Consider the following 227,021-nt stretch of genomic DNA (forward strand, 5'->3'; position numbering starts at 1 on the left):
CCACGGCGATCCGGCCACGGGTGCGCGGACGGCGGGCGGCGGGGTGGTGAGCCGCGGCGTCGACGGCACGCTCGTTGATGGCGGTCGCCGCGTGCTCCTCGGCGACGGTCATCCGGGCGCCGGCCCACTCGTCGCCGATCTTCCGCTGGATATGGCCGATGACGTCGAGCAGCAGGCTCTCCGGGTCGGTGCCGGTGTCCAGCGCGCCGGACACGGTGTCGACCGCCGCTTCCTCGTCGCCGCCACGGACCGCCTCCCACAGGCGCTCCCGCAGGCGGTCGAGCGGCGGGGTCGGGTCGAGCCGCGGGATCGAAGAGGGCGTCATGGGGTGGACCTGCCCGAGCCGTGGCCGCCGTGGGCGCCGAGGTGGTGGGTGCGCGGGGCGGTGACGGCGACGATCGCCATGTCGTCGTGCGGGCCGCCGGACACCCACTGGGACGCGAGCATCTGCACCCGTTCCACCAGGGCGCCCCCGGGCAGTCCCGCGCATTCGGCCAGGACGCCGCGCAGCCTGTCGTCGCCGAACAGCTCGCCGCCCAGCGGGCCTCCCCTGGCCTCGGTGATGCCGTCGGTGAACAGCACGCAGGTGTCGCCGGGTGCGAGGCTCGTCTCCACGGTGTGCGCCTCGATCTCGGTCAGCGCGCCGACGAGGGTGCCGCGGGTCGCCGTCTCCTCCACCCGGCCGTCGGAGCGCACGATCAGCGGCGCGGGGTGGCCGGCGCTGGTGAGCCGCAGCCGTACGTGACTGCCCTCGCGCCTCGTCGACGCCATCACCAGGGTGGCGAAGCGGGCGCTCCGGGAGCTGAGCAGCGCCCCGTTGAGCAGCCGGAGCATCCGCGGGTGGTCGTCGGCCATCGGGACCAGCGCGTGCAGGGTGTTGCGGATCTTGCCGGTCAGTACGGCCGCCTCAAGTCCCTTGCCGCACACGTCGCCGAGGACCACCAGGTACTCACCGCTCGGGGCCGCGCCCGCGTCCGGAGCGGCCGGACCTGTGGGGTGTACGTCGTAGAAGTCGCCGCCGACGCGCTCGGCGTCGCCCGCCGCCCGGTACCCGGCGGCGAGTTCGACGCCGGCGACCTGGTCGAGCGAGGGCGGCAGCAGTTCCGCCGTGAGCGTCTCGGTGATGGCGGCCTGGTCCAGGTACATCCGCGCCGCGTAGAGCGCCGCGCCGGCCCGCGCGGCGAACAGCCGGACGATGATCTCCTCGTCCTCGGTGAACGACTCCGTCGTCGAGTACCGGAGCAGGATCAAGGCGCCGGCCGGGCCGCCCTGTCCCGGCAGCGGGGTGACCACGATCGAGCCGACCGGGCCGAATCCTTCCGGCACCACCCAGCCGGGGACATGGGCGGGGTCGATCCAGCGGGACGGGACGGGCGGGAATCCGCCCAGCGCCTCGGCGAGGCCGGGTACCTCGGCCGGCTCGGCGGTCCGCCGCTCGCGCACCGGGGCCTCGCCCCGGCCGCAGCGGGTCACCGGCAGTACGCGCCCGGCGGGCGGTGCGATCACGAGCGCGGCGTCGGCCAGATGCCCGGCGGCGAGCCGGGCCGTGGTGTCCGCGCACCGTTCGGCGTTGAGGGAGGACAGCAGGGCGTTCGACGCCTCGGTCAGGAAGGCGGTGCGCCTGCGCTCGGTCCGCAGCGCCTCCCGCGCCTCGCGCAGGGCGGTGCCGCCGGGTCCCTCGGCCAGCCACCAGACGACTTCACCGTCGGGTCTGCGGGTGGGACGCGCCTCGAAGGCGCGGGCGCCGACCCGTCCTCGTACCGTGTCCGGCACCGGGTCCTGATGGGCGAGCGTGAGCCAGCGGGGTACGACGTCGGCGAGCCGGGCGCCGGGTCCCGCGCCGGGGAAGAGGGCCAGCGCGAGGTCGTTCGCCAGTCGTACCGTGCCCGCCGCGTCCACCACCAGCGCCGCGTAGGGAACGCTGTTCCACACGGCGTAGGTGTCGGCACCACCGGGACTCGCGATCCGTCCTCCTCCTGCTGCGGGCGCGGCACCGCGTCAAGCGGTGAGCCGCACCTCGTCGTCGGCGACGCCCGTACCCGCGCGGCCTGGTGCCACGGGGACGGTCTCGGCGAGCGCGTTCGTGAGCTGCTGCTCGGCGACGGCCAGGGCCGCCTCGACGGTCTGGGTGCCGGTCGAGACGCACAGCGTGTACGTCACGTCCTCCAGCCGCCGGAGCGTCTCGATGGAGCCTTCGTCCGCGTGCCGGATCTGCAGCGCCTCGTACTGCTCGACAAGGTTGCGAAGTATCGCGGGGTGAGCCATCAGCACCGTGGGTTCTCCATCCCGAATCAGCCGCGAGAGCGGCTGTGAGGTCAGCGGTGAAGGCGCCCGCACCGGGCATCTCCGGGAGGGCGCCTGCCCAGCCCCTGATCGCCCATGTGCCGCGGACCGCCGTGCCGCCTGTGAGACGAGTCACCTCTCGATCTTGTCCTCCGATGGTAGCCGCCACCGGCTGTGATCGCTCCCACATCATCCGCATCACTAAGATATTCTTAGCTACTAAGAAATACTGATACGTTGAGACGACTTCAGACGCACGCACCGAGGAGACATCCGCATGACCAAGCTCATGATCATCATCGGCAGCAACCGCCCCGGCCGGGTCGGGCTGCCGGTCGGCCGGTGGATCGAGAGCGCCGCCACGGCGCACGGCGGCTTCTCCGAGGTCGACCTGGTCGACCTCGCCAAGCTGAATCTGCCGTTCATGGACGAGCCGGGACACCCCCGGCTGGGCGCGTACACGCAGCAGCACACCCGCGACTGGAGCGCCCGGGTGGCGGCCGCCGACGCGTTCGCTTTCGTGACGCCGGAGTACAACCACGGCTACAGCGCGGCGCTGAAGAACGCGCTCGACTTCCTGCACAACGAGTGGCAGTACAAGCCCGTGGCGTTCGTCAGCTACGGCGGCATCGCCGCCGGCACGCGCGCCGTGCAGCAGCTCAAGTCGGTGGTGACGGCGCTCAAGATGACCCCGGTCGTGGAGGCCGTCAACGTCCCGTTCGTCAACCAGTTCATCGACGACGGTACTGTCGTGCCGAACGAGATCATGACCACATCGACCAAGGCCATGTTCGACGAGGTGGTGCGGGTGTCGGCGACGCTGCGCCCGCTGCGCCCGGCGCCGGTCTCCTGACGAGGTGAGCGGCGACCCATGAGCGAACTGCACGAACCGCACCCGGTCTGCACGCGCTACCACGCGGCGATCGAGCTGATCGGCGCCCGCTGGAGCGGCGCGATCCTGCGGGCCCTCGCCACGGACCAGCACCGCTACGCACAGATCAAGGCCGCGGTCCCGGGACTGAGCGACACGATGCTCGCGCAAAGACTGCACACCCTGGAGGACGAGGGTCTGATCGAGCGTCGGGTGCTGCCGTCGTCGCCCGTCCAGGTCGAGTACCACCTCACCGAGAAGGGGCTCGACCTGGAACCGGTCATGGAGGCCGTCAGGGCCTGGTCGCACAAATGGATCCCGCTCAAAACCTTTTGACGGATCATGAGAAAGTTTTAGAGATTCGTTCCAAACCTCTGGACAGCCCTCCTGCCGCGCCCTAGTGTCTCGGCCCAACCAGGCAAGTGTTTCGCCCCCGTTACAAGCGGAGGCGGAACCATCACTCCCCCCACTGGTCGGGCCGTAGTCCGATCCGAGGCGTCACGGCCGCCGCGTCGGCGGCCGCTTGCTCAGGCAGCCCCGCAGCACCCCCGTATCCACGGGGCACTCAGCCGCGCGATCGTCGCGGCTGTGATCGCAGCAGGAGGGAAGCGATATGAAGATCCGTACGCTCGTTGTCACGGCCTCGTTGGTGGCGTCCGGCGGGCTGGTGGCCTTCGCCGGATCCGCCCAGGCGGCGCTCTACACCACCTGTGTGGGAGACGGCGGCGCCGTGACCGTGGGCGGTGACCTGGTCGTGCCGGCCGGGCAGTCGTGCACACTGACCGGCACCAAGGTCAAGGGCACGGTGCGGGTGGAGGCCGGCGCCGACCTCGTCGGCTCAGGCGTCACCTTCAACGGCGCTGTCACGGTGGCCGACAACGGCTATCTGGACCTCGACAACAGCACCGTCAAGGGCGCTCTGACCACCACGTCGGCCTTCGGCGCCCATCTGCAGGACACCACGGCCAAGGCCGTCACCGCGACCGAGGGCTTCGTCTACGCGGTGGACTCCAAGCTCGCCGCCGTCAGCGCTTCCGACGGTGAGCTGTACGTCTCCGGCAGCACCCTCAGCGGGGCGCTCACCGGTGAGGGAAACCTCTACACCGACGTCTACGACTCCACCGTCAAGGGCCTGACGGTCAGTGGCAACTCGCTGGGCGGCGTGCTGTGCGCCAGCGAGGTCGAAGGCGCCACGGTCTACAAGAACAACGCGGACAACCTCCAGCTCGGCGGCAACGGCCCGCTCAGCACCTGCGAGGGTGCCACCTACCTCGGTGGCAATCTGACGGTCAGTGACAACACGGCAACCGCCGTACTGGACAACGCGATCGTCCGCGGCGCCCTCAGCGCCACCGGGAACAGCCCGGTGCTCCAGGTCGGTTCGCTGGCCCGGATCCGCGGCGCCGTCACCGGCGAGACCGCCCCCGTGACGGCATCGGCCGCCCGCTCCGCCCGCCTGGCACCCCAGGACCGCGGCGGCGACCTCGCCGAGAAGGCAGCGGCCCGCGCCGCCACCGCACGGGCCGACGCCCGCGCGGCCGGTGACTCCGGCCTCTAGGGCCGGCCTCTCATGGCCCAGGTGTCCCGTTCACCTGACGTACCGGTAGCGCGCACAGCGCCCCTTCCGTCTCTCGTCACCCCACCAGCCAGGAGTTACCGTGGGTAATCTGAACAAGTCCTTCGATCGCAGGGACTTCCTGCGGGCCACAGCGGGCACCACGGTGGCACTCGCCGCCGCCTCGGTCGTCGGCGGTGTGGCCACGGCATCCTCGGCGTCGGCAGCGCCGAGCATCCTGTCCATCCCCAAGGACCGCATCGGGCTCCAGCTCTACAGCGTCCGCGACAAGGTCACCTCACTCGGCTTCGCCGTCGTCCTGACCGAACTGGCCAGAATCGGCTACACGGAGATCGAGTTCGCCGGGTACACCCAGAACACCTCCATCCTGGGCCGCCAGATCACCCTCCAGGAGATAAGACAGATCCTCGACGACAACGGGCTGCGCGCGGTGGGCAGTCACGTCGGCATCGGGAACCTCCGCAGCAACATCCAGGCCGAACTCGACGCGGCCGAGATCCTCGGCATGCCGCACGTCGGCACCGCCAACGCCCCGTCGAACAGCAACACGGTCGCCGGCTACCTCGCCGCCGCCGAGGAGTTCAACAAGTGGGGCGCGGCGGCCACCGCCCGCGGCCTCAAGCTCTACCAGCACAACCACGCGGGCGAGTTCGCCTTCGCCACCGACCAGCCGTCGGTACGGCTGTACGACGTGTTCCTCAGGAACACCGACCCGCGGCACGTCTATCTGGAGATGGACGTGTACTGGGCCTTCGTCGGCCAGTACCGGTTCCCCGGCTTCGACCCGGCCGCCTACGTGCGCAACCAGCCTTACCGCTACCCGCTGTTCCACATGAAGGACGGCACGTCGAACCCGTCGGCCGGCGACGGCTACAGCATGGTCGAGTTCGGCGCGGGCGACATGCCGTACGAGCGCTTCGTCCGGGAGATCGGCGCGCGCGGCAGCCACTTCGGCGTGTGGGAGCAGGACAACGCGGTCAACACCCAGCCCAACCCGCCGGGTTCGCTCGGTGCGGCCGAGCGCAGCTACGCGGGTCTGAAGGAACTGCTCGGCTAGTCCGGGCGATCCGCCCCGGCAGCACATGCACCACCCCGCACAGCACAGCACAAGCACGTCAGCCGGGCTCGGCCCGCCGTGATTCCGCACCGCAGCCACGGTGCGGGCGGTGGGCCGGGCCCGGCCGCACACCCTCCTGAACCGCCAGCGACCAAGGAGAGCATCATCGTGCACCGTACCCTGAGACGCCTCGTCTCCGGCGTCCTGCTAGCGGCGTTGCCCGCGTTGGGCGGTGTGGCGCTCGCGCCGACCGCCACCGCGCACAACGGCGTCGAGCACGCGGCAGCCGACCCGGCCCTGGACTGGGCGAACTACGAGAAGGTCACCCTGACCAAGGAGACGGGCGAGCCGATCGACCTCGCCGTACTCCCGGACAGCCGGGTGCTGCACACCGCCCGCAACGGCGATCTGCGGCTCACCGACCCCGGCACCGGCGTCACCAAGATCGCCAACCATGTCGAGGTCTACCAGAACTCCGAGATGGGGCTCCAGACCGTCACCCTGGACCCCGACTTCGCGACCAACAAGTGGGTGTACCTCTACTACTCGCCGCCGCTGAACACACCGACGGGCTCAGCGCCCGAGCGGCTGCCGGCCGGGCAGGACGACTCGTACTGGAAGCAGTGGGAGGGCTACGACACCCTCACCCGCTTCAAGTGGACGGGTGACAAGCTCGACCTGACCACCGCCCAGGAGATCATCCGGGTCAACACCAACCGCGGCCAGTGCTGCCACGTCGCGGGCGACGTGGACTTCGACGCCGACGGCAACCTGTACATCTCCACCGGTGGCAACACCCCGGCCTCGGGGCCCAACGTCAACGGGTACACCCCGATCAACGACGCCGCCACCTACAACCCGGGCCTCGACGAGCGCCGCGGGTCGGGCAACACCAACGACCTCAAGGGCAAGATCCTGCGCATCCACGTGCAGGACGACGGCAGTTACACGATCCCGGACGGGAACCTGTTCCCGGTCGGCACCGCCAAGACCCGTCCCGAGATCTTCGTGATGGGGCTGCGCAACCCGTACCGGATGACGGTCGACAAGGCCACCGGCGCCGTGATGTGGGGCGACTACGGTCCGGACGCCGGCAACGCCGACCCGAACCGCGGCCCCATGGGGTACGTCGAGTGGAACACCACGACCAAGCCGCTGAACAGCGGCTGGCCGTACTGCACGGGTGACAACACCCACCCGTACCGGGACTACGACTTCGCCACCCTCACCCCGGGTCCCGCCTTCGACTGCGCGGCGCCGGTCAACGACTCGCGCTGGAACACCGGTCTGACCACGCTGCCGGCCGCGAGCCCCGCCACGCTCTGGTACGGGGACAAGGACACCGACCAGCCCTGGCCCGAACTGACCGCGTTCCGCGGCCCAGGCGGCCCCGGCGGGCAGGCCCCGATGGGCGGCCCGGTCTACCACTACGACGCCGACAACCCGGCCCCGGGCAAGTTCCCGGAGTACTGGGACGGCAAGGCGTTCCTCGGTGAGTTCTCGCAGGACTACGTCGCGGCCCTCACCCTCGAAGGCCCCGACGGACCGGTCAGCAAGCTGGAGAACGTGCTGCCCAACAGCGAGCGGTCCGAGAACGGCATCCCGCCGTGGGACAACCCGATGGACCTGGAGTTCGGTCCCGACGGCGCGCTGTACGTCCTGGACTACGGCGACGGCTTCTTCCGGCAGAACCCCGACGCGGGTCTCTACCGGATCGACTACGCCGAGGGCAACAAGGCGCCCACCGCGGTGATCAAGGCGCAGCCGTCCTCCGGGCAGGCGCCGCTGGCCGTCTCCTTCGACGCCTCGGGGTCGAGCGACCCGGAGAACGGCGCCCTCACCTACCAGTGGGACCTGGACGGCGACGGCACGTTCGACGCGACAGGACCGACCGCCAGCCGCACCTACGCGGAGAACGGCCAGTACCAGGCCCGGCTGAAGGTCACCGACCCGCAGGGCAAGTTCGGTCTGACGAGTCGTCAGATCACGGTGGGCAACACCGCTCCGACCGTCGAGATCACCCAGCCGCCCAACGGCGGCTTCTTCAACTGGGGTGACGCGGTGCCGTACGGGGTCAAGATCGACGACCCGGAGGACGGCACCAACATCGACTGCGCCAAGGTCGCCTGGACCTTCGGTCTCGGCCACAACCAGCACGGCCACCCGGTCAACAGCGGCACCGGCTGCTCCGGCGCCGTCGTGTCCCCGGCGGACGCGGGGCACGGTGACACCGAGAACGTCTTCGCCGTGCTCGGCATCACGTACACCGACAGGGGCGCGGGCGGCGTGCCGCCGGCCACGGGCGACGCGCAGGTCATCCTCAACCCGGCGCTGATGCAGGCCGAGCACTACGACCTGTCGGAGGGTGTCACGATCACCGACGACGCCACGGCCTCCGGGCAGCGCAAGGTGACCGCCTTCGACGCCAACGACTGGATCGCCTACGACCCGGTCTCGTTCGCCGGTATCACCGGCGTGCAGACCCGGACGTCCGGCGCGGGCACCCTGTCGCTGCACTGGAACTCCTCCAGGGCCGAGCCCTTCGCCACCATCCCGGTCCCGGCCGGTGAGGGCTGGCAGACCGTCACCACCGCGCTGGCGAACGCCCCTGCGGGCAGCGGTCAGCTCTACGTCACCTCCAGCGGCGGCGTCGAACTCGACGCGCTGACCTTCCAGGGCGCGGGTGTCGCCGACAAGACCCCGCCGAAGGTGACCGCCACGCTCAACCCGGCGGCGCCCACGGGCGGCAACGGCTGGTACACCGGCAATGTGACGCTGAACGTGGCGGCCACCGACAACGGCACGGTCGCCAGCCGCCAGTACTCCGTCAACGGCGGTACGACCTGGCTGTCGGCGAACTCGGCGGTCACGCTCTCCACCGAGGGCAACACCACCGTCCGCTACCGGGCGACCGACAGCGGCGGGAACGTCTCCGAGGTCGGGACGCTCGCTGTCCGGATCGACAAGACGGGTCCCGCGGTGACGGTCGCGGGTGTCGACGCCGATGCCGCGTACGGAGACTCCAAGCGCGTCACACCGGTGGTCACGACCACCGACGCGGTCTCCGGCGGGGCGACGGCGACCAGCACCCTGGACGGCGCCGCGCTCACCTCGGGACGCCAGGTGCAGTTGTGGCGGCTCCCGCTGGGCGGCCATGACCTGAAGGTCACGGCGCGCGACGCGGCGGGCAACACCACGACGAAGACCGTGCACTTCACCACGACCACGTCGTTCGCCGAACTGGGCGCGCTCATCGCCCAGTTCCGTACCGACGGACTGGTCTCCGCACAGGGTCAGCAGCGGCTGACCGTACGGCTCGACCAGGCGCGGGCACACGCCGAGGCCGGCCGGCTGAGCCAGGCCGGGGCCGTGCTCGACTCGATCGCCGCTTCGGCGGGCGACACCGCCCTGGTGCCGGACGCGGCGGCGGGCGCCGCGCTGGCGCGCGACGCGAAGGCCGTGAAGGGGGGCCTGGCCGACTGACCTGGTGGCGCGCCGCCCCGCCGTACCGGTGGGGCGGCGCGCCCTTTGGTCATCACCGTCACTACTTTTGGCAAAATCGAGGAAAGTTCGCAACAGCCGTACAAACAGTGTCGTGGTGCCCGAAACTGAGAGCGTGCGGAGGAAGTGAGACTGTGAGCATCGAGTACCGCGTATTGAGCCGGCTGCGGGACAACGGCCCGCTTTCCCGCGCCCAGTTGGCGAACGAACTCGACGTGCCGCGACCACGGCTGCTCGCCGAACTCGACCGGATGGTCGCGGCGGGCAAGGTGCTGGAGGCGGGACCCGCCGCCTCGCGCGGCGGCCGGCGCTCCACCCTGGTCCAGCTCGACCCCGGGGTGCGGTTCGCCGCCGTCGACATGGGCGCGAGTTCCATCGACATCGAGATCACCGACGGCAGGCTCGAACCCGTCGCGGCGGTCACCGAGGCGGCCGACATCATCCACCTGGGTCCGGTCGCCGCGCTGGCCCGGGTCAGCGAACTGCTGCACAAGATGCGCGCCCAGGGCCACTACGCCGAAATCGCCGCCATCGGCATCGGGCTGCCGGGGCCGGTCAGCTTCCGGGAGGGCATCCCGGTCTCCCCGCCGATCATGGTCGGCTGGAACCGCTATCCGGTACGGGACACCCTGGCGCGCGAACACAACTGCCCGGTGGTCGTCGACAACGACGTCAATGTGATGGCGCTGGGCGAACAGCACAGCGGCGTCGCCCGCACCGTCGACCATCTGCTGTTCGTGAAGATCGGCAGCGGCATCGGGTCCGGCATGCAGCACCACGGCCGTATCTACCGGGGCGCCGAGGGGTGCGCGGGGGACATCGGCCATATCCAGGTCGAGGCGGAGTCGGCGGGCCCAGTGTGCTCCTGCGGCAACACCGGTTGCCTGGAGGCGTACTTCGGCGGTGTCGCGCTCGCCAGGGACGCCACGGCCGCCGCTCTGGAGGGTCGTTCGCAGCAGCTCGCCGACCGGCTGGCCGCCCAGGGTTCACTGACGGCCGTCGATGTCGCCGAGTGCGCCGCGGGCGGTGACACCGCCTGCGTCAATCTGATCCGCACCGGCGGCCACCGGGTGGGCCAGGTGCTGGCCACGCTGGTCAGCTTCATGAACCCGTCGATGATCGTGATCGGCGGCGGGCTCTCCGGCCTCGGCCATCTGCTGCTGGCCGAGATCCGCAGCGTCGTCTACAAGCGCTCGCTCCCGCTCGCCACCCGGAACCTGCCGATCGTCATGTCCGAACTCGGCCCCAGGGCAGGGGTGGTGGGCGCGGCGCTGCTGGCGAGCGAGCTGGCGTACCGGGGCCACTCCTGATCAGGGCGTCGGCGCGTACAGCTCGTCCGGCATGTCGGGTGTGACGCCGCGTGCGGCCAGCGCCTCGCGGTAGTCGCGCCGGATCTGCGGGTCCTCGTCGCCGTACGGCAGCAGGCTGCCGCCCTCGCGCACACTGACGAGCACCCCGGGGCGGCCGCCCACGATCGGGTTGCCGGCCCTGCGGATCCCGGTGGGGTGCTTGACCCCGCCGCGGAAGGCCAGTTGCCGCGCGGTGCCTGGCCCGGTGTTGAAGTGCTGGTGGAACCACTTGCTGGGCGGGCTGTAGACGGACGCCTCACCCCATTCCACCCGCACCACCCGGTCGCCGTTGCCCGACTCGTACGGTCTGCTGCCCGCCTCCTGCGGCCAGATGAGGACGTAGCCCTCCGACCGGAGTCCGAACAGCACGGCCCCGCCGAGGTGGTGGTGGGCCTTGTGGTAGCGGCCCACCGGCCAGGAGGTGATGTGCGCGGCGACGGTGTTGCCCGCCATCTCGAAGACGGTCGCGTCGACGCCGCTGCCCTTGGCGCCGAGGGAGTCGAGGGCGATCTCGTTGATGTCGGCGATGAAGTTGGTCTCGGCGATCCCGCCGAAGTAGTTCTCGTACCGCTTGCTGTCGGAGTAGTACCCGTCCCCGGGCGTGAACCGGTCGGTGAACCGGTAGTCGTTGGCGAAGACGAAGTCCTCGTCGTGGAACAGGTCCAGCACCATCGGGGCGTCGTTGACGGCCATGTAGAGCACCGGTTCGGAGCCGGTGTTGTGCAGCACGTACGAGCAGTTGAGCGGGATCGCGAAGAAGCTGCCGCGCTGCCACTCGAAGCTGGTGCGCCGGGTGTCGCCGGGCAGCCAGACGTCCGCCGTGCCCCGCCCGGAGAGCACGGTGACGAACTGCTGGTGCAGATGGCGCTGGCGCTCCAGCGAGGCGCGCGGGGCGATCTCGCCGATCTGCATCCCGGTGAAGCCCTCCATGCCGTGCAGGTGGACGAAGGCCGCCCTGCCGCCGGTGCGCGCCCAGTCGGCGCGCTCCAGGGTGCGCACGTCGGGCATGCCGTAGCCGCGGTGGACGGGCAGGCCCTCCTTGCGCATCCAGCCGTCGTAGAACGTCTCCCTGGCCTGGCCGGTCGTTGTCATCTGTCAGTCCTCCCGTGAACCGTGGAACTCGGCCATCCGCGACTCGATGCCGTTCGCCGCGCACGCGTCGCGGTACATCCGGCGCACCTGCGGGTCCTCGTCCTCATAGTCGATCTGGTCGCCGCCGAGCCGGGTGCTGATCGAGGACATCGGCAGTCCTGTCGCCGGGTCCCTGCGCGCGTTGAGATGGCGCAGGGCGAGGTAACGGGCCGGGGTGGCGCCGGTGTTGAAGTGCTGGTGGAACGTCTCGCCGGGTGGGATGACGAGCGAGCCCTCCGCCCAGTCGTAGCGCCTGATCGGCTCGCCCTCCCGCCACATCAGGCTGTATCCGGTGCCGCCGAGGATGACGACATGGGCGCCGGGCGCGTGGCGGTGCGCCTTCTTGTACGTGCCGACGGGGAACTCCGAGACATGCGCCATCATGGTGTTCCTGGCCAGTTTGAACTGGACGTTGGTGCCGCCCGCGCCGCGCGCCCGGTAGTCGACGAGCGGGAAGTCCCGTACGTCGGGGACGAAGTTGGTCTCCCACATCCGGCCGGTCAGGGTGCCTTCGCCGCTGAAGTAGCCGGCGGCTCCGGAGAAGCGGGCGGGGAAGTCGTAGGGGCAGTCGAAGACGAACTCGTCCTCGTCGAACAGGTTGATGACGACGGGGGCGTTGGTCACCGAGAGCAGCAGCACGGGCTGGTCGCCGCTGCTGTTGAAGTGCTGGTACGGGACGTTCAGCGGGACGGCGAAGAGCGCGCCCCGCTGCCATTCGAAGCTCTGCTCCGTACCGTCGGGTCCCCACACCGTGGTGCTGCCCCGGCCGGCCAGCACGTAGGTCATGACCTCGTGGAGATGGCGCACCCGGCGCAGGTGCCCGCCGGGCGCGATCCGCGACACGTAGCAGTCGTTGCTGCGGTCGCTGTCGTCGTGGTTGATGAAGCAGCCCTCGCCGCCCGTCATCGGCCAGGGCTTGAGCGGTACCGCGCGCAGATCGGGGATGTGGAAGCCGGGGACGATGTCGATGCCCTGGCCCCCGGCCCAGCGCGCGTACGCGGTGGGTGGCCGGACGGGCCGCCGCTCTGCCATGAGAACCTCCGGTGCTGTGCGGGACCAACTGCCGTACGGGACCTGCTCGGTACCTGGCGCGCGGGCTACTGCGGGCCGAGCAGGCCGACCATGGTCTTCTGCAGCTCCTTGACGTCCTTGGTCAGGACGCTCCAGCCGTAGCTGTCGTAGTACTCGCCGCCCTTCTCCGGGATGGAGGCGCCGAGATCGCCGGCGGCGGGCACGTCGGCGCGCATGCTGGGCACCTGGAGCGCGTCCGTCCAGACCTTGTTGCCGTCCTTGCAGACCAGCCAGTTGACGAGCAGTTTGGCCGCGTTCGGGTGCGGTGCCTTGTTGTCGAGCGCGAGCAGGCTGGATCCGCCGGTCGTCACGGGCGGCGCGCCGGTGAGCTTGATCTGCTTGAGCGGCAGCCCTTCGGCGAGGGCGCTCTCGGTCTCCGCGTTCTGCAGCGACATCCCGAAGGCGTACTTGCCGCGGGCGATGTCGTCCAGCTCCTGGCGCTGGTCGGTGAGGAGCGTCGGCTTCTGGTCGACGTAGAGGGACTTGAGGAAGGAGTCGCCGTACGCCTGCTTGAAGGCGCCCACGTCGTAGATGGCGCCGCCGTTGGAGCGCGGGTCGTCGACGACGATCTTCCCCTTCCACTTGGGGTCGAGCATGTCCTGATAGGTCGTCAGGTCGCCGTCCTTGACCAGGCTGGTGTTGACGACGACGCCGGAGTCCACGTAGTTGGAGAGCTGGAGGATCTTGCTCTGCTCGGGGTCGACCCATTTGGCGGCGCCGTCGCGCCAGTTGGCGGCGGTGAGCAGGCCGGGGTCGAGCGCCGTCTTCAGATCGCCGAGCCAGTCCTGGGCGTAGTAGGTGGTCGACATGGTGTTGCCGCCGCCGCCGAAGACGTCGTGGGAGTAGATGCCCGCCTTGCGCTCGGCCTGGAGTTTGGCCGCGATGTCGCTGTTGCGGCCGCCGACGTAGTTGACCTTGACACCGTAGGTCTGGGCGAACGCCTTGGGCACGTCCGTACGCACACTGCCGTCAGGTGTGCCGGTCATGACCACCTGGCCTTCCTTCTTGGCGGCCTTCGCCAGGGTGCCGGCCGGGTCGGGGCACCCGGCCGCCACGGACTTGCCGGCGGCGGGCACAGCACCTGCCGCGCCGTCGGCCGAGCCGCTGTCCGAGCCGCTCGAACAGGCACTCACGGCCAGCAGCACCATGGCGGCGGGCAGGGTGGTTCTGACCTTCATCGACATCGACATTGCCTTCACCTGTTCTCGGTGTGGAGATACCTCATTGGGGTGCGGTGCCGGTCTCCGCGCGGACAGCGAGTGTCATCGCGCCGAGCCGGCTGATCGAGGCTTTCAGTACGTCACCGGGCACGATGGGCCCGACTCCGGGAGGCGCGCCGGTGAAGATGACGTCCCCGGGGTTCAGTGTCATCATCCGGGACGCGTACGAGACGATGCGCGGCACCGATGTGATGAGTGCGGAGGTGTTGACGCTCTGCCGCTGGTGGCCGTTGCAGGTGAGCAGGATGTCGAAGTCGGCGGGGTCGCCGGCCTCGTCGCTCGTGGTCAGCCAGGGGCCGAGCGGGCTGAAGGTGTCGTAGCTCTTGCGCCGCGAGCGGTCGGCGGCGCTGCGTACGGTGATGTCGAGCCCGATCGTGTAGCCCAGCACATGGCTGAGCGCGTCCCGTTCGGCGATGTCCTTGCCGCCCGTGCCGATCACCACGACCAGCTCCGACTCGTGGTGGATCTCGCTGCCTTCGCCGAGCACGGCGCGCGGCAGTACGACGGTGCCGGCGGGACCGGTGATCGAGGAGGGCGCCTTGAGGAAGACGTCGAAGTTCATCATCCAGGACTCGACGCCGCCCAGGGTGCGCTGCTGTACGGCGTGCATCTCCTCGACATGGCCGCGATAGTTGCTGGCCGAGGCGATGATCTTCGTGGGGCCGAGCACCGGCGCCGCCAAGGTCACCGATTCCAGCGGGAGTTGGGGGCCCTTCTCGGCCACGGCCGCGAGATCCGGGGCGAGGGACGCGTAGTCCCGGCACAGCGCGCGCCACCAGCCGGCCAGCAGCGGGTCGGGTTCGTGCGGCCAGGGCAGTGCGCCGGTGATGTCCACCAGGTGGTCGCCGGTGACGGCGCCGAGGCGGTTGTCGTCGAATATCGCCAGTTTCATGAGGTCACCGAGTCGTCGAGGGTGACCGGGGTGAAGACACCGGTCACCTGCTGGGGGGTTTCGAGGGCCAGTTCGCGGTAGATGCCGAGCGCCCGCAGCACGGGGCTGTCGCCGATGCTGAACAGATCTGCGCCCGGACCGCTGGTGTGTTCGGCGGCGGCCCATGAGGGCACGACGAACATGTCGCCCTCCGACCAGTCGAAGCGGCGGCCCTCGATCACCGAGGAGCCCGCGCCGCGATGGACGACGTAGACGGCGTTGCCGGTACGGCGCACCGGCAGCGTGCGGGCACCGGGGACCAGCCGGTGCATGGCGCAGTTCATCGTCGGCAGCACGCTGGCGCCGGTGGCGGGGCTGACGAACTCCAGGCTCACCAGCGGCTCTCCGCTCCCGGCGACCAGCCGGGTCAGCTCCCGGTCGGTGTCCTGCCACCGGTAGACCAGCAGGGGCGAGTGCTCGACGGCGACGACGTCGCGCACCGCGCCGCTGACGAAGCGGGGTCCGGGACCCGCCAGGGTCTCCGAGCGGTTGTGCGGTGTCACGTCGGGCTGGCGGAAGTCGGGGTACGGCTCGAAGAACACCGCGTCGAGCGCCTCGATCATCGGCAGGTCGAGCCCGTCGAACCAGAGCATCGGCCCGTCGCTGGTGCTGCTGTGGTCGTGCCAGTTCCACGACGGGGTGAGCACCAGGTCGCCGGGGTGCATGTCGCACACGTCGCCGTCCACGGTGGTGGCGACGCCGTCCCCGGAGAGGATGAAGCGGATGGCGCCGGGCGTGTGCCGGTGGGCCGGGGCCGTCTCGCCCTGGCCGAGGCACTGGATGGCGCCCCACAGCGTGCCGGCCGCGTAGGGCAGTCCGCCGAGGCCCGGATTGCCGAGACTCAGCACCCGGCGCTCGCCGCCCCGCTCGACCGGTACCAACGCGAGGGCGCGCGCGGCGAGTTCGGCCAGGACCTGGGCGTTCCAGAGCCAGGGCACCGCACGCGGCCGGGGGCTGGGCGGCAGCAGGTCGCGGGTGATCGTCCAGAGCGGATGCAGATCGACGGCGGCCAGATCGGAGTAGAAGGCGGCGAGCCGGGACTCCTCGTCGGTGGGCACTGCTGATGTCGTGTCGGAAGTCATGGGTTCTCCTGCCCCTCACGCGGTGGCGGCCGGTGCGGCCTCGATACGGCTGCGGACGTCCTGCGGCGGCAGGCCGATGCCGAACCGGGCGACCGATTCGAGCAGTGAGGCGCGCCTGCACCAGGCGCGCGCCCGGTCGGTGTCGGCTGCGACGGCGCGCAGTTCGGCGTGGTTGGCCTGCCGCTTGGCCTCGTCGCGCTCGCTGATCCGCTCGGTGTTGCGGCGGGTGTCGGCCTGTACGTACTCGACGGCGACCCGGCGGCGCACCTCGTCGAAGGTGGCCAGCTCGGCGTCCTCGTCGGCGCCTTCGAGCAGGATCCGGGCGAGCCTGCGGGCGAGGTCGACGGCGTCGTGGATGCCGCTGTTGAGCCCCACCCCGCCGAGGGGGCTGTTGATGTGCGCCGCGTCGCCGATCAGCGCGCACGGGCCCGAAACGAACGCGCCCGCGACCCGCTGGTGCACGTGGTAGATCTGGTAGTCGCCGATCTCGTAGCCGGCGGGCAGCGGCGCGATGCCCTGGAGCCTGCTCTGCATCTCGGCGGCGTCGGTCGCCTGCTCGTAGCTCTGCTCCTGCGGGACGGGGTAGACCGCGCGCCAGGACTCGACCGTGCGGAGCAGGAAGAGCCATTCCTCGGGGTCGGCCACGTAGTTGACGTCGGCGATGTCGGGGATCAGCGCGCGGAAGTCGGCGCTGGTGCTGGCGATCAGGAACCGCTCGGGGTAGGTGAACCCCTCGAACGGCACGCCCAGCAGGCCGCGCGCGGTGGAGCTGGCGCCGTCGGCGGCGATCAGGAAGCTGCCGTACAGGGTCTCGGGCCCGGCCGCGCCGTTGCCGTCGACGGCCACACCGTCCTCGGTGACCCGGATCGCGGTGGCCTCGATGCCGTAGTGCAGTGTGACGTTGGGTTCGTCGACCAGCCGCTCGACCAGCATCCGCACCAGGTGCTGCTGGTTGAGCTGGAGGCGGTGCGGGTACTTCGTCTCGTCCTTGAGCAGTGTGAAGTCGAACTCGGCGACGAGACCCTCTTTGCGGTCGCGGTACTGGTAGCGCGGCACCGTAAGGCCCTCGGCGTGCATCTGCGCCGACAGGCCCAGCCCGTCGAGCAGTTCGAGGGTCGGCGGATGGAACGTGGAGGCCCGCCAGTCGGTGCGCGGCACCGGATCACGCTCGATCACATGCACTCGCACGCCGGCCCTGGCCAGTGCCCAGGCCGCTGTGACACCGACGGGGCCACCACCCAGGACGAGCACAGGAAGCTCACGATGATTCGACACGAATGTCATAGCCCAACCTTAGTGATTATTCCGCGCCTTGAAAGAGATGGCGCTACTATTCCGGTATGAAGAACACAACGCACGATGAGCCCCACCAGCCCGCCTCGTTCACACCGCAGTCGGGGCTGTCATCGGTCGACAACGCCTTGCGGTTGCTGCATCTGATCGGCGAGCGCCGGGCACTGCGCGTGGCCGAGGCCGCCGACGACCTCGGCGTCGCCCGCTCCACCGCACACCGCCTGCTGACCGCGTTGCGCCGGCAAGGCTTCGTGACCCAGGACAAGCCCAACGGTGTCTACCGTCCGGGCCGCGCCCTGCTGGAGATAGGTCTCGCCGCCATCGGCCGGGTGGACATCCGGCACGCGGCGCGACCGGTGCTGGAACAACTCAGCGAGGACACCCAGGAGACGGTCAGTCTGCTGCTGCTGGAAGGCGACTGCGTCCGCTTCATCGACTGCGTCGAGGGTTCACGTGCCGTCCGTGTCGCTTCCCGTACCGGAATCGTCCTGCCGGCGCACTGCACGGCCGGCGGCAAGGCGATTCTGGCGGCGCTGCCGGGCAGCGACCTGGGGCGGCGCTACCCGACCCGGCAGTTGGACACCCGTACCCCGAACTCCATCTCCACGTGGGGCGAGTTGCAGTCCGAGCTGGACCAGATCCGCGACACGGGTTACGCGGTGAACTTCGGCGAGGGCGAGAGCAGTATCTGCGCCGTGGGAATGGCGATCTACGATCTCATCGGCTATCCGCTGGCGGCGATCGCCGTCGCGGTACCGAACACCCGGCTGGAGAACATCGAGCAGGCGAGGGAGATCGCCCCCATGATGGTGCAGGCCCAGGCTTCCGTGCGGGACGCGCTCAACGAGACGGCCTGAGCCGGGGCGGTGAGCGGGTAACGCCGGGCCGGTCGGCGGCCGCCGGCCCGGCGGTGGTCTGGCGGGGGCCAGGGTGCCGGTCACAGCGAGAACACCAGTGACTTGAGCGAGACGGGCACCGTCCCGGACTTGGTCAGTACGGCCCCGATGTCCACGAAGTCGAACTCGGTGACGGCGATGCCGTCGACGGAGATCACCGGTGCGGTGACTCCCTGGTCGACGAGGATCCCCCCGACGGTCCGCGCGATGTCCCCCTCGAAGAGCAGGCACAACGGCAGTCCGCGGCTGATCCGGTCGGCCAGGCCGCGCCGGATGCCTTCGACGAAGGCGTCGAGCCGGGGGAAGCTCGGCAGTCCGCTCCAGGTGAACCCGAAGACCAGCGCGTCGTCCGCCGCGAACTCCGCGCCGCTCAGGTGCCGTTCGATCGCGGCGGCCACCTGCCCGGCGTCCACCGTGTCCGGCAGCTCGACGGCGGGGCGTACCACCCGCAGATTGTGCAGCGGAAGCAGGCCGGGGTCGCTGATGTGCAGGGTGTTGCCACTGACCTGCACGGTGTACTGGGAGGCGCCGAGCACGGTCGCCCTGATCGCCCGGCGGCTGTCCTCGACGGGCCCCGGCAGCAGCGCGAACCGCTCGACCAGTGCCCGCCCGAGCAGCGGCCCGAGGTCGCCGAACTCCCGTGGTTCGCGGCCGTACACGTACTCGGCGACGCCGCCGGAGAACAGGACGGCGCCGTAAGGGCCGGATTCCGTCAGCGGTTCGGTGAGCCCGAGCCAGTCGAGCCCTTCGACCGGGTCCGGCCCGCCGCTGACGGTGGCGACGACGGTGTCCGCCATCAGCCCGGCGAGCCTGGCCAGTTCGGCCGGCTCCGCCCGGTCCCCCAGCCGCCAGTCAAGACCGAGCAGGGCCGCCAGCCGGGCGCCCGCGGGCTCAAGCCGGACGATCCGCCCCTCCGCGTCGACCACGACGAGCCGCGCGCCCAGGTGCAGCGCCGCGGTGGACCGTACGGTGCCGGACGCGCACACCGACAGTTTGGTGGTGCCACCGCCGATGTCGATGTTGAGCACCCGGGCGGCGTCGCCCTCCCGGCTCCTGGCCACGGCTCCCGAGCCGTGCGCGGCGAGCACCGCCTCCATGCCGTGTCCGGCCGTCGCGCAGATGAAGCGTCCACTGGCGGCGGCGAACAGGTCGGCGATGGCGCGGGCGTTGTGTCTGCGGGTCGCCTCGCCGGTCAGGATCACGGCGCCGGTGTCGACCTCGTCGGGCGCGATCCCGGCCTGCGCGAACGCCTCGTCCACGACGGCCCGCAGCGCGGTCTCGTCGATGCGCAGCCCCTCCGCGTACGGGGTGAGTGTGACGGCCGACTCGTGGACCGTCTCCCGGTCGACGACGGCGAAGGCACTGGACAGTTCGCGGCCGAGTCGGCGCAGGGTGATGCGGGAGAAGAGCAGTTGGCTGGTGGCCGAGCCGATGTCGATGCCGACGCTGGTCAGCACGATCTGATCGCGCGCCCACAGCGGATGGTCCGGGTCGTCGGCCCGTATCTCCACACCGTGGTCATGGCCGTGATCGTGGTCATGGCCGTGGCTGTGCTCGTGCTCGTGGTCGTGCTCATGCTCGTGGCCATGGCTGTGGTCGTCGTGGTGATGACCTGGCTCGTGGCCGGCCCTGTCCCCGGTCAGTACGGTGTCGGGCATCTCAACTCCCCTCCGGCTGCTCGGACACGAGCCGGCGGTAGAAGCGCCACGCCGAGGCGATCAGCTCGGGGCGGGTGTGTCCGGTGCCGACGATCGCGGCGCGTTCGGCCTCGTCGATCGGCCTCGGCTCCCCCAGTTGCCTGGCCTGGAAGTTCAGTTCGGCCAGCTCGCTGAGTTTGATGACGCCCAGCGCCGCCTCCTCGGGGCTCGTGCCCACGGCCGTCACACCGTGGCCGCGCATCAGACACACCGCGCCGGCCCCCAGCACGCCCGCCAGCTCGTCGCCCAGCTCCGGGGTCGTCACCAGCACACTGCGGTCGAAGGTCGGCACCCCGCCGGCCAGCAGCCGCAGGGCATACGGGTCGTAGGCGCCGATCACCGGCAGCAGCGGCACGTCGCAGACGCTGAACAGCACGGGCAGCGCGGGATGCGCGTGCGCCACACTGGTGACGTCGGGGCGCGCCCGGTACACGGCCAGATGGATGGCCAGCTCCTGCGGCGCGGTGAGACCGGGGCCGCCGGAGAGCAGGGTGCCGTCCCTGTCGACCACCACCACGTCGTCGGCGCCGGCGAACCGCAGCCCCGACTCCGAGGGGCCGCGCGCCTTCAGCGCCACGGTCCCGTCGGCGAGCAGCATGCTGATGTGCCCGGCCGGTTCGCGCGTGAGCCCCAGCCGGCCGAGGACCCGGCAGGCGGCGGCGATCCGCTCGGCCGCCGCGCGTGCCTCGGGCGGCGAGACCCGCTCGACCGGCGAGACCGGACCGCCCGCCGTGACCCGCTCGGCCGGCGCCGTCATCAGACCCGGCCTTCGGTGACCGCGACCCGGGCCTGGCCGCGGGAGACGTCGAAGGTGACGACGGCCTGCGCGGGGTCCCGGATCAGCGCCATCGGGTCGTCGCCCGCCTGGATCAGCTCGACCTGCTGCCGCAGCAGCCTGCGGTACATGGCGATGCCCTTGTCCTCGGCGCCCAGCATCTCCTTCGTACGGTCGTAGACGGCGCCCTGGGTCTCCCAGGCCATCCGGTCCTGGCTGGTGAAGGTGTTCATCGCGTGGTCGCCTTCGGGGGTCGTCTCCGGCGGGATGCGCACCACCTCGGGTTCCTCGTCGTGGACCCGCTCCTCACCGGGCTTGTCCGGCAGCAGCCCGGCCCTGATGATCATGGTGTGTTCGTCGTCGACGGGCACCCGCCAGTGCAGCGCCTGCAACGGGCCCTCGGGCAGCCGCAGGATGTTGGGGAAGACCAGCGGATGGCCGGTCTCCTCCTCCACGGCTCCGGTGGTGTCGCGGTAGACGCGGCGCTTGATGATGCCCCACTCGAACTGCTCGAACGAGTACTTCTCGATGGGGCGGTAGTAGTAGCTGCCCCGGTCGATGCCCTTCACCTTCATGGTGTGGCCGTGCAGCCAGAAGGTGTGCACGGTGTCGACGGCGTTCTCCATCGGCTGGAGCCAGTTGCACTGCAACTCCTGCTCGATGAAGAGCGTGAGCTTGCCGTCGCGCCGGTCCAGCACGTCCCACCGCGGCAGCACGGGCGGCTCGCCTGGGCCCAGGTAGGCGAAGAGCAGCCCCCGGTAGGCGCGTACGGGATAGGCGGCGATCCTGGCGCGCTCGCGCGCCCGCCGGTTGTCCTGCTCGAAGGGCTGCTCCAGGCACTGCCCCGAGCTGTCGTACTTCCAGCCGTGGTACGGGCAGCGGATCTCGCAGCCCTCGACAAAGCCGTAGTAGAGGGAGACCCGCCGGTGCGCGCACGACTCGGCGACCAGGGCGTAGGTGTTCTCCTCCGTCAGATAGAGCACCAGGTCCTCGCCCATGACCCGGATCCGCTTGGTGCGCTTGTCCGGGGAGAGGTCGGCGGTGACGGCGACGGGCTGCCAGTACCGGCGCAGCAGGTCGCCCATCGGGGTGCCGGGGCCGACGCGGGTGAGAAACTCGTTCTCCGCTTCACTGATCATGATCATGCTCCTCTTGGTTCCGCAGGGCCTGTCGCAGCATGGCGGCGACATCGCGCCGCAGGGCGCCGCGCTCCCCTGCGCCGCCCGCCGTCCAACTCTCGGCGATCCGCCGCAGGTACGGCGCCGCCTCCGCGTCGGGGAGGCGCTCGATGAGCGGCTCGATGTCGCGCTCCAACTCCTCCAGATAGCCCCAGGCCCTGTCGTCGGCCGGGCCCCAGCCGAGCCGTGCCTGGAGCGCGTTGAGATAGCTCCAGAAGTCGACCGTCAGCGTCTGCCCGTCGGCGGCAGGCCGGAAGTCGTCCTCGAAGCTGCGCTCCAGGGTGATCATCGCCGGGCCCTGGCGTAGACCTCGTCCATCCGGCTCTTCGCGCCGTTCTTGGCCAGCTCGGCCTCGAAGGTGGCGCGTACCGAGGGATCCTCGTCCTGGTACTCGATCTGGTCGCCGCCCTCGGTGGTGGGGCGGTCGATGAGGAACTGCTTGAACAGCGGGTACTTCTTGCTGCCCCACCGCAGGGCGAGGTAACGGGCGGGCGTGGTACCGGTGTTGAAGTGCTGGTGGAACCACCGGTCGGGCGGTACGACGATCGAGCCGCGCTGCCAGTCCACCTTGCGGACCGGCTCGCCCTCGCGCCACAGCAGCGAGAAGCCGGTGCCGCCGAGGATGATGACGTGCGCGCCTGCGTTGTGCCGGTGGGCCTTCTTGTACGTACCGATCGGGAACTGCGACACATGGCCGCAGAGGCTGTTGTCGGCGATCTCCAGCATGACGTTGGAGCCGCCGGCGCCGCGCGCCGCCCAGGACTTGAGTTCGATGTCGGCGGCGTCCGGGATGAATCTGCTCTCCCAGACCCGGGACCGGTACGCGGTGCCCGCGCCGCTGAAGTCGTCCTTGTCGGAGCCGAACCGGTCGGTGAAGTCGAAGTCGCAGTCGTAGATGAACGAGCGGTTGTGGAACATCCGCATCACCAGCGGCGCGCTGGTGACGGTGTAGAAGCGGGCCGGCTCCGACCCGCTGCCGTTGAAGTGCTGGGCGTGGGCGTTGAGCGGTACGGAGAACACACTGCCGGTGTTCCACTCGAAGCTGGTCTCCGTACCCGCCGCGTTCCACACCTTCGTCGCGCCCCGGCCCGCGACCACATAGGTGATCTCCTCGTAGAGGTGCCGTTCGGGTGCCACCTGCCCGCCGGGGGCTATCTCGATGATGTGGGCGTCGTTGACGTCCTCGGTGCCCTCCAGCCGGGCGACGGCCGCCCGGCAGCCGCGCCGTGCCCAGTCGCCGAGTTCGACGGTGCGCAGGTCCTGGATGAACAGCCCCTCCACGACCTTCAGTCCCTCGTCCGCCAGCCACTGCTCGTAGGCGGTCGGGCGTTTGATGTCGGGCAGCTCGGTCTCGGCGGTGGTCATGCGTACTCTCCTTGTCGCGGTCCGGTGCGTGGGTTAGTTGGCACCGATGAGGCTCTTGATCAGCGTCGTCGCCTTCGCGACGCCCTGGGTGAGGAACTCCCACGAGTTGGTGTCGAAGTAGTTCACACCGTCCTTCGGCACCTCCCACTCGGGCAGGCTGGCCGGCGGCTTCACGTCGGTGCGGGTGCTGGAGCTGCCGTACGCGGTGTTCCACGCCTTGTTGCCGTCGGGGCAGGCCAGCCACTGGGCCAGCAGCTTGGCGCCGTTGGGGTGCGGGGGCTTGTCGGAGACGGCCAGGAAGCCGAAGCCGCTGGTGGTCTGCTGCAGATCGGGCGCGACCACCTGGATGGGCAGTCCGTCGTCCATGGCCTTGGCGACGTCGAGCTGGCCGAGGGCCAGCGCGATCGGGTACTTGCCGCGCGCCAGGTCGTCGGTGCCCTGCCGGGAGTCGGTGATGAGGACCGGCTGCTGGTCCTTGTAGAGCTGCTTGACGAACGCGTCGCCGTAGCCGGGGGCCGCCTGGAACATGCCGACGTTGTAGATCGCGCCGCCGGGGTTGCGCGGGTCGATCGTGGCGATCTTGCCCTTCCACTTCGGGTCGAGCAGGTCCTTCCAGGTCTTGATCTCGTCGGGCTTCACCTTGTCGGTGTTGATGACGACGGGGACGCTGACGTAGCGGCTGATGCTGAGGATTTCCTTGTCCGGGTCGACGAACGGGACCGTACCGCCGCGCCAGGCCTTGGGGTCGAGTTCCGCCGGGGTGAGCACCTTGGTGAGCGGGGTGATCCACTTCTGCGCGTGGTACGTGTTGGCCATGGTGTCGGCGCCGCCGACGAACACGTCCTGGGAGTAGATCCCGGCCTTGCGCTCGGACTGCAGCCGGGCCGCGTTGTCCTTGCCGCTGGTGCCGATGTAGTCGAGCTTCAGCCCGTAGGTCTGCTGGAAGGCCTGCGGCAGTTGCTGGCGGATGGTGTCGGTGGGCGAGCCCGACATGACGACCTTGCCCTCCTTCTTGGCCGCGGCCGCCAGCGTCCCGGAAGGCGCCGGGCAGGCGCTGTCGACCTTGCCGGACGAGCCGAGCGTGGTGGAGCCGGAGTCGTCGGACGAACCGCCGCCGCACGCGGTGGCCGCGAGGGCCACCACCGTGCCGGCGCAGATCAGCTTCCAGTTACGGTGAGCGAGGAATCTGTTGATGACGCACCTGCTTTCGTTGTGGGACGGGGGCTCTGCGGCGCGCTGCCCGGCGCACGGCTGTCGCGGCGGCGCGGACGCGCCTTGCGCAGCCGGGTGCCGCTCAGCGCGCGGGCCAGCAGGGCCACCCCGACCGTGAGCATGCTGATGAGGACGCCCAGGACCGATGCCTGTTCGAGCACACCACTGGTGCTGTACTCCAGGAGCAGGATCGACAGGGGCCTGGAGTCGTTGCTGCTGAGCAGCACGACCGTACTGACGTCGCTCACCGCCGCGTGGAAGGTGAGCACCCCTGCCGCGGCCACGGAGGGGCCGAGCAGCGGGAAGAGGATATGGGCGTAGCTGCGGAGCTGGCTGGCGCCGCAGATGCGGGCCGCCCGGTCCAGGTCGGGGCTGATCTGGGCGATGGCCGCCTTCAACTGCTGGGTGCCGGTGGCCATATGGCTGATGACGAGCGCGATGATCAGGCCGAAGAGATTGCCGTAGAGGACGGTGCGCAGCGGGGTGCCGAGATAGACCCACAGCAGCCCGAGACCGAGCAGCATGCCGGGGACGGCGGCCGGCAGCCAGGCCATCACGTCGATGCCGCCCCGGGTCGGCAGTGTGCTGCGGACCACGGCGAAGGCGATGACGAAGTAGACCAGCACACCGATGAGGGTGGCGAGCACACCGATGATCAGTGTGTTGCGTACGGACGAGGCGAAGAGGTTGTCGTTGAACAGCGCGGACCAGTGCGCCGTGGTGAAGGGGTTCTTGAGCTGGAAGAAGCCGAACCTGCGCATGAACGAGCCGAGCAGGATGGCGCCCATCGGCAGGACGACGGTGATGACGGCGTACAGCGAGAGCGATCCAGCGACGACCCAGCGGCGTACCCGGCCGAGCCGGATCGGCTCGTCGTTGAAGGTGTGCGCGCCGACGGTGATGTAGCTGCGGCTGCGGGTGGCGAGCCGCTGCATGATCGCCAGCATGATGAGGATCGGGATGAAGACCGAGCCGAGGGCGGTGGCCGTGCCGAACTCGGGTGGCGAGTTCTGCAGCCAGTTGTAGATCTGCGTGGAGTAGACGTTGAGCCCGATCGGGGTGCCCAGCAGCAGCTCGATCTCGAACGTCTTCAGCGAGTAGACGAAGCTGAGCAGGGTGGCCGCGACGATGGCGGGCCGCATCACGGGCACGGTGATGAGGACGAGCGTACGGAGCCGGCTGGCGCCGCAGATCTGCGCCGCCTCCTCCATGGACCGGCTCATCCTGCGGAAGGCAGGCACCAGCAGGATCACCATGATGGGCACGGTCGTCGTGGTGAGGTGGGCCCAGATGATGCCCCAGTAACTGTAGATGTTGAAGGGCCCGTTGGTGATGCCACCGAGCCCCGGGATCATTCTGACCACCTGGTTGGCGACGCCGTTGGCCGGGTCGAGGAGCAGGATCCAGCCGAGGGTCATCGACAGGGAGGGGATGAAGAAGGAGAACCAGAGGAAGACTTCGATGATTTTGGCGCCCGGCATGTCGGTGCGGGCGATGAGCCAGGAGATGACGGTGGCGATGACCATGCCGATGAGCACGCGCGGTACGGCGAGCCGCAGTGTGTTCCAGCCCGAGTGCCAGAGCGTGCCGTTGGCGAAGGCATGGCGCCAGTTGTCGAGGCCGTACGACGCGGGGTCGCCGGGCCCGGCCACGTTGAGGCTGTTGACCAGCAGCAGCACGACGGGTACGACGGTCACGGCGGCGACCAGCAGCAGGAAGACGATGCCGGCGAGGCGTGAGCCGCTGGAGCGGCGGGCGCGTATCAGGGTGCGTACCGGCGCGGGCAGCGACTCGGTCTCCTCCGGGGTCACCGGCGGCAGCAGGCCGGTCACAGCGGCCACACCATCGCGCGCTGCGGGTCGACCTCGACGACGACCTCGTCACCCGGCTGGTGGACGACCCTGCGGGGTGCGCTGAGCAGGACGTTGGAGCCCGCGATGTCCAGTACGTACTCGAAGCTGTCGCCGAGGTAGACGGAGGACAGCACCCGCCCCGCCACCTGGTTCGGTGCCGGTCCGTCCGCACCGGCCGCCTTGATGTCGACGTCCTCGGGGCGCAGATGCACCCCCACCCGGTCGCCTTCGCCGAGTCCGGCCGGCACATCGGCGCCGACGATCTCGCCCACCCGCAGCGCGCCGGTGTCGAGCAGGATGCGGCCCTTGCCCGCGTCTCCGGTGACCACGCCCTCGACCACGACGAGGCGGCCGAGGAAGTCCCGTACGAACGGGGTCTTCGGGTGCTCGTACAGCTCCGTCGGGCGGCCGACCTGCTCGATCTTGCCCTTGTTCATCACCGCGAGCCGGTCGGCCAGGGACAGTGCCTCGTCCTGGTCGTGGGTGACGAAGAGCATCGTGATGCCCAGCTCCTGGTTGAGCCGGCGGATCTCGCGGCGCATCTGGGTGCGCAGTTTGGCGTCCAGGTTCGACAACGGCTCGTCGAGCAGCAGCAGATCGGGGGTGTAGACGAGCGCCCTGGCGAGCGCGACCCGCTGCTGCTGGCCGCCGGAGAGCAGGGTGGCGGGGCGGTCCGCCAGCGCGCCGAGGCCGGTGATCTCCAGGATCTCCTCGACCCTGCGGCGCCGCTCGGCGCGCTTGACCCGGCGCATCCGCAGCGGGAAGCCGACGTTCTGGGCGACCGTCATGTGCGGCCAGATCGCGTAGGACTGGAACACCATCGCGATGTTGCGTTTCTCCGACGGCAGGAACGTGCCCTGCCCGGCGTCGGCGAGTGTGCTGCCCCGCATGGCGATCGAGCCCTCGTCGATCTTCTCAAGACCCGCCACCATCCGCAGCGATGTGCTCTTGCCGCAGCCGCTCGGGCCGAGGAGCGCGAATATCTCGCCCGGCCTGACGTCGAGGTCGATCCGGTCGACCGCGATGACGTCGTCGAACTTCCGTGTCACACCGGACAGTCGGAGCTGAGCGGCGGGCTCGGCCGCGTTCTGGTCCGCCGGGTCCGCGGTGGGGCCTTTGAGGCGGTCCGGCGTGGTCGCCCTCATAGACATCTGCACTCCTCGGCTCGGTCCTGATTGGCATGACACTAACCAGGAATCCCTCATACAGAAATAGTTGTCACAACAGTTCTTCAGTGTGGAACTGTGACCTGAAGTCCCAGGTCAGAGCTGAGAAGTCAGAGGTCAAGGGTCAGCAGCCCGGAGGCGGACCGGCCGACGCAGATCATCATCGTGTCGCCCCGCTCGCGTTCCTCCGCCGACAGCACGGTGTCGTGGTGTTCCGGCACACCGCCGAGCACCTTCGTCTCGCACGAGCCGCAGTAGCCCTCCTCGCAGGAGAACCCCACGTCGGGCACGACCTCGCGGGCGACGTCCAGCAGGGTGCGGTCCGGTGGGACGTCGAGCGTCACACCGCTGCGGCGCAGTTCGACCGTGAACCCACCGGCGCCCGCGGGCGGTCCCGGCGCCGCCGACGACACACCGGGCGGTGCGCCGAACCGCTCGATGTGCAGGGCCCCGGGTGCGGCGAGCGCGCACGCCTCGGTGACGGCGCGCACCATGCCCTCGGGGCCGCAGCAGTACACGGCGGCGCCCGGCGGCGCCGCCTCCACCAGGGAGGGCACCGGCAGGATGCCGTGCTCGTCCTGCGGTACGACATGGACGCGTCCGGCGCCGAGCGCGGCCAGCGTCCCGGTGAACGCCATGCCGGCCCGGGTGCGGCCGCCGTAGTGCAGTTCCCACGAGGCACCGTCGGCGACGAGCCTGCGGACCATGGCCAGGATCGGGGTGATCCCGATACCGCCGGCCAGCAGCAGATAGTGCGGGGCCTCGACCAGCGCGAAGTGGTTGCGCGGTCCGCGGATCCGCAGTGTTCTGCCCACCAGGGCCGTCTCGTGCACCTCGGCCGAGCCGCCCCTGCCGTTCTCCTCGCGCAGCACGGCGACGGTGTAGGAGTACGGGTCGTCCAGCGGCCCGCACAGCGAGTACTGCCGGACCGTACCGCTGGGGAGGGTGAGATCGATGTGCGCGCCGGGTGTCCAGGGCGGCAGCCGGCCGCCGGCCGGATCGGTCAGGGTCAGTGATACGACACCGGTGGCCTCCAGGCGTACCTGTCGGACCAGCAGCGCAAGCGAGGCGAGGGGATCAGGATCGTTCATGGCCGGCTCAGTCCGTCGGGTCCGGCCGGAAGCCGTAGATGTCCAGGGTCAGTTCACCCTCGGCGATCCGGCTCATGTAGCGCGCCTCCGCGGCCTCGCGCGCGAGGCCGGCCGCGAGCACGTCGGCGGCATCGGCCCAGGGGATCACCACCACCCCGTCGGCGTCCGCCACGACGAGATCGCCCCGGTCGACGGTGGCGAGGCCCAGGGTGACGGTGGCGCCGACGGTGCCGGAGTCGTTCTTGACGGTGGTGCGCACGGCGACCGAGGAGCTGAAGACGGGGAACCCGCGCTGGCGCAACTGGTCGGTGTCCCGCACCCCGCCGTCGATCACGAGCCCCAGCACACCGCGCGCCTGGGCCGCTGCCGTGAGCACCTCGCCCCAGTAACCGCAGGCCTCCTGCCGCCCGTCGACCACCAGCACATCGCCGGGCAGCGCCTGTTCGAGCGCGAGGTGCAGCGGCAGGTTGTCGGCGGGCGCCGTGGAGACGGGCAGCGCGCGGCCGACGACGGCGGCGCCCGGCCACACCGGGCGGACGCGCGGCGGGAGATAGCAGTCGAGCCCGGACGCCTCGTAGAGGGTGGCCGTGCCGAGCCGCGAGAAGGCGGCGGCGTCGGTGGGTGGGATGTCGGTGTGCGGTGTGGCGTCGGTGTGCGGTGTGGCGGTGTTCGGTGTGTCGGTGTGTTCCGAAGCGGCGGTCGTCATGCCTGGTTCCTCTGCAGCAGATGGTATCCGTGGGCGGCCCGCGCGGCGGCCAGCGAACTCCCGGCCAGCACGTCCTCGACGATGCGCTCCTCGCGCTCGTGGATGGTGCGGCAGATGCCGGCGAGTTCGTCCTCGACGTCGAGCGGTACGGTCACCGCTCCGTCGTCGTCGGCGATGACGAGCTGGCCGGGCGCGATCTGCACCCCGGCGACGCTCACCGGGCACTGCACGTCCCGTACCTCGACCCGGTCCTTGCCGGTGCGCATGTAGCGGCCCCGGGTGAAGAGGGGATAGCCGACGCCGAGGGCCCGGTGCACATCGCGGCAGACGCCGTCGATCAGCGTCCCGGCCACACCGCGGTGGTCGGCCATCGCGGTGAGGATGTCGCCCCACACCGTGCAGTCGGTGCGCCCGCCGTTGTCCAGGACCGCCACCTCACCGGGGCGTACGTCGTCCAGGTAGTCGCCCACCGTGCCCGCCGGATGTCCCGCGGCCATGTACGAGACGGTGTACGCGCGGCCGAAGACGCGCGTGCCGGGGGTGAGCTGGCCGATGCCGTGCAGACATCCGGCCCTGCCGATCCGGTCGAGCGCGTCGGAGACGGTCGCCGTCGAGTAGCCGCGCAGCGGATGGCCGGGTCCGGTCGCGCCGGCGGGTGCGGTCGCGCCGGCCGGCCTGCGGGGGTTGAGTTCGTCGGTCACGAGCCGGACTCCTCGGTCGCGGGAAACTGACTGTCGTGCATCACGTCGGCCACCGGTCGCCCGCGGTCCACCGCTTCGGCCATGGCGGCCTCCCTGGCGACGATCCGCTCGGCGAACGCGACGATCCGCTCGGCGTCCCGGCCGGGTACGAAGGCGACCCCGTTGCCGTCCGCGACGACGAAGTCCCCCGGACCGACGTCGATCTCGCCGAACCGGATCGTCTCGTCCATCGCGAGCTGCACCACCCGGCCGCGCGCGCTGACCGGCACGACGGCCCGCGCGAAGACCGGCATCCCGAGGTCGCGGCTCTCGCTCGCGTCGCGGCAGGCACCGTCGACCACAACACCGGCGACGCCCCTGGCGACGGCGGCCCTGCTGAGGATCCCGCCCCAGCAGGACACGTCCAGCCGGCCGTCGTTGGCGATGACGATCACATCGTCCGGGCCCGAGATGTCCACGGCGGCTGCCGCGATGTGCCCGGCGGGCCGGTCCGAGCGGCGCGGCCCCGCCGTCACCGTACGCACGCGTCCCGCGATGACCCGGTCCACCTGCCACACCGGCACCGGGCCGAGCACCACGTTCGCCAGGCCGTACGCGTCGAGCGCGTCGGAGACCGCGCAGGAGTCGAGCGCCCGCAGCCGGTCGAGCACACCGCCGACGGGGGCCGGCTCCGGTGGGGCGGGCTGCGTCGGTGTGACGTCCTGTCCCGGTGTGACCGCCTGTTCCGTTGTCATGCGCCGTCCTTGTCGCCGGGGGCCTGCCAGGTCATGAAGGCCATCGCACAGCCGGTCCCGGCCTCGGCGCGGTAACACGGCTGGTAGTCCACGAGTTCGGCGTCGAGTGCGCTGTCCCGCAGCGCGCCCGCCACCACGATCCAGTTGCGCAGCTCGGAGGTGCCGGACCGCAGCACCTCGTCGGGCAGCGCCCGCAGATAATCCGCGTCGCGGTTCGCCAGGGCGGCGAGGAAGGCGCGGTCCAGTTCCTCGTCGACGACGAAGTGGCTCAGCCCGCCGGAGGCGACAAGCCCCACCCGCAGCCCCTCGGGGAACGCCCGTATCGCCTCGCCGAGCGCCACACCGAAGTCGTAGCAGCGCGCCGCGGACGGCGGGTTGGGCTGCCAGAAGGTGTTCACGAAGACCGGCACCGTCGGCGGTATGTCACGGCCGCCGAGCACCTGCTGGAAGATGAAGCCCCAGCCGTGCGGAATACCGGAGTTGCCCCACTCCCCCGGCGGCAGATGCTTGGAGGCCGCCGGGTCGAAGCCCGCGGCCGACGTCTGCCCGATCAGATGCCCTGCGAGGGCGGGATGACCTGCCCGTACGGTACTGCGCTCGGGCTGGTTGGCGACCTCGGCCACGGCGAGGCCCGGCTTCATCCCGGCCAACTGCTCCTGGGTGAAGGGCTCGTGGCGCATGGTGTCGCCCCAGTAGACGGCGAACTGCGGCAGCAGCTCGTCGCCGAACACTTCTTTGTGGTCGCTGCTCACGACCACCAGGACGTCGAGGGCCGCGTCCTTGATGCGCCGGCCGAGTTCCGTGACGGCGGCGCGGCTGGCGGTGTGCCGACGGCGGCGCTCGTCGGGCGCGCACTCAGCGGCGAAGCCCGGTGCGCGCAGCGCGAGCAGTTCGTCGTAGGGGTACTCGACACCCCGGTAGACCAGGGCCTTGTTGGCGCGGTCGGCGCCGGCCCGCAGATCCCAGTCGTCCGGCGGTGTGTTCAGCAGCGGCCCGTGCGAGGTGCCGACGCCCAGTACGAGTTCGGCCACGGCGCCTCACACCTCCAGCCGGAACAGCGTGGCCGCGTTGGTCTCGAACAGCGCGGCCCTGTCGTCGTCGGTCAGCCAGTCGATGTCCTTGATCAGCAGGTGGATGTCGTCCACCCAGCGTCCGGTCGCCGGGTCCTTCACCGATCCGGTGCCGGGCTTCTCCGTGCCGAACAGGCAGCGGTCCACACCGACGGTGCGGATCAGGAACTCGATCGAGTCACGGGTGTAGAGGCAGGTGTCGTAGTACAGGCGGCGCAGCCGCTCCTCGAAGGTGGTGCCGGCCCGGAACGCCGCCGGGTAGAAGCGGCCCTTCTGGTACGGCACGGCGCCGCCGCCGTGCGACACGACGATCTTCAGCTCGGGGAAGTCGTCGAGGACGGTCGACTGGAGCAGTCCGGCGACGGCCAGGGTCTCCTCCTGCACGAAGTGCAGCGAGTAGCTCTCGCGGGCCGGGGGCCGGCAGGCGGCGGAGTGGATGATCGCCGGCACGTCCAGCTCGCACAGCGCCTCCCACACCGGGTACCAGAAGCGGTCGCCGATGGCCGGCGGCTGCTGCAGTCCTTCGTACGGGTCGGTGTTCAACGTGGCGCCGACGAAGCCGAGTTCGGTCACGCAGCGGCGCAGTTCCTTCGTCCAGGCGGCCGGGTCGAGCGCCATCGACTGCGGCATCCCGGCGACGCCGCGGAACCGGCTGTCGGCCTCGCAGCACAGCGCGATGACGTCGTTGGTCTCCTCGGTGAACCACTCGACCAGCTTGGCCGGGCTCTCGCTGTGCATCATCTGGAACGGCCGGGGCGAGATGAACTGGATGTCCACCCCGGCCTCGTCGAGGTGGCGCAGGTGCGAGACGTTGCCGAAGCTCGGGTGCGGTGCGTTCAGCGCCTCCACCACGTGTTCCTTGGTCACTCCCGAGCGCCCACGCCCATGAGCGCCGCGGTGGGACAGAAGTCCGGCTTTGTACGCGTAGAGCTTGTCGGGGGCCGTGACATGCCCGTGGACGTCGATATACATCGCGCTGTCCTCCTCGTGGACGTAACGGGCAGCGGCCCGCCGTGACCCGGGGAGGAGATCTCAGAGTCCTACCCGGGTGTCCTGAACCATAAGGAGGGTGCGCCCTCTGCGGAATAGTTCGTACATGAATTCCTCATAGCGGTACGGAGGGCGACTTCCGGCCATCCGAGGCAAGTGTTCGGACATCGTGGCCGATAAGGCGACATACTAAGCCCGCAGGACCGGGCCGGACCGGCCACAGACGAAGCATCTTCAGATGATCCGTTCGCAGCAGAAACCGCAGCCCTGGGGATACGGGAGAGACTGGTGGCCGGCCCCGGTGAGCCGGGAGGGCAACCGGTGGCACGATGAGCGCATGGCCGTTCATCCGCTGTTGGCAGTCCAAGAGACCTCCGACCTTGAGCCGTTCCTCGGCCGGGTGGGCGAGGTGTTCACCGTCTTCCGCGGCCAGGACTCGGGGTGCGTGTCCTACGGCGTGCGGCTCACCGACGGCAAGCGCTGGTTCGTGAAGGAGGCGCGGACGGAGGCGGGCCAGCGGTCGCTCGACCGGGGCTGGGCCCTTCACCGGGCCGTCCGCCATCCGGCGATCGTGCCGCAGGTCCACCGGATCGCGGTGGCGGGCCGCTGGGCCGTGGTGATGCCCTGGCGGGACGGCGAGGTGCTGTACCGGCCCACCGCCGAAGGGCCCGGGGACCGGACGAGCCCCGGCAGTGCGATGGCCAGGTTCCGGGCGCTGCCGGTGGCCGAGGTGGTCCGGGCCCTGGACCGGATCCTGGACGCGCATCTCGCCGTCGAGGACGCGGGCCGGGTCGCCGTCGACTTCTACGACGGCTCGCTGCTCTACGACTTCACGGAGCGCAAACTCCACCTCATCGACCTCGACGAGTACCGTCCCGGGCCGTTCGAGCTGGTGGAGGACCGGCTGCCGGGCTCCCGGCGGTACATGGCGCCCGAGCAGTCCGAGCGGGGCGCCGTCATCGACGCGCGCACGACGGTCTTCGCCCTCGGCCGCGCCGCGCGGCTGCTGCTGGACGCGGGCGACGAGGAGGCGGACTGGCGCGGCAACGCCGCCCAACTCGCGGTGATCGCACGGGCGGTCCGCTTCGACCCGGCGGAGAGGTACGGCACGCTCAGGGAGTTCGCCGCCGCCTGGCGGGCGGCGGGCGACAACCATGGCGTGGAGGACGTGACCTCGTCGTGACGCACGCACTCGGACAGGGAAGGGGCGCCGTGACCGAACTGGCGGCACTTGAGGTACGGGTCGCTCTGCTCGATCTGTGCGTCGAGCCCATCGCGACGAGGCCGGTGGATCTCGCGGACCCTGACTGGATGCGGGTGCTGGCAGAGGGTACGCCTCCGCTGGACGAGGCGGGGATCCGCCCGGAGGCCGAGGCGGCGCTGCGGGACGTGCTCTCCCGTTACGAGGAGGGCGACGAAGACGTCCGGGCCGCCCTGCGCGCACTCCTGGAGCGGTGTCACTCGTTCTGCTGGGCCACGACGCTGCCTTTCGCACGCACGGCGCAGGGCTTCCGGCAGCGGCTGCTGGAGATGTCCGTCGAAGATCAGGGCCGGGACGCCCGGGACATGATGGTCGCCCTGAACGATCTGTGCGGGCAGGCACGGGACGCCGGTGTCGACCTCGGGCCGCTCCTGCTGGACGTGGCGGAACTCTCCAGTGACGTCGACAGGTACGCGATGGGCTCCACGCGGGACATTCTGCTGAGAGCGGCCGTCGGGGGCGCCAGTCGCACACGGAGAACTCCCGGCCCGGACGAATCCGGGCCGGGAGTTCTGTGAAGCCGAGCAGGGTATTTGTGTGACCTACCCATGGTGTCCGAGGGGGGACTTGAACCCCCACGCCCGATAAAGGGCACTAGCACCTCAAGCTAGCGCGTCTGCCATTCCGCCACCCGGACGAGTGGTCGAACCGGAGCGTTTCCGCTGCGGCGACGTCATCAACGATACCAGGGGTTCGTGGCCGGTCTCACCCGTATATCCGGTGGTCAGGGGTGGCACCGGGCGCTCCGCCGGGTGGGCCGGAGCGTCCGGTGCCGGTTCCCTGCCGTGGTCAGGGCATCTGGTGGTAGTCCGGGAAGTTGCCCGGCGGCCGGCCGTTGTCCGGGCCGTCCGTCACGGCGCGTACGAGCAGCTCGCCGCCGACGAAGGCGCCGTGCCAGGAGTGGCCGAAGCCGCCGAAGAGTTCTTCGCGGTCGCCGCGTGAGCGGGGTTTGCCGTGGCCGGTCTTGAACGCCCGGATCTGGGGTGCCAGCCGGGCGTAGACCGCCGGGTCGTCGGTGGACAGGGTGGCCACGAGCGCGCCGTTCGACGCGTTCATCGCGGCCAGCAGCTCCGCCTCGGTGTCGACCAGGACGATGGTGTCGACCGGGCCGAAGGGCTCCGCGTGGTGCAGGGGCGACGAGGGGGGCGGTGCGAGCAGGGTGACCGGTGCCAGATAGGCGCTGGTGTCCTGGCCCGGCACGAAGCGGTTCGCCGGCAGCGTCCCCCGGTGCAGGGGTACGGCGCCGCGGTCGACGGCGTCGGCCACCTGGTCGCCTAGTTCCTTGGCCTTGGCCGCGTTGATGAGCGGGCCGAAGTCCAGTTCCGGCAGCGGGTCGTCGGGGTGCTCGACCGCGAGCGGGTGGCCGACGCGTACGTCCCGTACGGCCGGGAGGTAGGCGGCGAGGAAGTCGGGGAACAGCGAGCGCTGCACGACGAAGCGCGGGTAGGCGGTGCAGCGCTGCTTGCCGTAGTCGAAGAGCTTGGGGACGACGGCGGTCAGCGCCGGCCAGTCGGTGAAGTCCCAGATGCCCCAGGTGTTGAGTCCTTCCTGTTCGAGGACATGGCGCTTGCCGAGGTCGGCGACGGCGGTGGCGATGCCGGCGCCGGTGTCCCGGCCGCCGACGAAGGAGACGCAGCCGATCTCCGGTGCGGCCACGAGCGGTTCGGACAGTTCCCTGCCGCTGCCGCTGACCAGGGTGACCGGGAGCCCTTCCCGGACGGCGAGCGCACAGGCCAGGGTCAGACAGGCCACTCCGCCGTCGGTCGGGGCTTTGGCGATGACCGCGTTGCCGGCCAGCGCCTGGACGAGCATGGCGTGGACGAGCACGGACATCGGGTAGTTCCAGCTCGCGATGTTGGAGACGGGCCCGGCCAGCGGCACGCGGCCCGCCAGCATCGGGTCGATCCCCTCGACGTACCAGCGGACGCCGTCGATGGCGCGGTCGACGTCGGCCTGGGCGAGCCGCCACGGCTTGCCGATCTCCCAGACGAGGAGCAGGGCGAGCAGTTCGCGGTGTTCGGTGAGCGCGTCGAGCGTGGCGGCGACGCGCGCTGTGCGCTCCGGCAGCGGCACGTGCCGCCAGGCGCGGTGCTGGTCGAGGCTCGCGCGCACCGCCCGCTGCGCGGTGGGTGCGTCGATCCGGGGCGGTCCTGCGATCGGACTGCCGTCGACGGGGCTGGTCGCGGGCAGGGCGCGGCCTTCGCTCTGCCAGGTCGCCGCCCACAGGTTGCGTACGCGCTCGTCGTCGAAGGCTTCGGGGGCGGCGGCGAGGCAGCGCCGCCACGCGTCGGACCAGGACGTGCCTGGTTTGACCGCGAGGGCCGAGGCCGGGGTAGGGGTCGGGTTCGAGGTCGACAGGAGGGTGGGTGCCATTGAGGGTCTCCGCTCGGACTGGGCGGGATGTGCGTGGCCCGGCAGGTGTCGGCCGGTGTGGCGTGTGCGTTGTCAGGCCCTAGGTGCGTGCCGCGAGCTGGTCCAGGACCAGTCGGGCGGTCTCGGACGGTGTGGAGCCGACCCGTACGCCGACTGCTTCCAGCGCCCGCTTCTTCGCGTGGGCCGTGCCTGAGGATCCGGAGACGATGGCGCCCGCATGCCCCATCGTCCGGCCCTCGGGCGCGGTGAATCCCGCGATGTACCCGACGACCGGTTTGCTGACGCGTGTCGCGATGTAGGCGGCGGCGCGCTCTTCAGCGTCCCCGCCTATCTCGCCTATCAGCACGATGAGTTCGGTGTCGGGGTCGCTCTCGAAGGCTGCGAGGCAGTCGATGTGGGTGGTGCCCACGACGGGGTCGCCGCCGATGCCGACCGCCGAGGAGAAGCCGATCTCCCGCAGCTCGTACATGAGTTGGTAGGTGAGGGTGCCGGACTTGGAAACGAGGCCGATCCTACCGGGCTTGGCCGCGATGTCCGCTGGAATGATGCCGGCGTTCGACTGACCCGGGCTGATGAGCCCCGGGCAGTTGGGGCCGATGATCCGGGTGTGGTGGTTCCTGGCGTAGGCGTGGAAGGCGACCGCGTCATGGACGGGGATGCCTTCGGTGATGACGACGGCGAGGCCGATGCCAGCGTCGACGGCCTCGACGACGGCGGCCTTGGCGAAGGGCGGCGGTACGAACAGGACACTGACGTCGGCGCCCGTCGCCTCGATGCCCTCGGAGACCGAGCCGAAGACGGGCACGGCCCGGCCGTCGAAGTCGACGCTGCGACCGGCCTTGCGCGGGTTGACGCCGCCGACCACGTCGGTGCCGGACGCGAGCATGCGGCGGGTGTGCTTCATGCCCTCGGCGCCGGTCATGCCCTGCACGAGGACCTTGCTCTCCTTGGTCAGGAAGATGGCCATGGTGTCTCTCCTTATCGGGCGTTCGCCAGGTCGGCGGCCAGCTCGGCGGCGCCGTCCATCGTGGTGGCCTGCTGGACGAGGGGGTGCGCGCGCTCCTGGAGGATCGCGCGGCCGCGGGCGGCGCTGTTGCCGTCGAGCCGTACGACGAGGGGCTTGGTCAGCCGCACCGACTCCAGGGCCTGGACGATGCCGTCGGCTACTGCGTCGCAGGCGGTGATCCCGCCGAAGACGTTGACGAAGACGGACCTGACCGCCGGGTCGGAGAGGATGACGGAGAGCCCGTCGGCCATCACCTGGGCCGAGGCGCCGCCGCCGATGTCGAGGAAGTTGGCCGGCCGCGCGCCGCACCCGGCGACCACGTCGAGGGTGGACATGACGAGGCCCGCGCCGTTGCCGATGATGCCGACCTCGCCGTCGAGCTTGACGTAGTTGAGGCCCTTCGCCGCCGCCTCGGCCTCCAGCGGATCGGCGCCGGGTTCGGTGTCGGCGTCGCCCCAACGCACCTGCCGGAAGCGGGCGTTGTCGTCCAGGGTGACCTTGCCGTCGATGGCCAGGATCCGGCCTTCGGTGGTGCGCACCAGCGGGTTGACCTCGACCAGCAGCGCGTCCTCGCGGATCAGCACCTGCCAGAGCGCCTGGATTACGGGGGCGGTGGTGGCCGGCAGTCCGGCCGCCGCCGCGATCTCGGCGGCCTTGGTCGCCGTGACACCGACGGCCGGGTCGACATGGATTCGGGCGACCGCCTCGGGCCGGCCGGCGGCGATCTCCTCGATCTCCATGCCGCCCTCGGCCGACGCGATGGCGAGGAACGTCCCCGCCGCCCGGTCGAGGACGTAGCTGACGTAGAACTCGGCCTCGATGTCGACGGGTTGGGCGAGCATCACCTTGCCGACGGTGTGGCCCTTGATGTCCATCCCGAGGATCTGGCGTGCGGTGAGTTCGGCCGCCGCCGGGTCGGCGGCGAGCTTCACCCCGCCCGCCTTGCCCCGGCCGCCGGTCTTCACCTGGGCCTTGACGACGACCCGGCCGCCGAGCCGTGCCGCGGCGTCACGGGCGTCCCTGGCGACCGTCACCACCTCGGCTTCCGGCACCGGGATGCCGTGCTCCGCGAAGAGTTCCCTTGCTTCGTGTTCGTACAGATCCATGCCGCTCCCTTTTGAGATAAGTGCCGCACGCCCCCTGGACACCGTCCGCCAGATGCGGGATAACAAGCTTCATACAGTATTCGTAGACTGTAGACAATATACCGGGAGCGCATTGGCGCTCACCTACGAAGGGACAGGTCTCGCTCATGCCCGACGACAGCCAGGAACTCATCTCCGGTGGTCATCTGGTCGCCAAGGCGCTCAAGGCGGAGGGCGTCGAGGTCATCTACACGCTCTGCGGCGGACACATCATCGACATCTACGACGGCTGCGTCGACGAGGGCATCGACGTCGTCGACGTACGGCACGAACAGGTGGCCGCCCACGCGGCCGACGGCTACGCGCGGATCACCGGCAAGCCCGGCTGCGCCGTCGTCACCGCGGGTCCGGGGACGACGGACGCCGTCACCGGCGTCGCCAACGCGTTCCGCGCCGAGTCACCGATGCTGCTCATCGGCGGCCAAGGGGCCCTGAGCCAGCACAAGATGGGCTCGCTCCAGGACCTGCCGCACGTCGACATGATGACCCCGATCACCAAGTTCGCCGCGACCGTGCCGGGCACGGCGCGGGCGGCCGACATGGTGTCGATGGCCTTCCGCGAGTGCTACAACGGCGCGCCCGGACCGTCGTTCCTGGAGATACCGCGCGACGTGCTGGACGCCAAGGTGCCGCTGTCCAGCGCCCGGATCCCGCGGGCCGGCGGCTACCGCGCCTCGACCCGCTCCCCCGGCGACCCGGCGGCGATCGAGAAGCTCGCCGATCTGCTCGTGCACGCCGAGAAGCCGGCGATCCTGCTCGGCAGCCAGGTCTGGACGACCCGGGCCACGGACTCCGCGATCGAACTGGTGCGGACGCTCAACGTGCCCGCGTACATGAACGGCGCGGGGCGCGGCACCCTGCCCCCCGGCGACCCGCACCACTTCCAGCTCTCGCGCCGCTACGCCTTCTCCAACGCCGACCTCATCATCATCGTCGGCACGCCCTTCGACTTCCGGATGGGGTACGGCAAGCGGCTCTCGCCGGACGCGACCGTCGTCCAGATCGACCTCGACTACCGCACGGTCGGCAAGAACCGCGACGTCGACCTCGGCATCGTCGGCGACGCGGGGCTCGTCCTCGCAGCGGCGACCCAGGCGGCGAGCGGGCGCGTCAACGGCGGTCCCACCAAGCGCAAGGCGTGGCTGGACGAGCTGCGGGCCGCCGAACAGAGCGCGATCGAGAAGCGGTTGCCCTCGCTGAAGTCGGACGCGTCCCCCATCCACCCGTACCGGCTGGTCAGTGAGATCAACGACTTCCTGACCGAGGACTCGATCTACATCGGCGACGGCGGCGACATCGTCACCTTCTCCGGGCAGGTCGTGCAGCCCAAGTCGCCGGGCCACTGGATGGACCCGGGTCCGCTCGGCACGCTCGGCGTCGGCGTCCCGTTCGTCCTCGCCGCGAAGCAGGCACGGCCCGACAAGGAGGTCGTCGCGCTGTTCGGCGACGGCGCCTTCTCGCTGACCGGCTGGGACTTCGAGACGCTGGTCCGCTACAACCTGCCGTTCGTCGGCATCGTCGGCAACAACTCGTCGATGAACCAGATCCGTTACGGCCAGAAGGCCAAGTACGGCGACGAGCGCGAGCGGGTCGGCAACACCCTCGGCGACGTCCACTACGACAAGTTCGCCCAGATGCTGGGGGGTTACGGCGAGGAGGTACGCGACCCCGCCGACATCGCCCCCGCACTGCGGCGCGCCCGCGAGTCCGGGCTGCCGTCGCTGATCAACGTCTGGGTCGACCCCGACGCGTACGCCCCCGGAACGATGAACCAGACCATGTACAAGTAGAGGAGCCCTCACATGACCCAGGCTCTAGAGGCCACGGAAACGACCAAGGCGCTGGCAGGCGTCCGCGTTCTCGACATGACCCATGTGCAGTCGGGTCCCTCCGCCACCCAGTTGCTCGCCTGGCTCGGTGCGGACGTGGTGAAGCTGGAGGCGCCGACCGGCGACATCACCCGCAAGCAGCTCCGCGACATCCCCGACGTCGACTCGCTCTACTTCACGATGCTCAACTGCAACAAGCGCTCCATCACGCTCAACACCAAGACACCGCGCGGCAAGGAGATCCTGACCGAGCTGATCCGCCGCTCCGACGTGCTGGTGGAGAACTTCGGCCCCGGCGCCGTCGACCGGATGGGCTTCACCTGGGAGCGGATCCAGGAGATCAACCCGCGTATCGTCTACGCCTCCATCAAGGGCTTCGGCGAGGGCCCGTACACCAACTTCAAGGCGTACGAGGTCGTCGCGCAGGCCATGGGCGGTTCGATGACGTCGACCGGCTTCGAGGACGGTCCGCCGCTCGCGACCGGCGCGCAGATCGGCGACTCGGGCACGGGCGTGCACGCCGTCGCCGGCATCCTCGCCGCGCTCTTCCAGCGCGAGAGCACCGGGCGCGGCCAGCGGGTCAATGTCGCGATGCAGCACGCGGTGCTCAATCTGTGCCGGGTCAAACTGCGGGACCAGCAAAGGCTCGCGCACGGTCCGCTCGCCGAGTACCCCAACGAGGACTTCGGCGACGAGGTGCCCCGCAGCGGCAACGCGAGCGGCGGCGGCCAGCCGGGCTGGGCGGTCAAGTGCGCGCCCGGCGGGCCCAACGACTATGTGTATGTCATCGTGCAGCCGGTCGGCTGGAAGCCGCTCACGGAGCTGATCGGCCGGCCCGAGCTGACCGAGGACGCCGACTGGGCGACCCCGGAGGCCCGGCTGCCGAAGCTCGGCAAGATGTTCCAGCTCATCGAGGAGTGGACGACCACCCTGCCCAAGTGGGCGGTGCTGGAGAAGCTCAACGCGCACAACATCCCGTGCGGGCCGATCCTCTCCACCAAGGAGATCATCGAGGATCCGTCGCTGGCGGCCAACGAGATGGTCGTCGAGGTCGCACACCCCCAGCGGGGCTCGTTCACCACGGTCGGCAGCCCGCTGAAACTCTCCGACTCGCCGGTGGACGTGGTGAGTTCACCGCTGCTCGGCGAACACAACGAAGAGGTGTATGTCGGCGAGCTGGGTCTCGACGACGCCGAACTGCGCCTGCTCAAGACGAACGGAGTCATCTAGTGGCGGACCGTACGAAGACCGATCAGCAGGCGGTGCGCGAGGTGCTGCGGGCGGCGCTCGCGGACGGACGTACCGCACTGACCGCCCCCGAGGGCAAGGCGGTCACCGACGCCTACGGCATCCCGACCCCGGCCGAGGCGCTGGCCGAGAGCGCGGACGAGGCGGTCGCGCTCGCCGACCGGATGGGGTTCCCGGTCGCGATGAAGATCGTCTCCCCGCAGATCCTGCACAAGACCGACGCGGGCGGGGTGCGGATCGGGGTGAAGTCGGCCGCCGAGGTGCGGACCGCGTTCACCGAGATCGTCACCAACGCCACGGCGTACGACGCGGACGCGCGCATCCTGGGCGTGCAGATCCAGCAGATGGTGCCGGCCGGCACCGAGGTGCTGATCGGCACGGTCACCGACCCGACCTTCGGCAAGATCGTGGCCTTCGGGCTCGGCGGTGTGCTGGTCGAGGTGCTCAAGGACGTCACGTTCCGGCTCGCGCCCGCCTCCAAGGACGACGCGCTGTCGATGCTCGACGGGATCCGCGCGGCCGAGATCCTGCGCGGGGTGCGCGGCGCGCCGCCCGTCGACCGGGAAGCGCTCGCCGACCTCGTGGTCAAGGTGTCCCGACTGGCGGCGGACTTCCCCGAGATCGCCGAGGTCGACCTCAACCCGGTGTTCGCCTCGCAGGACGGGGTGATGGCGGCGGACGTACGGATCCTGCTGACCACCGAAGCCCCCGTGGAGCGGCGGAAGTTCGGCCGCGAGGAGATCCTCGTGTCGATGCGCAGGCTGATGAAGCCCGCCTCGGTGACGGTGATCGGCGCCTCCAACGAGCAGGGCAAGATAGGCAATTCGGTGATGCGCAATCTCATCGACGGCGGTTTCCCCGGCGAGATCCACCCGGTGAACCCCAAAGCCGATGACATTCTCGGCCGCAAGGCGTACAAGAGCGTGATGGACGTGCCGGGGGAACCCGATGTGGCGATCTTCGCGATCCCCGCGAAGTTCGTCGCCGCGGCGCTGGAAGAGGTCGGCCGCAAGGGCATTCCCAACGCCGTGCTGATCCCGTCCGGTTTCGCCGAGACCGGGGAGCACGAACTCCAGGCGAAGATCGTGGCCATCGCCGAGGAGTACGGCGTACGGCTGCTCGGGCCGAACATCTACGGCTACTACTCCACCTGGCAGGATCTCTGCGCGACCTTCTGCACGCCTTACGACGTCAAGGGCGGCGTCGCGCTGACCTCCCAGTCGGGCGGCATCGGGATGGCGATCCTCGGCTTCGCCAGGACCACCAAGACGGGTGTGTCGGCGATCGTCGGGCTCGGCAACAAGTCGGACCTGGACGAGGACGATCTGCTGACCTGGTTCGGCGAGGACCCGCACACCACGTGCATCGCGATGCACCTGGAGGACCTGAAGGACGGCCGGGCGTTCGTCGAGGCGGCGCGGGCGACCGTGCCGAAGAAGCCGGTCGTGGTCCTGAAGGCGGGCCGCACGGCGGCCGGCGCCAAGGCGGCGGGCTCGCACACCGGCGCACTGGCCGGTGACGACGCGGTGTACGACGACATCCTGCGCCAGGCCGGTGTGATCAGGGCGCCGGGGCTGAACGAGATGCTGGAGTACGCCAGATCGCTGCCGGTGCTCCCCACGCCGAAGGGCGACAACGTCGTCATCATCACCGGGGCCGGCGGTTCCGGGGTGCTGCTGTCCGACGCCATCGTCGACAACGGCCTGTCCCTGATGGAGATTCCGCCGGACCTGGACGCGGCGTTCCGCGAGTTCATCCCGCCGTTCGGCGCGGCGGGCAACCCCGTGGACATCACCGGCGGCGAGCCGCCGGCCACGTACGAGAAGACCATCCGGCTGGGTCTTGAGGACCCCCGGATCCACGCGCTCGTGCTGGGCTACTGGCACACCATCGTCACTCCCCCCATGGTCTTCGCCGAACTGACGGCGCGGGTGGTGGCGGAGTTCCGGGAGCGCGGCATCGAAAAGCCCGTGGTGGCTTCCCTTGCGGGCGACACCGAGGTCGAAGAGGCGTGCGCGTACCTCTTCGAGCGCGGCGTTGTCGCCTATCCGTACACCACCGAGCGGCCTGTCGAGGCGCTCGGTGCGAAATACCGCTGGGCTCGGGCGGCGGGGCTGCTCACCTGACCCGCCTCCTCAGGAACGAAAGGTTTGGACAGGGGGCGCTGGCCAGTTCTTTCGAGACCAAGGGGAGACATGAGTACAGAGAACGAAGGGGCAGCGACCGCCGAGGCGGTCGCCTACCGGGAAGTGACGGACAGCAAGGGCCGGGTGTACCGGATCGGCGAGACCGACCGGCAGATCCTCGGCCACTCACGCAAGCTGATGGTGTATCTGCCGTGGCTCGCGATGATGGGGATCAGTGTCTTCGAGTACGCGTACGGTTCGGCCGAGGACGTCCTGTCGGACGCCCACGGCTGGACGCAGAGCAACACGTTCTGGATCCTGTCCGTGTGGACCTTCTTCCAGGCCGGGGTCTCGTTCCCGACCGGCTGGATGCGGGAGAAGGGCATCCTGTCGGCCCGCTCGGCGATGATGATCGGCTCGGTGCTGGCGCTGCTGGGCTTCCTGTCGATCTCCCACTTCGACAGTGTGTGGATGGCCATCATCGGCTTCGGTGTGCTGGGCGGTGTGGGGTCCGGGTTCGTCTACTCCACCTGCATCAACATGGTGGGCAAGTGGTTCCCCGAGAAGCGCGGCGGCAAGACGGGGTTCGTCAACGGCGGCTTCGCCTACGGCGCAGTTCCGTTCATCTTCATCTTCAACTTCGCCTTCGACACCAGCAACTTCCACACGGTGCTCGACCTGATCGGGGTGTGGGTGCTGGTCGCGGTGGCGATCAGCGGCTGGTTCTTCAAGGACCCGCCGAAGAACTGGTGGCCGGACACCATCGACCCGCTGAAGGCGCGGGTCGGCAAGTCGGCGCGCAGCCTGATCAAGAACCCGCCGGCCATCAAGCAGTACCGGCCGATGGAAGCCATCAGGACCGGTCAACTGCCGCTGATATGGCTGCTGTTGGTGATCACGGCCGGTGTCTCCATCTTCGGCATCTCCTTCCAGGTGCCGTTCGCCAAGGAGGTCGGCTTCGGACCGCTGGTGGCCGCCAACTCGGCCGGCATCCTGTCGGTGGTCAACGGGGTGGGACGCGGGGTCGTCGGCTGGCTCTCCGACCTGTGGGGCCGCAAGAACGCGCTGATCTTCGTGATCCTGGTGCTGGGGTTCTCCCAGTTCGGTGTGTTGTGGGCGGGCAACGCGAACAACGAGGTGATGTTCCTGGTGTTCGCGTTCTTCTCCGGGTTCGGCGGTGGCGCGTTCTATCCGATGTTCGCCTCCATCACACCGGACTACTTCGGTGAGAACTACAACGCGACGAACTACGGCATCGCCTACAGCGGCAAGGTGATCAGCGGGCTGTTCGGCGGCGGGCTCGGTTCCGAGGCGGTGGACGCCTGGGGCTACGACGGCGCCTACGTGATCGCCGGTGTGCTCTCGCTGGTCGCCGCCGGGCTCGCGCTGTTCCTGCGACATCCGGGGCTGCCGCGAGGCCGCAAGGGCGGGATCGAACCCAATCCCCAACCGGTCAGCAGGGAGGCCGTCTGACCCGCGGCATCCGAACCCGTGGCACGGGAAGGCGGCCCCCGGTACGGCTCATGACGAGCCGTACCGGGGGCCGCCGGCGGTTCCTGGTGGCTCAGCCCTTCTTCTTCTCGGTCAGCGCGTGCAGATGGTCGGCCGACTTGCGGGCGAACGCGATGGAGTCGACCGGCTGGTCGTGCTCCACCTGCCAGTGGTGGTACGTGCGGCCCTTGTTGGTCTTGTTGACCTTCTGGATGAAGGTCTTGTAGTCGATGTCGCCGTCCCCGACGTCCGTCATGTCGTACCCGTCACGGGAGTCCGGGTCGTGCACACCGTCCTTGACGTGGAACAGCGGGTAGCGGTGCGGCTGCTGCACCACGTAGTCGATCGGCTCGAAGGGCCTGGGCTTGCCCTCCGGGGTGACGCTGTAGCGGAACTGGCCGGTGAACGCCCAGTAGATGTCCATCTCCAGGAAGACGAACTTCGGGTCGGTCTCCGCCAGCAGCACGTCGTAGAGGCGCACGTTCGGGTCGTCGGTCGCGAAGCCGAACTCGTCCCCGTGGTTGTGCTGGTAGAACTTCATCCCGCGCGCCCTGGCCGCTTCGCCGTAGGTGTTGAACTCCTCGGCGGCGCGCTTGTACGCGTCGACGGTGTTGCCGTACCGCGCGGGGCTCGAAGCGGTGCCGATGTGTTCGAGGCCCAGGGCCTGCGCGTCGTCGAGGACCTGCTCCAGCTTGGTCGCGAAGCTGTACCCGTCGGGGTTGCTGTCGGCGTAGTTGACATGGCTGCCGATGCCGTTGAGCCCGTAGCTCTTGGCGAGCCTGGCGAGCTGCTTCACGGTGATGCTGCCGATGCCCTGGGTGTAGCCCGCGTACTCGATCTCGTCGTACCCGAAGCTCTCCAGCTCCTTGAAGACGGCGGCGAAACCGATCTCGGCGATCTTGTCGCGCAGCGAGTAGAGCTGGATGCCGAGGCGGTTCGGGGGCAGTACCGGCTGGGTCGCGCCGGCGCCCTTCCCCTTCGCGGCGCTCTCGACCGCTCCCGCGGTACCGGCCGAGAGGCCGAGCAGGGCCGCGGCGCCGGCTCCGGCGGTGACGCCGAGCATGTTGCGTCTGCTGAGGCGGTGGGACAGCTCGGGGTCGACGGACTTCTTGCGGCTCATATGCGGAACTCCTTCGGTGTCAGTGCAGTCCTGCGAGGGTCAGCAGCAGGGACTTCACATCGGTGGCCGCGACACGGTCACCGACGGCGTGGGGGGCCGAGCACAGGATGAGCGGACCTTCTTCGTCGCTCGCCGGAAGGCGGCCGTGGCTGCCCCGGATGGGGGCGGGGTCGAGCGGTACGACGGCGAGGCGGTAGCGCATGCCCAGCTTCTTGCGGGCGATGGCCGTGGCCGCCTTCACCTTGACGTACGGGTCGAGGGGGTCCATGAACAGCTCGACGGGGTCGTAGCCGGGCTTGCGGTGGATCTCGACCAACTGGGCGAAGTCGGGGGCCCGTTCGTCGTCGAGCCAGTAGTAGTACGTGAACCAGGCGTCCGGCTCGGCGACGGCCACCAGCTCGCCCGAGCGCGGGTGGTCGAGGCCGTAGCGCTTCTTGCCCTCGTCGTCGAGGAGTTCCTCGATGCCCGCGAGGTCCTTCAGGGCCTCGCGGGTCGCCTCCAGGTCCTCCGGGCGGCGCACGTAGACGTGCGAGATCTGGTGGTCGGAGACGGCGAAGGCGCGGGAGGCCATCGGGTCCAGGTACTCCATGCCGTCCTGGGTGTGCACCTCCAGCAGACCTGCCCTGCGCAGCGCCCTGTTGATGTCCACCGGACGGGAGACCCGGGTGATGCCGTACTCGGACAGCGCGACGACGACCCGGCCCTCGGCCTTCGCGTCGTCCAGCAACGGGGCCAGCGCGGCGTCGAGTTCGGCCGCCGCCCGCAGCGAGCGCGGGTCGTCGGGTCCGAAGCGCTGGAGGTCGTAGTCGAGGTGCGGCACGTAGCACAGCGCCAGGTCGGGGGTGCGGGTGCGGATGATGTGCCGGGTCGCGTCGATGATCCACTGCGACGAGACGAGGTCGGCGCCGGGGCCCCAGAAGTGGAACAGCGGGAACGTGCCCAGCTCGGCTTCGAGTTCGTCGTGCAGCTCCGGCGGTCGGGTGTAGCAGTCGGGCTCCTTGCGGCCGTCGGCGTAGTACACCGGCCGGGGCGTGACGGTGTAGTCGGTGTCGGCGCCCATCGCGTACCACCAGCACACGTTGGCGACGGTGTAGCCGGGGTGGGCGCGGCGCGCCGCGTCCCACAGCTTGTCGCCCGAGACCAGCCCGTTGTGCTGGCGCCAGAGCAGGACGTCGCCGAGTTCGCGGAAGTACCAGCCGTTGCCGACGATGCCGTGCTCGGCGGGCAGGGTGCCGGTGAGGAAGGTCGACTGGGCGCTGCAGGTGACGGCGGGCAGCACCGTGGTCAGCGGGGCCTGCGAGCCGGCTCCCGCGAGTTTTTTCAAGTTCGGCATGTGGTGCAGCAGTTGGGGGGTGAGTCCGACGACGTCCAGCACCAGCAGCGGGGTGGGTCCGGTGTCCGTCATGGCAGCTCCTTCAGGCCGAGGTCGACCAGCAGGTCGCGGGCCAGGGTGAGTTCGGCGGCGATGCCGTCGGCGAGCTGCCCGCGGCTGCGGGGGCGCAGTTCGGCCGGCAGCGCCTGCCAGGTGTAGGTCTCGACCTCGAGGTGGCGGGTGCGCGGTTCGGCGACGCCGACGAGGCGGGCGAGGGTGTCCTGGAGCACCGGCAGGGTGGAGGTGAGCGGTGGCGCGGGCGGTGCGTGCAGCGGGACGTGGAAGTGCGAGCGCCAGGGCGCACCGTCCGGGAGTGTGCCGCCGCCGAGCGCCTCGTCCAGGTCGTCGGTGCCGCGCAGTCCCGCCGCCGTGCGGGTGCGGGTCTGGTGCAGGAAGCGGGGTTCGGCGAAGGCGCCGAGGGCTTCGCGCACCTCGGGCAGATGCGGGTCTTCGGCGTGCAGCGCGGCGGAGAGCTGCGCCTTGGGGATGACGATGTGCGCGGCTTCGAGTGCGGCGAGCGCGGTCGCCGGGTCCTCGAAGGAGGTGGCGAGATGGCAGGTGTCGACGCAGATGCCGATCCGGTCGCTGGCGATGTCGGTGAGCGGGCCGATCGCGTCGCCCGTGGTCTCGACGGTGCAGCCGGGTTCGGGCTCCAGGGCGATCCTGATGGATTTGCCGGTCAGTTCCTCCAGCGCGTCGAGCCGTGCGGCGAGGGTGCGCAGCGCGGTCCGCGCGGTGTCGGCCGCTGCCTCGTCGAAGGTGGTGCGCCAGGCGAGCGGCAGGGTGGAGACGGACCCCTCGGTGACGTCGTCGGGCAGCAGGGCCGCCAGCAGCCGGGCCAGGTCGCTGGTGTGCGAGAGCCGTTCGGGGTCGGCCCAGTCGGGCTTGTAGACCCGGTACTTGACCTCCTCGGCGCCGAATCCCTCGTAGGGGAAGCCGTTGAGGGTGACGACCTCAAGGCCGCGCCGGTCCAGTTCGGCCCGCAGGCCGCGCAGTTGGGCCGGGTCGTTGATCAGGGCCTGGGCCGCGCCCTTGGCGAGCCAGAGCCCGATGCCGAGGCGGTCGCGGCCGAGCCGCTTGCGTACCGGCTCGCAGTGGTCGCGCAGTTGGCCGAGCACCCCTTCGAGGTTCTCCGCGGGGTGCACGTTGGTGCAGTAGGAGAGATGGACGGTGGAGCCGTCGGGATGGCGGAAGCGCATGGGCTCACTCCCCGCCGCGGAGGATGGAGTTGCCCTCGTGCAGGGCCTCGGGGGCCGGTACGTCGAGCTGGAGTCTGCCGCTGAGTCCGTAGAAGGCGACGGGGTTGCGCCAGAGCACCTGGTCGACGTCGTCCTCGGTGAAGCCGGCGGCGAGCATCGCGTCGGCGACCTTGCGGGTCTTCAGCGGGTCGCTCTTGCCCCAGTCCGCCGCCGAGTTGACGAGGACCTTCTCCGTGCCGTGCGCCTTGAGCACGGCGACCATCCGGTCCTCGTCCATCTTGGTGTCGGGGTAGATGGAGAAGCCGAGCCAACTGCCGCTCTCGGCGGCGTCCTTGACGGTGGTCTCGTTGAGGTGGTCGAGCAGCACCCGGTCGGGGGCGAGGACCGACTCCCGGATCACGTCGACGGTGCGGCGCAGCCCGGCCAGCTTGTCCCGGTGCGGGGTGTGCACGAGCGCGGGCAGCCCGTGGTCGGCGGCGAGCTGCAACTGAGCGGCGAGCGCCAGGTCTTCGGCCGGGGTCATCGAGTCGTAGCCCAGCTCGCCGACGGCGACGACGCCGTCCTTGACGAGATAGCGGGGCAGCTCCTCCAGGACGGGCAGGCAGCGCGGGTCGTTGGCCTCTTTGGGGTTGAGGCCGAGGGTGCAGTGGTGGGCGATGCCGTACTGGGCTGCGCGGAACGGCTCCCAGCCGAGCAGCGCGTCGAAGTAGTCGTAGAAGCTGGCGGGTGAGGTACGCGGCTGGCCGAGCCAGAAGGACGGCTCGACCAGGGCGCGGACACCCGCGGCGTACATCGCCTGGTAGTCGTCCGTGGTGCGGGAGGTCATGTGGATGTGGGGGTCGAAGATGCGCATCAGGACTCCAGTCCCGTCAGGGTCAGTACGCGGTGCAGGTCTGCCGGTACCTCCCGGCCGGCCGCTGTGCGCTCGGCGGCGAAGTCGCCCAGCATCCTGGCCAGTTCGGCGTCGCCGGCGGCCCGTTCGGCGAGTCGGTCGACGGCGTCGACGGGCACTCCGGTGAACAGGCACTTGAGGATGGCGTGCCGCCAGGCGTGGGCGTCGAGGTGCGCCGCCGCGTACGGTCCGACGGCGGCGGCGACGAGCCGGGTGTCGTTGGTACGCAGCGCGTCCTCGGTGAGCGGCAGGGCGTCGGGCCCCGGGACGCGGTCGGGCAGGGCGAGCAGGACGGCGCGCCGTTCGGCCGCGTTGCCCTGGTGGTAGAGCCGGCCCAGGGTGTCGACGCCCGCGCCGGCCTGCTGGAGCAGCAGGGTGCGTACGTCGTCGGCGTTGTCCTGGCCGCAGTGCCGGCCCGCGGCGGCGAAGCGCAGCTCCCAGGGGGCGAAGGCAACGTTGTCGGGGGCGGCCCCGGCTTCGGTGAGCGCGCTGTCGAGCCAGGCGCGCGCGTCCGGGTCGAGCCGGGCGGCCAGCGTGTCGCGGGTGAGGGGTGGGGTCATGCCGGTGCTCCCTTCGTGACGATGCCGCGCAGGAATTCCAGGGAGGTGCGGGCTATTTCGGGTCCCGCGTGGGAGTGGCGCGGCAGCTCCACGACGGTCAGCCCCTGGTAGTCGGCCTCGGCGAGCGCTTCGAGCAGCGGCGGGAAGTCCATCTCGCCCTCGCCGAACGGCAGATGTTCGTGCACACCGCGCCGCATGTCCTCGATCTGGACGTGCCGCAGCCAGGGCGCCGCCGCGCGAACGCAGTCGGCGGGCGGCAGCGGTTCCAGGCACTGGCAGTGACCGAGGTCGAGGGTGAGGCCGAGCGGCGCCGGGTCCCCCAGTCGCCGCCGCAGTTCGTGGAATCCCGCGAGGTCGCCGACGAGATGTCCCGGTTCGGGCTCGACGGCGAGCGGGACCCCTTCGGCCGCCGCGGCGGCCAGCACGGGCGCCATGGTTTCTTCGAGGCGTCTGAACGCCGTCTCCGTGTCGGTGCCCGGCGGGGTGATCCCGCTGAAGCAGTGCACGGCGTGCGCGCCGAGATCGGCCGCCACCCGCACGGCCGTGACCAGCAGCGCGACCCGGGCGGCGCGTCCCTCGGGGTCCGGGTCGAGCAGCGAGGGTCCGTGTTTGCGGCGCGGGTCGAGCACATAGCGGGCGCCGGTCTCGACGGTGACGCCGAGGCCCAGCTCCGTCAGTGTGCGTCCCACCTGCCGGGTGCGGGCCGCGAGGTCGTCGGCGAGCGGGTCGAGGTGCATGTGGTCGAGGGTCAGCCCGACCCCCTCGTACCCGAGGTCGGCGAGGAGCCCGAGGGCTTCGTCGAGCCGCAGGTCGGTGAGTCCGTTGGTGCCGTAGCCGAGGCGCAGGCTCATGTGACGCTCACCTTCCGTCCGAAAGCGCGGGCGAGCGGTACGAGCCCCATCACCGCGAGGGCGCTGCCGAGGGCGCCGCCGCGCGCGGCGAGGGCGGCCTGGAGCGGGATCATGGCCCGGATCCCGCCGCCGACCGCGCGCTGGGTGAGCGGCGGCGACGGGTTGAGGACGGCGTGCGCGAGGGGCCGGGCGGCGGTCGCGACATAGGCGGCGCCCAGCGCGGGCACCGTCCTGCCCGCCGGGGTCGGTGCCGGGCGGCGGGCCACCGTGGCGCCGAGGGCCGCGGTCGCGGCGAGCGCGGCGAGCGGCGCCGCCGCCGAACCGCCCTGCGCCTCGTGCCGGGAGACGGTCGTGACGGCGACGGTGTGCGCGCCGAGCAGCGCCGCTGACGGCAGGCTCTTGGCGGCGGCGGATCCGCCGCCGCCCCGGACCGCCGCCGTGGCGACGGCGCCGAGCACCAGGTCGAGGGAGCGCGCCGCGCCCATGGCGACGGGACCCGCCACCGTGTGCTTCAGCCGCAGGTCGTACGCCCAGACGGTGGCGGCGAGCGCGGCGGACACCGCCAGCGGGGCGCGCCCCGCACGGGCGGACAGCGCGAGGCCCGCAGCCGTCAGGGCCCCGGCCGCCGTCAGGGCGGCGGCCGGGGAGATACGGCCCGACGGGATGGGCCGGTGCGGACGCTCGATCGCGTCCTCCTCGCGGTCCGCCCAGTCGTTGAGCGCCATGCCCGCCTCGTACAGGCACAGCGCGGCGCCGACCGAGAGCGCCGTGCCGCGGTTGGGCCGCAGGCCGGTCGCCGCAGCGCCGGCCAGGGCGTCGCCGGGGACGGTGAACAGGGCGGAGACCCGCAGCAGTTCGGCCCAGGCGCGCAGGCTCACCTGGTCTCCTTCAGCCGGTCGGCGAAGGCCAGCAGTATCTCGAACTGCTCGGAGAGGCCGGCGGGTCCCGAGTCCGGGTCCTTGAAGTAGAAGCCCAGTTCGGGCAGCGGGCCGCTGATGCCCAGTTCGTGGGCGCGGGCGACCAGCCGGGCCAGGTCGAGGACGAGCGGAGCGGCGAGCGCCGAGTCGCAGCCCTGCCAGATGGTCTGGAGGATCATCCGCGAGCCGAGGAAGCCGTCGAAGGCGATGTGGTCCCAGGCGGTCTTCCAGTCGCCGAGGGCGGGCACGTCGTCGATGTGCACCTCGCCCTCGGGGGCCGCGCCCAGGGTGTCGGCCAGGACCCGCTCCTTGCCCGCGTTCTTGGCGGCTGCCGCCGCCGGGTCGGCCAGCGCCGCCCCGTCCCCGCCGCCCAGCAGATTGGTGCCCGACCAGGCCCGTACGGTCAGGGCGCGCTGGACGAACATCGGGGCGAGTACGGCGCGGAGCAGCGTCTGGCCCGTCTTGCCGTCGCGGCCCGCGTGCGGAAGCCCGCCCGCCGCGGCGGCGTCGGTGAGGGCGGCGGTGCGCAGCCCGGTGGACGGGGTGAAGTTGACGTAGCCGCAGCCGGCTCGGACGGCCGCCGCCGCGTACAGCGAACTGGCGGGCAGCCGCGGGTCGTCGGGGCCCGGCTGGGGTTCGGTGGACGACACGTTGACGACGACGACGCGGGCGACGCCGGTGCGGCGCCGGAAGTCGGCGATGTCCTCGGCGAAGGCGGCGATGAGCTGGTCGTCGTCGCGGGTGTCGCCGGCCTGCGGTCCGCCGGGGCGTATCTCCTCGTCGGCGGCGGCGAGTTCGGCGCCGATCGCGGCGGGCAGGCCGTGCGGCAGTACGCCGGCGGCGGTCAGCTCCTCGGCGCGCTTGGGCAGCGGGCAACTGGCCGTGTCGTGGCCGCCGAAGACGAGGGTGGACAGGGCGGGGAGGCCGGCTGCCGCGAACGGCGGGGTCTCGGTGACCATGCCGGTCGGCGGGTGGAGCCCGGCGGTGACCGCCGCGCATCCCGCGACGGCGGTCGTGGCGACGGAGCCGCGCGCTCCGACGAACCAGACTCCGGTACGTCCTGCAGTCGATTCGGTGATGGTCACGGGCTGCCTCCCTGCCGTTGATGTGCCGGTCGTGCTGTGGTGGTTGATGGGCGGCGACGGGCGGGGGGTACGGCGCCTCCCCGCCCGCCGCCGGCTGGCGGCTGCCCGGCTCTACTGGGCAGGCAGTTCCCTGAGTTGGATGTTCCGGAAGGCGACCTGGTCGTCGGCACCGTGGTTCTGGATGCCGAGGTAGCCGTCCTTCAGGCTCCGCACAGGGTCGGTGTTGGTGAAGTCGTTGATCTTCACTCCGTTGAGGAAGACCTGCAGACGCTCACCCTGGACCTTGATCTCGTAGCTGTTCCACTGGCCGGGCGGCCGTAGCACCCGGTCTCTGGCCTTGATGTCGGCCGCCTTGAAGGTGTAGACCGAGCCGGTGGTGCGGTCCGGCGCGTCGGTCGCGTCGATCTGCACCTCGTACCCGTTGTCCACCGCCGACCAGGGGTCGTCGGACTCGGGGAAGCCCACGAACACACCGGAGTTGTCGTCTCCGTCGAGCTTCCAGTCGAGCTTCAGCGAGTAGGAGCCGAGCTGCTTGGGCTGGTACCAGAGCATGCCCAGGCCGCCCTCGCTGCGCAGTTCACCGTCGGCGACGGTGAACTTGCCGGGGCCCGCCTGCTTCCAGCCTTCCAGTGTCTGCCCGTTGAAGATGGTCCGGTAACCCGTCTTCGGCGCGCAGTCGGCCTTGACCTGTCCTGCCGCGTACCGCAGTCCGCCCAGCAGGTGCTGGCGGAAGTCGGGGTCGGCGTAGGACTCCTTGGTGTGGCCGAGTCCGGTGTAGAAGGACCGGCCGCCCTCGTAGGACTGGCACCAGGCGATCGGGTGGTCGCCGCGCATCGTGCCGCCCTGGTACGTGGTCTCGTCGAGGGTCGCCAGCACCCGCACCTTGGAGCGCGGGTTGGTGCGGTAGTTGTACAGCTCGTCGGTGTGCGCCCAGGTGTCACCGAAGTGCGCGGTGGCCGGGTTGGTGTGGTCCTCGACGCGTACGGTGGCCGGCTGGATCTGCGGGTGGCCCTGGAAGTAGGCGCCGACCAGGCCGCCGTAGAACGGCCAGTCGTACTCGGTGTCGGCCGCCGCGTGGACGCCCAGATAGCCGCCGCCGGTGGAGATGAAGTTCTCGAACGCGGCCTGCTGGGACGCGTCGAGCACATCGCCGGTGGTGGACATGAAGACCACCGCGTCGTAGCGGGCGAGGTTGTTGGTGGTGAACTGGGCGGCGGTCTCGGTGGTGTCGACCGTGATGTTGTTGTCCTTGCCCAGTTCCTTCAGGGCCGCGATGCCCTCGGGGATCGCGTCGTGCCGGAAGCCCGCGGTCCTGGAGAAGACCAGCACCCGCTTCTGGATCTTGCCGGGCGCCTGGTCGCTGATCTGGAAGTCGTCCAGGTCGTAGAGCGCGCCCGCACCGCCCTTGAAGACGAGGAACAGTTCTGTGGACTTCTTCGGTACGGCCCGCAGGGGGACGTCGACGTCCTGGAACGTGTCCCAGCTCCCGGTGACCGGGATGGGCGCGGAGCCGAGCAGATTGCCGTCGGGCGATCCGGTGCGCACTTCGAGGAAGCCGCCCGCGCCGGCCGAGGAGATCCGCGCGGTCAGTGTCTTCGAACCGGTCAGGTTGTACGGCGCGAACGAGATCCAGTCGCCGTTGTCGATGTCGCCGACCGTCTTGCCGCCGTTGGCGCTCGTCTTGGCCGGGGTGCTGATCCCGGACGAGTCGGTGAAGTGCTCGGCCTGCCGGTGGCGGGGCTGGAGCTGCGCCTCGTCGTGGCTGGTGAGCGCCGCCTGGCCGCCGCCTCCGCCGTCGGTGTACTCGGCGTCGATCACACCGAAGATGTTGGCGTTGGGATCGTGGTCGGCGTCGGCCGGCGCCGTGATGGTGCCTTCGCAGCCGTTGGCCGAGGTGATCGGATGGCCGTGGTTGTCATGGCCGAGGATGTAGCGGACGGTGACCTTGGCGCAGTCGATCGCCGTGCCGTCCTCGGGGTCGGTGACCGTGACCTTGAACGGGATGGCGTCGCCGAAGCTGAACAGCGCTCCGTCGGCCGGGAGTTGCAGGGTCACCTTGGGCGCGGTGTTGCCGACGACCACCCGTACGGACGCGGTGCCGGTGTGGCCTGCCGGGTCGGTCGCGGTGAGGGTCGCGGTGTAGGTGCCGTTCTTCTTGTACGGGTGGACCGGATTGGTTTCCGTCGAGCTGGTCCCGTCGCCGAAGTCCCATGCGTAGGACAGCTCGTCGCCGTCCGGGTCCTGGGTGCCGGCGGAGGAGAAGCTGACCCGCAGGGGCGCGGTGCCCGAGGTCTTGTTGGCCGAGGCGACCGCGACGGGCGAGCGTCCGCCGGTGATGTTCTCGATGCGGTAGACGGCGGAGTTGTCGTCGCCGCCGAACCAGGAGAGCCCGTAGTCGAGTACGTAGAGCGCGCCGTCGGGGCCGAACTCCATGTCCATGACCTGGGTGCCGGTCCACGGGAAGTCGTTGATCTTGGAGACCGTGCCGTCGGCGCCCTGCTCGATCCGCTTGATCCACTGCCGGCCGAACTCACCGGCGAAGAAGTCGCCGTCGTACTCCTCGGGGAACTTCACCGCGGAGTCGGAGTCGGCGTCGTAGCGGTAGACGGGTCCGCCCATCGGGGACTCGGAGCCGTTGCCGAACTCCGGTACGCTGCCGCCGTCGTAGGGGATCCAGGCCGGCTGGGCCGGCGGCAGGTCGGTGAGACCCGTGTTGTGCGGCGAGGTGTTCTTCGGCGCCGCGCAGTCGAAGGCGGCGCCCGACGTCCCGGTCGCGAAGTCGTAGTCCACGAACGGGTCGTTGTTCCCCGTGCAGTACGGCCAGCCGAAGTTGCCGGCCTCGGTGATCCGCGCGAACTCGACCTGGCCGCCCGGCCCGCGGGTCGGCGAGGCCGCCCCCGCGTCGGGGCCGTAGTCGCCCACGTACACAACGCCGGTCTGCTTGTCGACCGACAGCCGGAACGGGTTGCGGAAGCCCATCGCGTAGATCTCGGGGCGGGTCTTGTCCGTACCGGGAGCGAAGAGGTTGCCCTCGGGGACGGTGTACGAGCCGTCGTCGGCGACCTTGACGCGCAGCACCTTGCCGCGCAGGTCGTTGGAGTTCCCGGCGCTGCGCCGCGCGTCGAACGCCGGGTTGCGGTCCGGGCGTTCGTCGATGGGCGTGTAGCCGTCGGAGGCGAAGGGGTTGGTGTCGTCGCCGGTCGACAGGTACAGGTTTCCGTCGCCGTCGAACGCGATGTCGCCGCCGACGTGGCAGCAGGTGCCGCGGGACGTCGCGACGTCGAGGACCTTCTTCTCGCTCGCCTTGTCGAGGGTGCCGTCCGCGTTCAGTGTGAAGCGCGAGAGCCGGTTGTACCCGTCGAAGGGTGCGAAATCGGCGGCGGTGCCGTTCTCGGGGGCGTCGCCGTCGGGGGTGTTGAGCTTGGGCGCGTAGTACAGGTAGATCGCGCGGTTCTCGGCGAAGCCGGGGTCGACGCCGACGCCCTGGAGGCCTTCCTCGTCGTGGCTGTAGACCTCCAGTGTGCCGGCGACCTTGGTGGTGCCGGCGGCGTCGGTGATCCGCAGTGTGCCGTCACGCGAGGTGTGCAGCACCTGCCGGTCCGGCAGGACGGCGAGCGACATCGGCTCGCCCACCTCGTCGGCGCCCTTCGCGAGGGTCACCTGCTGGAAGCTGGGGTCGGCGGCCGGCTCCTCCTCGTGCCGGGTGGTCGGGTCCGCCGCGACGGCGGGTACGGCGCTGAGGCTGCCGACGGCGAGCAGCGCACCGGTGAGCAGTGCGAGGAGTGGTCTGGCTCTGAGACGTTTTCTGTGCACGAAAGTCCTCCAGAAGTGGGCTGTTCGTACCTGCGGGTCACCGAGGAGCGCGAGGCGCTCTCTTGGCACCGGCGTGCGCCGTCACACCGGGGACCATCCGTGTACCGGGGACCATCTGTGTCCTGTACACCTCAGTGGACGGTAGCCGGGTTCGTCCGGGACGGAAAGACCTTGCGCAGAGGTGAAGTTGCACTTTTTCCCGGATCAGGACAAAGGCGGATCCGGGCATGCCGGACCGCCCGGTGGTGGTGGTCACCACCGGGCTGTCCGTGCGGGGCCGGGCGGGGAGGCCCGGCCCTACTCGCCGCCGCCGAAGGCCGCGTCGAACGACGCGGTGGGCGGGTCGAAGTCGAAGCGCTTCAGGTCCCTGAGCGCCTCGGGCGCCCCGGCGAGCCGGTCCATGCCCGCGTCCTCCCACTCGACGGAGACGGGACCCTCGTAGCCGATCGACCGCAGCATCCGGAAGACGTCCTCCCACGGCACGTCGCCGTGGCCCGCGGAGACGAAGTCCCAGCCGCGCCTCGGGTCGCCCCAGGGCAGGTGCGAGCCCAGCCGGCCGTTGCGGCCGTCGAGCCGCTTGCGGGCCTCCTTGCAGTCCACGTGGTAGATCCGGTCCCGGAAGTCGTAGAGGAAGTTGACCGGGTCCAGGTCCTGCCACACGAAGTGGCTGGGGTCGAAGTTCAGCCCGAACGCGGGCCGGTGGTCGACCGCTTCGAGCGCCTGCTTGGTGGTCCAGTAGTCGTACGCGATCTCGCTCGGGTGCACCTCGTGGGCGAAGCGCACCCCCTCGGCGTCGAAGACGTCCAGGATCGGGTTCCAGCGCTCGGCGAAGTCCTGGTAGCCCCGCTCGATCATCCCGGGCGGCACCGGCGGGAACATCGCCACCAGATGCCAGATGGAGGATCCGGTGAAGCCGATGACCGTGTTGACGCCGAAGGCGGCCGCGGCCCGCGCGGTGTCCTTGATCTCGGCGGCGGCGCGCTGCCTGACGCCCTCGGGCTCCCCGTCGCCCCAGATGCGGCCGGGCAGGATGCCCTGGTGGCGCTCGTCGATGATGCTGTCGCAGACCGCCTGGCCCACCAGGTGGTTGGAGATCGCCCAGCACTTGAGCCCGTACTTGTCGAGCAGTTGGTGGCGGCTGTCCAGGTACCCCGGGTCGGCCAGGGCCTTGTCGACCTCGAAGTGGTCGCCCCAGGTGGCGAGTTCCAGGCCGTCGTAACCGAAGTCACGGGCGAGCCTGCAGACCTCTTCCAGGGGCAGATCGGCCCACTGGCCGGTGAACAGGGTGAACGGACGTGGCATTCGGACCTCCTAGGCGGGTGTCCCCGGCGGGGGCGGCACGGGTGTGTAGACGGCGTTCTTCGCCGCGCTCTCCTCGACGGCTGCGAGCACCCGCTGCACCTGCAGTCCGTCGGCGAACGACGGCGCCGGGTCGGTGCCGGCGGCGATCGCCTCGACCAGGTCGCGGGCCTGGTGGATGAAGGTGTGCTCGTAGCCGAGCGCGTGGCCCGGCGGCCACCACGCCTCCAGGTACGGGTGTTCCGGCTCGGTGACCAGGATCCGGCGGAAGCCGGACGACGGCGCCGGTTCGGTGTGGTCGTGGAACTGCAGCTCGTTGAGGCGCTCCAGGTCGAAGGCGAGCGAACCGCGCTCGCCGTTGATCTCCAGCTTGAGCGCGTTCTTGCGGCCCGAGGCGAACCGGGTCGCCTCGAACGAGGCCAGCGCGCCGGAGGCGAGCCGGCCGGTGAACACGGCGGCGTCGTCCACGGTCACCGGACCGTGCTCGGCGCCGCCGGACGCCGAAAGACCCGCCGAGGCCCCCGCCAGCACGGGGCGCTCCTTGACGAAGGTCTCCGACAGCGCGGAGACCCCCGCCAGCGGCTCGCCCGTCAGGAACTGGGCGAGGTCGATGATGTGCGCCCCCAGGTCGCCGAGCGCCCCGGAGCCCGCGTGCTCCTGCTGGAGCCGCCAGGTGAGCGGGAACTCCGGGTCGACCAGCCAGTCCTGGAGATAGGTGACCCGCAGATGGCGCAGTGTGCCCAGCCTGCCCTCGGCGATGAGCTTGCGGGCGTACGCGACAGCCGGCACCCGGCGGTAGTTGAACCCCACCATCGCCAACTGCCCGCGCGACCTGGCCGCTTCGGCGGCCCTGACCATCTCCTCCGCCTCGGCGACCGAGTTGGCGAGCGGCTTCTCGCACAACACGTGCTTGCCCGCCTCCAGCGCGGCGATGGCGATCTCCGCGTGGCTGTCCCCCGGTGTGCAGATGTCGACCAACTGCACATCGTCCCGGGCGATGAGGTCCCGCCAGTTCGTCTCGGCGGCGGCCCAGCCGTGTTTGGCCGCCGCCGCGCGCACGGAGTCGGCGTCTCGTCCGCAGATCGCGGCGAGCGCCGGGCGCATCGGCAGGTCGAAGACATGTCCTGCGGTGCGCCACCCCTGTGAGTGGGCGGCGCCCATGAACGCGTATCCGACCATGCCGACACCGAGTGTCGGCGGCGCACCGGCCTCTTTCTCCGACGCTTCCCTGGGGGTCATACGGGACACTCCTCGTCTCTCATTCAGTGGGGGACGGACGCACCAGGGCCGGTCAGCTAAAGCCGGACGGCAGGTACTGATCGATGTTCGTCTTGTCTACCACGGCGGAGAAGACGGTGATCTGGGTGGGTATCTCCGTTTCCGAGATCCCGCTGATGCCCTTGGACTGGGCGAGCGCGCGCGCCAGGTCGATGGCGGACGCGGCCATGGTGGGCGGGTAGAGGACGGTCGCCTTCAGCACACTGTTGTCGGCCTTGATGGCGTCCATCGCCGACTTGGCGCCCGCGCCGCCGACCATCAGGAAGCCGTCGCGGCCCGCCTGGTCGATGGCGCGCAGGGCGCCCACGCCCTGGTCGTCGTCGTGGTTCCAGATGGCGTCGAAGTTGGGCTGGGCCTGGAGCAGTTGGGCCATCTTGGCCTGGCCGGACTCGACGGTGAACTCGGCCGCCTGCCGGGCGACCTTCTTGATGTTGGGGTAGTTCTTCAGGGCGTCGTCGAAGCCCTTGGTGCGCTGGGTAGTCAGTTCGAGACCGTCGATGCCGGCCAGCTCGATGACCTTGGCGTTGGCCTTGCCCTTGAGCTTCTCGCCGATGTAGTTGCCGGCGTTGAGGCCCATGCCGTAGTTGTCGCCGCCGATCCAGCAGCGGTACGCCTGCGGGGTGGCGAAGATCCGGTCCAGGTTGATGACCGGGATACCGGCCCGCATGGCCTTGAGCCCCGCCTGGGTGAGCGCCTTGCCATCGCCCGGCAGGACCACCAGGACGTCGACCTTCTTGTTGATCAGTGTGTCGACCTGGCCGATCTGGGCGGCCGTGTCGTTGGAGCCCTCGGTGGCCTCCAGTGTCACGTCGGAGTACGTGGCGGCGCGTGCCTTGGCCTGCTCGTTGATGGCGTTGAGCCAGCCGTGGTCGGCCTGCGGTCCCGCGAAGCCGATGGTGACGTGCTTGCCCGGCTTGTCGGTCGCGGCCGGCTTGGTGTCGGCCGCCGCTTCCTTCTTGTCGGGCTCGTTGCTGGTGCAGGCGGTGAGGAAGGCACCCGCCGAGACGGCGGCGGTGCCGAAGAGCAGTCCTCTGCGGCTGGTTTCTGGCATGGCGGTTGAACCCTTCGGATAGGGCGTTCTTCGGATCGGGCTTGAGGGGGTGACGAGTTCGGGCGGGTGCCGGGTTACGACATGGGCGAGGTCAGCCCTCGCCACCCCGCGCTGTGCGCCGCTGGACCAGGACCGCGGCGACGATGATGACGCCCTTGGCGATCTGCTGGACGTCGCTCTGCAGGTTGTTGAGGGCGAAGATGTTGGTGATCGTGGTGAACACCAGCACACCGAGTACGGAGCCGACGATGGTGCCGCGGCCGCCGCTGAGCAGGGTGCCACCGATGATCGCGGCGGCGATGGCGTCGAGTTCGTAGAGGTTTCCGTTGGTGTTCTGGCCCGAACCGGCCAGCACCACCAGCAGGAACGCGGCGATACCGCAGCAGAGGCCGGAGAGCAGGTACAGGTACAGCCGCTGCCTGCGGACGTCGATACCGGCGAGCCGCGCGGCCTCCGGGTTGCCGCCGACCGCGACCGTGCGGCGGCCGAAGGTGGTGCGGTTGAGCACCAGCCAGCCGACGACCGTCACGGCGGCGAAGACGATGACGAGCGGCGGTATGCCGAGGACGTAGGAGTCGCGGCCACCGAGGTCGAGCACCGACTGGACGGTGACGATCTGGGTCTTGCCGTCGGTGAGTTGGAGCGCGAGACCGCGGGCCGAGGCCAGCATCGCGAGGGTCGCGATGAAGGGCACCATCCCGCCGTACGCGATCAGCACACCGTTGACCAGGCCGCAGGCGAGGCCCACCACCACCGCGGTGAACAGGATGCCCCAGAAGCCGAACTCCTGGGTGGCGACCGTCGTCGCCCACACCGACGCCAGCGCCACGATCGCCCCGACGGACAGGTCGATCCCGCCGCTGGTGATGACGAAGGTCGCGCCGACCGTGACCACACCGATGACCGAGGCCTGGGTGAGCACGAGTTGGAGGTTGTTGACGTCGAGGAACTGCTCGGGCTTGGTGATGCCCCCGACGATGATCAGTGCGACGAGCACACCGAGCAGCGAGAGGTTGCGGACATCGAGCCGCAGCCCGAGTCCTGGCCTGCCGCCCTTCTGCGGACCTGACTTGGCGGTGCTGACGGCGGACGTCGGCTGCTCGGGTGCGGCCGCGGCGTCCGGCCCGCCCTGCTGCGCCTCAGAGGCAGGCTGTTTCATGGCGTCGGGCTCCCTTCCATCACAAGGTCGAGTACACGGTGTTCGTCGAGCTCCTCGGCCGGCGCCCGGTGGACGACCTGGCCTTCCCGGAGCACCAGCACCCGGTCGGCGAGGCCCAGGACTTCGGGGACCTCGCTGGAGACGAGCAGTACGGCCAGGCCGTCGTCGGCCAGCCGGCGGATCACGGAGTAGAGCTCGGCGCGCGCGCCGACGTCCACACCGCGGGTGGGTTCGTCGAGGAGCAGGACCCGGCAGCCGCGCAGCAGCCAGCGGGCGAGTACCGCCTTCTGCTGGTTGCCGCCGGAGAGGGTGCGGATCCGGGCGTCCGGGTTGTCGGGGCGCAGGGACAGCTCCCTGGTGGCCGCCTGGGCGGCGGAGCGCTCGGCCGACCGGTCGAGCCAGCCGGCCCGCGAGAAGCGGGAGAGGGTCGAGACCGACACGTTGCGGGTGACGGATTCGAGCATCAGCAGGCCCTGGGCCTTGCGCTCCTCGGGCGCGAGCCCGATACCGGCCCGTACGGCTGCGCGCACACTGCCGGGGCGCAGTGGTTTGCCGGCGACGAAGACCTGGCCGGTGCTCGGCTTGCGGGCACCGTAGATGGTCTCCAGGATCTCGGAGCGCCCGGAGCCGACGAGGCCGGCGAGGCCGACGATCTCGCCGGGCCGCAGTTCGAGGTCGACGGGGGCGAACTCGCCTTCCCTGGAGAGTCCTTCGACCCGCAGGACGGGTTCGGTCGTCGCGGCCGGCGGCGCCGCCTGGTGCTCGGGGAAGACGTACTCGACGTTCCGTCCGGTCATCAGGGCGACGATCTCGCGGGTCGGGGTCTCCTTGGCCGGCAGGCCGACGGCGACGGTCTTGCCGTCCTTGAGCACGGTGACCCGGTCGCCGATGCGGCGGATCTCTTCGAGCCGGTGGGAGATGTAGACGACGGCGACCCCGTCGGCGATCAGGGTGGCGACGATCCGGAAGAGGTTGTCGACCTCGTCCGGGTCGAGGGCCGCTGACGGTTCGTCCATGACGATCAGGCGTACGTCGTGGGAGAGCGCGCGCGCCATGGAGACGATCTGCTGCTGGGCCGCGGAGAGCGAGCCGACGGTGCGGTGGGCCTGGATCTCCGGGTGGCCGAGCCGCTTCAGCAGCGCCTCGGCGTTCCTCCTGGCCTCCCGGCCCCTGACGACGAACCCGGCGCTGGTGGGTTCATGGCCGAGGAAGATGTTCTCGGCGACCGAAAGCCCTTCCACCAGGTCGAGTTCCTGGTAGATGGTGGCGATGCCGAGCCGCATGGCGGCGATGGGTGACTTGAGCGCGACCGCTTCGCCGCGCCAGGTGATCACACCGTCGTTGGGCTGGTGGGCACCGGCCAGCACCTTGATGAGTGTGGACTTGCCTGCGCCGTTCTGGCCCAGCAGGCAGTGCACCTCGCCGGCCCTCACCTCCAGGTCCACCCCGTCGAGGGCGCGGACTCCGGGGAAGGACTTGGTGATGCCGGACATGGTGAGCAGGACGGATTCGGGTGGTGCTGGTGCCATGGCGTATCCCCTCGGCGGAACCGGCCGCCCCGCGGGCAGGGCAGGTCAAGGGCAGGGTGGAGCACGGTGCGGCTCTTGCGTGTGTGCGGCTCGTGCGTGTGCGGTGCTGGTGCTGTGCCGTGGTGCCGTTGCGCTGTGCCGTGGTGCCGGGTGGTGCGGTGTGGTGCGGTGTTGTTCTTTGTTGTGCGGTGTTGCTTTGCTGTGCGGTGCGGTGTGTTTACGGTGCTGCGCGCCGCCGGCGTCAGGCCGGCGAGAACAGGTGGTCGCTGATGAGCCGGGCCGCGCCGGTGACTCCGGCGACGGGGCCCAACTCCCCCAGGACGATGGGGAGGTTGCCGGTGGCCAGCGGCAGGGACTGCCGGTAGACCTGGGTGCGGACCGAGGCCAGCAGGGTGTGGCCGAGGCCGGTCACACCGCCGCCGATCACGACGAGTCCGGGGTTGAAGAAGCTGACGAGCCCGGCGATGACCTGGCCGACGCGGTTGCCGCCGTCGCGGATGAGGTCGAGTGCGGCGGTGTCACCGGCCGCCGCCGCCGCCGCGACGTCGACCGCCGTCAGTGTGCCGCCGGCGGCGAGCCGGGCGGCGAGTTCGGGTGAGCGGCCGTCACGGGCCGCGTCGTCGGCGTCGCGGGCGAGCGCAGCGCCGCTGAAGTGGGCTTCCAGGCAGCCCCTGTTGCCGCACGCGCAGGCGCGGCCGTCGGGCTCCACCTGGATATGGCCGATGTCGCCCGCGCTGCCCGTCGTACCGCGGTAGACCTCGCCGCCGACGACGATGCCGCAGCCGATACCGGTACCGATCTTGACGCAGAGGAAGTCGCCGACGGAGCGTGCGACGCCCGCGTGCTGCTCCCCCATCGCCATCAGGTTCACGTCGTTGTCGACCATGACGGGGCAGCCCAGTTCCTGGCTGAGCGCCTCGCGGACCGGGAAACCGTCCCAGCCGGGCATGATCGGCGGTGCTACGGGCACACCCTCGGGGAAGCGGACAGGACCGGGGACCCCGATGCCGGCGCCGTCGAACTCGTCGGCGAGACCGGACACCTTGAGCTTGCCCGCCATCGTGAGCACCTGCTCGAAGACGGCGACCGGGCCCTCGCGTACGTCCATCGGGTGGTTGAGGTGCCCGAGCACCTCCAGCTCCGCGTTGGTGACGGCCACGTCGATCGAGGTGGCACCGATGTCCACGCCGAGGAAGCGCAGGGCGGGCGCCAGCCGGATGTTGTGGGAGCGGCGTCCGCCGCGCGATGCGGCGAGTCCGTCGGCGACGACGAGTCCGGTCTCCAGCAGCCGGTCGACCTCGACGGCCAGCTTGGACCGCGAGAGGTCGACCTGATCACCGAGCTGGGCGCGGGAGTTGGGGCCACCGTCACGCAGCAGCCTGAGCAGTCGCGCCTGGTGCGCGTTCGCGGGTCGTGCGGTCATGCGTCTCACGCGCCCCTCCCCGCCTTGTCGGCTACGTGCCTTGTCGGCTGTGTTTCTTGTGCTTTCGAGGGGAACGTAGCAGCGCTTGCCCGCAGGGGGAAGAAGTTGCGCGTGAATCCGTCATAACTTTCTCCACACCGAAGACAAAGCGATGGCGAGATCGGACCGGAGACTGGCGCGAAGACGGGTGGCGGGGCACACTTGGGGCGCGATTGCGCCTCAAGTGGCGGCTGGATCAGACCTGTTCGCGATCGTGGTAGGTGGTACGGGTGTGCTCCGTGTGCGCCCGCATGACTTCCGTCGCGCGCCGCTCGTCCCGGTCGGCTATGGCGGCGATCAGCGCGCGGTGCTCGATCCAGGACTGCTTGCCGCGCTGCCGGGCGACCGGCGTGTAGTACCAGCGGACCCGCCGGTCCACCTGCGCCGCCAGCTCGGCCAGGACGACGTTGCCGGCCAGTTCCATCACCTTGGCGTGGAAGGCCGCGTTGGTGGCGACCGTCAGGTCCACGTCGTCGTCGGCGACCGACTGCTCGCCCCTGGCGCACAGCTCCTCCAGGGCCGCGATGCCCGCCGTGCCGGAGTTGGCGGCGGCGAGCCGGGCCGCCTCCGCTTCGAGGAGGGTGCGCACGGACAGGAGCTGGTCCGCCTCGTCCTCGGTCGGCTCGTGCACGAACGCGCCCTGGGCCGGGCGCAGATCGATCCAGCCCTCGGTGTTCAGCCGCTGCAGCGCCTCGCGCACCGGCTGCCTGGACACCCCCAGATGGCCGGCGAGTTCGCTCTCGACCAGATGCTGCCCCGGGCGCAGCGCGCGCGTCGTGATCAGCTCCAGCAGCGCCTCGTACACCCGCTCACGCAGCGGTCCCTGTCGTTCGAGCCTGGGCACGGCCCCCTGCGGCAGTCCTGGCGACAACATTGCGCTCCCCCTTCTGGCGGGCGGTGACCACGACCGTGCCGACCGGCCCCGCGCCTCGGCACATTGGTTATCGTCTACAGTCTACCGAAGGGTGGCGGATTCATGGACACCGGATTACCTGCCCGGCGTAAGAGAGATTTCCGCCAAAGCCGAAGAGCAGCGCGGGCGCTCCGGAGGCGACTTCGCCGCGGTCCACCAGTTTGGACAGCGCCATCGGGATCGAGGCCGCCGAGGTGTTGCCCGAATCGACCACGTCCCGGGCGATCACCGCGTTGACGGCGCCGATCTTGCGCGCGAGCGGCTCGATGATCCGCAGGTTGGCCTGGTGCAGGACGACCGCGCCGAGGTCCTCCAGCGCGACACCCGCCCGCAGGCACGTCTCGCGCGCGAGCGGCGGGAGCTGGGTGATCGCCCAGCGGTAGACGGCCTGGCCCTCCTGGGCGAAGACCGGCGGGGTGCCCTCGATACGTACCGCGTGGCCCATCTCGGGCACCGAGCCCCACAGCACCGGACCGATCCCGGGCTGCTCGCCGTCCCCCGTCGCCTCGACGACGGCGGCGCCGGCCCCGTCCCCCACCAGGACGCAGGTGGAGCGGTCGGTCCAGTCGGCGACGCCGGCCATCTTGTCGGCGCCGATGACCAGGACCCGGGAGGCGGCGCCGGCCCGCACGGTGTGGTCGGCGGTGGCGAGGGCGTGGGTGAAGCCCGCGCACACCACGTTGAGGTCCATGACGGCCGGTGAGCCCATGGAGAGCCGGGCGGCGACCCGGGCCGCCGTGTTCGGCGAGCGGTCGATCGCCGTGGACGTCGCGACCAGGACCAGGTCGATGTCGGCGGGGACGAGGCCGGCCGCGGCCAGCGCCTTCGCCCCGGCGTGCGCGGCCAGCTCGTCCACCGGTTCGTCGGGGCCCGCCACATGCCGGGTCTTGATCCCGACCCGGCTGCTGATCCACTCGTCGCTGGTGTCCACCAACGCCGTGAGGTCGTCGTTGGTGAGCACCTTGGCGGGCTGGTAATGGCCGAGCGCGGTGATACGAGTGCCGGTCATACCGGGGACCCCCTCTGCTTCGACGTCAGGAGTCCTCCAGTCTCGTCAGCGACCGGCCGGTACGAAGACAGGTGAACCAACAGGATTCGCCCGCGCCGCTTGGAGAGTCCGCATCATCCGGTGAACAACTGTCTGGCCTTCAGGACAAGCTCGTACACACCGTACGCCAACGGAATCCCCACCCAGAGCCAGGCGAAGACGATCAGCCCGGTGCGCCGGGACTCAGATGCCGTGCTGCTCGGTGACGGCGTGGTCATCGGCTGCCTCCCTCGGGGCCGGGATGTGGTGGTGGCGCGGATCGACGGGCCTGATCAGCTCGTTCGCGACGAAGCCGACGGCCAGCAGGCAGATCATGACGACGAACGAGACCCCGTACAGCGAGGGGCCGCTCTTGCCCGCGTCCGCCTGGCTGTCGGCGACCCGGTTGACGATGAGCGGGCCGAGGACCCCGGCGACCGACCACGCGGTCAGCAGCCGGCCGTGGATCGCGCCGACCTGGTACGTGCCGAACAGGTCCTTGAGATAGGCGGGCAGCGTGGCGAAGCCGCCGCCGTAGAACGACAGGATGACCATCGCGCAGATGACGAAGAGCGGCTTGGCGGAGTCACCGGTCAGGAAGATCAGTACGTACATGACGATGCCGACGAGCAGGTAGAACCGGTAGATGTTCTTGCGGCCGATCACGTCCGAGAGGGACGACCAGCCGATCCTGCCCGCCATGTTGGCCGCGGAGAGCAGCGCGACGAAGCCGGCCGCCGCCGAGACCGAGACCGGGGCCGAGGTGTCGGAGAAGAAGTCGGTGATCATCGGGGCCGCGCGCTCCAGCACCCCGATGCCCGCGGTGACGTTCATGCACAGCACGACCCACAGACACCAGAACTGCGGGGTGCGCAGGGCGGATCCGGCCGACACCTGGACGCCGGAGGCCGGCTCGGCGGCCACCACGGGCGCCCCCGCCCTGCCGGGCCGCTCGCCGGGCCGCGGCACCCGGATCAGCAGCACGCCGAGCGACATGAACACGGCGTAGACCAGGCCGTGCACGAGGAAGGCCAGCGCGATGCCGCCGCTGTCGCTGCCGAAGGACTTCAGCATCTGCGCGGACCAGGGCGAGGCGATCAGCGCGCCGCCGCCGAAGCCCATGATGGCGATGCCGGTCGCCATCCCCGGCCGGTCGGGGAACCACTTGATCAGCGTGGAGACGGGCGAGATGTAGCCGATGCCCAGACCGATGCCGCCGACGAACCCGTAGCCGAAGACGATCAGCCAGTACTGCTCGGTCGCCGCGCCGAGCGCGGCGAGCAGGAAGCCGGCGGAGAAGCAGGACAGCGCGACGGTCATCGCCCAGCGCGGACCGTTGCGCTCGACGAGGGTCCCGCCGAAGGCGGCCGACAGGCCGAGCATGACGATGCCGAGCTGGAAGGGGAGGGCGCTGGCCGTCCCCGACAGGTCGAGCGCGGATTCGAGTGGGGGCTTGAAGACGCTCCAGGCGTACGCCTGGCCGATCGACAGATGGACCGCGAGCGCGGCGGGCGGCACGAGCCAGCGGCTCCAGCCTGCCGGTGCGACGGGTGGGGTCATGCTCGCGAACTCTAGGAACCCGTCGGCCGGTTGGGAAGATCCTTCACCGAATCTGTCGACAGTATGCGGCGTCAGGTACCTTGTCGACGGGAACTCCATACTGTAGACAATATATCGTCGACAATGACAGGGGGCCTCACGGTGAAGGTCGCAGTTGTCGGCGCCGGAGCGATCGGCGCCTATGTCGGAGCCGCGCTCGACCGAGCCGGCGCCGACGTCCATCTCATCGCCCGTGGACCGCATCTCGCGGCCATGCGGCAGCACGGAGTCCGGGTGTACAGCCCGCGCGGCGATTTCACCGCGCGGGTGCACGCCACCGACCGACCGGACGAGATCGGCCCGGTCGACTATGTGTTCCTGGGGCTCAAGGCCAACTCCTACGCGGCGTGCGGGCCGCTGGTGACGCCGCTGCTCAAGGACACCACGGCGGTCGTCGCCGCCCAGAACGGCATCCCCTGGTGGTACTTCCACGGCCTGGGCGGCCCGTACGACGGCAGGAAGATCGAGAGCGTCGACCCCGGCGGCTCGGTCAGCGCGGTGCTGCCGCCGGAACGGGCCGTCGGCTGCGTCGTCTACGCGGCGACGGAGCTGGCGGGACCCGGCATCGTCCGGCATCTGGAAGGGACCCGCTTCTCGATCGGCGAACCCGACCGCTCGCTGTCGCGGCGGTGCCTCGACCTCAGCGCGGCCATGCAGAGCGGCGGGCTCAAATGCCCCGTCGAGGCCGAGCTGCGCGACGACATCTGGATCAAACTGCTCGGCAACATCTCGTTCAACCCGATCAGCGCCCTCACCCGCGCCACCATGCGGGAGATGTGCCTGCACCGCGGCACACGCGAGGTCATCGAGCTGATGATGGCGGAGACCCTGCGCGTCGCCGAGGCGCTGGGCTGCCACCCCGACATCACCGTCGAACGGCGCATCGCGGGCGCCGAACGCGTCGGGGACCACCGGACGTCCACCCTCCAGGACCTGGAGAAGGGCAAACCGCTGGAACTCGACGTCCTGCTCGCCGCCGTCGTCGAACTCGCCGGCGTCACCGGCGTACCGGTACCGACGCTCCGTACGGTCGGCGCCATCTCCGATCTGCTGGCCCGCGGCGCCGCCGCCTGATCTCCCCGCCCGATCTCCCCGCCCGGTCCCGCCGGCGGTCACGACAAAGAACGGTCCACGGGGTTCCCCTGGGCCATCGCAGACAGAATACTGTATGCGATGAGTCGTGGCCGCCGGCCAATGGCATCGTGGATCGCGAGGGCCGGCACCGGCTCTCCACCGGGACAGCGGTACGGGACGGGTAGGGCGGATCACATGGGACGGGTCACCGAGCGCCGGCGCACCATCCGGATCAGGGACGGGCAGATCACCACCCGCCCCGACACACTGGTGGCCGAGGAGCCGCTGGAGATCCGGCTGAACGGCAAACCGCTCGCCATCACGATGCGCACCCCCGGCGACGACTTCGCGCTCGCCGCCGGGTTCCTGGTCAGCGAAGGGGTGCTGGCCGCCGCCTCCGACGTGCGGTCGATCGTGTACTGCGCCGGAGCCAAGGACGACGGCACCAACACGTACAACATCGTCGACGTACGCCTCGCGCCCGGCGTCCCGATGCCCGACATCAGCCTGGAGCGCAACGTCTACACGACCTCGTCGTGCGGACTGTGCGGCAAGGCGAGCCTGGACGCCGTACGCACCACCGCGCGCTTCCCGATCTCCGACACTCCCCCGGTCCTGGTGGAACCCGCGCTGCTGTCCGGCCTCCCCGACCGGTTGCGGGCGGCGCAGCAGGTCTTCGACAGGACCGGGGGCCTGCACGCCGCCGCGCTGTTCTCCGAGACGGGCGAGATGTACGAGATCCGCGAGGACGTCGGCCGGCACAACGCGGTCGACAAGCTCGTCGGCCACGCCTTGCAGCAGGATCTGCTGCCGCTGTCCCGGTCGATCCTGCTGGTGTCGGGCCGCGCGTCGTTCGAGCTGGCCCAGAAGGCCGTGATGGCGGGCATCCCGATGCTGGCCGCGGTCTCGGCGCCGTCGTCGCTGGCGGTCGACCTGGCGGCGGAGGCCGGGCTCACCCTGGTCGGTTTCCTGCGCGGCACCTCCATGAACGTGTACGCGGGCGATGAGCGGATCGCCCTGCACACCGGGGTATGACCCGCCCCGCTGCACGGGACGAGACCCGGCCGGCGGGGAGCGCCCCCTGCGCCGGCCGGGTTCGCCGTCCGCAGCCCGCGGCCGCCCCGGCTACGAACGCACCGGGTCCCCCTGCGCGGCGGCGGGTACGGGTGCGACCTCGGCCGCTCCGGGCGGCGGGTCGGCGGCCCGGCGCTTCGCGATGACCGCGCACACCATCAACTGCGTCTGGTGGAAGAGCATCAGCGGCAGCACGGCGAGGCTCGCGTGCGCGCCGAACAGCACGCTCGCCATCGGCAGCCCGGCCGCCAGGCTCTTCTTCGACCCGGCGAACTGGATCGCGATCCGGTCGCCCCGTACGAAGCCGAGCCGCTTCGCCCCGTACCAACTGACCGCCAGCATCGCGGCCAGCAGCACCGCCTCCACCGCCAGCAGCCCGGCGAGCCGCCCCACCGTCACCTGGTGCCAGATCCCGGCGACCATGCCCTCGCTGAACGCCGTGTAGACCACCAGCAGGATCGAGCCGCGGTCGACGAAGCCCAGCAGCTTCTTGTGCCGGGTCAGGAAGCCGCCGACCCAGCGGCGCAGCGACTGGCCCGCGACGAAGGGCACCAGGAGCTGCGCGACGATCGTGAGCAGCGAGTCGGCGGAGAAGCCCACGGCGCCGCCGCCGATCAGTGCGGCGGCCAGCAGCGGGGTGACCACGATCCCGACGACGCTGGAGAACGACCCGGCGCAGATCGCGGCCGGCACATTGCCGCGCGCGACGGACGTGAAGGCGATGGACGACTGGATGGTGGAGGGCACCAGGCACAGGAACAGCAGCCCGTCGTAGAGCTGGGGCGTCAGCACGGACGGTACGAGCCCCCCGGCGGCGAGCCCCAGCAGCGGGAAGAGCACGAACGTACAAGCGAGGACGGTGGCATGCAGTCGCCAGTGCCGCACCCCGTCGAGCGCTTCCCGCGTCGACAGTCGCGCTCCGTAGAGGAAGAACAGCAGCGCCACAGCCCCGGTCGAGGCGCCGCCCGCGACATCGGCGGCCCCTCCGGAGGCGGGCAGCAGCGCCGCGAGGGCCACGGTCCCGACGAGCGCGAGGATGAACGGGTCGATCGGAAGCCAGGACGGGAGGGTGACGCGGCGGTTCATGTGCTCCACTCGGGCTCGGTACGGGGCGTGCCGCCCCATCGTCCCGCTGATCAGGGAAATCGGGAATCCCGTACGCCGCTCTGACTGTGATCGCGTTCCGCGATAGGCGGGTAATCTTGGGCTCTGTGTACGACCCAGGGCAGTTGCGTACGTTTCTCACCGTGGCCCAGACGCTCAGTTTCACCCGGGCCGCCGGGCGGCTCGGCCTTCGCCAGTCGACCGTGAGCCAGCATGTGCGCAGGCTCGAACAGGCCGCCGGGCACCCGCTGTTCAGCCGGGACACGCACAGTGTGGAGCTGACGGAGAGTGGCGAGGCGATGCTGGGCTTCGCCCGGACGATCCTGGCGGCCCACGAGCGCGCCGCCGCGTTCTTCGGCGGCACCCGGCTGCGCGGCAGGCTGCGGTTCGGCGTCTCCGAGGACTTCGTCCTGACCCGGCTGCCCGAGATCCTGCATTCGTTCCGGCAGGAGCATCCCGAGGTGGATCTGGAGCTGACGGTCGAGCTGTCCGGCACGCTGCACGAGCAGTTGGGCGCCGGGCTGCTCGATCTCGTCCTGGCCAAGCGGCGCACCGGCGACCGGCACGGCGAGCTGGTGTGGCGCTCGGCGCTGACCTGGATCGGCGCGCCGCGCCTGCGGGTCGATCCGGACCGGCCCGTGCCGCTGATCCTCTACCCGCCCCCGGCGATCACCAGGTCCCGGGCGCTGGACGCGCTCGGGGCGCGGGGCAGGGCCTGGCGCGTGGCGTGTACGAGTTCCAGCCTGAGCGGGTTGACCGCGGCGGCCCACGCGGGGCTCGGCGTGATGGCCCATACCCGCGGCCTGGTCCCGCAGGGCCTGGTACCGGTCCCGGCGCGGGCCGGGCTGCCGGAGCTGGGCGAGGTGGACTTCGTACTGGTGCACGGGCGGCGGCAGCCGGGCGCCCAGGAGGCGGCCGACGCGCTGGCCGAAGCGATCCTGACGGGCGGCGACCGCTTGCAGCGCCCGGCCTAGGGACCCGGCTCAGGGACCCGGCTCGCAGACGCAGCTCGCAGACCCGGCTCAGGGACCCGGCTCAGGGGCGGCGGCGCTCCTCGTAGGTGAGCTGTTTGACCGTACGCAGCACCGGCGCGCATTCGACGTGCTGCACGCCGTCGAGGCGGCCCACGCCCTCGCTGAGATAGCGGTAGACGGAAGCGGTGTCGCTGCACACGATCACCGCGACCAGATTGCAGTGGCCGGCCGTCGCCGAGGCGAACGCCACCTCGGGGTGGGTGGCCAGCGCGCGGCCGACGGAGTCGAGTGCGGCCGGTGCGGCGGTGATCCAGAGGATGGCCCGCAACTCGTAGCCGAACACGCCCTGGTCGAAGGCGACGTCGATGAAGAGCGCCCCCGACGCCAGCAGGTGGTCGAGCCTGCGGCGCACCGACGACTCGGAACGCCCGGTGGCCCGCTGGAGTTCGGCGAAGGTGGCCCGGCCGTCGCGTTCGAGCGCGGCGACCAGCGGCTCGTCCTCGGCGGTGAGGACGGCGGAGGACCGCGGTTCGTGCGGTTCGTCGGGGACGGGACCGCGCAGCGCCGCCACCTGCTCGTCGGTCAGCGACCTGCTCTTCGCGAGCCAGCCCGACGGGCCGCCGTAGAACCGGTGCAGCATCTGGTGGGCCCTGATCTCGGCGACGGCCGGGGTGCGCGGGAGCCGGCCGAGCAGCAGCTCCTCCTGCTCGCCCTTGCTGCGGGACCGGGTCGTGCAGACCACTTCGGTGCCGCCCGAAGTGAGCCCGATCCAGGCGGTGTCGGGCCTGCGGGCCAGCGCGCGGGCCAGCGGATCGGCCGCGTCGGGGGTGCAGCGCAGCCGCAGCATCCAACTGTCGTGGCCGAGCCGTGCGCCGTCGCGCACCCCGACGACGCGCACCCCCATGTCGCTGACCAGCCGCCGGTAGCGGCGGGCGACGGTCTGGTCGGAGACGCCGAGCACCTCGGCGATCCGGCTGAAGGGCGCGCGTGCGTCGACCTCCAGCGCGTGCAGGAGCTGCCAGTCGAGCGGATCGTGCGGGTCGCGCGGGTCGGTTTCCATCGGCTGATTCCCGGATCGTGTCGGATTCCGGCACTTTCCTCGTTCTGGCTGCCGGATATCGGGGTCGTTGCCTGATCGTACGGGAGGAGAGAAATCCGTTCGATGGGGAGAACATCATGCGTAAGTGGGGACCGCTCGTCGCGGTCTGTCTGGGCACGTTCATGCTGCTGCTGGACGTGACCATCGTGATCGTGGCGCTGCCCGCCATGGCGGGCGGGCTCGACGCCTCGCTCAGCGAACTCCAGTGGGTCATCGACATCTACGCGCTGGTGCTGGCGGCGCTGCTGCTGGGGGCCGGCGCGGCGGCCGACGTGCTGGGCAGGCGGCGGGTGTACGCGGTGGGCACCGGGTTGTTCGCACTGGCCTCGCTGGGCAGCGGCCTCGCGCAGAACGCCGGGGAACTGATCGCGCTGCGCGGGCTCCAGGGCGTGGGGGCCGCAGCGATGTTCGCGACCACGCTGTCCATACTCGGCGCGGCCTACCAGGGCCGTGACAGGTCGTTCGCGCTGGGCATCTGGGGTGCGGTGAGCGGGGCTGCGGCCGCGCTCGGCCCGGTGCTCGGCGGGGTGCTGACCGAGGGGCTCGACTGGCGCTGGATCTTCTTCATCAACCTGCCGGTGAGCGTGCTGGCGATCTGGCTGACGCTGCGCGCGGTGCACGAGGGGCGCGGCGAGCAGGGCCGCCGGGTCGACTGGGCGGGGACGGCCTGCTTCGCGCTGTTCGCGGGCGCTCTGACGTTCGCGGTGGTGCGGGCGGGCACCGAGGGCTGGACGTCGGCGCAGACGGGCGTCGCCCTCGCGGTGGCGGCCGTGGCGCTGATCGCCTTCGTGGTGGTGGAGCGCCGGGTCGCGCAGCCGTTGCTGGATCTGTCGCTGTTCCGCGGCGCGTCGTTCGTCGCGGTGATGGTGGCGGCGCTGGCGTTCAACGCCGCGGCGTTCGGTGTGCTGCCGTACACGGAGATCTGGCTCCAGACGCTGCTCGGCATGAGCCCGGTCGAGGCGGGACTCGCGCTGCTGCCGCTGGCGGCGCTGTCGTTCGTCGTCGCCGCGCTGACCGGCCGGCTGCTGCACGGGGTGCAGCCGCGGCTGCTGCTCGGCGGCGGGCTGCTGCTGGTCGGCATCGGGGCGCTGGCGCAGTCCGTACTGGACGCGGGATCCGGCTGGGCGGCGCTCAGCCCGGGGCTGGCCGTCGCGGGCGCTGGCGTGGGGCTGGTCTCGCCGAGCCTGGCGGGCGCAGCGCTCTCCTCCGTACCGCAGCGTGACGCGGGCATGGCGGGCGGCGCGGTCAACACGTTCCGGCAGCTCGGGTTCGCGCTCGGGGTGGCCGTCTTCGGCACGCTCGTGACGACCCGGATGACGGACTCGCTGCGCGGCGAAACGCCCGACCCGGTGGGCGCCTCGCATCTGCTGGCCGGCGGCGGTGCGCAGGCGCTGCACGGCCGGGTGAGCGGTCATGTGCTGCACAGCGCGTTCGCCTCGGGGCTCAACACGGCGACTCTGGTGGCGGGGGCGGTGGGGATCGTCGCGGGTGCGGCCGTGCTGATCTGGGTGCGGACGCCGAAGGCACCGGCCGCGGAGCCGCCGGCGAAGGTGCTGTCCGAGGCGTAGGGGCGCGGGGCGGCGGCGGGGGGCGTGAGAGCGGGCGGGGGGCGTCACAACGGGCGGGGCGTGACAGCGTCGTACGGATTCGGTGGAGATTCCCCCGCGCCGTACTTACTCTTCAGTCAGAAGTGTGTCCGTGCCCTGCCGGTCTGGCCGTATTTCAGCCGCTGACCTGTGGTGATATGGCTTGGTTCCGGCTTGCGCACGGACTCCCGCACCCGCTTCTTGTGGGGTAGCGTCGCGGCGCTGTGCGGAGCGCCACAAGGAGCCAAGCCATTGCGCGAGTTCACTTCCCCCCCTCTCGCGGCAGCGCCGCCCCACACCGGTGGGCTCGCGGACGCCGTGTACGACCACGCCGAGGCCGACCCCGACCGGGTGGCACTCGGCCGCAAGGACGCGGAAGGACGCTGGCAGGACGTCACATCGGCGGAGTTCCGCGACCAGGTGCTGGCCCTGGCCAAGGGGCTGCTCGCCGAGGGGCTGCGGTTCGGCGACCGGGTCGCGATCATGTCCCGTACGCGCTACGAGTGGACGCTGTTCGACTTCGCCCTCTGGTCGATCGGCGTCCAGTCGGTGCCCGTCTACGCCACGTCGTCGGCCGAGCAGATCTGGTGGATGCTGTACGACGCCGAGGTCGTCGCCTGCGTCGTGGAGCACGAGGACCACGCCATGAGCGTCGGCTCGGTGATCGACCGGCTGCCGCTGCTCAAGCGGCTGTGGCAGCTCGACGCCGGCGCCGTGGACGAACTGGTCGCGGCGGGCGCCGGGATCGAGGACGCGGCCGTGCACCGCAACCGCGCGGCCGTACGGCCCGACGGGGTCGCCACGGTCATCTACACGTCGGGCACCACGGGCCGCCCCAAAGGGTGCGTGATCACCCACGGCAACTTCATGTACGAGGCCGACACGGTCATCCGCCGCTGGGAGCCGGTCTTCCACTCCCGCCCCGGCGACCAGGCGTCCACGCTGCTGTTCCTGCCGCTCGCGCATGTCTTCGGCCGGATGGTGGAGATCGCGGCGATCCGGGGCCGGGTGAAGCTGGGCCACCAGCCGGAGCTGCGGGCGAGCGCCCTGCTGCCCGATCTCGTGGCGTTCCGGCCGTCGTTCATCCTCGCGGTGCCCTACATCTTCGAGAAGGTCTACAGCGCGGCGCGCCGCAAGGCGGAGCGCGACGGCAAGCTCGGCCCCTTCGAGAAGGCCATCGACGTGGCGGTGCGCTACGCGGAGGCCATGGAGCACCGGGCGTTCGGCGTCGGCCCGGGGCCTTCGGCGGCCCTGCGGGTGCAGCACCAGTTCTTCGAGAAGGCCGTCTACAGCAAGGTGCGCGCGGCGATGGGCGGCCGGGTGCGGCACGCCTTCTCGGGCGGCTCCGCGATGGACCGGCGGCTCGGTCTGTTCTTCGAGGGCGCGGGTGTCACCGTCTTCGAGGGGTACGGGCTGACCGAGTCGTGCGCGGCTGCCACGGTCAACCCGCCCGAGCGCGCCCGGTATGGCACGGTCGGCCAGCCGATCCCCGGCAGTTCGGTGTACATCGCCCCGGACGGCGAGATATGGCTGCACGGCGGCATGGTGTTCTCCGGCTACCTGGGCGACCCGAAGGCGTCGGACGCCGTGCTGAACGACGGGTGGCTGGCGACCGGCGATCTGGGCGCGCTCGACGAGGACGGCTATCTGACCATCACCGGACGCAAGAAGGAGATCCTGGTCACCTCGGGCGGCAAGAGCGTCTCGCCGACGGCGCTGGAGGAGCGGGTCAGGGCGCACCCGCTGGTGGCGCAGTGCATCGTGGTCGGCAACGACCGGCCGTACATCGCCGCGCTGGTCACCGTGGACCAGGAGTCCGTCGACCACTGGCTGAGCGTGCAGGGCAAACCCCCGCTCAACTCCACCGACCTGGTGCGCGACCGGGATCTGGAGATGGAGGTCAGGCGCGCGGTGGTGGCGGCCAACACGGCGGTCTCGCAGGCCGAGTCGATCCGTACGTTCCGGATCCTGGCGCACCCGTTCAGCGAGGAGCACGGGCTGCTGACCCCGTCGCTGAAGCTCAAGCGCAAGGCGATCGAGGCGGCGTACACCCGCGAGGTCGAGGCGCTGTACCGCTGAGAGCCCGGTTGCGGGAATTCGGTGCCCGCGGGAATTCGGGCAGGTCCGGGGACGTTGGTCTGCCGGGAGCGCACTCCCGGAAGACAACCGACGACGTAAGGATCGACCGCTCGTGAGCAAGGTCCCCTCCCTCACCCTCAACAACGGCATCACGATGCCCCAGCTCGGCTTCGGTGTCTGGCAGGTGCCCTCAGGCGAGGCGGCGCAGACCGTCGGCACGGCGCTGGAAGCCGGCTACCGCAGCATCGACACGGCCGCCGCCTACGGCAACGAAGAGGGCACGGGCAAGGCCATCGCCGCCTCCGGGATCGCCAGGGACGAGCTGTTCGTCACCACGAAGCTGGCCAACGGCGACCAGGGGTACGACGCGGCGCTGCGCGCCTTCGACACCTCGCTGGCCAAGCTGGGCCTCGACCATGTCGACCTGTATCTGATCCACTGGCCGATGCCGGCCAAGGACACCTACATCGACTCCTACCGGGCGTTCGAGAAGATCCTCGCCGACGGCAGGGCCAGGGCCATCGGCGTCTCCAACTTCCTGCCCGACCACCTGGAGCGGCTGACCGGCGAGACCTCCGTGGTGCCGGCCGTCAACCAGATCGAGCTGCATCCGCAGCTCCAGCAGGCCGAGTCGCGCGCGTTCCACGCGAGCCGCGGCATCGTCACCGAGGCGTGGTCGCCGCTGGGCTCGGGCCGGGGGCTCCTGGAGGTCCCGACGGTGGCCGCCGTCGCACACAAGCACGGCAGGACCCCTGCCCAGGTGGTGCTGCGCTGGCACCTCCAGCTCGGGCACGTGGTGATTCCCAAGTCCGTGACGCCGTCCCGGATCACGGAGAACATCGCGGTCTTCGACTTCGAGCTGGACGACGACGACCTGGCCGCTTTCGCCGCCCTCGACGAGGGCAAGCGCCTCGGCAGCCACCCGGCGGAGGTCAACTGACGGGATCGGACGGCCGGTTCGCGGGGGCGCCGCCCGTGCGGTACTCCTGCGGGCTGACGCCCCGTACGCGTTTGAAGGCGGCGCTGAGCGCGAACGAACCGCCGTAGCCGACCTTCCTGGCCACCGCCTCGACCGTCGCCCCGCTCCCCCGCAGCAGGTCGGCGGCGAGCGCGAGCCGCCAGCCGGTGAGGTACGCCATCGGCGGCTCGCCCACCAGTTCGGTGAAGCGGCGGGCGAGCCCGGCGCGTGACACCCCGCAGGCGGTCGCCAGCGAGGCGACGGTCCACGGCGCGGCAGGATCGTTCTGCAGCAGCCGCAGCGCCTGGCCGACGACCGGATCGGCCATCGCCACGTACCAGCCGGGCGCCGCCGCCTCGGGGCGGGAGAACCACGCGCGGACCACCGCGATCAGCAGCAGGTCGAGCACCCGGTCCAGGACCACGCTCTGGCCGGGATCGTCGCGGGAGATCTCCTCGTCCAGGACCGGCAGCAGCGGGCCGCGCCACGCGCCCGCCTCCAGCATCAGCAGCTCGGGCAGCGCGTCGAGCAGCCGTCTGCTGACCTCGCCCGCCATCTGGTAGGTGCCGATGAGCACGGTCGTACCGCCGTCGGGCGCGTTGCCCCAGGTCCGTACGCCCAGCCGCATGGACCGGGCGAGCGGTTCGCCCTGGAGGGTGTGGCAGGTGCCGCCGGGGCCGATCAGGGCGTGCGGCTCGGTGCCGAGGCTGTCGGCGGCGCGGTACGGCTCGGGGCCGCGGGCGACGGCGACATCACCGGGGCGCAGCAGCACCGGGTCGCCCTTGGCGGGGACGATCCACGCCTCGCCGCTGGTGACGCACATCAGGCACAGCGGGGCGCCGTCCTCGATCCGGACCGACCAGGGCGGTTCCATCACCATGCGCAGCAGGAAGGCGCCCCTGGCGCGGGGCCCGTCGAGGAGTCCGGCGAGCGCGTCCACGGGCTGCGGCTCAGCTCGCCAGATGGGTCGGGGCGACGGCCTCGATCCGGCGGGCCAGCTCGAAGTCCCGCTCGGTGACGGCGCCGCCCGCGTCGTGCGTGTGCAGGGCCAGCAAGACGGTGTCGTACCCGAGGGTCAGGTCGGAGTGGTGGTCCAGCTCCTCCTGGAGCTGCGCGATGTGCACGACCAGCGCCGTCGCGGCGAAATGGCTGGTCAACCGGTAGGAGCGGACGATCCGGTCGCCCGCGAGCGACCAGCCGGGCAGCTCCCCCAGCCGCTCCTCGATCGCCTCGGGCGGCAGCGGCTTCCTGGACATCGCACGGGCTCCTTCGGGGCGGGGCGGTGGGACGGGGCGGTGGGTCCGGCCGGTGGGCCCGGCCTGCCCGGACGACGATACGCGGCCGGGTCTGCGGCTGCCTTGTATTACGGTCCTGGTATGACTGCGCTCGCCTCTGACGTCGGAGTAGGCCCGCTGCTGCGTGACTGGCGCCGCAGGCGCCGGGTCAGCCAGTTGGAGCTGGCCCTCCAGGCCGATTCGTCCGCCCGGCACATCAGCTTCATCGAGACGGGCAGGTCCCGGCCCAGTGAGGTGATGGTCCTCAAGCTCGCCGAGCATCTGGACGTCCCCGTACGGGAGCGCAACGCCCTGCTGCTGGCGGCCGGTTACGCGCCGCGGTTCACCGAGACGGCGCTGGACGACCCGGCGATGGGCGCGCTGCGCGAGGGACTTGACCGGCTGCTGCTGGGCTACGAGCCGTACCCGGCCGTGGTGGTCGACGGTACGTACACGGTGCTGGCCGCCAACCGGGGCATCGCCATGCTTCTGGAGGGGTTGCCGGCGAAGCTCCTCACCCCGCCGACCAACGCCATGCGGATCACCCTGCACCCGCAGGGCCTCGCGCCGCGCATCCGCAATCTGCGGGAGTGGCGCGGTCATCTGCTCGCCCAGATGGAGCGCCAACTGGCGCTCAGCCGCTCGCCGGCGCTGCGCGAACTGTACGAGGAGGTCGCCGGCTATCCCGTACCCGATGCGCACCCCGACGACTCCGCGCCGGACGAACCGGCGTCCGCGGGGCCCAGTTTCGCGCTGCCGATGCGCATCGAGCACGACGGGCGGGTGCTGTCCTTCCTGTCGTCGATCTCGACGTTCAACACACCGATGGATGTGACCGTCGCCGAACTGGCCATCGAGACGTTCCTCCCGGCCGATCCGGCGACGGTCAGCTATCTCACCTCGCGCTGACCGCAGTTGACCGCCGCTGACAGTGCGTCGGCTACGCGGCGCGCAGCCGCAGGGTGCGGATCTGGAAGGGCCGCAGCCGCAGCTCGGCCGACGCGTCGTCGGCGCCGAGGGTCAGCTCGCGCTCCGGGCTCTCCAGCAGGTCGCAGTCGAAGACCCCGGCCAGCGGGAACGTGGCCGTCAGCGTGGCGCGCGCCGCGCCGCCGCACGCCTCGTAGAGCCGCACAATGACATCGCCGCTGCGGTCGTCGGCGAGCTTCACCGACTCGACGGCGATGTCCTGGTTGTCGACGGTGACCAGCGGCGCACCGCCCGAAGTCGCCGCGCGCAGCGGCAGGTTGAGCGCGTACCCGGCGGCGATAGCCTCCTCGATCCCGGCGCCGGCGACCAGCGCGTAGCTGAAGGTGTGCCGGCCCCGGTCCGCCTGCGGGTCGGGGCTGTGCGGTGCGCGCAGCAGCGAGAGCCGTACGGTCGTGGTCGTCCCGCCGTCGGGGCGGGTGCCGCGGCCGATGTCGTGGCCGTACGTGGAGTCGTTGAGCACGGCAGCGCCCCAGTGCCGCTCGCCGACATGCACCCAGCGGTGCGCCCACAGCTCGAACCGGGCCGCGTCCCAACTGGTGTTCTCGTGGGTGGGCCGCTGGACATGGCCGAACTGGATCTCGGAGCGCTCGTGTTCCGCGTGCACGTCCAGCGGCCAGGCCGCCTTCAGTACCGTGTCCCGCTCCTGCCAGTCGATGTCCGTGCGGACCGTGAGCTGCCTGCTCTCGGCGCCGAGTTCGAGATGCTGGACGACGCGCGAGGCGCCGAAGGCGCGCTCCACGCGTACGGAGGCGAACAGCGGTCCGCTCTCGGCGAGTTCCACCGACTCCGCCGTGTCGAGGTCGGTGACGACATCGCGGTAGAACCGGTCGATGTTCCAGGCGCTCCACAGGTTCGGGTCGTCCGGGTGCAGTTGGAGCAGATTGCCGGCCGCGCCCGGTGCGATCGACTCGCGCCCGGCGGTGTGGTCGTACACCGACCTGACCAGGCCGGCGCGGTCGATCCGTACGGTCAGCAGGCCGTTCTCCAGAACGATCCCGTCGGCCTCGGTCCGGGTGGTGACCGGGGTGGCCGACTCGGCGACCGTGCCGCCTGCGCCCAGCGCCGGGGTGTCGGCGAGGACGGCGAGGCGTCCGTCGGACAGCCGCTGGGCGCCCGGCACTTCGGGGCCGCCCGCGGGCAGCAGCGCCACCTCGCGGCGGGCGTACGGGCCGGCGTTGAGCAGCCGGGGCCCCTCGGCGTCGGCCAGCGCGCCGGCCGCCTCGGCGATGATCTCCTCCAGCTCCTCGCGCACCTCGCCGTAGACCTGCTCGGCCTGCTGGTGCACCCAGGCGATGGACGAGCCGGGCAGGATGTCGTGGAACTGGTTGAGCAGCACCCGCTTCCAGAGGGACTCGACGCGCTCGTACGGGTAGTCGGCGCCCGCCTGCACGGCCGCGGTCGCGGCCCACAACTCGGCCTCGCGCAGCAGGGCTTCGCTGCGGCGGTTGCCGCGCTTGGTGCGGGCCTGGCTGGTGTAGGTGCCCCGGTGGTTCTCCAGATACATCTCGCCGCGCCACACGGGCAGGTCGGTGTACTCGGCGCGGGCGGCGGCGAAGAACTCGGTGGGCCCGCCGACCTCCACCTTGGGTGAGCCCTCCAGGTCGCGCAGCCGGCGGGCCTTCTCCAGCATGGAGCGGCTGGGACCGCCGCCGCCGTCCCCGTAGCCGAACGGGGCGAGGGAGCGGGTGGCGGACCCCTTGTCCTTGAAGTTGCGCTCCGCGTAGGCCACTTCCCTGCCGGTGAGTTCCGCGTTGTAGCTGTCGACGGGCGGCAGGTGGGTGAAGATGCGGGTGCCGTCGATGCCTTCCCAGTCGAAGGTGTGGTGCGGCAGCTTGTTGGTGTCGTTCCAGGAGAGCTTCTGGGTGAGGAACCACTTCGCCCCGGCGAGCCGGGCCAGTTGGGGGTAGGCGGCGGTGTAGCCGAACGAGTCGGGCAGCCACACCCCGTCCTGTTCGATGCCGAACTCCTCGGCGAAGAAGCGCCGCCCGTAGACGAGTTGGCGGGCCATCGCCTCGCCGCCGGGCAGATTGCCGTCGGCCTCGACCCACATGCCGCCGACCGGGACCCAGTTGCCCGCTGCCGCCGCCTTCTGCATCCGGCTGAAGATCTCCGGGCGCTGCTCCTTGATCCAGGCGTACTGCTGCGCCGACGAGCAGGCGAAGACCAGCTCCGGGTACTCCTGGGCGAGGGTGGTCATGTTGGTGAAGGTCCGCGCGCACTTGCGCATGGTCTCCCGTACGGGCCACAGCCACGCGGAGTCGATGTGCGCGTGCCCGACGGCCGTGATGGTGTGCGCCGAGGCGTGCGCGGGCCGGGACAGCACCTCGGTCAGCTCGTCGCGGCCCGCCTGCGCGGTGCCCGCCACATCGGCGGGGTCGACGGCCTCAAGCGCCCGGTGCAGGGCGCGCAGGATCTGGTGGCGGCGGGTGGCGCCCTCGGGCAGCTCCCGCATCAGCTCGTCCAGCACCTCCATGTCGTGGATGAGCTGCCAGACCGCCTCTTCGCGTACGGCGATCTCGGCGCTCTCCAGCACGTAGAGATGCGCGTCGCCCGCCGTCTCCCGTGAGCCGAAGTGGGCTCCCCTGGCCTGGCTGCCGGAGATGTTGGGGTTGGCGGCCAGTTCGACCAGCAGGTTGACGGCGTCGCCGCCGGTGGCGGTGTTCGACAGGAGCACACTGCGGTTGTAGGGGTGCAGGCCCTGGAGCGGTGAGCCGTGCGCGTCGTGGACGAGTCCTTCGGCCTGGCCGCCGGGACCGCGGGTCAGGTCGAAGCCGAGGTCGAAGACGGCCTCCACGCGGCGGCCCGTCCACTCGGCGGGGATCTCGGCGGTGGCCCGCAGCCAGGTGGTCGACCAGGGGCCGCCCCAGCTCTCGCCCGTCTTCATCGGGGTGTAGTCGGCGGCCAGCGCTTCGGCGACGGGTACGGGTTCGCCGTCCACGTGCCAGGCGCCGAGGGTGAGGGAGCGGGCGTCGCTGTAGAGGGCCGGGCGGAGCCGGCGCTCCAGGAACTTGGCGATCCGACCCTCGATCAGTTCGCGGTCGTCATGCACGGTGCGGGTCCTTCCACAGGGCGTCGGCGCCGGTGGGCGCGGGCAGTCGGACGGCGTCCAGGGTGCCGTCGGGCCAGGTCACTTCGGCCACCGTGTCGGGGCCGTCGAAGCGGGTGGTCAGCCGGGGCAGGTCCGCCTGGCGCAGCGCGGCGCCGCCGAGGTGCACGGCCGCCGCGTACGGCGTGGCGTAGGCGACGGGGCCTTCCGTCCACAGCACGGGGGTGGCGGAGCGCGCGCCGAGCGGGTTGCTGTCGGTGGCGTGGTGGATCTCGGCGGCGGCGAAGCCGTCGAGGGCGACGACGGTGGACCGTACGCCGTTGGCACCGCTGACTGCGGCGCTCGGCCGGTCGCCGAGCGTGCCGGTACCCGTCCCGGGCTCGGGCTCGGCGGATACCTGCTCGTCGGGTACGGGCTCGGCGGGTACCTGCTCGTCGGGTACGGGCAGCGCCCAGCCGCCGGCCCGCAGCCGCCAGGGTCCTGCGCCGTCCTCGTCGGCCGCCGGGTCGACCCGGACGATCCGGATCTCGACGGCGCCGCGCAGTACGGAGGCGACGGTGACCCACGGCCCGGTGCGGTACGGGGAGTCGGGGCCGCCGAACGGGTCCCAGGTCTCCCGCTCCGGCCAGTGGGCGCGGCTGCGCGAGACGCCGGTGGCGCCCTGGACGGAGATCCGCCGCAGCGGGCGGCGGTGGGCCGCGCGGCCCTCGGCGTCCACGAGCGTGACCGTACCGTCGACCGGGCCGCCGGACGGGTCGGCGGGCATGTCGGGAGCGGCGTGCGTGGAGTAGCCGAGCCGGGCGTAGCAGGGGTCGTCGGAGTGGGGTCGCGCGGGGTCGGCGTGGTCGCTGCCGTGGTTGACGACGCGTACGACACCGTCCGACGCGGTGCCGGACAGCAGCCAGCCCGGCGCGGTCAGGGTGCGGGCGAAGTCGCCCTGCTCGACGGCGAGCGGGCGCTCCTCCTCGGTCCATACGGGGTGGTCGGGAGGGAGCAGCAGTCCCGCGAAGCCCTTGCTGGCCCAGTAGGGCGAGGCGGGTCCGGAGTAGGCCTGGAGCAGCCCCCGGAAGGGCCGGTGCCAGCCGAGGGTGAGTACGCCCTGGTCGTCGGTCGCGCCGTGCGCGGTGAAGTGGTCGAGCATGTGCGACGCGAGCCTGCGGGTCTCACCGGGGGCGATGGGGGTGGCGTCGAAGAGCGCGCCGGTCCACACCGGTGCCAGCGCGGCGATGCGGTAGGTCATGGAGCGGCCCTGGATGAGCGGTGAGCCGTTGCCGCCTGCCAGCAGCCGCTGGTCGGCGAGGAAGCGGCGCAGCCGGTCGCGGTAGCGGTCGAGCAGTCCTGCGGGGGCGGCATCGCCGGAGATCCGGCAGAACCACAGCGGGTACAGGTGCATGGCCCAGCCGTTGTAGTGGTCGAAGTTGCGGTGCTCGCCGCCGGTGAGCCCGTCGGAGTACCACCCCTCGTCCGCGTACCACCGGTCGGTGGCCTCGATGGTGCGGTCGAGGTCCTCCTGGCGCCAACTGCCGCCCGCGCTGCGGGCGAACGCCTCGGTGACGGCCTGGAACCAGACCCAGTTGTTGCCCGGCATGTCGGTGCCGACCATCAGCCCGAGCCAGTCGAGTACCTGCTCCTGGACGCGTTGTTCGAGCCGGTCCCAGATCCACGGCCGGGTCTCGTGCAGGGCGAGGGCGACCGAAGCGGCCTCCACCTTGGCCTGGTTGGACTCGGCGAAGGTGGGCCAGCGCTCCGGGCTCGTCGGGTCGGTACCTGCGGCGAGCCCCGCCGCGTACCGCTCGGCGAGTCCGTGCGGGTCGGCGCCGCCCGCCCCCGCCAGCCGGAAGGCGGCGAGCAGGAAGGTGCGGGCGAACCCTTCGAGGCCGTCGCTCCAGACGCCGTTGGCGCTCGCGACGCCCGGCAGGTTCAGCAGCGCGTGCTGCTCGGTCGCGTACGGCCTTACGGACAGCAGCAGTCGGTCGGCGGTCCGCTCCCAGTGGGCGCGGTCGGCGGCGGGGGTACGGGTCATCGGTGGAGGTTCTCCCAAGCCTGCTCGTATTCGGCGCGGATCTTGTCCCCGGCGTCCTTGCGCCATTTCTTCATGATGCCGTCCCACTGGCTGAGCGGCAGCCGGCCCTGCATGATGCCCTTGCGCTGGTCGTCGAGGACGGTCTTGAGGGCGACGCCGATGGTGCCGTTGGTCGCGGAGTACAGCGGTTCGGCCGGGTTGGGCACAAGGACCGGGATCGCGGCCTGCTGGAACGCGTACTGCACGGGCACGATCTCCGGCTTGGCCGGGTAGTACAGCACCTGCGGCGCGTCGGTGGTGAAGATGGTGGGCAGGTTGACCTCGGACTGGCCCTTGGGGGTGAGGATCGGGTCCGGGCCTTGCAGCGTGTGGTCGTCGCCCTGGACGCCGTACTTGCGCAGCAGGTATCCGTCGGTGCCGAACGGCGCGGCGAGTGCGTTCATGGCGCGCAGGATCTGCTTGATCCGCTGCTTCGGCGCCTTCTTGAGGATGAGCACGGCGTAGTTGGCCGAGCCCTGCCACTGCACACCGGGGCCGCCGTCGAAGCCGGGCGCCATCATGTAGCCGAGTTCGAAGTCCTTGGTGCCTGCCGCGTAGGTGGTGTAGAAGTCGTTCCAGGCGGCGGGCGCGTCGGGGTTCAGCGCGATCCGGCCGTTGCCGAACCAGTCCTTGACCTTGCCCAGGACGCTGTACGCGTCGGGGTACATGACGCCGGCCTTGGTGAGCTGACGCACCGCGTCGAGCGCCTGCTTGGCCTCTTCGGTCTCGAAGTAGTAGGTGAACTTGCCGTCCTTCTCGCCCCATTGGTTGGGTCCGTGCAGCATCTGCATCACGAAGTCGAAGGCCGTGATGGGGTCACCGAGCGCGTAGCGGCTCTTCTTCGGTTCCGTGAGGTCCTTGCAGAGCCGCATGAACTCCTTGAAGTCCTTCGGGTTCGGGTCGAGGTCCTTCTCCTTGAGCAGATCCGTCCGGGTGTACATGGGCCCGCCGGAGAGCATGCGCGGCATCGGCAGCCCGTAGATACCGCCGTTGTTGACGGTGGGCGCCCAGGAAGCGGTGGGGATGTTCGCCAGGTAGGGGTAGTCCCGGATGTTGTCGCCCGACAGGTGCTCGGTCAGGTCCTGGAACAGCGCCGCCAGCATCTGCGGGCGCTGCGAGGCGCTCTGCAGCAGCATCAGCATGGCGTCCGGCAGGTCGCCGCCCGCGATGGTGACGGCGAACTTGCTGGGGTAGTCGCCGACCGGGGTGATCTGGTAGTTCAGCTCGGTGCCGACGGTCTTGTTGAGCTTGTCCCACATGACGTTGCGGTCCGCGGGCGGCGGCACCGGGTTGAAGATCAGCGTCATGATGTCGATGCCGGGGCCCTTGGCGGGCGGCCCTTCGGGCAGCGACGTCACCGGGTTCGCCGGGTAGTGCAGATAGCCGGGCGTGATACCGGCGTTGGAGCCGGGCATCGAGGTCGGCACACCCTTGTACGGGATGTACGTGGGCAGTTCCACCTTCGCATGGGACGCCGCGGGGATGTTGAGGCCGTCCCCGCAGCCGGCCAGGGCCAGGCCCGCCGCCGTACCGCCGGCTCCGGCGAGGAAGCCCCGGCGGCTGAGTGCCGAGTTCACGGCAGTCTCCTCTCGTGTGGTGCTGGACGGGTTCGGGTGCGACCGGTGCGGCCGGCCGGGGTGCGACCGGTCATCCCTTGACCGCCCCGACCATCACGCCCTTGTTCATGTGCCGCTGGAGGAAGGGGTAGACGATCACGATCGGCACGATGGAGAGCACGAGGATCGCCGCCTGGAGCGACTGGGTGGGGGGCAGCGGCGCACCGGCGGCAGCGGCCACCTCACCAGCGCCGAGCTGCGAGTTGTTGACGACATAGGTCCTGAGCACCATCTGCATGGGCCACTTCGACGCGTCGTTGATGTAGAGCAGCGCGTTGAAGAACGCGTTCCAGTACGTCACCGCGTAGAACAGGCCGATCACGGCGACGGACGCCTTGGACAGCGGCAGCACGATCCGGCGCAGGATGGTCAGTTCGGAGGCGCCGTCGATACGGGCGGCGTCGATGAGTTCCTTCGGCAGGTTCATGAAGAAGGACCGCAGCACGATCACGTTGAAGCCGTTGATCATGGTGGGCAGGATCAACGACCAGTAGCTGTTGATCAGATGGAGCTGCTTGATCATCAGATAGCTGGGGATGATGCCGGGGGCGAAGAGCATCGACATCAGCAGCAGCATCAGCACGGGCTTGTGGCCGAAGCTGCCGGGCCGGCTCAGCCCGTACGCCAGCGTGACGGAGCAGAGCAGGGCCAGTGCCGTACCGACGACGGTGACGCCCACACTGACCAGCATCGCCTTGGAGACAAGACCGCCCTGGAGCAGCGCCTGGTACGAGACGAACGAGGCGTGGTCGGGCCACAGGACGTAACCGCCCGCCGCGTTGACCTGCTCGGCGTCGGCGAGCGACGTGGAGATGATCGCGAGGAAGGGCAGCAGCACGAGCACGCAGCAGATCAGCAGGATCAGCGATTTGAACGCGCGCCACGGCGGACTGCCCGGGGTCTCGCCCGGGATCGCGCTGTACGCGCGCTTCGGCCTGCGGCTCACCGGCCGGGTGGGTGACAGCGTTGTCATGAGCGGTACACACCTTCTTCGCCGAAGAAATGGGCGAGCTTGTTGGCACCCAGGACGAGCACCACCCCGACGATTCCCTTGACCAGGCCGACGGCCGCGCTGATGCCCCACTGACCCGCGATCAGGCCGTTGTTGTAGACGTACGTGTCGAGCACTTCGCTGTTCTCCAGGCCCACACCGCTCTGCTGGAGCAGGATCTGCTCGAACCCGACGCTCAGCGCGTCGCCGAGCCGCAGGATGAGCAGCAGGATCACCAGGCCCTTGAGGGCCGGCAGGGTGACGTGCCAGGTCTGCCGCCGGCGGCTCGCGCCGTCCACCGCCGCCGCCTCGTACAGGTTCTGGTCGACCCGGGAGAGCGCGGCGAGGAAGAGGATCGTGCCCCAGCCGGTGTCCTTCCAGATGACCTCGGAGGTCAGCAGTGTCTTGAACAGCTCGGGGTTGCCGACGATGTTCCAGGTGCCCATCTCGTGGGCGCGCAGGAACAGGTTGAGCAGACCCTCGTTGCCCAGCATCTGCTGGAAGAGCGAGACCACCACGACCCAGGACAGGAAGTGCGGCAGGTACAGGACGTTCTGCACCCATTTCTTGATCCGCTCACTGACCAGGCTGTTCAGTGCGAGCGCCAGCAGGATCGGTGCGGGGAAGACGAACACGACCTGGATCACGGTCAGTTCGAGGGTGTTGACCAACGCGTGGACAAAGGCGGCGTCGCCGTTGAACAGCACCTTGAAGTTGTCGAGGCCCGACCAGGTGCTGTGCATGATGCCGATGAACGGCTGGTAGTCCTGGAACGCGATGACGTTGCCGAGCAGCGGTATGTAGTGGAAGACCAGCAGCACCACCGCGCCCGGTACGAGGAACCAGAACATCGCCATGTCGCGCTTGCGCCGGGGGTCGCGCCGCCGTTCGCGGCCCGCCCCCGGGGGCGGCGGCTCCGCCGCTTCCGGCCGTGCGGCCGGTTGATCGAGCGTGGTCATAGCATGAAAGCCCTTTCATCGAGGTACGGGCGTCTCCGGGCAGCACCAAGCCGGCGTTGATTATGTAAATCCAATGGATTGCCTTACGTCAATGCTTCGAACAGGTAAATCCCGCCGGGCAGCACATCGGCGCAGCGCGCCGGGACCCTGCCGTGCCAGCATAGAAAGCGCATTCCGGCGGTGCGGTGTACGGTGTCGCCGAAGGAGGCGCAGGTCCGCGCGCGGTCGCCTCCCGGCCGCACTGACGGCCAGTAAGTACTTTTACAAATGGGAGCGCGCCTGTTGGATGGGGCCATGCATCGAGCAACTGACTTCTCCCTGACCGCCGATGAGCTGGACGAGCTGCGGTCGTGGGCGGAAGCGCGCGAGGACAGATCCGTGCGGGTGCGCATAGTGCGGGACGCCGCCGCCGGTGTGTCGGTGTCGGACAGCGCCCGCGCGCTCGGCGTGTCACGGCCCACCGTGACCGCCTGGCGGCGCCGTTACGCGGCGCGCGGCATCGCGGGGCTCGAACACCAGCCGCGCAGTGGGCGCCCGCCGAGGATCGACGAGGCGGACGTCGTCGCGACCACACTGGCGGGACCGCCCCCGCCGCAGCACACCTGGTCCGCCCGGTCGCTCGCCGACCACCTGGGTCTCTCGCACACCGCGCTCAGCAGGGTGTGGCACCGCTGGGCCACGTCGCAGGGCGTGCTCGACGGACCCGTACAGCTTCCGACCGTACCGGCGCTCGGCGCACACCGCCCCGAACTGCTCGCCGTGTGGACGCAGCCGGGCGGCGCCGCCGTCGTCGTCCTCGCGGAGAGCGACCGGGCGGGCCGGCGGCACACGCCGCCGGCGAGACCGGAGGAGCGCCAGTCGCGGTACGCGGCGCTGGCGGTCGGACTGCGCCAGCTACGCGGGCGGATCGACGGCGAGGGGGCCGACGGGGGCGACGCGGGCGACGCGGGCGACGGTGTGGTTCCCGTCGCGTCGACTGGGCATCCCCCGCTCGCCGAACGGCTGCGGGTCCTGGCGGAGGCGTACCCCGGCCGCGCCCTGTCCGTGATCACCTGGGGCGTGGACGGCGAGCAGCTCGGCACCGACCGGATCGCCCGGCTGCGGCCGAGCGCGTCGATGGGCTGGGCGGGGACGGTCGGTGTCATCGCCCAGTTGGAGCTGCTGCACCATCCGCACAAGGCGCGCCGGGTGCTCGACTCGCTGACCGAGTCAGCCCGGGTGTACTGCGCCGCGGCCACCACCGAGCCGTTCTTCTGGCAGCGCCCCGGCGACGGCAATCCGCAGCCGCCCTCGTCGCGCGTCGCGCACCGCGCCTTCGACCAGCTCGCGCTCGGGTCCTTCAACGAGAAGCTGGTGATCGAGTCCATCCGGGTCGCGGGCGCGCTCAGCCGGGTGGAGATAGCCGAACAGACCGGGCTCACCCCGCAGGCGGTCTCCCGTATCACCCGCAATCTGCTGACCGCCGGTTTCCTCACCGAGGACGCGCGCCGCTCGGCCGGCAAGGGCAAGCCACGCGTGCCGCTGCGGCTGCGCCCTGACGCGGCCTGCGCGATCGGGATCCATGTCGACCCGGAGATGATCACGCAGGTGGTGGTCGACCTGTGCGGCGGCGTACGGGACCGCAGACAGCTCGCGCTGACGGGCCGCCGCGACCCCGAGTGGTGCATCGCGCAGATGGTCCGGATGGCCGCGGAAGCGGTCGAGGCCGTCCGGCCCGTCACCGCGAGTCTGCTCGGGGTGGGGGTCGCGGCGCCGGGCCCGCTCGACGTCAACGCCGGGCTGATCCTCGATCCGCCGCTCTTCGACGGCTGGGGCGAGGTGCCGCTGCGCGCGGAGCTGAGCCGCGAACTGGGGCTGCCCGTGCTGCTGGAGAAGGACGCGACGGCCGCGGCCGTCGGTGAGCGCTGGCTCGGCGCGGCCGAGCGCGCAGGCGACTTCGTCTATCTGTATCTGGGCGCCGGCGCGGGCAGTGGCGCCTTCCTCAACGGCGACATCTTCCGCGGCTCGTCCGGCAACGCGGGCGAGTTCGGCGAGCTGTGCGCGCTCACCCTCGGCAAGCTCACCCCGGAGGGCGGCCCGCAGATGATCCCGGAGTGCGCCCCCATCTCGGCCGTGATCGAGAAGGCCGCGGCGGCCGGTCTCGTCGTCGAGGGGGACACGGCGTACGAGACGGTCTGCGCCGCCGCCGCGAGCGGCGACGCACGGGCGGTCGACGCGGTACGGGACGTGGCGCGGGTGGTGGCGCGCGGAGCTGTCGGGATGACCGACCTGTACGACACCGATCTGCTGATCGTCGGCGGTCCCGCGGTGACCCCGGAGGTGGCGGACCTGTATCTGTCGGAGATCTCGGCGGCCGTGAACCGCTTCCCCGTCGCGCGGCGGGTGCGCGAGGTGCGGGTCGCCTTCTCTACGCTCAACGACGCGGCGGCGGCTGTCGGTGCGGCGTCCAGTGTCTTCCACACCACCTTCGCGCCTCGGCTGCGCACCCACGCGCGGTTCGGCGGCTGACAGGCCGGCTCGCTGACGGGCCGGCGCGCTGACGGGCCGGCGCGCTGACGGCCTATCGCCGCCGTCGGCCGTCCGCGCGTCCTGGGGTCAGGCCAGCCGGGGCAGATCGGCCTTGCCCAGGCCGCCCTGGAGCGGCTGTCCCGCGAGGTACCGCTCCACCTCGCCGACCGCGTACGCGCCGAGCCTGCGCACCTCGCTGCCCTGCGCTCCGGCGATGTGCGGGGTCACCAGCACATTGGGGAGGGTCAGGAGCGGGTGTCCGGCCGGGAGCGGTTCCGGGTGGGTGACGTCGAGGTAGGCGTCGAGCCGTCCGGTCGCGCATTCGCGGGCCAGCGCCTCGTTGTCGACGAGCGCGCCGCGCGCGGTGTTCACGACGCTGCCGCCGTCCGGTATCAGCGCCAGCATCTCGGCGCTCACCATCCCCTCGGTCTCGGGGAGTTGCGGCGCGTGCACGCTGACGACGCCGGACCTGCGGCACAGCTCGGCCAGGTCGACCCGCTCCACGCCGAGTGCGGCGGCTTCCTCGTCGGTGACGTACGGGTCGGTGAGCAGCAGCCGGTACCCGGCGTCCGAGGCACGCAGCGCGGCGATGACGCGGCGGCCGATCCGGGAGGCGCCGACGATGCCCACGGTCCTGCCGTCGGCGCCTGCCCGCTCCTGGGTCCCCGGCCAGCCGCTCCCGTACCGCGCCGCCGCGTTGAGGGTCCGCTTCGCGCCGAAGGTGATCGCGGCGAGGGTGAAGGCCACGACGGGGCCCGCGTTGGCGTCCGCCGCCGACGAGACGACGATGCCGCGCTCCCAGAGGGCGTCGCTGACCACCGGCTTGACGCTGCCCGCCGCGTGCACGACGGCCCGCAGCCGGGGGGCGAGCGCGAGGAGTTCGGCGGTGAGCCGGGGGCAGCCCCAGCCGCTGAGCAGGATCTCGGTCTCGGCGAGCGTGCCGCGTACCGCGGGGTCCGCGGGCGGTCCTGTCAGCGACGTGGGGGCCAACCGCACACGGCGCGCGAGCCGTTCACGCAGGTCCGCCGGGAACACCAGGTCGGCCACTGCCGGGTCGACGGCGAGGGCCGCGATCGGTCGATCGGTCACGTACCGGTCCTTCTTTCGGGGATCTCGGGCAGTCGGGGACGGGTTTTCGGGATCTCAGGAAAATTCGTCCGGCCCCAATAAATCCAATGGATTGCCTCACGTCAACGTAACGACGGCCACATCCCTTCGCCTGCACGGCCGTTGTACGGGGGCTGCCTGCGGAAACCCGCCCCGGCGATCAGTTGACGTCAGCCCCAGATGGCAGGTAAGTACTTTTCCCCACAAGGGATAACAGGAATGCGAGCTGCCGAATCGCGCATCCGCGGTGAATGAGGGGGTGCGCAGCGGGCAGAAGGGCTCTGGACGATCCGCTTGCTCGGGAGGGTGATGTCATGACGACCAGCACTGTGCACGCTGCCAGAACGGAGCAGGCGGAAGGTGCCGTGGCGTCGGAGTCGGGGCCGGTGGAAGCGGCGGACGCACTGCCGCAGATCGACGACCCGGGCAAGATCGCCCCGAGGGACGCGCGTGCGCTGTCGAAGCTGTTCTTCGACCAGCTCCAGGTGCTGGAGGAGGGTACGCCCGAGTACCAGTACGCCAGGAACACGCTGATCGAGATGAACCAGTCCCTGGTCCGCTTCGCCGCGAGCCGGTTCCGCAACCGGGGCGGCGGCGAGATGGAGGACATCCTCCAGGTCGGCACCATTGGCCTGATCAAGGCCATCGACCGGTTCGACCTGGCGCGCGAGGTCGAGTTCACCTCCTTCGCCGTCCCGTACATCGTCGGTGAGATCAAGCGCTTCTTCCGGGACACCAGTTGGGCCGTGCATGTGCCGCGCCGGCTCCAGGAGCTTCGGGTCGAGCTGGCCAAGGCCAAGGAACTCCTCGCCACCCAGTTGGACCGGGACCCCACCGTCGCCGAACTCGCCGCGATGCTCGACATCGACGAGAGCGATGTCGTGGAGGGCCTGGTCGCGACCAACGGCTACACGGCGGGTTCGCTCGACATGCCGACCGGTGACGAGGGCAAGACCGGCGCCAACAACCGGACGTTCGCCGACATCCTGGGCGAGCCCGACCCCGCCATGGAGAAGGTCGAGAACCTGCACGCCCTGGCCCCGCTCCTGGAGCAGCTCGACCCGCGCGAGCACCAGATCCTGGAGATGCGGTTCGGCCGGGAGATGACCCAGTCCCAGATCGGCGCCGAGCTGGGCGTCTCGCAGATGCATGTGTCCCGGCTGCTGAACCGCATCATCGCGCGGCTGCGCGAGGGGATGCTCGTCGAGGAGTAAGCGCCTCCGCCCGGCTCTCCCCCGGCCTACGACCCGGATTGTCAGACCCTTCGTCCAGACTTGAGGGTCCGACAGATTCATGGGGAGGAAGCCGGAATGACCCGTACGTCCAGCACGACCCACGCGTCCGACGAGCGCACAGCGGCCAGGGCCTACCTCAGGCTCCTGGCCGCTGTGCGTGCGGTCCTCGACGACCCCGCCCGTACGTCCCTGGCGGCCCCGCTGCTCGCTGCCCCGATCGCCGAGGCCGACGAGGCGCTGGGCGCGGCGGGGCTGGCGGGGAACGAGCGGGAGTTCCTTCATCTCGTCGCCCATCAGGCCCTGGGCGAGAGCCCGGGGCCGGTTACCGAGGACGACGCAGGACCCGACAGCCCCGGCGGGCCGGGCGGCCAGGTCCGCTGACCCCGGCCGCCGGCCCTCCCGGCACCGTCAGACCGCGTCAGACCCGCGTCAGGCGCGGATCAGACGCGGGCCAGATGCGGATCAGACCCGGGTCAGCCGCAGCGTGATCAGCTCGAACGGCCGCAGGGACAGGGCCACTGCCCCGTTGTCCAGCTCCGGCCGCGGTACGTCGGCCAGCGGCCGCTCCAGCAGGTCGGTCACGGCGATCCCGCCGACCGCCAGGTCCACGCCGACCCTGGCCTTGGCCCGGCCGCCGTGCGACTCGTAGAGCCGTACGACCAGGTCGCCGCTCTCGTCGTCGGCCAGCTTCACCGCGCTGACCACGACGGCGTCGTTGTCGACGGTCACCAGCGGGGCCACCTCACCGGTGCCGGTGACCCGGCGCTCCGGCAGGTTGATCAGATAGCCCTCCCTGACGGCGTCGCCGACGGCCGCGCCGGGCACGAGCGCGTGCCGGAAGGTGTGCACCCCCTGGTCGGTCTGCGGGTCGGGGTAGCGGGGCGCGCGCAGCAGTGAGACCCGGACGGTGGTGGTCGTGCCCGCGTCGGCGGCGCGGACCGTACGGGTCACGTCGTGGCCGTACGTCGAGTCGTTGACGAGCGCGACGCCCCAGCCGGGCTCCTCCAGGTGGACGAAGCGGTGGTTGCAGGCCTCGAACTTGGCCGCCTCCCAACTGGTGTTGGTGTGGGTGGCGCGGTACACATGGCCGAACTGGGTCTCCGACGCGTACCGCTCGGCGTGCACGTCCAGCGGGAAGGCAGCCTTGAGGAACTTCTCCGTCTCGTGCCAGTCCACCTCCGTGTCGATGTCGAGCCGCTTGGCCCCCGGTGCGAGGGTGAGGCGCTGCGTCACGGTGGAGGCGCCGAAGGTGCGTACGATCCGGACGGCCGAGTCCCCTTCGAGCGGGGTGAGTTCGTCCAGCTCCGTCAGATCGGTGACGGTGTTGCGGTAGAACGAGTCGACGTCCCAGGCGTCCCACTGGTTGGGGAAGTCGGGGTGGATCTGCAGCAGGTTGGCCGCCTCGCCCGGCGCGACGCTCTCCCGCTCGGCGGCGATGTCGTAGACCGACACCACAAGACCCCGGCCGTCGATCTCGACCCGCAGCAGCCCGTTGTCCAGCACCTGGCCGCCGCCCTCGCGGGCGCGCAGCTCGGTGGCGCCGGTCACCGTGGCCGGCCCCGCGCCGCCTGCCGCGACGCCGGCCCTGGCGTGCGGGGCGGCGTTGAACAGCAGGGTCGATCCGCCGGACTCCTCGCCCGCGAGCGCGCGCTGCGCCGATTCGACGATGCCGGTCAGCTCGGCGGCGACGGCGTCGTACGTCTTACGGGCCTCGCGGTGCACCCAGGCGATGGACGAGCCGGGCAGGATGTCGTGGAACTGGTGCAGCAGGACCGTCTTCCAGATCCGGTCCAACCGCTCGTACGGATAGCTCGCGCCGGTCCGTACGGCGGCGGTCGCCGCCCACAGCTCGGCCTCGCGCAGCAGGTGCTCGCTGCGCCGGTTGCCCTGCTTGGTCTTGGCCTGGCTGGTGAGCGTGGCCCGGTGCAGTTCGAGGTACAGCTCACCGACCCACACCGGCGGGTTCGCGTACTCCGCCTCGGCCTTGGCGAAGAAGTCGGCCGGGGTCTCCCACTCGACCGTGGCGGAGCCTTCGAGACTGCGCAGCCTGGCGGCCTTGGCGACCATCTCGCGGGTTGTGCCGCCGCCGCCGTCGCCGAAGCCGGTGGGCGCGAGGGAGCGCCTGGCGACGCCCTTCTCCTTGAAGTTGCGGGCGGCGTGGGCGATCTGCGCGCCGTCCATGACAACGTTGTACGAATCGATCGGCGGGAAGTGGGTGAAGATCCGGGTGCCGTCGATGCCCTCCCAGTTGAAGGTGTGGTGCGGGAATTCGTTGATCTTGCTCCAGGAGATCTTCTGGGTGAGCAGCCACTTGGACCCGGCGGCCTTGATGATCTGCGGCAGCCCGGCGGCGAAGCCGAAGGTGTCGGGCAGCCACGCCTCGTCGTTCTCGATGCCGAACTCGTCGAGGAAGAAGCGCTTGCCGTGCACGAACTGCCTGGCCATCGCCTCGGAGCCGGGCATGTTGGTGTCCGACTCGACCCACATGCCGCCGGACGGCACGAACCGGCCCTCGGCGACGGCCTTCTTGACCTTCGCGTAGACCTCGGGGCGGTGCTCCTTGATCCAGGCGAACTGCTGCGCCTGGGACATCGCGAAGACGAAGTCGGGCTCGTCCTCCAGCAGGGCTGTCATGTTGGCGGTGGTGCGGGCGACCTTGCGGACCGTCTCGCGCAGCGGCCACAGCCAGGCGGAGTCGATGTGCGCGTGGCCGACGGCGCTGATGCGGTGCGCCGTCTCCTGCGCGGGGGTGGCGAGTACACCGGCGAGCCGGCCGCGGGCGGCCTCGGCCGTGCCGTTCACGTCCTGGAGGTCGAGCGCGTCGAGCGCGTCGCTGACGGCGCGCAGGATCTCCCACCTGCGGCCGGTGTCGAGGGGGAGCTGCGCCATCAGCTCGCCGAGCACTTCAAGGTCCTGGATCAGGTGCCAGACGGACTCGTCGAGGACGGAGAGTTCCATCCGGCCCAGCGTGTACTGCGGTTCGCTGCCGGCCGTCTCGATGTCGCCGAGCGGTGTCGGTTCGAAGGGGTTGCCACCGGAGTGCACGTTGGGGTTCGAAGCGGCTTCGACGTGCAGCAGCACCTCTTCGCCGCCGGCCGCCGGAGCGCCGATACGCACCCACTGGTTGCGGGGGTTGAGGCCCTTCACGGGGCTGCCGTCGGGGCGGTAGACGAGCCCTTCGCACTGGAATCCCGGGCTGGTCTCGTTGAAGCCGATGTCCAGGACGGCTTCGACGGTGCGGCCCGCCCACTCCTGGGGGACGGTGCCCGACACCCGGAACCAACTGGTGCCCCACGGGGCGCCCCAGCGGTCGCCGGTGGCGATGGGTTCGGTCGGCCCCGCCAGCCCTTCGTCCACCGGTACGGGCTCACCGGGCGCGGTCCAGACTTCGACGTCCAGCGGTATCGACTCGGGGTAGACGGCTGGCCTGATGCGCTCCTGGAGGACGCGCTTGAGGCGAGCTTCGACCAGGCTGCGGTCGTCGTGCATGAGGGAGAGCTCCTGAATGACGGAAGTATGCGGGTTTCCGGCCGGTGCTGGTGGCGTCGGAGACGATGTACATCCTTCTCCGACCCTACGCACTCCGAAACACGCCGTGCCACACCTCGCGCCGTTTTGGCACCTCAGCTAACAAAACAAGCGCGGCTCGTCCCGCGCGGCACCCGCGGGTGCCGTCAGGCCGACTCCGCCGCCTCCTGCGGCACCTCGCGCACCAGCGGCCTGATCGCGGGTCCCAACGGCACCTGCGGGCCGCCGCCTTCGCGCAGCCAGCGTCTGAGCACCAGATGGACCCGCTCCGCGCCGACGAGTTCCGTGCCGTCCGGCACGGGCGCCGAGAGCACCAGCGGTGACAGCAGGAACGCCGTCGACTGCTGTCCGCCGAGCCCGCCGTGCGAACCGATCTGCTCCTCGAAGGCGTGCACCCGTCCGGTCGCCGGGTCGTACATCGAGTTGACCATGATGTCGGCGACATGCGGGAAGCCGTCCGTGCGCCGCACGGCGTCGGCGGCGCCGCGCCCCATCGCGGCGAGCGGCCCCTCGTGGTCGCGCAGTTCGGCGACGGGTATCTCGACGCCCTGCGGGCCGAGCACGAGCGAACCGTGCTCCTCGCTGCGCACCAGCAGGAAGCCGATCCCCGGATGGCTGGCGAGGGTGCGCAGCAGCGCGGGGTGGCGCCGGTCCAGCTCCTCGCGGCTGATCCGGCCGGGCACGTCGGGAAACGAGATCAGGGCCAGATTCCCGGAGGCCAGCACGATCGGCTCCGAGTCGGGCTCCGGGCGCTGCTCGCCCACCTCGTCCAGCTCGCCCTCGCGCAGCGGCCGGTGGAGCGCGGTGCGCACCGCGCGCCGGGCCGCGTACCTGGCTTCGGCGCCGCTCCTGGTGCGCTCGGCCTTGCGGGAGACGGGCAGCCCGCAGCCCGCCCTGACCAGGTCCTTGAGGGTGAGGCCGTAGACCCCCTCGAAGGTCTCCCCCGGGCTCTGGCCGTGGTCGGACAGCAGCACGATCCGGTATGTACGCGGGGTGTACTCGGCGACCTTGGCCATCAGGCCGACCGAGCGGTCCAGCCGGGCCAGCACCCGCATCGCGTCCCGGCTGTGCGGTCCCGAGTGGTGGGCCACCTCGTCGTACGCGACGAGGTCCGCGTAGACGGCGGCGCGGCCGGCCAGCATGTCGCCCACGACGGCGGCGACCACCACGTCCCGTTCGAGGACGGTGGCGAAGGCCCTGATGAACGGGTACAGCCCGCCCCTGCCGACCCGGGGCCGGTCGCCGCGGAGCCGCGCCCGGGTGGACTGGCCTATCTCGCGGCCGACTTCGGCGACGAAGGAGACCGCCGTGCGGACCGCGTTGGCCGGGTCGGAGAAGTACGCGAAGTAACCGTCGCGCGAGCGGTTGGACTTGCCGCGCCGGGCCGCCATGGACAGCACCAGCGCGAGCTGGTCGGCGCCGCCGCTGAAGAGATTGCCCCGGCTGGCGCCGTCGAGGGTGAGCAGCCCGCCGTCGCCGGTCCGCTCGATGGCGCGGCGCTGCAACTCGGCCGCGCTGGCGGGGCGGTTGCTGACCATGATCTGGCCGGTGTCCTTCTCGTACCAGCGGAAGGCCGGGGCGTCGTGGTTGGAGCCGTGCAGGATGCCGAGCTGGCTGGCGCCCGTCTGGCTCGACCAGTCGGTGCGCCAGGGCGTCAGCCGGTGGGTGGGCCGCTCGCCGAGCCAGCGCGCCACCTGCGGCATGCTCCCGTTCGCCACCGCGTCCAGCAGCACCTGGTGCCCCACGCCGTCGAGTTGGAGGAAGACCGTGCCGGGAGGACCGCCGTGGCCGCCGTCCTCACCGCTGCGGCGGCGCCGCCGGTCGGCGAGCCGGGAGAGCCTGCGCCGGTACGCCCCGTCGTCGCCGACGGCGAGCGCGGTGGAGGTCGCCGAGGCGACGGCGGACATCACGGCGGCGACCACGATCGCGTTCTCCGGGTTGGCGGCTCCCCTGCCGTCGGGGATGAGCCGCAGCGCTATCAGCAGCAGTGAGCCGTTGAGGAAGAAGACCAGCAGCCCCAGCACGAGCGCGGGCACCAGCAGCAGCGCCCTGACCAGCAGCGGCCAGACCAGCGCGCTGAGCAGGCCGAACGCGCCGGCGCCCCAGCCGGCTGTGACGGCGGTCCTGGTGGCGCTGTCGCCGTCGTCGGACTGGAGCTGGAAGTCGGGCAGGATCCCGGCCAGCGCCAGCATCGTCAGTGTGGACACCGCCCACACCACGACCACGCGCAGCAGGGCCTTGCCCGCTGTCCGCCACCGCCCTCGGAGCACCGCTCTGCCACCTCACGTCCGGGCCCGCACGGGGTGTCCGGGCACGGCACAAGACTGACACAACGGACTGACACCCAGGACTGCGCGCCGGTCCGCCCGCCCGCGCCCCGGGTTCAGCGGCCGGTGAAGCTCCCCGCGGGCAGCGTGAGTCTGCGGTGCACCTCGGCCTTCATCCCCGCGTCGTAAGACGGCTCGTCCAGGCTGACGGTCTCCAGCGTCACGCCTCTGCGCTCGCACTCGGCGGCGAAGGCGGCGGGCGAGGTGAAGGCCCGGTCGAGCACCCGGTGGTTGGGGGCGACGAAGACGTCGACGAACCCCTCGTCGACGTCGACCCACAGTCCCCGGTGGTCGGGCCGGAGCCGGTAGGCGGTCAACTGCCGGGTGATGACATAGCCCTTGTCCTCGGCCCACCGGGCGCACATCGCGTGCTGGCCGTGGGTGTCCACGAGGAAGGGATCGGTGTCCAGCTCCTCCAGCGGGGTCAGGCTGGCGATCGCCGCCACTCGCACGTCGCCCATGTCCGTTCCGTCCCCCCGGCAGTCACCTACGACCTGGTGCGCCGACCCTACTCCGCCGATACCTCTGTGAGGGAGGCGTGAACCAGGCACCGCGGGCGCATTTCCGGTACGCACGCGGCTGCGCGGGGAGCGCCGGCCGCGGCGGTCCCCGTACCCTGACGGCCTGGCCGCGCGAAGGCGGCCCCTGGGAACGGAGCTGAGGTCGAGGGTGGGAACTGTCATCACCTGGTGGGGTCATGCCACCTGCACGGTCGAGGACTCCGGGGTCCGGGTGCTGACCGATCCGCTGTTCGTCCAGCGGCTGGCGCATCTGCGCAGGCGCCGGGGCCCGCTGCCCTCGCCCGACGCGCTGGTCGCCGACGCCGTGCTCGTCTCCCATCTGCACTCCGACCATCTGCATGTGCGCTCGCTCTCGCGCCTGACGCCCGGCACCCGGCTGATCGTCCCGAAGGACGCCGCGCGCTCGGTGCCCGCGCTGCGCAGGCTCGACGCGCGCCGCAACCCGGCGGGACTGCGGATCACCGAGGTCGAGGCGGGGGACGAGGTCGAACTCGGCGCGCTGCGGGTACGGGTGGTGCCCGCGCGCCACGACGGCAGGCGGCTGCCGGTGGGACCGCAGCGCTCCCCCGCGCTCGGCTATGTGATCAGCGGGGAGACCCGCACGTACTTCGCCGGTGACACGGGGCTCTTCGACGGGATGGCCGACGCCGTGGGACCGGTCGACGTGGCCCTGCTGCCGGTCGGCGGCTGGGGGCCGCACCTCGGTCCCGAGCATCTGGACGCGGCGCGCGCCGCGCAGGCGCTGGCCCAGCTCGCACCGGCCGCCGCGGTGCCGGTGCACTACGGCACGTACTGGCCGATCGGGATGGACGGGATCAGGCCGCACGAGTTCTACACGCCGGGCGACGAGTTCGTACGGCGTGCGGCGCGGGTGGCGCCGGACGTGACCGTGCATCTGCTGCGGCACGGCGAGAGCATGCGGCCGGAGGTCGCGCGGTGATCGACCAGCTCATGTCGCAGCTTCCGGCGGAGTCCACCCAGCAGGCGGTCGGCTATCCGTCGGTGTTCCTGCTCGTGACGCTCGGGGCGCTGGTGCCCGTGGTGCCGACCGGGGCCGTGGTGAGTTCGGCGGCCGTGGTGGCGTTCCATCAGACGGCGCCGCTGTCGATGCTGTACATATTCCTGGTCTCCGCCTTCGCCGCCTTCCTCGGCGACATGGCGCTGTACTGGCTCGGGCGGCGCGGGGTGGGTTCGAAGAACGGCTCCCGGTGGCTGGCGAAGATCAGGGAGCACGCCCCGCCCGACCGGTTGGAGCAGGCGCAGGCCAAGCTCCAGGAGCACGGTGTGGCGGTGCTGGTGCTGTCCCGTCTGGTGCCGGCCGGACGGATTCCGGTGATGCTGGCCTGCCTGCTGGCGAAGTGGCCGATGCGCAGGTTCGCGCGGGGCGACGTGCCGGCCTGTCTGGCCTGGGCGGCGACGTACCAGCTCATCGGGATCCTGGGCGGTTCGCTCTTCCCCGAGCCCTGGCAGGGCGTGGTGACGGCCGTGGTGCTGACGGTCGTGGTCAGTACCGCGCCCGCGCTGTGGCGCAAGCTGCGCGGTCCCTCCGGGGAGGCGGGGGGCGCGGAAGGGCCCGAAGGTCCCGCCGGATCAGGGAGCCAGCAGGCGTGAGGCGCCGACGGGGAGGTCCCAGAGCTGCTCGCGCGGCCGGCCCGTGCGCTCCCAGGCGGCTCTGACCCGGGTGAGCGGTTCGAGCACCGGCTCGGCGGAGAGGACGAACGTCGCCCAGTGCATGGGCGCCATGTTCCGGGCGCCGAGGTCGTCGCACGCCTGGACGGCTTCCTCCGGGTCGGTGTGCACGTCGCTGAGCCACCAGCGCGGCGCGTAGGCGCCGATCGGCAGCAGCGCCAGGTCGAGGTCGGGGTGGCGGGCGCCGATCTCCTTGAACCAGTGGCCGTAGCCGGTGTCCCCGGCGAAGTAGACCCGCCTGCCGTGCGGGTCGCCGATCACCCAGCCGCCCCACAGGGTGCGGCAGGTGTCGGTGAGGGACCGCTTGGACCAGTGGTGGGCCGGTACGAAGTCGAAGCGGACGCTGCCGCCGTCGGCAGCGGGCAGCTCGGCCGACTCCCACCAGTCGAGTTCGGTGACCCGGGTGAACCGGCGGCGCCTGCACCAGCGGGCGAGCCCCGCGGGCACGAACAGCGGGGTGTCGCGCGGCAGCCGTTTGAGGGTCGGCGCGTCGAGGTGGTCGTAGTGGTTGTGGCTGATGACGACGGCGTCGACGGCGGGCAGATCGTCCCAGGGGATCCCGACGGGCGTGATCCTGGCGGGTGTTCCGAAGATACGGCGGGACCATACGGGGTCGGTGAGGACGGTGAGTCCGCCGACCCTGATCACCCAACTGGCGTGCCCCGCCCAGGTGACGGCGACCGCCGTGGTGTCCACGACGGGCAACGGGCCCGGCGCGTACGGCAGTCGCGGGATGTCGCGTAGCCCGTCGGCGCCCGGTCTGACCGCGCCCTCCCTGGCGAGTCTCGCCATGCCGAGGACACCGGGGAGCGGTGCGGTCAGCCGGTCGGCGAACGACCGCGGCCACAGCCGGTGTTCACCGACCGGGCGCGGCGGGGCGCCGGTGAGGCCGGTGCGGTCCGGCAGACCGGTCTGTTCGCCCTGTTCCGTCATCGCAGGCTCCGTTCAACGGTTCGTCGGGTCAGCGCAGTTCGTCGAAGGCGGCGCCGAGTTCGGCCAGCGCGTGTGCGGTGTACGGCAGTTCGAGTGGAGCCGCCGCGGTGAGGGACTCCAGCCGCTGCTCCGGGGTTGCCCCGAGCAGCGGCCCCGTGGACAGCCGTACCCGCAGCGCGCCGAGTTCGTCGCCGAAGCGGTGGCCGCCGGGTACGGGGGTCCCGAGCCGGCGGCTCAGGTGGTTCTCCAGTTCCATGGAGTCGGCCACACCGAGCGCCGCCAGGCGGTCGCGCAGCGGTCCGAGGTCGGCGTAGAGGTGCCGGCCGGCGCGCGGCGGCCGGGCGAGCGCGCCGGAGACGAGCACCGCGTGGTGCGCGGCGACCGCGGCCTGCCCGTACAGCGCGGCCGCCGCCCGCGCCCTGGCCCGTACCGGCTCGGGCTCGTCGAGCGCGTACGCCGCCGCTGCCGCGACGGGCCCGGCGACCGGCGCACCGAGGGCGGTGAGGATGTCGACGGTCACGGCGCGCAGCGCGGCGCCCGCGGCCGTCGCCGGGAAGCGGGCGACGGCGGCGGGCCAGGCGGCGGGGGTGAGCGCGCCCGCCGTGTCGCAGATGACGGTGACGTCGTCGGGGAACATCTCGGCCGGACTGGGCAGGACCGTACCGGCGGACGCGCCCGGCGTCCCCGGTTCGTGCAGGGTGTCGCGCCAGGTCTCGTCGCTGACGATCCGCAGTCCCTCCCCGATCGCCGCCTCGCACGCCTCGCGGACGAGTTCCGGCGGCGCGACCGTGCCGGTCGGGTCGTCGGCGGGACACAGCAGCAGCACCCCGGGGCTGCCGCCCTCGGCGCGCACCCGGCGGACCGTCTCCAGCAGCGCGTACGGGTCGGGCACTCCCCCGCACTCGGCCGGGATCGGCACGTGATAGGCGGCCCGGCCGACGATCCGCGCCTGCGGGGTCCACCAGGCGGGGCAGGGGCGCGGCAGCAGGATGTCGCCGCCGTGCGCGGCGAGCAGCGCGAGCAGCAGCGGCCGGCCGCCGGACGCCGCGGCGACCTCGTCGGGATCGCACGGCAGCCCGCGCCGCGACCAGTAACCGCTCGCCGCCGCGCGCAGCGGCCGGCCGCCGCCGGGCGGCTCGGGCTCGGGGCGCCCGGCCGCCGCCTGGCAGACGGCGACCAGCTCGGCGGGGGCGGGCAGCCCGGCGTCGGGGGCGGCGGGCCCGAACCGTACGGGCCCGCGGCCCAGCACCGTCCGCCGCATGCCGCCACCTCCCAGGTGAAGTCTCGTGCCCTTTATATTCAGTTTTGCGGGGTTTGGCACTCCGTGCTTCCAGGTCCCGGCGCCGCCCGGGTGCCCGGTCGGTGTACGGCCGCTGCGTGCGGCGCCCACCTGCGGGGTACGCGCGATGCATGTCTGACACCTCTGCCGCGTACCACCAGGCGAGTCCGGAAACCCGGTCCCGGGTCGCCGCCATCCTCGACAACTGGGACACGCGGCTCTTCCGCTCCGTCGCCGACCGGCACTGGCCGGGGGCGGAACCCGTGCTGCCGCGGCTCACCCGCACCGCCAACCACGGGGTGCTCTGGCTCGGCGTCGCCGCCGGGATCGTCGCGGCCGGGCGCGGGGCGCGGTCGCGCCGGGCGGCGCTGCGCGGCATGGCCTCGCTGGGGCTCGCTTCGGCGGCCATCAACACCGTGGGCAAGCGGGCCGTGCGCAGGCCGCGGCCGGTGCTGGACGTCGTACCGGTGATACGGCAGCTCAAGCGGCAGCCGATCACCACGTCGTTCCCTTCCGGGCACGCGGCGTCGGCCGCCGCCTTCGCGACGGGCGTCGCCCTGGAGTCCAAGGGCTGGGGGGCCGTCGTGGCGCCGCTGGCCGCCTCCGTCGCCCTGTCCCGGGTCTACACCGGCGTCCACTACCCGAGCGATGTGGCGGTGGGCGCCGCGCTCGGGGTCGGGGCCGCCTTCGCGGTGCGCGGGCTCGTACCGACCCGCGCGCAGATGCCGTCGCCGGGCCGCCCCTACGCCGAGGCCCCCGCGCTGCCGGGCGGCGAGGGCCTGGTGGTCGTGGTGAACCGGGCGTCAGGGTCGTCCGGTCTCGCCACACTGGTGACCGACGCGCTGCCCCGCGCCGAGGTCGTGGAGTGCGAGCCGCAGGAGGTGCCCGGCGCGCTGGAGAAGGCGGCGGAGCGCTGCCGGGCGCTCGGCGTACTCGGCGGCGACGGGACGATCAACCGGGCGGCCGTCGTGGCCGTACGGCACGGCCTGCCGCTGGCGGTCTTCCCCGGCGGCACGTACAACCACTTCGCCTACGACCTGGGCATCGAGGATGTCCATGACACCGTCAGGGCGCTGTCGGCGGGCGACGCGGTACAGGTCGACCTGGGCCGGTTCAGTCCGGGGCTCGGCGGGGCGAAGTCGGGGTTCTTCCTCAACACCTTCAGCCTCGGGGTCTACCCGGAGCTGGTCAGGGAGCGGGAGCGCTGGGCGTCGCGGATCGGCGGCTGGCCCGCCGGGGTGCTGGCGGCGACGAAGGTGCTGCGCGGCGAGCACCCGCTGCACGCGGAGTTCGACGGCACGAAGCGCGCGCTGTGGCTGATGTTCGTGGGCAACGGCATGTACCGCCGGATGGGCCCGACGCCGGGGCACCGGCGCGATCTGGCGGACGGTCTGCTCGACGTACGGATCGTGCACGGCGGCCGGGTGCCGGGCGCACGGCTGCTCGCCGCCGTGCTGGCGGGTCCGCTCAGCCGCTCGCCGGTGCACGCCGCCGAGCGGATGCGCCGGGTCCGGATCACCGGTATCGCACCGGGGACCCCGCTCGCCTTCGACGGTGAAGTGGCGCCGTCGCCCGGGGAGTTGCTGATCGACAAGGTCAACGAGGCGCTGATGGTCTACCGGCCGCAGATCGTGCCCTGACCGCACGCGCCCAGCACCGCACCGCGTACAGCACCGCACCGCACCGCACTGACCACATGATGAGATCGGGGTCTCAGTATTCAGTATGGCGGCGTAGCGTGGCCTCATCACGCCACGAGAAGGAGTCGGCCATGCCGAAGGAGACCGCCGTCTACACGCACGGGCACCACGAGTCGGTGCTGCGCTCGCACACCTGGCGCACCGCCGCCAACTCGGCCGCGTATCTCGTGCCCGAACTCCGGCCGGGCCAGGACGTGCTGGACGTCGGCTGCGGTCCGGGCACGATCACGGCCGACCTGGCGGCGCTCGTCGCCCCCGGCACCGTGACGGCGGTCGACGCCGCAGAGGACGTCCTGGCGAAGGCCAGGGAAGCGGCGGAAGCGGCGGGCGCGGCCAACGTCCGCTTCGCGGTCGCCGATGTCCACGCACTGGACTTCCCCGACGACTCCTTCGACGTCGTCCACGCCCACCAGGTCCTGCAGCATGTCGGCGACCCGGTGCAGGCGCTGCGCGAGATGCGCCGGGTGTGCAGGCCCGGTGGGATCGTGGCGGCCCGCGACTCGGACTACGCCGCCTTCGCCTGGTTCCCGGAGGTCCCGGTGCTGGACGGCTGGCTCGACCTCTACCGCACGGTGGCCCGCGCCAACGGCGGCGAGCCGGACGCCGGGCGGCGGATCCTGTCCTGGGCCCGGCAGGCCGGCTTCACCGACATCACCCCGACCGCCGGGACCTGGTGTTTCGCCACCCCGGCCGACCGGGCCTGGTGGAGCGGGCTGTGGGCGGACCGCACGGTCGCCTCCGGCTACGCGGACATCGCGGTCAGCGGCGGGCACGCCACCCACGAGCGGCTGGCGGAGATCGCGGCGGCCTGGCGCGCGTGGGGCGCGCACGAGGACGGCTGGTTCATGACACCGCACGGCGAGATCCTCTGCCGGGCGTGAGCTACGCCAACTAATGTGATCGCCATGGAAATCCTGGGAACCACGCTGCGCATCTGCGTCGACGACCTGGAGACCTCGGTCGCGTTCTACGAACGGCTCACAGCGACACGCGCGCTGCGGTTCGAGCGCGATGGGGTCTCGGTCGCCGCCGTCTCCTGCTTCTTGCTCATGAGCGGCCCCGCCGAGGAGATCGACGTGCTGCGCAAAGTGACCGCCACGATCGCCGTGAAGGACCTGGACCACGCGTTCACCACCCTCACGGCGGTCGGCGCCAAGGTCCTCGTCGGACCGGTGCCGACCCCCGTGGGGCGCAATCTGATCGCCGTCCACCCGGACGGTTCGGTCTTCGAGTACGTGGACCGCAACGCGGCCGCGAACTGACCACCCGTCCGGTCAGTCCTGCGGGCGCATCCGGAACTCGTAGGCGTCGGGCAGCGGATCGTCGGTGAGCGCTGCCCACACCTCGCTCAGGGTCTCGGCGCCCTCCCGCAGGTCGGCCACCTCGAACCCCGCGTCGAACAGCGCACGCGCGGCGGCCTTGTCGCCCTCGGCGAGCAGCAGTTGGGCCTCGACGAAGCGGAAGGCGCCGCGCCGGCGCACCGCGGGCGGCAGCCGGTCGAAGACCCGGCGCGCCTCGGCCGTCCGGCCCACGGCCAGCAGCGCGGAAATCGCCTCGCGGCCGAGCGCCGCCGTCGCCGCCGTCCAGCCTGGGCCGTCGTCGCGGCGCTCCTCGCACAGGTCGTCGAACGCCTCCGCGTACTGGTCGGCGGCGCGACCCGTGTTGCCGCCCCGCTGGTCGGCGACGGCCAGGCAGCGCAGCAACGGCCAGCGGGAGGGGGCCAGTTTGAGGCCGCGCTCCCAACTCCGCACCGCCTGGGCGAGATCGCCGGCATGCCACTGCGCGACCCCGAGGTGGTACTCGGTGAGCGGCTCGGCGGGCGCCGTCTCCAGCATGTCGCGCCAGTGCGGGGCGACGAGCGTCGGGCCGGGCGGGGCCGCCCTGCGCTGCTCGGGCAGCGCCCCGCCCGCCAACAGCTCGGCCCACGGGGCCTGTTCGGCGCCGAGCGTCGACGGGTCGAAGGGCGTGCCGGGCAACTGACGGCCCGTCCGCAGCGTCTCCAGCGCGCCCCAGCCCGAGCCCGTCGCCAGCCGCTCGCCGGGTTCGGCGTCGGCGTACGGCAGCCAAGCCCGGTACGCCGCTTCGACGTCGGCGCGCGGGACGGCCGCTTCGAGCCGGGCCGCCACCTCGGCGCGTGCCGCGCCCCAGTCGGCGCCGTGGACGGTGTCCGGGTCCGCTTCGAGCGGCCCGTACACCTCCAGCCAGCTCAACTCGGCGCCGCCTTCGAGCCGTACATGCTCCAGTTGGGTGCGGGCGAGGCCCGCCTGGATCTCCGCGTAGCCGGTCGTGCCCGGCTCGGTGAGCCAGCGCTGCCAGCGCCGGCCGCCGGTGCCCGCGCCCCAGATGAACAGCTTCCTGCCGCGCAGCACATCGGTCGAGGTCTGGACGAGCCCCTGCCCCGCGCCGTCGAGGGAGGCGATCCACTTCCGCTCGTCGGCCGGCACCTCGTAGAAGTAGTCGGCGGGGAACTCGCCGCGCAGCGGGTACGTGCGGTCGGCGCCGCGGAACTCGGGTACGGGGACGCGGCGCAGGCTGCGTTCGTAGCCGAAGTGCCAGGCTTCGTCGGCGGGGGCGAGCACCCGGGTGTGCTCGTGCTCCTCGACGGCGATGTTGGACCACCAGTAGACCGGCGCCGGGCGTTCGTGCGGGTTGCGGATGCGGACGCCGACCCGGAGGAACTCGGCGTCGTCGGGGAGCCACAGGTCGACCTGGAACGGCAGGTCCCGCAGCCGCTCCCACTCCCAGAGCCGGAGCATCTGCCCGCCGTCGGGCGCGGGCACGACAGCGGCGTGCAGCGGGGCGCAGGAGAGCGTGGTGTGGCCGGTCGCGCCGATGTTCCATTCGATGCCGCCGGAGAACCAGGCGCCGTTCAGCGCGAAGCAGGCGGGTTGCAGCACCGGGTTGCGGTAGAGCAGTTCGCGGCCGGTCGGCTTGTGCAGCAGCGACTGGATCCGGCCGCCGAGCCCCGGCAGTACCGTCACCCGCAGGTGGTCGTTCTCGATGACGATCGTGTCGACGCCGGTGTCGGTGCGGTCGCGTCCGTAACCGTCCAGGATCCGGACGGGCAGCAGGGTGCGCAGCGGTTCGTAGCCGATCTGCCGGGCCATGTCGCGCGGCAGGTCCGCCTTGTCGCGCTCGTCGATCGTGTGCGCCTCGTCGAGGGGCCGCAGCGCGGGCAGCGGGTTCTCCGGCCCGACGGGGGCGGCGGGCAGGGTCAGTACGGCACGTCGCACGGTCGTGGCCATGGCAGCCTCGCTTTCGGTCCGCGGGCGGCCGGCGGCTTCGTCGGCCGGTGGCCCGTCGACCATGGAACACGTTGATCGCCGCACTGACCAGGGGCCCCAGAGGTTTGAACCGCCGGACCGCCGTCAGTCCTTGTCGTCGGCGAAGGCTCCCACGATGACATCGGTGAACATCGCGCCCACGCTGCCGTCCGGGTCGAGGTCCGGGTCGTAGATGGTCACGTTCAGCCCGACGCAGCGCTCGGAGCGCACCAGGGTGCGCAGCAGCACGGCGAGTTCGTCCGGCAGGAGGCCGCCCGGGTCGGGGGCGTCGACCGCCGGCATCACCTGCGGGTCGAGGACGTCGGCGTCGAGATGCACCCAGAATCCGTCGGTGGCGGGGGTCTCCAGGGTCCGCAGAACGCCGGCGGCCATCTCGGCCGTGCCCCATTCGCGCATCTCCCCCACGGAGACGGTCGGGATCCGCAGCCGGGCCAGTTCGGCCCGGTCCGTGTCCTCGTCCCTGATGCCGAGCAGCCGTACGTCCTCGTCGCGCAGATAGGGGCGCAGCCCCTCCAGGTCGGCGAGGTCGTCCTGACCGCGTCCGGTGGAGATGGCCAGCTCCTCACCGCCCGCCGCGCCGACCGCTGTCGAGTTGCCCAGGTGCCGGAAGTCGGCGGAGCCGTCGATGGCGGCCAGGCCGTAGCGGCCGATCCTGCGCAGCGCGAGCGAGGCGCCGAGCTGGATGGAGCAGTCGCCGCCGAGGACCACCGGGAAGTCGCCGCTTCTGACGTGGCGCTCGATCCGGTCGGCGAGCCGGCGGGTGTACGCGGCGATGGCGGCGGCGTTGAAGACCCCGTCGCCCTCCTGCCAGTCGCCGCGGTCGTAGCGCGGCGGGACGACGACACCGCCCTCGAAGGCGCCGAGCCGCTGGACGATGCGCTGCTCGCGCAGGGCTCCCGCCAGCTTGTAGCAGCCGGGCACCGTCCCGGGCGCCGGCGGGCGAAGCCCCAGGTTGGAGGGTGCGTCGATCACTACGAGAGGAGCCATACCGATCATTCTCGCAAGGGGCGGTCCGTCCCTCAAGCGGATTGCGGGCCGGCGGTGACCGCCCAGCGCTCGTGGTCGCGCCAGGCGCCGTCGATGTACAGGAAGTCGGGCGAGAAGCCCTCCAGGCGGAATCCCGCGCGCCGGACGAGCGCGACGGAACGGGTGTTCGCCGGCTGGATGTTGGCTTCGAGGCGGTGCAGTCCGAGCGGGCCGAAGGCGTGCTCCTTCACCAGGGCCAGCCCTTCCGACATCAGCCCCTGGCCCGCCGCGTGCGCGAACGCGCCGTAGCCGATGGCGCCGCTGCGGAAGGCTCCTCTGACGATGTTGTTCACGTTCACGTACCCGGCGATCCGGCCGTCGGCGCGGGAGCAGACGAGATAGCCGGCGGCGCCGGACGTGCCGGACCGGTCGGTGAACCGGCTCACGTACGCGGCGAAGGCTTCCACGTCGTCCGGCGGGAAGAGCCAGGGGTGGTGCAGCGCCTTGCTCTCGCGGGCGAGCGCGGTGAACTCCTCGGCGTCCTCGGGCCGGTACGGACGGATGACCGCGCGCGGACCCGCGCCGGGCGGGGTGGTGGTTTCGGGCATCCGGCCACCCTAACCAACTCCCCGCCTCATCGGTCCGCAGGTCAGACCAGCGCGGGGACGTCCAGGGTGAGGGTGGCGCTGTCCGCGTCGAGGACGCCGGAGACGCCCAGCGGCACCGTCAGATTCGTCGCGCCGTGGCCGAAGCCCAGCTCCTCGACGACCGGCACGCCGAGGCCGCCGAGCCGGTCCAGGAGCAGCGCGCGGACCTCCTCGTACGGGCCGCACTGCGCCCAGGAGCCGAGGCCGATGCCCGCGACACCGTCCAGCCAGCCCGAGCGGAGCAGTTGGGTGAGGATCCGGTCGATCCGGTACGGCTCCTCGCCGACGTCCTCGATCAGCAGCAGCCCGCCCGCCGCGCCGCCCCGCGCGTGCGGGGTGCCCAGGTCGGCGGCGAGCAGGCTGACGCAGCCGCCGAGCGTGACACCGGCCGCCCGGCCGGGGACGAGTCCGCGGGCCGTCGCCAGACCCAGGGTCCGTACCGACTCGGGTTCGAACAGCGTGGCGCGCAGCGACTCCTGGGTCGCGGCGTCCTTGAGGAAGGTCACGGCCGCCGTCATCGGACCGTGCAGGGTGACCAGCCCGAGCCGGGCGGCGAACGCCTCGTGCAGCGCGGTGATGTCGCTGTAGCCGACGAAGACCTTGGGGCCGGCGGCCCGCATGGCGGACCAGTCGAGCAACTCGGCCATGCGCTGCGCCCCGTAGCCGCCGCGGGCGCAGAACACGGCGGAGACGGCCGGGTCGCACCACGCCTCGGTCAGATCGCGGGCGCGGTCCTGGTCGGTGCCCGCGAGATAGCCGAACCGGGGGTGGGTGTCGAGGACATGGGGCGCGACGACCGGGTCGAGGTCCCAGCCGCGCAGGATGTCCAGGCCGCTCTGCAGCCGCTCCTCCGGCAGCGGCCCGCTGGGCGCCACGACGGCGACCTTGTCGCCGGCGCGCAGCCGGGCCGGTCTGGTCAGGGCTGTGACGGTCACTTGCGCAGCTCCAGTCGCGGGACGTCGGGGCGATCGAAGCCGAACGTCTGCGCGTACAGGGACAGTTCGGCTTCGAGCGAGCGGATCAGGGTGTCCCGCATCCGGAAGCCGTGGCCCTCGCCCTCGAAGGCGATGTACGCGTGCGGTACGCCTTTGCCCTCGATCGCCGCGAGGAAGCGGTCGCACTGGACGGGCGGGCAGATCACGTCGTCCAGCCCCTGGAGCAGCAGGAACGGCGCGCTGACCCGGTCCACGAGATGGACCGGCGAGCGGTCGCGGTAGCGGTCGGGGACCTCGGCGAGCGGTCCGATCAGGGACTCCAGATAGTGCGACTCGAAGTCGTGCGTCCCATCGGCGGCCCAGTCGGCGAGGTCGAGGATGGGGTAGAGGATCGTGCCGCACGCGTACACGTCGCTGGTCGTGAGGGACGCGGCTGTCGTCCAGCCGCCGGCGCTGCCGCCGCGTACGGCGAGCCTGGCCGGGTCGGCGCTGCCCTCGGCGGCCAGCGCCTCGGCGACGGCGGCGCAGTCCTCGACGTCCACGACGCCCCACTGCTCGCGCAGCCGCTCGCGGTACTCCCGCCCGTAGCCGGTGGAGCCGCCGTAGTTGACCTCGGCGACGCCGATGCCGCGCGAGGTGAAGTAGGCGATCTCCAGGTCGAGGACGAGCGGGGTGCGGCTGGTGGGGCCGCCGTGCGCCCACATCACGAACGGCGGCAGCTCACCGTCGGGCGCGGTGTGGGTGGGGCTGTGCGGCAGGTGCACATGGGCGTGGATCTCCCGGCCGCCGGGCCCGGTGAAGACCCGCGACTCGGGCCGGGAGTAGTACGCGGGGTCGACGGGGTCGTGGTGCGGTGCGCCGATCACCCGGGAGCGGCCGGTGAGCGTGTCGAGTTCCACGATCTCGAAGCCGGTGCGGGCCCCGGCGGCGACGCCGATCACCCTGCTGTCCTGGACCGCGAGGGTGGAGGCCCACTCCGTCCAGGGGCCGACGGCGTCGACCAGTTCGCCGCTCTCCGGGTCGAGGATGCCCAGCGCGTTGGCTCCGGTGCCGTGGATGACGGCGATCAGGCCGTTGCGCAGCGGGTGGAACCACTGGAGGCCGATCTTCCACAGCGGTCCGCCGAACTCCTCGGCGCCGCTGGGGGACAGGACCGTGGCGGCGAGCGGCCCGGACCCTGCGGCGGCTGGTGCGGCCAGGGCGTCGGGGCGGATGCGCTGGAGCTGCCACCAGTTGTCGGGGTCGGAGACGAACAGCAGCGAGCCGTCCGGCGCCCAGTCCACCTGCGCGACCGACTCGCCGATGCCGCCGGCGACGGACCTGACAGCGGTGAAGGGACCGCTCTCGCCGACCTCGCCGAGCATCACCTCCGTACCGTCCCAGGGCATCCTGGGGTGGTCCCAGGCGAGCCAGGCGGCCCGCCGGCCGTCCGGGGACAGCCGCGGCCCGGTGACGAAGTGGTGCCGGTCGTCGGAGAGTTCACGCACGGCCGTGCGGTCGTCGGCCGCCGAGCCGTCGAGCGGTACGGCGGCGATCACCCGGCGTACGTCCGTGGGGAGTTCGCCGGTGAACTCCTCCAGCACGCACCAGACCTCGCCGCGCTCGGCCCTGAGCAGCGGGTCGACCCAGCGCAGCCCGTCGCCGGTCGGCGACAGCGGGGTGAGCGGCCGGGGCTCGGCGCCCGCCGCCGGCTCGTACACGTACAGCCGCTGGTCGGGGAAGTGCACGAAGACGACGAGCGGGCCGCCGTCGGGGCGCGCCTGCGCGGCCCAGGGGGCGCCGCCGTACTCGATGACCCGGCTGCGCACGTTCCACGGGGCCGGGAGCACCGGCTCCTCGTGTCCTTCGGCGGTCCGGCGCACCAGCGCGCGCCTGCCGCCCTCGGCGGGGCGTGGCTCGGTCCACCACACCTCGTCGCCCACCGCCCCGACGAATTCGGGTCGGCCGTCGTGCGAGGCGGCGAGTGCGGCGTCGATCGGCGAGGGCCACGTTCCGTAGGCGCCCGTGGTCAGCATGTGGCGGCTCTCCCTATGCGGTCTGCAGATAGTGGTCGAGGACCCGGACGCCGAAGTGCAGCGCCGAGACCGGTACCCGTTCGTCGACGCCGTGGAAGAGCGCCTGGTAGTCGAAGCCCGGTGGCAGCTTGAGCGGCGAGAAGCCGTAGCCGGTGATACCGAGCCGGGAGAACTGCTTGGCGTCCGTGCCGCCCGACATGCAGTACGGCACGGTGTGCGCGCCGGGGTCGAAGCGCTCGACGGCGGCGCGCAGCTTGCCGAACGTCGGTGAGTCGACCGGGGCCTGGAGCGCGATCTCCTTGTGGTGGAACTCCCACTCCACGTCGGGTCCGGTCAGCCGGTCCAGGGTGGCGCGGAACTCCTCCTCGCCGCCCGGCACCATCCGCCCGTCGACCAGCGCCGTCGCCTGCCCCGGGATGACGTTGACCTTGTAGCCGGCTTCGAGGACGGTCGGGTTGGCACTGTTGCGCACGGTCGGCTCGACGAGCGCCGCAGCCGGGCCGAGCTTGCCGAGCAGGCCGTCCGTGTCGAAGTCCGGCGCCTCGACGTCGGCCTCGATGCCGTGCAGCGCGGCGAGTTCCCGCAGGGCCGCCCGCACGGTCGGGGTGAGCCTGACCGGCCATTCGTACTCGCCGATCCTGGCGATGGCGGCGGCGAGCCTGCTGACCGCGTTGGCGCGGTTCACCTTCGAGCCGTGGCCCGCCTTGCCGTGCGCGGTGAGCTTCAGCCAGCCGGTGCCCCGCTCGCCCGCCGCGATCGGGTAGAGCGCCATGCCGGGGCCCGCGTGGAAGGTGAAGGCACCGGACTCGCTGATGCCTTCCGTGCAGCCCTCGAACAGCTCGGGGTGGTGGTCGGCGAGGAAGCCCGAACCGTCGACGGCGCTGGCCTCCTCGTCGGCGGTGTACGCGATGACGATGTCCCGGCGCGGCCTGATGCCGGCCCTGGCCCAGGCCCGGACGACGGCGAGGACCATCGCGTCCATGTTCTTCATGTCGACGGCGCCGCGCCCCCACACCACGCCGTCCTTGACCTCACCGGAGAAGGGGTGCACCGACCAGTCGGCGGGTTCGGCGGGGACGACGTCGAGATGGCCGTGGACGAGGAGGGCTTCGGCCGAGGGGTCGGTGCCCTCGATCCTGGCGACCACGTTGGTGCGCCCCGGGGTCCGTTCGAGAAGCGTGGGTTCGAGGCCGGCGCCCGCGAGGCGCTCGGCCACATATTCGGCCGCCGGGCGTTCCCGGCAGTCGCCGCTCCCTCGGTTGGTGGTGTCGATACGGATGAGCTCGGAGGTGAAGGTGACCACCTCGTCCAGCGCCGTCTGCATGTCAGCCATACTGCTCCTCCACCGCGGACGAGACGATCGTGGTGACCGCCTTGAACGTGCGAATGCCCTCATACATCGTCCCGCTCGTGTACGCGACACGCCGTTCGCCGCTGGGGGTCACCCCTGGGACGACGGTGGCGGCCGCCGCCAGATGCGCGGCGTCGAACTCCAGCTCCACGGTGAAGGTCTTGCCGGTCACCGGTTCATGACGCACGGCCAGCGCCGCCGCCTCCTTCGCGGCGGCGCGGATGTCGGCCGCCGTACGCGCCGGGGTGCGGCAGACGGCCGCGTAGCGCGAGACATGGTCCTTGACCGCGACGCTCCGGGCCAGCGGCGCGTACCCCGCGGCGTCCTCGCAGGTCAGGTCGTCGCCGGTGACGAGCACCACCGGGACGCCGTACTCGGCCACGACATGGGCGTTGAGCAGCCCCTCGCTGGCCCGGACGCCGTTGAGCCAGACGCCGGTGATGGAGTTGGCGAGGTACGTGTGAGCAAGGACACCTTCGGCGCCCGCGCCGGTGTGGTAGCCGACGAACGCGATCCCGTCCACGTCCCCGTGCTGGACGCCTTCGACCATGGACAGCGACTTGTGACGGCCCGTGAGCATCTGGACGCGGTCGTCGAGGCGCTCCAGGAGCAGATTGCGCATGCTCCAGTGCGCCTCGTTGACCAGCACCTCATCCGCGCCGCCGTCGAGGAAGCCGAGCGCTGCCGCGTTCACGTCCGAGGTGAACAAGGAGCGGCAGCGCTCCCACTGGGGTGTGCCGGGCAGGACGTCGGCCGGCCAGGTCACACCGGTCGCGCCCTCCATGTCGGCGCTGATGAGGATCTTCATGGCGGAAACCGTACGCGCCCCGGTGTGGCCGATCCAGCCCTGTGGAAAACTAACGGTGGTCTAGACCTCTATAACGACCCGCACGGCCCACGACCAGCGCGTTCACGAACCGCCGGGTCACTCGCGGGCCAGAACGAACCACCGGGCCGGCAGATCGATCCTGCTGCCGTCCGGCAGCCGCTCCGTCATCGGCAGCGCCGTGTCCCCGCTCGCCAGGATCCGCAGGCCCGCCGCGCGCAGCAGCTCCGGCACCTCCTCGTCGGCGGCGCCGGCCGGCTTGAGGCCGTGCTCGAAGACCCGGCGCAGCTTGGCGGGCGGTCCGCCCGGCGACTCGGCGGCGCCTTTCAGCACGCCCTGTGCGGCGGGGGTGAGTTCGACCACAAACGCGCGGCCCTTCGCGCCGAGCAGCAGCGCCACGGCCGCCGCGACGGCCGGCCGGTCCTGCGGCTCGCTCTGGTGGATCACGGCGCGCATGTAGACGTTCGTGTCACCGATGCGCTCCCCCAGTGCCCGGACCGCAGCGGCGTCGACCAGATCGAGCTGTTCGTACTCGGCGGCCTTCTCCGGGTCCGCGCGGCGGGCGTGTTCGACCGCCGCGTTCGACAGGTCGACCCCGATCGCGCGGGCGAAGCGGGTGGCGAGATAGCGCGTCTGGGTGCCGCTGCCGCAGCCGAGGTCGACCACGGGCAGCGCGGTGTCGGCGTGCGGCAGCAGCAGTTCGGTGTGCGGGACGGCGGAGAGGCCGGCTTCCGCGTCCCACATCGCCTCCCCCGGCGCGTCCGAGGTCGTCCGCCAGAAACCTTCCCATGACTCCCGGTAGCGCTCCGAGACGTCCATACGGCCTCCCCATGTCTGGTTGTGAGGCACCGGACTACCGCTGCCGCCGGGCGCCGGGCAAGTGCGCGGGGCCGCCGGGCTCAGCCGTTCGACCCGAAACGTACTTTTTACGCCAGAGCCTGTTCGAACCACACCGTCTTGCCCTGGGTGCCGCTGCTGCTGCCCCACTCCCTGGCGAGCCGGCTGACCACCCGCAGGCCGCGGCCGATCTCGTCGTCCGCCCCGGCGTCCCGCAGGGCGGCGGGCGCCGGTTCGTCGTCGGTGACTTCGCAGAGCAGGGCGTCCGTACGCACCAGACGCAGCCCGATGTGGCGGCACTTGCCGTGGTGCACGGCGTTGGTGACCAGCTCGCTGACGAGCAGTTCGGCGGTGTCCACCGCATCCGGCAGCTCCCAGTCCAGCAGCCTGCCGTGCACCAGCCGCCGGGCGCGGGCCACCTCCCGCGGATCCAGGGCCAGTTGCCACTCGGCCACATCACCGGCCGGGATGCCGTTCAGCCGCGCCATCAGCAGGGCGACGTCGTCGTCGCGGCCTTCCCGGGTGTTCAGGGCGCGGATGATCGTGTCGCAGGCGGCGTCCATCGAGGCGGCGGGATGGGCGGCATGCTCGCACAGGGCGGCGAGTCCGTCCCCGATGTCCTGGCCGCGCACCTCGACCAGACCGTCCGTGCACAGCACCAGCCGGTCGCCGGGCGCCACCGGGAAGGTCGCCGTCTCGAAGGCGACACCGCCGACGCCGATGGGCGCACCGGTCGGCGGGTCGAGCAGCTCGGCGCTGCCGTCGGCGGCGCGTACCAACACGGGCGGGATATGGCCCGCGTTGGCGATCTGCAGCTCGGACCTGATCGGGTCGTACACCGCGTACAGGCAGGTGGCCAGATAGCGCTCGCCGAGCCGCTGCGCCAAGTCGTCCAGGTTGCGCAGCAGTTGGGCGGGCGGCAGTTCCATGGTCGCCATCGTCTGCACGGCGGTGCGCAGTTGGCCCATCATCGCGGCGGAGTTGAGGCCGTGCCCCATCACGTCGCCGACCACGAACGCGGTCCGTGAGCCGGGGAGTTTGACGGAGTCGAACCAGTCGCCGCCTATCCGGCCGAGCCGGGTGCCGGGCAGGTAGCGGGTGGCGATGTCGCAGCCCGCCATGTGCGGGGCGACCGTCGGCAGCATGCTGTCCTGCAGTGTCTCGGCGACGTTCTCCTGGTGGGTGTACATCCGGGCGTTGTCGAGCACGAGCCCGGCCCTGGCGGCGAGTTCGGCGCCGGTCGTCCGGTCCATGTCGTCGAAGGGCGCGCGGTCGCTGCGGCGCATCAGCACCATGAAGCCGAGCACCACGTCGCGTGCCTTCAGCGGCACGAGCAGCAGCGAGCGGTTGTTGATCAGGGGCCGCAGGTCCCGTTTCTCGAACTCCCCGGAGATACGGTCCCCTTGCTCCTCGCTGAGCCTCGGGATCAGTACCGGTTCGCCGGTGACCATGCACTGGAAGAAGGGGGTGTGCCGGGGGAAGGCGATGGCCTCGCCGACCGGGACCGTGTCGTCCCAGCGGCCCGGCTCGTCGTTGTGTTCGACCCAGACCCGGTGCCAGACCGTGCTCTCGTCCGGCACGCCTTCGGGGAACCCCTCGCCCGCCAGGACGGCCGCCCGCAGATGCGTACCGGCGAAGTCGGCGAACCGGGGCACGGCCGCGCTGGTCACCTCGCGGATGGTGCGTTCCAGGTCGAGCGAGGACCCGATGCGTCCGCTGATCTCGTTGAGGAACTCCAACCGCTCACGGACGGCGGCGTATTCGAGATCCGTCTCCGGTCGGGGCGCCGGCCGTCGCACGGCGGCGGCCGGCCCGGCGAAATCCAGCCCCGCACCCGCCTGCCCCAGCCCGGCACCGACCTGCTCCGCGCCGGCACGCGCGGCGCCCTGCCGGCCGTCGGGGCGCTGCGGCACTCCCCAGTCCGGGGTGACGGGCACCTGGGCGTGCCGGCTGAACTCCAGCACCGGATAACCCAGTTCGAGGACCTGCGAGGTGATGCGGGTGGCCTCGGCCGGGCCCATGTTCGGCAGGATGTCCGGCAGCCTTCTGGCCAGCCCGTTCCCGTCGGGCAACTCGGTGTGCGCGGCGAAGCCGGGAGTGATCCGCTGGGCCGCGGTGTCCTCTCCCTCCGTGTCCCCACCGAACTGCCGTGCGTCGGCGGCCAGTACGAGATGGCGGCCCGTGCCGGGACCGACCAGCGGATAGGACCACCACAGCACGTCGAGCGGATCCCGGCCCGGCTCGGACACCTTCGCCCGCCCCGCCGTAGGGTAGGACGCACGTGCGTGCAGCTCGGGACCCAGCTCGTCGGCCGCCTCGTACAGGCCGTGGACCAGGCCGTGTTCGTCGTCGGCGAAGGCTCCGGAGACCGGCATCAGGTCACCGGCCTGCTGACCGACCGCCTCTTCCTTGGAATGGCCGAAAAGTCTCCGTGCGCCGGCGGACCAGTGCGACACCTGGCCGTCCGCGTCCACGACGACCACGGCGAGCGGAATCCGGCCGGCCGCGGCGAACTGCTGCGGCAAGCCCGGCGGAAAGCCACTGTCCATGGGTGGAAGGCTCCTTCCATGCCGCCAGGATCTGCGGCTTCACCCACCACGGTACGGCCCTGCGCACGCGATCCGCCGGGCAATGAACTAATAGGTGGTGCGCCCGCGCACGGCAAATTATTGACTGAAATTCAGTCAGTCCTCGTGGCCCAGTTGGAGATCCCGTTCGGTGCGTCCGCCGCCCGCCACCTGGAGCACCGTGGCGACCGGCGGATAGCCCGCCGCGATCACCGTGTACTCACCCGACGAGAGGTCCACGAACCGGAAGGTGCCGTCGGCGTTGGTGGTGAGGGTGTCCACCACGTTCCCCGCCGCGTCGAGCAGGGTGACCCGGGCGTCCTCGACCGGCCGGCCGCCGCCGGCCCGCACCGTGCCCCGCAGCACGGCGCCGCCCGCCAGCTCGATGTCCTGCCGGGTCTCGCGCGACGCCTGCACACTGACCGGCAGCGCGGCGGGGCGGAAGGCGGGGGCGCTCGCCGCCAGGGTGTACTCCCCCGCGACCAGCTCGCCGATCACATAACTGCCCTCGCGGCCGCTGCGGGTACTGGCCACCACCTCGCCGCGCACGTCCGTGAGCGTCACGGCCGCGTCCCGTACGGGTGTGCCGTCGGCGGTGACCACGGCCCCGGCGAGCCGCCCCGCGCCGCCCAGCACCACGTCCAGTTCGACGGGCCGCTCGCCGACGGTGACCGTCACGGCCTGCGGCTGGTGGCCGCCGGCCGCCGCGATCATCACGTACGACCCGGCGCCCGGCACACTGAGCGCGTACCGCCCGTCGGCGCCGCTCGCGCCCCGGCCGATCTGCTGCCCCTGGACGTCGATGAGGGTGAGCGCCGCGCGCGGCACCGTACTGCCGTCGTAGTGCTGGACCGTGCCGCACACGGCGACGCCCGAGGTGTACGCGGGCGGTGTCGGCGCGACGGGCGCGACAGGCGGGGCGAACGGCGAGGGTTCCTGGGCGGCGGCGATGCGCGCGGTGGGGACCCCGGTGGACTCGGCGGCTGAGGCGTTGTGGGACACCAGCGGTTTCTCCTTGAGGAAGAAGGCGATGAAGAGGCCGAGGACAAGCACCGGCACGAGATAGAGGAAGATCCGCGGCATCGCGTCGGCGTACGCCTGGATGTAGCCGTCGCGCAGCGCGGGCGGCAGCGCGTGCACCATCTGCGGGGTGATGGACTCGGGGCTGGGCAGCCCGGCCCCCGCGGGGATGCGCTCGGCGAGCGCGTCGGTCAGCCGGTTGGCGAAGAGCGTGCCGAAGACGGCCGCCCCCACACTGCCGCCGATCTGCCGGAAGTAGTTGTTGGCACTGGTGGCCGTGCCGAGGTCGGAGGGCGGTACGGAGTTCTGCACGGCGAGCACGAGCACCGACATCACCATGCCGACCCCGAGGCCGAGCACCGCCTGCGCGATCCCGGTCTCCAGCCCTGAGGTGCCGGTGTCGAGCCGGGACAGCAGCCACATGCCGACAGCCGAGACCGCGGTGCCCAGCACCGGGTAGATCTTGTAGCGGCCGGTACGGCTGATGAGCTGCCCGGAGACGATCGAGGCGCCGACGACACCGCCCATCATGGGCAGCATCAGCAGCCCCGACTCGGTGGCGCTCGCCCCGTCGACCATCTGCAGATACGTCGGCAGATAGCTGGCGGCGCCGAACAGCGCGACACCGATGACCGCGCCGACCAGGCTGGTGGTGTTGAAGACCGTGTCGCGGAACAGCCGCAGCGGGATGATCGGTTCGGCCGCGAAATGCTCGACGACCAGGAACAGCACGGCCGTTCCGAGCGCGCCTGCCGCGAGAGCGAGGATGGTCCGCGAGCCCCACGCGTACTCCGTACCGCCCCAACTGGTCAGCAGGACGAGGCAGGTGGAGGCCCCGGCGAGCATGACGGCGCCGAGCACGTCCAGCCGGCCCCTGACCGCCTTCTTGGGAAGGCGCAGGACGACGGAGACGACGGCGAACGTGACCACACCGAACGGCACGTTGAAGTAGAAGCACCAGCGCCAGGACGCGTGGTCGGTGAAGAAGCCGCCGAGCAGCGGCCCCGCGACGGAGGCGAGACCGAAGGCGGCGCCGATCAGACCCATGTAGCGGGCGCGCTGCCGGGGCGGCACGATGTCGGCGATGATCGCCTGGACGCCGATCATCAACCCGCCCGCGCCGATGCCCTGGACGGCCCGGAACGCGATCAGCTCGTTCATGGAGCGCGACCAGCCGGTGAGCGCCGAGCCGATGGTGAAGGCGACGATCGCGAACAGGAAGACGCCCTTGCGGCCGAACAGGTCGCCGAGTTTGCCGTAGATCGGCAGGCCGACGGTGGAGGTCAGCAGATAGGCGGTGATCGCCCAGGACATCCGGTCCAGGCCGTGCAGTTCGCCGACGATCTTCGGCAGGGCCGTGGCGACGATCATCTGGTCGAGCGCCGCGAGCAGCAGCGCGAGCATCAGGCCGACGAAGACGAGCCGCACCCGGCGCGGGCTGAGCACCTCGCCCGGCGCCGCCCCGTCGGACCCGGTCGGTGGTGGAGGTGGCGGAGCCGCCACCGCCGGAGCGGACACCAGCGTCCGCTCGTCGTCCTTCACCAGAGTGATCCCGCCCACGTACTGCTCCCCTCGTCACGCCCGCACCCGGCACACTTGCGCGGCGTCATTCTTCGCATTGCGCGCCAAGCAGGAGCAAGCGGGATGCTCATGAACGAAGGGGGTTACGGCGGGGGCGTGTTGTGCGGCGGGGGCCGCGCCGGGGCGCTCATCAGGGGCTTTCCCGCGACGCCGCACGCGAGGAGCGCGGTACGGCGGCGCGGGGAAAACCACCCGAATCGGTGACCCCGGCGGGAGTGACCCGGGGCGCTTGGTTGCCCGGGACTACTTCTTCCCGCCCTCGGCGGGGTCGGTCGCGGCCGGGTCGCCGGGGGCCACCTCGACGTCGCCGCCGGACCTCTCGGCGCCGGGCTTCCCGGTGTCGGGCTTCTCGGCGCCGGACTTCTCGGTCTCGGGCTTCTCGGTCTCGGGCTTCTCGGTCTCGGCGGCGAGCCTCGCCAGGATCGTGCTGTAGATACGCCCGAGCCCCTTGGGCGCGAAGGTGCGCTCGAAGAAGCCGCCGATGCCGCCTGCGCCGTCCCAGACCGTGGTGACGACGGCCTTCGAACCGCCCTCACCCGCCGGGGTGACGACCCAGGTGGTGACCATGGAGGAGTTGCGGTCCTTCTCGACCAACTGGCCGTCCGTGGGCTCGGTGACCTCCAGCAGGCAGTCGCGCACCCGCTTGCTGGTGGCCTGGAGCTTCCAGTGGACCAGGGTCCCCTCGCCGTCGCCGCCCTCGCGCACCTCGTACTCGCTGAACTGCTCGGGCAGGAGCTTCGCACGGGTGTCCTGGTAGTCGGCCAGCGCGTCGAACACGGTCTCCGCGTCCGCCGCGATGAGCCGCTCCGTCGTGGCCTCGACCTGCGCCATGGCTGTTCCTCCAGCACTCGGTTCTTGGGTGAAGTGCGGACAGCCAACCACCCCCGGCGCGCCCGCCCAAATCGGGGTGGCCGACATTGAACGAACAAATGTTCTATTCTCTGAGGAGCACTACCGAGGAGGCAGCCATGCGCTGGGACAATCTGGTCGAGAACCCCGGGACAACTGGGGACATCGCGCTCTTCGGGACGGACGCGGTGACCACACGCACCTTCGACACCCCCGAATTCCGCGGCATCACCTTCCACGAAATACGTGCGCGCTCGATCGTGAACCGGGTGCCGGGAGCGTCCCGTATGCCGTTCGAATGGACGGTCAACCCGTACCGCGGCTGCACGCACGCGTGCGTCTACTGCTTCGCCCGCAAGACCCACAGCTATCTGGACCTCGACACCGGGCTCGGCTTCGACTCGCAGATCGTCGTCAAGATCAACGCCCCGGAGCTGCTGCGCCGCCACCTGGGGTCGCCGCGCTGGGAGGGCGCGCACATCGCGATGGGCACGAACGTCGACTGCTACCAGCGGGCCGAGGGCCGCTACCGGCTGATGCCGGGCATCATCTCGGCGCTCACCGAGCGCGCGAACCCCTTCTCCATCCTCACCAAGGGCACGCTGATCCTGCGCGACCTGGAACTGCTGCGGCAGGCGGCGGCCGTCACCGAGGTCGGCATCTCCGTCTCGGTCGGCTCGGTCGACCAGGAGCTGTGGCGCACGGTCGAACCGGGCACCCCCTCGCCGGAGCGGCGCCTCGACGTCGTACGGGCGATGTCCGAGAACGGCATCGGCTGCGGGGTGCTGATGGCCCCGGTCATCCCCTTCCTGGGCGACCGGCCGGACCAGCTCCGGGCGACGGTACGGGCGATAGCGGCGGCCGGCGCGACCTCCGTCACCCCGCTCGTCCTGCATCTGCGGCCCGGCGCGCGCGAGTGGTTCATGACGTGGCTGGCCGAGCGCCATCCGCACCTGGTGCGGCGGTACGAACGGCTCTACGCGGAGGGCGCGTACGCCCCCAAGTGGTACCAGCGCCGGATCACCGGCCAGGTGCACGCGCTGGCCGACGAGTACGGCATCGGCCCGGCGGCTCGGGGAGAGTCGCGCCGGCTGCCGGTACCGACCGACCCGGACCTGCCGGAGCCGACGCAGCTCACGCTGCTGTGACCCGGAGGGCCGACCACCGGCTGCGAAACTCCTTGGCGTGTTGTCAGTGGCATCGGCCAGGATGGGCGGCATGAGTCGACTCACCCATGTACCGGCGCCCGAAGGCGTCGCCCCCGGCAACGGCTACAGCCATGTCGTGCACGGCACGGGCACGTTCGTCGCGGTGTCCGGCCAGTGCGCCTTCGACGAGGACGGCAAACTCGTCGGCGAGGGCGACGCGGCGGCCCAGGCGCGCCAGGTCTTCGAGAACCTCCGCCGCTGCCTCGCGGCGGCGGGCGCCACCTTCGCCGACGTCGTCAAGCTGACGTACTTCGTCACGGACATCACCCACCTGCCCGCGATCCGCGTAGCCCGCGACGAGGTCGTGGACACCACCCGCCCCCCGGCCAGCTCGGCGGTCCAGGTGGCCGCGCTGTTCCGCCCCGAACTGCTGCTGGAGATAGAGGCGTTCGCCGTCGTCGGGGAAAAGGACTGACCGAGGAGCCGGTCCGCGTCCGGGACATGACGGCGGACGACTGCGAGGCCGTGGCGCACATCCGGGTACGCGGCTGGCAGCACGCGTACGCGGGGCTGATGCCGGCGGCGTACCTGGACGCGATGAGCGTCGAGGAGGACGCCGCGCGCCGGCGCCGGCAGTTCGCCGCCGGCGGAAGCCGGGTGGTGAACGTCGTCGCCGAGCGCGCCGACGAGGTCGTCGGCTGGGGCTGCCTCGGCCCGAGCCGCGACACCGGAGCACCGGAAGGCACGGCGGAGCTGTACGCCCTCTACGTACACCCCGACCACCTGTCCACCGGTGCGGGCCGTTCCCTGCTGACCGAGTTGCGCGCACGGGCGGCGGCGCAGGGGTACCGGTCGATGTCGCTGTGGGTGCTGAGGGACAACAGCCGCGCGCGCCGCTTCTACACAAAAGCGGGCTTCACGGCTGACGGAGCGAGCGAGTCGTACGAGGTGGCGAACGTACCGGTACCGGAGGTGCGGTACGGGGCGCGGCTGAGTGTGTAGGCGCGGTGCGGCGGGTCCCGGCGGGTCCCGGCGGCCGTCGGTCAGGGTAGGCGGGTCAGTGCCTGTTCTGTCGCCGGGCGGAGCCTTGGGCTGGTCAGGGCCGCTCTCAGGACCGGCGTGGCTCTCGGGTCGGCCAGGTCGGCCAGGCCTTCGACGCAGGCCAGGGCCACTCGCCAGTGCGGTTCGTCCGGGGCCAGCAGGCGTTCCAGGGTGGCGATCAGGGCCGGTACGGATTCGGGGGCGCGTAGTTCGGTGAGGAGGCGGACCGGGTGGAGGGCGTAGGCCGTGCGCAGCTCGTTCGTGGCCAGTGCCGCCGCCGCGCGCGCCGTGCGGGGGTCGGCCAGTCGTGCCAGGGCGTACGAGGCGGCGACGCAGCGCTCCGGGTCGCGGTGGTTGAGGAGGAGGACCAGCGTCTCGAAGGCCCTGCGGTCGCCGGCGCAGCCGAGCCGGAAGGCCGCGATCTCGCGGGCCCATAACGGCCGTTCGCGCTCGACGAGCACCGCGGCCAGCTCGTCGTCGTCCTCGGTGGCGATGAGCCGGTCGTACGCGGCGCAGCCGCCGGACTCGTCGCGCACCCGGTCGGCGAGAGAGCGGAAGTCCTCGTTCATGGCGGCCATGACGGCCAGAGTATCCGTGACCCAGACCACAACCGCCAGCCAGGACGGAGCCCTGGCGCGCTCGTTACCCGTCGGTTAACCTCAGATGAGCGGGTAACCCCCGCGGCTCCCGGCGGCCTGGTGACGCAGCCGTCGAGAGCGCAGTGCAGTCGGTTCGGCTCGGTTCGGCACGAGTTCGGTACGAGCGACGCGGCCCCGGGACAGGGCCGCGCCCTCCTGACCCGCAGGAATCCGCGCAGCAATCCGCAGCAATCCGCAGGACACGCGGCGCACCGCCCCGTACGTACCCGTACGTGCGCGGCATCCCCGCGCCGCCGCTCCCTTCAGTCGTCACTCTTCCTCCCCTGGAGTCCCGTGATGGACATCCCTCTCTCCACCATCGGCGTCGTCGGCCTCGGCACCATGGGGACCGGCATCGCCGAGATCCTCACCCGGGCCGGCCGCGAGGTCATCGGTATCGACATCAGCGACGCGGCCACGGCCCAGGCCGTCACCGCGCTCGAAGCCTCCACCGCGCGCGCCGTGGAGCGCGGGCGGCTCACCGAGCAGGAGGGGCGTACCGCCCTCGCCCGGTTCCGTACGTTCACCGATCTGCGGGCCGCCGCCGACGCCGGTCTGGTGATCGAGGTGGTGCCCGAGTCGTACGAGACCAAGCAGCAGGTCTTCCGCGCGCTGGACGGCATCGTCAGCCCCTCCGCCGTCCTCGCGACGGGCACGAACGCGCTGTCGGTGACCCGGCTCGCCGCGGACTCGGCGCATCCCGAGCGGGTGCTCGGGCTGCACTTCTTCAACCCGGCCCCGGCGATGAAGCTGGTCGAGGTGGTCCGTACGGTGCTCACCGCGCCCGGCGCCGTCGAAGCGGTCACCGCGCTCGCCCGTGAGCTGGGCAAGGAGCCGGTCGCCGTCGGTGACCGGCCCGGTTTCGTCGCCGACGGGCTGCTCTTCGGCTATCTCAACCAGGCGGCGGCGATGTACGAGGCCAAGTACGCGTCGCGCGAGGACATCGACGCCGCGATGCGGCTCGGCTGCGGTCTGCCGATGGGGCCGCTCGCCCTCCTCGACCTGATCGGCGTCGACACCGCGCGCACGGTGCTCGAAGCGATGTACGCGGCCTCCCACGACCGGCTGCACGCGCCGGCGCCGGTGCTCAGGCAGCTCAGCGAGGCGGGGCTCACCGGCCGCAAGTCGGGCCGCGGCTTCTACACGTACGAGGCGCCGGGCAGCCCCACCGTCGTCCCCGACGCGCTCACGCCGCCCGCCCGCGCGGGGGCCGGGGCCGAGCGGACGGTCACCTCGGTGGGGGTCGCCGGGTCCGGCACGATGGCGAGCGGTATCGCCGAGGTCTTCGCGAAGGCCGGCTACGACGTGGTGCTGGCGGCGCGCGGCCCCGAGAAGGCGGCGGCGGCCAAGGAGCGGGTCGCCGCATCGCTTCAGCGATCCGTCGACAAAGGGCGGCTGACGGCCGACGCCAGGGCCGAGGCGCTGGCCAGGATCGTGCCGGCGGGCTCGCTCGACGCGTTCGCCGACGTCGATCTCGCCGTCGAGGCCGTGGTGGAGGATCTGGAGGTCAAGCAGCAGCTCTTCGCCACTCTCGACAAGGTCTGCCGCCCCGGCGCCGTCCTCGCGACGACCACCTCCTCGCTGCCGGTGATCGCGTGCGCCCGCGCCACCTCCCGCCCCCGGGACGTCGTCGGTATGCACTTCTTCAACCCGGCCCCGGCCATGAAGCTGGTCGAGGTGGTCCGTACGGTCCTCACGTCGGACGAGGCGCACGCCGCGGTGCACGAGGTGAGCGCGGCGATCCGCAAGCATCCGGTGGACTGCGGCGACCGGGCGGGCTTCATCGTGAACGCGCTGCTGTTCCCGTACCTGAACAACGCGGTCAAGATGGTGCAGGAGCACTACGCCACGCTCGACGACATCGACGCGGCGATGAAGCTCGGCGGCGGCTATCCGATGGGGCCCTTCGAACTCCTCGACGTGGTGGGGCTCGACGTGTCCCTCGCCATCGAGCGGGTGCTGCACCGCGAGTTCCGCGACCCGGGCCTCGCGCCCGCGCCGCTGCTGGAGCATCTGGTGGCCGCCGGGTGCCTGGGCCGCAAGACCGGGCGCGGCTTCCGCGAATATGCGCGGCGCTGACGACGGGCCCGGCCCCCAAGCTGACCCGGGGCCCGGCCCCCAGGCTGACCCGGGGCCCCGCCCCCAAGCTGACCCGGGGCCCGGCCCCGAAGCCGACGGCGGGGCGCGCCCCCCTGGCGATCCGGGCGGCCCCGCCCCGCAGGAGATTTCCGCAGGGCGGATGCAGTACGTTCACCTCATGTCCCAGTCGGCCAAATCCTCCCGTACGACCTCCCGTACGACTGCCAGGTCCGATGCTCCTGAGACTGCGGCGAGCACCCGCGCCGCGGCCCAGCGGCTGAAGATGCGCCGCGAACTGGCGGCGGCGGCGATGGAACTGTTCGCCACCAAGGGGTACGAGGCGACGACGGTCGACGAGATCGCGGCGACGGCCGGGGTCGCACGCCGCACCTTCTTCCGGCATTTCCGGTCGAAGGAGGAGGCGATCTTCCCCGACCACGACGACACGCTCGTCCGGGCCGAGGCCGTACTGAACGCGGCCCCGGCCCACGAGCACCCGCTGGACACGGTGTGCCGCGGCATCAAAGAGGTCATGCGGATGTACGCGGCGTCGCCCGCCGTCTCCGTGGAGCGCTACCGGCTGACCCGCGAGGTGCCCACGCTGCGCGAGCGGGAGATCGCGTCCGTGGCCCGCTACGAGCGGCTGTTCACCCGCTATCTGCTGGGGCACTTCGACGAGCACGACCACACCGACGGCAACGACGACCCGCTGCTGGCCGAGGTGGCCGCCTCGGCCGTCGTCACCGCGCACAACCATGTGCTGCGGCGCTGGCTGCGGGCCGGCGGCAAGGGCGATGTGGAGGCGCAGCTCGACCACGCCTTCGAGATCGTCCGCGACACGTTCGGCGCCGGCATCGGCGCGGGCCGCACCGTCGGCGGCAAGCCGGAGCGGGCGGCGGCGACGGCGCGTACCAGCGGGGACGTGCTGGTGGCGGTGGCGCATGTGGACGCGCCGCTGGACGAGGTCATGCGGACCATCAAAAAGGCGCTCAAGAACGCGTAGCGCCGGGACGGGTCCTTCCCGAGCGCGTGTCGTCCCCGGTGGGACGGCGTTCCGTATATAGAAATGCCGGTGGGGTCACATGCCGGAGGGGCCGTCCCCCTCCGTTCGTCGTCGCGCCCAGTCGCGATCACGGAAAGTGAGTATCCGATGACCCGAGGCGTCCGCCGGGGAAATTACTGGCACGCAGTGTCTTGTCACCTGGCACGGCGTGCCATACCGTGAAGGTGTCCGGATGTCCCCGCAGGCCATCTCGCCAGCGCCCCGGACGCCTGCGTCACAGGCACCCTCCGCGCCCACCCGGCGCCGCCGATCAGCATGACCTCGATCAGCCACACCCGCCGGACCGACGGCACACGCACCCCCTCAGCGTTCCCGCAACACGCTTCGCCGGAGGCGACACCGTGAAGGAAATCCTGGACGCCATCGAGTCCCCGGACAGCACGTCCGCCGACTTCGCCGCGCTGCCCGTCCCCGAGTCCTACCGCGCCGTGACGGTGCGCAAGGACGAGACGGAGATGTTCGCAGGGCTGCCCACCAACGAGAAGGACCCCCGCAAGTCGCTCCACCTCGACGACGTGCCCGTGCCGGAACTCGGTCCTGGCGAGGCGCTGGTCGCCGTGATGGCCAGCTCGGTCAACTACAACTCCGTCTGGACGTCCATCTTCGAGCCGATGGCGACCTTCGGGTTCCTGGAGCGCTACGGCAAGCTCAGCGAGCTGACCAAGCGCCACGACCTGCCGTACCACGTCATCGGCTCCGACCTGGCCGGTGTCGTGCTGCGCACCGGACCCGGTGTCAACGCCTGGCACCCGGGCGACGAGGTCGTCGCCCACTGCCTCTCCGTCGAGCTGGAGTCCTCCGACGGGCACAACGACACGATGCTCGACCCTGAGCAGCGGATCTGGGGCTTCGAGACCAACTTCGGCGGGCTCGCGGAGCTGGCGCTCGTCAAGTCCAACCAGCTCATGCCCAAGGCGGCGCACCTGAGTTGGGAGGAGGCGGCGGCGCCGGGGCTGGTCAACTCGACCGCGTACCGCCAGCTCGTCTCCCGCAACGGCGCCGGGATGAAGCAGGGTGACAACGTGCTGATCTGGGGCGCCAGCGGCGGACTCGGCTCGTACGCCACGCAGTTCGCGCTCGCCGGCGGCGCCAACCCCGTCTGTGTCGTGTCCAGCCCGCAGAAGGCGGAGCTGTGCGCGCGGATGGGCGCGGAGGCCGTCATCGACAGGAACGCCGAGGAGTACCGGTTCTGGAAGGACGAGCACCACCAGGACCCGCGCGAGTGGAAGCGGTTCGGCAAGCGCATCCGCGAGGTCACCGGCGGCGAGGACGTCGACATCGTCTTCGAGCACCCGGGCCGGGAGACCTTCGGCGCCAGTGTGTATGTGACGCGCAAGGGCGGCACGATCGTCACCTGCGCCTCCACGTCCGGCTACACGCACGAGTACGACAACCGCTATCTGTGGATGTCCCTGAAGAGGATCGTGGGCTCGCACTTCGCCAACTACCGCGAGGCGTGGGAGGCCAACCGGCTGGTGGCGAAGGGCAAGATCCACCCGACGCTCTCGAAGGTGTACGCGCTCCAGGACACCGGGCAGGCCGCGTACGACGTCCACCGCAACCTGCACCAGGGCAAGGTCGGTGTGCTGGCGCTCGCGCCCCGGGAGGGGATGGGTGTGCGCGACGAGGAGAAGCGCGCCGAACACATCGACGCCATCAACCGGTTCCGGACGCTGTGATGGGCGAGAAGGACCGCCCGTGGCTGATGCGGACGTACGCGGGGCACTCCACGGCCGAGGCGTCCAACTTGCTCTACCGCCGCAACCTCGCCAAGGGCCAGACCGGGCTCTCCGTCGCCTTCGACCTGCCGACCCAGACGGGTTACGACCCGGACCACGTGCTCGCCCGCGGCGAGGTCGGCCGGGTCGGCGTGCCGGTCACCCATCTCGGCGACATGCGGCGGCTGTTCGAGGACATCCCGCTGGACCGTACGAACACGTCCATGACCATCAACGCCACCGCCATGTGGCTGCTGGCGCTCTACCAGGTGGTCGCCGAGGAGCAGGGCGCCGATCTCGCCCGGCTCCAGGGGACGACGCAGAACGACATCGTCAAGGAGTACCTGTCCCGGGGCACGCATGTGTTCCCGCCGGCGCCGAGTCTGCGGCTCACCACGGACATGATCACGTACACGGTGAACCACATCCCGCGCTGGAACCCCATCAACATCTGCAGCTACCACCTCCAGGAGGCGGGGGCCACCCCCGTCCAGGAGATCGCCTACGCGATGTCGACCGCCGTCGCCGTGCTGGACGCGGTGTTCGCCTCGGGGCAGATCGCCGACGACCGCAAGGGCGAGGTGGTCAGCCGGATCTCCTTCTTCGTCAACGCCGGTGTGCGGTTCGTCGAGGAGATGTGCAAGATGCGCGCCTTCTCCCGTATCTGGGACCAACTGACCCGGGAGCGGTACGGCGTCGAGGACGCCAAGCAGCGCCGCTTCCGCTACGGCGTCCAGGTCAACTCCCTGGGTCTGACGGAGGCGCAGCCGGAGAACAACGTCCAGCGCATCGTGCTGGAGATGCTGGGCGTCACCCTCTCCAAGGACGCCCGCGCCCGCGCCGTACAACTCCCGGCCTGGAACGAGGCGTTGGGGCTGCCCCGGCCGTGGGACCAGCAGTGGTCGCTGCGGATACAGCAGGTACTCGCCCACGAGAGCGACCTGTTGGAGTACCCGGACCTCTTCGAGGGCTCGCACGTGGTCGAGGCGAAGGTCGCCGAGCTGGTCACCGAGAGCCTCGCCGAGATGGCCAGGATCGAGGAGATGGGCGGCGCGATGGCGGCCGTCGAGTCCGGCTATCTCAAGTCGCGGCTGGTCTCGGCGCACGCCGAGCGGCGCGCGCGCATCGAGTCGGGCGACGAGAAGATCGTCGGCGTCAACTGCTACGAGTCGACGGAGCCCAGCCCGCTCACCGCCGACCTGGACACCGCGATCATGACGATCGACCCGGCCAACGAGGCGCGGGTGGTGGCCGCCCTGCACACCTGGCGCGAGCACCGCGACGAGCCGCGCGCCACGGAGGCGCTGACCGCGCTGCGCAAGGCCGCGGCCGGCACCGGCAATCTGATGGAGCCCACCGTGGAGTGCGCCAGGGCCGGTGTGACGACCGGCGAGTGGGCCTGGGCGCTGCGCGACGTCTTCGGCGAGTTCCGGGCCCCGACAGGCGTCGGCGGCGCGCCGGTGACCGCCGCGGCCGAGGCGGGCACACCGCTGGCCGCCGTCCGCGCGAAGGTGGCGGACACGGCCCGGGACCTGGGCGTCGGCCGGCTGCGGCTGCTGGTGGGCAAGCCGGGGCTCGACGGGCACTCCAACGGCGCCGAGCAGATCGCGGTGCGCGCCCGGGACGCCGGGTTCGAGGTCGTCTACCAGGGCATCAGGCTGACGCCCGAGCAGATCGTGGACGCCGCGCTCGCCGAGGACGTGCACTGCGTGGGCCTGTCGATCCTGTCCGGGTCGCACGCGGCGCTGGTGCCCGACGTACTGGCGCGGCTGCGCGCGGCGGGCGCGGGTGACGTACCGGTCATCGTCGGCGGGATCATCCCGGCCGGCGACGCGCGCACGCTTCTCGGCGCCGGGGTGGCCGCCGTCTTCACCCCGAAGGACTTCGGTATCACGGAGATCATCGGCCGTATCGTCGACGAGATCCGCTCCGCCAACGCACTCGCCCCTCTGGAGGTCCCCGCATGACGTCCGTGAACCGTCTCCGGCCCCGCCGCTCCTGCCTCGCGGTGCCGGGATCGAACCCGCGCTTCCTGGAGAAGGCCCAGGGGCTCCCGGCCGACCAGGTGTTCCTGGACCTGGAGGACGCGTGCGCGCCGCTCGCCAAGGAGGGCGCGCGGCACACCATCGTGGACGCGCTCAACAAGGGCGACTGGACGGGCAAGACACGGGTCGTACGGGTCAACGACTGGACGACGCAGTGGACTTACCGCGACGTCGTGACCGTGGTCGAGGGGGCAGGGCAGAACCTCGACTGCCTGATGCTGCCGAAGGTCCAGGACGCGCAGCAGGTCGTCGCGCTGGATCTGCTGCTGACCCAGATCGAGAAGACGATGGGGTTCGAGGTCGGCAGGATCGGCATCGAGGCGCAGATCGAGAACGCCAAGGGCCTGGTGAACGTCGACGAGATCGCCGCTTCCTCGCCGCGCCTCGAGACCATCGTCTTCGGCCCCGCCGACTTCATGGCGTCCATCAACATGAAGACCCTGGTCGTGGGCCAGCAGCCGCCCGGTTACGGCGCCGACGCGTACCACTACATCCTGATGCGCATCCTGATGGCGGCCCGCACCCATGACCTCCAGGCGATCGACGGCCCGTTCCTGCAGATCCGGGACGTGGACGCGTTCCGCGAGGTGGCGGGGCGGGCCGCGGCGCTCGGTTTCGACGGCAAGTGGGTGCTGCACCCCGGGCAGATCGACGCGGCGAACGAGATCTTCTCGCCCTCGCAGGACGACTACGACCACGCCGAGTTGATCCTCGACGCGTACGAGTACTACACGTCGGAGGCGGGCGGCAGGAAGGGCTCGGCGATGCTCGGCGACGAGATGATCGACGAGGCCAGCCGCAAGATGGCGCTGGTGGTCTCCGGCAAGGGCCGCGCCGCCGGCCTGCGGCGCACCACCTCCTTCGAAGCCCCGGAGGTGTGAGCGATGCAGTTCGGCCGCACATTTGAGGAGTTCGAGGTCGGCGCCGTCTACAAGCACTGGCCGGGCAAGACCGTCACGGAGTACGACGACCATCTGTTCTGCCTGCTGACCATGAACCACCACCCGCTGCACCTGGACGCCAACTACGCGGGGAGGACAACGGACTTCGGCAAGAACGTGGTCGTCGGCAACTACGTCTACTCGCTGCTGCTCGGCATGTCGGTGCCCGACGTCTCCGGCAAGGCCATCGCCAATCTGGAGGTCGAGTCGCTCAAGCACATCGCGCCGACCTTCCACGGCGACACGCTCTACGGCGAGTCGACGGTCCTCGCGAAGACGCCCTCGCGGTCCAAGGCGGACCGGGGCGTCGTCGAGGTCGAGACGCGCGGCTACAACCAGGACGGCACGGTGGTGTGCGTGTTCCGCCGCAAGGTGATGGTCCCCACCCGGGCCCACGTAGAGGAGCGCGGCGGCGAACAGCCGGGCCGCCCCGAACCGCTGGATCCGCCGCAGAAGTCACGGGAGAAGTGAGATGAGCCGACTCGCACAGACAGCGGACCTGACCGATGTGCAGCGGGAGATCCTGTCGACGGTAAGGGACTTCGTCGACAAAGAGATCATTCCGGTCGCCACCGAACTGGAGCACCGCGACGAGTACCCGCAGCAGATCGTCGAAGGACTCAAGGAACTCGGCCTGTTCGGGCTGATGATCCCGGAGGAGTACGGCGGACTCGGCGAGTCCCTGCTCACCTACGCGCTGTGCGTGGAGGAGATCGCCCGCGGCTGGATGTCCGTTTCGGGCATCATCAACACCCATTTCATCGTGGCCTACATGCTCAAGCAGCACGGCACCGAGGAGCAGAAGGACGCCTTCCTGCCCCGGATGGCGGCGGGCGAGGTGCGCGGCGCCTTCTCGATGTCGGAGCCGGGGCTCGGCTCCGACGTGTCGGCCATCACGTCCAAGGGCGTCAGGGACGGCGACGACTTCGTACTCACGGGCCAGAAGATGTGGTTGACGAACGGTGGGACGTCCACACTCGTCGCCGTGCTGTGCCGGAGTGACGAAGGACATCCCGAAGGCACCGCGCGGCACAAGTCGATGACGACGTTCCTGGTGGAGAAGGAGCCCGGTTTCGGCGAGGTGCGGCCAGGGCTCACCATCCCCGGGAAGATCGACAAGATGGGGTACAAGGGCGTCGACACCACCGAGCTGATCATGGACGGACTTCGCATTCCGGCCAATCGGGTACTGGGCGGCACCACCGGCCGAGGGTTTTACCAAATGATGGACGGTGTCGAGGTCGGCCGGGTCAATGTCGCGGCGCGCGGCTGCGGCGTCGCCCAGCGCGCCTTTGAACTGGGCGTCTCATATGCCCAGCAGCGGCACACCTTCGGCAAGGCCATCGCCGAGCACCAGGCCATCCAGTTCAAGCTGGCCGAGATGGCTACCAAGGTCGAGGCGGCGCATGCGATGATGGTCAACGCGGCACGCAAAAAGGACTCCGGTGAACGAAACGACCTGGAGGCAGGGATGGCGAAGTACCTCGCCTCCGAGTACTGCAAGGAAGTCGTCGAGGACGCCTTCCGGATCCACGGCGGTTACGGCTTCTCGAAGGAGTACGAGATCGAGCGACTTTACCGGGAGGCGCCGATGCTGCTGATCGGCGAAGGTACCGCCGAGATCCAGAAAATGATCATTGGGCGCCGACTGTTGGAGGAGTACCGATTCCAGGGCTGATTGTCGCTTTTGAGGTTGTTTCGCGACGGATAAGATCACACCCTGTCGCTCTCTGACACTGGCTTCAAGCCGCTCGACTCGGGTGCTGGCTTGCTCAGTTGCGGCTCGCAACCGATACCATCGGTGGAAAGCCGCCGTCCCCCGTTGCCAGCGCGGCATCATCCGCTACGAAGGTCATCCATGCCCCACAGCCAAACCTCTGCACCACGCGGCCGGGTCCGCCTCGCGCGCGGAGCATCGCCGTGGCTCCTCCCGACCGTCGCGACCGCAGCGATCGGCCTGGCCCGTGCCCGCCGCTCCAAGGGCGCCGCCGTATTCGCCGTGCCCGCCACCGCGCTCGCGGCGGGCATGCTGTGGTTCTTCCGCGACCCGGAGCGTGAGATCACGCAGGGCCGCGTCATCTCCCCCGCCGACGGTGTGGTGCAGAGCATCATGCCGTGGAAGGACGGACGCACCCGCGTCGCCATCTTCATGAGCCCGCTGAATGTTCACGTCAACCGCGCTCCCCTCGCGGGCACGGTGACCTCCGTCGAGCACATTCCCGGCGGGTTCGTTCCGGCTTTCAACAAAGAGAGCGAGAACAACGAACGCGTCGTCTGGCACTTCGACACCGAACTCGGTGACATCGAGATGGTGCAGATCGCCGGCGCCGTGGCCCGTCGCATCGTTCCCTATCTGCCGCAGGGCACCAAGGTGGAGCAGGGCGAGCGTATCGGCCTGATCCGGTTCGGCTCGCGCGTCGACATCTACCTTCCCGAAGGTGTGGATGTCGCTGTCGAGGTCGGTCAGGCCACGACCGCAGGGGTGACTCGAATTGACCGTTATTGATCCTGAGACTCAGACAGGCTGGGTCGCCGAGGCGCAGGAGGAGGACGAGGCGGAAGACATTCCGCTGTCCTTGCGGCTGTCGATAGCGGACACCCTCACGCTCGGCAACGCCACCTGTGGCTTCATGGCGGTGTACTTCACCACCACCGGCATCCTCATCCCGCACCTCACCGGCAGTGACGAGAGCGGCATGGCGCGGCACTCCGCCGCCACCGCCACGATCCTGATGCTGTGCGCGGCGATCTTCGACCTGTTCGACGGGCTCGTGGCGCGCCGGCTGCGCAGCTCGCCGATGGGCGCCGAGCTGGACAACCTCTCCGACCTGATCAGCTTCGGTCTCGCGCCGGCGTACTTCGTCCTCGTCTACGGCATGGTCGCCGACGACGCGCACCAGCGGGTGTCGGCGCTGGCGGCGATCGTGGTGCTGCTGGCCGTCGTGCTGAGGCTGGCCAGATTCTCCTGTGTGACGCTGAAGGACGGCATGTTCCAGGGCATGCCGAGCCCCTTCGGCGCGCTGACGGTCGTCTCGATCGTCCTGCTGGAGCTGCCCTTCGTACCCACGCTGCTCGCCATCATCGGTGTGGCGTGGCTGATGGTGAGCCGGGTCGAGTACCCGAAGCCGCGCGGCATTCTCGCGGTGGCGATGCTGAGCTGGATCGTCTCGGCGATGGCCCTGCTGGCGGCCTGGGCGTTCGACGCGCCCGGCGGGCAACTGCTGCTGCAGACCGGCTGTGCGCTCCAGGTGGTGACGGGCGCGGTGATCCCGCTGTTCGCCACCGCCCGGCGCGTGAACACGTTCCGCGACAACCGCCGCGAGGCGCGCGCGGAGCAGTAGGAACGCCAAACATGACAGAGGGGCCCGGGTGCGGATCGCACCCGGGCCCCTCTCCGTGTCCCGGCTCCCGGCCCGTGTCTCAGCTTCCGGGCGCGACCTGGAACGCCTCGGCGTTCTTGGCCGTCTCGGCGGGCCGTACCACCCGCAGCCCGCCCGGCACCTTGTCGTCCGGCTTCATGATCACGGACTGCCGGGTGGACGGCGCCGCCGGGTCGGAGAAGTCGTGCGTGATACCGAAGCCCTGGTACGAGGACGTGGACAGCAGCGCCTTGCCGACCCCCGCCCGGGTCAGGTCCTTGGCGTCGCACGCCTTCTTCAGCACGTCGCCGTAAAGCGTGCCTGCGACGTAACCGGCCACCACGCCGTTGTCCAGCTCCGCCTTCGGATAGGCCGCCTTGTACTCCTTGGCGAGCTTGGCCGGCGCGGGCTCGTCCGAGCCGATCGGCAGCGTCGACGCCGCCATGTAGTAGTCCTTCATCAGCGCGGGGCCGGCCTGGGTGGCGAGCAGTTGCGGGGCGAACGTCGAGTTGTTGCCGACGACGGGGACGTCGAAGCCGCTCGCCGCCGCGACACCCACCAAGGACGCGGTCTGCGCCGGGCCCGCGCTGATCACGATGGCCTTGACCCCGGCCCGCTTGAGGGTCGCGACCTGGGCCGACATGTCGTTGTCCGTCGGCTTGATCTTCTGCTCGACGACGGTGAGCCCGGCCTGCTCGGCCTCGTACTTCGAACCGGCGAGCGCGTTCTCGCCGTAGTCGCCCTCGAAGTAGACATGCCCGACCTTGTCGCCCTTGGCGATGCGCTTCTCGCTGACGAGGTAGTCGAGGGCGTTGATGGTCTCGATGTCGTACGTCGCGCCGATCACCCGTACGTACTCGCTGCCCAGCAGACTCGCCGACCAGGCCTGCGGCAGCACGAGCCCCTTGTCCTGGCCGTCGATGCGCTGCTTGACCGCCGCGACGAACGGCGAGCCGATGAACTGGGCGAAGCCCAGCACGTTCGGCGCAAGCTCGTTGTACGCCGTGACGGCCTTCTGCGGGTCGTAGCCGTGGTCGCGCACGGTCAGCTTGATGTCCCGGCCGCAGATGCCGCCCGCCGCGTTGACCTGCTTCGCCCAGAGCTGCTGGGCCTGCGTGACGCTCTTGCCGAGCGAGGCGTACACACCCGTCAGGTCGGTGAGGACCCCCAGGGTGATGGTCTTGTCGGTGACGCCCTGCCCGGTCTTCACTCCCCCGGCGTCCGCACCCTCCTTGTCGTTGTCGGCCGCCTTGCCGCTGCACGCGGTGAGCGTGAGCGCCAGGACGGCCAGCAGCGCGGCGCCGCCTCTGAGCGTGGTGATGGGACGTGGCTTCATTTCTTCTCCCGTGAGGACAGGGTCGGGCGGGTCAGGCCGCCGGGCAGGAACAGGACCACCGCGACGATCGCGGCGCCGTACAGATAGCGGGCGGCCTCACCGGGCGCTACGCCGCCCGCGCCTGGCTCGGAGACCAGCGGAAGGCCGTCGCTGTAGTGGGTGAGCACCTGGGGCAGCAGCGAGACGAAAGCCGCGCCGACGACGGCTCCGGCGACCGAGCCGAGGCCGCCGATGACGATCATCGCCAGGTACTCCAGGGCCAGCGTCATACCGAAGTAGTCCGGCACGGTCCGCTGGAAGATCAGGGCCAGCAGCACACCGGCCAGACCCGCGTACATCGAGGAGAGGACGAACACCGCAGCCCGGTAACGGGCCACCGGCACGCCCATCACCCCGGCCGCCGTACGGTGGTCGCGTATCGCGTTCATCGCCCGCCCCGGCCGGCCCCGCAGCACCCCGCGGGCGAACAGGCCGCAGCCGAGCAGCGCGGCCAGCGCCACGTACCAGAGCTTCTCCGACGACTGGAACGGCACGGCCGCCACGACGGTGACACTGTCGTCGAAGCGGATGCCGAACAGCGAAAGCGGCGGTACGTCACGGCCGTTGAAGCCGCCGGTGAGCCCCGTGGCGTCGAACAGCACATGCTGCCCGATGAAGATCAGCGCCAGCGTCGCGATCCCCAGGTACGCGCCGCGCAGCCGCCCGGCGATCGGGCTGAAGATCCCGCCGGCCACCCCCGCCAGCAGTACGGCCAGCACGGCGGCGAGCCAGGTCGGCAGCCCGAGCCCGGCCAGTCGGTGCCCGCCCGCGCTCCCGCCGTCACCGGCGAAGACGCAGTAGCCGTACGCGCCCACGGCGAGGAAGAACGCGTGGCCCATGGAGAGCTGGCCGGTCGCGCCGGTCAGCAGATTCAGCCCGATGGCGCCGACAGCCGCCGCCATCGCGAACAGCCCCGCCTGGAGCCAGAACCGGTCCAGGTAGAACGGCAGGGCCAGCAGCACCAGGCCCCCGGTGGCCCAGCCGTACGTCCGCGGCCGGCGCAGCAGCTCAGACACGGGCCAGCTCCTTCGTACCGAACAGCCCGGCGGGCCGTACGAGCAGCACGACGAGCATCACCAGATACGGCGCGAGATCGCCGATGCCCCGGCCCAGGAACGTCAGATCGCTCTGGTATCCGGTCGCGAGCGATTCGGTGACCCCGACGATCAGCCCGCCGGCCAGCGCCCCGGTCGTCGAGTCGAGCCCGCCGAGGATCGCGGCGGGGAACGCCTTGAGCGCGGCCAGCGACGTGGCGCGCTCAAGCCCTGGTGTCGGGAAGACGGTGAGGAACAGCGCCGCCACCGCGGCGAGCGCCCCGGCGACGGCCCAGGCGGACATCGACACCCGGCCGAGCCGTACGCCCATCAGCGCGGCCGTCCCCGGATTCTCGGCCGCCGCCCGCATCGACACGCCCCAGTTGGTGTACCGGAACGCCAGCAGGAAGCCCGTGATGAGCACGGCGGCCGCGACGAACGCCGCGACCCGGGTCTGGGCGATCGTGATGTCCCCGAGGGTGAGGACACCGTCGCCCCACGGATCGCCGAGCGCCAGTACGTCCGTACCGAGCCTGCGGGTCAGCTCGGTGGTGAGCAGGATGTCGACGCCGATGGTGACGATCGCCAGCACACTCTGGTCGGAGCCCCGGTAGCGCCGCATCACCAGATACTCCACAGCCGCGCCCACCACGGCCGCCCCTGCGATACCCACGGCGAGCGCCGGCCAGAACCCGATGTCGTCGTGGAGCGACGCGGTGACATAGCCGCCGGCCAGCAGCAGTGAGGCGTGGGCGAAGTTGACCACCTCGGTCGCCTTGAAGATCACCACGAAGCCCAGCGCGATCAGCGCGTACACCGAGCCGATCGAAATGCCGCCGAGCAGAAGCTCGATCAGCGTGGTCATGAACCGCTCCCCTCGTCAGCGCCCAAGTAGGCCCGCACCACGGCCGGATCGTTCTGTACACGCTCCGGCGGACCGCTCGCGATCCTGCGGCCGAAGTCCAGTACGGTCACCGCGTCGGCGAGCCGCATCACCACCCCCATGTCGTGCTCGACCAGCACGATCGAGATACCGAGGCTGTCCCGCACCCCCGAGACGACGGCCGCCGTACGGCGCCGCTCGTCGGCGGTCATCCCGGCCACCGGCTCGTCCAGCAGCAGCACTTGGGGCTCCATGCACAGCGCCCGCCCCAGCTCGACGAGCTTCTGCTTCCCGTACGGCAGCGCGCCGGCCGGGCGGCCGAGATCCCCGGCGAGACCGACGAACTCGGCGATCTCCGCGACCCGTTCGCGATGCCGGCGCGCCTCGCGCGCCGCCGAGGGCAGCCCGAGCCCCGTCGCGACGAACCCGGCCCTGGTGAGCCGGTGCCGGCCGAGCAGCATGGTCTCGGCGACCGTCGCGTGCGGTGGCAGCGCGAGATTCTGAAAGGTCCGCGCGACGCCGAGCGCGGCGATCCGGTGCGGCGCGAGCCCGGTCAACTCGTCGTCCCCCAGCCGGACGCTGCCCGAGGTGGCGCGGTAGACCCCCGACAGCACGTTGAAACAGGTCGACTTGCCGGCGCCGTTGGGGCCGATCACGGCGTGCACGCTGCCGGGCTCGACGGTGAACGAGACGGCGTCGAGAGCGACGAGACCGGCGAAGCGGACGGTAACGTCGGTGAGGGTGAGCGGGCGCACCTCGTCCTGTGGGCGCGCGGGTGCCTCGGCCGGCGGGCGCGCGGGTGCCTCGGCCGGCGGGCGCGCGGGTTGGTCGTCGTCCGGGCGCGCGGGTCGGTCGTCGTCCGGGCGCGGGATTATGTCGCTCACGCCGACCACCGGGCCAGCACCGGCCGTTGAGCGCTGTCCGCGTCCTCTGCGGCCGTCTCGTCCACGACACCGAGGTAGCGCCGACGCACCTCGTCGGAGGCGGCGAGCGCGTCGGCGGCGCCTTCGAGCGCGACCTGGCCCACCTCCAGGACGTACGCGCTGCTGGCGAGCCGCAGCGCGATCGCCGCGTTCTGCTCCACGAGCAGCACCGAGGTACCGCGTTCGTTGATCTCCCGGACGGTGTCCGCGATCCGGGCGGCCATCAGCGGCGCGAGCCCGAGCGACGGCTCGTCCAGCAGCAGCAGCTTCGGCCGCGCCATCAGGGCCCGGCCGAGCGCGAGCATCTGCTGCTCACCGCCGGACAGCAACCCGGCCCGCTGCCGGGCGCGTTCGGCGAGGACGGGGAACAACTCGTGCACCTCGGCGAGCGCCTTGGCGGCCTCCTTGCGTCCGCCGGGCGCGCCCAGCGACCCCGCGCGCAGGTTGTCGGCGACCGTCATCCGCGCGAACACCTGCCGCCCCTCGGGCACTTGCACCACCCCGGCGGCCACGACGCGCGCGGCACTCAGACCGTCGAGCGGGCGCCCGCCGAACCGGACACTGCCGGTGGCGGCGCCGCGGTGGAATCCGAGGGTGCGCGAAATGGCCCGCAGCAGCGTGGACTTGCCGGCGCCGTTCCCGCCGAGCACCGCGACGACGCGCCCGGCGGGCACGTCGACGGAGACGTCGCGCAGTGCACGCACGGGACCGTAGCCGACGGTCAGGGCACGCACTTCGAGCGCGGCCATGCAGGCTCCTTCCGTCCGGGTGATATCCGGAGATGGGAGCCACACCTCAGCATCGGTGCGGTGGCGGGGGCCATGTCGGGGCGGGGAACGGTTGCGGTGTCCCACCGGGCCGAGGCGCGGATTGTGCACCAGCCCAATCGCGGTCCGGCGGGGTGGCCGGGGGTCTGGGTTGCGCTTGTCGTTGCCCGTGCCGGGTCTGGGTTGCCGTCCGCTAGTCCGGTTCCGGGTTCCGGGGCCTCCGGAGGCGGGTGTCCGGACTGCGGCGTCGCCGTCCGGCGCGGCTTTGGTTGCCGGGGTCTGGGTTGCGGTTGTCGTTGCCCGTGCCGGGTCCTGGTTGCCGTCCGCTTGCCCGGTTCCGGGTTCCGCGGCCTCCGGAGGCGGGTGTCCGGACTGCTCGATCGCTAGCGCTCCCACGCTTTACGTCCGGACACCCCCCTCCTACGACCCCGGCCCCCTCCCCCTGGTGGGGCCAGTCCGACGTCCGCGTGGGCGCGACTTGCGGGGTCCGTGCGGGCCCGGGGCCGCGTCCCTGCCGTGGACGCCCGGCCCCTCGCGGCCGGTGGTCGTGGCGTAGCCGATCCGTGGCGCGGGCTGAAGGGGGTCGTGCAGGGGTGGTGTCCGGAGCGTAAAGCGTGATTTGCGGCGCATGTCCGGGTGCACCGCGTGGGGGACGAGCACGCGCCGTAAATCGTGCAGCGCAGGACACCATCCCGGAACGGCCCCCGGCGACAACCGCAACCACAACCGGTCACCCCGAACCGCGCCGGACGGCGACACCGCCGGACCGGAACCGTCAGATCAGGAAGTCGCGCGCTATGTTCGACGCCAGCCGTTCCAGCAGCGGACCCGCCTGCGACATCGACCTCGTCGCGTCCGGCTCCAGGTCGCTCAGTGCGTACGCGCGGCGGATGCCCGCCTTGCCCAGTTCCTCCGGCCGCAGCGCCAGCCGGCCGCAGACCGCGATCACCTCGACGTTCCGCGCGCGCGCCGCCGCCGCGACGCCCGCGGGGGCCTTGCCGTGGAGGGTCTGTTCGTCCAGGGAGCCCTCGCCGGTGATGACGAGGGTCGCGCGGGACAGCGCGGAGTCGAAGCCCAGGACGTCGAGCATGACCTCGATGCCGGGGCGGAAGCTCGCGTGCAGGCCGACCAGGGCCCCGTAGCCGATGCCGCCCGCCGCGCCGGCGCCGGGCGCGTGGGCGAGGCCCGTGGCGCGGGAGCCGATGGCCGTCTCCAGGACCTTGGTGTAGTGGGTGAGGGCCGCGTCGAGCGTGGTGACGTCCGCCGCGCTCGCACCCTTCTGCGGGCCGTAGATCGCGGCCGCGCCCTTCGGGCCCGTGAGGGGGTTGTCGACGTCGCTCGCGAGGACGATGTCGGTGTCGGCGAGCCGGGGGTCGAGCCCGGACAGGTCGGCGGTGGCGAGGTCGCGCAGACCGCCGCCGCCGGGGCCGACGGGGTGGCCGTCCGCGTCGAGGAGGCGCGCGCCGAGGGCCGTCAGCATGCCCGCGCCGCCGTCGGTCGTGGCGCTGCCGCCGACGCCGAAGACGATGTGGGACGCGCCCGCGTCGAGCGCGGCGGTGAGCAGTTGGCCCGCGCCGTACGTCGTGGCGGTGAGCGCGGCGAACACGCCGTCGGGCAGGAGCTGGAGGCCGGAGGACTCGGCCATCTCGACGACGGCCGTGCCGTCGCGCAGCGCGAACGCCGCGGTCACCTCGTCGCCGAGCGGCCCGGTGACGCGTACCTCGCGCCGTTCGAATCCGGCGGCCACCGCCGCGGCCACCGTGCCGTCCCCGCCGTCGGCGACGGGCAGGGTCTCCACCGTCGCTTCGGGGGCGACGCTCAGCAGCCCCGCGGTCACCCTCTCGGCGACCTGGACAGCGGTCAGTGAGCCTTTGAATTTGTCCGCCGCGATGAGCACGCAGGCGGCCTCACGAAGTACTGCTCCGTCCGTCACTTGCAATCCCTTTGCTGTCGAACAAGCAGTCGCGCCGATTTGAGCTTATCCGTACGGGTTGTGCGAGGGGTACGGCGCCCCGGGCCAGGTCGCGACAGGAGCCGGGGGATCCACAGGTCAGACGGGGGCGGCGGCGGGCGCGGTTACGATTCCGGTGTGACACTTTCGGACTACGCCACGTACATCGCCGGCCTCCCCAGGGTCCTCGCCGGCGCCGCCACTCTGTTCAGGGACAGCGAGGGACGCGTACTGATCGCAGAGCCCAACTACCGGGAGGGCTGGGTGCTGCCGGGCGGCACCATCGAGTCGGACGAGGGCGAGACGCCGCGCCAGGGTGCCAGGCGCGAGACGCTGGAGGAGATCGGCCTCGATCTGGAGCCGGGCCGGATGCTCGCCGTCGACTGGGTGGTGGGTGAGGGCCGGCCGCCGATCGTCACGTATCTGTACGACGGCGGGGTGCTGGACGCCGAGCAGTTGGCGTCGGTGAAGCTCCAGGAGGAGGAGCTGCTGTCGTGGCGCCTCGTGGACCGCGCCGAGCTGCCCACGTATCTGCTGGGCACGCTCCTGCCGCGGGTGCAGGCGGGGCTCGACGCGCTGGAGTCGGGTGCCGGGACGGTGGAGCTGGAGAACGGCCGTCCGGTGAGTTGACCTTCAAGTGTGTCGAACGCCGAGAATCGCGGCATGGACGACACCGCTGGACTGCTCAGCATCAGCACCTTCGCGCGGCGCGTCGGTCTCGCACCGAGCGCGCTGCGCTTCTACGACGACTGCCGGGTGCTGCTGCCCGCGCATGTCGACAGATCGACCGGTTACCGCTACTACCGCCAGGACCAGGTGGCGGGGGCCCGGCTGCTGCGCGAGCTGCGCGCGACGGGGCTGCCGCTGGCCGAGGTCAGCGTCGTACTCGACGGGTCGGCGGCGGCCCGCGCCGTGCTGGAGCGGCACCGCGGCGCCGTACGGGAGCGGACGCTGGCCGCCGACGCGTCGATCGCGGCCGTGCTGCGGTCGCTGTCGGAGGGTGCTTCGACGGTCGTACGGCTCGACGGCGCCGAACTGGCGGCGGCCGTGCGGCAGGTCGTACCGGCGGTGGGGCACGACCCGGAGTATCCGGTGCTCGGCTGTGTGCTCGTGGAGATCGACGACGGTGAGGTGCGGCTCGTGGCCACCGACCGCTACCGGCTGTCGGTGCGGACGCTGCACCCGGCGGCGGTGGACGGGCCCCCGCGTGGGCTGCTGGTCGAGGCGGCGGACCTGATCGAGGCGGGTGCGTGGGCGGCGCGCTCGGCCGAGGTGGTCATCACTGCTGAAGCTGTCGGCGCGAGGCTCGGCGGGGCCGAGGGTGAGCGTGAACTTGCCCTGAGTGAAGGGGAGTTCCCGGAGTACCGGCAGATACTGCCGGCGCCAGGGGACCGCCGGGTGATCGTGGACCGGACGGCTCTGCTCGCCGTCGTCGCCGGCTTCGACGCCCCGGCGGTCGCGATCCGGCTCGGGGCGGACGAGATCGCCGTGTCGCTGCCGGACGGTTCGGGCGTAAGGGAGTTGCCCGCCGTCTGCGCCACCGGTCCGCTGATCGGTTTCGACCCGGCGGTCCTGGCGGCGGCGCTGGAGTCCGGGGTCGGCCCTGAGGTGCTGCTGGAGATCACCGATGTGACCCGGCCCGTACTGGTGCGCTCGGCCGACCAGGGCAGTTTCACCACGCTCGTGATGCCGGTCGGCCTCTCCGCGGCGGCGGCATGAACCCCGAGGCATGACGGCCGAGGCGGCCGGCCATGACGACGAGGCGCACCGGCTGTTCCGGGAGGCCGCGACCGACGACTACGAGGCCTGCGTCGCCGGGTCGGCGCCGAGCGGCGGCTCGCGGCCGAAAATCAGTCGGCGCTCGCCGAGGTGATCAAGCTACGCTCGGCCGTATGACTCTCGTCGCGATCCTCAGCGGCGCCGGGATCTCGACGGATTCCGGCATCCCCGACTACCGCGGCCCGAACGGGGTGTGGCGCCGGGACCCCGAGGCCGAGAAGCTCGTCACGTACGACGCGTACATGGGCGATCCGGAGATCCGGCGGCGCTCGTGGCGGATGCGCGGTGAGAGTCCCGCGCTGCGCGCCGAGCCCAACGCCGCGCACCGCGCGGTGACGGAGCTGGAGCGGTCGGGCACGGCGGTCCGGGTGATCACGCAGAATGTCGACGGGCTGCACCAGCTCGCCGGTATGCCGGACCGCAAGGTGCTCGAACTGCACGGCACGGCGCGGTCGGTGGTGTGCACCGGGTGCCGTGCGCGCTCCGCCATGCGGGACGCGCTCGACCGGGTAGCGGCGGGTGAGGCCGACCCGCCGTGCCGGGGGTGCGGCGGGATCCTCAAGTCGGCGACGGTGATGTTCGGCGAGCGGCTCGACCCCGAGGTGCTGGCGCAGGCGATGGCGATCACGAAGGCGTGCGAGGTGTTCATCGCGGTCGGTACGACGCTCCAGGTGCAGCCCGCCGCGTCACTGGCGGGCATCGCCGCCGACCACGGCGCGCGGCTCGTCGTGGTCAACGCCGAGCCGACGCCGTACGACGAACTGGCCGACGAGGTCGTACGCGAGCCGATCGGCACGTCACTGCCTGCGCTGCTCAAGGAGCTCCACGCCTAGGGAGTGTCCGCGAAGTATCGTCGTCCGCCCCTCAGGGCGGGGCTCGCGGTGGCTTGTGCGTGCGATCGCAAGGCGCCGATGTGCCCTTGTAGCGGAGCTACTCGGGCAGGTCGGCAACGCCGCGAGCGTGCGTGCCAGGCATCGCGAGCCAGCCGAGACTTCGCGGACACGACCTAGAACAGCGTCGCTCCGACGGGGGCCGCGACGGCCGCGCCTTCGAAGATCAGCAGTCGCTGTTTGCGGTCGAGGCCGCCGCCGTAGCCAATGAGGCTGCCGGTCGAGCCGATGACCCGGTGGCAGGGCACGATGATGCTGATGGGGTTCTTGCCGTTGGCGAGTCCGACCGCGCGCGATGCGGCGGGTTTGCCCAGGGCGTCGGCCAGTTGGCCGTACGACCGGGTCTCTCCGTAGGGGATCAGCAGGAGTTGTTCCCACACGCTGAGCTGGAACGGGGTGCCCGCGAGGCTGATCGGCAGGTCGAAGCGGGTCAACTCGCCGTCGAAATAGGCGGCGAGCTGGCGCTCGGCCTCCCGGAACGGGCGTGGATCCGGGTCGCCGAAGGTCTCCTCCGCGGGGCGGTGCCGCTGGTCGACCATGTAGAGGGCGCTGAGCTTGCCGTCCGTGGCGACGAGGGTCAGCGGGCCGTACGGGCTGTCGATGACGGTGTGTTGCTTGTGCACGTCGAATGTCCTTAGCCAGGAAGGTGGTTGATGGGGTGGTCTCCGGTGGCCCACAGGTACTGGACGGCGTACGCGCGCCAGGGCCGCCAGGCCGCCGCGCGTGCCGTGAGCGCCGCCGGGGTGGCGGGCAGGCCGAGGTCCTGGGCGGCGCGGCGTACGCCGAGGTCGCCGGGGAGGAAGGCGTCGGGGTCCCCGAGCGCGCGCATCGCGATCGACTCGACCGTCCAGGGGCCGAATCCGGGCAGCGCGGACAGCTCCGCCCTGGCCTGTTCCCAGTCGCTGTCGGCGCCGAGCCGCAGCGAGCCGTCGGCGAGCGCCGTGACCAGGGTGGTGAGGGTCGTCCGGCGGGAGCGCGGCATGGCCAGGGCCGCCGGGTCGAGTCCGGCCAGGGTCTCGGGGGTGGGGAAGAGATGGGTGAGCCCGCCCTCGGGATCCTCGATCGGCACCCCGTGCGCGGCGACCAGCCGGCCCGCGTGCGTACGGGCGGCGGCGGTGGAGACCTGCTGGCCCAGTACGGCCCGTACGGCGAACTCGGCGGCGTCCACCGTACGGGGCACCCGGCGGCCCGGCCCCTTGGCCACCAGCGGTGCCAACTCGGGGTCCGAAGCGAGCTGTTCGTCGACGGCGACGGGGTCGGCGTCCAGGTCGAGCAGCCGGCGGCACCTGCTGATGGCGAGGGTGAGATCGCGCGGGTCGGTGAGGAGGAGCCGGCAGGCGATGTGGTCGGCGCGCGGCGCGAGGGCGACGATGCCGTGGCCGTACGGCAGGGTGAGCGTGCGCCGGTACGCGCCGTCGCGCCACTCCTCGACGCCGGGTACGGCGGTGGCGGCGAGATGGCCGAAGAGGTTGTCCGGGTTGAGGGGCGCGCGGTAGGGCAGCCGCAGGCTGATCACCCCGGGGACGGCGGGTTCGGAGCCGCGCCCGTTCCGGGCGCGCAGTTCGCTCGGTGACAGCGCGAACACCTCGCGCACGGTGTCGTTGAACGCGCGGATCGAGGCGAACCCGGCGGCGAACGCCACCTCGGCCATCGGCAGTGCCGTCGTCTCGATGAGGACCCTGGCGGTCTGGGCGCGCTGCGCGCGGGCCAGCGCCAGCGGTCCCGCCCCCAGCTCGGCGTTGAGCTGCCGCTCGATCTGCCGGGCGGAGTACCCGAGCCGCGCCGCGAGCCCCGGAACGCCTTCGCGGTCGACGACGCCGTCCTGAATGAGCCGCATGGCCCGCGCGACGGCGTCGGCGCGCGCGTTCCATTCCGGCGACCCCGGGCTGGTGTCGGGCCGGCACCGCTTGCACGCCCGGAACCCCGCCTGCTGGCAGGCGGCGGCGCTGGGCAGGAACGTCATGTTCTCGGCCTTGGGCGGTACGACGGGACAGCTCGGCCTGCAGTAGATCCGGGTGGTCAGAACAGCGGTGAAGAACCACCCGTCGAAGCGCGCGTCCTTCGACCGGACGGCACGCACGCAACGCTCGGTGTCGGTGTGCATGACTCAAGCATCGGGCACACGGACGCCCGGGGCTGGCGAGAAAACGACATCAACCGGTGGACGGTCCGGCACCATCGCCACAGGTACAGGCACCGGCCGTGATGTTGCCCTTTTGAGCTGCCCTTTGATGGAACTTGACTGTTTGGTTGCCTTGAGGTGAGTGAACAATTGCCACATGGCCGCTTTTCAGCCATCTTCGCTACCGCGCACACCGGAGCGCTCACCGTAAGAAGCGTGTCGTGCGGCAACTGTTTCCATGACATATGGGTTATCAAGTTTGACCGATCCTGGCCGTTCTGTGTGTTTTCGGCGTTGAAAGGGGTCGTTTCTCGTGGAGTCGCTGTGCCAGCTTGTGGTGGCGCGGTGACCGTCGGGGTTGCTGCTTCTCGCTTTCCGTGGGGGGAAGTTGATGCGTTCACGTGCCTCCGGCACGCCCATGTGGCGTGCCCGCAGATCGAGTGGATCGTCTCGTTACGCTCTGACGGCCGCGCTGGCGGTGGTGGCGCTGGCGGCGGGGTCTTTGCCGGTGTTCGCCGCTCCCGGGCCGGCTGTGGAGCTGCCGAAGCCGACGACGGCGTGGACCACGCCGGGGAAGGCGAAGGTCCCACCGGTGCGGGCCGGTTCGACGAAGGCGCCGGCGTCCCGGCCGGCCGCGGCTCCCGCGCCGGAGCGGGCCGCCTGGTACGCCGCGCAGGACAAGGCGCGCACGAGGGCCGACCGCGGTGCGTCGGGCGCCGGTTCGGCCGCACTGGTCACGACCGGGACCGTGCCCGAGGGCCAAGGGCAGGTGCCCTGGCACCAGTTGGCCGATACCCGCTTGTCGGACTCGCTGGTGACGCGGGTCGACCTGTCCAACGGCAATCTGATGCTCGCCGCAACGGACTTCGACGTCGCGGGCGTGGGCCAGAGCATCCAGCTCGCCCGTACGTACAACTCGCTGGACGCCCCGTACGGCAAGGTCTCCCAGCGCTGGTGGCAGAGTTGGGAGCGGTACGCGCAGATCACCACCGACGAGGTCGTGGTGTACGACGCGACCGGTGGCGCCGTGCGGTTCGCGAAGAAGGCGGACGGGACGTTCACCACGCCCACCGGGTACTCGAAGGATCTGAAGAAGAACGCGGACGGCACGTACACGTTCACCGATCGCAAGTCCGGTGCCAAGGACACCTACAACGCGAACGGGACGCTGACCAAGGCCACCGAGCGCAACAACGGGACCGTCACCGTCGCGCAGCACGACGAGGGCGGCGAGCACAAGGGTTTCAAGCTCACCGAGAACCGCTCGGGACGCTGGGTCGACCTGCTCAAGACCAACGCCTCGCAGTGGCAGGCGAAGGACCACACCGGCCGCACCGCCGTCTTCGACCTCAACGGCAGCGGCGACCTCGTCAAGACCACCGACACCGCCGGCAAGGCGACCCGGTTCGAGTACGACTCCTCGCGGCGGCTGACCAAGGCAACCACGCCCGAGGGCACGGTGACCGCCTTCACCTACGACGCCCAGAACCGCGTCACCTCCGTCAAGCGCGCGAACGGCCCGACCTGGACGTACGCGTACTCCGCCGGCTCGCCGTCGGCGGCGGGGACGACCACGGCGACCGACCCCGAAGGCGACGCGACCGTTCACACGCACAACGCGGACGGTGAGATCACGAAGGTCACCGACCCGCTGGACCACAGCCGCCCGAAGACCTACCAGAACCACCTGGTGCAGACGGCATCCGACGCGATGGGCACCGGCACCGGCGGTACCGGCGGCAACGTCACGGTCTACGGCTACGACACCCGCAACAACCCCTTGTCCGGCAAGCTCCCCACCGGCGCGACGGCGGCGGTGTCCGCGTACCAGACGATCGCCGGCACCGATCTGCCGAACGACTTCAGCGCGCCGGACGGCCGCAAGGACAGCTTCAGCTACGACACCTCCGGCAACACCCTGTCGGTCGCCACGGCCGGGGCGGACGGCGGCAGCCGCAGCTACACGTACAACAAGGCGACCCCCACCTGCGGCGGGTTCGAAGGCCAGCGCTGCACGGCGAAGGACCTCAACGGGCAGACCACGTCGTTCAGCTACGACGACAAGGGCAACCTGACCAAGGTCAAGCCGCCGTCGCCGCTGGGCGAAACCACCTACACCTACGACGCCTTGGGCCGCCCGGAGACCGTCACGGACGGCCGGGGCATCAAGACCGTCTACGTCTACGACCCCCGCGACCGCGTGACGAAGGTGTCCTCGACCAACTCGACTGTCACCTATAGCTGGGACGGTGACGGCAACCAGACGTTCCGCTCGGACGCGTCGGGCAGCACCCGCTGGACCTTCGACGCGCTGAACCGCGAGAGCGTACGCACCCTGCAGAACGGGGCCCAGACCACCCTCGCGTACACGGCCGGCGGCAACATCGACCACTACACCGACCCGAACGGCACGACCGACTACACCTGGGACGCCGCCGGACGCCTCACCACCCTGAAGGACCCGGCGAACAAGACCACCAGCTACACCTACGACAACAACGACAAGCGGACCAGGACCACCTACCCCGGCGGCACCACGCAGAGTGTGACGCTCGACAAGTCCAGCCGTCCGACGGCGATCAAGGCCGCCGCCGGCAGCACGACGCTGGTCGACCTCAGCTACACCTACGGATACGGCGCCGACGGCGCGAAGGACGGTACGAAGATCCGTACCCGCACCGACGAGGCCACCGACAAGACGATCACGTACTACTACGACACCCAGGAGCGGTTGCGGTACGCGAAGGAGGCCGACACCGCCGACACCCGGACCGCCTCCTGGCGCTACTGCTTCGACACCGCGGGCAACGCCCTCAACATCACCAGCAGCGCTTCCACCACCTGCCCCAGCACCGCTGCCAACACCTACAACAACGCCTCTCAGCTCACCGCCTCGAACGGCTCCAGCGCGGGCTGGTCCTACGACGCGGCGGGCAACGAGACGGCAGGCGCCTCCACCACCCCCCGCACCGGCGAGAGTTGGACCGACTACAGCCAACTGGCCGACATCAGCACCGCCGGTGCCGGCCGGGACCTGGTCCACGCCGGAACCACCAACGACGAGCGCACCAAGCTCGGCGGCACCTGGTTCCACGACACCGCGCTCGGCCTGACCGGCACCACCACCGGGAGCACGGACACCGGATTCATCCGGGAACCGGCGGGCACCCTCAACTCCATGCGGACCGGCGGCACCAGCTACTACTACCTCACCGACGCGACCGGCAACGTCCTCGGCCTCGTCAACGACGCCGGAACCCGCACCCACACCTACGCGTACAGCCCCACCGGCACACTGCGCACCACCCCGACCGAAACCACCCCCCAGCCCTACCGGTACGCCGGCGCCTACGCCGACCCGACCGGGTTGTACAAGATGGGCGCCCGCTACTACGACCCGGCACTCGGCCGCTTCACCCAGCCGGACCCCTCGGGCCAGGAAACCAACCCCTACCTCTACGCCGCAGGCGACCCCGTCAACAACACCGATCCCACGGGCCTGTTCAGCTTCTCCGACATACTCGACACGGGCAGCGACATCTTCGGAGTCGTCTCGGGTTGCGTGGCGGGAATCGGCGCAGCGGCGGAGACCGGAACCATCGCCTACGCGAGCGCGGTCGGCGGTGTGGTCGGCGCCGGAGTCGGCAGTGCGGTGGGCGCCGGCGCCGCCGTGCTGGGGAGCTGTGCGCTCGGCGGTGCCGCGGGGTACTACGGAGCGGAAATCCTCACCTACGGATAACGCCTGAAGAAGTGCTGGACTGCGAGCGAAGGATGCGTCGATGGGTTATGCGATAAAGCGAGTGCGAATCTTTGCTGTGATCGCGATCGCAGGCGGAATATGCGCGTGCGTCGCGGGAGCGGTTACCGGTGACACGGTGCCGCTGGTGCTCGGAGTGATCGCCGCGGTGTGCGGGGTGGTTCTGGCGGTCCTTGCCTCGCTGGCCCGTCGGAAGACTCGCTGAATCGTCCCGTGCCGACGGCGGACGCGTCGTCGGCACGGGGCTTTCGCGCTCCCTGCCGTGGACAGATCTTGGACACGGATTGGTCACCGGCACGCTCCGCGGAGAGCGTTGAGCGAGGTGGAGCGCTTGTACGGTGAAGTCCTGTCCGATGGAGATCATGCCGGTCGGAGCCGAAGAGCCGCGCCCGGCAGTCACACAGCGCGAAGGACGTCATGAAGATAGGTTTCGCCCTCCCCCAGTTCAACAACCAGGCGTACGGCGTCGCCCGCACCGCCACGTTCGCCTCGGCGATCGAGGAGGCCGGGGGCGCCAGCCTGTGGGTGGGCGACCGGAACCTGGCAGCGGTCCGGCCCGTCGTGGGCTACGGCGGGCAGGGCACCACCATCCCGCAGGAACTCAACGCCGCCGCCGACCCCTTCGTCCTGCTCGGTGTCGCCGCCTCGGCGACCAGCCGGGTGCTGCTCGGCTCCCATGTCCTGGTCGCCCCGCTCTACCCTCCCGTCCAGCTCGCCAGGTCGCTCACGACGATCGACCTGATCAGCGGCGGACGCCTGCTGCCCGGCTTCGGGATCGGCTGGTCCCCCGAGGAATACCAGGCAGCCGGACCGGACTTCACCCGCCGCGGCGCCCGCATGGAGGAACTGCTCGACGCCCTCGACGCCATCTGGACCACCGACCCGGCGCAGTACGAGGGCGCGCAACTGTCCGTGCCCGAGCACCACTCGCCGCTCAAGCCGGCGCGCAAGCCCCGGCCGCCCTTCTACCTCGGCGCCATGTCCGCGCGCGCCCTGCGCCGCGTGGCCCGACGCTGCGACGGCTGGCTGCCGCTCGTCGTCGTCCCCAGTTACGTCGACATCGACGGCCTCGTCGCACAGCGCGCGCAACTGGACGAAATGGCCCAGGAGAACGGCCGGGATCCCAAGGCGATCGACACCGTACTGCGGGTCAACATCGACGCCGGCACCAGCACGGCCCAGGTCGCCGACACCGTCAAGGAAATCCACGAGCGGACCGGCATCGACCACTTCATGGTCGACTCCATGTACGACATCGACACCGTCGACGGCTCCGTCGAGCACGCCCGGGAAATTCTCCGCCTGGTGACGAAGGGCTGAGAGCTGCCGCCCCGGCCACCGGTAGAAGTCCGTCGATCGAAAGAGTGAGTAACAGATGTTTGATGAGACCACGTTCGCTCACAAGGACTTGGGCGGTTCGGGGCTCTCCGTCGCTCCGCTGTGTCTGGGCGGCAACGTGTTCGGCTGGACGGCCGACCAGGAGCAGTCGTTCACCGTGCTCGATGCCTACGCCGCCGCCGGCGGGAACTTCATCGACACCGCGGACGCGTACATGTACCAGTTCCCCGGCACCCGGGCCGGGGAGTCGGAGCGCGTCATCGGCGCGTGGCTCTCCGCGCGCGGCAACCGCGATGACGTGGTGATCGCCACGAAGGTCGGTGACCATCCGGAGCGCAAGGGCCTGCGGCCCGCCAACGTCAGAGCGGCCGTCGAGGACTCGCTGCGCCGCCTCGGCACCGACCGCATCGACCTGTACTACGTGCACTTCGACGACGAGTCGGTGCCGGTCGAGGACGTCGTGACGACGCTCGACGAGCTGGTGCGCGCCGGAAAGGTGCGGGCGCTCGGGGCGTCCAACGTCGGTCCTGCGCGTCTCGACGCCATGCTGCGGTTCGCCCGGCGTGAGGGGCTGGCGAGCTACCAGGTGCTCCAGCCCCAGTACAACCTCGTCTCCCGCGACACCTACGAGGGCGAACGCCGGGACATCGCCGAGCGCGAGGGGCTGGCCTGTGTGCCCTACTTCGCCCTCGCCTCCGGGTTCCTGACCGGGAAGTACCGGCCCGGTCGTACGGTGGACAGCGTGCGCGACCTTCCCGGCCTGGCCGGCGGATACGCCGACAGCGAGCGCGGCACCACGGTCCTCGCCGCTCTGGAAGAGGTCGCGGCGGCCCACGACGCGCAGATGGCCACCGTCGCCCTCGCCTGGCTGGCCCAGCAGCCGACCGTCACCGCACCGATCGCCTCCGCACGCGTGGTGGAGCAGGTACCGGCCCTCGTCGCCCTGGCCGACCTGCGGCTGTCCGACGCCGAACTCCGGTCCCTGGACGCCGCCTCCGCCTGATCGGCGGCGATGCTCCGTCCAGGACCGCCGCGCACTCCACGTGGCGGGCGGGTTCGCGGCGGGCCGGTGCTGGGGTCAGCGGACGGGGGACGGTGCCAACTCCGCGCAGTGCTCGTACGCCAGCCGGACCGCCATGGCGCCCTCACCGACGGCCGAGGCCACCCGCTTGACCGAGCCGCTGCGGACGTCGCCGACGGCGAAGACCCCCGGCAGACCGGTCTCCAGGGCGAGCGGGGCGCGGGCCAGGGGTTTCCAGAGGTCCGCTGCCGCACGGACCACGTCCTGCCCGGTCGGAACGAAGCCGCGCCGGTCCAGGGTTACGGCGTCGGCGAGCCAGGAGGTGGCGGGACGGGCGCCGATGAAGACGAACAGGGCCCGGTCCGCCAGCACCTCCTGTTCGCGGGTGCGGTTGTCCTCGACGACCACGGATTCGACCCCGTCGGCGCCGGTGACCTCCCGGACCTCGGTATGCAGCCGGACCTGGATCCGGGGGTGCCGCTCGATCCGGTCGATCAGGTAGCGGGACATGCTGTGTGCCAGGTCCGCACCGCGGACCAGCAGATGGACCGCCGGCGACTCGCGCGCCAGGAACAGGGCCGCCTGGCCGGCGGAGTTGCCGCCGCCGACGACAGCCACCGGGTCCAGGCGGCAGGTCCGCGCCTCCCAGAGGGTGGCGGCGTAGTGGACCCCCACTCCCTCCAACCGCTCGACACCCGGGGCTGTCAGCCGCCGGTAGCGGGCGCCGGTGGCCACCACCACGTTGGTGGCGGCGACCGTGCCGCCGTCGGTGAGCCGCACCACGCTGGTCCTCCCGTCGCGCTGTTCGAGGCCGGCGGCCTCGGCGGGGACGGAGATCCGGGCACCGAACCGGTCGGCCTGCACGACGGCGCGTTCGGCGAGCTCCATGCCGGAGATACCGGCGGGGAAGCCGAGGTAGTTCTCGATCCGGGACGACGTACCGGCCTGGCCGCCGGTCGCCACCGCGTCCAGGACGACGGTCGAGAGCCCCTCGGAGGCTCCGTACACCGCGGCGGCCAGACCTCCGGGTCCCGCGCCGACCACCATCAGGTCGCACACGCCCGCGACGGTCTCGGTCCGCAGCCCGATGACCCGGGCGAGTTCGGCGTTGGAGGGATTGCGCAGCACCCGGTGGTCGTGCCAGACGACGACGGGGGTCTCCTCCGGAGGAACACCGAGACGGGTCAGCAGCGCCTCGGCCTCGGTGTCCTTCTCAAGGTCGGCCCAGCGGTGCGGAAGGCGGTTGCGGGCGGCGAATTCCAGCAGCCGCCGTGTATCGGGGGAAAGGGCGGAGCCGATGACGCGGAACCCCGCGCCCGCGCCGACCAGCATCGTACGGCGCAGCAGGTAGGCGCGCAGGATCATGTCGCCGAGCCCGGGTTCCCGGCTGAGCAGTTCGCGCAGGGCGGCCGAACCCACCGCCAGTACCTCGCCGGGTGTGGTCGCCAGCGCGCTGTAGAAGGCGGTCTGGCCCTCCAGCACTCCGAGTTCGCCGAGGAAGCTGTGCGGACCGTGCCGTTGGACGACCTGCTCCTGGTCGTCACGGGCTTCGACCACGGCCACCGTGCCGCTGAGGACGACGAAGAACTCCTCGGTGGGTTCACCCGCCCGGAAGAGGTGTTCCCCCTCGCGGAGCGACCGTATCTGTCCGCAGGATCCCAGGATCGCGATCTGATCGTCCGTCAGCAGCGGGTAGGCGTCGTCCACGCCGGACGCAGGCGAGGAAAGACCGGTCATCACGGCCTCCCGGTGGCGGGACCGGCTGGTCCGCGGGACGCCGACAGCGACTCGTCCACCCAGCGGCGCAGCGCGTGCACGGGCGCGGCGCCGGTCCGGCGCGCGACGGGCCTGCCGTGGTCGAGGATCAGCAGGGTGGGTACGGCTTGGACCTCGAACCGCCTTGCCAGGGCGGGTGACGTGTCGATGTCGACCTTCACGAGCTTGGTCCGGCCCGCCAGGTCCTTCGCGACCTGTTCGAGGGCGGGGCTCACCATGCGGCAGGGACCGCACCAGGTGGCCCAGAGGTCGACGAGCACGGGCAGGCTCGCCTGCTCGGCGACCTCCCCGAAGTCGGCGTCGCGCGCTTCGGCGATCCATGGCAGCGGGGCCCGGCAGTTTCCGCAGCGCGGGCTGCCCTCCGCCACGGCGGGTACGCGATTGGTCCGGCCGCAGCGGGCGCAGGCGACCGTCCACACGGAGGTGGTCATGACGGCTCCTGCGGCTCGTCCTGGAGGGTGACGGTCAGTTCGCCGTCCCCGGCGTCGACCAGGATGGTCACGCCTTCGCGTGCCTCGCCGCTGAGCAGCGCCCGGCCGATCTTGGTCTCGACCTCGTGCGAGATGAAGCGGCGCAGCGGCCTGGCCCCGTAGACCGGGTCGTAGCCCTCACCCGCGATCAGCCGGCGGGCCTCCTCGGTGAGGACGAGCGTGATGCGCTGCTCGGCGAGGCGGTCGCGCAGCTCGGCGAGGAGCAGGTCGACGATGCGCTCGATCTGCGCGATGCCGAGCGGGTGGAACAGGACGATGTCGTCGACGCGGTTGAGGAACTCGGGGCGGAACCGGCCGCTGAGTTCGGTCATCACCAGCGCCCGCACCTCGGGTTTGATCTCGCCGGCCTGGGTGGCGTCCTGGAGCAGGTACTGGGAGCCGAGGTTCGAGGTCATGATGACGACGGTGTTGCGGAAGTCGACCGTACGGCCCTGGGCGTCGGTGATCCGGCCGTCGTCCAGCACCTGGAGCAGGGTGTTGAAGACGTCGGCGTGCGCCTTCTCGATCTCGTCGAACAGGACGACGGAGTACGGCTTGCGGCGCACCGCCTCGGTAAGCTGGCCGCCTTCCTCGTAGCCGACGTAGCCGGGGGGTGCGCCGACCAGCCGGCTGACGGTGTGCCGCTCCTGGTACTCGCTCATGTCGAGGCGGATCATGTTGGTCTCGCTGTCGAAGAGCGCGGCGGCCAGGGTCTTGGCCAGCTCGGTCTTCCCGACGCCGGTGGGGCCGAGGAAGATGAACGAGCCGATCGGCCGGCGCGGGTCGCGCACTCCGGAGCGGGCCCTGATGACGGCGTCGGCGACGAGCTGGACGGCCTCGTCCTGGCCGACGACCCGCTCGCGCAGGATCTCGTCCAGCTTGAGCAGCTTCTGCCGCTCGCCCTCCTGGAGCCGGGTGACGGGGATGCCGGTCCACGCGGAGACGATCTCGGCGATCTCCTCGGCGGTGACCACCTCGCGCAGCAGCCGGGTCTCGCCCTGCTTGTCGGCGAGTTGCTCCTCCTCGGCGGCGAGCCGGCGCTCCAGCTCGCTGATGGTCCCGTAGCGCAGTTGGGCGGCCCGGTTCAGATCGTAGGCGCGTTCGGCCTGCTCGGCCTCCTGCCGGGTGCTTTCCAGTTCCTGGCGCAGTTCCTGGACCTTGCGGATGGCCTGGCGCTCGGCCTCCCACTGGGCGTGTTTGGCGTCCACGTCGCCCCGCAGGTCGGCCAGTTCACGCCGCAGGTCCGCCAGGCGGGTGCGGCTGGCCGGGTCGCTCTCCTGGTCGAGCGCGGTCTCCTCGATCTCCAGGCGGGTGGCCCGGCGGGTGAGTTCGTCGAGTTCGGCGGGCATGGAGTCGATCTCGGTCCGCAGCCGCGCGCATGCCTCGTCGACCAGGTCGATGGCCTTGTCCGGGAGGAAGCGGTCGCTGATGTAGCGGTGGCTGAGGGTGGCGGCGGCGACCAGGGCGCCGTCCTGGATCTTGACGCCGTGGAAGATCTCCAGCCGTTCGCGGATGCCGCGCAGGATGGAGATGGCGTCCTCGACGGTCGGCTCCTCCACCAGCACGGTCTGGAAGCGCCGCTCCAGGGCGGCGTCGGACTCGATGTGCTTGCGGTACTCGTCGAGCGTGGTGGCGCCGATCATGTGCAGCTCGCCGCGGGCCAGCATCGGCTTGAGCATGTTGCCCGCGTCCATGGCGCCCTCGGCGGCGCCGGCCCCGACGACGGTGTGCAGTTCGTCGACGAAGAGCAGGATCCGGCCCTCGCCGCTCTTGACCTCGGCCAGCACGGCTTTCAGCCGCTCCTCGAACTCGCCGCGGTATTTGGCTCCGGCCACCAGCGAGCCCATGTCGAGCGAGAACACCGTCTTGTCCCGGAGCCCTTCGGGCACGTCGCCGCGGACGATCCGCTGGGCCAGTCCCTCGACGATGGCGGTCTTGCCGACGCCGGGTTCGCCGATCAGCACAGGGTTGTTCTTGGACTTGCGGCTGAGGATCTGGATGACCCGCCGGATCTCGGCGTCCCGGCCGATCACCGGGTCGAGGCGGCCGGTGCGGGCCTCCGCGACGAGGTCGCGGCCGTACTTCTCCAGTGCCTCGTACGCGTCCTCGGGGTCGGCGGAGGTGACCCGCTGATTCCCGCGCACGGCCGTGAGCGCGCCGAGGAAGGAGTCCTTGCTGACGCCCTGTTCGGCGAGGCGCCGGCCGGCCGCGGTGGTCGGGCCCTCGTCCACCATCGCCAGCACCAGGTGCTCGGTGGAGACGTACTCGTCCTTGAGCCGCTTGGCCTCCTGCTCGGCGCTGTCCAGCAGTCTGGCCAGCCGCCGGGTCAGCATCACCTGGCCGGGGGCGGCGCCCGGTCCTGTCGTGCGCGGGCGCTTGGCGAGGTCGGCCTCCACGGCGGCCCGCAGGGCGGCCGGGTCGGCGCCCGCGTCGGCCAGCAGGCGGCCCGTCAGACCGTCCTGCTGACCGAGCAGGGCCAGCAGCAGGTGTTCTCCGTCGACCTCGCTCTGGTCCATCCGTACCGCGAGGCTCTGTGCTTCCCGCAGCGCCTCCTGGGACTTGTGGGTGAGGCGGTTCATGTCCATGTCGCACGCTCCTCGGCGGCTCGTTCGCTGTGCCGCAGTGCGGTCTCCAGACGATCGATGCGGCCGAGCAGGTCCAGGACGACGCCGACGGCCGCGTAGTTGAGGCACAGTCCGGCCCGCAGCCGCTGCACCCGGGCGATGGCCGACGGTGCGCCGGCCCGGAACCACAGGCGGCCGCGGGCGTCGCGCTCGGCGTCCACCAGCCCGAGGGCGACGAAGCGGCTGACGAGATCGGGCGGCAGTCCGCTGCGGCCGGCCGCTTCGGCCATGGAGAGCCGATAGGGGTGGGGGCTGGTCCGGTGGACCCGCACCAGGGGATAGACACCCCCGGCGCGGGGCCTTCCGGTGCCTTCGGCGGGCGAACGGTGTTCGGCTCTCATGTCTGCTTCCTCGGGTCGAAGGAGGAGACGGCGGCCAGTTCCTCGAACAGCTCGCGCTCGCGCGGGCTCGGCGAGGGCGGCACCATCACCTTGATCTCGGCGTAGAGGTCCCCGGCAGACCCCTTGGGGTCGGGCATCCCCTCACCGCGCAGCCGCAGCCGGCGACCGGTGGACGTACCGGCCGGCACATGCACCTTGGCCGTCCCGCCCGGACCGGAGACCGGCACCGTCGCGCCCAGCGCCGCCTCCCAGGCGGTGACCGGCAGATCGACGTGGATGTCGCGCCCGCGGAGCCGGTAGCGGGGGTGCGGGGCGATACGGACCACCAGGTAGAGGTCCCCGGCGGAACCCGGGCCGCTGCCCCGGCCGCCCTCCCCGGCGAGCCGGATGCGCTGGCCGTCCACGACACCGGCCGGGACGGTGACGTCGTAGGTGCGCTCCCCCGCGGCCCCGCCGAGGGTGATCTTCCGCCGGCCGCCTCGGTACGCCTCTTCGACGCTGAGGGTGAGTTCGGCCTCCTGGTCGGCGCCGGGGATCGGGCTGCCCCGCCCGGCGCGGCCGGCCCGGCCGCCGAACATGCCTCCGAAGAGATCCTCGAAGTCCACGCCTGCGGTGTCGAAGTCGCTCTCCGTCCAGCCCCGGGTGGCTGTCCGGCCGGCGCCTCGGCTGCCGGTGAAGGGACTGCCTCGGTACGCGCCGGCGCCGCCGCCGAAGCCCTGGCCGGCCGCGACGCGCTCGTCGTAGTCCTCCGGGATCTGCCGGAAGTCCGGGCCGAAGCGGTCGTAGCGGGACCGGGTGTCGGGGTCGGACAGCACGCTGTACGCCTCGTTGATCTGCTTGAAGCGCTCCTCGGCGGCCGGATCGCGGTTGACGTCCGGGTGGTAGCGGCGGGCCAGGGTGCGGAACGCCTGCTGGATCTCGGCGGCGTCGGCGGTACGGGGGACGCCCAGCACCTGGTAGTAGTCGTCAGCCATGGCGGCCTCACTCCTGCTTGCGGCTGACCACCACAGCGGCGGGCCGCAGTTGGTGGCCGGGTTCGCCGTAGCCGGGCCGCAGCACCTGGACGACGGTGCCCGCGGCGGTGTCCGGTTCGTCCACCACGGACACCACCTCGTGCCGCTCGGGGTGGAAGGGGACGCCGGTCTCCTCGTAGCGGGGGTAGCCGAGGCTTCGCAGCACCTCGACGGCTTGGTCGCGTACCGCCCGGATTCCGCTGACGATCGCGTCGGGGTCGCCGGTGCCCGCGTGGGCGAGGGCCAGTTCGAGGTTGTCGACGACCGGGAGGAACGCGGCGGCGACCTTGGCCCGCTCGCTCTCCCGCTCCCGGGGGAGCTCCCGGGCGTAGCGCTTGCGGAGGTTGTCGAGGTCGGCGAGGGCGCGCCGCCACCGGTCCGCCAACTCCGCCGCGTCGGGGCCGCGTTGTTCCGGTGCGTGCTCCCCGGCTTCGTCGGGAGGCGGCGTGGGGGGTACGGCCGTCTGCCCGGATTCGGGCGGCGAGCGGTCCTCGGCCGGACGCGTCGTCTGTTCCTGATCCGACATGGCGCCGCCTCAGCTCTTGTCGAAGTCGGCGTCGATGACGTCGTCGCCGCCGCTCGGGGATCCGCCCTCGGGGCTCTGACCGGGCGCCGCGCCGGGCCGGCCGCCGCCTTCCGCTCCGCCGGGTCCGGTGGAGTGGGCGGCCAGCGCCGCGTGGAGCTGCTGGAGTTCGGACGTCAGGCTGCGGGCCCGGTCGGTCGGTGCCGCCTCCTTGACGGCGGTGCGCGCCTCGTCGATGAGCAGTTGGGCCCGCGCCCGCTCGTGCTCCGGTGCGGCGTCGCCGAGGTCGTCCAGCCGGCGCTCCACCTGGTAGGCGGCGGCGTCCAGCTCGTTGCGTGCGTCGACGGCCTCGCGCAGGGCGAGGTCGGCGGTCCGGTTGCTCTCGGCCTCGTTGATCATCCGCTCGACCTCGGACGGGTCGAGGTTGGAGCCTTCGCTGATGGTCACCGACTGCTCGGCGCCGGTGTCCCGGTCCTTGGCGCTGACCTTGAGGATGCCGTTGGCGTCCATGTCGAAGGTGACCTCGATCTGGGTCTCCCCGCGCCGGGCCGGGCGCAGGTTCTCCAGCCGGAAGCGGCCCAGCACCCGGTTGTCGGCGGCCAGTTCGCGTTCGCCCTGGAGCACCACGATGTCCACGGCCGGCTGGTTGTCCTCGGCCGTGGAGAAGGTCTCGGACCTGCGGGCGGGGATGGTGGTGTTGCGCTCAATGATCTTGGTCATCACGCCGCCGGCCGTCTCGACGCCCAGGGAGAGCGGGGTGACGTCCAGCAGCAGGACGTCCTTGACCTCGCCCTTGAGCACCCCGGCCTGGACGGCGGCGCCCAGCGCCACGACCTCGTCGGGGTTGACGCTCATGTTCGGGTCCTTGCCGCCGGTCATCCGGCGGACGAGGTTCTGCACGGCCGGTATACGGGTGGAGCCGCCGACGAGAATGACCTCGTCGATGTCGTTGTCCGTGACCTTGGCGTCGCCCATCGCCGTCCTGATCGGCTCCAGGCAGCGCTCCACCAGGTCCGAGGTGATCTGCTCGAACGTGGAGCGGCGGACCGTCTCGGTGAGGTGCTTCGGCCCGGCGGCGTCCGCCGTGATGAACGGCAGGCTCACCTGGGTCTGACTGACCGAACTCAGCTCGGTCTTCGCCTTCTCGGCCGCCTCGAACAGGCGCTGCAGAGCCTGCGGGTCCTTGCGCAGGTCGATGCCCTCGGCCTGCTGGAAGCCGTCCGCGAGATGGTCCACCAGCCGGCGGTCGAAGTCGTCTCCGCCCAGGTGGGAGTCGCCTGCCGTGGCGCGGACCTCCACCACGCCGTCGCCGACGTCCAGCAGGCTGACGTCGAAGGTGCCGCCGCCCAGGTCGAAGACCATGACCGTCTCGTGGCCCTTCTTGTCAAGACCGTAGGCCAGGGCCGCTGCGGTCGGCTCGTTGATGATCCGCAGCACGTCGAGTCCGGCGATCTTCCCGGCGTCCTTGGTGGCCTGGCGCTGGGCGTCGTTGAAGTAGGCGGGTACGGTGATGACCGCTTCGGTGACCTTTTCGCCGAGCGCCTTCCCCGCGTCGTCGGCCAGCTTCCGCAGCACCTGCGCGCTGATCTCCTCGGGCGCGTACTGCTTGCCGTGCACCTCGAAGCGGGCCACCCCGCCGGGCCCCTCGACGACGTCGAAGGAGACCGCCTTGGCCTCGTCGGAGATCTCGTCGTAGCGACGGCCGATGAACCGTTTCGCCGAGGTGATGGTGCCCTTGGGGTTGAGAATCGACTGGCGGCGCGCGAGCTGTCCCACCAGCCGCTCGCCGTCGTCGGAGAAGGCGACCACCGACGGGGTGGTTCTGGCCCCCTCGGCATTGGGCACGACGGAGGGTGAGCCGCCCTCCCACGCCGCGATGACCGAGTTGGTGGTACCGAGATCGATGCCTACTGCCTTCGCCATGGGAATCTCCTCCGTCAACAACACGGGACGGCCCGGCGGGCTGCCGCGTGTACGGCCGAGGCGCCCGCCAACGGCCAAGGCGCCCACCGCACTTCTTGCAGCCTCGCGCGGTACGCGGCGCGTTTCCTCACCCCGCCATGACCAATCGGCGCCGTCGTTCCGGTGCGCGGGGACGGGGATGCGGCAGGTCCGCAGGTGAGACCCTGTGCCATCCGGCGTAGCGTGGAAGGCGGAAAGCCGCTTTCGAGCCGCGAATGGACCCGCGATGGACGCTGTGCCGTTTCCGACCGACGGGGCCGTTCGCCCCGCTCCGCGACCGGGGGCCGCGCGGGACACACTGCTACGGCTGGTGTCGGTCCTGCTCGACGGCGACGACGAGCGCGAAGTGCTGTGGAGCGCCATGGCGGCCATCACCGCCACCGGTCCCTTCACCGCCGAGGCGGCGTATTCCGTACACCAGGGCCTGGCGCGGCGCTGCTCGCCGCGCGGGGCGGCCGGCTCCTGCGCTGCCCGGCCGGGGAGCGCGGCGGCACGGGAGCCGGCACCGGACCCGGCCGGCGAAGCACCGGCCGAAGCAGCCCCGGAGGAAGCAGCCCCGGAGGAAGCAGCCCCGGCAGAAGCAGCCGCGGCCGAGGTGGTGGCGGCCGGCCGGCTCGACCGGCGGATCGACGCTCTCGACGGCCGCAGCCGGAATCTGCACCAGCGGGACGGCCGGTGGATACGGGCCATCGCGCTGCGGCACCGGGACGCCTGCCTCGGCTATCTCGTCGTCCGCTCCGCGACCACGCCCTCGGCCGAGGAGACCGCCCTGACCGGCCTTCTCGCGCAGCAGACCGGGACCGCCCTGGCACGCCTCACCGGGCGCGGAGAAGAGCGCGCCGGCTCGGACGCAGACGTGCAGGGGACCGTGGACGGCTCCCCCGCCGCCGGCCTCGCCGCGGTGGTCTCCGCGCTGGCCTCCCGGCTCGCCGTCCACGACGCGCTCTCGCGCGCCGCCGTCTCCGGCGAGGGGGAGGCAGGGATCCTGGAGACCCTGTACGACCACACGGGATTCGCGGCCCTCACCGAGGACCCCTTCGGCAACCTGCGAGCCTGGACGGGGCCCGGTCGGGGCGAACTCGCGGGCGGGTCGCGCCCGGGGGTGGGGAATCGGCGCCGGGAGGCCGCGATAGACGACGCGCGGCACCAGGCCGGCGCCGTCCGCGACCGGGTCCGGCTCCTGATGCCCGTCGCGATGGCCGGAGATCTGCTGGGCGTGGTCGCACTGGTCGATCCCGACCGGCAGGCGACGCAGACCGACACCTCGGCGCTCGAACAGGCCGCCCTGGCGCTGGCCCCCCTCTTCGCCCACGAGCGCGGGCTGGCCGTGCTGGAGACCCGGCTGCGCCATGACCTGGTCGACCGGCTGATCTCGGGTGAGGCGACCGGCGAGGACTTCAGCCAGGCCGCGGTCCTGGGCCATGACCTGCACCGGCCGTACCAGGTCGCCGTACTGGAGTGGTCAGGGACGGCCGAGCGGGCGGCACTGGGCGACGCGGTGGCGCGGGCGGCCGGGCGGCTGCGCCGGGACGTACTCGTCGGCTCCCGCGGCGCGACCACGGTCGTCCTGGTGCCGGGCGAGGACCACCGTGCTCGGGAAGGCGAGCTGTACAGGGCCGTCTCGGACGAACTCGGCACAGGGGCAGGCGCGATCGGGGTCGGCGGCCCCTGCGACGTCATCACCGATCTGCCGCACTCCTACGACGAGGCCGTCCGCGCCCTCGCCGTCCGCCGCCGTTCCCAGGACCCGTACGGCAGCACCGGCTTCGAGGAGCTGGGCCTGCGCCGCATGATCGGCACCGGCCAGGGCGACCGGGAGGCCGACCGCTTCGTCCGCGCCTGGCTGGGCCGGCTGCTGGACTACGACGCCCGGCACCGCACCGAGCTGGTGGCGACGGTCTCGCGCTACCTGGAGAGCGGCGGCAGCTACGACGCGACCGCCAAGACGCTCCTCATCCACCGCAGCACCGTCCGCTACCGCCTCCAGCGCATCCGGGAGATCACCGGCCACGACCTCTGCGACGTCGAGACGCGCCTCAATCTGCACATCGCCACCCGCATCCGGGACGTGCTCGACACACCCCACCCCGACACACCCCGCCTCGACACACCCCACCTCGACACACCCCGCTGAGTCCCGGGCCGGACGGGCCCCGCAGGCGCCACGGGCGGGGCAGGCCGGGGCAGGCGGGGGCAGGCCGGGGCAGTGGTCTAACGAAGGACGCTGACGGCGCGGGCGATGACGAGCAGTGAGGTCAGCAGGGCGGCGATGCTCTGGACGCTCATCATGGCTTTGGCGCGGGTCGACAGCGGCATGGTGTCGGTCGGGCTGAAGGCGGCCGAGTTCGTGACGGAGACGTACAGGTAGTCGACCAAGGTGGGCATCCAGTCCGAGACGGCACTGGAGCCGTCCGCGACTTCCTGAACCGCGTCGGCGTTCTCGTCCTGGGCGAAGCGGAAGTCCGCCAGCGGCAGTTCGCCGCGTGGTAGCTGCGTACGGAGGACGGGACCGCCCCGGTCCAGTTCCCAGTAGCCCAGGCCGAAGACGACGATGTTGGTGATCCAGACCTGCAACGCGGCCACCAGCAGCGAACGGCCGTCGTTCACCCCCGCGTACACCAGCTCGCGGATGAGCAGTCCCAGCGCGAACAGGTTGCTGCCGGCGATCACCAGGACGAGTGTCAGCGACAGTGTGCGGAAGAGCGGGGTCTGGCGGGTCAAGCGCTTGGGATTGACCGCGATCAGCGGCACGAGCAGCAGCACTTCCAGCGCCGGGAGCAGATAGCGCGGCGCGATCAGCAAGCGCTGCGGCAGGGCCAGATACAGCACGATCGCGGTGAGCGTCGCGAGGACACCGGGCAACCGGGCCTCTCCGCGACGCTCGTGCCGAGGACGCCCGTTCCGGGCCTGGGCGATCCTGCGCGTCATGGTGGGCCGCGTCATGGTGGGCGCGCTCCCCTGTTCGTCGCTTGCGGCCCTTGCTGACGGGCCGTCACCTCGATCTAACCACCGACGGCGCGACGGCCGGTGGACCAGCGTCCGCTTTTTCGCGGAGTCGCGACCGCCGCCCCTCCGCCGCCCGTCGACCGGATCCGGCCGGGGGCAGCGGGCGGGACGGCGGTCCCGGGCCGCTTACCTCCTGTGGCCGTTGCTGTACCCGTTCGGATGCAGGACCACCTTGGTCCAGCCCTCGTCGCGGGCGTCGAAGTGCTCGTACGCCATGGGCGCTTCGTCCAGGCTGAGTTCGTGCGACACCAGGAAGCTCGGTGTCGCCTTCCCGCCGGCGATCAGATCCCGCAGCGCCCGGTTGTACCGCTTCACCGGCGCCTGCCCGGTGCCCAGGTGCTGGCCCTTGAACCACATCATGCCAAAGTCGATGGGGATCTTGCCCTGCGACTCCAGCTCCCCCTGGGCCTCGGCGCCGCCCGGGTCCTGGGGCAGGAACACGCCCACCACGCCGATGTCGCCCGTGAACCTGACCGCGTCGATCAGTCCGTTGAGCGTGAGGCTGGCGTCCTCGTGTCCCTGGGCGTCGTGTGCCTGGTAGCCGACGCACTCACAGCCGTTGTCGGCGCCCAGACCGAGGGTCGCCTCCTTGACGACCTCGCCCGGATCCTGCTCGGCGGTGTTGATCGGGATGGCCCCGATCTCCTCCGCCTTGCGCAGCCGGTCGGGCTGGTGATCGGCCACCCAGACGCGGCCGGCGCCCTTGAGCAAGGCGGAGTACGCCGCCATCAGCCCGACCGGACCGGCCCCGAACACGATGGTCTGGTCGCCCGGTTTGACGTGGGCCATCTCGGTGGCGTGATAGCCGGTGGGGAAGATGTCGGCGAGCATCACGTAGTCGCTCTGCCGCTCGACGGCGTCCTCGCCCAGACGCAGCGCGTTGAAGTCCCCGTAGGGCACGCGCAGCAGTTCCGCCTGGCCGCCCTGGTAGGGGCCCATGTCGGCGAATCCGTAGGCGGCTCCGGCGAGGGCCGGTTCCGGCTGCATCGTCAGGCAGTAGTTCGTCAGACCCCGCTCGCACTGCTTGCAGAAACCGCAGGCGATGTTGAAGGGCAGGACCACGTACTGGCCGACCTGGACCTTGCGGACGGCCGGGCCGACCTCGACGACCTGGCCCATGTTCTCGTGTCCCAGCGTGCGACCGGACTCGAAGGACGTACGCCCTTCGTACATGTGCAGGTCGGAACCGCAGATATTGGTGGCGGTGATCTTGACGATGATGTCGCAGGGGTGCTCGATCTTCGCATCCGGTACGTCCTTCACCGTGACCGTGCGCGCTTCTTCGTATACCGCTGCCTTCATGACCGCTCCTCGGGTGCCGCGGCAGAACCACGGCACCGCACTGATGGAGACGGCGCAAAGAGCCTGATGTCCGGGGGCTGGTGCGACGGGGCCCGTGGCTCCCGTGTGCCTCTAAGGCCGTTCACCGTTTCCGGTGGGACCGTACGTCCCGCCGCCGGTCCGCCGGGCGCACCCGGCGCTCCACCGGCGTACCGGCCGATCCCCTCGCCCCCAACGCTAGACGACCACGCACCGATCGACCAGCGCAGTCATCGGATCCGGACGCCCACAGCCCACGACGAGCCCCCAACTCAGTTCTCGGCTGGTCAGGTTGGCCGTCCCGGAGCATATGACGACGTTCCTGTTCGCGCTTGGAGCAGGCGGCTGCCCGGATCGCCTCGTCGCTCTCCAAGCCTGATCCCATGCTGCTGGTGAGTTGGGGCAGGCGAGGTGGGGCGGGGGCCGCGCTCCCGGTAGCGTTCCGCGGGTCACTCGTACCGAGGGAGAGGGCACCTGCTCGTGGACCTGGGCATCATCGGGCAGGCCGCCGGGCTGTTCGCCGTCACCAACATCGACGACATCGTGATCCTGGCGCTGTTCTTCGCCCAGGGGGCGGGTCGGGCGGGCTCCGGCCGGCGCGTCTTCCTCGGCCAGTACCTGGGCTTCGCCGCGATCCTCGCGGTCGCCGTGGCCGCCGCCTTCGGCGCGACCTTCCTGCCGGAGTCGGCAATCCCCTACCTCGGTCTGCTGCCCCTCGCGCTCGGTCTCAAGGCCGGCTGGCAGGCGTGGCAGGACCATCGCGACGGCGGGGCGGAAGAAGGGGCGGACCAGGCGAAAGAGGGCGGTCCCGGCCCGCTGCAGGTCGCCGCGGTCACCTTCGCCAACGGCGGCGACAACATCGGTGTCTACGTACCCGTCTTCGCCACCGCCGGCGTCGGCGGCATGACCGTCTACGCGGTGGTCTTTCTCGTCCTGGTAGCGGTGTGGTGCTTCGCGGGACGGTTCTTCGCGACCCGCTCCGTCATCGCCGAGGCGCTCGCCCGCTGGGGCCACATCCTGCTTCCCCTGGTCCTCATCGCCATCGGCCTGCTCATCCTCGTCGAAGGCGGCGCCTTCGGCCTGTGACGCGGTGCGTGCTTCAGCCGTGTATACGTATCAGCCGACCTGCGCGGCGAACGCCTCGTACGCCTGGTCGTCGAAGAGGACAAATCTGACCTCTTCCACGGGGAGGGTGGCCGCCTCCTTGACCGTGCTGACGGCGATGCGGGCGCCGTCCGCGATGGGCCAGCCGTAGATGCCGGTGGAGACGGCCGGGAAGGCCACGGTCCTGGCGCCCTTTTCGGCCGCGACGCGCAGGGATTCGCGGTAGCAGGAGGCGAGCAGGTCCGAGCGGTCCTCGGTGCCGCTCCAGACCGGGCCGACGGTCTGAAGCCGTACGACTGTTCCAGAGCGGCACTGACCATGGCCCGACTTCGGCCCTTCCGGTCGTTGCGGTCCACGCACTGGATCGTGAGGCCGCGAGTAGCCCATGGCAGGCTCAAGCCGCATGATCGATGAATTCGCAAAGAACAACCTGCACGAGAGACTGCGGCGGGACCGCAAGGCGCTGCTCTGGAAGCTCGACGGCCTGTCCGAGTACGACGCCCGCCGACCTTTGACAGTGACAGGGAGCAACCTCCTCGGCCTGGTCAAACACGCGGCCGGCGTCGAGGCGAGGTACTTCGGCGAGGTCTTCGACCGCCCTTCCCCGGAACCGCTGTCCCGGTGGCAGGACGACGACGGGAGCGATCTGTGGGCGACGGCGGACAACCGCTGCACGTCAGGCCGGAGACGCAGAGGCCGCCGTTCACCCCCACCTGCGCGGGGAGGACCGGGCCGACCTCCTGCTGCTCGTGGAGCGCGCCGGTTCACCCCCACCTGCGCGGGGAGGACGGCCCGGACCGCCCTGTTCTTCTTCCCTCCAGCGGTTCACCCCCACCTGCGCGGGGAGGACGCCCGGGATGCCCGCTCGTACTCATACGCGGCCGGTTCACACCCACCTGCGCGGGGAGGACCGGCATGGACCGGCCCGAGCACGAGCCCGACTACGGTTCACCCCCACCTGCGCGGGGAGGACGTCCGCGACGGCGTGCCCTTGAGCCCGGTCGGTGGTTCACCCCCACCTGCGCGGGGAGGACGTAACCCGCCCGGACGTGACGATGCCCCGCGCCGGTTCACCCCCACCTGCGCGGGGAGGACACCGAGGTGGAGCCCATCGAGGTGGCCGTCCACGGTTCACCCCCACCTGCGCGGGGAGGACACCGAGGTGGAGCCCATCGAGGTGGCCGTCCACGGTTCACCCCCACCTGCGCGGGGAGGACGCGACCACCCCTGCCTCCGCGGTCGTCGCAGCCGGTTCACCCCCACCTGCGCGGGGAGGACAGCCCGGCCACCACGATGATGCCGGGTGCCGTCGGTTCACCCCCACCTGCGCGGGGAGGACGCGTCCGGCAGCGTCAAATGGAACATTCTGCCCGGTTCACCCCCACCTGCGCGGGGAGGACGTCCATGCCGGGGATCCAGGTGACCATCTGGCCGGTTCACCCCCACCTGCGCGGGGAGGACTTCACCCCGCTCATCGAAAACCTCGTCGACGACGGTTCACCCCCACCTGCGCGGGGAGGACCCTGAGGCGCAGACCCGGCGTGACGGCCGTCACGGTTCACCCCCACCTGCGCGGGGAGGACAGGGTCTCGGTCCGCATCCGGTCCACCCCGTCCGGTTCACCCCCACCTGCGCGGGGAGGACCCTTCGCGACCTGCGGCGTTAGAACGGGTTTGCCAGTTCATTACCTACCGCTGTGACGTCGGTGGGCCCGAAACTGATCAGGGTCAGTCCGTCGAAGTCGATGGGCTGGCGGCGGTGCTGGCCGGCGGTGCGTAGTTGGAAGCCTTGTTCGTTCTGGGCTGGGTAGACCATGACGGCGACTCCTTCGCCTACGCATCCGTTGACTGCGGACCAGAGTTGGTCGCGGACTTTGGCGGAGACGGTGCCGACGTACATCTGAGGTGTGACTTCGAGGAGCCACCGGGTCAGGGCTCCTCGGAGGTGGTCGGGGACGGCGGACATGGTGAGGGTGATCATGGAGGCCATGAGGTGTCGTTCTGTTGGTGGGTCATTCGGTGTCGGCCGCGTAGTTGACGCCGCCGGGGAGGGTGCCGGAGACGGGGTCCCAGAGGTCGACGAGTTGTTCTTCCGGGTCGGGTTCGGTGATGTCGCTGTCGGGTTGGAGGAGGCGTTGTACGTCGCTGACGATGCGGGGCATGAGTTTGAAGAGGCGTAAGCCGTCGCGGAATTGGCGGCGGGCTTCGGCTTCTGGTTGGGGGTTGGCGTGGAGGGAGAAGGCGAGAGGGATGGTGAGTTCGGCTTTGTAGAGGTCGGCGATGTCGTAGATGAATGCCTGTTGGTTTCCGTTGTGGACGAAGCCGAGTGCGGGTGAGCAGCCCATGGCGAGGATGGCTGCGTGGACGATGCCGTAGAGGCAGGTGTTGGCGGAGGACAGGGCGAGGTTGACGGGGTCTTGGCTGTCCCAGGTTTGTGGGTCGTAGGCGCGTTTGAAGCGGCCGATGCGGTGTTGTTGGGCGAGGAGTTTGTAGAAGGCTTTGATGCGTTGGCCTTCGAGTCCGCGTAGTTGGTCGAAGGTGGTGGCGGTGGGGGCAGTGCCGTGCCCGAAGCGGTGTTCGTACATGCGGGTGGCGACGGTGAGGCGGGTGGTGTCGTCGGCCCAGGCGCGGACTTGGTGTTCGAGCCAGGTGGTGCTGAGGGATTTGGGGGTCATGGCGGCGTAGGTGCGTACTCCACCGGAACCGGTGATGACGACGGTGGTGCCGTGGCGGGCGAGAGTGGCCAGGGCGGGGGCGGTGATGCTGGTGCCGGGGCCCAGGAGTACGCAACTGAGGGCGGCGGTGGGGAGGTAGACGAGTTCGGTGCCGCGTTCCTCGGTGACGATCTGGGCGCAGACGCCGGTGTCGTCCTGGTGGATGCGGACGATGTCGAGGTAGAGGAAGGAGAGGGAGTCGCCGATGCGCGGGAGCATGGCGACGGTGGGTGCGGCGAGTTTGCGGCGGGCTGAGGGGGTGGTGGTCATGGGGTGCGATCGGTGAGGGGGGCGAGGCTGAGGAGGCCGCAGCCGTAGGACTTGCCGCGGCCGATTCCCTCCAGGAGGCGTTGGCGCAGGGTGTCGGGGTCGGTGACGAGGGCTGTGCCTTCGAAGCGGGTGCGGGCGTGTTTGATGTGGCGTTTGTCCTGGTGGCGTTGGCCTTGTGCGGCGGTCAGCGGAGTGCTGTGGAGGCTGGTGAGTTTGAGGCCGGAGTGTTCTTCGGCTTGGCGTGTCCACCAGGCGTCGGCGTCGGCGCCGGCGAGGGGGATCACGGCTTTGGCTCCGGTGGCGGCTCGGGTGGTGTGGCCTGGTTTGCGTACGGGGTTGGCGTCGATGCGGTAGCGGACGGTGCGATCGGCGGCGAGGAGGGTCAGGAGGGGGGTGATGTCTTTGGCGGTGGTGGTGCCGTAGTCCTGGGGCAGTCGTTCCAGGTTCGGGCGGTGCCGGCTTTGCAGGAGGATGTGGGGGGCGCGGCTGTGGCTCGCGGCGTCTTCGATGCGGAACAGGACACCCAGGCTCTGGCGTGCGGTGGGGCCCAGTCCGTCGGGGAAGAGCATCATGAGCCGGTGGTGCATGCCTACGGCGCTGGCCAGGTCGCGGCGGGCGTCGCGGTGGCGCGGGTCGGGTTGGATACGGGTGAGCCACAGCGTCATGCCGCGTCTCCTTGGGGTTGATGGGTGTGCGGGTGGAGGTAGGTGTGCAGGGTGGTGAGGTAGTTGGTGCCGAAGCCGGCGCACTGGGTGCCGGGGAGGGTGAGGGTGCGCCGGTACAGGGGGCGGGCCCGGTAGGTGCGGTGGCGTGGGGACAGGTCGAGCGGGTCGTCGTTGATCTCTGCGACGGGTCTGCTGCCGTCGGTGTGTTCCGGGACCGGCCCGGCGGGGGGCAGGGGCAGGGTGTCGAGGGGGGTATCGCTGTGGAAGTCGACGCTCTCCCCTGCCGTCTGTTGCCCGTCCGGTTGAGGTGGTGGGTGGTGTGCGGGGCGGGCCAGGGGCAGGTTGACGAGGTGGTTGAGAGGGTCGTTCAGCAGGCCGAGGAAGAGGGGGCCTTGGGGCGGGCAGGAGCGGCGGCCAAGGTAGGGGGGCCAGACGGGGTGGGTGAGCGCTTCGGCGCATTCGCGGAGCAATGCGGTGTCGGTGCTGCACAGTGCGGCGGTGAAGGCGGCGTCGGCGAGGTAGGTGCGGTGGGAGAGCAAGGTGGCCTGGGCCGAGGGGCGTTTCTTGCCTTCGGCGGTGGTGACCGTTGCTTTGGCGGGCAGTCCCCCGCCGACGGTGTGCAGGTCGCGCAGGAGTACGCCGGGGCGGTCGGTACGGGTGGTCAGGGACAGGCGGGTCAGGTCGTCGATGCTCTGGCCGCGGCGGCGGCCGAGGGCGGCGGCGAGCAGGCCGATGATGCCGGAGCGGGTGGGGAAGCGTGCGGTGTCGCGTTCGTTGAAGGCGCTGTGGGTGCCCCAGGACTGCAGTGGTCCGGCCAGGTGCAGCAGAAGTCCGGCCGGGGCGGGTCGCGGGTCGTGGTGGGGGCGGGTCATGCCTGGTTGCTTTCTGCCAGTGCGGTGGTGACGGCGGTGTCGATGAGGTCGGCGTAGGAGTCGGCGCGCCGGCCGAGTCCGGTGAGGTCTTTGGTCTCCAGGCTGGCCCAGCCGGCGCTGAGCAGGCCGCGTTCGCCGAGCAGTTGGCCGGCGGCGGTGGCGTAGGTGTCCAGTGCCTGGCGGGAGGGGGCGGCGAATCCGCCGTTGCGGTCGGCGCTGACGGGCTGTTCGAACGCGGCGGCGTAGGACAGGGGCCGGTCGCTGCGCACGGTGAGGTGGACCAGGTCGGGGATGGTGTGGGGGGCGGTGGCGGTCTTCTTGGCTTCGGGCAGGGACAGGATGAAGGCTTCGACGAAGGCGGTCGCCAGTTCGCGTGCGGCGGCCAGGTCGCCGCCGAGGTTGCGCTGGAGGTCGTCGAGGTCGATGGTCGCGTACCGGTAGAAGACGCCGGCGCTGAACTCGGTGCTGCCCATGTGGGCGCTGCCGGTGGTGTCTCTCCAGGCGTCGGTGATGTCGTCGACGGCCGCGAAGTAGTCGATCTCGACGTCGGTGGCGTGGGTGGTCATGGCGTGGGCGACCTGGACGGCGCCGTCGACGCCGGCGTCGTCGATTTCGGCGAGCATGCGGCCGAAGAGGTTGATGACGCCGTTGCGGGAGCGCAGGATCTGGTCGATGGCTGCGGTGGGCAGGACGCTCGTGACGCCCTTCTTCATGTCCTTGGCGGCTTCGAGCTGTTCGCGGTGTTCTTGGGCGAGGTCGGCGAGTTCGCCGATGGCGGTGTCGGGGACGTAGACCATGGCGTTGGTGCTCCAGGCCGGGTCCTCGTTGGAGGGCGGGTCGGCCTTGATGCTGCTTCCCGCGGCGATGTGCTGGCCTGCACGGGTGGCAAGGTCGTGGGGCCATCCCCGGTCCTCGCGCAGGGTCCGTTCGACGGCCACGCCGATCCGGCGGGTGCGCAGGGCCCGCTGTCCTACCGCTTTCTGGAAGTAGCGGCGCACGGCCCGCTTCCAGCACTGGCTGCTGACGCGGGTGCGTTCCCTGTCGCCGTACTGGACGGTTTTGACGGAGTTGGTGTCGTCACGGTTGAGGTTGGAATACGGAACGCTCTGCAGGACGTGCATGCAGATGAAGCGTCCGGGCACCGGGATCGCGGGCTGCTGGGTCACAAGGGTTCCTTCGAAAGAGGAGGCGCTGTGGGCTGGTTCGGGCCGGGTCAGGTCTGGTTGGGGGGCTGAGTGTCGTCGGCGGCCTTGCGGGCGTCGTCGAGTACGGCCTGGTTCCGGACGCGGTAGAAGTCCTGCAGCCAGCGGCGGCCGACCGTTTTGCGGTCGTTGGGCCAGGAGCGCAGGTGGACCAGGAGCTGGGCCCAGTCCGGGGGGCGTTTCTTGTCGCACAACTGCCGCACGGAGGAGGGCAGGTGGCGGTGCAGGCCGGCCGTGCTCTGGCGGGTGAGGAGATTCAGGCGGGTCTCGGCCGTGTTCTCGCGCAGACCGTCCGCCGCGGCGACGGCCGCCGCGAACGTCTCCCCCAGCGAAACACCGTACGAGGACTGCTGCTTCTGCGCTCCGCCCGGCTCTTCGCCGTCCGCGACGGAGCCGGCGGGCGGGGTGGTGCGGGCGCGCAGGACGTCGGACTTCTGCGCTGCGATCAGGGAGGCCACGGTGTAGAAGGCGCGCTGGGTGTCGTCGTCGCGTGCGGAGGGCGGGAGCAGGGGGACCACGATGCGGTGCATGCGGCGTGCCTCGTCCAGGGGTTTACCGACGCCGCTGCGCAGGGCGGCCCGCGCGCCGGGGTCACTCGCGCAGATCCCTTCGATGCGGGCGGTGAACCCCCGTGCCTGCACCATCCACGGTGACGGGACCGATCCGGGGCGGGCCGGGGGGCTTGGCGAGGTGGTGGTCGCGCTGGAGTGGGTCATGGTGTCTCCGTTCTGAGAGCGCCTGCGCTGAAAGGCGTACGCGGCCGGCCCTTCGCCGGCTTCTTGGGACGGCCTCCGTAGAGTTCGATGCGAGCCGCCTCGCGTGCTTTCGCCCCGCGCAGGGTGCCGGCCGCGCTCTGGGTCACGTCGTCGTAGACGGATTCGGCAATTTTCCGGAAGGAGCGGGCTGCTCCCTCGAAGCGGTGCTCGGCCAGGCGCTGCCAGAACTCGGCCTCGGCCGCAGGCCAGTAGCGCACCGCCGCATCCCGGGACCAGCCGCAGTCCTCCGCCTTGCGGGCGTTGGTGAACTTCGCCCAGGCCGTCTTGCTGGCCCGGTCCAGGTTGCGTCCCGCGCTCTCCCCGCTCACCCGCAGCGCTCCGACCATGCGGGCGGCCTGCGGGTCTACTTCCTGGGCCAGGGCCAGGACCGGCGGTGTGGATGCCGACACCATCTGGGTGTCCTTGGCCTGCCCTTCCTGCTCGATCCCCAGCGCCTGCACCCGCAGGCCCTCCGGACGAATGTCGGCCGCGGTGCGAAAGACACGTGGCCGTCGGATCTCCTGCCCGGACGGTTCCTCCAGCAGCAGCGCGTCCAGGTCCCGCCACAGTGCCCGCCGGCTGTCGGCGTAGCGGGCGTAGGTGTTGCCGGCCTGGCTGGTCTGCCAGATCAGGAAGTCGTCGTGCCGGGGAAGACGGTCCCGGAACGCCCAGGTGATGTAGGCGTCGCGGACGTAGTCACCACTGTCGTCCGCAACCAGCAGCAGCGCGTGCTGGGAGCGGGCCGTCAGACCGGACAACGGTCCGGTGACGACGCCTTCGAGGGTGAGCGGATCGGGCAGCTCCTCCCGCTCCCAGGGGCACAGGTCCCTCTCGGGGCGGGTGTAGGCATCGGGTTCGGTGACACCGGCCAGCAGCGTCTCGAACAGGGTGCGTCCCAGCGGGTGGTAGGACAGTGCGCTGCGCAGCGGGCCGGCGGTGGAGTTGGCCTCCTTCCTCGCTCCGACGGTGCGGGCCGAGCACCGGCCGGAGGGACCGTAGTAGCGCCACACCAGCAGATGCAGCACCGCGTCCGCCGACGTCAACCGATCCGGGCAGGCGTCGAGGGCATGCTGGAACCAGGAATGGTTCGACCCGGAGGGCCTGGTCGCAACGAGCTTGTTCACTCCGGCCGCCTTGTCGCACTCCACCGCCAGCCGGGGATCCTGCAAGAACGGATGCTGCGGGTCGTAGAGGCGGAACCGGCCCGCATACCGCTCCAGGTAGGTGTCGATGGCCTGGGCGGAGAAGTGCCCCTCCTCCAGCACGTCGTGGCGCCGCTCGTCCCACCCCTCCGGTTCATCCAGCCCGGTGACCCGGGCGGTCAGCGCGTAGAGGATCCGGTAGAGGCCCGACAGCGCCGGCGGCAAGACCACCGCGATCGACGTGATCTCGTGGGCGCGCAGCAGCAGTTCACGCAATCCGACCGCAGGCGGCCGGTCATCGGCCGCTGTCTCGGGGGCCCACCGCACCGGCACTGCCGGGCGTTGCAGCAGATCGTAAAAGTCGTCAGCAGGCACGGAGCCTCCAGGATGGAGCGCGAAAAGGGGTGAGAGGTAGGCTCCCTGAACTTCCCCGCGACGGCGGGGGTGAGCCGAGCGGAGTGGTGTCACCACTCCTGACCGGTTTCCAACTCCTCGCGCAGGCGGGGGACTTGGTAGGTGGCCTCTCCGGCGTACCGGTACGCCGGAGAGGTGTCACCAATGTAGGAGAAGAGCGGAGTGGTGTCAGGCGATTCGGCGAAGTCCCGTGTCCGAAAGGACCAGTTGCTGATCGCCGACCCGGCACCACCAACTGCCACCCGGCACATCGCCGTCCAGTAGTAGTTCCGGCGTGGGAGTCATCGGCAGCACCACCAGGGCCGCGAGTAGCGGCTGATCAGCCCACCCGGATGGGGGCTCGTGCTCCCGGCCGCGCTGCACCAGCCACCGCCCCGGGGCGGGGATGCTGCCGCCCATGACCTCCCGCACGTCCTCCCGGCCCAGTCGGCCAGCAGAGCCGGGAACCGGAACACGGCCGTGCGGGTCGAGGGTGACCTCACCGCCCGGCTGGTGGAACAGGCACACCACCCGCTCCGAATCCGCTCCCAGCCGGGTCGTCACCAGCGCCTCGTCCAACAGGCCCAGACCGTCATCACTCAGCCGCGACAAATCCACCAGACCCTTCGCCGCGGGCACCGCCGTCATCCTGGCAAGCTGCTCCTCCGCCAGGCCGGCCGCCTCCCAAGCGGCGTCCAACTGCCGCAACTCATCGCGGGCCGCGTCCGGCAGACGCTCCCCGAAGTCCTTCGCGTACACGGCGTCGACAAGACCCTGCACGTCCCCCGGGACCGCGATCCCCTGCACCGCCGTCTCCTGCAGCAGCACGGACGTACGCCGCAGCAGCGCCGTGTCGTACACCGTCCCCCACGTACGCGGCGGCACGACCTTCCCCCCGGTCACAGGCTGCAGGACCACCAGCCGGGGCTCTAAGCCCACCCAGGCGGGACGCCCAGTACGCTCATGGCGCATACACCGGCCCACGCGCTGCAACAACTGAGCCAGCGGCGCCAGATCACTGACCACCAGGTCGAAATCAAGATCGAGCGACTGCTCCACCACCTGCGTGGCCACCAGCACCGCCCGCCCCGGACGCCGCCCCAGCCCCTCCCCGTCCCCCGCCCGGGGCTTGCCGAAGGCCTCCTCCAACCGGTCGGTAATCTCCCTGCGCCGGCGCGCCGGAAACCGCGAGTGCAACAGCTCAAGACCACCCGGCTCACCGGCCAGCTCAGGAAACCGCGCCTGCAGAAGCCGGTAGGTCCGCTGCGCCTCGGCAACCGTCGTGCAGCACACCAGAACGCATCCCCCCTGCGCCACCACCGGCTCCACCTGACCCACCAGCACCGCACTGCGCGTCCCAGCCACAGCCGGATCCATCACCTGCCCGCCGCCGGTGTCCCAGACGACATCCTCCACACACACCCGCACCGTGCGGGCCCGGCCACTTGGCACCTCACGTCCCGGCGCGACCTCACCACTGGACGCATCCACATACAGCCACCCCGGATACACCGGCCCCACAGCGACCGGCTCAACAAACCCGCAGCCGCGCCGATATGCCTCCACCAGCGACGACGCCGCACGACCGGCCAGCGTCGCCGACAACAGCACCACCGGCGTGCCCATCGCCCCCAGCCACTCCAGCAGCCGCACCAGCAGACTGTGCATCCACGGCCCATACGCATGCGCCTCATCCACCACGAACACCTTGTTCGACAACCCCAGCAGACGAAGCACGTTGTAGCGCACCGGCAACACCCCGGTCAGCGCCTGATCAATAGTGCCCGCCCCCAACGGCGCCAACAACCCCCGCTTACCACCCCGCAACCACCCGCCCGCCTCAAGACTCCCCCGGCCGTCCGACACCACGGCCCCCACACCCCCGGCGCTCACCGCGCCGTGACCGTAGGCATCACTCAGCCACGCCATGCTGTGCAGCAGCGTCAACGCCCGGTCACCAGCCACATTGCCCTGTGCGAAGTGCGCGACCCGCCCGAACATCGCATCCGCCGTGGCCATCGTCGGCAACGCGAAATACAACCCACCCGCACCCGACGCCCGGGCCATCACCGACGCCGCGTGCAACGCCGCCTCCGTCTTGCCATCACCGGTCGGCGCCGTCACCAGCAACAACCCCGCACCGCCGCCCGCCGTCAGCCCCGGCAGATCCGCCGCCAGACTGGTCTGCAGAGCGTTGGGCACGAAAGGGAACTGCTCACGGAAACCACGGACCGGGAACGACGCCACACCCAGCCGGGCGGCACGCACCACCCCCGGTGCCTGAGCCACCGCCAGATCCCAGTGCCGGTGAAGCTCCCCCTCCCCGGCCACCCAGGCCACGGGCGTCAACCGGCCCTCGATCAAAGCCTCCTGGCTCGCCAGCCAGTCCGCCACCACAACCAACCCCAGCAACCGCACCGCCACCTCGGCCGGCAACGGCCCCTGCGGCACCGGCACATCCCCGCCATCACCCACCAGCCGCCGCACCGCATCAGCATGCGCCTGCCGCTGCCCGCCCCACCCCGGGCCGCCCAGCCCCGGCTGCCATGCCTGCGGAGCCAGCAGATGCTTCGCCTCCAACGCCCGGTGAAACCGGCCGTGATGACCACCGAGCATCTGAGCGACCTGATGATGCACCGACCGGGACACCGAACCGGAACGGGCCTGGGGGTAACCCCACCCGCCCAGAATCTCCGTCAGCCCCCACTGACCGGCAAGATCATGCCGGAGCCGCTCCCGCTCCGCATCCGGTGCGCTCCCGTACACGGAGAGGTCCAGCTCCTTGTACGACTCTGGCACCATCACCTGAAACGGCGGACTGACCTTCCCCACATCATGCAACCCCGCCCATAAACATAACCACTGCCGGCACACCTCCGCCGACACCCCCAAACGCCCCGCCAACCGCGCTCGGGCCCCCGCCGTCAACGTCAAATCCCACAACGCACCCGCCACAGCAGCCGTATCCAGCAGATGACAAACAACCGGGTACGGACGCGTCAGACTCCGGCTCTTCCCCCACAACCGCCCGTCCACAACCGGCACCGACACGATCCACTCCTCACTCCGCGCGGCACCCGGCGCACCGCATCCCCAAGAGATAGCAGCCGGCACTGACAACCCGCCCCCGACGCAGAACAATTGGGGACATCCGGTAGACGGCAGGAGATCTTCCCGTACCGTACGACCACACAGCACACGACCAGATGAGGAAGGCCGGATGGCCAACGAAGGTCGCGGTCAAGGAATAGCAAAGCCTCTCTAACGCCGCAGGTCGCGAAGCGTCCTCCCCGCGCAGGCGGGGGTGAGCCGTTGATCGTGTTCCCGTCAGGGAACGTGCAGTCGTCCTCCCCGCGCAGGCGGGGGTGAGCCGCTGCCGGCGTCGCCGCCGATGTCTTGCCAGCCGTCCTCCCCGCGCAGGCGGGGGTGTGCCGGCCCGTTGGCACCATCTGGCGTTGGGCATCCGGTCCTCCCCGCGCAGGCGGGGGTGAGCCGTCCAGAACCTTCCCGCCGCTTTCGCTGTACTCGTCCTCCCCGCGCAGGCGGGGGTGAGCCTGCCGTAGGCCCGGACGGGTGCGGATCACTGATGTCCTCCCCGCGCAGGCGGGGGTGAGCCGGTGCCGAGTGGCTGGCCATGCCCCACGCGGCGGTCCTCCCCGCGCAGGCGGGGGTGAGCCGGTGGGCTGCTCATCCTCGACTGGCCCGTCTCCGTCCTCCCCGCGCAGGCAGGGGTGAGCCGGCCGCCGGTCTCGTACAGCTCGACGTCGCGCTGTCCTCTCCGCGCAGGCGGGGGTGAGCCGGTGGGTTGAGTCATGCTGGCCTCTCCAGTTCCGTCCTCCCCGCGCAGGCGGGGGTGAGCCGGTGCACGTGTGGTCCGAGCCGTACGACCGGCAGTCCTCCCCGCGCAGGCGGGGGTGAGCCGCCCGTCGACCTCACACCCGAGGTAGACCCGCCGTCCTCCCCGCGCAGGCGGGGGTGAGCCATGATCGAACGAGTGCAGGACTCAAGCGCTTGCGTCCTACCTGCTCAGGTGGCGAGGAATCGGCTAGTTGCGTTCCCGGTCTGCGCCACGGAGTGTCCTTCCCGCCAAGACGGAGAGCCGCGACGAAGCCTATCGCTCAAGATCCGGGCCATTTGCGGGCCAGAACACCCTCAAGTCAACCTCGTCGCAGACGCTTTCCCTGTTCAGAGGCTATCTGCTCCGTGTACCACCAGCAGACGAAGAACCTACTGGCACTCTGCGCAGGTGGCTGATGGGACCGCTCAGCACCACGAAATCCCCAGCGCCTTGCCGCACCCGTACAGCCAGGAGGCCGCCTGACCAGCGGGGCAACGCGCCTGATGGCCCATCAGAACGAGCGTCAAATGAGCGTCAAGACGCCTCGCACAGCGTCATTTCAGCGTCAAGATATCGCCCGTAACGCCCACAGTGCACATAACGCGCATCACCCAAACCTGCAGTTCAGGCGGTCTTTGTGGCCGGTTCGAGGATCGCTACGCACTCCACGTGGTGGGTCATCGAGATCATGTCGCCATGGATGACCACAGGCGACCTCACCGTCACATGCACCACTGCCCGGTTTGACAAGTTGCGGATCATGCTGAGCAGCACGATTCATCGTTGACGGGTCGTGCTGCTCAGCCGCCTCGGGTGGGGACTCAGGCCAAGTAATTGCTTCAGCCGCGTATACGTCAGCTGACCTCCGCGACGAACGCCTCGTAAGCCTGGTCGCCGAAGAGGACGAACCTGACTTCCACGGCAGTGGTGTGAGCCGCCCGTACCGCCTCCACGGCGATACGGGCGGCATCCTCAAGAGGCCAACCGTAGGCACCAGCCGAAATGGCCGGGAAGGCGACAGTCTTCGCACCAAGCTCGTCGGCGACGCGCAGGGACTCGCGATAACAGGACACCAGCAGGGACGGATCGCTGCCGGAAATCCCATACACCGGGCCCACGGTGTGGATGACCCAGCGTGCGTCGAGGCGGCCCGCTGTGGTGGCGACGGCCTGGCCGGTGGGGAGGCCGCTGCCGTAGTGGCCGGCGCGCAGTTCGCGGCAGGCGGCCAGGATCTCGGGGCCGCCGCGGCGGTGGATCGCGCCGTCGACGCCTCCGCCGCCCAGCAGGGACGAGTTCGCCGCGTTGACGATGGCGTCGGTCTGCTGCTCGGTGATGTCGCCGCGTACCAGGGTCAGGGTGGTCATCGTGCTGCTCCGGCGGTCAGTTGGGAAAGGTCAGCTCGCGCGCAGTTTGCGCCACACGGACTTCGCCGCGTTGTGCCCCGACATGCCGTGCACCCCGGGGCCCGGCGGGGTCGCCGACGAGCAGATGAAGACCGCCGGGTGCGGGGTGGAGTACGGCGAGAGGCTGAGCTTGGGGCGCAGCAGCAGTTGGAGTCCGGCGACGGACCCGCAGGCGATGTCCCCGCCGACGTAGTTGGCGTTGCGCGCGGCGAGTTCGGGCGGGCCGGCCGTGGCGCGGGCGAGGACGCGGTCGCTGAAGCCGGGGGCGAAGCGCTCGATCTGGCGCTCGATCGCTTCCGTCAGATCGCCGTCCCAGGCGTGCGGGACATGGCCGTACGCCCAGAAGACGTGCTTGCCTTCGGGGGCGCGCGACGGGTCGACGAGGCTGGGCTGGGCGGTGATCAGGAACGGCGTACGGGGCGGGTGGCCGCCGGCGGCCTGCTCCAGGGCCGTGCCGATCTCGCCGCTGGTCGGGCCGATCTGGACCGTGCCGGCTCTGCGCGGCGCCTCGGCCGTCCAGGGCACGGGTCCGTCCAGGGCGTAGTCGATCTTGAAGACGCTCGCGCCGTAGCGGTATCCGTCGTACACCCTGCCGAGCCGGGCGATACGCGCCAGCGCCGTCGGTGAGGTGTCGAAGATGTACGCGCGGGCCGGCGGCAGGTCGTCGAGGCGCTTGACCTCGTAGCCGGTGTGGATCGTGCCGCCCTGGTCGCGCAGGTAGCCGGCGAGGGCGTCCGAGATCGACTGCGAGCCGCCGCGCGCCATCGGCCAGCCGCCCGCGTGCGCGGCGAGGGCGAACATCAGCCCCACTCCCCCGGTGGCGATCCCGCCGAACGGCGCGATGACATGCGCGACGAGGCCCGCGAAGAGGGACCGCGCCTTCTCGTCGCGGAAGCGGCGCATCAGCACGCTGTACGGCGGCAGTCCGGCCAGACCGAACCGGGCGAGGGTGACCGGGTCGCGGGGCAGCGAGATCGGCGGCAGGGAGAGGAAGTCCCGGGCGAGCGCGTCCCATTTGCCGAGGAACGGCGCGACCAGCCGGCGGTACACCCCGGCGTCGTGCGCGCCGAACGACGCGGCGGTCTCGGCCGGCGACCGGGACAGCACGGCCGATGTGCCGTCGTCGAAGGGATGCGCCATGGGCAGCTCCGGATGCAGCCATTCCAGCCCGTACCGGTCCAGGGGCATCGCCTTGAACGCCGGGGACCCTGCGCCCAGCGGATGGACGGCGGAACAGGGGTCGTGGCGGAACCCGGGGAGGGTCAGCTCCTCCGTGCGCGCGCCTCCGCCCACGGTGTCCTTCGCTTCGAAGACGGCCACGGCAAAACCCCGCCTGGCCAGCTCGACCGCGGCGGTCAGCCCGTTGGGTCCCGCCCCTACGACGACTGCATCGAGCATCGACGGCACCTTCGGACTCCTTTGTCAGCCGATGGCAAGAGGGTCCAGGATATTCCCGGGCACCGACAGCCCGAGCCCGGGTACTGTCCGCGACGGAGAATTCGACGACGATTTTCGCGGCGGGCGGCACGATGGACGAGATGATCGAGACGATGGCGGCGCGACTCGTCGGTGTACCGGGGGTACGCGCCGTCGCGCTGGGCGGCAGCCGGGCCCGGGGTACGCAGCGGCCCGACTCCGACTGGGACCTGGGCGTCTACTACCGCGGCGAGGTCGACACGGCCGCACTGGCCGCACTCACGGGTGAGATGACGGGCCGTCAGGTGGACGTCGCCGGCCCCGGCGGCTGGGGCCCCTGGGTGAACGGCGGCGCCTGGCTGTCGGTGGACGGGGTCGCCGTGGACTGGATCCTGCGCGACCTCGACCGGGTGGAACGGGTGTGGGCGGAGTGTCTCGCGGGCCGGTTCGAGGTGGGGCACCAGCCCGGCCATCCGCTGGGCTTCTGGTCGCCCGCGTACGCGGGCGAGGTCGCCCTGTGCCGCGTACTGGCCGATCCGGCCGGTGAGTTGACGCGGCTGCGGACCGCCACGCAGAGCTACCCGGACGCCCTGCGGACGGCTCTGGTCGAGGCGGCCTGGGAGGCCGACTTCTCGGTGGCCAACGCGCGCAAGTCGGCGGCGGGCGGCGACGCGCTGCATGTGTCGCTGTGCCTGTCGCGGGCCTTCGGCGTCCTCGCACAGGCGCTGCTCGCCAAGCACCGGGTCTGGTGCCTCAACGAGAAGGGCGCGCTCGCCACGGCGGCCGGACTGCCCTCGGCCCCCGCCGACTTCGCGGACCGCGTGACGGCGGCGCTGCGCGCGCTGGACGGGGAGGCGGTCGAATCGGCGGCGCGGCTGGTGCGGGAGGTACGTGCGGGACTGGCCGAGGCCGGTTGAGGCGGCCGGGCCGGGCTCAGGGCAGCAGGTGCTCCCCGACACGCCGGGCCGTCGCCCCCTCCCGCACGGAACGTGCCTGCCGCGCCGTCGAAGCCAGTTCCGCCCGGCTCAGGACAGCAGGTGCTCCCTGATCCGGCGCGCCGTTGCCTCGTCCCTCGCCGCCGTGAACGGCAGCGCGTTGCCGCCGGTGATGCGGAACGGCTCGCCGGAGAGCGTCAGTTGCGCGCCGCCCGCTTCCGTCACCAGCAGCAGGCCCGCCGCGTGGTCCCAGGCGAACTCCCAGTTGAAGGCGACCGCGTCCAGTGCGCCGCGCGCCACGGCCAGGTACTCCAGGCCCGCCGAACCGCAGGGGCGGGCGTCGACGCCTTCCGTGCGCAGGCCGAGCAGGGCGCGCTTCTGGTCGTCCGTCGTGTAGTCCGGGTGCGACATGGCCACCGTCAGCACCGCGCCGGGCTCGGGCGAGCCGGACCGCAGCGGTACGCCGTTCAGCCGGGCGCCCCTGCCGCGTACGGCGACGGCCATCTCGTCGAGCACCGGTGCGTACGTCCAGGAGGCCAGCACCTCGCCGCCCCAGGCGAGCGCGACGAGCGAGCAGAAGCCGGGCTCGCCCTTGACGAACTGGCGGGTGCCGTCCACGGGGTCGACGATCCAGACGGGGGCTTCGCCGCGCAGTTCCTTGTAGACGGCGGGGTCCGCGTGGACGGCCTCCTCGCCGACGACGACGGAGCCGGGCAGCAGCGCGGTGAGCGCGGCGGTGAGATGCGCTTCGGCGCCCCGGTCGGCGACGGTCACCAGGTCGTGCGGACCGTTCTTCTCGACGATCTCGTGGGCGGCGAGCTGCCGGAAGCGGGGCGTGATCTCGGCGGCGGCGGCAGCGCGTACCGCCGCCTCGACGGCGGAGACGCGGGGGCCGTCGCGCAGCGGCACCGTTCCGAGCGCGGAGTCATCGATCATGCCGCACAGCCAATCATGGCCGGGGGCGGCGCGGACGGCCGGTCGTATGACATCTCAGCGACCGACGGCGTAACCCTGCATGCCACGGGGGTTGGCCGCCGCCGACAGGATGCCGGTGCGCGGGTCCCTGGCCACGGCGCACAGCCGCCCCTCCGACCAGGGCTCACCGACCGTGACGTCATGGCCGCGGCGGCGCAGCTCCTCGATCACACCGGGGTCCATGCGCTCCTCGACGGTCACACTGCCCGGCCGCATCCCGCGCGGGTAGAAGGAGCTGGGGAACGAGTCGTTGTGCCAGTTGGGCGCGTCGATGGCGCCTTGCAGGTCCAGGCCGCCGCGCACCCGGTCGCGCAGCACGAGCGCGAGGAAGAAGTGGAGCTGCCACTGGTCCTGCTGGTCACCGCCGGGGGTGCCGAAGGCGACCACGGGAACGCCGTCGCGCAGCGCGAGGGACGGGGTGAGGGTGGTGCGGGGCCTGCGCCCGGGGGTCAGCGAGTTGGGCAGGCCCTCTTCGAGCCAGGCCATCTGCAGCCGGGTGCCGAGCGGGAAGCCCAGCTCGGGCACGACGGGATTGGACTGGAGCCAACCGCCGCTCGGGGTCGCGGAGATCATGTTGCCCCAGCGGTCCACGATGTCGAGATGGCAGGTGTCGCCGCGGGTCGTGCCGTCCTTGGCGACGGTCGGCTCGCCGGCGCCCGCCGCCGGCGGCGCGTCGAACCCGGGGCCGCCGGCGGCGACGGCCGTCACGTGCGCGCCGAGCACCGGCGCCCGGCCTTCCGGGCTGCCGGGGCGCAGTTCGTCGGAGGCGGACTCCCCGACGAGCGCACGGCGGCCCGCGTTGTACGGGGCCGACAGCAGGGCTTCGAGCGGTACGTCGGCGGCGTCGCCGTACCAGGCCTCCCGGTCGGCCATGGCCAACTTGCAGCCCTCGACGAGGAGATGGATGTAGTCGGCGGAGCCGTACCGGGGCAGCTCGTCGGCGCGGGCGGGCAGCAGCGCCAACTGCTGTAGGAACGCCGGGCCTTGGCTCCAGCCGCCCGCCTTGCAGAGGGTCCAGCCGTCCCAGGTGTAGGTGGCGGGTGCCTCGTACGCCGCCGACCAGTCGGCCAGATCGGCGGCCGTCAGCGTGCCCGAATGGCGGGCGCCGCTGGTGTCCATGGTGGGGGTGGCCGACTGCCGTACCAGCGCGTCGGCGACGAACCCCGCGCGCCAGATGGTCCGTGCGGCCTCGATCTGCGCCGACCGCCCTGCCCCGCCCGCCACTTCCTCGGCCTCGGCGAGCAGTCGGCGCCAGGTGGCGGCGAGGGCGGGATTGCGGAACAGCTCGCCGGGCTGGGGGGATTGACCGCCCGGGAGGTAGACGTCGGCCGACGAGGTCCACTCGGTCTCGAACAGGTCGCGCATCGTCTCGACGGTCTGCCCGATCTGCTCGACGGGCGCGTGGCCGTCCTCCGCGTAGCCGATGGCGTACCGCAGCACCTCGGCCGGTGTCTTCGTACCGTGGTCGCGCAGGAGCAGCATCCAGGCGTCGAAGGCGCCGGGTACGGCGGCGGCCAGCGGTCCGGTGCCGGGCACCAGCCGCAGCCCCAGCGAGGTGTAGTGCGCCACGGTGGCGCCGGCGGGCGCGGGGCCCTGCCCGCACAGCACCCGCACCTCGCCACCGGCGGGCGCGATGATGATCGGCACCTCGCCGCCGGGTCCGTTGAGATGCGGCTCGACGACATGCAGCACGAAGCCCGCCGCCACGGCGGCATCGTACGCGTTGCCGCCGTCCTCCAGGACCGCCATCGCGGACTGCGAGGCGAGCCAGTGGGTGGAGGACACCATGCCGAAGGTGCCCTGGAGGGTGGGGCGGGTCGTGAACATGTGGCTCTCACCTCGCTGTTCGCACCGGCCGGTCGTTCCGGCCGCCGCCCCGGCAGACTACCGACCGGCCGCCGCCGGGTATTCGCTGCCTCCGGCGCCGGGCGGCCCGGCCACGCGCCGCGTGGGTGGCAGCGGTGGGCGGAGGAGGCGTTCCAGCCGCCGCAGCCGTGGCGGGAGCTGCTGGGGGCGGCGATCCGCTCGGCGGTCTCCGGATCCGGCGCCGGCGAGGACTACAGCTACGGCCGCCCTTCGCGCCGTTCGGCGGGGCTGCCCGGGGTGATCCTGCCGAGCCTGCGGCGCAGACCGCCACGGGTCTCGGTGGTCGTCGACACCTCCGGTTCGGTGAGCGACACCGAACTCGGCAGCGCGCTGCTGGAGGTTGCCGCGATCTCGCAGGCGGTGGGCGGCCGTCGCGATCTCGTCACCGTACTGCCGTGCGACGCGGCGGCCCACCTCGTGCATCCGCTCTGCCGTGGCGAGGGGATTCCGCTGATGGGCGGCGGGGGTACGGATCTGCGTACGGGTTTCGCCAGGGCGCTCACGGCGCGGCCGCGCCCCGATGTGGTGGTGGTCCTGACGGACGGCCGGACGCCGTGGCCGCAGGTCCGGCCGCCGTGCCGGACGGTGGTGGGCCTGTTCCCCCGGAGGCGCGGCGGTTCGTCGGGCGAGGACGATCCCGATTACGTGCCGGACACGCCGCCCGCGTGGGCACGGGTGGTTGACATCGGCTCCTAGGGAGTTTCGTCCGGGCCGGGGAACGGGTCCGGGTGGCGCGACACCGTTCCCGTACGCGCGCTCCATCGGCGGGCGCTCGGTACGGTGATCACGCACGGGCCCGCGGGCAGCGCCCGTACCCCTCCCGGCCGCCCATGAACGAGGAGCCGTCCCCATGGCCACACAGCCGCCGTCACTCGACTCCGCACAGCACCAGATCGGCCTGGGCCTGGCCGCGCTGGGGCGGCCCGGGTACATCACGTCCGGCCGGGAGCGTGACCTGCCGTCGGGGCGCGGGGTGGACGCGATGCGGCGGCGTACGCACAAGGTGCTCGACCACGCGTACGAGCGCGGGGTGCGGTACTTCGACGCTGCGCGCTCGTACGGGCGGGCCGAGGAGTTCCTCGCCGAGTGGCTGAACGACGGCTCGGAGCGGCCGGGGGTGGTCGTCGGCAGCAAGTGGGGCTACACGTACACGGCGGACTGGCAGGTCGAGGCCGAGCAGCAGGAGGTCAAGGACCACAGCTCGGCCACCTACAGCAGGCAGCTCGCCGAGTCGCGGATACTGCTGGGCTCGCGTCTGAACCTCTACCAGGTGCACTCCGTGACGACCGGCAGCCCGGCCCTCACCGATGTCAGCCTGCACAAGCGGCTCGCCGCGCTCGCCGCCGAGGGGGTCACGGTCGGGATCACGACGAGCGGTCCCGACCAGGCCGACACCATCCGCGCCGCGCTCGACGTGAGTGTGGGCGGCGCCCCGCTGTTCCGCAGTGTGCAGGCCACCTGGAACCTGCTCGAACCGTCGGCGGGCCCGGCGCTGGCCGAGGCGCACGGCTCCGGCTGCATGGTCATCGTCAAAGAGGCCCTGGCCAACGGCAGGCTCGTCCGCCCCGATCCGCGTCTCGACCCGCTGCTCGCCCCGGTCGCCGAGGCTACGGACACGTCGTACGACGCGGTGGCGCTGGCGGCTGCGCTCCAGCAGCCGTGGTCCGACGTCGTCCTCGCGGGCGCCGTCACCACCGGCCAGCTCGACTCGAACCTGCGGGCACCGGGGATCACCCTCGGGCCCGCCCAGCTCGGCCCGCTGGTCACGGACCTGGCGGAGCCCCCGGCGGCGTACTGGACGCATCGCTCCCGGCTCCCCTGGAACTGACGGCCCGTGGGTCCTTCGCGGGGAACGGCACGGCCGGATGCCGGTGGCCGCGTACGGCTGCCCACAGGACGGACACCACCAGGACGGCGACCCCGAGCGCGGTCAGAGCGGCCAGCGCCTCGTTCAAAGTGCCGCCGGTCAGCCGGGCCCGGTCGAGCCGGCCGCCGTCCAGTACGCCTCTGCTGATGAGGACGGCCGCCGAGAGGCCGGCTATGTCGGCGCCCAGGAGGGTGGGGAGGATCCAGGCCTGGCCCACCCGCAGCCACAAAACCGTGACCACGCCGAGCAGCAGGCTCACGACGGTCGTCGGCAGCGACGCGGTCGCCCCGTCGATGTCGAACCGCGCGTCGAGCCAGGCCGCGCCGCCGAGGGCGGCCACGGCAAGCAGCAGGGTGCCGGCGCAGCGCCAGAGCGTGGCGTAGACGCTTCGTGGCGCGGGCAGTTGGCCGGGCGCTGGCCCGGTGGGCGGGTCGGTGGGAGCCATGGCCGCCATGATGCCGCGCGGCCACCGCCCGCCGCCCCCCGGTTCGCGTACCGCCCGCGGCGCGGTACGCGGATGGCCCACGCCCGCGTGCGCGACCCGGCGGCGCGTTCCAGGGTGGGGGCATGAGCACTCGCCACCAGTCCCAGCGGACGACCGATCTCGACACCCGACTCCTCACGACCGGAGCGGTACTCACCGCGACCGGCGCCGCGCTCGCCTGCGCGGGGCTGGCGCTCGCCGGCTTCGCCATGCTGACGGCGGGCCGCAAGGCGCTCCACCGGATGGATGTGAGCCCGACCGAGCAGGCGGCGGTCAAGTGGCGCCAGGCCCGCGAGGCGTCCCGTGCGGGTGTGCAGGCATGGCAGTCGGCGAGCGACGGCGGCGGCCGGGTCACCCAGTTCTGACCACGCGGAACCGGCGCCCGTGACACGCGATGCGTGGCACGCGGCGCCGTTCGGCTGTCGTGGCCGCCTCTCGCCGATCTCGCGGGGCCTACGATCCCCGGCATGACCGACTCCCCCCGCACGACCGACTTCCCCGGCGCACCGCCCCCGCACGTGCTCACCGCCTTCGGCGCAGCGCCCGAGACACCGCCCCGGCTGCTGCCGGGCGGCCAGGGGCAGGCCTGGCGCTCCGGGGGGCTCGTCCTCAAACCGGTGGCACTGGCGGCCGAGTCGCGCTGGCGGGCCGAGGTGCTGGCCGCGCTGCCCGCCCGCACCGCCGGCTTCCGGGTCGCCCGGCCGGTGGCGACCGGTGACGGGGCGTGGACGGCGGACGGCTGGGAGGCGTGGCGGATGATCGGCGGGGCCGCCGACCCGCGCAGGGCGGACGATGTCATCCGGGCGGGCGCCGCCTTCCACGCGGCGCTCGCCGGCGCACCGCGCCCGGACTTCCTCGACGTACGGGACAACGCGTGGACCCGCGCCGACCTGCTGGCCTGGCAGGAGACGGCCGCGGCGCCCGACTTCCCGCTGCTCCGGCCGCTGCTGGCGGCCCGCCGGCCGGTGCGGCTGCCCAGCCAGATCATTCACGGCGATCTGCTGGGCAACGTCCTCTTCGAGGCGGGCAGCGCCCCGGCCGTCATCGACTGGCCCCCGTACTGGCGGCCCGCCGCATGGGCGTCGGCGGTGGTCGCGGTCGACGCGCTGTGCTGGTGGGACGCCGACCACGCACTGCTCGACCGCTGGGCGCGGCTGCCGGACTGGCGCCAACTGCTCATCCGCGCGCTGGTGTTCCGGATCGCCACGCACAGCTCGCTGGACGCGGCGCAGCAGGCGCGGTACGCACCGGTGGTGAAAGCCGTGCTCGCACGCGCGGCGTGAGATGATCTGACGGTACGTCAGCACGCGAGCGGCCGGCCCGCGCTCAGTCCTGGAGCGCCGGGATGATCCGCGCGCCGTACGCGTCGATCGTCGCCTCCTTGGCGTCGTGCATGTCGTAGACGGCGAACTGGTCGACGCCCAGGGCCCGTAGCGTCTTCAGCTTCTCGATGTGCGCCTCGACCGGGCCGAGCAGGCAGAACCGGTCGACGATCTCGTCGGGCACGAAGTCCGTCGACGGGTTGCCCGTGCGGCCGTGGTGGCTGTAGTCGTACCCCTCGCGCTGCTTGATGTAGTCGGTCAGCGCCTCGGGGACGAGCCCCGAGTGCTCCCCGTAGCGGTTCACCAGCTCGGCGACGTGGTTGCCGACCATGCCGCCGAACCACCGGCACTGCTCACGCGCGTACGGCAGGTCGTCGCTCACATAGGCGGGTGCGGCGACGCAGATGGTGACGGAGTCCGGGTCGCGCCCCGCGTCGGAGGCGGCCGTGCGGACCGCCTTGACCATCCACTCGGTGAGGAACGGGTCGGCGAGCTGGAGGATGAACCCGTCGGCCTTCTGCCCGGCGAGCGCCAGCGCCTTCGGCCCGTAAGCGCCCATCCACACCGGCAGTTTGCCGTCCTTCACCCACGGCAGCCGCAGCGTCTGCCCGTCGACCTCGGCCTCGCGGCCCTCGGCCAGGTCCCGGATGACGCCGATGGCCTCGCCGAGCCGCGCCAGCGAGTTGGGCTGCCGCCCGGCGACCCGCATCGCCGAGTCGCCGCGGCCGATGCCGCACACGGTGCGGTTGCCGTACATCTCGTTGAGCGTGGCGAAGGTGGAGGCGGTCACCTCCCACGTCCTGGTGCCGGGGTTGGTGACCATGGGGCCCACCGTGAGCTTGGTGGTGTGCTCCAGGATGCGGCTGTAGATGACGAAGGGCTCCTGCCACAGCACGGCCGAGTCGAAGGTCCAGCCGTAGCGAAAGCCGTTCCGCTCGGCGCGCCGCATGAGGCCGACGACCCCCGAGGCCGGCGGGTCGGTCTGCAGGACGAGTCCGAAGTCCATGTGCGTGGCCCCTAGTTCAGATACGTACAGGTGGGAGACAGATGGGAGGAGGGACGTACGTGCGTCCCGGTCAGTTGGTGAACTGGCAGATCCCGCGCGGCAGATACGCCCCGTGTCCCGCGTGGCCCACGTAACTCCGGCCGTCGATCACCGGCACGCCCCGGGACAGGACGGTCTCCACCTGTCCCGTGATCCGCTTGCCCTCGTACGCCGAGTAGTCGACGTTCATGTGGTGGGTCTCAGCCGACATGATCTGCTCGGCGTGCGGGTCGTAGATGACGATGTCGGCGTCGGCGCCCGGCGCGATCGTGCCCTTCCTCGGGTAGAGCCCGAACATCCGGGCCGGCGCGGCGCAGGCGATGTCGATCCAGCGGCGGCGGCTGATGTGCCCGTCCACCACTGCCTGGTGGAGCAGGTCCATCCGGTTCTCGACGCCGGGCAGCCCGTTGGGGATCTTGGAGAAGTCGTCCCTGCCCATGTCCTTCTGGCCCTTGAAGCAGAAGGGGCAGTGGTCGGTGGAGACCACCTGGAGGTCGTTGGTGCGAAGCCCGCGCCACAGTGCCTCCTGGTGGTCCTTGGGGCGCAGCGGCGTGGAGCAGACGTATTTCGCCCCCTCGAAGTCCGGCTCGGCGAGGTTGTCCGTCGACAGGAAGAGGTACTGCGGGCAGGTCTCCCCGAAGACGGGCAGGCCCTCGTCCCTGGCCCGCGCCAGTTCGGCGACGGCTTCCCGCGCCGACACGTGCACCACGTAGACGGGCGCGCCCGCCACCTGGGCGAGTTTGATCACCCGGTGTGTCGCCTCGGCTTCGAGCAGCGCCTTCCTGACCTCGCCGTGGTAGCGCGGGTCGCGCTCGCCGCGCGCCAGGGCCTGCTCGACCAGGACGTCGATCGCCAGGCCGTTCTCCGCGTGCGTCATCACCAGGCCGCCGTTCGACCCGGCGCGCTGCATGGCGCGCAGGATCTGGCCGTCGTCCGAGAGGAAGACCCCCGGGTAGGCGGTGAACAGTTTGAACGAGCTGACGCCCAGCTCGACCAGCCGGTCCATCTCCTTCAGCGACGACTCGTTCACGTCGGACATGATCATGTGGAAGGCGTAGTCGATCGCGCAGTTGCCGTCCGCCTTCTCGTGCCAGGCGTCGAGCCCTTCCCTGAGCGATCCGCCCTTGTTCTGGATGGCGAAGTCGATGATGGTCGTCGTACCGCCCCAGGCGGCGGCCCTGGTGCCCGTCTCGAAGGTGTCGGACGCCAGGGTGCCGCCGAAGGGCATCTCCATGTGCGTATGGCCGTCGACCCCGCCCGGGATCACGTACTTGCCCGTCGCGTCGATCTCCTGGTCGGCGGTCCAGCCGTGGCTGCCGTGGGTGGCCAGGGCGACGACCCGGCCGCCGTCGACGAGCACGTCGGCCTCGATCTCGTCGGAAGCGGTGATGACCAGACCGCCGGTGATGAGAGTGCGTGACATGGCTCGTCTCCATTCGCGTCGGGGTGCGTGCTCACGGGCGGTACAGCTCACGGGCGGTGCGGGTCTCAGGCGGTGCGGGTGTCAGGCGCTGCGGGTGTCAGGCTCTGCGCAGGGCGCGGTCGAGGATCGAGGCGCCCTCCTCGGCCTCCGCGACGGTCAGCGACATCGGCGGTGCGATCCGCAGCACGCTGGTGTTGTGGCCGCCGCCCTTGCCGATCAGCAGCCCGCCCTCGCGCGCGGCTTCCAGGACGGCCGCCGCCCGCTCGGGGGACGCTTCGCCGGTGCCCGGCTTGACCAGCTCGATGCCGATCATCAGACCCCGGCCGCGCACTTCCCTTACGGAGTCGACGCAGGCGCCGATGGCCCGCAGCCGTTCGATCAGCAGTCCGCCGACCCGGCGCGCGTTGCTCTGCAGGTCGTGCTCCAGCAGGTACGAGAGGTTGGCGAGACCCGCCGCCATGGTGACGGGGCTGCCGCCGAAGGTGGAGATCGAGTTGGCGTCGAGGGTGTTCATGATCTCGGCGCTCGCGACGACACCGCCGATGGACATGCCGTTCCCGATGCCCTTGGCGAAGGTGACGATGTCCGGCGGGCCGTTCTCGGCGTGTGCCTGCCAGCCCCAGAAGTGGTCGCCCGTGCGGCCCCAGCCGGTCTGCACCTCGTCGCTGATCCACAGGATGCCGTGCCTGTTCAGCACTTCGCGGAAGGCGGCGAACAGCCCGTCGGGCGGTCCTGTGAAGCCGCCGACGCCCTGGATCGGCTCGGCGATCAGCGCGGCGGGTGCGCGGCTGTGGCCGAGCAGGTCCTCCAGGTCGGCGACGCACGCCTCGATGAAGCGGTCGTCGGTGAGCTGCGCGTACGGGCCGCGGTTGCGGACGCCGCCGTGCACGTACAGCGTCTGGAGCGGGGAGAGCGTAGTCGGCGACCAGCCGCGGTTGCCGGTGATGGAGACGGTGGAGAAGGACCGGCCGTGGTAGCTGTTGCGCATCGCGAGGATCTGGTTGGAGCCGCGGTGGGCGGTGGCCAGCAGCAGGGCGGTGTCGTTGGCCTCGGTGCCCGACGTGGTGAAGAAGACCCGGGCGTCGGGGATGCCGGACAGGGTGGCGATCCGCTCGGCCAGCTCGACCATGGGGCGGTTGAGGTAGAGCGTCGAGGAGTGGATGATCCGCGCCGCCTGCTCGCTCACCGCCTTGATGACCTCGGGCAGCGCGTGGGCGGTCATGGTGGTGAGGATGCCGCCGAAGAAGTCGAGGTAGCGGTTGCCGTCCGCGTCCCAGACATGGCGGCCCTCGCCGTGGCTGATCTCGATGGGCTGCTCGTAGTAGAGCGCCAGCCAGTCGGGGAGGACGGCGCGGTGCCGGTCGTGCAGCGAGGGTGCGCCCGGATGTGTCACGGCTCGATCAGCCCCTCGTAGGCGTCGGGCCTGCGGTCCCGGTAGAACTGCCATTGCTGGCGGACCTCCTCGAAGGCGGCGAAGTCGAGATCCCGTACGAGCAGTTCCTCGGCCTTGTCGCTGGCGGGCTCGCCGACGAACTGGCCGCGCGGGTCGACGAAGTAGCTCGTGCCGTAGAAGTCGTTGTCGCCGTACTCCTCGACGCCGACGCGGTTGATCGCGGCGATGAAGTACTCGTTGGCGACGGCGGCGGCCGGCTGCTCCAACTGCCAGAGGTACGAGGACAGGCCGCGCGAGGTGGCGGACGGGTTGTAGACGATCTCGGCGCCGTTCAGGCCGAGCTGGCGCCAGCCCTCGGGGAAGTGCCGGTCGTAGCAGATGTAGACGCCGACGCGGCCGACGGCCGTGTCGAAGACGGGCCAGCCGGCGTTGCCCGGTTTGAAGTAGTACTTCTCCCAGAAGCCCTTGAGCTGCGGGATGTGGTGCTTGCGGTACTTGCCGAGGTACGAGCCGTCGGCGTCGATGACGGCCGCGGTGTTGTAGTAGACGCCGGCCTGCTCGATCTCGAAGACCGGGACGACGATCACCATGCCGGTCTCGCGGGCGAGTTCCTTCATTCTGGTGACCGTGGGCCCGTCGGGGACGGACTCGGCCCACCGGTAGTGCTCGGCTTCCTGTACCTGGCAGAAGTACGGGGCGTTGAACACCTCCTGGAACCCGATGATCCCAGCGCCCTGCCGGGCCGCCTCCCGGGCGTGCTCCTCATGCTTGGCGATCATGGATTCGGTGTCACCTGTCCAGGTCGCCTGGACGAGTGCGGCACGTACGACTCGGGCCACGAGGTACTCCTTCGGCCTGGGGCGCGGACAACTCTACGCACGTAGATTCACTGCGTAGGAAGAGAACGTAAGCCTCCTCCCAGGCCGGGGCAAGACCATCGCCGTGAACCGGCGGAGTCGATCATGTTTCGTACCCGAGCGGTCGACATGGGTCGCCTTCGGGCACCCGACGTCAGACGCCGGCGATCCCGGCGACCCGCAGGGCGTGCACGACGTCCCGCTCCCGCGCGTCGGACACGGCGTGCGCCGCGTGGAGCAGTTGCGGTACGAGCCGGTGCGGGTCCCCGGCGGCGACGAGCGCGGCGTCCTCGGGCGCGCGGGACTGGACGAACGCGCTGAGCAGCGCCTGCGCCTCGGGCGCGTGGCCCGCGTCGCCGAGGGCCACGACGGCGTCGGCGATCTCGTCGGCGGGCCGGGCGGCGCCCTGGCGCAGCAGCAGCGCGCAGTCGCTGTCCCGGCCGTACAGGGCGAGCGCGCCGGCCGCGGCGGCGAGCCGTGCGGGCGGCAGTGAGGCAGCTTCCCAGAGCAACTCGGCCCAGTCGGCGGCGAGTCCGGCGCGGTGCAGTTCGGCGGCGAGCAGCGGCAGCCGGCCCGCCGGCATGTCGGCGGCCTCGCACAGCACGACATGCGCCTCGCCGGTACGCCCTTCGGCCCGGAGCCGGGTGAGTGCGGCGACGGAAGCGGCGACGGCCGCACGGTCGTCGTCGGAGTGGACGGGCGCCGCGCTTCGGGCGGGTCCGGTCGGCGCGCCGCCGAACCGGGCGCCCCTGGGGGCCGCTCCGGCCTGGGTCGCCCCGGGCAGTGGCATCACGGGCGCGGGTACGGGCGCGTCGGCGGTGTCGGGCTCGGGCTCGATCCCGGCGAACCGGGCGCCGCGCGGCTTGCGTTTGACGGGCCGCTTGGCCGCAGGCGCGGGGTCCTGTCCGGCGGGGGCGCGCTCGGCGCGGGCGGGCTGTTGCTCGGCGCGGGCGGGCTCTTGCTCGGCGGGTTCGGCGCGCGCGGACTCGGCGCGCGCGGGCTCGGCGCGCGCGGACTCAGCGCGGGCGGACTCGGGTGCCGGCCGGTCCTGCGGGTCCGCGCCGCTGTCGGCCGCGGCCCACCGGGGGCTGTGCCGCTCCGGCGCGTCCACACCCGCGCCGGTGCCTCTGCCGCTCCCCCGGGCGGCGGGCTCCTCGCCGCGGAACCAGCCCTCGGGCGCCGGTGGCCTGCGCTCCGCCGCCGCCCGGCCGGGGGTCGTCAACGCCGCTGTTCTGACGCGGAGTTCGGCGCAGCGAGCGGATGCGCGCGCGTGGTCGTCGCGGGCCCAGGCCAGTTCGTGGCCGAGGCGCCGCGCCTCGGCGGATTCGGGACGCGCGGTGCGCAGGGCCCGGGACAGCTCCTCGGCCCTGGCCGCCGCGCTCGCCTGCTCGTGCAGCATCAGGCGCAGCCGCTCGGCCAGTGCGGCGCCGCCGCCGGGCCGCCGGTCGTGGGTGGCAGCCGCCACCGCGTGCAGCCGCCGGGCGCGTACCGTCTCGCGTACCGCGTCGGCGCCGGGGACCGCCGCGTAGTCATGGAGCAGCGAGTGCACCACGTCCCAGGGGGGCACCTCGGCGCCGTCGAGGCAGGCCCGCATCCCGCTCGGGTCGCGCTGCACGAAGACCCCGTACCAGCCGCCGCCCGGGTCGAGCAGCGCCGTCAGGTCCCGTAGGTATCGCGCGAACGCCCCGATCTCCGCCGGGAGTTGATGCACCGCCATCGCTGCCCCGTCCCTGCCCTTCCGTTATTCCCCGGCATTCGACCGCAGCCGTGTTACGGGACGGCTACGCGCGGTTTTCCGGGAGCCACGGGGTTGCCGGGGCGGCAGAGGTCAGAGGGAGACGGCGATACCGGTCTGGGGGCGCTTGCCGCGCCGGATGATCTTGGCGGGCCAGTCGGCCAGCCAGTACTGCCAGGTGTACTTGCGGGCGAGGAGTTTGCGCACCCGCTCGGTGCCCTCCTCGTCGAGCAGCCGCGCCGTGCCGTGCGCGGTGGGCGCGCCGGCGGCGATCCGGCCGCGCATGTCGCAGACGGTGACGACGACCCGGCTGTCGTTGCGGATCCGCTTCACCTTCCACGAGTCGGAGCTGGTCCAGATGAACAGCTCACCACCGTCCACGGCGTGCCAGACGGGGGTGGCGACCCCCCTGCCGTCCTTGCGGTAGGTGGTCAGGCTGACATAGCGGCTGCGGCCGAGTTCGTCGAGGGTGCTCACGTGGGGGACCTTACGCCGTCGTCGGGTTGTCGGCATGGGTGAGCGTCTCCCACGCGACGAACAGGTCGTCGGTGCCGGCCGGGCGCTGCCGCTCGGCGAGCCGCCGCGTCAGCGGGAGTTCGCGGTGCATCCGGCCTTCGAGGTGGTTGAGCGCGACCTCCACGTCGGGGCCCATCGTCCGGGTGACCTTGCCGCCGCACAGCCACTTGGGCGGCTTGGCGCCGAGCTGGTAGCGGGCGTGGAACTCCAGCGCGGCGGTGAGCCGGTCGGCCTGTTCGCCGTACAGGTCGACGCCCTGGTGCCAGGCCGTCTCGGCGATGTGCGCCGTGGACGCCAGCGAGTAGCCGATGTGCATGAAGTTGCGGCAGGTCTCCTGGCCGAGCCCGTCGGCGAAGGTGCGCTGGCCGAACCAGTACGTGGCGAGCTGCCCAGGCGTGCGGATGGTGCCGCCCGGGGGCGCCTTGGGCAGTTTGCCGTCCGACCCGAGGTAGAAGTACGCGGGGACGCGGGCCCGGAAGCGGCGCAGCGAGTCGTCGAAGAGTTTGTGGTCCTCGAGGAAGACCGACATGCCGATGGTCGCGTCGGTCATCGCGAGTTCCCAGTTCCCGTTGTAGTCCGGCACCTTGGCGGTGACGTCGGGCAGATACGCCTTGCGCAGCATCCACTTGAACCGCATCACCGCCGGTTCGCGCCACTGCGGGTAGCCGGCGTGCATGATCTCGGCAGCGCGCGACCAGGTGGAGCCGGTCCACGCGGTCTGCAGGTCGGCGTCGTCCTTGGTGTGCCGTTTGACCACCTTGGACCAGGCGTCCATGATCTGCACCGACTTGCGGGCGTGTTCGGGCCTGCCGGTGACGGACCACATCAGGGCCTGGGTGTACGCGGCGATGGCGTCCTCGCGTTCGGCGACGCAGGCGGGCGCCCCGTTGTTGGACGCGCAGGCCACCACGGCGGCCGGGTGCGCGGTGTAGCCGGGCTTCGCGTACCGGCTGGCGCTCATGGCCCGGAACGCCGAGGCCCAGGGCTGCTGCCCGGCGGCGACCTTCCGCCGTACGGTCGCGAGCTGCGCGCCGCCGACGACCACGCCCGGGTGGCGGAACCGCGCCGGGCTGCTGTGGTGGGAGGCTGCGCCGGGCGTGGCGGGCGCCGGGGCGCAGGCGCCGAGCAGCGCGAGCGAGCCGGTGAGCGCGAGGAGGGCGGTCTTCTTGGCGGCGGACACGCCCCCACCGTCGCCCGGCGGCGGGGGCTCCGCAATCGGCGGCCACCCGACGGGTGGCCGGATACGCCCAGGTGGCGGGTCCCGGCGCCGGGACCCGCCCTCCTGGCGGTCAGTGGCCGGCGGGCCGTACCACCATCGCCGAGCCGCCGCCGCGGCGGACCGGTTCGGCGGCGGCCTGCCAGCGGCCGTCGGGCAGCCGTTCGACTCCGGTGGCGGCGCCGATCTCGGCGACCTGGGTGAAGGAGTGTCCGAGCGCCTCCAGTTCGGCGCGCAACGGGCTGTTCCACAGGGCCGGTTCCAGCTCGGTCGCCGCCGCGTTGCGCTGGCTGGCGCGCGGTGCGGCAATCGCGTCGTCCAGCGCGAGACCCCGGTCGATACGGCCGGTCAGGGTCTGCAGCACGGTCGTGATGATGGTCGCGCCGCCGGGTGAGCCGACGGCGAGCACCGGGCGGCTGTGCTTGTCGAGGACGATCGTCGGGGAGATCGAGGAGCGCGGGCGCTTGCCGGGGCCCGGCAGGTTCGGGTCGTGCACGGCGGGGTTCGCCGGGGCGAAGGAGAAGTCCGTCAGCTCGTTGTTGAGCAGGAAGCCGCGTCCCGGCACGGTGATGGCGCTGCCGCCGGTCTGCTCGATGGTGAGCGTGTACGCGACGACGTTGCCCCACTTGTCGGCCACGGTGAGGTGCGTGGTGTTCTCGCCCTCGTACGTCGTCGGCGCTGCCGTACCGCCGGGCGCGCAGGGCGCGGGGTGGCGGGGGTCCCCGGGCGCGAGCGGGCTGGTGAGGACCGCGTCGTCGGAGATCAGGCAGGCGCGCGAGTCGGCGAAGCGCTGCGAGAGCAGCCCCTGGGTGGGGACGTCCTCGAAGGCCGGGTCGCCGACCCAGCGGCCGCGGTCGGCGAAGGCGATCCGGCTGGCCTCGATGTAGTGGTGCAGGTACTGCGCCTGGGACTCGCGCGAAAGGCGGCTGCGCTCAAGGATGTTGAGCGCCTCGCCGACGCTCGTGCCGCCCGAGGAGGACGGCGCCATGCCGTACACGTCGAGTCCCCGGTAGGAGACCTCGGTGGGGGCCCGCTTGACCGTGCGGTAGGCGGCCAGGTCGGCGGCGGTCAGATCGCCGGTGCGGACGTTGCGGGTGGAGCCGGGCGCGACGGGCGGCTTGCGTACGGTACTGACGATGTCGCGGCCGAGCGCGCCCTGGTAGAGCAGATCGGTGCCCTTGCGGCCCAACTCCTCGTAGGTGCGCGCCAGATCGGGGTTCTTCAGTGCGGACCCGACGACCGGCAGTTGGCCGCCGGGCAGGAAGATCTTCGCGCTGGCGGGGAAGTCGGCGAACCGCGCCTGGTTGTCCTTGGTCTGGGAGCGGAACGTGTCGTCGACGGTGAACCCGTTCTTCGCCAGCCGCTCGGCGGGCTTCAGCACCTGGCCGAGGGACCGGCTGCCCCAGGAGTCGAGGGCGGTGTCCCAGGTGGCGGCGGTGCCGGGGGTGCCGACGCTGCGGCCGCTGGTCACCGCGTCGGCGAAGGCGAGCGGTTTGCCGTTCTCCAGGAAGAGCGAGGTGTCGGCGGACTTGGGCGCGGTCTCGCGGCCGTCGATCGTGTGGACGCTGCGGCTCTTGGCGTCGTAGTAGACGAAGTAGCCGCCACCGCCGATGCCCGCCGAGTACGGCTCGGTGACACCGAGCGCCGCGGCCGTGGCGACGGCCGCGTCCACGGCGTTGCCGCCGTGCTTGAGTATGTCGATCCCCGCGGCCGTCGCGTCGGTGTCGACGCTCGCCACCGCGCCCCCGTACCCGGTGGCCACCGGAGTCTTCGCCGGCGTGCCGGGTGGCGCGGCCGACTGCCGTGCGGCGGAGGGCGCCACGGCTCCGATCGACAGCATGGCCGCGGCAACGGCGACAAGCGAGACATTCCGTGCGGCTGAGCGACGCATCCGTACCTCCAGTCAAGAACCGTCCGGGAACTGTAACTTCAGCGCACCCGGATCGTCAGGACCGCGTCTCGAACAATGGTGCGTTGCCCCAGTAGCATGCGCGCCCATGACTGACGACGTACGCAACATCGTGCTCGGCGTGGTCGCCGCCCTGATATGTACGGCTCTGGGCTGGCTCGCCCGCTCGTCCCTGTGGCGGCGCAAGCTCGGCAGGAAGCAGGAATTCTTCGGACTGCCGGGAAACTCCGAGTGCTTGATGGTCGTCAACCGGGAGGCGGGCGGCGACGGGGCCGTACTGCGCCATGACGTCTTCGCCCTGCTGGAAGTCGCGGCCCTGGTGAAGGAGTGCGGCGCGCACGCGCAGATCGTGCAGCACGACGCGGCACAGCAGGGCTTCGGCGAGCGTACGGAGTTCTGCCTGGGCGGGCCCGGGTCGAACCGGCGGATGGCGGCGCATCTGAAGTCGCTGCTGCCGGGTGTCAGCGTCAACACGGACGCGACGCCGGGGCCCGACCGCGGCGCCTTCCAGATCGGCTCCGAGCGCTACCGGGTGGATTCGGGCGTGGCGGAGTACGTCCTGCTGGCGCGGTTGACGGCAGGGCAGGGCACGCGGCCGGTGTTCCTCTTCTGCGGGCAGCGGGCCATCACCAACCAGGCGGCCTCGCGCTATCTGGCCCGCCACCATGAGCGGCTGTACCGCAAGCACGGCGGGAATTCGTTCTGCCTGCTGCTGAAGGTCGCCAACTCGCAGGCCTACGGGCCTGATGTGGTGGAGCTGGTCGCGGATGTGACGCGTGCGGCGCAGGAACCCGCCCCCGTCGTGGCGCGCACGTCCCATCGGGCCAAGGAGTGAGGACGAGGGCCGGTACGGGGAGTAGAGAGCGGCGCCCCCGTCGCGTTCCACGGCGACGCGGGCCCGCTCCACACCGAGCACAACCCGACCGGCTCGCAGCTGACCTTCTCCCCTGAACGAGAAGTGATCTCCGGCTGCTGCCGGACGGGCCATTGCCCCTGAGCTACTGCGCTCCCGGCAGCAGCGTCCCTGGTTCGGCCGGGCTGACACCCGCGGCCGGCGTTCTCGATAGGGATGAACGGCAAAGGGTAGTCGAGATTCGTCGCGATGAGCTTGCGTTGACGCCATGTGGCTCGGTCGGCGGATCGACGGCCATACGCTGTTCTACCCACTCTCGGCGGTGTCGGGGTCAGCGCAAACTATCCATGCCGACAAGGGACTTCACACCCGACACGCATAAATGGTGCATAAGTGACATTTACTGCCGGGGTGACCGGCGGTGCCACCGTCAGGCCTCGGCCGCCTCCGCGTAGATCTGGGCCAGTTCGGGGGTGCCGGTGACCGCCCATTCGAGCCCCGCCTCCACCACCTGGATCTCCCGGCCCGAGGCGAGTCGCACCACGGGATGACCGCCCGGCCAGATGTGCCAGACGGCGCCGGGGACCGTCCGGACGATGACCGTGCCGAGATACAGCCCCGCGTCGTTGCCCAGCCAGGGCATCTCCTCGGGGTCGTCGCGCCAGCGCGGCGGAAGCTGGTCCAGCTCGTCCAGGGACCCCGGCGAGTCGTCGAGTCTCAGGCCGCTCTGCCCCGCCCGGACACGCAGCAGCTCGCACTCCGAGAGCAGCTCGGTGACGCCCTCCTGGTCGCCGCCGACCGCGGTGGCGAGCGGCGTCGCCTGGATACCGGCGTGCTTTCTGCGCCAGTTGTCCAAGAAGGGGATGTTCATACGACTCAGCCTGCCATCGACCCCGCCGGGGCACCATAGGGGCGCGCGGGGGCGGGGCGCCCGGGTCAGACGTCGAGGTCCACGACGACCGGCGCATGGTCGGACGCGCCCTTGCCCTTGCGCTCTTCGCGGTCGACGTAGCTGTCCTTGACCGCCGTCGCGAACGGGCCGTTGCCGTACACGAGGTCGATCCGCATGCCCCTGTTCTTGGGGAAGCCGAGGCTGCGGTAGTCCCAGTAGGTGAAGGGGCGGTCGTACTTCAGCGGCCGGGGCATGACGTCGGACAGGCCCTCGTCACGCAGGGCGGCGAGAGCGGCGCGCTCCTTCGGGGTGACATGCGTGGCCCCTTCGAACTGGGCGAGGTCCCAGACGTCCTCGTCGGTCGGCGCGATGTTGAAGTCGCCGAGGACGGCGAAGGGGCGCTCCCCCGCCGCGTCGGCGGCGACGGCGGCGCGCAGCGCCTCCAGCCAGCGCAGCTTGTAGGTGTAGTGGTCGTGGGCCACCTCGCGGCCGTTCGGCACGTACACCGACCAGAGGCGGACCGGGCCGCAGGTCGCCGAGACGGCCCGCGGCTCCTGCACGCCCTCGTACTCCGGCCCGCCGGGGAGGCCGCTGACGACGTCGTCGAGACCGACACGGGAGATCAGCGCCACCCCGTTCCACCGGCCGCTCGCGTTGACCGCCGACTCGTACCCCAGCTCGCGCAGCGGCTCGGCGGGGAACTGCTCGGCGGTGGACTTGGTCTCCTGGACGCACAGCACGTCCGTGCCGCTGCTCTCCAGCCAGGCCAGCAGCCGGGGCAGCCGAGCGGTGATCGAATTGACATTCCAGGTCGCGATGCGCATGCGGGACAGCCTATCGGCGGGGTCCGACAGTCACCGTCCCGCGGCCTCAGACCTCGGTGGAGTCGCCGGGTGCGAACCGGGCGTGGTCGGCGGCGGCCAAGGCACCGATCTGCCCGTCGTAGACGGGCCTGGCCAGCTCGGTGAGCAGCGCGTCGTGGATGTCGAAGGCCCGCAGCGGCTTGACCTCGCGGACGTAGTCGATCACCTCGGAGAGCTTGTTCCACGGCGCGTGCACCGGCAGCAGCAGCGTCTCGACCTCCTGGTCCGGCACGGTCAACGCGTCGCCGGGGTGGAACACCGAGCCGTCCAGGAGATAGCCGACATTGGTGATGCGGGGGATGTCGGGGTGGATCACGGCGTGCAGCTCGCCGTGCACCTGTACGTCGAACCCGGCGGCGGTGAAGGTGTCGCCGTGGCCGACGGTGTGCACGCGGCCGGGGAAGGCCGCCGAGACCTGGTCGGCGACGCTGCTCAGCGTCCACAGCTCGGCGGCGGGGTTCGCTTCGAGCGCCGCGCGGAGCCTGCCCTCGTGGAAGTGGTCGGGGTGCTCGTGGGTGACGAGCACGGCGTCGGCGCCGGCCGCCGCGTCCTGCTCGCTGAAGCCTCCGGGGTCGATGACGAGTGTCCGCCCGTCCTTCTCCAGCCGGATGCAGGAGTGCGTCTTCTTGGTGAGCTTCACCGTGGGCCACCTTTCGTCTCGGACCGTTCGTACCGCTGGTACCGCTGTTCCATCATCCTGCTAAGCGCCGGGCGCCGTCTCTTCCTGGATCACGGCTCTGGCCACCTGGAACGCCGAGGTCGCCGCCGGGACGCCGCAGTAGACGGCCGTCTGGATCAGTACTTCCTTGATCTCGGCGGGGGTGAGGCCGTTGCGCAGCGCGGCCCGGGTGTGGAAGGCCAGCTCGTCCAGGTGCCCGCCCGCGACGAGCGCGGTGAGCGTCACGCAGCTCCGGGTGCGGCGGTCCAGGCCCTCCCTGGTCCACACCTCGCCCCAGGCGTAGCGGGTGACCAGCTCCTGGAAGTCGCCGTCGAAGTCGTCGGAGGCGGCGAGGACGCCGTCCACGTGGGCGTCGCCGAGCACCTGCCTGCGCACCCGCATGCCCGCCTCGTACGGGTCGGTGTGGCCCATGGCGACCTGCGGCGGCTGTTCGGCCGCCGCGATCTCGGCGACGGGTCCCACGGTGGCGGAGAGGCTCGGCGCGTACCGGCTCTCGGGGAGCACGGTCAGCCCGGTGGAGGTGTCGTTCGGGTTGTACCAGGCGGTGGAGAAGTGCCGCAGCAGCAGGTCGGTGACGGCTGCGGGCTGCTCGACAGGCGCCAGGTGCGAGGCGCCGGGCACCAGCGCGAGCCGCGCGTCCGGTATGCCGGCGACCAGGGTGCGCGCCTCGGCGGGCCCGGTGACCTGGTCCTCCGCTCCGACGAGTACGAGGGTCGGTACGGCGATCCGGCCCAGCTCGGCCCGGATGTCGAAGGCGGCCAGCGCCTCGCAGGCGGCGATGTAGCAGCCGGGGTCGGTGGTGCGGACCATCTGGACGGCCCACTCGACGATGGCCGGCTGGGCGGCGGCGAAGCCGGGTGTGAACCAGCGCTCAGGAGCGGCGCGGGCCATCGGGTCGAGCCCGTTGGCCCGGACGATCACGCCGCGCTGCCGGAACTCGTCGGCGGTCCCGAACCGCGGCGAAGCCGCCACCACGGCGAGCGAGGCGATCCGGTCGGGCCTGCGCAGCGCCAGTTCGGCGCCGACGGCGGCGGCGATGGAGCAGCCCGCGTAGCCGAACCGCTGGACGCCGAGGGCGTCGAGCGTGGCGAGCAGCCGCCGCGCCAGCTCCGGAATGCCGCTGGCGGCGTGCGCGGGGGCGCCGCCGTGCCCCGGCAGGTCGAACCGGACGACCCGCCAGTGCCGGGCCAGCTCGGGCACCTGCCGGTCCCACATGTGCCAGGTGGTCCCCAGCGAGGGGCCGAGGACCAGCACGGGCGCGTCTTCGGGACCGTCCATCCGGTACTGCAGTGTCTTGGGGGGTGTCGTCTCACTCACCCGCTCACGCTCTCATGCCTCCCTCCCGTGTCTCACCGCCACCTGCCGCATGGAGGACTTCCTCCATGGACTCCGCACGCCAGCGAGCGAGGAGTTGGTGGAAGGCGTGGGCGCCGTGCGGGTAGGCGCTCGGGCCGTTCGGGCGGCCGCGGCCTTCGCGGTTGTAGTAGCCGGGGGTGCAGTCGGCGTGGAACCACTCGTGGTCGGGGGCGCCGTCGGCGATGGTGGCGAGCCAGGCGTCCTCGGCCTCGCGGGACGGTTCGACGACGGCGCCCCTGGCGTCGGCGGCCGCGACGAGCGCCGCCGCGTGGACGGCCTGCTCGTCCAGGACGTGGGTGAAGTTGACGCTGTTGGCGTTCTGCATGGACCCCATCCGGATCAGGTTCGGGAATCCGTTGGTGGTGAAGCCGTGCAGGGTGCGCGGGCGCCCCGGCGCCGCCCATACGTCCAGCAGTTGGGCACCGTCGCGGCCGTGGACGGGGAGCTTGCCGGAGAGCACGCCTGAGGTGCCGAGGGAGAATCCGGTGGCGAAGATCAGGCAGTCGAGTTCGTACGTGACGCCGTCGACCACGGCGCCCTTCTCGGTGATGCGCTCGATGCCGTGGGTGTCCGCGGTGTCGACCAGGGTGACGTTGTCCCGGTTGAACGCCGGGTAGAACCTGTCGGAGAACGTGGGGCGCTTGCACGCGTACCGGTACCAGGGCTTGAGCTGCTCCGCCGTGTCCTGATCGGTGACGAGGTCCGCGACGCGGGCCCGCAGTTCGTTCATCTTGGCGGCGTCGGCGATCTCGTAGTCGGCTTCGAAGGCCCGCCGGTCGCCCGCCGGGCGGCGGAAACTGGGCACCAGCTTCTCCAGGAGCGCCGCCGACGCGGTCCAGCCGTCGGCCACGAGGTCCTGGCCGGCCGGCTCGCCGGAGACGATACGGAGGAAGTTGTCGCGGCGCTCCCGCGCCCAGCCGCTGTGCTCGGCGCCGACGTCCCGCGCGGTGGTACGGCGGTTGGCGCGCACGTCCACCGTGGAGGGGGTGCGCTGGAAGACGTAGAGATGGCCGGCATCCTCGGCCAGCAGCGGGATGGCCTGGACACCGGTGGCGCCGGTGCCGACGATGCCGACCCGCTTGTCCGCGAGGCCGGTCATGCCGCCCTTCGGGGAGCCGCCGGTATACGCGTAGTCCCAGCGCGACGTGTGGAACGTGTGGCCGGTGAACTCCTCGATTCCCGGTATGCCGGGGAGTTTCGGCTCGGTGAGGGTGCCGGTGGCGGTGATCACGTACCTGGCCCGGAACGCGTCCCCGCGGTCCGTGGCCACGGTCCAGCTCCCGGACGGCTCGTCCCATGTCAGCCCGGTGGCCACGGTGGAGAACAAGGCGTCCGGGTAGAGGTCGAACTGCCTTGCCAGGCGCATCGCGTGGTGGCGGATCTCCTCACCGGGCGCGTACTTCCACTCGGGCACGTAGCCGGTCTCGTCCAGCATCGGCAGATAGACGTGCGACTCGATGTCGCAGTGGATGCCCGGGTACCGGTTCCAGTACCAGGTGCCCCCGAAGTCGCCGCCCTGCTCGACGATCCGGATCCGCTCGACGCCCTGCTGCCGCAGCCGCGCACCGGCCAGGATGCCGCCGAACCCGCCCCCGATCACGGCCACATCGACGGTGTCGCGCAACGGCTCGCGCTCAACTGGCGCGGCTACGTACGGATCGGCGGCGTAGTAGCCGAACTCGGCCTCGGCGGCGCGGTATTGGCCGACGCCGTCGGGACGCACCCGCCGGTCGCGTTCCAGGCGGTAGCGCTCGCGCAGCGCGGCGAGTTCCTCGGGACCGGGCGGCGGCGGGGCCGCTTGCGGGGATGTCGTCGGGGATGTCGTGTGGGGGGACGTCATGGGGGGGACCTCGATCCGTCACGTCGGGCCGTCCCGGGCTGAACGGCCGTCCGCTACGCTAACAACAACCGGACAATGCTGTCCGGTTGAAGGGCGGGACGTACCGCGACATCCGGCCACGCGGGCGCACCGCGCCCGGCCCGGCCGGCGGCGCGCCCGCACACGGCGGACAGGAAGGGCGATTTCCCGTATGCGACGACTCCCGATCCGATCCCTGGCCGCGCTCACCGCGCTCGGCACACTGGCCCTCACCGGCTGCGGCACGGACCCGGGCACCGGGCCTGACCAGGTGTCATCTCCCGGCGCCGGCCGGACCGTTCGCGCGCACGAGGTCATGCGGCTGACCGAGCCGCACGCGGAGACCGGGATGACGCTGCTGGAGGGCCCGACCTTCGGCGAGCGGGGCGAGCTGTTCGTCGTCGATGTCACGGCGCCCGCCGGGGAGCCCAAGGTGCTGGGTGTCAACGTCCGGAAGAAGACGTCCCGATCGGTCCACACCGACGACCGGGGGGCGTACACGTCGGCGCAGTTCAGCCCGTACGACAAGCGGCTGTACCTGACCGACTACAGCCACGGCGAGATCGTGAGCCTGGCGCAGGACGGCGGCGATCCGCGGACGTTCTTCGCCGGTCCGGTCGACGGTACGCGGATGAACCCCGACGACATCGCCTTCGACCGGTCGGGCAACCTGTACGTCAGCGACGCGGGCGGCGGATCCGACGGCGCCGAGACGCGGGGCCGCGTGGTGCGCGTCGACCGGGACGGTACGGAGGCGACGGTCCTGGCCGAGGGGCTTGCGTCGGCCAACGGGATCTCGTTCGACGCCGACTACCGCGGCTTGTGGGTCAGCGAACTCACCGAGAACCAGATCCTGTACCTGCGCCTGGACGAGAACGGCGAGCCGGCCTCCCGGCACACCGCCATCCGCGTCAATGCCGGGATCGCCGAGACCGACTCGATCGCCGTGGACGCGGACGGCAACCTCTACCAGGCGCTGCACGGCCGTCCCGCGATGGCCGTGTACGACAAGAACGGCGAACGCCTGGCGACGGTCGAGATCCCCGCCCGCGCCACCGGGCTCGAATCGGCGACGAACGTGGCGATCACCCCCGGCGGCACCACGGCGTACATGACCGTCAGCGGACCTGCGGGCGGCTATCTGTACACGTTCCACGCGCTGGCGGAAGGCGTCCGGCAGTCCAACGGCGGCTGACGAAAAGGCTCACCCGGGGAACGGGCGCACCGGACCCACCTCGACGCCGAGCAGCCGCCAGGCGGCCAGCGCCCGGTGCTCCCGCTCCTGGCGGGTGGGTCCGGTGACGGCGCCGGAGACCATGGCGACGGCGAGCATCAGGTCGGCCCCCAGCCGGTGGCCGGCCGGCAGATGTCCGCGCAGACCGCGCTCGACCCGGTCGGACAGGGCCGAGGCGACCCCCCGGATGGCGGAACGGCCACCCGCGACATCGGTGTGCAGGAGGCCGATGAAAGCCTCGGACTCGGTCAGATGCCAGGTCAGCACGCCGAGGACGCCGGCCAGCGTCGCGTCCCGCGCGGCGGCCGCCTGCTCGATCTGCCGTACGTTCTCCTCCAGGACCGCGGTCGCCACGGCGGTCCGGTCGGGGAAGTGCCGGTACAGCACGCCCTGCCCGACCCCGGCCCGGCGGGCGATCGAGGACAGCGGCGCGTCCAGCCCGTGCTCCGCGTAGACCGCTCGGGCGGCGGTGACCAGAGCGGCCCGGTTCCGGGCGGCAGCCTTCGGCCCTTCGTTCGCGGGCCGCCGCTCGTCCGGCGCGGGCTGCTGCGTCACGCCGGAAGCATATCCGCCCGGACGGCGGGCCGACCGGGGCTGTGCAGAGCCGTGCGGGATCAGGTGTTGGCCGGTTCGCGCAGGGTCTCGCGGTAGGCGCGGGCCGTGTCCATCAGGGCTTCCAGGGCCTCGCGGGTGCGTTCGAGGTCGCGGATGTGCGCGGCGAGGCGGGCGTGCTCCTGGGCCATGCGTTCCAGCGCCGCGTCGGAGTTGTCCTTGCTGGGGGAATCGACGCACGGCAGCAGTTCGGCGATGGTGCGGCTGGACAGGCCGGCCGTGTAGAGCCGCTGGATGAACCAGACGCGCTCGACCTCGTCGTCCGTGTAGTGCCGCTGGCCGCTGGGGCTGCGGGTGCTGGCGAGCAGGTGCTGCTCCTCGTAGTAGCGCAGGGAACGGATGCTGACTCCGGTCCGTGCGGCGAGTTCCCCGATACGCATGCCGTCCTCCGGATTGTGAACTGCGGGCTGTGAACTGTGAGCTGCGGCACAGCACTTGCCTCTGACATCCATGTGAGCTTTTAGCGTACTCCCGTGCCCGGAAGCCGGGCGCTGTCGAGCCCATACCGAGGAGCCCCGCGATGACGAGCCTTTTCCACTCCTACCGGTTCGGTGAGCTGACCCTGCCCAACCGGCTGGTGATGGCCCCCATGACCCGGATCAGGGCCGCGGCCGGCGGGCTGGCGACGCCGTCCATGGCGACGTACTACGCCCAGCGGGCCACGGCGGGGCTGATCGTGACCGAGGGGGTGCAGCCCAGCCTCGTCGGGCAGTCCAGTCCTGGCACGCCGGGGCTGCACACGGACGAGCAGGTCGCCGCGTGGCGCCCCGTGACGGCCGCCGTGCACGCCAGCGGCGGACGGATCTTCGCCCAGCTCATGCACGGCGGGCGGGTCTCGCACCCCGACACCACCGGCAGCGTGCCCGTGGGTCCTTCGGCCGTGGCCGCCGTCGGCGAGGTGTTCACGCCGACCGGCCCCCAGCCGGCGCCGCTGCCGCGGGCCCTGGACACCGCCGAGGTGCCCGAGCACGCCGGGTCGTACGCACAGGCCGCCCGGCGCGCCGTCGACGCCGGTTTCGACGGGGTGGAGCTGCACGGCGCCAACGGCTATCTGATCTCGCAGTTCCTGTCGTCCAACGCCAATCTGCGGACGGACCGCTACGGCGGCTCGACGGCGAACCGGATCCGCTTCGCCGTCGAGGCCGCGGCGGCGACCGCCGATGCCGTCGGCGCGCACCGGACCGGTATCCGGCTCTCTCCGGGCGCCGGGTTCTGGGGAGTCGAGGAGACGGACACCGCCGCGCTCTACGCCGAGCTGCTGGCGGAGCTGGCCCGGCTCGACCTGGCCTACGTCCATCTGGAGGCCACCGCCGACGAGGAGGTGCTGCTCGGGCTGCGGCGCGCCTGGCCCGGCACGCTGATCATGAATCCGGTGCTGCCGATGGGCGCCAAGCAGACCGGCGGGGCCGAGGCCGACCACTGGCTGGGCCTCGGCGCCGAACTCATCAGCTTCGGCCGCGCGTTCCTCGCCAACCCCGACCTGGTCGAGCGGCTGCGCGGCGGGCTGCCGCTCGCGCCGGCCGACGAGGCGACGTACTACCAGGGCGGCGACGCGGGCTATCTCACCTACCCCGCCTACCAGCACACCGCGTGACCTGAGGCCGCGGACAGGTCAGGGCGTGGTCGTGGACACGACGTAGACGCGCGGGAAGCCGGGGTCGGCCAGGTCCACGATCACGTTCTGGCTGGGCAGCGGGTCCTTCTGCTTGTGGCTGAGGCCGGCCCATTTGTGGTCGGGGATGTCGAAGTTCCAGCCGGCGATCTTCTGGTCGCGCTCCGAGATGGTGACCGCGCCGTTCTTGAGCGCCGAGCGGCTCGTGCCCATCTCGGTCAGGAAGGAGTCGAGCCGGCCCGACGTGACGTCGAACTGGGCGTAGAGCCGGCTGGACTTCCAGTTGCTCGTCTCGTAGTACCGCACCCCGGTGGCGCCGCCGGGGATCGGGACGTCGTAGATCCGCTTCTTCATCCCCGCGGGGCGCACCGGCTGGAGGCCGGTGGCCAGCGTCTCGGCCTCCTTGGCCCGCCCGCTCTCGCGGCTCTGCTCGGCGGCCACGGCGAGATACCCGGCCGGGATGCCGACGAGGAGGACGATGACGATGGCGGTGAACCAGCGTCTGGCGTTGCGGTGGCCTCGGTTCTCCGGGGGCCTGGCTCTGTCGTCGGGCTGCGCGGGACGGCGGGGCACGGTCATGACGGCGGTTCCTGGGTCGGGGTCGTGCGGGTGGTCCTGATGGCCTGTGCGTAGCGTTCGTAGCGCTCGTGCCGCTCCACCCTGCGGCGGGTCGCCCGGCGGAACCTGCGGGCCACCAGCCGGGCCAGGTCGGCGGCGCCGACCATGCCGGCCTCGGGACCGAGCTGCGCCTTCACGATACGGGCCTCGGGGCGGTAGCCGCGTCCGGTGAGGTGGCGGCGGAACGCGTCGCGCGCCGGGCCGATCAGCAGGTCGTCCGCCGCGCTGACGCCGCCGCCGATGACGAAGCAGGACGGGTCGAGCGCCGCCGCCAGGTTGGCGATGCCGACGCCGAGCCACTGGCCGATGTCCTGGAACAGCTCGACGCACATCGCGTCGCCCTCGCGGGCCAGCTCGGTGATCAGCGGTCCGGTGATCTCGTGGACGCTGCCCTTGACCCGCTCGATCATCCGGTACGCGACGGGCGAGTCGGCCGCCGCGAGTTCCTTGGCCTCCCGTACGAGGGCGTTGCCCGAGCTGTACTGCTCCCAGCAGCCGCGGTTGCCGCACGGGCAGCGGTGGCCGCCGGGCACGACCTGCATATGGCCGAACTCGCCCGCGACGCCGAACTTGCCGCGCTTGACCTGGCCGTCCTCCAGGATCGCGCCGCCGATCCCGGTACCGAGCGTGATCATGACCAGATGGTCCTCGCCGCGTCCCGCGCCGAAGCGCCATTCCGCCCAGGCGGCGGTGTTGGCGTCGTTGTCGACCATCACGGGCACGGCGAGCCGGGAGGCGAGGGCGTCCCTGAGCGGTTCGTCGCGCCAGGCGAGGTGCGGGGCGAACAGCACCTTGGAGCGGTCGGCGTCGACCCAGCCGGCCGCTCCGATGCCGACCGCGTGCACGTCGTGCCGGTCGGAGAGGTCGAGGACCAGCTCGACGATGGTGTCCTCGACGACCCGGGGGCTCTTGGACTTGTCGGGCGTCTCGGTGCGCAGCTTCTCCAGAATGTTGCCGTCGGCGTCCACGACGCCCGCCATCACCTTCGTACCGCCGATGTCGATTCCGACGGTGGGCACTCTGGGCGCGGTCAGATGGGAGCGCCGCTCACGGGTGCCGACGGTCCGCAGGACGGTGCCGCGGGCGCTGCCGCGGCCGGCGAAGTCACGGTACGTACTCATCGGGCGGGCCCCCTCGTGTCCGTCGGCTCAGACCTGCCGTACCGAGTGCGCCGGCTGATTGCTCGCACGAGTCGTGTCGTCCCTGTGGGGGTCGGGGCCTGCCGCCCGGGTGGGCGAAGGCGGCGGACGGCGCCCGCCGATGCGAATTCTGCCATCCGGAGGGTAAGCGGCCGGTGTGCGGCCCGGAAAGCGGCCGGAGCGCGTCGCTCCGCTCCGGCCGCGGGCCGCTCGTACGTACGGTCGGCCCTTCTCGCGTACGGTCGGCCCTTCTCGCGTACGGTCGGTCCTTCTCGTACGGTCGGTCCGCCTCGCGTACGGTCAGTCCGCCTCGGTGCGATGGCCGCCGAGGTGGCTGGGGGCCGGGGCGCTCGCCAGTTCGTGGCTCAGCTCGTCCAGCTCGGAGCCGCCGGCCATCTGCCGGGTGATCTCGTCCAGGGTGATCGAGTCCTTGGTGTGGCTGCCCGCCATGACACCGCGCTTGAGCAGCACGAAGCGGTTGCCGACGAGATACGCGTGGTGCGGGTTGTGGGTGATGAGCACGACGCCGAGGCCCGCGTCGCGCGCCGCGGCCACGTACTTGAGCACGACACCGGACTGCTTGACCCCGAGGGCCGCCGTCGGCTCGTCCAGGACCAGCACCTTCGCGCCGAAGTACACGGCACGCGCGATGGCGACGCACTGGCGCTCGCCGCCGGACAGGGTGCCGATGGGCTGGTCGACGTCGCGCAGGTCGATGCCCATCCGCAGCAGCTCGGAGCGGGTCGTCTCGCGCATCAGCTTGACGTCGAGCCGCTTGAAGGGCCCCGCCCCCTTCGTCGGCTCCGAGCCGAGGAAGAAGTTGCGCCACACCGGCATCAGCGGGACGACGGCGAGGTCCTGGTAGACCGTGGCGATCCCCAGGTCCAGGGCCTCGCGGGGCGAGGACAGCGAGGTCTGCGCGCCCTCGATCAGGAAGTCGCCCGAGTCGTGCCGGTGCAGCCCGGCGATGATCTTGATCAGGGTGGACTTGCCCGCGCCGTTGTCGCCGAGCACACAGGTGATCTCGCCGGGGTGGACCTCCAGCGAGACGCCCTCCAGGGCGCGGACGTTGCCGTAGTACTTGCTGACGTCGGCCAGCTCGACCAGGGGCGCAGCCCGCCGCTCGGGCCGCTCCGGCCCCGCGCTGTCCGGCTGCGGCTCGTTCGCCGGTGCCGTCTCCGGCTCGTTCGCCGGGTCCGCCTGCGGCTGGTTCGCCGGGTCTGCCTGCGGCTCGCTCATCGGGTCGCCTCCGCGCGCTTACGCACCCACGCGTTGAGCAGGGTGGCCAGAAGGAGCATCGCTCCGAGGAAGAACTTGAACCAGTCCGGGTTCCACTCCGCGTACACGATGCCCTTGCTGGTCATGCCGAAGATGAAGGCGCCGACGGCGGCGCCGATCGCCGAACCGTAGCCGCCGGTGATCAGGCAGCCGCCGATGACGGCGGCGATGATGTAGATCAGCTCGTTGCCGACGCCCTCGCCCGACTGGACGACGTCGAACGACATCAGCAGATGCTGCCCGGAGACCCAAGCGCAGAACGCCACCCCCATGTACAGCAGGACCTTGGTGCGCATTACGGGGACACCGACGGCGCGCGCCGCGTCGGCGTTGCCCCCCGCGGCGAAGATCCAGTTGCCGAAGCGGGTCCGCAGCAGGATCCAGGTGGCGAGCGCCACCAGGACGGCCCACCACAGGATGGTGACCTTCAGCTCGACACCGCCGACGGTCCACTCGGAGGCGAACAGCTTCTTCGCCGAGGGGAAACCCTCCATGTCGCCGATGGACTTGGTCGAGACCGTGCCGCTGATCAGCTTCGTCAGACCGAGGTTGAGGCCGATGAGCATCAGATACGTACCGAGCGTGATGATGAAGCTCGGCAGTTTGGTACGGGTCAGCATGACGCCGTTGAAGGCACCGAGCGCGAGGGTCACCAGCAGCGAAACCCCGACGCCCACCCAGACGTTGGCGGTCATCTGGTAGCTGAACATCGAGGACATCAGCGCCGAGCTGGTCACCATCACACCGGCCGACAGGTCGAACTCGCCGCCGATCATCAGCAGCGCCACCGGCACCGCCATGATGCCGATCGTGGACGCCGCGTACAGGACGGTGCCGAAGCTGGAGCCGCGCAGGAACGAGTCGGCGACGACGGCGAAGAAGAGGAAGACCGCGACCGCGCCCACGACCGAGCCCAGTTCCGGCCTGCCGAGCAGCTTGCGCAGCGGTGAGGTGCGCAGCAGCCGCTCGTCGCTTTCGGCCCCGCCGTCCGGTTTGCTGCCCACCGGTGGCGCTGTCGTGGTCATCGGGTCCCCCGCTTGGTGAACGCCTCCAGGGCGCCGGCGTCCTGCTTGGTGATCACCTGCGGCCCGGTGAGCACGGGCTGTCCGCCGCCGAGCACATCGGCGTTGTACTTGTTGAGCCAGAGCAGGTCGACCGCCTCGTACCCCTGGAGGTAGGGCTGCTGGTCCACGGCGAAGCCGAGGGTGCCCGCCTTGAGCGAGGCGGCGACGGACGCGTTGAGGTCGAAGGTGTCGACCTCGGCCTTGCTCTGCGCCGTGCCCTTGGCCTTGACGGCGGCGTCCGCGAACGGCGCGCCGAGGGTGACGACGGAGTCGATGGCCGGGTCGGCCTGGAGCTTGGCCTCGATGGACGACTGGACGTCCGGCATGTTCGTGCCGTCGACGTACAGGTTCTGGAGCCGGCCTCCGAAGTTCTTCTTCGCTCCGGCGCAGCGCTGCTCAAGACCGACGTTGCCCTGTTCGTGGACGACGCAGAGGGCCTTCTTCTTGCCGCGCTTGTCGAGTTCGTCGCCGACGGCCTGGCCCGCGATCGTCTCGTCCTGGCCGATGTGGGTGAGCGCGCCGAACGCCTTGGACTGCTCGGCGCCGGAGTTGACCGTGATCACGGGTATACCGGCTTTGCGGGCCTTGGCGACGACGGCCTTCATGGCGTCGGGCTTGGCGAGCGTGACGATCAGCCCGTCGACCTTCTTGTCGATGTACGAGTCGACGAGCTGCGCCTGCTGCTGCCCCTCGTCGCTGTGCGCGTAGAGGAAGTTGACGTTGTCCTTGACCGCGGCCTGCTTGGCGCCGCTCTGCACGATGTCCCAGAACGTGTCGCCGTCCCCGGAGTGCGTGACCATGGCGATGGTCCACTTCGGCGTGTTCACAGCGGCCCGTCCCTGGGCCTGGGCCGACGCTTTCGCCGCCCGTTCCTCGGCGCGCCTGCCGCCGGTGCTGCTGCAGCCGGCGAGGACCGATGCCCCGAGGACCGCTGCCAGCACGGCGCTGGTCGCGCGTACCCCTGTCCGAACCCTTGTCACGACGTAGTGCCCTTCTCGCGAGATTACTCGGAGCAGTATCGGCCATCGTTGTTCGGAGCATGCTCATCGGGTGCGCGGCCGACCGTCAAGGGTTTGTCCGTACATTCTTACGAAAAGGCGGTGCTCAGGGCCGGACGAGGAGCTGGAACTCGAAGGCGTACCGCGAGGCGCGGTAGACGTGCGAACCGAATTCCACCGCCCGGCCCGTGTCGTCGTACGTCGTGCGCTCCATCGTGAGCAGCGGCGCCCCCGGGGTCTCGGCCAGCCGGCCGGCCTCCGTCTCCGTCGCCGCGCGCGCCCCGATCGACTGCCGTGCGCTGTGCAGCGTGATGCCGCCGGCCCGCATCATCCGGTAGAGGCCGGTGGCCTCAAGGCGCGCGGTGTCGCAGTCGAAGAGTCCGGCCGGCAGGTGGTTGCGCAGATACGCCATCGGTTCGTCGTGCGCGTACCGCACCCGCTCCACGAGCCGCACCTCGGCGCCTTCCGGCACCCCCAGCGCCGCCGCGACCTGCGCCGTGGCGGGTACGAGCGTGTTGCGCAGCACGTCGGTCGCCGGGCGCTGGCCGGCCGCCTCCAGGTCGTCGAAGAGGCTGCTCAGCTCCAGCGGGCGCTTGACCTGGCTGTGCAGGACCTGGGTGCCGACGCCTCTGCGGCGGACCAGCAGGCCCTTGTCCACGAGCGACTGGATGGCCTGGCGGACGGTGGGCCGGGACAGACCGAGCCGGCCCGCCAGCTCGATCTCGTTGCCGAGGAGGCTGCCGGGGGCGAGGCCGCCCCGCTCGATCGCGGCCTCCAGTTGCTGCGCCAGTTGGAAGTAGAGCGGGACCGGACTGGTACGGTCCACGGCTAGCTGGAGCGGAAGGGAGTGCTCCGTCCCCTGCCCGGGCTGCGGTGATCTCGGCTGATTGGGCACATCAGGGAGGGTAGACCCCTGCCATGTTGACGGGAAGTCGTGAAGTTCGATTGTCAGGACAAATGCTTGACATCGTGAGCCACCTGCGGCCACCTTTGGGGCCATGCGCATCGGACTCATCGGCACGGGCCGCATCGGCACCTTCCACGCGGACCTGCTCAGCCGCCACCGCGAAGTAGGGGCCCTGGTGGTGGCGGACACGGACTCGGCACGGGCGGCCCAGGTCGCCGACAGGACAGGATCGACGGCGGCGCCCTCGGTCGACGAGATCTTCTCCTGGGGGGTGGACGCCGTGGTCATCGCCTCGGCCACCTCCTCGCACGCGGAACTGATCAGCCGCGCGGCGCGGGCCGGGCTGCCCGCGTTCTGCGAGAAGCCCATCGCCCTGGACCTGACGGGCACGCTGGGCGCGCTGCGCGAGGTCGAGTCGGCGGGTACGGTCCTGCAGCTCGGCTTCATGCGCCGGTTCGACGCCGGGTACGGCGCGGCGCGCGACCTCGTACGGTCGGGCAAGCTCGGCCGGCTGCACACGGTGCGGGCGATCACCTCGGACCCGGCGCCGCCGCCCGCCGCTTACCTGCCGCTCTCCGGCGGGCTGTACCGGGACTGCCTCGTGCACGACTTCGACATGATGCGCTGGGTCACCGGGCGCGAGGTGGTCGAGGTGTACGCGACGGGCTCCGACGCGGGCCCCGCGATGTTCCGGGAGGCGGGCGACGTCGACACGGCGGCCGCCGTGCTGACCCTGGACGACGGGACGCTCGCCACGGCGACGGCCGCCCGCTGCAACGGCGCGGGCTACGACGTACGGATGGAACTGGCGGGCGAGCTGGACCAGTTCGCCGTCGGGCTCGACGACCGTACGCCGATCACCTCGACGGAACCGAAGGGCCCGCCGCCGTGCGACAACCCGTGGCCGGGGTTCCTGGAGCGGTTCGCCCCGGCGTACGAGGCGGAGCTGAACGCGTTCCTGGGCGTCGTCGCCGGTGAACTGGACAACCCCTGCGACGGCCGCGAGGCGCTGCACGCGCTGCGGATCGCCGAGGCGTGCGAGCTGTCGCGGCGTGAGCGCAGGCCGGTGGCGATGACGGAGATCGCGGGCGGCTGAGCCCGTACGCGTCGCGGGTCCGCGGTCCGGCCCGGCCCGGCCCGGCTCAGGACTGCTGGACCGGCAGGACCGTGCCCTGGGCGACGGCGCACAGCGTCCGGGTGCCGTCGTCGGCGACGGTGAACACCTCGCAGCGGACCGTGGCCTGCCGCCGCCCCGAGTGGACCACGGCGGCCTCGGCCAGCAGCGTCCTGCCGGTGGCGGGCCTGACGTACTGGATGGCGAAACCGCCGGTCAGCACGTTGGGCCCGAGCGTGGTTCCGGCGGCGAAGGTGATGCTGTTGTCGGCGGCGTAGGCCAGGACGCCGCCGTGCACATAGCCGTTCTGCTGGTGCAGATCGGCGCGGACGGCCACTTCGAGCACGGCCTCGCCGTCACCGAACCGAGTGATCCGGGCGCCGATCAGCTTGCTGAACGGCTGGGCGTCGAGCACCTGCTGGGCGAGGGTGATGTCGAACGCGGGCATGGCCGTTTTCTACCACCGCACCGGCAGCCGCCGCACCCCTCGGATCAGCCAGCCCGGCAGCCACTCGTACGGTTCGGGCGACGGGTCGAGCGCCAGGTCGGGGAAGCGCTCCAGCAGGCTGCGCAGTACGACGGCGCCCTCCAGCCGGGCGAGCGGTGCGCCCAGGCAGAAGTGCAGGCCGTGGCCGAAGGCGAGATGACCTTGGGCGCCGCCCTTCGCCGCCCGGTGGATGTCGAAGGTGTCCGGTTCCGGGAAGCGCGCCGGGTCCCGGTCGGCGGAGGCGAGCCCGACCAGGACCATCTCGCCCGCCGGGATCACCGTCCCGCCGTAGGTGACCGGCTCCCGGGTGTAGCGGTTGGTGGCGTTCTCCACCGGGCCCTCGTAGCGGAGCGTTTCCTCGATCGCGGGTTCCAGCAGGGTGAAGTCGGCGCGCAGCGCCTTCAGTTGGTCGGGGTGGTCGAGCAACGCCCGTACCCCGTTGGCGATCAGGTTGACCGTCGTCTCATGGCCCGCGATGAGCAGGATGAAGGCCATGGCGCGCAGTTCGGCGGCGGAGAGCCGGTCGTCTTCGGCGGCTCTGGTGCGCAGCAGGGCGGAGAGCAGATCGTCGGCGGGGCCCGAACAGCGCTTGTCCTCGATGAGTTCGTCGAGGTAGTCGCGCAGCGCGTAGGCGGCTGAAGTCGAGCTTTCGACCGAGGTGGGCGCGACGATCTCGTTGGTCCAGCCGCGGAAGGTGTCCCGGTCCGACCGCGGCACCCCGAGCAGTTCGCAGATGACGGTGATGGGCAGCGGGAAGGCGAGCGCGTCCACGAGGTCGCCGCGCCCGGTGGGTCCCATCGCGTCGAGCAGTTCGTCGGTGATCTGCTGGACGCGGGGGCGCAGGTTCTCCACCCGGCGCGCGGTGAACTCGCGGGTGATCAGCTTGCGCAGCCGGGTGTGGTCGGGCGGGTCCGAGGTGAGCACGTGCGGCCCCATCAACAGCTCCTGGCCGTCGGCGACTTCGGGCCTCTTGCCGAGCCGCGGGTCGGCGAGGGCCGCCCGCGCCTCGGGGTAGCCGACGACGAGCCACCAGCGCCAGCCGTCCGGGTTGCGCATCTCGTGGACGGGACCCAGCTCGCGCAGCTTGGCGTAGTACGGGTACGGATCCGCGGTGAAGTCGGGCCCCAGCTCGCGCACTTCGATGGTCGCCATCGGATCAGCCTACGACGCCGTCCGGTGCGCGTCCGGTACGCCGGCCTCGCCCGTGGCCGGTTGGCCGGCCGGCGGGCGGGAGCGGGCACTTGTGACACCCCTGTGACCGGAGCTGTGGCCTCCGTCACGCGCGCGCGGTCGACGCCCTGATGGGATGACCGCATGAGCAGACCCTCCCCCTTCCGCCCGGCCCTCGCCGCGCCCGCACCCTTCCTGGCGGCTCTCGCCGCGACCGCACTGCTGGTCACCGGCTGCGGGACGGAGGGGACGGGCATCATCGATTCCGGTGCGGGCGTGGCCGGTTCGGCGTCCCGTACGCCGGTCGACGATCCGGGCAAGGACGGCGTACGGGTCACCTCGGTGACCATCGCTTCGCCGTCCCCCAGGCCTTCGGACGACTACGTCGTCCACGCCGAAAGCCTGGCTTCGGGGGTCTCCGCCGCCTACGAGGTCACCAACGAGAGCGCGGAGACCCTGACGTACACGGTGATCGTCACCTTCGTGAGCGCCGACGGCGGTGCCATGTCCAATCCGACCGTGACCGTGCGCGACGTCGGTCCCGGCAAGACCGTGCGCGGCACGGTCGAGGCCGAGAAGCCGCCGTCCGGGGCGCCGCGGATCACGGGGGCCAAGGTGATGTCGGTGACCAAGGTGCCGGCGGCCGAGGCACCGGCCGAGCCGGGCACCTGCCCCGCCTCGGGGATCCGCGTCAGCGTCGACCGAGGAGACGCGGCCATGGGCCTGCGCGTCGTGGGCCTGCACCTCGACAACTGCGGCACGGCCACCTACTCCGTCGAGGGCTACCCGCTGCTGGAACTCCTCGACGAGGACCGCAAGCCGGTAGAGGGCGTGCGGATCCTCGAAGGCAGCGCCGAGATCTCCACCGGCGCGGGACCCGACCTGCCGCCGGGACCCGTCACCCTCGAACCGGGCGAGGAGGCCACCTCCGCCCTGGTCTGGCGCAACACCACCGAGATGGGCACGGCGGTGAACGTGCCGTACGTACAGGTCCGGGCGAAGGCCGGCGCAGACCCGGTGACGGTGACCCCGAAGCTGGACCTCGGCACCACGGGGAAGCTCGGGGTCAAACCGTGGGCGAAGGCGAAGCCCTAGGTGGTGTCCAGCCGTCGCTCGGCTACGTCAGCCGCCCAACTCCTGGTGGCGGGCGACCAGTCGGGCCGCGCCCTGTTCGGTGAGGGAGCCGAAGAGGCGCAGTCGGGAGATGCCGCCGTCCGGAAAGATGTCGATCCGTACGTGCGTGGCGACCGCGGCGGACGGCAGGACGAAGCGGTGGTTCGTGTCCGGCTGGAGGCGGGTGCGGGGCAGGATCTCGGTCCATGCGCCGCTCTCGCCGTCGCGGACCGAAAGGGTCGCCCAGCCCGCCGCGTTGCCCTTGAGGTAGGCGGTGTCGATCTCGACGGCGCGGATCTCGGACTGCGCGGCGAGCGCGTAGCTGATCCAGTCGTTGCCCAGGTCGCGGCGGCGCCTGGTCTCCCAGCCGTCGTCCATCTTGTGGGAGCGGCCCGGCTGGATGGTGTTGGTGGCCGGGGAGTAGAAGCGGTCGGACGCGTCCTCGACCCGGCCGCCGTTCTCCAGCGCCGCGAGGTCGAACGTACCGAGCGCGGTCAGCCACCCCGGGTCGGGGGCGACCTCGCCGTACACCCGCAGCCGGGCGATGCCGCCGTCCGGGTGCTGGTTGAGCCGCAGATGCGTGAAGCGCTGTTCGGCCTCGACACTGAAGCCGTTGGCCGCGTGGCCGCCGACCGCCGTACGGGGTACGAGCGTTGTCCATTTCACGTCGTCGCCGACGAGCGTCTCAGGGGACGGCGAGCCGGGTACGGAAGCGCCTTCGACCGACACCGCCTGCGGGTAGTTGCCGCGGAAGTGGGCGGTGTCGACGACGATCCCCCGGATCACCCCGGGCGCGCCGAGCCGGACGAGCGCCCAGTCGTGGTCGGTCTCGGCGGGGTGCGGCTCGGCTGCCGAGACACCGCGCCTGCGGCGGGTCTCCCAGCCGTCCATGATCTTGCCCTTGTGTCCGAAGCGCTCGGGGTCGAACTCGGCGGCGCCCGGCTTCAGCAGGTTCTCCCGCTCGGCGAAGAACTCGTCGTTGGCGGCGACGACTCCCGCGCCGAGCCGCCGGTCGGCGAGATCGGCGAGGTGGGTGAAGGGCAGGTCGGCGGTGCGGTAGTCGGCGTACGGGTCGCCGCCGCCGTACGGCGCGGCGTCGCCGGTGAACGCGGTGGCGGTCAACGGGGTTCGGGACAAGGTCAGTTGCTCCTTTCGAGCAGTCGGCCGGCGGGCGGTTCCACGAGGGCGCCGTCGAGCAGGATCCGGCTGCCGCGCAGCCAGGTCGATCGGACGACGCCGTGGAGCGTCTTGCCCGCGTAGGCGGTCACCTGATTGCGGTGGTGCAGCTCCGCCGGGTCGACGGTGAAGGTGGCGTCAGGGGCGAGGACGGCGAAGTCGGCGTCGCGGCCGGCCTCGATCGCGCCCTTGCTCGTCAGTCCCGCGAGCGCCGCGGGGGCCGTCGACATCCAGCGGGCGACGTCCTCCAGGGTGCGGCCGCGGCGGCGCGCCTCGGTCCAGATGGCCGGCAGGCCGAGCTGGAGGGAGGAGATGCCGCCCCAGGCGGAGGCGAAGTCCGGGGTCTTGAGATCGGTGGTGCAGGGTGAGTGGTCGGAGACGACGCAGTCGATCGTCCCGTCGATCAGTCCCTGCCAGAGCAGTTCCTGGTTGGCCGCCTCGCGGATCGGCGGGCAGCATTTGAACTCCGTCGCGCCGTCCGGCACTTCCTCGGCGGTGAGGGTGAGGAAGTGCGGGCAGGACTCGACGGTGATCCGCACGCCGTCGCGCTTGGCCGCCGCGATCAGCGGCAGCGCGTCGGACGAGGACAGGTGCAGGACGTGCACCCGCGCGTCCAGCCGCTCGGCCTGGGCGATCAGATGCGTGATCGCCGCGTTCTCCGCGTCGCGCGGCCGGGACGCCAGGAAGTCGGCGTACGCGGGGCCGCCGCGCTGCGGTGCGCCTGCCAGCTCGTGCGGGTCCTCCGCGTGCACGATCAGCAGACCGCCGAAGCCGGCGATCTCGGCGAGGGAGCGGGCGAGTTGGTCCTGGTCGAGTTCGGGGAACTCCTCCACGCCGGACGGCGAGAGGAAGCACTTGAAGCCGAAGACCCCCGCGTCGTACAGGGGCCGCAGATCCCGCACGTTGTCCGGCACGGCGCCGCCCCAGAAGCCGACGTCGACATGGGCCTTCGGCCGCGCCACCTCCTGCTTGGTCCGCAGATGGGCGGCCGTCGTCGTCGGGGGCAGCGAGTTGAGCGGCATGTCCAGCAGGGTGGTGATCCCGCCGGCCGCTGAGGCGCGGGTGGCGGTCCAGAACCCTTCCCACTCGGTGCGGCCCGGGTCGTTCACATGCACATGGGTGTCGACGAGCCCGGGAAGTACGGCGTCGTCCCCGACGTCCTCAAGGCGCGCCCCGGGCGGTACGTCGGATCCGTACGGCAGCACGGCGGCGATCCGTCCGCCGGCGACGGCGACCGAGGCGGCGCGGATCCCCTCGGGGGTGACGACGCGCGTCGAGCGCAGCACCAGGCTCACATCGGGCACGCGGGGCCTGCCTCTCTCGAATTCAACGAAGTGTTGAAGAAGTCTTGCCCCTCGATTCGGGTCCGTCAAGACCGACTGCCATCGCTTTTTCCACCAAGCGAAAGTACTATTTCGTTGAGCAGAATGTATCTTTACCCAGGACCGGTAGGCTGTTTGTTCGCCCAGCCCGTCCCGAAAGGACACCTGACGTGCCGTCGTCCAGCGCCAGCATCACCGACGCCGCGAAATCCGCCTCCGCCGGCGGTGGCGTCCAATCCCTTGAGCGCGCGTTCGACCTGCTCGAACGGATGGCGGACGCCGGTGGCGAGGTCGGTCTGAGCGAGCTGTCCGCCAGCAGCGGGCTGCCGCTGCCCACCATTCACCGTCTCATGCGCACGCTGGTCGTCTGCGGCTACGTACGCCAGCAGTCGAACCGGCGGTACGCACTCGGCCCGCGGCTGATCCGGCTCGGCGAGTCGGCGTCGCGGCTGCTCGGCACGTGGGCCAGGCCCTATCTGGCCCGGCTGGTCGAGGAGACCGGCGAGACGGCGAACATGGCGCTGCTGGACGGCGACGAGATCGTCTACGTCGCGCAGGTGCCGTCCAAGCACTCGATGCGGATGTTCACCGAGGTCGGCCGGCGGGTCCTCCCGCACTCCACCGGAGTCGGCAAGGCGCTGCTCGCGCACATCCCGCCGGACGACGTCAGGGCGCTGCTCGCCCGTACGGGCATGCCGGCCACCACCGACAAGACGATCACCACGCCCGACGGCTTCCTGCGCGCCCTTGAGGTGGTGCGCGGGGCCGGCTACGCGGTCGACGACAACGAGCAGGAGATCGGTGTCCGCTGCCTCGCGGTACCGATCCCCAACTCCCCTACCGCTGCGGCGATTTCGATCTCGGGTCCGGCGGGACGGCTCACCGAGTCGGCGACCGCCAGGATCGTGCCGGTGCTCCAGGAGGTCGCCAAGGACCTGTCCGACGTCCTGACCAGCAACGCCCAGGCCTGAGGCCCGTCCGGCACTCAGGCCCGACCGCCGAACAGCTCGACCGCGTTCCGTACGCCCATCAGCGCCGGGGTGAGCGCGCTGACCGATCCTGTCGAGCCGACGATCAGCAGCAGGGAGCGCCGCATCCGGCCGATCTCGGGTGCGCCGCCCGCCACCATCGCCGCGAGCGCCGCCAGCTCGTCCTCCGCGATCGCCCTGTCCTTGAACTCGGCCGGATATCCGGCCAGTTCACGTCGGAGCCGGGCGATGGCCGCGCGCAGCCCCACCACTCTCGGATCCTCGTCCGGGTCGTGCCTCTGCTCTGTCACCCGCGTCTGCCCCACGCTCCGCAACAAAGTGTCTCCCCCTCGCTCCGCACGTTTCCGTGCCCGTTTCCCGACCTCCCGGACGGTGGTCAAGCGCCAAGGTTCGCGGGCAAGTTAACGCCATGGCGCGCGTCCCGCGCCACTCCGCGGACCGAATACGGCGGGAATGCGGGCGGATATCCTGCCCGCTTCGTGCCCGAAGTCCACGGTCGGCCGGGGCCCATGCGATAGGCAGTTCCCATGACAGAGAACACCGCCGAGGAACACACCGGACCCGTCGCCGGACTGCTGCTGGCGGCCGGTGGTGGCCGCAGGCTGGGCGGCCGGCCCAAAGCGCTGCTGACGCACCGCGGCAGACCGCTGGTCGAGCACGCGGCGCTCACGCTGCGCGCGGGCGGCTGCGGCCCGGTCCATGTGGTGCTCGGCGCTGCGGCCGACCAGGTGCGCGAGCGCGCCGAGCTGCTGGGCAGTGTGCTGGTCGACAACCCGGCCTGGGCCGACGGCATGGGCTCGTCGCTCCGCGCGGGGCTGGCGTCGCTCGCCGGTACGAGGGCGGGGGCGGCCGTCGTCCTCCTGGTGGACCAGCCGGGCATCGGCGCCGCAGCGGTGGCCCGGGTGGTGGCCGCGTACCGCTCGCCGGACTCGCTCGTCTCGGCCGCGTACGCCGGGCGGCGCGGCCATCCGGTGCTGTTCGGCGCGAACCGGTGGACGGCGGTCGCGGCGGATGCGTCGGGCGATCGCGGGGCACGCGACTATCTGCGGGCCAGGGAGCGCGAGATCGTCCTCGTCGAGTGCGGGGATGTCGCCGAGCCGTTCGACATCGACACGGAGGAAGATCTGTGGCATCTCGACCGGGACCACCTTGAGTGAGGGAGCCGGCACCGAGCGCCATACTCCCTCGATCCGGAGAATCTCGACATCAACAAACCATTGAAGTTCCACCATGAGGAAACTAGTATCCACTGGTCAGAAGCGCCCGCCGAAGGAGTGACCACTCATGTCCGCACCAGCGCCGTCACCGCTGGCCATCGTCGCGACCGAGCCCCTGCCACGGCAGGACGAGGTTCTCTCCGAGGCGGCCCTCACCTTCCTTGCCGAGCTGCACCGGCGGTTCACGCCCCGCCGGGACGAGCTGCTGGCACGCCGTGTCGAGCGCCGGGCCGAGATCGCGCGTACGTCGAGCCTCGACTTCCGGCCCGAGACCGCGGCCGTCCGCGCCGACGACAGTTGGCGGGTCGCGCCCGCGCCCGCCGCGCTCGATGACCGCCGGGTGGAGATCACCGGCCCCACCGACCGCAAGATGACCATCAACGCCCTCAACTCGGGCGCGAAGATCTGGCTCGCCGACTTCGAGGACGCCTCGGCGCCCACCTGGGAGAACGTGGTCACCGGGCAGCTCAATCTGATCGACGCCTACGAGCGCGGGATCGACTTCACCGACCCGGCCTCCGGCAAGTCGTACGCCCTGAAGCCCGCCGGCGAACTCGCCACCGCCGTGATGCGCCCGCGCGGCTGGCATCTCGACGAGCGCCACCTCCAGTTGGACGGTGTCGCCGTGCCGGGCGCGCTGGTCGACTTCGGCCTGTACTTCTTCCACAACGCCAAGCGGCTCATCGACCTCGGCAAGGGCCCGTACTTCTACCTGCCGAAGACCGAGTCGTATCTGGAGGCCAGGCTCTGGAACGAGATCTTCGTCTTCGCCCAGGACTACGTCGGCATCCCGCAGGGCACCGTCCGCGCGACCGTGCTGATCGAGACGATCACCGCGGCGTACGAGATGGAGGAGATCCTCTACGAGCTGCGCGACCACGCGTCCGGGCTCAACGCGGGCCGCTGGGACTACCTGTTCTCGATCGTCAAGAACTTCCGTGACGGCGGCGCCAAGTTCGTCCTGCCGGACCGCAACGCGGTCACGATGACCGCCCCGTTCATGCGCGCCTACACCGAACTGCTCGTGCGCACCTGCCACAAGCGCGGCGCGCACGCCATCGGCGGCATGGCGGCGTTCATCCCGTCCCGGCGCGACGCCGAGGTCAACAAGGTCGCCTTCGAGAAGGTCAAGGCGGACAAGGACCGGGAGGCCGGCGACGGCTTCGACGGCTCCTGGGTCGCGCACCCGGACCTGGTCCCGATCGCGATGGCCTCGTTCGACGCGGTCCTCGGCGCGAAGCCCAATCAGAAGGAG

At 71.2% G+C, this 227,021-nt stretch carries 189 protein-coding genes, 1 tRNA gene, 4 pseudogenes and 2 CRISPR repeat arrays (2 of these 196 only partly in view); of the genes and pseudogenes, 63 read left to right on the forward strand and 131 right to left on the reverse strand.

The genetic code is table 11. The features are described from left to right. From ACZ63I_RS10540 to ACZ63I_RS10550, 3 genes are all read right to left on the reverse strand, one after another. Window positions 1-325 carry the beginning of a cobalamin B12-binding domain-containing protein gene (locus tag ACZ63I_RS10540; protein ID WP_469337366.1) on the reverse strand. It extends 779 nt beyond the left edge of the window, so the window shows 325 of its 1,104 coding nt (coding positions 1-325); it begins with the start codon at window positions 323-325; its stop codon lies beyond the left edge, outside the window. Then, complete coding sequence (locus tag ACZ63I_RS10545; protein WP_469337368.1) at window positions 322-1,932, reverse strand: PP2C family protein-serine/threonine phosphatase; 1,611 nt, start codon at window positions 1,930-1,932, stop codon at window positions 322-324. The genes ACZ63I_RS10540 and ACZ63I_RS10545 overlap by 4 nt, the downstream gene beginning before the upstream one ends. A gap of 66 nt (window positions 1,933-1,998) precedes the next feature. After that, entirely contained in the window at window positions 1,999-2,265 is a 267-nt protein-coding gene (locus tag ACZ63I_RS10550) for a DUF5133 domain-containing protein (RefSeq protein WP_469338322.1), read from the reverse strand. Between the two features lie 295 nt (window positions 2,266-2,560). Here ACZ63I_RS10550 and ACZ63I_RS10555 point away from each other — a divergent pair, with 295 nt between their 5' ends. The 6 genes from ACZ63I_RS10555 to ACZ63I_RS10580 all read left to right on the forward strand — a co-directional run bounded on the left by ACZ63I_RS10555 (window position 2,561) and on the right by ACZ63I_RS10580 (window position 10,598). Then, window positions 2,561-3,136 (forward strand): NADPH-dependent FMN reductase, encoded by a 576-nt coding sequence (locus ACZ63I_RS10555; protein ID WP_469337370.1) that lies wholly within the window; start codon window positions 2,561-2,563, stop codon window positions 3,134-3,136. Between the two features lie 18 nt (window positions 3,137-3,154). After that, on the forward strand, window positions 3,155-3,490 hold the full coding sequence (locus tag ACZ63I_RS10560) for a winged helix-turn-helix transcriptional regulator (RefSeq protein WP_469337372.1): 336 nt from the start codon (window positions 3,155-3,157) through the stop codon (window positions 3,488-3,490). A 277-nt stretch (window positions 3,491-3,767) separates the two neighbouring features. Further along, window positions 3,768-4,712, forward strand: a complete 945-nt coding sequence (locus ACZ63I_RS10565) for a hypothetical protein (protein WP_469337373.1) — start codon at window positions 3,768-3,770, stop codon at window positions 4,710-4,712. Between the two features lie 100 nt (window positions 4,713-4,812). Next, entirely contained in the window at window positions 4,813-5,787 is a 975-nt protein-coding gene (locus ACZ63I_RS10570) for a sugar phosphate isomerase/epimerase family protein (RefSeq protein WP_469337375.1), read from the forward strand. Between the two features lie 168 nt (window positions 5,788-5,955). Then, on the forward strand, window positions 5,956-9,270 hold the full coding sequence (locus tag ACZ63I_RS10575; protein WP_469337377.1) for a PQQ-dependent sugar dehydrogenase: 3,315 nt from the start codon (window positions 5,956-5,958) through the stop codon (window positions 9,268-9,270). Between the two features lie 152 nt (window positions 9,271-9,422). After that, window positions 9,423-10,598: an ROK family transcriptional regulator gene (locus ACZ63I_RS10580; protein ID WP_469337379.1), complete on the forward strand. Its 1,176-nt coding sequence runs from the start codon at window positions 9,423-9,425 to the stop codon at window positions 10,596-10,598. Here ACZ63I_RS10580 and ACZ63I_RS10585 read toward each other — a convergent pair whose 3' ends face one another. The 6 genes from ACZ63I_RS10585 to ACZ63I_RS10610 form a co-directional block, all read right to left on the reverse strand. After that, window positions 10,599-11,729, reverse strand: a complete 1,131-nt coding sequence (locus tag ACZ63I_RS10585) for a cupin domain-containing protein (protein WP_469337381.1) — start codon at window positions 11,727-11,729, stop codon at window positions 10,599-10,601. Window positions 11,730-11,732: 3 nt separating this feature from the next. Then, the gene (locus ACZ63I_RS10590) at window positions 11,733-12,800 is read right to left on the reverse strand and encodes a cupin domain-containing protein (RefSeq protein WP_469337383.1); all 1,068 of its coding nucleotides are present in this window, start codon (window positions 12,798-12,800) and stop codon (window positions 11,733-11,735) included. A 65-nt stretch (window positions 12,801-12,865) separates the two neighbouring features. Then, window positions 12,866-14,029 (reverse strand): ABC transporter substrate-binding protein, encoded by a 1,164-nt coding sequence (locus tag ACZ63I_RS10595; RefSeq protein ID WP_469337385.1) that lies wholly within the window; start codon window positions 14,027-14,029, stop codon window positions 12,866-12,868. 31 nt (window positions 14,030-14,060) lie between these two features. After that, the gene (locus ACZ63I_RS10600) at window positions 14,061-14,951 is read right to left on the reverse strand and encodes a fumarylacetoacetate hydrolase family protein (RefSeq protein ID WP_469337387.1); all 891 of its coding nucleotides are present in this window, start codon (window positions 14,949-14,951) and stop codon (window positions 14,061-14,063) included. Further along, a complete protein-coding gene (locus ACZ63I_RS10605; RefSeq protein WP_469337389.1) occupies window positions 14,948-16,072 on the reverse strand; it encodes a cupin domain-containing protein in 1,125 nt (374 codons plus the stop codon). The genes ACZ63I_RS10600 and ACZ63I_RS10605 overlap by 4 nt, the downstream gene beginning before the upstream one ends. A 15-nt stretch (window positions 16,073-16,087) precedes the next feature. Beyond that, window positions 16,088-17,356 carry an FAD-dependent oxidoreductase gene (locus tag ACZ63I_RS10610; protein ID WP_469337390.1) on the reverse strand — a complete coding sequence of 423 codons (1,269 nt, stop codon included), beginning with the start codon at window positions 17,354-17,356 and terminating at the stop codon, window positions 16,088-16,090. A 56-nt stretch (window positions 17,357-17,412) separates the two neighbouring features. On the opposite strand from ACZ63I_RS10610, the gene ACZ63I_RS10615 reads away from it, so the two are divergent. Beyond that, window positions 17,413-18,222: an IclR family transcriptional regulator gene (locus ACZ63I_RS10615; protein WP_469337392.1), complete on the forward strand. Its 810-nt coding sequence runs from the start codon at window positions 17,413-17,415 to the stop codon at window positions 18,220-18,222. A gap of 80 nt (window positions 18,223-18,302) precedes the next feature. Here the strand turns inward: ACZ63I_RS10615 and ACZ63I_RS10620 are convergent, their stop codons facing one another. The 14 genes from ACZ63I_RS10620 to ACZ63I_RS10685 all read right to left on the reverse strand — a co-directional run bounded on the left by ACZ63I_RS10620 (window position 18,303) and on the right by ACZ63I_RS10685 (window position 32,781). After that, the gene (locus ACZ63I_RS10620; RefSeq protein ID WP_469337394.1) at window positions 18,303-19,919 is read right to left on the reverse strand and encodes an ethanolamine ammonia-lyase reactivating factor EutA; all 1,617 of its coding nucleotides are present in this window, start codon (window positions 19,917-19,919) and stop codon (window positions 18,303-18,305) included. A gap of 1 nt (window position 19,920) precedes the next feature. After that, the gene (locus ACZ63I_RS10625; RefSeq protein ID WP_469337396.1) at window positions 19,921-20,715 is read right to left on the reverse strand and encodes a class II aldolase/adducin family protein; all 795 of its coding nucleotides are present in this window, start codon (window positions 20,713-20,715) and stop codon (window positions 19,921-19,923) included. After that, window positions 20,715-21,872 carry a Rieske 2Fe-2S domain-containing protein gene (locus ACZ63I_RS10630; RefSeq protein WP_469337397.1) on the reverse strand — a complete coding sequence of 386 codons (1,158 nt, stop codon included), beginning with the start codon at window positions 21,870-21,872 and terminating at the stop codon, window positions 20,715-20,717. Before ACZ63I_RS10630 ends, ACZ63I_RS10625 begins: the two co-directional genes overlap by 1 nt. After that, window positions 21,862-22,200 (reverse strand): hypothetical protein, encoded by a 339-nt coding sequence (locus ACZ63I_RS10635; RefSeq protein ID WP_469337399.1) that lies wholly within the window; start codon window positions 22,198-22,200, stop codon window positions 21,862-21,864. Before ACZ63I_RS10635 ends, ACZ63I_RS10630 begins: the two co-directional genes overlap by 11 nt. Next, window positions 22,197-23,276 (reverse strand): cupin domain-containing protein, encoded by a 1,080-nt coding sequence (locus ACZ63I_RS10640; RefSeq protein WP_469337401.1) that lies wholly within the window; start codon window positions 23,274-23,276, stop codon window positions 22,197-22,199. The genes ACZ63I_RS10635 and ACZ63I_RS10640 overlap by 4 nt, the downstream gene beginning before the upstream one ends. A gap of 33 nt (window positions 23,277-23,309) precedes the next feature. Then, window positions 23,310-24,419, reverse strand: coding sequence for an ABC transporter substrate-binding protein (locus ACZ63I_RS10645; RefSeq protein WP_469337403.1), 1,110 nt, complete (start codon window positions 24,417-24,419; stop codon window positions 23,310-23,312). Window positions 24,420-24,433: 14 nt separating this feature from the next. Further along, window positions 24,434-26,320 carry an ABC transporter permease gene (locus tag ACZ63I_RS10650; RefSeq protein WP_469337405.1) on the reverse strand — a complete coding sequence of 629 codons (1,887 nt, stop codon included), beginning with the start codon at window positions 26,318-26,320 and terminating at the stop codon, window positions 24,434-24,436. Beyond that, window positions 26,317-27,492: an ABC transporter ATP-binding protein gene (locus ACZ63I_RS10655; RefSeq protein WP_469337407.1), complete on the reverse strand. Its 1,176-nt coding sequence runs from the start codon at window positions 27,490-27,492 to the stop codon at window positions 26,317-26,319. Before ACZ63I_RS10655 ends, ACZ63I_RS10650 begins: the two co-directional genes overlap by 4 nt. Before the next feature lie 125 nt (window positions 27,493-27,617). Beyond that, window positions 27,618-28,598: a PDR/VanB family oxidoreductase gene (locus ACZ63I_RS10660; RefSeq protein ID WP_469337409.1), complete on the reverse strand. Its 981-nt coding sequence runs from the start codon at window positions 28,596-28,598 to the stop codon at window positions 27,618-27,620. A 7-nt stretch (window positions 28,599-28,605) separates the two neighbouring features. Further along, window positions 28,606-29,304, reverse strand: a complete 699-nt coding sequence (locus ACZ63I_RS10665) for a 4-carboxy-4-hydroxy-2-oxoadipate aldolase/oxaloacetate decarboxylase (RefSeq protein WP_469337411.1) — start codon at window positions 29,302-29,304, stop codon at window positions 28,606-28,608. Next, on the reverse strand, window positions 29,301-30,005 hold the full coding sequence (locus ACZ63I_RS10670; RefSeq protein ID WP_469337413.1) for an RraA family protein: 705 nt from the start codon (window positions 30,003-30,005) through the stop codon (window positions 29,301-29,303). The genes ACZ63I_RS10665 and ACZ63I_RS10670 overlap by 4 nt, the downstream gene beginning before the upstream one ends. Further along, window positions 30,002-30,739, reverse strand: a complete 738-nt coding sequence (locus ACZ63I_RS10675) for an RraA family protein (protein ID WP_469337415.1) — start codon at window positions 30,737-30,739, stop codon at window positions 30,002-30,004. Before ACZ63I_RS10675 ends, ACZ63I_RS10670 begins: the two co-directional genes overlap by 4 nt. Continuing rightward, entirely contained in the window at window positions 30,736-31,770 is a 1,035-nt protein-coding gene (locus tag ACZ63I_RS10680) for a DODA-type extradiol aromatic ring-opening family dioxygenase (RefSeq protein WP_469337417.1), read from the reverse strand. The genes ACZ63I_RS10675 and ACZ63I_RS10680 overlap by 4 nt, the downstream gene beginning before the upstream one ends. Window positions 31,771-31,776: 6 nt before the next feature. Further along, complete coding sequence (locus ACZ63I_RS10685; protein WP_469337418.1) at window positions 31,777-32,781, reverse strand: amidohydrolase family protein; 1,005 nt, start codon at window positions 32,779-32,781, stop codon at window positions 31,777-31,779. Window positions 32,782-33,136: 355 nt separating this feature from the next. Here ACZ63I_RS10685 and ACZ63I_RS10690 point away from each other — a divergent pair, with 355 nt between their 5' ends. Together ACZ63I_RS10690 and ACZ63I_RS10695 are read left to right on the forward strand one after the other, a co-directional pair. Continuing rightward, the gene (locus ACZ63I_RS10690; protein WP_469337420.1) at window positions 33,137-33,982 is read left to right on the forward strand and encodes a protein kinase family protein; all 846 of its coding nucleotides are present in this window, start codon (window positions 33,137-33,139) and stop codon (window positions 33,980-33,982) included. Window positions 33,983-34,011: 29 nt separating this feature from the next. Further along, on the forward strand, window positions 34,012-34,578 hold the full coding sequence (locus ACZ63I_RS10695) for a hypothetical protein (RefSeq protein ID WP_469337422.1): 567 nt from the start codon (window positions 34,012-34,014) through the stop codon (window positions 34,576-34,578). A gap of 31 nt (window positions 34,579-34,609) precedes the next feature. On the opposite strand, the gene ACZ63I_RS10700 is transcribed toward ACZ63I_RS10695, so the two are convergent. The 4 genes from ACZ63I_RS10700 to sucC form a co-directional block, all read right to left on the reverse strand. Next, window positions 34,610-34,697 (reverse strand) — tRNA-Leu (locus ACZ63I_RS10700). Window positions 34,698-34,849: 152 nt separating this feature from the next. Then, complete coding sequence (locus tag ACZ63I_RS10705; protein WP_469337424.1) at window positions 34,850-36,433, reverse strand: aldehyde dehydrogenase family protein; 1,584 nt, start codon at window positions 36,431-36,433, stop codon at window positions 34,850-34,852. A gap of 79 nt (window positions 36,434-36,512) precedes the next feature. Continuing rightward, complete coding sequence (gene sucD / locus ACZ63I_RS10710) at window positions 36,513-37,400, reverse strand: succinate--CoA ligase subunit alpha (protein ID WP_469337426.1); 888 nt, start codon at window positions 37,398-37,400, stop codon at window positions 36,513-36,515. 11 nt (window positions 37,401-37,411) lie between these two features. Further along, window positions 37,412-38,545, reverse strand: a complete 1,134-nt coding sequence (gene sucC / locus ACZ63I_RS10715; protein ID WP_469337428.1) for an ADP-forming succinate--CoA ligase subunit beta — start codon at window positions 38,543-38,545, stop codon at window positions 37,412-37,414. Between the two features lie 146 nt (window positions 38,546-38,691). Between sucC and ACZ63I_RS10720 the strand changes: the two genes are divergently transcribed. The 4 genes from ACZ63I_RS10720 (at window position 38,692) to ACZ63I_RS10735 (ending at window position 45,260) form a co-directional block, all read left to right on the forward strand. Next, window positions 38,692-40,374 (forward strand): thiamine pyrophosphate-binding protein, encoded by a 1,683-nt coding sequence (locus ACZ63I_RS10720; RefSeq protein ID WP_469337429.1) that lies wholly within the window; start codon window positions 38,692-38,694, stop codon window positions 40,372-40,374. 12 nt (window positions 40,375-40,386) lie between these two features. Beyond that, window positions 40,387-41,643 (forward strand): formyl-CoA transferase, encoded by a 1,257-nt coding sequence (frc, locus tag ACZ63I_RS10725; protein ID WP_041992766.1) that lies wholly within the window; start codon window positions 40,387-40,389, stop codon window positions 41,641-41,643. Beyond that, window positions 41,643-43,787, forward strand: a complete 2,145-nt coding sequence (locus ACZ63I_RS10730; RefSeq protein ID WP_469337432.1) for an acetate--CoA ligase family protein — start codon at window positions 41,643-41,645, stop codon at window positions 43,785-43,787. Before frc ends, ACZ63I_RS10730 begins: the two co-directional genes overlap by 1 nt. 69 nt (window positions 43,788-43,856) lie before the next feature. Then, the gene (locus tag ACZ63I_RS10735) at window positions 43,857-45,260 is read left to right on the forward strand and encodes an OFA family MFS transporter (RefSeq protein ID WP_469337433.1); all 1,404 of its coding nucleotides are present in this window, start codon (window positions 43,857-43,859) and stop codon (window positions 45,258-45,260) included. Window positions 45,261-45,351: 91 nt separating this feature from the next. Here the strand turns inward: ACZ63I_RS10735 and ACZ63I_RS10740 are convergent, their stop codons facing one another. The 19 genes from ACZ63I_RS10740 to ACZ63I_RS10830 all read right to left on the reverse strand — a co-directional run bounded on the left by ACZ63I_RS10740 (window position 45,352) and on the right by ACZ63I_RS10830 (window position 68,365). Continuing rightward, the gene (locus tag ACZ63I_RS10740; RefSeq protein WP_469337434.1) at window positions 45,352-46,398 is read right to left on the reverse strand and encodes a sugar phosphate isomerase/epimerase family protein; all 1,047 of its coding nucleotides are present in this window, start codon (window positions 46,396-46,398) and stop codon (window positions 45,352-45,354) included. A gap of 19 nt (window positions 46,399-46,417) precedes the next feature. Further along, complete coding sequence (locus ACZ63I_RS10745; RefSeq protein WP_469337436.1) at window positions 46,418-47,803, reverse strand: nucleotide pyrophosphatase/phosphodiesterase family protein; 1,386 nt, start codon at window positions 47,801-47,803, stop codon at window positions 46,418-46,420. Then, complete coding sequence (gene eboE / locus ACZ63I_RS10750; RefSeq protein ID WP_469337438.1) at window positions 47,800-48,969, reverse strand: metabolite traffic protein EboE; 1,170 nt, start codon at window positions 48,967-48,969, stop codon at window positions 47,800-47,802. Before eboE ends, ACZ63I_RS10745 begins: the two co-directional genes overlap by 4 nt. A gap of 4 nt (window positions 48,970-48,973) precedes the next feature. Continuing rightward, window positions 48,974-49,822: a TatD family hydrolase gene (locus ACZ63I_RS10755; RefSeq protein ID WP_469337440.1), complete on the reverse strand. Its 849-nt coding sequence runs from the start codon at window positions 49,820-49,822 to the stop codon at window positions 48,974-48,976. Continuing rightward, window positions 49,822-50,421, reverse strand: a complete 600-nt coding sequence (locus ACZ63I_RS10760) for an EboA domain-containing protein (RefSeq protein ID WP_469337442.1) — start codon at window positions 50,419-50,421, stop codon at window positions 49,822-49,824. The genes ACZ63I_RS10755 and ACZ63I_RS10760 overlap by 1 nt, the downstream gene beginning before the upstream one ends. Further along, window positions 50,418-51,272, reverse strand: a complete 855-nt coding sequence (locus ACZ63I_RS10765) for a sugar phosphate isomerase/epimerase family protein (protein ID WP_469337444.1) — start codon at window positions 51,270-51,272, stop codon at window positions 50,418-50,420. Before ACZ63I_RS10765 ends, ACZ63I_RS10760 begins: the two co-directional genes overlap by 4 nt. After that, window positions 51,269-52,150, reverse strand: coding sequence for an SCO3242 family prenyltransferase (locus tag ACZ63I_RS10770; protein ID WP_469337445.1), 882 nt, complete (start codon window positions 52,148-52,150; stop codon window positions 51,269-51,271). Before ACZ63I_RS10770 ends, ACZ63I_RS10765 begins: the two co-directional genes overlap by 4 nt. Further along, window positions 52,147-53,274: an inositol-3-phosphate synthase gene (locus ACZ63I_RS10775; protein ID WP_469337446.1), complete on the reverse strand. Its 1,128-nt coding sequence runs from the start codon at window positions 53,272-53,274 to the stop codon at window positions 52,147-52,149. The genes ACZ63I_RS10770 and ACZ63I_RS10775 overlap by 4 nt, the downstream gene beginning before the upstream one ends. A 111-nt stretch (window positions 53,275-53,385) precedes the next feature. Continuing rightward, on the reverse strand, window positions 53,386-57,087 hold the full coding sequence (locus tag ACZ63I_RS10780) for a ThuA domain-containing protein (RefSeq protein WP_469337448.1): 3,702 nt from the start codon (window positions 57,085-57,087) through the stop codon (window positions 53,386-53,388). A gap of 297 nt (window positions 57,088-57,384) precedes the next feature. Continuing rightward, window positions 57,385-58,389, reverse strand: coding sequence for a sugar phosphate isomerase/epimerase family protein (locus ACZ63I_RS10785; RefSeq protein WP_469337450.1), 1,005 nt, complete (start codon window positions 58,387-58,389; stop codon window positions 57,385-57,387). A 9-nt stretch (window positions 58,390-58,398) separates the two neighbouring features. Next, window positions 58,399-59,625 (reverse strand): Gfo/Idh/MocA family protein, encoded by a 1,227-nt coding sequence (locus ACZ63I_RS10790; protein WP_469337451.1) that lies wholly within the window; start codon window positions 59,623-59,625, stop codon window positions 58,399-58,401. A gap of 52 nt (window positions 59,626-59,677) precedes the next feature. Next, window positions 59,678-60,715, reverse strand: coding sequence for a substrate-binding domain-containing protein (locus tag ACZ63I_RS10795; RefSeq protein ID WP_469337453.1), 1,038 nt, complete (start codon window positions 60,713-60,715; stop codon window positions 59,678-59,680). A gap of 91 nt (window positions 60,716-60,806) precedes the next feature. Then, complete coding sequence (locus ACZ63I_RS10800) at window positions 60,807-61,874, reverse strand: ABC transporter permease (RefSeq protein ID WP_469337455.1); 1,068 nt, start codon at window positions 61,872-61,874, stop codon at window positions 60,807-60,809. Further along, window positions 61,871-63,403: a sugar ABC transporter ATP-binding protein gene (locus tag ACZ63I_RS10805; RefSeq protein ID WP_469337456.1), complete on the reverse strand. Its 1,533-nt coding sequence runs from the start codon at window positions 63,401-63,403 to the stop codon at window positions 61,871-61,873. Before ACZ63I_RS10805 ends, ACZ63I_RS10800 begins: the two co-directional genes overlap by 4 nt. A gap of 241 nt (window positions 63,404-63,644) precedes the next feature. After that, window positions 63,645-64,826 carry an ROK family transcriptional regulator gene (locus ACZ63I_RS10810; RefSeq protein ID WP_328584027.1) on the reverse strand — a complete coding sequence of 394 codons (1,182 nt, stop codon included), beginning with the start codon at window positions 64,824-64,826 and terminating at the stop codon, window positions 63,645-63,647. 235 nt (window positions 64,827-65,061) lie between these two features. Next, the gene (locus ACZ63I_RS10815) at window positions 65,062-65,739 is read right to left on the reverse strand and encodes a GntR family transcriptional regulator (RefSeq protein WP_469337458.1); all 678 of its coding nucleotides are present in this window, start codon (window positions 65,737-65,739) and stop codon (window positions 65,062-65,064) included. A 100-nt stretch (window positions 65,740-65,839) separates the two neighbouring features. Continuing rightward, window positions 65,840-66,787, reverse strand: a complete 948-nt coding sequence (locus tag ACZ63I_RS10820; protein WP_469337460.1) for a beta-ketoacyl-ACP synthase III — start codon at window positions 66,785-66,787, stop codon at window positions 65,840-65,842. A gap of 113 nt (window positions 66,788-66,900) precedes the next feature. After that, on the reverse strand, window positions 66,901-67,044 hold the full coding sequence (locus ACZ63I_RS10825; RefSeq protein ID WP_469337462.1) for an MFS transporter small subunit: 144 nt from the start codon (window positions 67,042-67,044) through the stop codon (window positions 66,901-66,903). After that, on the reverse strand, window positions 67,010-68,365 hold the full coding sequence (locus ACZ63I_RS10830) for an OFA family MFS transporter (protein WP_469337464.1): 1,356 nt from the start codon (window positions 68,363-68,365) through the stop codon (window positions 67,010-67,012). Before ACZ63I_RS10830 ends, ACZ63I_RS10825 begins: the two co-directional genes overlap by 35 nt. Before the next feature lie 141 nt (window positions 68,366-68,506). Here ACZ63I_RS10830 and ACZ63I_RS10835 point away from each other — a divergent pair, with 141 nt between their 5' ends. Further along, on the forward strand, window positions 68,507-69,478 hold the full coding sequence (locus ACZ63I_RS10835) for a 2-dehydropantoate 2-reductase (protein WP_469337466.1): 972 nt from the start codon (window positions 68,507-68,509) through the stop codon (window positions 69,476-69,478). A gap of 195 nt (window positions 69,479-69,673) precedes the next feature. After that, window positions 69,674-70,513 carry a formate dehydrogenase accessory sulfurtransferase FdhD gene (gene fdhD, locus ACZ63I_RS10840; RefSeq protein WP_469337468.1) on the forward strand — a complete coding sequence of 280 codons (840 nt, stop codon included), beginning with the start codon at window positions 69,674-69,676 and terminating at the stop codon, window positions 70,511-70,513. Between the two features lie 90 nt (window positions 70,514-70,603). Here the strand turns inward: fdhD and ACZ63I_RS10845 are convergent, their stop codons facing one another. Beyond that, a complete protein-coding gene (locus ACZ63I_RS10845; protein ID WP_469338325.1) occupies window positions 70,604-71,638 on the reverse strand; it encodes a bile acid:sodium symporter family protein in 1,035 nt (344 codons plus the stop codon). A gap of 116 nt (window positions 71,639-71,754) precedes the next feature. Here ACZ63I_RS10845 and ACZ63I_RS10850 point away from each other — a divergent pair, with 116 nt between their 5' ends. Next, complete coding sequence (locus tag ACZ63I_RS10850; RefSeq protein ID WP_469337470.1) at window positions 71,755-72,630, forward strand: LysR substrate-binding domain-containing protein; 876 nt, start codon at window positions 71,755-71,757, stop codon at window positions 72,628-72,630. 61 nt (window positions 72,631-72,691) lie between these two features. Here ACZ63I_RS10850 and ACZ63I_RS10855 read toward each other — a convergent pair whose 3' ends face one another. Further along, window positions 72,692-73,690 (reverse strand): Lrp/AsnC family transcriptional regulator, encoded by a 999-nt coding sequence (locus ACZ63I_RS10855; RefSeq protein WP_469337472.1) that lies wholly within the window; start codon window positions 73,688-73,690, stop codon window positions 72,692-72,694. 116 nt (window positions 73,691-73,806) lie between these two features. Between ACZ63I_RS10855 and ACZ63I_RS10860 the strand changes: the two genes are divergently transcribed. The 3 genes from ACZ63I_RS10860 to ACZ63I_RS10870 all read left to right on the forward strand — a co-directional run bounded on the left by ACZ63I_RS10860 (window position 73,807) and on the right by ACZ63I_RS10870 (window position 78,334). Continuing rightward, a complete protein-coding gene (locus ACZ63I_RS10860) occupies window positions 73,807-75,297 on the forward strand; it encodes an MFS transporter (protein WP_469337474.1) in 1,491 nt (496 codons plus the stop codon). Window positions 75,298-75,567: 270 nt separating this feature from the next. Further along, window positions 75,568-77,394, forward strand: coding sequence for an AMP-dependent synthetase/ligase (locus ACZ63I_RS10865; RefSeq protein WP_469337476.1), 1,827 nt, complete (start codon window positions 75,568-75,570; stop codon window positions 77,392-77,394). Between the two features lie 112 nt (window positions 77,395-77,506). Beyond that, on the forward strand, window positions 77,507-78,334 hold the full coding sequence (locus ACZ63I_RS10870; protein ID WP_469337478.1) for an aldo/keto reductase: 828 nt from the start codon (window positions 77,507-77,509) through the stop codon (window positions 78,332-78,334). Here the strand turns inward: ACZ63I_RS10870 and ACZ63I_RS10875 are convergent. Further along, window positions 78,327-79,292 (reverse strand): AraC family transcriptional regulator, encoded by a 966-nt coding sequence (locus ACZ63I_RS10875; protein ID WP_469337479.1) that lies wholly within the window; start codon window positions 79,290-79,292, stop codon window positions 78,327-78,329. The two genes, ACZ63I_RS10870 and ACZ63I_RS10875, sit on opposite strands and share 8 nt — an antisense overlap. Before the next feature lie 10 nt (window positions 79,293-79,302). Then, a complete protein-coding gene (locus ACZ63I_RS10880) occupies window positions 79,303-79,608 on the reverse strand; it encodes a 4a-hydroxytetrahydrobiopterin dehydratase (RefSeq protein WP_469337481.1) in 306 nt (101 codons plus the stop codon). A 120-nt stretch (window positions 79,609-79,728) separates the two neighbouring features. Here ACZ63I_RS10880 and ACZ63I_RS10885 point away from each other — a divergent pair, with 120 nt between their 5' ends. Continuing rightward, window positions 79,729-80,535: a helix-turn-helix domain-containing protein gene (locus ACZ63I_RS10885; RefSeq protein ID WP_469337483.1), complete on the forward strand. Its 807-nt coding sequence runs from the start codon at window positions 79,729-79,731 to the stop codon at window positions 80,533-80,535. A 31-nt stretch (window positions 80,536-80,566) separates the two neighbouring features. Here ACZ63I_RS10885 and ACZ63I_RS10890 read toward each other — a convergent pair whose 3' ends face one another. From ACZ63I_RS10890 to ACZ63I_RS10910, 5 genes are all read right to left on the reverse strand, one after another. Continuing rightward, window positions 80,567-83,662 (reverse strand): alpha-mannosidase, encoded by a 3,096-nt coding sequence (locus tag ACZ63I_RS10890; RefSeq protein ID WP_469337485.1) that lies wholly within the window; start codon window positions 83,660-83,662, stop codon window positions 80,567-80,569. After that, window positions 83,655-85,682, reverse strand: coding sequence for a DUF2264 domain-containing protein (locus tag ACZ63I_RS10895; protein WP_469337487.1), 2,028 nt, complete (start codon window positions 85,680-85,682; stop codon window positions 83,655-83,657). The genes ACZ63I_RS10890 and ACZ63I_RS10895 overlap by 8 nt, the downstream gene beginning before the upstream one ends. Beyond that, entirely contained in the window at window positions 85,679-87,298 is a 1,620-nt protein-coding gene (locus tag ACZ63I_RS10900) for an extracellular solute-binding protein (protein ID WP_469337489.1), read from the reverse strand. Before ACZ63I_RS10900 ends, ACZ63I_RS10895 begins: the two co-directional genes overlap by 4 nt. Before the next feature lie 70 nt (window positions 87,299-87,368). Further along, window positions 87,369-88,310 (reverse strand): carbohydrate ABC transporter permease, encoded by a 942-nt coding sequence (locus ACZ63I_RS10905; protein ID WP_469337490.1) that lies wholly within the window; start codon window positions 88,308-88,310, stop codon window positions 87,369-87,371. Next, window positions 88,307-89,287: an ABC transporter permease gene (locus tag ACZ63I_RS10910; RefSeq protein ID WP_469337493.1), complete on the reverse strand. Its 981-nt coding sequence runs from the start codon at window positions 89,285-89,287 to the stop codon at window positions 88,307-88,309. Before ACZ63I_RS10910 ends, ACZ63I_RS10905 begins: the two co-directional genes overlap by 4 nt. A gap of 294 nt (window positions 89,288-89,581) precedes the next feature. Between ACZ63I_RS10910 and ACZ63I_RS10915 the strand changes: the two genes are divergently transcribed. Then, window positions 89,582-91,795 carry an ROK family transcriptional regulator gene (locus tag ACZ63I_RS10915; RefSeq protein ID WP_469337495.1) on the forward strand — a complete coding sequence of 738 codons (2,214 nt, stop codon included), beginning with the start codon at window positions 89,582-89,584 and terminating at the stop codon, window positions 91,793-91,795. An 87-nt stretch (window positions 91,796-91,882) separates the two neighbouring features. Here the strand turns inward: ACZ63I_RS10915 and ACZ63I_RS10920 are convergent, their stop codons facing one another. Further along, window positions 91,883-92,884 carry a hydroxyacid dehydrogenase gene (locus ACZ63I_RS10920; protein WP_469337497.1) on the reverse strand — a complete coding sequence of 334 codons (1,002 nt, stop codon included), beginning with the start codon at window positions 92,882-92,884 and terminating at the stop codon, window positions 91,883-91,885. Window positions 92,885-93,216: 332 nt separating this feature from the next. Between ACZ63I_RS10920 and ACZ63I_RS10925 the strand changes: the two genes are divergently transcribed. Next, the gene (locus ACZ63I_RS10925; RefSeq protein WP_469337499.1) at window positions 93,217-94,116 is read left to right on the forward strand and encodes an RNA polymerase sigma factor SigF; all 900 of its coding nucleotides are present in this window, start codon (window positions 93,217-93,219) and stop codon (window positions 94,114-94,116) included. Window positions 94,117-94,212: 96 nt separating this feature from the next. Then, a complete protein-coding gene (locus tag ACZ63I_RS10930; RefSeq protein ID WP_469337501.1) occupies window positions 94,213-94,518 on the forward strand; it encodes a hypothetical protein in 306 nt (101 codons plus the stop codon). An 81-nt stretch (window positions 94,519-94,599) separates the two neighbouring features. Here the strand turns inward: ACZ63I_RS10930 and ACZ63I_RS10935 are convergent, their stop codons facing one another. From ACZ63I_RS10935 to ACZ63I_RS10945, 3 genes are all read right to left on the reverse strand, one after another. Next, entirely contained in the window at window positions 94,600-97,626 is a 3,027-nt protein-coding gene (locus tag ACZ63I_RS10935; RefSeq protein ID WP_469337502.1) for an alpha-mannosidase, read from the reverse strand. Window positions 97,627-97,811: 185 nt separating this feature from the next. Then, complete coding sequence (locus ACZ63I_RS10940; protein WP_469337505.1) at window positions 97,812-99,935, reverse strand: phage holin family protein; 2,124 nt, start codon at window positions 99,933-99,935, stop codon at window positions 97,812-97,814. 113 nt (window positions 99,936-100,048) lie between these two features. Further along, a complete protein-coding gene (locus ACZ63I_RS10945) occupies window positions 100,049-100,453 on the reverse strand; it encodes a hypothetical protein (RefSeq protein WP_469337506.1) in 405 nt (134 codons plus the stop codon). A gap of 208 nt (window positions 100,454-100,661) precedes the next feature. On the opposite strand from ACZ63I_RS10945, the gene ACZ63I_RS10950 reads away from it, so the two are divergent. Further along, complete coding sequence (locus ACZ63I_RS10950; protein WP_469337508.1) at window positions 100,662-101,453, forward strand: MBL fold metallo-hydrolase; 792 nt, start codon at window positions 100,662-100,664, stop codon at window positions 101,451-101,453. An 11-nt stretch (window positions 101,454-101,464) separates the two neighbouring features. Continuing rightward, window positions 101,465-102,124, forward strand: coding sequence for a DedA family protein (locus ACZ63I_RS10955; RefSeq protein WP_469338327.1), 660 nt, complete (start codon window positions 101,465-101,467; stop codon window positions 102,122-102,124). Here ACZ63I_RS10955 and ACZ63I_RS10960 read toward each other — a convergent pair. Beyond that, on the reverse strand, window positions 102,104-103,135 hold the full coding sequence (locus ACZ63I_RS10960) for an MBL fold metallo-hydrolase (protein ID WP_469337509.1): 1,032 nt from the start codon (window positions 103,133-103,135) through the stop codon (window positions 102,104-102,106). The genes ACZ63I_RS10955 and ACZ63I_RS10960 overlap by 21 nt on opposite strands. A gap of 28 nt (window positions 103,136-103,163) precedes the next feature. Then, window positions 103,164-104,396: an aminotransferase class I/II-fold pyridoxal phosphate-dependent enzyme gene (locus ACZ63I_RS10965; RefSeq protein WP_469337511.1), complete on the reverse strand. Its 1,233-nt coding sequence runs from the start codon at window positions 104,394-104,396 to the stop codon at window positions 103,164-103,166. A gap of 149 nt (window positions 104,397-104,545) precedes the next feature. Between ACZ63I_RS10965 and ACZ63I_RS10970 the strand changes: the two genes are divergently transcribed. The 3 genes from ACZ63I_RS10970 (at window position 104,546) to ACZ63I_RS10980 (ending at window position 107,376) form a co-directional block, all read left to right on the forward strand. Then, entirely contained in the window at window positions 104,546-106,054 is a 1,509-nt protein-coding gene (locus ACZ63I_RS10970) for a phosphatase PAP2 family protein (protein WP_469337513.1), read from the forward strand. Between the two features lie 131 nt (window positions 106,055-106,185). Further along, window positions 106,186-106,995 (forward strand): methyltransferase domain-containing protein, encoded by an 810-nt coding sequence (locus ACZ63I_RS10975; RefSeq protein WP_469337515.1) that lies wholly within the window; start codon window positions 106,186-106,188, stop codon window positions 106,993-106,995. 24 nt (window positions 106,996-107,019) lie between these two features. Further along, complete coding sequence (locus tag ACZ63I_RS10980) at window positions 107,020-107,376, forward strand: VOC family protein (protein ID WP_469337517.1); 357 nt, start codon at window positions 107,020-107,022, stop codon at window positions 107,374-107,376. 12 nt (window positions 107,377-107,388) lie between these two features. Here the strand turns inward: ACZ63I_RS10980 and ACZ63I_RS10985 are convergent, their stop codons facing one another. From ACZ63I_RS10985 to ACZ63I_RS11035, 11 genes and pseudogenes are all read right to left on the reverse strand, one after another. Continuing rightward, the gene (locus ACZ63I_RS10985) at window positions 107,389-109,359 is read right to left on the reverse strand and encodes a DUF5107 domain-containing protein (protein ID WP_469337519.1); all 1,971 of its coding nucleotides are present in this window, start codon (window positions 109,357-109,359) and stop codon (window positions 107,389-107,391) included. Between the two features lie 123 nt (window positions 109,360-109,482). After that, a complete protein-coding gene (locus tag ACZ63I_RS10990; RefSeq protein WP_469337520.1) occupies window positions 109,483-110,385 on the reverse strand; it encodes an arginase family protein in 903 nt (300 codons plus the stop codon). 32 nt (window positions 110,386-110,417) lie between these two features. Then, a complete protein-coding gene (locus ACZ63I_RS10995; RefSeq protein WP_469337522.1) occupies window positions 110,418-110,972 on the reverse strand; it encodes a GNAT family N-acetyltransferase in 555 nt (184 codons plus the stop codon). A gap of 41 nt (window positions 110,973-111,013) precedes the next feature. Then, window positions 111,014-111,946: a S66 peptidase family protein gene (locus ACZ63I_RS11000; RefSeq protein ID WP_469337524.1), complete on the reverse strand. Its 933-nt coding sequence runs from the start codon at window positions 111,944-111,946 to the stop codon at window positions 111,014-111,016. Then, entirely contained in the window at window positions 111,943-113,961 is a 2,019-nt protein-coding gene (locus tag ACZ63I_RS11005; protein ID WP_469337526.1) for an LpqB family beta-propeller domain-containing protein, read from the reverse strand. The genes ACZ63I_RS11000 and ACZ63I_RS11005 overlap by 4 nt, the downstream gene beginning before the upstream one ends. Before the next feature lie 13 nt (window positions 113,962-113,974). Further along, window positions 113,975-115,294 carry a M20/M25/M40 family metallo-hydrolase gene (locus ACZ63I_RS11010; protein ID WP_469337528.1) on the reverse strand — a complete coding sequence of 440 codons (1,320 nt, stop codon included), beginning with the start codon at window positions 115,292-115,294 and terminating at the stop codon, window positions 113,975-113,977. Next, a complete protein-coding gene (locus ACZ63I_RS11015; protein WP_469337529.1) occupies window positions 115,287-116,120 on the reverse strand; it encodes a M55 family metallopeptidase in 834 nt (277 codons plus the stop codon). The genes ACZ63I_RS11010 and ACZ63I_RS11015 overlap by 8 nt, the downstream gene beginning before the upstream one ends. Before the next feature lie 117 nt (window positions 116,121-116,237). Continuing rightward, the gene (locus tag ACZ63I_RS11020) at window positions 116,238-116,957 is read right to left on the reverse strand and encodes a class I SAM-dependent methyltransferase (RefSeq protein ID WP_469337531.1); all 720 of its coding nucleotides are present in this window, start codon (window positions 116,955-116,957) and stop codon (window positions 116,238-116,240) included. A gap of 107 nt (window positions 116,958-117,064) precedes the next feature. Further along, window positions 117,065-119,524 carry an ATP-binding SpoIIE family protein phosphatase gene (locus ACZ63I_RS11025; RefSeq protein ID WP_469337533.1) on the reverse strand — a complete coding sequence of 820 codons (2,460 nt, stop codon included), beginning with the start codon at window positions 119,522-119,524 and terminating at the stop codon, window positions 117,065-117,067. Between the two features lie 135 nt (window positions 119,525-119,659). Next, the gene (locus tag ACZ63I_RS11030; protein WP_469337534.1) at window positions 119,660-122,122 is read right to left on the reverse strand and encodes an MFS transporter; all 2,463 of its coding nucleotides are present in this window, start codon (window positions 122,120-122,122) and stop codon (window positions 119,660-119,662) included. A gap of 411 nt (window positions 122,123-122,533) precedes the next feature. Then, window positions 122,534-122,974: pseudogene (locus ACZ63I_RS11035) on the reverse strand (SRPBCC family protein); the annotation flags it as partial. A gap of 137 nt (window positions 122,975-123,111) precedes the next feature. On the opposite strand from ACZ63I_RS11035, the gene ACZ63I_RS11040 reads away from it, so the two are divergent. The 3 genes from ACZ63I_RS11040 (at window position 123,112) to ACZ63I_RS11050 (ending at window position 125,142) form a co-directional block, all read left to right on the forward strand. Beyond that, complete coding sequence (locus ACZ63I_RS11040; RefSeq protein WP_469337536.1) at window positions 123,112-124,140, forward strand: Rv2578c family radical SAM protein; 1,029 nt, start codon at window positions 123,112-123,114, stop codon at window positions 124,138-124,140. Between the two features lie 70 nt (window positions 124,141-124,210). Next, window positions 124,211-124,615: a RidA family protein gene (locus tag ACZ63I_RS11045; RefSeq protein ID WP_469337538.1), complete on the forward strand. Its 405-nt coding sequence runs from the start codon at window positions 124,211-124,213 to the stop codon at window positions 124,613-124,615. 26 nt (window positions 124,616-124,641) lie between these two features. Continuing rightward, entirely contained in the window at window positions 124,642-125,142 is a 501-nt protein-coding gene (locus ACZ63I_RS11050) for a GNAT family N-acetyltransferase (protein WP_469337540.1), read from the forward strand. A 41-nt stretch (window positions 125,143-125,183) separates the two neighbouring features. On the opposite strand, the gene ACZ63I_RS11055 is transcribed toward ACZ63I_RS11050, so the two are convergent. Continuing rightward, window positions 125,184-125,750: an adenylosuccinate lyase gene (locus ACZ63I_RS11055; protein WP_469338328.1), complete on the reverse strand. Its 567-nt coding sequence runs from the start codon at window positions 125,748-125,750 to the stop codon at window positions 125,184-125,186. Between the two features lie 366 nt (window positions 125,751-126,116). Here ACZ63I_RS11055 and ACZ63I_RS11060 point away from each other — a divergent pair, with 366 nt between their 5' ends. The 9 genes from ACZ63I_RS11060 to pssA all read left to right on the forward strand — a co-directional run bounded on the left by ACZ63I_RS11060 (window position 126,117) and on the right by pssA (window position 137,006). Further along, window positions 126,117-127,898 carry a 3-hydroxyacyl-CoA dehydrogenase family protein gene (locus ACZ63I_RS11060; protein ID WP_469337542.1) on the forward strand — a complete coding sequence of 594 codons (1,782 nt, stop codon included), beginning with the start codon at window positions 126,117-126,119 and terminating at the stop codon, window positions 127,896-127,898. Between the two features lie 178 nt (window positions 127,899-128,076). Continuing rightward, window positions 128,077-128,901 (forward strand): TetR family transcriptional regulator, encoded by an 825-nt coding sequence (locus ACZ63I_RS11065; protein WP_469337543.1) that lies wholly within the window; start codon window positions 128,077-128,079, stop codon window positions 128,899-128,901. A gap of 401 nt (window positions 128,902-129,302) precedes the next feature. Next, window positions 129,303-130,640 (forward strand): crotonyl-CoA carboxylase/reductase, encoded by a 1,338-nt coding sequence (gene ccrA / locus ACZ63I_RS11070; RefSeq protein ID WP_469337545.1) that lies wholly within the window; start codon window positions 129,303-129,305, stop codon window positions 130,638-130,640. After that, window positions 130,640-132,646 carry a protein meaA gene (locus ACZ63I_RS11075; RefSeq protein ID WP_469337547.1) on the forward strand — a complete coding sequence of 669 codons (2,007 nt, stop codon included), beginning with the start codon at window positions 130,640-130,642 and terminating at the stop codon, window positions 132,644-132,646. The genes ccrA and ACZ63I_RS11075 overlap by 1 nt, the downstream gene beginning before the upstream one ends. Then, window positions 132,643-133,605 carry an HpcH/HpaI aldolase/citrate lyase family protein gene (locus tag ACZ63I_RS11080; protein ID WP_469337548.1) on the forward strand — a complete coding sequence of 321 codons (963 nt, stop codon included), beginning with the start codon at window positions 132,643-132,645 and terminating at the stop codon, window positions 133,603-133,605. Before ACZ63I_RS11075 ends, ACZ63I_RS11080 begins: the two co-directional genes overlap by 4 nt. 3 nt (window positions 133,606-133,608) lie before the next feature. Next, a complete protein-coding gene (locus tag ACZ63I_RS11085; protein ID WP_469337550.1) occupies window positions 133,609-134,136 on the forward strand; it encodes a MaoC family dehydratase in 528 nt (175 codons plus the stop codon). 1 nt (window position 134,137) lies between these two features. Then, window positions 134,138-135,343 (forward strand): acyl-CoA dehydrogenase family protein, encoded by a 1,206-nt coding sequence (locus ACZ63I_RS11090; RefSeq protein ID WP_469337551.1) that lies wholly within the window; start codon window positions 134,138-134,140, stop codon window positions 135,341-135,343. 180 nt (window positions 135,344-135,523) lie between these two features. Then, window positions 135,524-136,171, forward strand: coding sequence for a phosphatidylserine decarboxylase (locus tag ACZ63I_RS11095; protein WP_469337553.1), 648 nt, complete (start codon window positions 135,524-135,526; stop codon window positions 136,169-136,171). Then, window positions 136,158-137,006 (forward strand): CDP-diacylglycerol--serine O-phosphatidyltransferase, encoded by an 849-nt coding sequence (pssA, locus tag ACZ63I_RS11100; protein ID WP_469337555.1) that lies wholly within the window; start codon window positions 136,158-136,160, stop codon window positions 137,004-137,006. Before ACZ63I_RS11095 ends, pssA begins: the two co-directional genes overlap by 14 nt. A gap of 79 nt (window positions 137,007-137,085) precedes the next feature. Here the strand turns inward: pssA and ACZ63I_RS11105 are convergent, their stop codons facing one another. From ACZ63I_RS11105 to ACZ63I_RS11130, 6 genes are all read right to left on the reverse strand, one after another. Further along, window positions 137,086-138,360, reverse strand: a complete 1,275-nt coding sequence (locus ACZ63I_RS11105) for an ABC transporter substrate-binding protein (protein ID WP_469337557.1) — start codon at window positions 138,358-138,360, stop codon at window positions 137,086-137,088. Beyond that, on the reverse strand, window positions 138,357-139,415 hold the full coding sequence (locus tag ACZ63I_RS11110) for a branched-chain amino acid ABC transporter permease (RefSeq protein ID WP_469337559.1): 1,059 nt from the start codon (window positions 139,413-139,415) through the stop codon (window positions 138,357-138,359). Before ACZ63I_RS11110 ends, ACZ63I_RS11105 begins: the two co-directional genes overlap by 4 nt. After that, the gene (locus ACZ63I_RS11115) at window positions 139,408-140,298 is read right to left on the reverse strand and encodes a branched-chain amino acid ABC transporter permease (protein WP_041992570.1); all 891 of its coding nucleotides are present in this window, start codon (window positions 140,296-140,298) and stop codon (window positions 139,408-139,410) included. Before ACZ63I_RS11115 ends, ACZ63I_RS11110 begins: the two co-directional genes overlap by 8 nt. Next, entirely contained in the window at window positions 140,295-141,071 is a 777-nt protein-coding gene (locus ACZ63I_RS11120) for an ABC transporter ATP-binding protein (protein WP_469338331.1), read from the reverse strand. Before ACZ63I_RS11120 ends, ACZ63I_RS11115 begins: the two co-directional genes overlap by 4 nt. A gap of 125 nt (window positions 141,072-141,196) precedes the next feature. Next, entirely contained in the window at window positions 141,197-141,988 is a 792-nt protein-coding gene (locus ACZ63I_RS11125) for an ABC transporter ATP-binding protein (protein ID WP_469337561.1), read from the reverse strand. 793 nt (window positions 141,989-142,781) lie between these two features. Then, window positions 142,782-143,939 carry a glycerate kinase gene (locus ACZ63I_RS11130; protein WP_469337563.1) on the reverse strand — a complete coding sequence of 386 codons (1,158 nt, stop codon included), beginning with the start codon at window positions 143,937-143,939 and terminating at the stop codon, window positions 142,782-142,784. A gap of 156 nt (window positions 143,940-144,095) precedes the next feature. Between ACZ63I_RS11130 and ACZ63I_RS11135 the strand changes: the two genes are divergently transcribed. From ACZ63I_RS11135 to ACZ63I_RS11150, 4 genes are read left to right on the forward strand one after another with little or no spacing between them, the layout of a single operon-like run. After that, entirely contained in the window at window positions 144,096-144,587 is a 492-nt protein-coding gene (locus ACZ63I_RS11135) for an NUDIX domain-containing protein (protein ID WP_469337564.1), read from the forward strand. 33 nt (window positions 144,588-144,620) lie between these two features. Further along, on the forward strand, window positions 144,621-145,676 hold the full coding sequence (locus tag ACZ63I_RS11140) for a DNA polymerase III subunit beta family protein (protein ID WP_469337566.1): 1,056 nt from the start codon (window positions 144,621-144,623) through the stop codon (window positions 145,674-145,676). Between the two features lie 10 nt (window positions 145,677-145,686). After that, on the forward strand, window positions 145,687-145,830 hold the full coding sequence (locus ACZ63I_RS11145) for a hypothetical protein (protein WP_469337568.1): 144 nt from the start codon (window positions 145,687-145,689) through the stop codon (window positions 145,828-145,830). Window positions 145,831-145,849: 19 nt separating this feature from the next. Beyond that, the gene (locus ACZ63I_RS11150; RefSeq protein WP_469337570.1) at window positions 145,850-146,569 is read left to right on the forward strand and encodes an SIR2 family NAD-dependent protein deacylase; all 720 of its coding nucleotides are present in this window, start codon (window positions 145,850-145,852) and stop codon (window positions 146,567-146,569) included. A gap of 173 nt (window positions 146,570-146,742) precedes the next feature. On the opposite strand, the gene ACZ63I_RS11155 is transcribed toward ACZ63I_RS11150, so the two are convergent. The 3 genes from ACZ63I_RS11155 to ACZ63I_RS11165 form a co-directional block, all read right to left on the reverse strand. Continuing rightward, on the reverse strand, window positions 146,743-147,249 hold the full coding sequence (locus ACZ63I_RS11155; RefSeq protein WP_469337572.1) for a methylated-DNA--[protein]-cysteine S-methyltransferase: 507 nt from the start codon (window positions 147,247-147,249) through the stop codon (window positions 146,743-146,745). An 11-nt stretch (window positions 147,250-147,260) separates the two neighbouring features. After that, entirely contained in the window at window positions 147,261-148,730 is a 1,470-nt protein-coding gene (locus tag ACZ63I_RS11160; protein ID WP_469337574.1) for an AlkA N-terminal domain-containing protein, read from the reverse strand. A gap of 471 nt (window positions 148,731-149,201) precedes the next feature. Next, a complete protein-coding gene (locus tag ACZ63I_RS11165) occupies window positions 149,202-149,486 on the reverse strand; it encodes a hypothetical protein (protein WP_469337576.1) in 285 nt (94 codons plus the stop codon). A gap of 10 nt (window positions 149,487-149,496) precedes the next feature. Between ACZ63I_RS11165 and ACZ63I_RS11170 the strand changes: the two genes are divergently transcribed. The 3 genes from ACZ63I_RS11170 (at window position 149,497) to ACZ63I_RS11180 (ending at window position 154,846) form a co-directional block, all read left to right on the forward strand. Then, window positions 149,497-152,487: an RHS repeat-associated core domain-containing protein gene (locus tag ACZ63I_RS11170; RefSeq protein WP_469337577.1), complete on the forward strand. Its 2,991-nt coding sequence runs from the start codon at window positions 149,497-149,499 to the stop codon at window positions 152,485-152,487. A gap of 435 nt (window positions 152,488-152,922) precedes the next feature. Then, entirely contained in the window at window positions 152,923-153,825 is a 903-nt protein-coding gene (locus tag ACZ63I_RS11175) for a TIGR03619 family F420-dependent LLM class oxidoreductase (RefSeq protein ID WP_469337579.1), read from the forward strand. Window positions 153,826-153,880: 55 nt separating this feature from the next. After that, window positions 153,881-154,846, forward strand: coding sequence for an aldo/keto reductase (locus tag ACZ63I_RS11180; RefSeq protein ID WP_469337580.1), 966 nt, complete (start codon window positions 153,881-153,883; stop codon window positions 154,844-154,846). A gap of 75 nt (window positions 154,847-154,921) precedes the next feature. Here ACZ63I_RS11180 and ACZ63I_RS11185 read toward each other — a convergent pair whose 3' ends face one another. Genes ACZ63I_RS11185 through dnaK form a run of 7 tightly spaced genes read right to left on the reverse strand, consistent with a single transcriptional unit; the run spans window position 154,922 to window position 163,534 of the window. Then, window positions 154,922-156,601, reverse strand: a complete 1,680-nt coding sequence (locus tag ACZ63I_RS11185) for an FAD-dependent oxidoreductase (protein WP_469337581.1) — start codon at window positions 156,599-156,601, stop codon at window positions 154,922-154,924. Further along, window positions 156,601-157,071 (reverse strand): thioredoxin, encoded by a 471-nt coding sequence (trxA, locus tag ACZ63I_RS11190; RefSeq protein ID WP_469337583.1) that lies wholly within the window; start codon window positions 157,069-157,071, stop codon window positions 156,601-156,603. The genes ACZ63I_RS11185 and trxA overlap by 1 nt, the downstream gene beginning before the upstream one ends. Further along, the gene (clpB, locus tag ACZ63I_RS11195; protein WP_469337585.1) at window positions 157,068-159,695 is read right to left on the reverse strand and encodes an ATP-dependent chaperone ClpB; all 2,628 of its coding nucleotides are present in this window, start codon (window positions 159,693-159,695) and stop codon (window positions 157,068-157,070) included. Before clpB ends, trxA begins: the two co-directional genes overlap by 4 nt. Continuing rightward, window positions 159,686-160,075 carry a chaperone modulator CbpM gene (locus ACZ63I_RS11200; protein WP_469337587.1) on the reverse strand — a complete coding sequence of 130 codons (390 nt, stop codon included), beginning with the start codon at window positions 160,073-160,075 and terminating at the stop codon, window positions 159,686-159,688. The genes clpB and ACZ63I_RS11200 overlap by 10 nt, the downstream gene beginning before the upstream one ends. After that, window positions 160,072-161,049: a DnaJ C-terminal domain-containing protein gene (locus ACZ63I_RS11205; protein ID WP_469337589.1), complete on the reverse strand. Its 978-nt coding sequence runs from the start codon at window positions 161,047-161,049 to the stop codon at window positions 160,072-160,074. Before ACZ63I_RS11205 ends, ACZ63I_RS11200 begins: the two co-directional genes overlap by 4 nt. Window positions 161,050-161,056: 7 nt before the next feature. Beyond that, on the reverse strand, window positions 161,057-161,614 hold the full coding sequence (locus ACZ63I_RS11210) for a nucleotide exchange factor GrpE (protein ID WP_469337591.1): 558 nt from the start codon (window positions 161,612-161,614) through the stop codon (window positions 161,057-161,059). A 9-nt stretch (window positions 161,615-161,623) separates the two neighbouring features. Further along, window positions 161,624-163,534: a molecular chaperone DnaK gene (gene dnaK / locus ACZ63I_RS11215; RefSeq protein WP_469337593.1), complete on the reverse strand. Its 1,911-nt coding sequence runs from the start codon at window positions 163,532-163,534 to the stop codon at window positions 161,624-161,626. Window positions 163,535-163,883: 349 nt separating this feature from the next. On the opposite strand from dnaK, the gene ACZ63I_RS11220 reads away from it, so the two are divergent. Then, on the forward strand, window positions 163,884-165,707 hold the full coding sequence (locus ACZ63I_RS11220) for a PucR family transcriptional regulator (protein ID WP_469337595.1): 1,824 nt from the start codon (window positions 163,884-163,886) through the stop codon (window positions 165,705-165,707). 77 nt (window positions 165,708-165,784) lie between these two features. On the opposite strand, the gene ACZ63I_RS11225 is transcribed toward ACZ63I_RS11220, so the two are convergent. Next, the gene (locus tag ACZ63I_RS11225; RefSeq protein WP_469337596.1) at window positions 165,785-166,516 is read right to left on the reverse strand and encodes a hypothetical protein; all 732 of its coding nucleotides are present in this window, start codon (window positions 166,514-166,516) and stop codon (window positions 165,785-165,787) included. A gap of 189 nt (window positions 166,517-166,705) precedes the next feature. Further along, window positions 166,706-167,881 carry a glutathione-independent formaldehyde dehydrogenase gene (locus tag ACZ63I_RS11230; RefSeq protein WP_469337598.1) on the reverse strand — a complete coding sequence of 392 codons (1,176 nt, stop codon included), beginning with the start codon at window positions 167,879-167,881 and terminating at the stop codon, window positions 166,706-166,708. 498 nt (window positions 167,882-168,379) lie between these two features. On the opposite strand from ACZ63I_RS11230, the gene ACZ63I_RS11235 reads away from it, so the two are divergent. Next, a complete protein-coding gene (locus tag ACZ63I_RS11235; protein WP_469337600.1) occupies window positions 168,380-168,985 on the forward strand; it encodes a cadmium resistance transporter in 606 nt (201 codons plus the stop codon). A 30-nt stretch (window positions 168,986-169,015) separates the two neighbouring features. On the opposite strand, the pseudogene ACZ63I_RS11240 reads toward ACZ63I_RS11235, so the two are convergent. Continuing rightward, window positions 169,016-169,291 (reverse strand): annotated as a pseudogene (locus tag ACZ63I_RS11240) (macro domain-containing protein); the annotation flags it as partial. 115 nt (window positions 169,292-169,406) lie between these two features. Here ACZ63I_RS11240 and ACZ63I_RS11245 point away from each other — a divergent pair. Next, window positions 169,407-169,655, forward strand: a pseudogene (locus ACZ63I_RS11245) (mycothiol transferase); the annotation flags it as partial. 47 nt (window positions 169,656-169,702) lie between these two features. Continuing rightward, a CRISPR array of direct repeats spans window positions 169,703-170,647; the repeat unit is 29 nt; unit sequence CGGTTCACCCCCACCTGCGCGGGGAGGAC. 18 nt (window positions 170,648-170,665) lie between these two features. Here the strand turns inward: ACZ63I_RS11245 and cas2e are convergent. The 10 genes from cas2e to ACZ63I_RS11295 all read right to left on the reverse strand — a co-directional run bounded on the left by cas2e (window position 170,666) and on the right by ACZ63I_RS11295 (window position 183,663). After that, entirely contained in the window at window positions 170,666-170,992 is a 327-nt protein-coding gene (gene cas2e, locus ACZ63I_RS11250) for a type I-E CRISPR-associated endoribonuclease Cas2e (RefSeq protein ID WP_469337602.1), read from the reverse strand. A 22-nt stretch (window positions 170,993-171,014) separates the two neighbouring features. Then, complete coding sequence (cas1e, locus tag ACZ63I_RS11255) at window positions 171,015-171,986, reverse strand: type I-E CRISPR-associated endonuclease Cas1e (protein ID WP_469337604.1); 972 nt, start codon at window positions 171,984-171,986, stop codon at window positions 171,015-171,017. Continuing rightward, complete coding sequence (cas6e, locus tag ACZ63I_RS11260; RefSeq protein ID WP_469337606.1) at window positions 171,983-172,651, reverse strand: type I-E CRISPR-associated protein Cas6/Cse3/CasE; 669 nt, start codon at window positions 172,649-172,651, stop codon at window positions 171,983-171,985. Before cas6e ends, cas1e begins: the two co-directional genes overlap by 4 nt. Then, window positions 172,648-173,523: a type I-E CRISPR-associated protein Cas5/CasD gene (cas5e, locus tag ACZ63I_RS11265; protein ID WP_469337608.1), complete on the reverse strand. Its 876-nt coding sequence runs from the start codon at window positions 173,521-173,523 to the stop codon at window positions 172,648-172,650. Before cas5e ends, cas6e begins: the two co-directional genes overlap by 4 nt. Continuing rightward, window positions 173,520-174,644 (reverse strand): type I-E CRISPR-associated protein Cas7/Cse4/CasC, encoded by a 1,125-nt coding sequence (cas7e, locus tag ACZ63I_RS11270; RefSeq protein ID WP_469338333.1) that lies wholly within the window; start codon window positions 174,642-174,644, stop codon window positions 173,520-173,522. The genes cas5e and cas7e overlap by 4 nt, the downstream gene beginning before the upstream one ends. Before the next feature lie 92 nt (window positions 174,645-174,736). Further along, window positions 174,737-175,369 (reverse strand): type I-E CRISPR-associated protein Cse2/CasB, encoded by a 633-nt coding sequence (gene casB, locus ACZ63I_RS11275; RefSeq protein ID WP_469337610.1) that lies wholly within the window; start codon window positions 175,367-175,369, stop codon window positions 174,737-174,739. Between the two features lie 68 nt (window positions 175,370-175,437). Beyond that, entirely contained in the window at window positions 175,438-176,997 is a 1,560-nt protein-coding gene (gene casA / locus ACZ63I_RS11280; protein WP_469337612.1) for a type I-E CRISPR-associated protein Cse1/CasA, read from the reverse strand. Window positions 176,998-177,204: 207 nt separating this feature from the next. Beyond that, entirely contained in the window at window positions 177,205-180,066 is a 2,862-nt protein-coding gene (locus ACZ63I_RS11285) for a CRISPR-associated endonuclease Cas3'' (protein WP_469337614.1), read from the reverse strand. 232 nt (window positions 180,067-180,298) lie between these two features. Then, window positions 180,299-180,997: a CRISPR direct-repeat array (repeat unit 28 nt; unit sequence GTCCTCCCCGCGCAGGCGGGGGTGAGCC). A gap of 710 nt (window positions 180,998-181,707) precedes the next feature. Next, window positions 181,708-182,217 carry an O-acetyl-ADP-ribose deacetylase gene (locus tag ACZ63I_RS11290; protein ID WP_469337615.1) on the reverse strand — a complete coding sequence of 170 codons (510 nt, stop codon included), beginning with the start codon at window positions 182,215-182,217 and terminating at the stop codon, window positions 181,708-181,710. 30 nt (window positions 182,218-182,247) lie between these two features. Next, window positions 182,248-183,663 carry a phytoene desaturase family protein gene (locus ACZ63I_RS11295; protein WP_469337617.1) on the reverse strand — a complete coding sequence of 472 codons (1,416 nt, stop codon included), beginning with the start codon at window positions 183,661-183,663 and terminating at the stop codon, window positions 182,248-182,250. Between the two features lie 122 nt (window positions 183,664-183,785). Between ACZ63I_RS11295 and ACZ63I_RS11300 the strand changes: the two genes are divergently transcribed. After that, window positions 183,786-184,589: a nucleotidyltransferase family protein gene (locus ACZ63I_RS11300; protein WP_469337618.1), complete on the forward strand. Its 804-nt coding sequence runs from the start codon at window positions 183,786-183,788 to the stop codon at window positions 184,587-184,589. Between the two features lie 108 nt (window positions 184,590-184,697). On the opposite strand, the gene ACZ63I_RS11305 is transcribed toward ACZ63I_RS11300, so the two are convergent. Both ACZ63I_RS11305 and ACZ63I_RS11310 read right to left on the reverse strand, forming a co-directional pair. Then, window positions 184,698-185,543 carry an inositol monophosphatase family protein gene (locus ACZ63I_RS11305; RefSeq protein ID WP_469337620.1) on the reverse strand — a complete coding sequence of 282 codons (846 nt, stop codon included), beginning with the start codon at window positions 185,541-185,543 and terminating at the stop codon, window positions 184,698-184,700. A 54-nt stretch (window positions 185,544-185,597) separates the two neighbouring features. Then, window positions 185,598-187,409 carry a gamma-glutamyltransferase family protein gene (locus tag ACZ63I_RS11310; protein ID WP_469337621.1) on the reverse strand — a complete coding sequence of 604 codons (1,812 nt, stop codon included), beginning with the start codon at window positions 187,407-187,409 and terminating at the stop codon, window positions 185,598-185,600. A gap of 93 nt (window positions 187,410-187,502) precedes the next feature. Here ACZ63I_RS11310 and ACZ63I_RS11315 point away from each other — a divergent pair. Then, a pseudogene (locus tag ACZ63I_RS11315) lies at window positions 187,503-188,144 on the forward strand (vWA domain-containing protein); the annotation flags it as partial. Window positions 188,145-188,298: 154 nt separating this feature from the next. Further along, complete coding sequence (locus ACZ63I_RS11320; protein ID WP_469337622.1) at window positions 188,299-189,276, forward strand: aldo/keto reductase; 978 nt, start codon at window positions 188,299-188,301, stop codon at window positions 189,274-189,276. Here the strand turns inward: ACZ63I_RS11320 and ACZ63I_RS11325 are convergent. Beyond that, window positions 189,212-189,760 (reverse strand): hypothetical protein, encoded by a 549-nt coding sequence (locus ACZ63I_RS11325; RefSeq protein ID WP_469337624.1) that lies wholly within the window; start codon window positions 189,758-189,760, stop codon window positions 189,212-189,214. The genes ACZ63I_RS11320 and ACZ63I_RS11325 overlap by 65 nt on opposite strands. A 122-nt stretch (window positions 189,761-189,882) precedes the next feature. Between ACZ63I_RS11325 and ACZ63I_RS11330 the strand changes: the two genes are divergently transcribed. Both ACZ63I_RS11330 and ACZ63I_RS11335 read left to right on the forward strand, forming a co-directional pair. Continuing rightward, window positions 189,883-190,164, forward strand: coding sequence for a hypothetical protein (locus ACZ63I_RS11330; protein ID WP_469337626.1), 282 nt, complete (start codon window positions 189,883-189,885; stop codon window positions 190,162-190,164). Between the two features lie 102 nt (window positions 190,165-190,266). After that, a complete protein-coding gene (locus ACZ63I_RS11335; RefSeq protein ID WP_469337628.1) occupies window positions 190,267-191,082 on the forward strand; it encodes a TIGR02569 family protein in 816 nt (271 codons plus the stop codon). Between the two features lie 43 nt (window positions 191,083-191,125). On the opposite strand, the gene ACZ63I_RS11340 is transcribed toward ACZ63I_RS11335, so the two are convergent. The 8 genes from ACZ63I_RS11340 to ggt all read right to left on the reverse strand — a co-directional run bounded on the left by ACZ63I_RS11340 (window position 191,126) and on the right by ggt (window position 201,197). Further along, window positions 191,126-192,127 (reverse strand): TIGR03842 family LLM class F420-dependent oxidoreductase, encoded by a 1,002-nt coding sequence (locus ACZ63I_RS11340; RefSeq protein ID WP_469337629.1) that lies wholly within the window; start codon window positions 192,125-192,127, stop codon window positions 191,126-191,128. Window positions 192,128-192,197: 70 nt separating this feature from the next. Continuing rightward, window positions 192,198-193,589, reverse strand: coding sequence for a dihydropyrimidinase (gene hydA / locus ACZ63I_RS11345; protein ID WP_469337631.1), 1,392 nt, complete (start codon window positions 193,587-193,589; stop codon window positions 192,198-192,200). Between the two features lie 97 nt (window positions 193,590-193,686). Further along, a complete protein-coding gene (locus ACZ63I_RS11350; protein ID WP_469337633.1) occupies window positions 193,687-194,982 on the reverse strand; it encodes an aspartate aminotransferase family protein in 1,296 nt (431 codons plus the stop codon). After that, entirely contained in the window at window positions 194,979-195,821 is an 843-nt protein-coding gene (locus ACZ63I_RS11355) for a nitrilase-related carbon-nitrogen hydrolase (protein WP_469337635.1), read from the reverse strand. Before ACZ63I_RS11355 ends, ACZ63I_RS11350 begins: the two co-directional genes overlap by 4 nt. Window positions 195,822-195,993: 172 nt before the next feature. After that, complete coding sequence (locus tag ACZ63I_RS11360) at window positions 195,994-197,556, reverse strand: hypothetical protein (protein WP_469337636.1); 1,563 nt, start codon at window positions 197,554-197,556, stop codon at window positions 195,994-195,996. Window positions 197,557-197,667: 111 nt separating this feature from the next. Further along, on the reverse strand, window positions 197,668-198,051 hold the full coding sequence (locus tag ACZ63I_RS11365) for a PPOX class F420-dependent oxidoreductase (RefSeq protein WP_469337637.1): 384 nt from the start codon (window positions 198,049-198,051) through the stop codon (window positions 197,668-197,670). A gap of 10 nt (window positions 198,052-198,061) precedes the next feature. Continuing rightward, complete coding sequence (locus ACZ63I_RS11370) at window positions 198,062-199,270, reverse strand: alginate lyase family protein (RefSeq protein ID WP_469337639.1); 1,209 nt, start codon at window positions 199,268-199,270, stop codon at window positions 198,062-198,064. Between the two features lie 109 nt (window positions 199,271-199,379). Then, on the reverse strand, window positions 199,380-201,197 hold the full coding sequence (gene ggt, locus ACZ63I_RS11375; protein ID WP_469337640.1) for a gamma-glutamyltransferase: 1,818 nt from the start codon (window positions 201,195-201,197) through the stop codon (window positions 199,380-199,382). A 106-nt stretch (window positions 201,198-201,303) separates the two neighbouring features. Here ggt and ACZ63I_RS11380 point away from each other — a divergent pair, with 106 nt between their 5' ends. Beyond that, window positions 201,304-202,050, forward strand: a complete 747-nt coding sequence (locus ACZ63I_RS11380; RefSeq protein ID WP_469337642.1) for a hypothetical protein — start codon at window positions 201,304-201,306, stop codon at window positions 202,048-202,050. Between the two features lie 448 nt (window positions 202,051-202,498). Here the strand turns inward: ACZ63I_RS11380 and ACZ63I_RS11385 are convergent, their stop codons facing one another. The 5 genes from ACZ63I_RS11385 to ACZ63I_RS11405 form a co-directional block, all read right to left on the reverse strand. Beyond that, window positions 202,499-202,939: a DUF6278 family protein gene (locus ACZ63I_RS11385; protein WP_469337644.1), complete on the reverse strand. Its 441-nt coding sequence runs from the start codon at window positions 202,937-202,939 to the stop codon at window positions 202,499-202,501. 65 nt (window positions 202,940-203,004) lie between these two features. Further along, a complete protein-coding gene (locus ACZ63I_RS11390) occupies window positions 203,005-203,784 on the reverse strand; it encodes an exodeoxyribonuclease III (protein WP_469337646.1) in 780 nt (259 codons plus the stop codon). A gap of 46 nt (window positions 203,785-203,830) precedes the next feature. Next, window positions 203,831-204,463, reverse strand: a complete 633-nt coding sequence (locus ACZ63I_RS11395) for an MBL fold metallo-hydrolase (protein ID WP_469337648.1) — start codon at window positions 204,461-204,463, stop codon at window positions 203,831-203,833. 60 nt (window positions 204,464-204,523) lie between these two features. Continuing rightward, window positions 204,524-205,780: a bifunctional 3-oxoadipate enol-lactonase/4-carboxymuconolactone decarboxylase PcaDC gene (gene pcaDC / locus ACZ63I_RS11400; protein ID WP_469338335.1), complete on the reverse strand. Its 1,257-nt coding sequence runs from the start codon at window positions 205,778-205,780 to the stop codon at window positions 204,524-204,526. A 43-nt stretch (window positions 205,781-205,823) separates the two neighbouring features. Next, window positions 205,824-207,698, reverse strand: a complete 1,875-nt coding sequence (locus tag ACZ63I_RS11405; RefSeq protein ID WP_469337650.1) for a flavin-containing monooxygenase — start codon at window positions 207,696-207,698, stop codon at window positions 205,824-205,826. Window positions 207,699-207,888: 190 nt separating this feature from the next. Here ACZ63I_RS11405 and ACZ63I_RS11410 point away from each other — a divergent pair, with 190 nt between their 5' ends. Next, complete coding sequence (locus tag ACZ63I_RS11410; protein ID WP_469337652.1) at window positions 207,889-208,911, forward strand: SMP-30/gluconolactonase/LRE family protein; 1,023 nt, start codon at window positions 207,889-207,891, stop codon at window positions 208,909-208,911. A 9-nt stretch (window positions 208,912-208,920) separates the two neighbouring features. Here ACZ63I_RS11410 and ACZ63I_RS11415 read toward each other — a convergent pair whose 3' ends face one another. Both ACZ63I_RS11415 and ACZ63I_RS11420 read right to left on the reverse strand, forming a co-directional pair. After that, the gene (locus ACZ63I_RS11415) at window positions 208,921-209,505 is read right to left on the reverse strand and encodes a TetR/AcrR family transcriptional regulator (protein WP_469337654.1); all 585 of its coding nucleotides are present in this window, start codon (window positions 209,503-209,505) and stop codon (window positions 208,921-208,923) included. A gap of 59 nt (window positions 209,506-209,564) precedes the next feature. Next, window positions 209,565-209,942, reverse strand: a complete 378-nt coding sequence (locus ACZ63I_RS11420) for a MerR family transcriptional regulator (RefSeq protein WP_469337656.1) — start codon at window positions 209,940-209,942, stop codon at window positions 209,565-209,567. 140 nt (window positions 209,943-210,082) lie between these two features. On the opposite strand from ACZ63I_RS11420, the gene ACZ63I_RS11425 reads away from it, so the two are divergent. Beyond that, the gene (locus ACZ63I_RS11425; RefSeq protein WP_469337658.1) at window positions 210,083-211,156 is read left to right on the forward strand and encodes an alkene reductase; all 1,074 of its coding nucleotides are present in this window, start codon (window positions 210,083-210,085) and stop codon (window positions 211,154-211,156) included. Window positions 211,157-211,174: 18 nt separating this feature from the next. Here ACZ63I_RS11425 and ACZ63I_RS11430 read toward each other — a convergent pair whose 3' ends face one another. From ACZ63I_RS11430 to ACZ63I_RS11455, 6 genes are all read right to left on the reverse strand, one after another. Further along, window positions 211,175-211,753, reverse strand: coding sequence for a hypothetical protein (locus ACZ63I_RS11430; protein ID WP_469337660.1), 579 nt, complete (start codon window positions 211,751-211,753; stop codon window positions 211,175-211,177). Continuing rightward, window positions 211,750-212,913: an ROK family glucokinase gene (locus ACZ63I_RS11435; RefSeq protein ID WP_469337662.1), complete on the reverse strand. Its 1,164-nt coding sequence runs from the start codon at window positions 212,911-212,913 to the stop codon at window positions 211,750-211,752. The genes ACZ63I_RS11430 and ACZ63I_RS11435 overlap by 4 nt, the downstream gene beginning before the upstream one ends. Window positions 212,914-213,231: 318 nt before the next feature. After that, a complete protein-coding gene (locus ACZ63I_RS11440; protein ID WP_469337664.1) occupies window positions 213,232-214,170 on the reverse strand; it encodes an ATP-binding cassette domain-containing protein in 939 nt (312 codons plus the stop codon). Next, window positions 214,167-215,234 (reverse strand): ABC transporter permease, encoded by a 1,068-nt coding sequence (locus tag ACZ63I_RS11445; RefSeq protein ID WP_469337665.1) that lies wholly within the window; start codon window positions 215,232-215,234, stop codon window positions 214,167-214,169. The genes ACZ63I_RS11440 and ACZ63I_RS11445 overlap by 4 nt, the downstream gene beginning before the upstream one ends. Further along, on the reverse strand, window positions 215,231-216,253 hold the full coding sequence (locus tag ACZ63I_RS11450) for a sugar ABC transporter substrate-binding protein (protein ID WP_469337666.1): 1,023 nt from the start codon (window positions 216,251-216,253) through the stop codon (window positions 215,231-215,233). The genes ACZ63I_RS11445 and ACZ63I_RS11450 overlap by 4 nt, the downstream gene beginning before the upstream one ends. A 124-nt stretch (window positions 216,254-216,377) precedes the next feature. Then, the gene (locus ACZ63I_RS11455; protein ID WP_469337668.1) at window positions 216,378-217,166 is read right to left on the reverse strand and encodes a GntR family transcriptional regulator; all 789 of its coding nucleotides are present in this window, start codon (window positions 217,164-217,166) and stop codon (window positions 216,378-216,380) included. 103 nt (window positions 217,167-217,269) lie between these two features. On the opposite strand from ACZ63I_RS11455, the gene ACZ63I_RS11460 reads away from it, so the two are divergent. Further along, complete coding sequence (locus tag ACZ63I_RS11460; protein WP_469337670.1) at window positions 217,270-218,274, forward strand: Gfo/Idh/MocA family protein; 1,005 nt, start codon at window positions 217,270-217,272, stop codon at window positions 218,272-218,274. Window positions 218,275-218,320: 46 nt separating this feature from the next. Here the strand turns inward: ACZ63I_RS11460 and ACZ63I_RS11465 are convergent, their stop codons facing one another. Together ACZ63I_RS11465 and ACZ63I_RS11470 are read right to left on the reverse strand one after the other, a co-directional pair. After that, a complete protein-coding gene (locus tag ACZ63I_RS11465) occupies window positions 218,321-218,740 on the reverse strand; it encodes a PaaI family thioesterase (protein ID WP_469337672.1) in 420 nt (139 codons plus the stop codon). A 9-nt stretch (window positions 218,741-218,749) separates the two neighbouring features. Continuing rightward, on the reverse strand, window positions 218,750-219,931 hold the full coding sequence (locus tag ACZ63I_RS11470) for a cytochrome P450 family protein (RefSeq protein WP_469337674.1): 1,182 nt from the start codon (window positions 219,929-219,931) through the stop codon (window positions 218,750-218,752). Between the two features lie 162 nt (window positions 219,932-220,093). Here ACZ63I_RS11470 and ACZ63I_RS11475 point away from each other — a divergent pair, with 162 nt between their 5' ends. Then, the gene (locus ACZ63I_RS11475; protein WP_469337676.1) at window positions 220,094-221,044 is read left to right on the forward strand and encodes a DUF4232 domain-containing protein; all 951 of its coding nucleotides are present in this window, start codon (window positions 220,094-220,096) and stop codon (window positions 221,042-221,044) included. 27 nt (window positions 221,045-221,071) lie between these two features. Here ACZ63I_RS11475 and alc read toward each other — a convergent pair whose 3' ends face one another. Beyond that, entirely contained in the window at window positions 221,072-222,184 is a 1,113-nt protein-coding gene (gene alc, locus ACZ63I_RS11480) for an allantoicase (protein ID WP_469338337.1), read from the reverse strand. 17 nt (window positions 222,185-222,201) lie between these two features. Further along, complete coding sequence (gene allB, locus ACZ63I_RS11485; RefSeq protein ID WP_469337678.1) at window positions 222,202-223,542, reverse strand: allantoinase AllB; 1,341 nt, start codon at window positions 223,540-223,542, stop codon at window positions 222,202-222,204. 188 nt (window positions 223,543-223,730) lie between these two features. On the opposite strand from allB, the gene ACZ63I_RS11490 reads away from it, so the two are divergent. Then, window positions 223,731-224,531: an IclR family transcriptional regulator gene (locus tag ACZ63I_RS11490; RefSeq protein ID WP_469337680.1), complete on the forward strand. Its 801-nt coding sequence runs from the start codon at window positions 223,731-223,733 to the stop codon at window positions 224,529-224,531. A 14-nt stretch (window positions 224,532-224,545) separates the two neighbouring features. Here the strand turns inward: ACZ63I_RS11490 and ACZ63I_RS11495 are convergent, their stop codons facing one another. Further along, window positions 224,546-224,866 (reverse strand): DUF5955 family protein, encoded by a 321-nt coding sequence (locus tag ACZ63I_RS11495; protein WP_469337682.1) that lies wholly within the window; start codon window positions 224,864-224,866, stop codon window positions 224,546-224,548. 210 nt (window positions 224,867-225,076) lie between these two features. Between ACZ63I_RS11495 and ACZ63I_RS11500 the strand changes: the two genes are divergently transcribed. Together ACZ63I_RS11500 and aceB are read left to right on the forward strand one after the other, a co-directional pair. Beyond that, window positions 225,077-225,706: a nucleotidyltransferase family protein gene (locus ACZ63I_RS11500; protein WP_469337684.1), complete on the forward strand. Its 630-nt coding sequence runs from the start codon at window positions 225,077-225,079 to the stop codon at window positions 225,704-225,706. 127 nt (window positions 225,707-225,833) lie between these two features. Further along, window positions 225,834-227,021, forward strand: the 5' portion of a protein-coding gene (aceB, locus tag ACZ63I_RS11505) for a malate synthase A (protein WP_469337686.1). It continues 444 nt past the right edge of the window; the window shows 1,188 of its 1,632 coding nt (coding positions 1-1,188); it begins with the start codon at window positions 225,834-225,836; its stop codon lies off the right edge, out of view.

The organism is Streptomyces sp. NPDC087906 (assembly GCF_055584925.1).

Excerpts from the sequence above, each read along its gene's own strand:
- ACZ63I_RS11010 (WP_469337528.1), bottom strand. The coding sequence starts at position 115,294 with ATGGCTGACATGCAGACGGCGCTGGACGAGGTGGTCACCTTCACCTCC.
- ACZ63I_RS11145 (WP_469337568.1), top strand. The coding sequence starts at position 145,687 with ATGACGGCCGAGGCGGCCGGCCATGACGACGAGGCGCACCGGCTGTTC.
- ACZ63I_RS10970 (WP_469337513.1), top strand. The coding sequence starts at position 104,546 with ATGTCTGACACCTCTGCCGCGTACCACCAGGCGAGTCCGGAAACCCGG.
- dnaK (WP_469337593.1), bottom strand. The coding sequence starts at position 163,534 with ATGGCGAAGGCAGTAGGCATCGATCTCGGTACCACCAACTCGGTCATC.
- ACZ63I_RS10925 (WP_469337499.1), top strand. The coding sequence starts at position 93,217 with ATGACGACCAGCACTGTGCACGCTGCCAGAACGGAGCAGGCGGAAGGT.
- ACZ63I_RS10550 (WP_469338322.1), bottom strand. The coding sequence starts at position 2,265 with ATGGCTCACCCCGCGATACTTCGCAACCTTGTCGAGCAGTACGAGGCG.
- ACZ63I_RS10805 (WP_469337456.1), bottom strand. The coding sequence starts at position 63,403 with ATGGCACCAGCACCACCCGAATCCGTCCTGCTCACCATGTCCGGCATC.
- ACZ63I_RS10790 (WP_469337451.1), bottom strand. The coding sequence starts at position 59,625 with ATGACCCCCAGGGAAGCGTCGGAGAAAGAGGCCGGTGCGCCGCCGACA.
- ACZ63I_RS11205 (WP_469337589.1), bottom strand. The coding sequence starts at position 161,049 with ATGGCTGACGACTACTACCAGGTGCTGGGCGTCCCCCGTACCGCCGAC.
- ACZ63I_RS10910 (WP_469337493.1), bottom strand. The coding sequence starts at position 89,287 with ATGACCACGCTCGATCAACCGGCCGCACGGCCGGAAGCGGCGGAGCCG.
- ACZ63I_RS10895 (WP_469337487.1), bottom strand. The coding sequence starts at position 85,682 with ATGACCCGTACCCCCGCCGCCGACCGCGCCCACTGGGAGCGGACCGCC.
- ACZ63I_RS10905 (WP_469337490.1), bottom strand. The coding sequence starts at position 88,310 with ATGACAACGCTGTCACCCACCCGGCCGGTGAGCCGCAGGCCGAAGCGC.
- ACZ63I_RS11125 (WP_469337561.1), bottom strand. The coding sequence starts at position 141,988 with ATGGCCGCGCTCGAAGTGCGTGCCCTGACCGTCGGCTACGGTCCCGTG.
- clpB (WP_469337585.1), bottom strand. The coding sequence starts at position 159,695 with ATGGACATGAACCGCCTCACCCACAAGTCCCAGGAGGCGCTGCGGGAA.
- ACZ63I_RS11425 (WP_469337658.1), top strand. The coding sequence starts at position 210,083 with ATGACGAGCCTTTTCCACTCCTACCGGTTCGGTGAGCTGACCCTGCCC.
- sucC (WP_469337428.1), bottom strand. The coding sequence starts at position 38,545 with ATGGATCTGTACGAACACGAAGCAAGGGAACTCTTCGCGGAGCACGGC.
- ACZ63I_RS10735 (WP_469337433.1), top strand. The coding sequence starts at position 43,857 with ATGAGTACAGAGAACGAAGGGGCAGCGACCGCCGAGGCGGTCGCCTAC.
- frc (WP_041992766.1), top strand. The coding sequence starts at position 40,387 with ATGACCCAGGCTCTAGAGGCCACGGAAACGACCAAGGCGCTGGCAGGC.
- ACZ63I_RS11045 (WP_469337538.1), top strand. The coding sequence starts at position 124,211 with ATGAGTCGACTCACCCATGTACCGGCGCCCGAAGGCGTCGCCCCCGGC.
- ACZ63I_RS10675 (WP_469337415.1), bottom strand. The coding sequence starts at position 30,739 with ATGACAACGGAACAGGCGGTCACACCGGGACAGGACGTCACACCGACG.
- ACZ63I_RS11105 (WP_469337557.1), bottom strand. The coding sequence starts at position 138,360 with ATGAAGCCACGTCCCATCACCACGCTCAGAGGCGGCGCCGCGCTGCTG.
- ACZ63I_RS10685 (WP_469337418.1), bottom strand. The coding sequence starts at position 32,781 with ATGTATATCGACGTCCACGGGCATGTCACGGCCCCCGACAAGCTCTAC.
- sucD (WP_469337426.1), bottom strand. The coding sequence starts at position 37,400 with ATGGCCATCTTCCTGACCAAGGAGAGCAAGGTCCTCGTGCAGGGCATG.
- ACZ63I_RS11015 (WP_469337529.1), bottom strand. The coding sequence starts at position 116,120 with ATGAAGATCCTCATCAGCGCCGACATGGAGGGCGCGACCGGTGTGACC.
- ACZ63I_RS10860 (WP_469337474.1), top strand. The coding sequence starts at position 73,807 with ATGCGTAAGTGGGGACCGCTCGTCGCGGTCTGTCTGGGCACGTTCATG.
- ACZ63I_RS11175 (WP_469337579.1), top strand. The coding sequence starts at position 152,923 with ATGAAGATAGGTTTCGCCCTCCCCCAGTTCAACAACCAGGCGTACGGC.
- ACZ63I_RS11160 (WP_469337574.1), bottom strand. The coding sequence starts at position 148,730 with ATGCACACCGACACCGAGCGTTGCGTGCGTGCCGTCCGGTCGAAGGAC.
- eboE (WP_469337438.1), bottom strand. The coding sequence starts at position 48,969 with ATGCGCTTCCGCCATCCCGACGGCTCCACCGTCCATCTCTCCTACTGC.
- ACZ63I_RS10820 (WP_469337460.1), bottom strand. The coding sequence starts at position 66,787 with ATGACCGGCACTCGTATCACCGCGCTCGGCCATTACCAGCCCGCCAAG.
- pcaDC (WP_469338335.1), bottom strand. The coding sequence starts at position 205,780 with ATGGACGGTCCCGAAGACGCGCCCGTGCTGGTCCTCGGCCCCTCGCTG.
- ACZ63I_RS10995 (WP_469337522.1), bottom strand. The coding sequence starts at position 110,972 with ATGCCCGAAACCACCACCCCGCCCGGCGCGGGTCCGCGCGCGGTCATC.
- ACZ63I_RS10585 (WP_469337381.1), bottom strand. The coding sequence starts at position 11,729 with ATGACAACGACCGGCCAGGCCAGGGAGACGTTCTACGACGGCTGGATG.
- ACZ63I_RS11445 (WP_469337665.1), bottom strand. The coding sequence starts at position 215,234 with ATGACCACGACAGCGCCACCGGTGGGCAGCAAACCGGACGGCGGGGCC.
- cas5e (WP_469337608.1), bottom strand. The coding sequence starts at position 173,523 with ATGACCCGCCCCCACCACGACCCGCGACCCGCCCCGGCCGGACTTCTG.
- ACZ63I_RS10605 (WP_469337389.1), bottom strand. The coding sequence starts at position 16,072 with ATGACTTCCGACACGACATCAGCAGTGCCCACCGACGAGGAGTCCCGG.
- ACZ63I_RS11430 (WP_469337660.1), bottom strand. The coding sequence starts at position 211,753 with ATGACCGTGCCCCGCCGTCCCGCGCAGCCCGACGACAGAGCCAGGCCC.
- ACZ63I_RS10745 (WP_469337436.1), bottom strand. The coding sequence starts at position 47,803 with ATGACGGACACCGGACCCACCCCGCTGCTGGTGCTGGACGTCGTCGGA.
- ACZ63I_RS10815 (WP_469337458.1), bottom strand. The coding sequence starts at position 65,739 with ATGTTGTCGCCAGGACTGCCGCAGGGGGCCGTGCCCAGGCTCGAACGA.
- ACZ63I_RS10915 (WP_469337495.1), top strand. The coding sequence starts at position 89,582 with ATGCATCGAGCAACTGACTTCTCCCTGACCGCCGATGAGCTGGACGAG.
- ACZ63I_RS11230 (WP_469337598.1), bottom strand. The coding sequence starts at position 167,881 with ATGAAGGCAGCGGTATACGAAGAAGCGCGCACGGTCACGGTGAAGGAC.
- ACZ63I_RS10615 (WP_469337392.1), top strand. The coding sequence starts at position 17,413 with ATGAAGAACACAACGCACGATGAGCCCCACCAGCCCGCCTCGTTCACA.
- ACZ63I_RS10555 (WP_469337370.1), top strand. The coding sequence starts at position 2,561 with ATGACCAAGCTCATGATCATCATCGGCAGCAACCGCCCCGGCCGGGTC.
- ACZ63I_RS10930 (WP_469337501.1), top strand. The coding sequence starts at position 94,213 with ATGACCCGTACGTCCAGCACGACCCACGCGTCCGACGAGCGCACAGCG.
- ACZ63I_RS10705 (WP_469337424.1), bottom strand. The coding sequence starts at position 36,433 with ATGGCACCCACCCTCCTGTCGACCTCGAACCCGACCCCTACCCCGGCC.
- ACZ63I_RS11150 (WP_469337570.1), top strand. The coding sequence starts at position 145,850 with ATGACTCTCGTCGCGATCCTCAGCGGCGCCGGGATCTCGACGGATTCC.
- ACZ63I_RS10630 (WP_469337397.1), bottom strand. The coding sequence starts at position 21,872 with ATGATCAGTGAAGCGGAGAACGAGTTTCTCACCCGCGTCGGCCCCGGC.
- ACZ63I_RS10760 (WP_469337442.1), bottom strand. The coding sequence starts at position 50,421 with ATGACCCCACCCCTCACCCGCGACACGCTGGCCGCCCGGCTCGACCCG.
- ACZ63I_RS10635 (WP_469337399.1), bottom strand. The coding sequence starts at position 22,200 with ATGATCACCCTGGAGCGCAGCTTCGAGGACGACTTCCGGCCTGCCGCC.
- ACZ63I_RS10795 (WP_469337453.1), bottom strand. The coding sequence starts at position 60,715 with ATGCCAGAAACCAGCCGCAGAGGACTGCTCTTCGGCACCGCCGCCGTC.
- ACZ63I_RS10965 (WP_469337511.1), bottom strand. The coding sequence starts at position 104,396 with ATGCGGCGGACGGTGCTGGGCCGCGGGCCCGTACGGTTCGGGCCCGCC.
- ACZ63I_RS10885 (WP_469337483.1), top strand. The coding sequence starts at position 79,729 with ATGACTGCGCTCGCCTCTGACGTCGGAGTAGGCCCGCTGCTGCGTGAC.
- ACZ63I_RS11325 (WP_469337624.1), bottom strand. The coding sequence starts at position 189,760 with ATGGCTCCCACCGACCCGCCCACCGGGCCAGCGCCCGGCCAACTGCCC.
- cas7e (WP_469338333.1), bottom strand. The coding sequence starts at position 174,644 with ATGCACGTCCTGCAGAGCGTTCCGTATTCCAACCTCAACCGTGACGAC.
- ACZ63I_RS10845 (WP_469338325.1), bottom strand. The coding sequence starts at position 71,638 with ATGAACCGCCGCGTCACCCTCCCGTCCTGGCTTCCGATCGACCCGTTC.
- ACZ63I_RS11080 (WP_469337548.1), top strand. The coding sequence starts at position 132,643 with ATGACGTCCGTGAACCGTCTCCGGCCCCGCCGCTCCTGCCTCGCGGTG.
- ACZ63I_RS11475 (WP_469337676.1), top strand. The coding sequence starts at position 220,094 with ATGAGCAGACCCTCCCCCTTCCGCCCGGCCCTCGCCGCGCCCGCACCC.
- ACZ63I_RS10990 (WP_469337520.1), bottom strand. The coding sequence starts at position 110,385 with ATGGCTCCTCTCGTAGTGATCGACGCACCCTCCAACCTGGGGCTTCGC.
- ACZ63I_RS11500 (WP_469337684.1), top strand. The coding sequence starts at position 225,077 with ATGACAGAGAACACCGCCGAGGAACACACCGGACCCGTCGCCGGACTG.
- ACZ63I_RS11040 (WP_469337536.1), top strand. The coding sequence starts at position 123,112 with ATGCGCTGGGACAATCTGGTCGAGAACCCCGGGACAACTGGGGACATC.
- ACZ63I_RS11470 (WP_469337674.1), bottom strand. The coding sequence starts at position 219,931 with ATGGCGACCATCGAAGTGCGCGAGCTGGGGCCCGACTTCACCGCGGAT.
- ACZ63I_RS10600 (WP_469337387.1), bottom strand. The coding sequence starts at position 14,951 with ATGAAACTGGCGATATTCGACGACAACCGCCTCGGCGCCGTCACCGGC.
- ACZ63I_RS10640 (WP_469337401.1), bottom strand. The coding sequence starts at position 23,276 with ATGACCACCGCCGAGACCGAGCTGCCCGACATCAAACGCCCGACCGCC.
- ACZ63I_RS11065 (WP_469337543.1), top strand. The coding sequence starts at position 128,077 with ATGTCCCAGTCGGCCAAATCCTCCCGTACGACCTCCCGTACGACTGCC.
- ACZ63I_RS11180 (WP_469337580.1), top strand. The coding sequence starts at position 153,881 with ATGTTTGATGAGACCACGTTCGCTCACAAGGACTTGGGCGGTTCGGGG.
- ACZ63I_RS10960 (WP_469337509.1), bottom strand. The coding sequence starts at position 103,135 with ATGACGGAACAGGGCGAACAGACCGGTCTGCCGGACCGCACCGGCCTC.
- ACZ63I_RS10665 (WP_469337411.1), bottom strand. The coding sequence starts at position 29,304 with ATGACGACCGCCGCTTCGGAACACACCGACACACCGAACACCGCCACA.
- ACZ63I_RS11075 (WP_469337547.1), top strand. The coding sequence starts at position 130,640 with ATGGGCGAGAAGGACCGCCCGTGGCTGATGCGGACGTACGCGGGGCAC.
- ACZ63I_RS11020 (WP_469337531.1), bottom strand. The coding sequence starts at position 116,957 with ATGGACGTCTCGGAGCGCTACCGGGAGTCATGGGAAGGTTTCTGGCGG.
- ACZ63I_RS11140 (WP_469337566.1), top strand. The coding sequence starts at position 144,621 with ATGGACGACACCGCTGGACTGCTCAGCATCAGCACCTTCGCGCGGCGC.
- ACZ63I_RS10855 (WP_469337472.1), bottom strand. The coding sequence starts at position 73,690 with ATGGAAACCGACCCGCGCGACCCGCACGATCCGCTCGACTGGCAGCTC.
- ACZ63I_RS10765 (WP_469337444.1), bottom strand. The coding sequence starts at position 51,272 with ATGAGCCTGCGCCTCGGCTACGGCACCAACGGACTCACCGACCTGCGG.
- ACZ63I_RS10610 (WP_469337390.1), bottom strand. The coding sequence starts at position 17,356 with ATGACATTCGTGTCGAATCATCGTGAGCTTCCTGTGCTCGTCCTGGGT.
- ACZ63I_RS11435 (WP_469337662.1), bottom strand. The coding sequence starts at position 212,913 with ATGAGTACGTACCGTGACTTCGCCGGCCGCGGCAGCGCCCGCGGCACC.
- cas2e (WP_469337602.1), bottom strand. The coding sequence starts at position 170,992 with ATGGCCTCCATGATCACCCTCACCATGTCCGCCGTCCCCGACCACCTC.
- cas1e (WP_469337604.1), bottom strand. The coding sequence starts at position 171,986 with ATGACCACCACCCCCTCAGCCCGCCGCAAACTCGCCGCACCCACCGTC.
- ACZ63I_RS11185 (WP_469337581.1), bottom strand. The coding sequence starts at position 156,601 with ATGACCGGTCTTTCCTCGCCTGCGTCCGGCGTGGACGACGCCTACCCG.
- ACZ63I_RS11380 (WP_469337642.1), top strand. The coding sequence starts at position 201,304 with ATGACTGACGACGTACGCAACATCGTGCTCGGCGTGGTCGCCGCCCTG.
- ACZ63I_RS11085 (WP_469337550.1), top strand. The coding sequence starts at position 133,609 with ATGCAGTTCGGCCGCACATTTGAGGAGTTCGAGGTCGGCGCCGTCTAC.
- ACZ63I_RS10755 (WP_469337440.1), bottom strand. The coding sequence starts at position 49,822 with ATGCGCATCTTCGACCCCCACATCCACATGACCTCCCGCACCACGGAC.
- ACZ63I_RS10825 (WP_469337462.1), bottom strand. The coding sequence starts at position 67,044 with ATGACCACGCCGTCACCGAGCAGCACGGCATCTGAGTCCCGGCGCACC.
- fdhD (WP_469337468.1), top strand. The coding sequence starts at position 69,674 with ATGGGACGGGTCACCGAGCGCCGGCGCACCATCCGGATCAGGGACGGG.
- ACZ63I_RS11290 (WP_469337615.1), bottom strand. The coding sequence starts at position 182,217 with ATGACCACCCTGACCCTGGTACGCGGCGACATCACCGAGCAGCAGACC.
- ACZ63I_RS10625 (WP_469337396.1), bottom strand. The coding sequence starts at position 20,715 with ATGACGGCGCCGGCCGAGCGGGTCACGGCGGGCGGTCCGGTCTCGCCG.
- ACZ63I_RS10595 (WP_469337385.1), bottom strand. The coding sequence starts at position 14,029 with ATGTCGATGTCGATGAAGGTCAGAACCACCCTGCCCGCCGCCATGGTG.
- ACZ63I_RS11360 (WP_469337636.1), bottom strand. The coding sequence starts at position 197,556 with ATGGCGGTGCATCAACTCCCGGCGGAGATCGGGGCGTTCGCGCGATAC.
- ACZ63I_RS11090 (WP_469337551.1), top strand. The coding sequence starts at position 134,138 with ATGAGCCGACTCGCACAGACAGCGGACCTGACCGATGTGCAGCGGGAG.
- ACZ63I_RS11200 (WP_469337587.1), bottom strand. The coding sequence starts at position 160,075 with ATGAGAGCCGAACACCGTTCGCCCGCCGAAGGCACCGGAAGGCCCCGC.
- ACZ63I_RS11115 (WP_041992570.1), bottom strand. The coding sequence starts at position 140,298 with ATGACCACGCTGATCGAGCTTCTGCTCGGCGGCATTTCGATCGGCTCG.
- ACZ63I_RS10985 (WP_469337519.1), bottom strand. The coding sequence starts at position 109,359 with ATGGCCACGACCGTGCGACGTGCCGTACTGACCCTGCCCGCCGCCCCC.
- ACZ63I_RS11440 (WP_469337664.1), bottom strand. The coding sequence starts at position 214,170 with ATGAGCGAGCCGCAGGCAGACCCGGCGAACCAGCCGCAGGCGGACCCG.
- ACZ63I_RS10690 (WP_469337420.1), top strand. The coding sequence starts at position 33,137 with ATGGCCGTTCATCCGCTGTTGGCAGTCCAAGAGACCTCCGACCTTGAG.
- casB (WP_469337610.1), bottom strand. The coding sequence starts at position 175,369 with ATGGTGCAGGCACGGGGGTTCACCGCCCGCATCGAAGGGATCTGCGCG.
- ACZ63I_RS11210 (WP_469337591.1), bottom strand. The coding sequence starts at position 161,614 with ATGTCGGATCAGGAACAGACGACGCGTCCGGCCGAGGACCGCTCGCCG.
- ACZ63I_RS10565 (WP_469337373.1), top strand. The coding sequence starts at position 3,768 with ATGAAGATCCGTACGCTCGTTGTCACGGCCTCGTTGGTGGCGTCCGGC.
- ACZ63I_RS11405 (WP_469337650.1), bottom strand. The coding sequence starts at position 207,698 with ATGACGTCCCCCCACACGACATCCCCGACGACATCCCCGCAAGCGGCC.
- ACZ63I_RS10810 (WP_328584027.1), bottom strand. The coding sequence starts at position 64,826 with ATGACCGCACGACCCGCGAACGCGCACCAGGCGCGACTGCTCAGGCTG.
- ACZ63I_RS11330 (WP_469337626.1), top strand. The coding sequence starts at position 189,883 with ATGAGCACTCGCCACCAGTCCCAGCGGACGACCGATCTCGACACCCGA.
- ACZ63I_RS10720 (WP_469337429.1), top strand. The coding sequence starts at position 38,692 with ATGCCCGACGACAGCCAGGAACTCATCTCCGGTGGTCATCTGGTCGCC.
- ACZ63I_RS11050 (WP_469337540.1), top strand. The coding sequence starts at position 124,642 with ATGACGGCGGACGACTGCGAGGCCGTGGCGCACATCCGGGTACGCGGC.
- ACZ63I_RS10785 (WP_469337450.1), bottom strand. The coding sequence starts at position 58,389 with ATGCCACGTCCGTTCACCCTGTTCACCGGCCAGTGGGCCGATCTGCCC.
- ACZ63I_RS11225 (WP_469337596.1), bottom strand. The coding sequence starts at position 166,516 with ATGACGCGGCCCACCATGACGCGCAGGATCGCCCAGGCCCGGAACGGG.
- trxA (WP_469337583.1), bottom strand. The coding sequence starts at position 157,071 with ATGACCACCTCCGTGTGGACGGTCGCCTGCGCCCGCTGCGGCCGGACC.
- ACZ63I_RS11025 (WP_469337533.1), bottom strand. The coding sequence starts at position 119,524 with ATGGACAGTGGCTTTCCGCCGGGCTTGCCGCAGCAGTTCGCCGCGGCC.
- ACZ63I_RS10740 (WP_469337434.1), bottom strand. The coding sequence starts at position 46,398 with ATGAGCCGCAAGAAGTCCGTCGACCCCGAGCTGTCCCACCGCCTCAGC.
- hydA (WP_469337631.1), bottom strand. The coding sequence starts at position 193,589 with ATGTCACGCACTCTCATCACCGGCGGTCTGGTCATCACCGCTTCCGAC.
- ACZ63I_RS10935 (WP_469337502.1), bottom strand. The coding sequence starts at position 97,626 with ATGCACGACGACCGCAGCCTGGTCGAAGCTCGCCTCAAGCGCGTCCTC.
- ACZ63I_RS11320 (WP_469337622.1), top strand. The coding sequence starts at position 188,299 with ATGGCCACACAGCCGCCGTCACTCGACTCCGCACAGCACCAGATCGGC.
- ACZ63I_RS11390 (WP_469337646.1), bottom strand. The coding sequence starts at position 203,784 with ATGCGCATCGCGACCTGGAATGTCAATTCGATCACCGCTCGGCTGCCC.
- ACZ63I_RS10980 (WP_469337517.1), top strand. The coding sequence starts at position 107,020 with ATGGAAATCCTGGGAACCACGCTGCGCATCTGCGTCGACGACCTGGAG.
- ACZ63I_RS11005 (WP_469337526.1), bottom strand. The coding sequence starts at position 113,961 with ATGCTGACCACGGGCGCCTACGGAACGTGGCCCTCGCCGATCGACGCC.
- ACZ63I_RS11340 (WP_469337629.1), bottom strand. The coding sequence starts at position 192,127 with ATGGACTTCGGACTCGTCCTGCAGACCGACCCGCCGGCCTCGGGGGTC.
- ACZ63I_RS10800 (WP_469337455.1), bottom strand. The coding sequence starts at position 61,874 with ATGAAACAGCCTGCCTCTGAGGCGCAGCAGGGCGGGCCGGACGCCGCG.
- ACZ63I_RS10945 (WP_469337506.1), bottom strand. The coding sequence starts at position 100,453 with ATGGGCGACGTGCGAGTGGCGGCGATCGCCAGCCTGACCCCGCTGGAG.
- ACZ63I_RS11410 (WP_469337652.1), top strand. The coding sequence starts at position 207,889 with ATGCGACGACTCCCGATCCGATCCCTGGCCGCGCTCACCGCGCTCGGC.
- ACZ63I_RS11095 (WP_469337553.1), top strand. The coding sequence starts at position 135,524 with ATGCCCCACAGCCAAACCTCTGCACCACGCGGCCGGGTCCGCCTCGCG.
- ACZ63I_RS11310 (WP_469337621.1), bottom strand. The coding sequence starts at position 187,409 with ATGTTCACGACCCGCCCCACCCTCCAGGGCACCTTCGGCATGGTGTCC.
- ACZ63I_RS11060 (WP_469337542.1), top strand. The coding sequence starts at position 126,117 with ATGGACATCCCTCTCTCCACCATCGGCGTCGTCGGCCTCGGCACCATG.
- ACZ63I_RS11420 (WP_469337656.1), bottom strand. The coding sequence starts at position 209,942 with ATGCGTATCGGGGAACTCGCCGCACGGACCGGAGTCAGCATCCGTTCC.
- ggt (WP_469337640.1), bottom strand. The coding sequence starts at position 201,197 with ATGCGTCGCTCAGCCGCACGGAATGTCTCGCTTGTCGCCGTTGCCGCG.
- ACZ63I_RS11300 (WP_469337618.1), top strand. The coding sequence starts at position 183,786 with ATGGACGAGATGATCGAGACGATGGCGGCGCGACTCGTCGGTGTACCG.
- ACZ63I_RS10655 (WP_469337407.1), bottom strand. The coding sequence starts at position 27,492 with ATGTCTATGAGGGCGACCACGCCGGACCGCCTCAAAGGCCCCACCGCG.
- ACZ63I_RS11335 (WP_469337628.1), top strand. The coding sequence starts at position 190,267 with ATGACCGACTCCCCCCGCACGACCGACTTCCCCGGCGCACCGCCCCCG.
- ACZ63I_RS11055 (WP_469338328.1), bottom strand. The coding sequence starts at position 125,750 with ATGAACGAGGACTTCCGCTCTCTCGCCGACCGGGTGCGCGACGAGTCC.
- ACZ63I_RS11305 (WP_469337620.1), bottom strand. The coding sequence starts at position 185,543 with ATGATCGATGACTCCGCGCTCGGAACGGTGCCGCTGCGCGACGGCCCC.
- ACZ63I_RS10660 (WP_469337409.1), bottom strand. The coding sequence starts at position 28,598 with ATGAACGATCCTGATCCCCTCGCCTCGCTTGCGCTGCTGGTCCGACAG.
- ACZ63I_RS10590 (WP_469337383.1), bottom strand. The coding sequence starts at position 12,800 with ATGGCAGAGCGGCGGCCCGTCCGGCCACCCACCGCGTACGCGCGCTGG.
- ACZ63I_RS11460 (WP_469337670.1), top strand. The coding sequence starts at position 217,270 with ATGCGCATCGGACTCATCGGCACGGGCCGCATCGGCACCTTCCACGCG.
- ACZ63I_RS10975 (WP_469337515.1), top strand. The coding sequence starts at position 106,186 with ATGCCGAAGGAGACCGCCGTCTACACGCACGGGCACCACGAGTCGGTG.
- ACZ63I_RS11385 (WP_469337644.1), bottom strand. The coding sequence starts at position 202,939 with ATGAACATCCCCTTCTTGGACAACTGGCGCAGAAAGCACGCCGGTATC.
- ACZ63I_RS10830 (WP_469337464.1), bottom strand. The coding sequence starts at position 68,365 with ATGACCCCACCCGTCGCACCGGCAGGCTGGAGCCGCTGGCTCGTGCCG.
- ACZ63I_RS11465 (WP_469337672.1), bottom strand. The coding sequence starts at position 218,740 with ATGCCCGCGTTCGACATCACCCTCGCCCAGCAGGTGCTCGACGCCCAG.
- ACZ63I_RS10620 (WP_469337394.1), bottom strand. The coding sequence starts at position 19,919 with ATGCCCGACACCGTACTGACCGGGGACAGGGCCGGCCACGAGCCAGGT.
- ACZ63I_RS10955 (WP_469338327.1), top strand. The coding sequence starts at position 101,465 with ATGTCGCAGCTTCCGGCGGAGTCCACCCAGCAGGCGGTCGGCTATCCG.
- cas6e (WP_469337606.1), bottom strand. The coding sequence starts at position 172,651 with ATGACGCTGTGGCTCACCCGTATCCAACCCGACCCGCGCCACCGCGAC.
- ACZ63I_RS10880 (WP_469337481.1), bottom strand. The coding sequence starts at position 79,608 with ATGTCCAGGAAGCCGCTGCCGCCCGAGGCGATCGAGGAGCGGCTGGGG.
- ACZ63I_RS10560 (WP_469337372.1), top strand. The coding sequence starts at position 3,155 with ATGAGCGAACTGCACGAACCGCACCCGGTCTGCACGCGCTACCACGCG.